The organism is Pseudomonas tremae, assembly GCF_023278125.1.
GTDB classification, from domain to species: domain Bacteria; phylum Pseudomonadota; class Gammaproteobacteria; order Pseudomonadales; family Pseudomonadaceae; genus Aquipseudomonas; species Aquipseudomonas tremae.
On record NZ_CP066270.1, the window covers coordinates 4,057,506 to 4,288,191 of the forward strand.

Consider the following 230,686-nt stretch of genomic DNA (forward strand, 5'->3'; position numbering starts at 1 on the left):
CACGGCCACGCTTGCCGGCCTCGCCTACGGCCAGACCGTATTGGCCAAAGCCTGCCAGGCCGCCGGAATCGACTTCGACGGCCGTGAAGCTCACTCGGCACGCTACGACACCGAAAAGACCGCTGAGCTGTTCTGCGGCATCGTCAACCGCTGGAAAGAAATGGGCGGCTGGCAAGACTTCGACGACTGAGGTCGACAGCTCAGTGAACAGACCGGCCTTGCGCCGGTTTTTTCATGTCTGCCAAAAAGTGGCGGGCATTCTTCGCGCTACGCAATCAACCCGCCGACCACTCATCGCCCTACCTGAATCGAACCCAAAACAGTTTTGACAAGCATTCTCATTAGCATTAGTCTCCTTCACATCAAGCAATAAACCAGCGACGGTCCATAGCTTATGTATGTTTGCCTCTGCCAAGGTGTCACAGACGGTCAAATCCGGGATGCAATTCTGGAAGGCTGCTGCAGTTATCGTGAAGTCCGCGAAACGCTGGGCGTCGCGAGTAAATGTGGAAAATGCGCCTGCCTGGCGAAAGAAGTGGTGCGTGACACCCTGACCGAACTGCAAAGCAGTCATGCGGCGCTGGCATATCCCGCAAAATTTTCAGCTGCCTGAATACCCCGTTTTCAAGAACCGGACGTCATGTCCGGTTTTTTTATGCCTGTAATTCAAGCGCTTAGCGTCAAGATGCGGAACTCAAACATTCTTATTCCTATTTAAATTCACTTATTATTCAAACACTTAGGTTTGACAGACGATGGAGCGCAGCTCACACTCGCAGCTTATCGACACCATCCATCGGCAGGACCTCGAACATGAAAGGCGACATTACAGTCATCCAGCATCTCAACAAGATCCTCGGAAACGAGCTGGTCGCTATCAATCAGTACTTTTTGCATGCACGTATGTACGAAGACTGGGGCCTGAAAAAGCTCGGCGGGCATGAGTACCACGAGTCCATCCATGCGATGAAGTACGCAGACAAGCTGATCAAGCGCACACTGTTTCTTGAAGGGCTGCCAAATCTGCAGGACCTCGGCAAGATCCTGATCGGCGAGCACACCAAGGAAATGCTGGAGTGCGACCTGAAGATCGAGCAGAAAGGTCTGGCTGATCTGAAAGCGGCCATTGCTCATTTCGAGACAGTCGGCGACTTTGGCAGCCGTGAGTTGCTCGAAGACATCCTTGAGCCTAAGGAAGAGCAAATCGACTGGCTGGAGACTCAGCTTGGTCTGATCGTCAAAGTCGGCATAGAGAACTACCTGCAGTCGCAAATGGGTGACTGATTCACCCGACGCGCTGCAATGAAAAAGCCCGCCTCTGTCGAGAGCGGGCTTTTTCTTGTCTGTAAAACCACACTGCTACAAACGCTTGCGACGCAGAGCGTCGTGAAAGGCATTCCCACGCGAAGCGCAGGGAACGATAACCTCGACTATCGTGCGACGCTCTGCGTCCTCCAGGTGACATACACGCCACGCTGGAGCGTAAGGTTTTACTCGGCTTTGGCAGGTGCTGCCTTGGCAGATGCATCCTTGACCAGGGTCTGCAGCGAACCGTCAGCCATCATTTCGCTGATGATGTCGCTACCGCCAACCAGCTCACCGGCAACCCACAGCTGCGGGAAAGTCGGCCAGTTGGCGTACTTTGGCAGGTTGGTGCGGATTTCAGGGTTTTGCAGGATGTCGACGTAGGCAAACTTTTCGCCACACGCCATCAACGCCTGGGAGGCCTTGGCCGAAAAGCCGCATTGTGGAGCGTTTGGAGCGCCTTTCATGTAAAGCAGAATGGTGTTGTTGGCAATCTGCTCTTTGATCGTTTCGATGATATCCATGATGCACCTCGGCTGAAATATCCGACTCAGTTGTCGGCACGGTGGCGCATTGTAACGAAAACCCGAGCATGACGCTCTGTCTTGCGCCTTAACAAGACACCACCTGCACCGGAACGCCGTTCAGCACAGCGTTGCCGGACAGAACATCGAGTTGCCGTTCATCCGTCAGGTCGTTGGCACTCACGCCGGGCTGACTCCGGGCGATCTCCATTTTCACGCCAGCCCGCGAATGTCCCCAGCCATGCGGCAGGCTGACGACACCCGGCATCATGTCCAGACTGCTCAATACCTGGACTTCTATCACACCTACCCGCGAGCTGACCCTGACTTGCTGCCCGTCACTCAAGCCACGCCGCTGCAGGTCCTCAGGGTGCATCAACAGCTGATGCCGAGGCTTGCCTTTCACCAGCCGGTGGTAGTTATGCATCCACGAATTGTTGCTGCGTACATGCCTGCGGCCAATCAGCAGCAACTCACCCGCCTGCTGACCAGGATCGGCAGCAAAGCGTGCGAGATCAGCCATGATCACCTCTGGCGCAGCCTGGATGCTGCCATTGGCGGTTTTCAGGCGGCTTGCCAGGTTTGACTTCAGTGCGCCCAGATCCAGGCCGTGGGGGTGGCCTGCCAGTGTCTGAAGAGACAGATTGTGGGCCGATGCCTCGCCATAGCGCCCCGCACGCAAACCGCGATCAATCATCTGCGCCGGTGGCAGGGTTAGCTTCAGCTCACGCGCAGCCTTGGCTGCAAACGCCTTGGCCAGGCCGACAAATATCTCCCAATCGTGCAATGCGCCCTCGGGCCTTTCGAAGATCGCGCGATTGAAGCGCGTGACGTTACGGATCGCCAGGGTGTTGAACGTGGTGTCGTAATGATCGTTCTCCAGCGCCGACGTGGACGGTAGGATCAGGTCGGCATGGCGAGTGGTCTCGTTGATGTACAGATCGATGCTGACCATGAATTCCAGACCCTTCAGCGCCTGATCCAGCTGGCGTCCGTTGGGCGTCGACAACACCGGGTTGCCCGCGACCGTCACGAGCGCGCGAACCTGCCCCTCCCCTTCCACGAGCATTTCTTCGGCAAGCGCCGAGACCGGCAACTCGCCACCGTACTCCGGTAGCCCTGACACGCGGCTTTGCCACAGATTGAAATGCCCGCCCGATGTCGAGCTGACAAGGTCGATGGCGGGCTCAGTGCACAGCGCGCCGCCGACACGGTCGAGATTGCCTGTCACCAGATTGATCAACTGTGTCAGCCAATGGCACAGCGTGCCGAACGCCTGAGTGGAAACGCCCATGCGTCCGTAACACACCGCCTGGTCGGCGGCTGCAAAATCGCGGGCCAATTGCCGAATCTGCCCTGCAGCGATGCCGCAGCGCGGGCTCATCGCTTCGGCATTGAAGTCGCCAATCGCTTTTCGCACCTCTTCCAGCCCGTCGACCGGCAGATGGCTCTGGCGAGTCAGCCCCTCTTCGAACAACGTATTGAGCAACCCGAACAGCAGCGCCGCATCGCCGCCAGGACGAACGAACAGGTGCTGATCGGCAATGGCAGCGGTTTCGCTGCGGCGCGGATCAATGACCACTAGCTTGCCGCCGCGTTGCTGAATGGCCTTCAGGCGTTTCTCGACATCCGGAACGGTCATGATGCTGCCATTGGAAGCCAACGGATTGCCTCCTAGAATCAGCATGAAGTCGGTGTGATCAATGTCCGGAATCGGCAGCAACATGCCGTGGCCGTACATCAGAAAGCTGGTCAGATGATGCGGCAACTGATCGACCGACGTCGCTGAAAAACGGTTACGGGTCTTGAGCAGGCCAAGAAAATAATTGCTGTGGGTCATCAGCCCGTAGTTGTGGACGCTGGGGTTGCCCTGATAGATCGCCACCGCATTCTGCCCGTGACGTTGCTGAATGGCATGAAGCCGCTCGGCAACCCGATCGAACGCGTCTTGCCAGGTGATCGGCTGCCACTGCTCCCCGTTGCGCAACATCGGTTGGCGCAAGCGGTCGGGGTCGTTCTGAATGTCCTGCAGCGCAACGGCCTTGGGGCAGATGTGACCACGACTGAAGGTGTCCAGTGGGTCGCCTTTGATCGAGGTGATTCGAGGGGCAGAGTCCGGCCCGGCCTCGGTCTCGATGGCAAGGCCGCAGATAGCCTCGCACAAATGGCAGGCGCGGTAATGTTCGGTCCGGGTCATCGCAGCCTCGGTTCTTGTCATGGCAATCAGACTGATTGCTTAACAGTCACTATGGTGCGTGCCGATGAGCTGCGCCACTGACGTCAGCATTGTGAATCGGAAAGCATCAGGCGCGCCGATGAGCAGACCGGGTCAGCCGCCCAGAGGTGTGACGACCTTGTGCTGAAGCTGGATTTCGGTGACGGTTTCGATCTGCTCCTGGGCCAGGTGAACACCGGTCAGATCGCCGATCAGACGCCAGTGTTCGTCGAGCCCCGAACTGATGGTCGCCATTCGGTCGATCATGCGACGTCCCGCATTGCGCGTCACCTCGTCCTCGCTGCGCAACAACTCAAAGGACATCGAGGTCATTGAAGCAGTCAGATGGGTGAGCGTACGGGCGGTCAGCCCCAGTAACTCCGTTAATTGACGCTCTTTTGAGTCCATTCCCCACCCCTCGATCAGTAAATGTTTCGGCAACGCTTTATAACCTGTGACCGGCATTAAAGAAACGGTCCCTGATTCAAGTCCGTGAAGCGCGTCGCATAAGCACGGCTGCGGAAAAGTGGACTGTTGCAGGATTGGTACTAATTGCCAAGCGCTATTTGAGCAGTGTACAAATGCTGCCTTCGGAAAAAGCAGAGAACGCCATTCGCCTTCTCAGCGTAGCCAGTTTTTAGCCTGTCAATGAAGTATTACAGCGCGCCTTTAATGGGCAGCGTCGAGGCTTCGGCTTTTCTGAAACACGCTTGCTATTGGTAAGACGCGACATTTTTTTATACTATCGCGCCTTCCTTATTCGTCGCTCCGCGCGGCCTCCGCCGCAGGTCTGCCCGTTTTCCCGATAAAAACCGGCTTTGATAACCTGCGGTCTGTTGCAAAAAAGGTAGTTAATCATGAATGCCAGGCACTTTCTCTCGATGATGGATTACACCCCGGACGAACTTCTGGGCATGATCCGTCGTGGCGTAGAGCTCAAAGACCTGCGAAATCGCGGCGTATTTTTCGAGCCGCTGAAGAACCGGGTACTCGGGATGATTTTCGAAAAATCCTCGACACGTACCCGTCTTTCTTTTGAAGCAGGGATGATTCAACTGGGTGGCCAGGCCATCTTTTTGTCGCATCGAGATACCCAGTTGGGCCGTGGCGAGCCAATTGCCGACAGCGCAAAGGTCATGTCACGGATGCTGGATGCGGTCATGATCCGCACTTATGCGCACAGCAACCTGACCGAGTTCGCTGCCAATTCCCGCGTGCCGGTGATCAACGGTCTGTCAGACGACCTGCATCCCTGCCAGTTGCTGGCCGACATGCAGACCTTCCTGGAGCATCGCGGCTCGATCAAAGGCAAGACGGTTGCCTGGATTGGCGACGGCAACAACATGTGCAACAGCTATATAGAAGCGGCAATTCAGTTCGACTTCCAGCTACGCGTTGCCTGCCCTGCCGGTTACGAGCCCAGCCCGCAATTTCTGGCCTTGGCCGGAGACCGCGTCACCGTGGTTCGTGATCCGAAAGCCGCCGTGACCGGCGCTCACCTGGTCAGCACCGACGTCTGGACCTCTATGGGTCAGGAAGAAGAAACCGCACGCCGCAAGGCGCTGTTTGCCCCGTTTCAGGTCACCCGCGCCCTGCTCGATCTGGCCGCCAGCGACGTCTTGTTCATGCATTGCCTGCCGGCTCACCGCGGCGAAGAAATCAGTGTCGATTTGCTGGACGACTCGCGCTCGGTCGCTTGGGATCAGGCCGAAAATCGCCTGCACGCACAGAAGGCGCTGCTGGAATTTCTCGTCGCGCCGTCCTGCAAGCCCGCATGAGCGAGTTGCTGCTGAACCTGCGTGACCTGGCCTGCGGCTACCAAAACCAGCGCGTGGTGCAGGACCTCAACCTGCACCTTAATGCGGGTGATATTGGCTGCCTGCTGGGTTCGTCGGGCTGCGGCAAAACCACTACATTGCGCGCCATTGCCGGCTTCGAACCGATCCATTCGGGAGAAATCACGTTGGCTGGCGAGGTCATATCCCGTCCCGGATGGACGCTTGCGCCGGAAAAACGCCGAATCGGCATGGTGTTTCAGGACTACGCGCTGTTCCCGCACCTGAGCGTCGCCGAAAACATTGCCTTCGGCATTCGCAACCACCCGCGCCTCGATCAGGTAATCGCTGAATTGCTGGAGCTGGTCAACCTCGGCGAATTGGGTAAGCGCTACCCACACGAATTGTCCGGCGGCCAGCAGCAACGCGTCGCGCTGGCCAGGGCGCTCGCGCCTGAGCCACAGTTATTGCTGCTCGACGAGCCGTTCTCCAATCTGGATGGCGAGTTGCGTCGGCGGCTGAGCCATGAGGTGCGCGACATTCTCAAGGCACGGGGCACCAGTGCCATTCTGGTGACTCATGATCAGGAAGAGGCCTTTGCCGTCAGCGACCATGTCGGCGTGTTCAAGGAAGGACGTCTGGAACAGTGGGACACGCCTTACAACCTGTATCACGAGCCGCTGACGCCTTTTGTTGCAAGCTTCATCGGGCAGGGCTACTTCATTCGCGGTCAGATGCTTGACCCGAAATCGGTGAACACCGAACTCGGCGTGCTGCGTGGCAATCGGGCTTACCCCGGCATCAGCGGCAGTGCCGTGGATGTCCTGCTGCGGCCGGACGACATCGTCTATGCACCGGACAGCCGTTTGCAGGCGCGGGTCATCGGTCGGACATTCCAGGGCGCCTCGACCCTGTATCGCCTGCAACTGCCCGCAGGCAGCCAGCTGGACGCGATTTTCCCCAGCCATGCCGATCACCGGCAGGGTGACAATGTGGGCATTCGTGTAGCAGCCGATCATCTGGTGTTATTCGCAGCATCTGGCAACGTTGCGACGCGAACGCTGAACATCTGAGCACCAGGTTTATTCCCGACCGTCCCGACCGATAGGCGCGAACCTGGCCTGGGTATGCTCCGCGAGCATGTCCGCCGACAGCTCGACCTCAAGCCCCCGCCTTCCTGCGCTGACATATATGCTTTCAAAAAGCTGCGCAGTTTCATCGATGAACGTGCGCAAACGTCTCTTCTGCCCCAGCGGACTGATCCCTCCCAGCAAGTAACCAGTAGAACGCTGAGCCGCCGCCGGGTCGGCCATTTCGGTTTTCTTGGCCCCGCACGCGTGCGCCAGAGCCTTCAGATCAAGCGTTCCGACGACCGGCACCACAGCGACCAGCAATTCTCCTTTTTCAGTACTTGCCAACAGCGTCTTGAAAACCCGGGCAGGCTCCAGCCCCAGTTTTTCTGCTGCCTCCAGACCATACGACGCGGCTTTGGGATCGTGTTCGTAGCTGTGAATACGATGCTCGACGCGGTTTTTCTTCAGCAAATCCAATGCGGGTGTCATGCAGCGCTCCAAAGGGGTCGAGACGACGATCACTTTAAGCGAAGTAAAGTGAACATGCCTTGATTCACGCGACCTGTAACAATGATGGCCTTTTGAAAACTGCTCGAATGCCCCGGTGTACAGCCTGCTGAAACGCCTGTGCGGTGTGTCGCAGATTTGCTGACCGTTCGGTTCCGACCTTTGACAGGGGGGATTCTTGCCTATATTTTTTCGTTTACGAATATTATCGAAAGCGCTTTTTCGGTATAACTCGCACCAGCGATCAGAAATGGGGTTTTTCTGATACGCATGAATAACGAGCACCCATGCCTGTCTCAGGGTGCCGAGACAAAAACAAAAAATGAGGTATCCATGACCATCGCACTAAAACAACCAACGCTCTCCGGGCAATGTGTAGCTGAATTTCTGGGCACAGCGCTGATGATTTTTTTCGGCACTGGGTGCGTTGCAGCGCTCAAGGTCGGGGGGGCCACTTTCGGCCTGTGGGAAATCTGCATCATCTGGGGCATGGCCGTCAGCATGGGCATCTACCTCAGCGCAGGTATTTCAGGTGCTCACCTCAACCCTGCAGTCAGCATCGCGCTGAGTCTGTTTGCAGGTTTCGAAAAACGTAAATTGCCGTTTTACATCTGCGCACAGATCGCAGGTGCATTTTGCGGTGCAGGTCTTGTGTACCTGTTGTACGTCAGCCTCTTTTTCGATTTCGAACATACCCACAACATCATCCGCGGCAGCCAGCAGAGTCTCGAGCTTGCGTCGGTGTTCTCGACCTACCCTAACCCTGCCATTTCCGTGGGTCAGGCATTTCTGGTCGAAGTGGTCATCACCACTATTCTCATGGGTGTCATCATGGCCTTGGGCGATGACAACAACGGCCTGCCCCGCGGCGCGCTGGCCCCTTTGCTGATCGGTCTGCTGGTAGCCGTGATCGGCAGCGCAATGGGCCCTCTGACCGGCTTCGCCATGAACCCGGCACGCGACTTCGGTCCGAAACTGATGACGTTTTTCGCTGGCTGGGGTGAAATAGCCTTTACCGGTGGTCGCGACATTCCTTATTTCCTGGTCCCGATTTTTGCGCCCATTCTGGGTGCCTGTCTGGGTGCTGCAGGCTATCGCACGCTGATTGCGCGTCATCTGCCGAGCGCCGTTTCTGCCGAACACGAAAAAGAAACACCCGTGGTTCGCGGCAAAGTTCAGGCTTCCTCCTGAACCCCATACAACGTTGAATCCCACCCAACAATGCAAGGCAATCGACATGACTGACAAACAGAACAAGAATTACATCATTGCTCTTGACCAGGGCACCACCAGCTCGCGAGCCATCATTTTCGACCGCGACGCCAACGTGGTGAGCACTGCCCAAAGCGAATTCGTGCAGCACTATCCGCAGGCAGGCTGGGTCGAGCATGACCCGATGGAAATCTTTGCTACCCAGACTGCATGCATGACCAAGGCGCTGGCGCAGGCAGACCTGCACCACGACCAGATCGCCGCCATCGGTATCACCAACCAGCGTGAAACCACCGTTATCTGGGAACGTGAAACCGGCCGCCCGATCTACAACGCGATCGTCTGGCAGTGCCGCCGCAGCACCGAAATCTGCCAGCAGCTCAAGCGCGACGGCATGGAGGAGTACATCAAGGACACCACCGGGCTGGTGATCGACCCGTACTTCTCAGGCTCCAAGGTCAAGTGGATTCTCGACAACGTCGAAGGCAGTCGCGAGCGCGCCCGAAAAGGCGAGTTGATGTTCGGCACCATCGACACCTGGCTGATCTGGAAATTCACTGGCGGCAAGGTTCACGTGACGGACTACACCAACGCCTCGCGGACCATGCTGTTCAACATCCATACGCTGGAATGGGATCAGCGCATGCTTGATGTACTGGATATCCCGCGCGAGATCCTGCCCGAGGTCAAAAGCTCCTCCGAGGTCTATGGCCACAGCAAGAGCGGCATTCCTATTGCCGGTATTGCAGGCGACCAGCAAGCGGCGCTGTTCGGCCAGATGTGCGTAGAACCGGGTCAGGCGAAAAACACCTATGGCACCGGTTGCTTCCTGCTGATGAACACAGGCAAGAAAGCCGTGAAGTCTGCCCATGGCATGCTAACCACCATCGGTTGCGGCCCGCGTGGCGAAGTGGCCTATGCGCTGGAAGGCGCGGTGTTCAACGGCGGCTCTACCGTACAGTGGCTGCGCGATGAACTGAAACTCATCAACGACGCGCTGGACACCGAATACTTCGCCGGCAAAGTGAAGGACAGCAACGGTGTTTATCTGGTGCCTGCGTTCACCGGCCTGGGCGCGCCCTACTGGGACCCGTATGCCCGTGGCGCGCTGTTCGGCCTGACACGTGGCGTGAAGGTCGACCACATCATCCGGGCGGCGCTGGAATCCATCGCCTACCAGACCCGCGACGTGCTCGACGCCATGCAGCAGGACTCTGGCGAACGCCTCAAGTCACTACGCGTAGACGGCGGCGCGGTGGCCAACAACTTCCTGATGCAGTTCCAGGCGGACATTCTCGGCACTCACGTCGAACGCCCGCAAATGCGTGAAACCACGGCGCTGGGCGCAGCCTTCCTGGCGGGTCTGGCAATCGGTTTCTGGAGCAGCCTGGACGAGTTGCGCAACAAGGCAGTCATCGAACGCGTCTTCGAACCTACCTGCGAAGAGGCGCATCGCGAGAAGCTGTACGCTGGCTGGCAGAAAGCAGTAGCGCGCACCCGTGACTGGGAACCGCACGAAAACCAAGAGTGATAAACGCTGTTGTGTAAGGGGGAGCAGGATTCCGGCTGACAGGTCACACGTGCCTGCGGCATGATGGGCGCCATTTGTAGAGGGCGCTCAAGGAAAAACAATGAACCTGCCTCCCCGCCAACAACAGATACTCGAACTGGTCCGCGACCGCGGTTACGTCAGCATCGAGGAAATGGCGACGCTGTTCGTCGTTACCCCACAAACCATCCGCCGCGATATCAATCAACTGGCGGAAATGAATCTGCTGCGTCGCTACCACGGCGGCGCGGCTTATGACTCAAGCATCGAAAACACCGCCTACGCCATGCGTGCGGATCAGATGCGCGATGAAAAACAGCGGATCGCCGAGGCCATTGCTGCGCAGATCCCGGACAACGCTTCGTTGTTCATCAATATCGGTACCACCACCGAATCCATTGCCCGCGCCCTGCTCAACCACAACAACCTGAAGATCATTACCAACAACCTGCATGTGGCGTCCATTCTCAGCACCAAGGATGATTTCGAGGTCTTGATCGCAGGCGGCAATGTCCGTCGTGACGGCGGTGTGGTCGGCCAGGGCAGTATCGATTTCATCAGCCAGTTCAAGGTCGACTTCGCGCTGGTCGGTATCAGCGGTATAGATGAAGACGGCAGCCTGCTGGACTTCGATTATCAGGAAGTGCGGGTTTCCCAGGCGATCATCGCCAACGCGCGCAAAGTGCTGCTGGCGGCTGACTCCAGCAAGTTCGGACGCAACGCAATGGTACGACTTGGGCCGATCACCCTGATCGACTGCCTGGTTACCGACCAGCCTCCGGTGCCTGCGCTTCAACAACTGCTGACACAGCACAAGATTCGTCTGGAAGTGGTTTGATTGTGAACACCGGTTTCCGACCAGCACGCGAGTAACGAGAGGCGTCCGGAACAACGTCACCACTGTCGTGCGATATTCCGCGCCGGCATGCTGTTCCGAACTGCATGCCGGCCCAGGGCGTGTGCACGGAGAAGTGCGGAAGTACGATCTTCCCTGCTTCACATCTAGCCCTACAATGTTCATTTTTGTTCTTTTTGACTTCCATCATCAGTATTTTCAATCGATACCGACTGGCAAGGGTCATTTTATTGAGCTATGATTTTCGAAAGTGAACATTAATGTTCAGATTCGCCTTTCGAGCTGCGCTCAAGAATTGTCCAGGAGGCCACCAATGCCCCACACCAACGTGCCAACCCCGCCCCTCTCAGAGGTTTACGACATTGCCGTTATTGGCGGTGGCATCAACGGTGTCGGGATCGCAGCGGATGCTTCGGGTCGCGGCCTTTCGGTTTTTCTCTGCGAGAAAGATGACTTGGCCAGCCACACATCGTCGGCCAGCAGCAAGCTGATCCACGGCGGCCTGCGCTATCTGGAACACTACGAATTTCGCCTGGTGCGTGAAGCGCTCGCCGAACGTGAAGTGCTGCTCGACAAGGCACCGCACATCGTCAAACCGATGCGCTTTGTCTTGCCTCACCGTCCGCATCTGCGCCCGGCCTGGATGATTCGTGCAGGGATGTTCCTTTATGACAACCTTGGCAAGCGCGAAAAACTGCCAGCCTCGCGAACCATCAAGTTCGGTGCGGACAGCCCGCTCAACCCAAGCATCACTCGCGGCTTCGAATACTCGGATTGCTGGGTGGACGATGCTCGTCTGGTGGTGCTCAATGCGATGGCTGCCCGTGAAAACGGTGCGCACATCCACACTCAGACCCGTTGTGTCAGCGCGCGCCGTATCAAAGGTATGTGGCATCTGCATCTGGAGCGCAGCGACGGCAGCCTGTTTTCGATCCACGCCAAGGCGCTGGTCAACGCTGCCGGCCCTTGGGTCGCCAAATTCATTCGCGAAGACCTCAAGCTCGACTCGGCGTATGGCATTCGCCTGATTCAAGGCAGCCACTTGATCGTGCCCAAGCTGTACGAAGGCGAGCATGCGTTTATTCTGCAGAACGAAGACAAACGCATCGTGTTCACGATTCCGTACATGGAGCATTTCACCATCGTCGGCACCACTGACCGTGAATACCAGGGTGATCCGAACAAGGTGGATATCACTGAAGGCGAGATGGACTACGTGCTCAAAGTGGCCAACGACCACTTCAAGAAGCAATTGAGTCGTACCGATGTGCTGCACACCTTTTCCGGTGTACGCCCGCTGTGCAACGACGAGTCCGACAATCCGTCAGCCATCACCCGCGATTACACGCTGTCGCTGTCGGGCGGAGCTGAAGAAGCGCCGATTTTGTCGGTATTTGGTGGCAAGCTGACCACTTATCGCAAGCTCGCCGAATCAGCGATGACCCAGCTGGCGCCGTTTTTCAAACACATGAAACCAAGCTGGACAGCCAAGTCTGCCCTGCCCGGCGGTGAAGACATGACCACCCCGGAAGCGTTGACGGCAGAAATGACCCGACGCTTCAGCTGGTTGCCTGAGCCTATCGCCAAACGCTGGTCGATCACTTACGGCAGCCGCAGCTGGCGCCTGCTGGAAGGTGCGCAGAGCCTGGACGATCTGGGCCAGCATCTGGGCGCAGGGCTGTACACGCGTGAGGTCGATTACCTGTGCGATCAGGAATGGGCTACCAGTATCGAGGACATCCTGTGGCGTCGCACCAAGCTGGGTCTGTTTACCACTCCTGAAGAGCAGGCCGGAGTACGCAGCTATCTGGAAACCGTAGTGCGCAACAAGGCTGACATCGAAGCCGCCTGATCCACCATGCGCTCACCTGTTCATCCTTCCCAGGATGAACAGGCTCCCCCGCTCGACACCTTTCTCATTCGACACCCTCCTCGCATCGAATCCCTGCTTCACTGCCAACTTCCTGCAATATTCGGTTTTCCGAACATCCTGACTCGTCATGTTCGGACTTCCGTACATAGCGACTTGCGCGCCTCCACGATCATCATAAAAAGTCCTTTACTATCATGGGCCTAGGATAATTGCCAAGTTTGGCACGAGTCCTGCTCTCTCTATCGACAGCTTCGACACATGCGTGTGTCTCAAAGGACGCAGTTGAAGCATTCGTCAATAAGTGGGCCGCCTTCCCAGCGTCCCTATCAATAAGAAATGAAATAGAGGATTCAACCGATGCGTATCGCTCCCCATGTTCTGGGCGCCGCAATCTCCGCCGCACTGGCCGCCGCCCTGATCAGCACTCCGGTTCTGGCAGAAGAGCTCACCGGTACCCTGAAGAAGATCAAGGAATCCGGCACCATCACACTTGGTCACCGTGACGCCTCTATCCCCTTCTCCTACATCGCTGACGCATCAGGTGTGCCGATGGGCTACTCCCATGACATACAGCTGAAAATCGTCGAAGCCATCAAGAAAGACCTCGACATGCCTGCACTCAAGGTCAAGTACAATCTGGTGACGTCCCAGACACGTATCCCGCTGGTTCAGAACGGCACTGTCGATGTGGAGTGCGGTTCGACCACCAACAACGTTGAACGCCAGAAACAGGTTGACTTCTCCACGGGTATCTTCGAAGTAGGCACCCGCCTTCTGTCCAAAAAAGACTCAAGCTACAAGGACTTCGATGACCTGAAAGGCAAGAACGTCGTTACCACCGCGGGCACCACCTCCGAGCGCATTATCAAGGCGATGAACGCCGACAAGCAGATGGGCATGAACGTGATCTCCGCCAAGGACCACGGCGAATCCTTCCAGATGCTCGAGTCGGGCCGTGCAGTCGCTTTCATGATGGACGACGCGCTGCTGGCAGGTGAAATGGCCAAAGCCAAGAAGCCTGACGATTGGGCAGTGACCGGTACTGCGCAATCCTACGAGATTTACGGCTGCATGGTTCGCAAGGGCGACGCCCCGTTCAAGAAAGCGGTGGATGACGCCATTGTCGCGACGTTCAAATCCGGCGACATCAATGCCATCTACAGCAAGTGGTTCATGTCCCCGGTCCCTCCTAAAGGTCTGAATCTGAATTTCCCGATGAGCGAAAAACTCAAGGAACTGATTCAGAACCCGACCGATAAAGCTGCAGACGACAAGAAAGCCTGAGCAGCCGGTTCAGCAAGCCTGAACTGACCGGGTCCCGAGCGGGCAAGACCTTTCGGGACCGGTACAGCGCGCTCGACTTCCGCCAGCACGTGCATCTCGATAGCCATATAAAAAAGAGGGGTAGACCCTGATGAATTACAACTGGGACTGGGGAGTGTTCTTCAATTCCACCGGCGTCGGCAGCGAGACTTATCTGGACTGGTTCATCTCCGGTCTGGGCTGGACTGTCGCCATTGCTGTCGTTGCCTGGATCATCGCCCTGATACTCGGCTCGGTACTGGGTGTCATGCGCACTGTACCAAGCCGTCTGGTGTCGGGGATCGCCACGGTATACGTGGAAATCTTCCGTAATGTGCCCCTGCTGGTGCAGCTGTTCATCTGGTACTTCCTGGTGCCCGACCTGCTGCCTGAAAACCTGCAGGAGTGGTACAAGCAGGACCTCAACCCGACCACTTCGGCGTTCCTGAGCGTCGTGGTTTGCCTGGGTCTGTTCACCGCTGCGCGGGTCTGCGAACAGGTACGTACCGGCATCGAAGCGCTGCCGAAGGGCCAGGAATCGGCCGCTCGCGCAATGGGCTTCAAGCTGCCGCAGATTTACTGGAACGTGCTGTTGCCGCAAGCCTATCGCATCATCATTCCACCGCTCACCTCCGAATTCCTGAACGTGTTCAAGAACTCCTCGGTTGCGTCGCTGATCGGCCTGATGGAGTTGCTCGCACAGACCAAACAGACCGCCGAGTTTTCCGCGAACCTGTTCGAAGCCTTCACCCTCGCAACGCTCATCTACTTCACGCTGAACATGGGCCTGATGCTGCTGATGCGCGTGATCGAGAAGAAAGTCGCGGTGCCCGGCCTGATCTCCCTGGGGGGTAAATAATGGACTTTACTGGAATCGTTCCGGCCATTCCCGGCCTTTGGAACGGCATGGTCATGACCCTCAAGCTGATGGCGATGGGGGTTGTCGGCGGCCTGGTGCTGGGTACTGCTCTGGCCCTGATGCGTCTGTCGTCGAACAAACTGCTGGCCAATGTGGCTGGCGCCTACGTTAACTACTTTCGCTCGATCCCGCTGCTGCTGGTAATCACCTGGTTCTACCTGGCGGTGCCATTCGTGCTGCGCTGGATCACTGGTGAAGACACCCCGATCGGTGCATTCGCCTCATGCGTCGTGGCGTTCATGATGTTCGAAGCCGCCTACTTCTGCGAAATCGTCCGGGCCGGTGTGCAGTCCATCTCCAAGGGCCAGATGGGCGCGGCGCAGGCACTGGGCATGAACTACTCGCAGATGATGCGACTGATCATCCTGCCCCAGGCATTTCGCAAGATGACCCCGTTGTTGCTGCAGCAGAGCATCATTCTGTTTCAAGACACCTCTCTGGTGTACACCGTAGGCCTCGTGGACTTTCTCAACGCATCGCGCTCCAGCGGCGACATCATCGGTCGCGCAAACGAGTTCCTGATCATTGCCGGTCTGGTGTACTTCACGATCAGCTTTGCCGCCTCCGTGCTGGTAAAGCGTCTGCAAAAAAGGTTTGCCGTATGATTTCCATCAAGAACGTCAACAAGTGGTACGGAGACTTCCAGGTGCTGACCGATTGCAGCACCGAGGTCAGCAAGGGCGAAGTGGTCGTGGTGTGCGGGCCATCCGGCTCGGGCAAATCGACCCTGATCAAGTGCGTCAATGCACTGGAACCGTTTCAGAAAGGCGAAATCGTGGTTGATGGCACGTCGATCTCCGATGCCAAGACCAACCTGCCGAAGCTGCGCTCGCGAGTCGGCATGGTGTTTCAGCACTTCGAACTGTTTCCGCACCTGAGCATTGTTGAAAACCTGACCATCGCGCAGATCAAGGTACTGGGCCGCAGTAAGGCCGAGGCCACGGAAAAAGGCTTGAAACTGCTGGAACGAGTCGGTCTGTCGGAACATGCGCACAAGCATCCAGGCCAACTTTCCGGCGGACAGCAACAGCGTGTTGCCATTGCCCGCGCTTTGGCGATGGACCCGGTGGTCATGCTGTTTGACGAACCCACTTCGGCACTGGACCCGGAAATGGTCAACGAGGTGCTCGACGTAATGGTGCAACTGGCCCACGAAGGCATGACCATGATGTGCGTGACCCACGAAATGGGTTTCGCTCGCAAAGTCGCCGACCGGGTGATTTTCATGGACAAGGGCCAGATCGTCGAGGACTGCGCGAAGGAAGAATTCTTCGGCGATGTCAACGCACGCTCCGAGCGCGCCCAACAGTTCCTCGCCAAGATTCTCCAGCACTAGGCAGTGCATCTCGCGGCTGTCCGCACTTTCGCGGACAGCTGTTCGGTTCAGGACGACTGTGATGAAATGCGACCCCACTCTTTATCGCGCAGCGCCGCCATCACTCGCCGTGAAACCTCGCCTGATCCGCCAACTGTTTCTGCCACCGCTGATCCTCTTGTTGATGATCGGTCTGGGTTACGTTGCCTACCTGGTCAGCGAACACAATGGCATCAAGAGCCTGCGCGAAAGCGGCGAACGCCAGCTGGAGCTGCATGCACGCACGGTTGAAAGCGAAATCAGCAAATACACCTACCTGCCCAGCGTTCTGGAGCTAGAGTCCAGCGTGTCGCAATTGCTGAACAAACCGGGGCCGGAGCTTCAGCAGCAGGTCAATCGCTACCTCGAAGGTTTGAACCGACGCAGCCGCAGCCGTGCCATTTATGTGATGGACACGACTGGCCGGGTACTCGCCACCAGCAACTGGCGCGACTCCGACAGCTTTCAAGGCGAAGACCTCTCCTTTCGTGCCTATTTTCAGGACGCCGTGCGCGGCTTGCCAGGGCGCTTTTATGGGATCGGCACCACCAACGGTGAATCCGGTTACTACCTGGCTCATGACCTGGAAGACAAAGGCCGGATTATCGGCGTGGCAGTCATCAAGGTCAGCCTCGAAGCACTCGAAGAGCGCTGGCAGCGGGCGCGCCTGGAGGCCTTCGTCAGCGACGAGAACGGCATCATCATTCTGTCCAGCGACCCGGCCAGACGTCTGAAGTCAGTGCGCCCGCTCACGCCGGAACTCAAGGAGCGCCTGGCCCGCAGCCTGCAATACTATTGGTGGCCGCTCGACGAGCTGGTGCCGCTTGAACGCGAGAACCTGTCTGACAGTGTCGAGAAACTTGTTTTCCCGGCCAACGTCAGTGTCGACCGGGAGCATAATCAGGTCAGCTATCTGGCCCAGACCCGGCCGCTGAACGACACCGCCTGGCACCTGACGCTGCTGACGCCGCTCGAAGACCTGCGCAGTGAAGCGGCAAGTCGCGGCATGCTGGTCGCAGTGGCCTGCGCGCTGGTGACGTTCCTGCTGATTGCCTGGAACGAGCGCCGCAAGGTGATTTCGACCCGGCTGGCTGCCAGAGAGGCGCTGCAGGCAGCAAACAATGAGCTGGAACGCAAGATCGCCGAGCGGACCGAACACCTGCGGGCCAGCAATGAACGCCTCAAGGCGCAGATTCGTGAACCAAGGCAGGCCGAAGACACATTGCGCAAGGCGCAGGATGAACTGGTACAGGCTGGCAAGCTGGCAGCTATCGGTCAGATGTCAACCAGCATCGCGCATGAGCTGAACCAGCCTCTGGCTGCCCTGCGCACCTTGTCCGGCAACACGGTGCGTTTTCTGGAACGTGGCGCACTGGACACCGCCAGCACCAACCTGCGAACCATCAACGATCTGGTCGACCGCATGGGCCGCATCACCGCCAGCCTGCGAGCCTTCGCCCGACGCGGCGATGATCAGGGTCAGGCGCAGTTGAGCAAGGCGGTCGATGCAGCTTTACAGTTGCTGGGCGTACGTCTGGAGCACTCCGGCCTGGTTCTGCACCGCGAATTCAGCGACGCCACCCTGACCATCGACCAGACCCGGCTCGAGCAGATTCTGGTCAACCTGATCGGCAACGCACTGGATGCCATGTTCGCCCAGCCACAGCCAGAGCTGTGGCTTGAAGGCTCGATCATCGACGGCCGTTACCGTTTGCAGGTGCGTGATAATGGCCACGGCATCGACGATGAAACACGCAAGCACCTGTTCGAACCGTTTTTCACCACCAAGCCTGGCGAGCAAGGACTGGGGCTTGGACTAACGCTGTCGGCAAGCCTTGCCGCTGCCGCAGGAGGCAGCCTTGGCGCAGAACCGGTGGGCGAAGCCGGCACGACCTTTGTTCTGTGCCTGCCGTTCATTTCGAACACCCCGACCGATTCTCGCCGGGGCGAGCCTGTATGAGGGAACATCCATGAGCATCAACAGCGACCTGACCGTCCTGATCGTCGAAGACGACCCGCACGTATTGCTGGGCTGCCAGCAGGCGCTGGCGCTGGAAGATATCAGCAGCGAAGGCGTGTCGAGCGCCGAGGAGGCGCTAACGCGTATCGGCGATAATTTCGCCGGCATCGTCATCAGCGACATTCGCTTGCCGGGCATGGACGGTCTGGAGCTGTTGAGCCGTCTGAAGACCCGTGACAATAGTCTGCCGGTGGTACTGATTACCGGCCACGGCGATATCACCATGGCCGTCAATGCGATGCGTGACGGCGCATATGACTTCATGGAGAAGCCCTTCTCGCCCGAGCGTCTGGTCGACGTCACGCGCCGTGCCCTGGAACAACGCGGGCTGGCCCGGGAAGTCTGGGCATTGCGCAAGCGACTGGCCGAACGCGACTCGCTGGAAGGCAGGATCATCGGACGCTCTGCGGCGATGCAGAACCTGCGTGCATTGATTGCCAACGTTGCCGATACCTCGGCCAACATCCTGATCGAAGGCGAGACCGGGACAGGCAAGGAACTGGTCGCCCGCTGTCTGCATGATTTCAGTCGACGCAAGGATCACCCGTTTGTCGCCCTCAATTGCGGAGGGCTGGCGGAGAGCCTGTTCGAATCCGAGATTTTCGGTCACGAAGCCAATGCCTTTACCGGCGCAGGCAAACGGCGCATCGGCAAGATCGAGCACGCACACAACGGCACGTTGTTTCTCGATGAAGTCGAGAGCATGCCGATCAACCTGCAGATCAAGCTGTTGCGTGTCCTTCAGGAGCGAACTCTGGAGCGTCTGGGTTCAAACCAGAGCGTTGCAGTAGATTGCAGGGTGATTTCAGCAACCAAGTCCGACCTGAACGCACTGGGCAAGACCAATCAGTTTCGCAGCGACCTGTATTACCGCCTCAACGTCGTTACCCTTGAATTACCGCCTTTGCGCGAGCGCCGCGAAGACATTCTGCAACTGTTCGAACACTTCCTGCAGCTGTCATCATTGCGTTTCGACCGCGAGCCGCCGACGCTGGATCGTCAGACCAGCTCAAGCCTGATGAGTCACGACTGGCCAGGTAACGTGCGGGAGTTGCGCAACGTCGCAGAACGTTTCGCACTCGGTCTGCCTGCGTTCAAACAGACCGGCACGGTAAGCGAAAATCAAAGCCTGGGGTTCGCCGAAGCGGTGGAAGCTTTTGAAAGATCGCTGCTCGGCGAAGCACTGCAACGCAGCGGGGGCAACCTCAGCCAGGCCAGTCAGGAACTGGGCATGGCCAAGACCACTTTGTTTGACAAGGTCAAGAAGTACGGGCTTTGAAATGCACATGGCCCTGGCCCTGGCCTTGTGTGAGCTTGCCCACCAAAGCGGTGGTCCGAACGCCCGGCTTTGGGGCTCATACCAGAGCGTGAGGAACGATGATCTCGACTATTGTGCGACGCTCTGCCGGGTAGCGCCGCTCTGCGTCCAAGCCGGCGTCGAGTTATTTCGAATCGCTGACAATCTGCCGGATCGCGCTCACAAACACGTCGACCGGCTGCCCACCCGAAACTGCGTACTGGTCATTGAAGACCATGGTTGGCACCGACGTGATGCCACGTGACGTCCAGAGCTGTTCGGCCTCACGGACTTGCGCAGCATATTCATCACTGTCCAGAATGGCCTGTGCCCGCAAACGGTCCAGACCAACCTTCTGCGCAGTGTCTGCCAGGGCCTGATGATTGGAGGGGTCTTTCAGGTCACTGAAATAGGCTTCGAACAGCGCCTCTTTCAAGGCGTGTTGCTTGCCTTCCTGTTCCGCCCAGTGCAGCAGACGATGCGCATCGAACGTGTTGTAGATGCGCCGCTCCCCCTTGGCAAATTCAAAACCCAGTTCGGCACCGCGCTCACGGATCGTCTCGTGAATACCTTCGATCTGCTCAGGCGTAGAGCCATACTTCTCGGCAATGTGCTCTTTGATGTCTTGCCCTTCGGCAGGCATGTTCGGGTTCAGCTCGAATGGCTGAAAATGGATCTGCGCCTGCACTTCATCACCTAGCGCGTCCAGCGCCTGATCAAGTGCGCGCAGGCCGATGACGCACCAGGGGCAGGAAACATCGGAAATGAAATCGATCTTCAGTGCAGTTGTCATGATGGCCCCTTTTCAATAAGCAAAGGCCACACGATACACCTCTGTCTGTGCCTGACAACCGGGCAGGCTTCACAACTGGGCCAGGCTGCGGCCATCTTCATGCTGCGCTTTCAGGTACGGCAGCACTGCGCCCAGCAACGGCGCCTTGAAGGCTTCCTGAAAACGATGCGCCAACCCTGGAATCAGGCGTAGCTCACTGCCCTGGATGTGCGCAGCAACATGAATACCGTGCATGGCTGGCAGCAACGGATCGGCCGTGCCATGCACCACCAGTACCGGCAAACGCAGGCGGTTGAGCAACTCGACCCGGCTGGGTTCGGCAAGAATCGCCATGATCTGACGCTTGACGCCTTCGGGATTGAACGCCCGGTCATAAGAAACCGCAGCCTGATGCAGCAACTGCTCACGATCATCCTTGACCTGCGGGCTGCCCAGGGCAGCCAGCAGGTCAGCCTGCTGCTCGATGGCCACTTCCCGGTTCGGTGCGCCGCGACGTGCCAACAGTTGCATCAATGCCGCACTGGGCATCGGCAAGCCCTGGGCACCGGAACTGGTCATGATCAGCGTTATGCTCTCGACCCGCGATGGCGCCAGATCGGCCAGGTGCTGGGCAATCATGCCGCCCATGCTCGCACCCAGTACGTGAAACTGGCGTATCTGCATCGCGTCCATAAGGCCCAACGCATCGTCGGCCATGTCGGTGAGTGAGTAAGGTGCCGAAACGGGCAAGCCGAGCTTGTAGCGCAACACTTCGAAGGTCAGATTCGCATCGGCCGGCTGCTGCACCCAAGTCGACAGACCGACATCGCGGTTGTCATAGCGAATCACCCGATACCCCTGCTGGCAGAGCGCAACGACGACTTCGTCCGGCCAATGGATCAGTTGCCCACCCAGCCCCATGACCAGCAGCAAGGCAGGGTCGGACTCGCTGCCAATACTTTGGTAGGCGATTCGTACTTCCTTGAGGTCAGCAAACTGTACAGGAGCATTGACATCACAACGATCGGCCGCAAAAGACGGCAAGCCGCACAGAAGCGCGGCCAGAAAAATTAAAACCCGCATGAAAAACACCAAAAAACAGATCCCCAGTAGGCCGCGAGTCTGATGATGTTTTTCCAGGCGCGCTGCCACAGTTGCGTGACAGTTTGATGAATGGCGCCGAGCGGTCGTTAAACCGTTTTGCTCTAGGCAGCTGCCTGATCGGCCACAATCAGGTTTTCGCCGAAACGGGCACGTGCTTCCAGCAGCGATTCGTGACGCCAGCCTTCATGCTGATCGCACTCGCCCAAGGACAACACTTTGTAAGTAGGCAGGCGGTCGAACACCGAAGCCAGCTGCTCCGGCACACTGACGCTGTCCAGATGCAGGCCGGCAACCGGCAACAATGCCGCAACGCCGAGGTTGCAGCGCAGGTCGCCGTGATACGTGGCAACCAGCTTCTTGAGCGGCGAATATTGAAGAATGTGGTAGGCGCGCTCGAAGGCGTTGGTCCATGCCAGCGGTAGGTCGAGGGTGAGGATCGGTTCGTCGATCTGCACCCACTCGACGCCGCGTGCCGCCAGACGCCCGAAGATCTCGCCATAAACAGGCAGAAGCTGCTCCAGCCATTCAAGGCGATCAACGTCATTGCCCTGATGCTCGCGGTTCTGAATATCGCTCAACCAGAGCAGTGTCAGCGGACCTATCAACGCAGGTTTGCGACCGTGCTCACAAGCGTCGCTGGCGTCTGCCAGCAGTGGCTGCCAGTCTGGCTGGAAGCGCAGGTCATGCTTGAGTTGCGGCACCAGCTCCGGATGATGCGTGCGCAACCAGGTGCGCAATGCGCAACCTGAGGCTTCACCAATGGCCGCCCCACCCTGATCGTCTTTCCAGAAAGCCTGAAGGGCCTGCTGCAGTTCACGATCTGCGCCGATGCGCAGGCATTCAGGGTGTGGGGTCTGGGCCATGGTGCGTCCTCCATAAAAGATGGCGCTATTGTCGACAGCCGACGCAACATGAGACAAACTCATTTTTTTCGCGTTGATCACAAATACTTTTCATGGAGCCGTGACGGTGCTTGAAATACGCCACCTCAAAACCCTGCACGCCTTGCGTGAGGCCGACAGCCTTGTAGAAGCCGCCGAACGCCTGCACCTGACGCAATCAGCCTTGTCCCATCAGTTCAAGGAACTGGAAGAGCGCATGGGCATGCCGCTGTTCGTGCGCAAGACCAAGCCGGTGCGCTTCACCAGTGCAGGTCTGCGCCTGCTGCAACTGGCCGACGCGCTGCTACCGCAACTGCGCAGTGCCGAGCGCGACATTGCTCGTCTGGCTGGCGGTACGGCGGGACGCCTGCACATGGCAATCGAGTGTCACAGCTGTTTTCAGTGGCTGATGCCGACCATCGACCAGTTCCGTGACGCTTGGCCGGAAGTCGAGCTGGACCTGTCTTCCGGCTTCTCGTTCGCGCCATTGCCTGCGCTGGCGAGAGGCGATCTGGACCTTGTAGTGACGTCCGATCCGTTGGAATTGCCCGGCATCACCTACGTGCCGCTGTTCACGTATGAAGCAATGCTCGCGGTGGCCAATCAGCACGCACTGGCCAGCAAGGCGTATATCGTTCCCGAGGATTTGCTCACTGAAACGCTCATCACCTACCCGGTGGAGCGCGATCGACTGGACATCTTCACGCGCTTTCTGGAGCCCGCCGACATCGAGCCCGCCCAAGTGCGGACCTCGGAACTGACAGTGATGATGATGCAACTGGTCGCCAGCGGACGCGGGGTCTGCGGCATGCCCCATTGGGCGCTGCATGAATACAGCTCACGGGGCTATGTGAAGGCCAAGCGACTGGGAGACAAAGGGCTGTTCGCGACGCTGTACGCGGCTATTCGCACCGACATGCTCGACGCCCCGTACATGCGCGATTTTCTGCTGACCGCCAAAGACACCTCGTTCTCGACCCTGGACGGCGTGAGCGCGGTTCGCTGACAGCGCCGTCCTGCGCGAGGCCCAGGACGGCGAATTTTCAGATGTTGTCTGCCTGCCGCTGGCGATACAACGGCAGTATGAAATCGCGGGTCAACGGTGCCAGATGCAGATCCGGAAGGCGGTCTGCGCCGACCCAGATCGCTTCTTCGATCTCGGCGGCGGGCTTTACTTCGGCATCCGTCCTGACCTCGTAAAGCTGACAACGAACCTCAAACCCCGGCTCGTTGGCAGCAGGTGCCGCAAACTCCCCCAGAAACGCGGCCTGTCGTGGATCAATGACCAGCCCGAGTTCTTCTTCAAGCTCTCTGGCCAGTGCCAACGGTGCCGGTTCGTCAGGCTCTATCTTGCCGCCCGGCTGCATGAACGCCTGAGTACCGCGCTTGCGTACCAGTAAGGTCCGGCCATCCGCGCCGATCAACAGCGCTGCCGCAATGCTGATGACCTTCATGCGAATATCTCGGTCTTGAGCAGCCGCGCCTGCTCTGCCCTCTCGAGAGCCAGCACGATCAGCCGATGGATCAGCTCGGCGTAAGTAAGGCCGCTGGCCTGCCAGAGCTTGGGGTACATGCTGATCGACGTGAAACCGGGCAGCGTGTTGACCTCATTGATGATGATCTGACGCGCCTCGGTGACGAAGAAATCGACCCTTGAAAGCCCGGCGCAACCCAGCACCTTATAAGCCTGAAGTGCGACGTCACGTACCTGGTCGCTCAGATCGACAGGCATGTCGGCAGGGATGGCAATGCGCGCCTGGTCACCGTTCAGGTATTTCGTGTCGTAGGCGTAGAACTCGTCGTTGGCGATGACTTCGCCGCAGACGCTGACCTGTGGTTCAAAATTGCCCAGCACTGCGCATTCCACTTCCCGGCCAACGATGCCCTGCTCGATCAACAACTTGTGATCGAACTCGAACCCCAGCGCCAGTGCAGCGGCAAAACCCGCCTCGTCAGACACTTTGCTGACACCTACCGAAGAGCCCTGATTGGCGGGTTTGACAAACATCGGCAAGCCCAGTTGTGCGGCCGCATCGGCGAAGTCGATCGTCTGACCACGGGTCAGCACCAAAAACGGTGCAACGTCGATGCCTGCGTCGCGCAGCAGGCGCTTGGTCACGTCTTTGTCCATGCACGCTGCCGATGAGAGAACATCTGCGCCCACGAACGGAATGGCCAGCATCCGCAGTAACCCCTGCAATGCACCGTCTTCACCGAACGCGCCGTGGATCAGCGGGAACACTACGTCGATCGCTGGCAGCGGCTGGCCCGTCTCGACCTCGACAAACTGCCCGCCGGTGCGGCCTGGCAGCAAAGAAAGTTGCTTGCCCGATGCGCTCAGCCTGATTCGCGCGGGATCATCGGCGTTGACCAGGTAATCGGCTTCCTCGAAGCGCAACCAACGGCCCAGCTTGTCGACGCCGATCAGGGTCAGCGCATAGCGCTCACGATCAATCGCATTGATCACGTTGCGTGCCGATTGCAACGAAACCTCATGCTCGCTGGATTGCCCACCGAAAACGATGGCGACTGACTTTTTCAAAGCGGCTACTCCTGTTTTTCAGGCCGCGAAGATAAAAGCAATGTCGGCCGTTAGTCCAGTAGATGATGAGCCATCCACCTGAAATTCAGACAAAAAAATCCCGGTCATGGGTAATTCACTCGAAATGCCCATGACCGGGAGGTCAGACGACTCATTGAGCCTCTGCAGCTTCTTTCTTGCTACCAGAGCCGAAAGCGGCGAAACGCTTGTTGAAACCTGCGATACGGCCTTCGGTGGTGGTCTTGCGCTGCTGCCCGGTGTACATCGGGTGTGAGGCGCTGGAGACGTCGAGCGCGACATAAGGGTAAGTCGTGCCGTCGGTGTGCTTCTGCGTCCGGTCGGTGTCCACGGTAGAGCCGATCAGGAAGTAAGCGTCGGCAGCGGTATCGTGGAACAGCACGGTACGGTATGCGGGATGGATATCGGGTTTCATGGCTGTTTCTCCAGTGAGTTGACTGCAACCGTTATACAGTAACATATCACCAGATGAGAATGATTGCTGTTGATTGCTGACATTATCGAGTGTGATCGAACATCCGGGCGGGCCGGATGTCGCCCGGAACCATTGAGACACAAGCGCTGGAGACATTCTGTAATAGCCCGCTTTTGCAATTTTCGGCGTATGGCGGCACCCTGCCGCGCCGCCGAACGTCACTGGTCGCTGGCCCGGAACCTGAGCCCGTGTGGCCGATCTCTACTCATTAGCACTTTCAAGAGCCCACCGTTATGACTAACGGACGCGATCATCGAATCGACTTCTTTCGCGGCCTGGCGCTGATCTTCATCTTTTGGGATCACGTGCCGGACAACCCCTTGGCGCAACTGACCTTGCGCAACTTCGGCTTCAGCGACGCTGCGGAAGTCTTCGTGTTCCTCGCCGGCTACGCAGCGGTCATGGCCTATGGGCGCGTTGCCCGGCGCGATGGCATGCTGGTGGCCGGGGTGCGCATATTGCGTCGCACCTGGGTGCTGTACGTGGTGCATATCTTTCTGCTGACCTTGCTGATGGGCATCGTCTTTGTTGCCAATAATCATGTCGAGACCCGAGACATGGTCCAGCAAATGGGCCTCGAGTACTTCGTCGGTAACCCGCAACAGGCGCTGGCCGATGAACTGCTGTTGCGCTTCAAACCCAACCTGACCGACCCCTTGCCGCTGTACATCGTCCTGCTGCTGACCTTGCCCCTGACCTTGCCGTTGATGCTGCGCAATCTCGAAGTCGCGGTCGGCCTGTCGATTGCCCTGTACCTGATGGTGCCGTTGTTTGGCTGGAACCTGCGCGCCTATGAAGGCGGTGGTGTGTGGTACTTCAACCCGGTGGCCTGGCAGCTGCTGTTCATTCTCGGCGGGGCCTGCGCATTGCGCAGCGAAACATCGACAACAGTCATACGCCCTCCTTTGCGCCGACAGCCTCTTTTCCTGATGGCTGCCGTCTATGTACTGATCGCCGGAGTCCTCACCTTCAGCGAAAAATGGCCAGATCTGCACGCCGCCCTGGTAACGACCCTGCGCCTCGACGCCCTGTACCCGATCAGCAAGACCGACCTGGCACCTGCGCGCCTGCTGCACTTCCTTGCTTTGGTCTACGTAGTCGCCCGGCTGTTGCCAACTTCAAACACCTGGCTGGAAAACTGGCCGGCCCGCCAGACCTGTCGCATGGGTCGTTACTCGCTGGAAGTCTTCTGCCTGGGCGTCCTGCTCGCACCACTGGCAGATATGGCGAACGCGCTGGGCGGAGATACCCGGCCAATTCAAGTCACCACTGCGATTGTGGGGCTGGCCTTGATGATGCTGATGGCCAATGGGCTGGAATTGAATAAACACTTGGGAAAATCACCCCGCCTGTTGATTACTTGAGAACAGCATCACGTTTGTACGCCCTCTCGGAAATATCCTACTGGTTTATCAGGCCAAGTTTTTCAGGAATGGGCCGCTATCCGTCTAGAGACTAAACGGAGGGCAACGTCTTGAACATCAATGGAATCCCGAACCAGGCAAGTACCCTGCAACTGATGACGCAGCCATACGGCGCCAGTAAGGCAGAACCGACAGAAGAGGTCAGCACGAAGGACATCCTTGCATCCGAAGCAAAACTGACGAAAGAAAAAAAGTTTTACGAACAGCAGAAGGAGCCGTGGTTGTTGGAGCCCGTCAGCGAGCATATAAAAAACCGGCTTGACTACGTAGCCGAAAAGAAACTAATAGAGATCCTGGACCTCGCTTTGATGGAGATCACTTACAGCAGCCTTCAAGAGTAACTGAAGGAACTCTATCCTGAAATTGCAAGTAAAAATTTAGCTTCACTCTGGATGCAAGTGCGTCAATAAAGATAATTGATTACGACAATAGCCTGACTGAAAATGATAAATCGGTCCTCACACGCTCTATTAATGAGTTCAGAGAATTCAAAGAGCAGGTCAAGTATCACGCAAAAACCATAATGACCTTGGTGGACCATGATCACGAGACCTTCGGCGGCCGGTACAATCTGGACATCAGTAATTTCCAGGACGTTATCGACTATGGAAAGATCATGAACACCAGCGAAAAAAACAGACACAACGAATGGGTACAACAAGTTCAAAGCAACGCTGAAAAACGAGATTCCCTTATATTTCTTTGGCTGTCTGATGAAGCAGTCTGGCGAGACAAAAGCCTCGCCACACCATAAATTGACCTGATAGAGCGCCGGACGTCTAGTCAACCGCTGCATAAAACCCAAGGAATCTTCCTACAAAAAAACACCCCCTGCTAACTAAGGAAAAGTCCTACAAGCTTATCAGGCAAAGTTTTCCGGCGTAATGCCGTTAGAGAGTTATCACTAACAGCGAAGGGCGTTTCAAAATGAATATTAGCTCCCCCACCAGCAGTACTCATAAGCAGCCACTTTTACGACAAACCACCGCACCAGACAAGAACCCCGAAAAAGCAGCTAAACCGGTTGAGAAACAACGCAACCCCAATGAAGAGTTCTACCGATATGAGGACGCTCCCTGGCTCACAAAAAACTCAAAAGGTGAAATCGCTTCATTCTACAAAATGCTCTCCGAAGAAAATCTTGCTGACCTAAAAGACAAATACCTAAGGGAGCTCATCAAAACAACGAACGCTGAAATGTGCAGCATGTATGATGACTACCACGAATTCAAACAGCAGCTTCCTTACCTGAATCTTGAACTGTCAAATAAGCAGTTTGGCTTCACACTGAATTTCAACGAGAGCATCCAGGTCACCGACCCTGGTAACGTACTTACCCCTGCAGAATTCAGCTACCTGACCGAGAAATTGAACGAGCGTCAGTCGTTGAAAGACAGCTTGAGCAAGAACGCCAAAAGCATTATGGAGTTCGTCGACCACCACACGGAAAAACCAGACAAGCAGCACACGCTCAATCTAGAGAATTACAGCAAAATAATTGACTACGGACAGGTATTCGGCCGCAACCACATCGGGAATTTCATCAACACAATTCTTTACCAAGTGGAGCGCAATGCGCCGACACGTGAGGATGAGCGCACGCCTGTCATTGACACTCATGCTTGATCTATCAAAGCCAGGGTTTTTACGACCCCTGATCTATCAGCACTAGAAAAAGGATTTTTTTGACACACCGGCCTTGCTTACAAAAATAGAAAACGCCCTGCCTGGGTCCTCCAAGGCAGAGCGTTTAAATCTGAATCAGTTCCTGGACCAATTAGTCAACCAGCGCTTGCAAACATGGCCAAAATTATACGTGTGCGGCTTATCTGCCAACTGCTCCGGCAGTACATTATTCGCCCTATAACTTTTTACCTGATAGCGCGTACTCCAGGTCTCTCTACCGTTCTCGCTATAATACGTGAAGTTGTCAGCGAGTTTTCCACCTTCACATCGGCCAAACTTTATCAGTTGCATGATCTTCCCCGAGCTGTCCGATGTGTACGTCATGTCGCCATCATTTTCGACTTCAAGGAAAAACCCCATCACCCCACCTTCCAATGGAAAAGCTTTGCTGTCTGTAAAGGTCGCTTCCAGCATCGCCTCCGTAAGCGCCTGAGTCGCTAGAAAAGGAGGATCGGTAAAACCATACGGAATCAACCTGAAACCCGCCTCATGATGCAAATCATAGTTCAAATGAGGAAAAGAACCGAACACCACTCTATAGCCGGTGCTATCAAACACGGCACCGTCTGTAGCAAGAATACGCACACTGACCTGGGTCCCGGCATTCAACCCAGTGACTTTCTCCGCACCATTATGTCGCTTGGGCTGCCACTCCCCACCCTCCACCTGATACTCCAACTTCCATTTCTGGTTATAGTCGCTGTCCGGGGTAGTGATCAGTACATTCTGTCCACGCACAGCAGTAAAATCATACTGATGAACCGCGGTAGTACTTTCCAGAGAGTTGTTGATCTGATGAAGCTTATCCGACAGCATGACAGGAGTAGAACCATTTGCATCAGGAACTGCCTGATGCAGTTGTGGAGGCTGCTCGATGCTGGCAGAGGTTTCATCTACTTCCGCTATCGCATGCCAGGAAATTGCCAATAGCAGTCCGGACAAAAGCACACGCCGCGCTTTGTCTTTCTTATTCTTCATCTTATTAATCTCGATAGTATTGATTGATTACGCAGGGCATCATTGCCACTAACAAACCCGGACGTAATCAGCTGTTTTAATCGAGATCAAGCGACAGAAACACTTATCAGAAACCTTCTACAAAATAACTAATTGAGCGTTTGACTACTATCATTGATTGAGGGACAAGCTGTTACACAAACGGCTGTCAACGAACAAATGCGTTGCAGCAGGCGCTTGACTTAGACAAAAAAAGCACCCGAATCACGTCCCTCTGCGTAGCCCCACAATCAAGCGCGAAAACCACCAGACAATTTTCCCCATAACCTCAACCAGCGTCTAAGCTGAGATCAGGTGCGTTTACAGGATGACCGGACGATCGACTATGGGCGTATTTCGGCATTCCGATAGCAAGCAAGACATGATGTCCGCCGACCGTGAGGACGATCCGCGAACGCCGAAGCGGCCGCGTCGCAGGCGATACGGCTGGTGGGTGTTCTGGGGGATTTTAGTGTTGGCCGGGCTGGCGCTGAGCGTCGCTGTGGCAATGGAGAGCCGCAGCTCCAGATTACAGGCGCGGGAGTTCAGCCGATTTGCGGCGAGCCTGAGCTATTCGATGCAAACGGGGCCAGGCAACGAGGTGATCTACCCCGGTGACGGGCCGTTCGACAAGCGTCTCGGCTACTCATCGCTGGATGAGTTTCTGCCGCGCCTGCTCAAGCGTGACTACGTGATTACGCGCCAGACGCGCTTTTCCCCCGAACTGCGTCGCTATGTGCAGCGCGGTTTCTTTGTTCCCTATGAGGAAAAAATTCAGGCCGGGCTGTCGATCACCGATTGCCGCGGTGCACCACTGTATGAATACAGGTATCCGCAACAGCTTTACCCGACTTTCGCCGACATTCCACCGCTGGTGGTTCACAGCCTGCTGTTTATCGAGAACCGCGATCTGCTCGACCCGCAGCAGCCCTTGGCCAACCCGGCGGTGGACTGGCCGCGTTTTGCCAAGGCCGCATGGTCGCAAGTGGCGAAGATATTCGCCCTGCCCGGCCAATCTGCCGGCGGCAGCACGCTCGCGACCCAGCTGGAGAAATACCGTCACTCACCCGACGGGCTGACACAGTCTGGCTCGGAGAAACTGCGCCAGATGATTTCCGCCAGCGTGCGCGCCTATCAACCCGGCGAGCAGACCCTTGCAGTGCGCCAGCGGGTAGTACGTGATTACCTGAACAGCGTGCCGCTTTCTGCGGTGCCGGGCCACGGTGAAGTGCATGGTCTGGCCGAGGGGTTGCGGGTCTGGTTCGGCGTGGACTTCGCCAGAACCAATGAAGTGCTGGCGTCCAGCCCCACTGATCAAAAGGGCTTGGCTGAAAAAGCGCTGGCGTTGCGTGAGGTGCTATCACTGGTGATTGCCCAGCGCCGTCCGTCACACTATCTGGCCAAGGGTCGTGCGGAGCTGGCAGAGCTGACCGACAGCCACATTCGCTTGCTGGCTCAGGCCAATGTCATTGATAAACCTCTGGCCGATGCCGCGTTGACAGCAACGGTGACCTACCGCGACTGGGCACAGCAGCCGACCATTCAACCGATTGAAACCAACAAGGGCATCAGTGTCGCCCGCACCCGGTTGTCGAACCTGCTCAACCGTCCGCTTTACGACCTGGACCGTCTGGACCTGTCTGCCACCAGCACCTTGCACGGCGAGTTGCAGCGCAGCGTCAGCCAGTACCTGCGTGATCTGGCCAACCCTGAGTTTGCCGCCAGGGTCGGTTTGATGGGCGAGCGTCTGCTGACCCCGGCCAGCACGACGCAGGTGCGCTACAGCTTTACCTTGTTCGAGCGCGGCGTAGACGGTTCGCGGGTCAGGGTGCAGACCGACAGCACCGATCAGCCTTTCGACATCAACGAAGGCAGCAAGCTGGAACTGGGCTCCACTGCCAAGATGCGCGTGCTGACGACCTACCTGGAAATCATCGCCGAATTACACGGGCGCTATGCAGGCATGAGCACGGCGCAGTTGAGAAAGGTCCCCGTCGAGGAGCCTGACCGGTTGACTCGCTGGGCTTTGGATTACCTGATGCAAAACACGGATCGCAACCTGGCGAAGATGCTTTCCTCGGCCTTGGACCGAACCTACTCGGCGAGCCCTGCCGAGGCCTTCTTTACCGGCGGCGGCATGCACCGTTTCAACAATTTTCGCCGTGAAGACAACGAGCGAATCCCAACCCTGCGCGAGTCGCTGCGTGAATCGATCAACCTGCCGTTCATTCGCCTGATGCGCGACGTCGTGCGCTACAGCACTTATCAGGCGCCCAATAACAGCGCTTCGCTGCTCAAGGATGATGACGACCCGCGCCGCCAGGAATACCTGAGCCAGTTTGCCGATCGGGAGGGCACGGTGTTCCTGCTGCGCTTCTGGAAACGCTACAAGAACAAGACCACGCAGGAGCGGCTCGACACTTTTCTGGACGGTATCCATCCGACTGCAATTCGCCTCGCCGCCGTGCATCGCTACCTGCTGCCGAGCGCCGATCAGGCCGCGTTCAATGCGTTTGTTCGCGCTCACCTGGAAGAAACCAGAGCGAGCTCGAAGCTGACCGACAAGCGCCTGGCGGATCTGTACACAAGCTACGGTCCGGGCACTTACAACCTGCCGGATCAAGGCTATATCGCAAGGGTTCACCCGCTGGATCTGTGGCTGGTGGGCTACCTGCTCAAGCATCCGGACGCGCAATTCAAGGATGCAGCGGCGGCCAGTCGCTTCGAGCGTCAGGAAGTCTATGGCTGGCTGTTCAAAAGTCGCCACAAAGGCGCTCGCGACAGTCGTGTGCGGACCATGATGGAGGTCGAGGCGTTTCTGGATATCGAGCAGCGCTGGCAGCGCGTGGGGTATCCGTTTGATCACCTGGTGCCTTCGCTGGCAACGGCAATCGGCAGCTCGGGCGATCGTCCGGCGGCGCTGGCCGAGCTGATCGGCATCATTCAGAACGACGGCATTCGCCTGCCGCCGGTGCGCATCGACTCATTGCGTTTCGCCGCCGACACGCCATACGAAACGAACCTGACCATCAATCCGGAACTGGGTCAGCGTGTCTTGCCTTCCGAAGTGGCGGCGGCAATGCGCGAAGCGTTGTCGAAGGTGGTCGACGGCGGTACCGCCAAACGCGTGCAAGGCACCTTCAAGATGCAGGACGGCAGTGTGTTGGCGATGGGAGGCAAGACCGGCACGGGGGACAATCGGATCGAAAGCATTGGTGCGGGTGGACGCATTCTCAGCTCCAGGGCGATCAACCGCACCGCGACCTTCGTGTTTTACATCGGCGACAACCACTTTGGCGCACTGACTGCCTTCGTGCCGGGGCGCGCTGCAGAGGGTTTTCGCTTCACCTCAGCCTTGCCAGTGCAGGTACTCAAAGGCATGGCGCCGATCCTGACGCCTTATCTGGAAAACCACGGACAGGCCATGTGCAATAACCGACTACCTGATCCGCCCAAGGGTGCTTGACCCGGAAAACCGTTCGTCCCTGTCTCTTGCCAACACAATTAGATATATCTTAAGGTATATCTAACGTGTAACCAGAGATGAAAAAAATGCGTGAAGACAAACCCCCTCCCCATCATCGTCCGCCCCACCTTCGTGAAGCAGGCGAGGACCGCGACGGTTTCGAAAAGCGCCCTGGCCGCGAACGCGGTGGACGCGGCCCGCGGGTCTTTGCCCCAGGGGACCTGAAATTATTGTTGCTGGCGCTGATCGCCGAGCAACCTGCTCACGGCTACGACCTGATCCGCAAGATCGAGGGTCTGTTCGACGGCGCCTATTGCCCGAGCCCTGGCGTCATCTACCCGACCCTGACCTTTCTTGAAGAAAGCGAAATGATTCTTGGCGACGCCCAGGCCGGCAAGAAGCTTTACACCGTCACTGAAGCTGGGCGCAGCTCGCTGCAGGACCAGGCCGTTGCCCTTGAGGGCGTGCGGACACGTATCGATGTCAGCAAGCGTTCGTTGCGCGGCCATGACCGTCCGCCCGAGATTCACGAAGCGGTACACAATTTGCGGCATGCCTTGCAAATGCACCACGGTCGCTGGAGCCCGGAAGAAATCCTCAGGGTCAGCGATTTGCTCAATACCACCGCCAAGGCCATTGTCGATGGGCCTCAGTCTGCCTCGGAGACAACCGAATGAATTCGCCACAATCGATCCATCGCGTCATGCATGAAATCAAGCGTCGCAAGCTGGAAGTGCTGCGGGTCACCGACCTGACCCCGCTGATGCGCCGCGTTACGCTGCACGGCCCTGATCTGGCGGGTTTTATCAGCTTGGGGACTGATGACCATGTGAAGCTGTTCTTCCCTCAAACCCCGGAACAACAGGCAGCGCTGGAAGACCTGACCCCTGCCGATGACAAGGACACGCCACGCCCGCCCATGCGTGATTACACGCCGCGACGCTACGACGAAACCAGCGGCGAGCTGGACATCGACTTCGTTCTGCATGGCGAAGGTCCGGCGGCGACCTGGGCCGCACAGGCAAAGCCGGGGCAATTCCTGCACATCGCCGGGCCAAAGGGTTCGATGGTAGTGCCGGACATGTTCGACAGCTATCTGTTGATCGGCGATGAAACGGCCATTCCAGCCATTGCCCGGCGTCTGGAGTCGCTGCCCGCCAGTCGTGCTGCACTGGTGGTGGTCGAGGTGGCCAATCAACAGGAACAACAGACTTTCCAGAGTGCGGCGCAGGTCGATGTGATCTGGATTGTGCGCGGCGAGCAAAGCCTGACAGACGTCGTTCGCCGCCTGGAGATGCCCGAGGGCAAGCTGTATGCATGGGTTGCCACGGAATCCGGCCTGTCGCGCAAGTTGCGTCGGGTGCTGCTGGACGAATTCGGGCTGGAAGAAGATTTCGTCAAAGCCGCCGGCTACTGGAAGCTGAGCGACGGCGACGCGTAAAAACGACGCCGGGCGACTCACCCCTTGCGACGAGCCGCCCATGTGTCGACCGCCAGCAACAGCAGCGCAATCAACACGAACCCCAGCAGCACGCCCAATGCATTAACGAACGCTTTCAGAAAGCCGAGAGTGCCGACGTCAATGAACGGGTACATGTAGTCGCCAATCATGTTGCCGCGCAGCAGCACGTAGGCGAAATACACCACCGGGTAAATCGCCCACAGCGCAACATGGCCCGGACGTACATACCCCTTGGGCACATACATCCACCAGTACACTACAAATGCCAGCGGCATGACGTCGTGCAGCAACTCGTCGGTGACCCACTGCCAGCCCTGCGGGTGCCACAAGTGGCGCAACAGGATGTTGTAGGCGATGCCGACCAGCGCAATGCTCACTGCGATACCTGCACACACGACCGGATGGCGAAAAAACCGATGCCCCGCCGATTGCCGCCCGGTCAGTGCGCAACTGAGTGCGACCGCTACAAGGGTGTTGGTGAGCACTGTGAAAAAACTGAAAAACCTTACCAGCCCGCCCAACAGACTGGCATGGTCGGCATAGCGCCCCATGAAGATCAGATAAAGCTGGATGACCAGCCCCGACCATCCCAGACAGGCCGCAACCAGAGCGTAATAGCGCTGTCCCTGCGCGGTGTGCGGGTGTTCGCTGTGCATCGATCTGTTTCCTTGAGTGCCAGCTTCCCTGCCGAACGTGTAGGGCTGAAGCGCTTTACCAGCCTTTGCCGCGATGCAGCTTCACATAAAGCGCCTCGACCTTTTCTCGCGCCCAGGGAGTCTTGCGCAGGAACGTGAGGCTGGACTTGATGCTCGGGTCGCTCTTGAAGCAGCGAATGTCGATTCGCTCGGCAAGGCCGGACCACTCGTAGTGCTCGACCAGAGCCCTGAGAATCTGCTCCAGCGTGACGCCGTGGAGCGGATCGGAATTGGGTGTCGTCATGATGAACCTTGCAACGGATGAGTAGAGAACCGACGCCGAATAGATCGCTGGCAGGCGCCGGGGTTCAGCAAAGTCGGCCATTGTAAGCGCCGCGCTTTGATAAAACACATCCGCCTTAGGGCACTATTGCGAGGCCCGCAATGATCCATGTCATGTTTAAAGCTTTTCGAGAAATCGTTAGGGCCCTATCATTGCCGGTTTAGGGATTGAAGATCCTTTCTTTCAGAGACTTCTTCCAGAGATTGCTGCGGATAAACGCAGATGCACGAACTCGGACAGCGGTGGTCTACGACTCAATGACCATCGCAGGCTGAGCGCACAAGCGCATTCTGCTCGACGGTTGAATTCAACTGTCAGTGATTCGTCTCATTAAGCAGCTTCAAGGAATGGCGCCAGGGTAGGCGATGCACACGAAAACAAGACACCAATCACTTACTTCTCGCGGAGATTCGCATTATGAGCACTGACGGTGCTTCAAACAGAAATCGCCTGTTACCGACCCTGCTCGGGCTGGTGATCCTGCTGATGGGGCTGGCGTTGCTGGTCGGCGGCGTCCGCCTGCTGCAACTGGACGGCTCTCTTTACTACCTGCTGGCGGGCGTCGGTTTTGCCGTCACCGGCGTGTTGTTGCTCACCGGACGCGCGGCCGCGCTCGGGCTCTACGCGCTGCTGTTATTCGCAAGCACCGTATGGTCGCTGTGGGAAGTCGGTCTGGACTGGTGGCAACTGGTGCCGCGTCTGGCGTTGTGGTTCGCACTCGGTATTGTCTTGCTGCTGCCCTGGTTCCGCCGTCCGCTGCTGCTCAACGGCCCGGCGCGCATGGGCACGGGTGCATTGAGTATCGCTGTGGTGCTGGCCGGTCTGACCGCGCTAGCCAGCCAGTTTACCAATCCTGGACGTATCGAAGGCCAACTGGACCGCGAAACTGCTGGCACCACCAATACCGCTCCGGCTATGCCCGACGGCGATTGGCAGTCGTATGGCCGTACGGCTTTCGGCGATCGCTATTCGCCACTGACGCAGATTACCCCGGAAAACGTGAACAAGCTGGAGCCGGCCTGGACTTATCGCACAGGCGATATTCCTGGCCCGAATGACCCAGGTGAAACCACAGCCGAGAACACCCCGCTGAAAGTCAACGGCATGCTCTACGTGTGTACGCCGCACAGCCAGGTGATCGCCCTTGATCCGGATTCAGGCAAGGAAATCTGGCGCTTCGATCCGAAGCTCAGCACTCAGAACGCAGCCAACTTCAAAGGCTGGGCACACATGACCTGCCGTGGCGTTTCCTACCACGACGATGCAGCGTATGCCGCCAGCGCTCCGGCACAAAGCCCGGCAGCCGATAGCACGGCCACGGCAAGCGCTTGCCCACGCAAAATCTTTCTGCCGACGGCCGACACCCGTCTGATCGCCCTGAACGCCGACACCGGCAAGATGTGCGAAGACTTCGGCAACAAAGGCTCGGTTGATCTGACAGCCAACATGGGCACGTTCGCACCGGGCGGTTACTACTCCACATCGCCACCGGCAGTAACCAAAGACCTGGTGATCATCGGTGGTCACGTCACTGACAACGTGTCGATCGACGAGCCGTCCGGCGTGATCCGTGCCTACGACGTCCACACCGGTCGTCTGGTCTGGAACTGGGACAGTGGCAACCCGGAAGAAACCGCTCCGATTGCCGAAGGCAAGATCTACACCCGCAACTCGCCGAACATGTGGTCCATGTTCAGCGTCGATGAAAAACTCGGCCTGATCTACCTGCCGATGGGCAACCAGACGCCAGACCAGTGGGGCGGTGATCGTACGCCGGAGTCCGAGAAGTACAGCGCTGGTCTGGTTGCACTGGACATCGCTACCGGTCGCGTTCGTTGGGACTTCCAGTTCACCCACCATGACCTGTGGGACATGGACGTGGGCGGTCACCCGCCCCTGCTGGACATGAAAACCGCCGATGGCGTGAAGCCAGCGGTATTGGCATCGACCAAGCAGGGCAGCATTTACGTTCTGGACCGCAGCACCGGCAAGCCAATCGTGCCGATCAACGAAGTGCCGGTCCCGCAAGGCGCTGTTGCAGGCGACCACACCTCGCCGACCCAACCGAAGTCCGACCTCAACTTCATGCCGCCGCCGCTCAAAGAGCGCGACATGTGGGGCGTGACGCCGTTTGACCAGATGATGTGCCGGATCGACTTCAAGTCGCTGCGCTACGACGGCCCGTTCACGCCGCCATCGTTGCAGGGCTCGATCGTTTATCCGGGTAACTTCGGTGTGTTCGACTGGGGCGGCATTGCAGTCGATCCGGTTCGCCAGATCGCCTTCGTCAACCCGAACTACATGGCGTTCCGATCCAAACTTGTACCTTCCGCAGAAGTTGAAGGCGGCCCGGGTCGCAAGAGCGAAACCGAAGGCGTGCAACCGAACAAAGGCGCGCCATACGGCGTGATCCTCGAAGCGCTGCTGTCGCCTATGGGCCTGCCCTGCCAGGCACCGGCGTGGGGTTATCTCGCGGCAGTCGACCTGACCACCCATAAAACCATCTGGAAGCACAAAAACGGCACTGTACGCGACAGCTCGCCGATTCCGCTTCCGCTGACCATGGGTGTTCCAAGCCTGGGTGGCCCGTTCATGACCGCCAGCGGCCTGGCATTCATGAGCGCTACGCTTGACCAGTATCTGCGCGCCTACGACGTACGCAATGGCAAGCAGCTGTGGGAAGCCCGTCTGCCAGCAGGCGCGCAAACCACCCCGATGACCTACACCGGCAAGGACGGCGAGCAGTACGTACTGGTCGTGGCTGGCGGTCACGGTTCGCTGGGCACCAAGCAAGGTGACTACGTGATGGCGTTCAAACTGCCGAAGTAAAGTGGTGTTGAAGTAAATGAAAGGCGGCTACCGAGAGGTAGCCGCCTTTTTTGTCGCCATTGAAACCTGGACATCAGTTGCGTCTGCTATCGGACAAGACGTGGGAGCATTCGCACGATAGTGTTTTGCAGATCATCTATCGGCCCAACGCACCATTGCAGCAACGCTGTTCCGGACGCTCTGCGTGCGCTCTTGAGGGGTCTCGATCAGTACCTACCGCGCTTTCGCGCTGCTCTTGCCGCCTGCACGCAGGATGTCGCCCCAGCGGCGCACCAGGTAGTTGTGCTCGTTCATGACCGAGTTCCACACGGCGATGTGGCCCATGCGTTCTTCGTACGAGCCGCCGTCGCGAATTTCTCCCGCGTCGATCAGGGGCAGACCGTCGCTGCCAAGCAGTTGTTCGCGGGCAGGCAGGCCGGCGTACCAGTAATCCCATTCTGCCGCGCTTAGGTGGTCGCGACTGCGCGCCGGGTTGCCGATGTAGTAGCCCTGTCGCGCCATCACCGCTCCCGGCCAGCCGGACAGCCACCAGTTGAGGTAGGCGTAGGCCGCATCCAGCACCGGGCCCTTGGCGTGACGTGACAGCGACAAACCGCCAAACCAGCCCCGATAGCCTTCTTTGGGCACCGCTACACGGTACTTCACACCCGCACGGTGGAGCCTGACGAGTGTCGGCGACCATAAGCTCTGAATGTCTATGGTCGGGCTGAGCATAAGTTCGGCGGCTTCTTCGTCGTCCGACCAGAACGCGCCGAAATGCCCTTGCTGCTGTTTGCGCACCAGTACGTCGGCCAGCAGATCGATCTCTTCGATACTCATGTTGCCGATGTCGTTGAATGTCGCCAGTCCTGCGCCCTGCACCGCCAGCGCGGCATCCAGCGCGCCGATGGCCGCATCGCTCTGCAATGCAATCCGGCCACCCCACGCAGGGTCCAGCAACCAGCCCCAGCTTTCGTCCGCAGAACTCAGACCGTCCGGCAATCGCTCGGGGCGGTAGGCAAAACTGTCCGCGTTGTGGGTCAACGGCAACATGCTGATGCGCTCGGTCACGGCGCTGCCCAAGCTGCCATCGTGCTGCACGAACAAACGCTCGCTGGGCACGCTGCCACTGCCCGGCTGATCGGTCGGCCGCAAGCGACCACGCTTGGGCAAATCGTTGATTTCATGCCACAGCGCAATACGCCGCGTATCAATGGGCTGGATGGCCCGCGCCGGCCAGACGAAGTCGACGTTATGAAACCACTGATCGTAAAGGTCGTAGCTGTCCGGCTGCATGACCGCAATACGTTGCGCAGTCTGCACATCATGAATCTGGTAAGTCAGCCTGATGCCGAGATCCTGCTCGGCACGCTCGCGCAGGGACTCGAGCAAGGTCACTGACGTGCCAAGCACACGCAGGGTAATGGTCATGCAACTGACTCGCTTGGCAGTGGCGCGAAGCTATGGGAGAAGACGTCAAACGAGCGACGCAGCAAGTCCGGGTCCAGCCCGCGCAGGATAAAAACCAGCCGCGACGTACAATCGTCACCGGGCCACGCGGCAAGATGCACCGGCGCATGCAAGCAATGCTGCACACCATGAATCACGATGGGACCCTGGTTATCATTCACGTTCAGCAGCCCTTTGACACGCAGGATTCGCTCGCCGTGGCATCTTAACAGCATCGACAACCACACCCCGAAACCGACCCAGTCCAGCGGGCGATCGAAGGTCAGGCAACACACCTGCGCGTCCCCGTGCCGCGCTGACGTCGACTCGACACGGTGCAATTGCCAGCGCGTCACCTCGATGGCAGGTTCGGCGCTGCGAACGCCTTCGCCGAGCAATAGCTGATCACCACTGTGGATCTGCGCGGTATCCAGCAACGGTGCAGAAAAATTGAGCGCCTGCAGACGGCCGCGCAACGCGTCGAGTGCGGGCTTGTCTACCAGATCGGTCTTGCTCAGCAACAGCCGGTCCGCCGCCGCTACCTGGGCCAGCCACTCCGGGTGCAGACGCTCTTGCAACTCGGCGTGGCAGGCATCCACCAGCGTAACGATCAAGCCGATGTGAAAGCGCCCGCGCAACTGCGGATCGTTGCTCAGGGTTGTGAGAATGGGGGCCGGGTCGGCGAGGCCCGTGGTCTCCAGAATTACCCGCCGGAATGCCGGAATGTCTCCGCGATTGCGGCGATCCAGCAAGCTCAGCAATGCGTCTTTCAGCTCACCCCGAACGGTGCAGCAGACACAACCGCTGGGCAGCAGCACGGTATCCGGCGCGACCTCTTCGACCAGCAGGTGATCAATGCCGACATCACCGAACTCGTTGATCAGCAGCGCGGTGTCGCCCATGTTCTCATCGGCCAGCAGACGCTTGAGCAAGGTGGTCTTGCCGCTGCCGAGAAAACCGGTAATCACATTCAGCGCAATGCTCATGATGACCTCTGCAAATGCTCGAGCAGGCTGGGGTCCAGCGGATCCAGTGGCCGACCGATCAACAATTCGGCCTTCTGCCACAGCTGCTCCAGACCGGTCGCCAGCTCCTGCTTGCCGGTGGCCCCCAGCAACAGATAGGAAACGCCCTGAAAGTCTTCGACCTTCAAACGAAACGGCGCAACCACTTTGTTGATCGCGGCAATACGCCGAAAGCGTTCACGGCGCCGAGGCAGCTCGGTCGCCAGCGGATCGCTCCAGTGCACATCTTCGCCCAGCAGGCCGCACAGTCCACACATCAGTTGCTCTCCAGCAGTTTGCTCATGGCATGACGTCGCCGGAATTGGGCCCAAGCGTCTGGCCGACGAAAAGATTACCGCCTGGCTCGCTAGCCAGCAGCACAGCGACCGGCGCGACCTCTTCGGACAGACCGAAACGGCCCAGCGGCAGTTCGGCGGCCTTGGCGGTTTTCCAGGCACTGCTGATACCCGCGACCAGGGGCGTTTCGATAGGACCGGGCGCGATGGCGTTGACCAGCACGTTATCTTTGGCGACTTCCAGCGCCAGCGATTTGCTGAAACCGATCACCCCGGCCTTGGCAGCGGCGTAGTGGGTCAGTTCGGCCCCGCCCTTGATACCCAGTTGCGAGGCTACGTTGATGATGCGTCCCCAGCGCTGCGCGATCATGTGTGGCAAAGCACGCTGGCTGGCCACGAATACGCTGGTCAGGTCAATACGCAGCATGTCGTTCCACATGTCTATGCTCAGGTCGACGCAGCGTGCCTGGGTGAGCATGCCGGCGTTATTGACCAGAATATCGATGCCGCCAAAATGCTTGACGCAGGCATCGACGCTGGCCTGCGCGCCCTCGACGCTGCCCACGTCGGCGACGCATTCATGCACCTGCGCGCCAAGCTCGCGGCACTGCGCGGCGACCTTTTCCAGGCTATCGGCGTCTCTATCGCCCAGCACCAGCCGCGCACCTTCCGTCGCATATGCACGGGCTATGGCTGCACCTATGCCACTGCCTGCACCCGTGATCACTGCGCGTTTTTGTTTGAGTTGTTGCATGGGTCGGGTTCCTCGGTTGAGTTTGCGCGATCTACTCCGGCCAGCGCACGGTCAGGCCGCCGTCGATCACGATGCTTTGCCCGGTCAGGTAACTGGCTTCGTCACTGCACAGAAAACGCACCAGCGAAGCCACCTCGTCAGCACGGCCAACACGGCCCAGCGGGATGGCCTTGGCCGCCTTCGCCAGCCCTTCAGGGCCTAGCGAGTTCTGGCTGTCCAGCGACTGTGGCGTCTCGATCAGGCCTGGAATTACGGCATTGCAGCGAATGCCTTTGGGTGCCAGTTCCACCGCCAGCGACCGGCATAGCCCTGGCACGCCAGCTTTGGCGGCGGCGTAATGGGAATGGTCCTGCCAGCCGTAGACGCCCCCGGCAATCGAAGAAATCGCCACCAGCGCCCCGCCCTCGCCCATATGCCGGACAGCAGCGCGAAAGGTGCGCATTACGCCGGTCAGGTCTACGTCGAGCATCGCGTTCCAGCGCTCGTCAGTCATTTCCAGTAACGGCGCGCGACGTAGCAACCCGGCATTGGCCACCGCGTAGTCGAGCCGACCAAACGCCTTGACTGCCTGCGCGGCCAGATCGTCGACGGACTCGGTGAAGGTTACATCCAGCGGCAGCATCAGGCATTCGCCGCCCGCCGCCTCCACCAACTGACGCGTGTGCTCCGGGTCGTGCGGGTCAGCCGGGTAGTACCCGCCTGCCACCGCAACACCCTGCCTGGCAAAGGCCACTGCCAGTGCCTGGCCGATGCCGCTGGCGGCACCGGTTATCACTGCAACTTTACGAACCATGTGCTTGCTCCTTATTTCACTGTTTCAGGCCGCACATGTTTGGCGGCAAACATCAACGCACCCGACAGAAAGCATGGCACTGCGCCGAAGTACAAGGCCGAGGTCTGCCAGTCACCGCCTGCGCTCAGTACCGATGTGGCACCGAAACCCGCAACCACAGCGCCGAGCGGGCCCATGGCATGGATGATTGCGCCGCCGGTAGCCCGAATGCTGGTTGGAAAACTTTCACTGATGAAAAACAGCGCTGCCGAGTAAGGGCCGATCAGAAAGAACAGGCCGAGGCTGTACAGACCGACGACCGTTACCATGTTGCTAGGCCCATACAGCATGCCGGCGAACGCCAGACCACCGAGCATCCAGCCAAGGCCGATGACGTTACGACGGCCGATTCGGTCGCCCATCCAGCCGTGGCACAGGTAACCGCAGTAGCCCACCAGGTTGGACAGCACCAGAATGATCAGCGAGTTTTCGAACGAGATGTGGTGAACGCTGACGATTACCGTCGTGCCCAGCACGCTGAACACCTGAATCGCCCCCCAGTTGAGCAGGATCGCCGCCCCGATCACCAGGGTCGCACGACGCGAAGAACCCCGGAAAGCGGCACCAATACCCGCCTTGCTGTGTTCGTCGTAGTCTACGCCGTAGGTTTGTGCAACGGCCTGCGCCTGGCTCACATCACCCTTCTTGCGCAGTTGAGTGATGCGTTGGTGGATCTGGAATTGCGGGCTTTCCTTGAGCTTGCGCGCCAGGATCGCAATGATGATGGCCGGAATAGCGGCGAATACGAAGCAGCCCTGCCAGCCGATGATCGGCAGCAAAACGGCTGTCAGCCCCGCCGCGATCAACGCACCGACCGGCCAGCCACCCTGCACCAGGCTGTAGATGAAGCCGCGACGTTTGGCCAGACGCGGATCATCGGAGGCCGCATAGATTTCGCTGAGGTAGGTCGCGTTGACTGTTTCTTCCGCATACCCCAGACCGCCCAGCGAGCGGATCAGGATCAGCGGCGATTTGCCCCACGCCCCACCGATAGCCGTGAGCGCCGAGCAGATTGCCGAACCGCTCACGGTGAAAATGATACCCACGCGCCGTCCCAGGCGATCTACCAGCGGACCGATGGCAAGCGCCACTACCGCCGTGCCGACCGCGACCAGCGTCGCGATTTCGGCCTGCTCCACTTCACTCCAGCCGAAATGCCGACCGATTTCCGGCAACAGCGTGCCAAACAGAATGAAGTCGTATACCGCAAACACCCACGCGAAAAACGCAATCCATGTGGCGAACCGTACTTGGTCAGGAGTCAGTTGCTCAGGCTTCCAGCCGTTCAGGTCAAGCTTATTGTATATGGACATGAGTGACGCCTCGGACAGGGCAATGAATCAGCGGGTACGGGGATTGCGACGCACGAAGTCGTCGGCAATCTCGTCGAACGTTACGAACTTGACGCCAGCATGGCTTTGAATGTGCTCGATCAAGCGCTCCAGCATCAGCAGCACTTGCGGGCGACCAGACACGTCCGGGTGAATGGTCATGGTGAAAACGGCGTGTTCGTGCTCGCGATAGACCCAGTCGAACTGGTCGCGCCACATTTCTTCCAGGTGCCGCGGGTTGACGAAGCCGTGGCTGTTGGGTGCTTTCTTGATGAACATCATTGGCGGCAGGTCATCCAGATACCAGTTGGCCGGGATCTCTACCAGATCGGTTTCTTCGCCACGCACCAGCGGTTTCATCCAGGTATCCGGGTGCTGGCTGTAGTCGATCTTGGTCCACTTGTCGCCGACGCGAACGTAGTAAGGATGAAAGTCGTTGTGCATCAGACTGTGGTCGTACTTGATGCCTTTCTTGAGCAACAGCTCGTTGGTCACGTTGCTGAATTCCCACCACGGCGCGACATAGCCAGTGGGACGCTTGCCGGTCATCTGCGTGATCAGATCGATGGATTTGTCGAGAACGATCTCTTCCTGTTCCGGGGTCATGGCGATCGGGTTTTCATGGCTGTAACCATGCACGCCGATTTCATGCCCGGCGTCGGCCACGGCTTTCATCTGCTCGGGGAAAGTCTCCATCGAGTGCCCGGGAATGAACCAGGTAGTGCGCAGGCCATACCGTTCGAACAGTTTGAGCAGGCGTGGCGCGCCCACTTCGCCAGCGAACAGCCCGCGCGAGATATCGTCAGGTGAATCCTCACCGCCATACGAGCCGAGCCAGCCTGCGACTGCATCGACATCCACACCAAACGCACACAGAATTTCTTTGGCCATCTTGGTTCTCCCGCTGGTTTATCAGAGCGGCATCACGGCAGTTCGCGCGCGTGCCGGTTTGCAAGGGTTCAACGACATCAGTTCACACGGAGTTGAGCAACGCCTCGACCGCCAGTGCGGCGCGCAGCAGACGCGCGTCCTCCCCGGCCGGGGCACTGAGCAAGAGACCGGTGGGCAAGCCCGCCGCATCGACGCCGCTGGGCAGCGATACGCCTGGCATGTTCAGCAGGCTGCCGGACATGGTCAGGCGCAGCGTGGCCAGGTTGGTTTGCACGAACAACTCGTCGTCGGCCAACAAGGGCGCCAGCGGCGGAGCAACATGGGCGACGCTTGGGGTAAGCAACAGCGCACCATCGAGTTCGGCGGCCAGTTGCTCCTGCAATTGCTCACGCGCGTTATACAAATTGACCAGCAGACTGGCCGGCATATGCCGCGCAGCTTCCAGGCGCTTGCGGACCCTTGGGTCAAGCTGGTCTGCGGCGTCGCTGTCCAGCAACGGCTGATGCAGCGCAAAAGCCTCTGCAGCGCCCAGCCAGCCGTGCTGCCGGATCAACAGCAAGGTAGCCTGAAACGCCTGGCATGGGCGCACTTCAATCAACGCCCCGCCGTCATGCAGGATGCCGATGGCACGCAGCAGATTGTCACGCACCGCGGGCTCGACCCGTTCGTCATCCAGCACGGCCTTGTCGACCAGAAATCGCTGGCTGGCAAGGCTGCGCGGTATCAGCGAAGAAGGTTTGCTGCGCGCACAAAGCAGGTCATCGATGACCAGTGCATCGCGCACACTGCGGGTCAACGGGCCGATGCTGTCCAGCGTCAGAGCAAGCGGAAACACGCCGTCGCGACTGTAACGGCGGCTGGTACTGCGAAACCCCACCACGCCATTGAACGCAGCAGGAACACGAATCGAACCTGCGGTGTCGGTGCCCATCGCAATCGGCACGATCCCGGCAGCCACCGCGACCGCTGAACCCGAGGAAGACCCGCCCGGGATGCGCGGCGTGCTGTCGCTCAGCGGGTTGATCGGTGTGCCGAAATGGGGATTCAAGCCCAAACCGGAATAGGCGAACTCGCTCAGGTTGGTCTTGCCCAGGCTGACCATCCCCGATCGTGACAGCAGGCCGACACTCGGGGCGTCCAGCAACGCCGGTGACAGGTTATTGCGTACGGCTGCACCAGCAGTGGTCACGCTGCCGGCCACATCGAAGAGGTCTTTCCAGGCGATCGGCACACCGTCAAACGGGCTCAATGGCTGCCCCTGCTTCCAGCGGGCGGCAGAAGCCTCGGCTTCGCGGCGCGCGCGGTCGACACTCATGGAAATGAACACGTTATCGACCTGCGTTGCCTGCTGCAGCGCCATGTCCAGAACCCGCAGGGGATCACTGCGACCCTTGGCGAAATCCTCTGCCATTGCACAGGCATCCTGGCGAATCGTGTCACTCCCGGTATCGATCATAAAGCCGCACCTTAAAAATGTACTTATTCATAAAATGTACATTTATTAGAGGCAGGTTTCGTGCCAATCTGTGCGGTAACAGGCCTTCACGGCGGGACTTCAGCCCTCCATCGAGCTGGAACGCGCGTGCTAGAACCTCTCCTTGCTGGAAGCTGTGCTGTTTGGAACCGGACTTGCAGGCGGATCAAACGGTCATAAAGAAATAATGTATCTTTTACAAAAGGTACATTTCAGTGCAAAAAAGTAACGGTGGCCCCATGAGCGAGCATCAGGACGTAGCCCAAGGTGACAACGATGCATCTGTGCGAGAATCGTCCGTCAGCCGCCAGAAGTGTAAGAAAGCAATGTCAGAAGAGGACCCGCGCACCGCATCGCGCTACGCCATGATCCGTGAAGTACTGCGTAACGCCATTGTTTCGGGAGCGGCCGCCAAGGGACTGGTATTGCTTGAAGCACCGCTGGCAGAGCTGTTCGGCACCAGCCGGGTGCCGGTGCGCAAGGCGCTCAACCTGCTGCATGAAGAAGAGCTAATCAGCCGTTTCGATGGCCGAGGCTATCTGGTCAATCCGCAAAGCGAGCACGTCGAGCCGTTGCGGCTGAGCCTGAGCCACAAGCAGTTCGGTCTGGACAGCACTGAAGAGCTGGTCGATACCCGCCCGCTTGGCGAGCGCATTCATGATGAGATTGGCGCGGCGCTGTCAGCCTGTATTGCGTTTGGTCATTACCGTCTGGATGAACAGAGTGCCGCGCAGCATTACGGCGTCAGCCGCGCCGTGGTGCGTGAGGCTCTGATGCGTTTGCGTGATCGTGGTCTGGTGGAAAAGGAGCCCTACTCGCAATGGCTGGCAGGACCGCTGACTGCACGGGAAATCACCGAAGACTACGAGCTGCGCGCGTGTCTTGAGCCCGAGGCCTTGCGCCAGACTGCGCCGCAGCTGAGTCGCGAAACCCTGGAAGCGATGCTGGCCAGAGTCATACGGGCTCAGAACACAGAGCTCTGCAGCCTCGAAGAGATCGAGCGCCTCGAGGATGATTTGCATCAGCAATGCCTGGCGGGCCTGCAAAACCGCAAGATCGCAACCCTGATCAGTCAGGCGCAGAGCCCGATGATCGTCAACCGGATTTTTTACCGCTTGCTGGACATCGGCGCAGACGAAGCGATGCTGGCCGAACACAGACTGATCATCGAGCTATTGCTGCACGGCGCTTTCGACGCAGCGGCGTTGAACCTCAGGGAACACCTGCAACGCGCCCGGCAACGTATGCTCCAGCGCTTGAAAGTGCTCTCGGTGTTACCGGAACAGGAAGTGCCGGAGTATTTGACGCGGCTGAGTTGAGGCGAGGCTGGAGACTATCGTCCCGGCGCTCCAGCGTGGTGATGCCGTTCTGGACGCTCTGCGTCCGATCCTGAATGTGCGGCGTGCCGTCGAATTGTGACGCAGAGCTTCACTGACTGCGTACCAACGAACTGATTCGAGAGGCATGCCACTGAGCCACGTTACTTATCGAGGACCTCGCCGCGCATAGGTGCCAGCCGGGCGATCAGGCGGTTCTGGGCGGGGACCGGGACGTTTTCGGTGTCCATCGCCGCGATCAGGTTCTCGACCAGCGCGTTGAAGTCGCTGGGGGTGAGGCTCTGCCCCTTGTGCGCCTCGGCCATGCTGTCACCCGTGTAATGGCACGGACCGCCCGCCTCGACACAGAGTTGTTCGACCAGCTTGTCGCGCAAGCGCACAATGTTGACCTTCTTGAAGTGCCCGACAATACGCTCATCCTTGGCAATGTTAAGCAGCATACCTTCAACAATGCGCTGGATGCCGGCACGCTGACCCAGATCCTGATAGAGGCTGTCATCCTTGGGCGGCTGCTGGGCGCACCCTGCCAGTACCGTCAACATCAGGCAAATCAGCAGGCGCTTCATCAGAAACTCCCCTGCACGGACAAATACGTGCCGTTCTGGTTTTCCAGCGTGGCGATTTCGCCCAGGTGGGCGTAGGCCAGCACAACCGATAGATGCTTGTTGGGGAAATACCCGACAAACAAATCGGCCCAATCGGTTTCACCTGCAATTGACAGGTTATCCGGCTTCTCACGGTACTCGACGCCCATCGCCCAACGAGGGTTGAACAAGACGGCGACGGAGCCCTCCTTAAGTACGCTGCGGCTGTCACGCCGATCACCGCCGAAGCCCAGCAGACCCATTTCATTGGCGCGGCTGTAACGCAGACCACCGTTGACCACCACGTTGTAGCCAAATGCGGCACCCATGAACAACCGACTGGCCGTCAGGTAACCGTCGACATCAGAATCGCGCTGAGCGCCCGCCAGTCCTGGGATCAGAAAATTAGTCTGATGCTTGTACTGCAACCCCAAAGACACCTGCGGCAGGCTGTCGTAGATCAAGTCACCAAACAGCCGCAGCTTGACCCCGAACACGTCCTGGCTGAGGTTATCGTCAGGCAGGCGCAGTGAGCGCTGCAGGGTGCTGATGTCGAAGCGCTGATGCGCGTAGGAAAACTCGACCCTGTTGCCGTAGCCGACAGCCAGGCCCGCCACATCCAAGTGGTAGTCGGGCAGATCGACATGCGTGGCAAAGGCCGTTGCGCCCCACTCGCCTTGCTCACTGTAGCCAGCGATAACCGCCCAGGGCGTGATACCACCGCCCGCGCTGCCTTCGATGCTGGATGCACCGCCCGTTGCGATCAGGCGCCCGTTGTCAGCCAGCGCAAACGGCGCAACAGCTCCCAGAACACAGCCCAGCACTAACGGAATTCTATAGGACATAATTCAGTTCACCTTGAAGCCAGGTGCTCCCTCGGACTGGGTCATCCACGCCTCAAAGGCGACAGCCGTCAACGGACGGCTGATCAAATACCCCTGCGCCGTGTCACAGTGCCAGCGCCGGAGCAGGTCCAGGCTGTGCTGATATTCAACGCCTTCGGCCACGACCTTGAGCCCCAGGTTGTGGCTCATTTCAATGGTCGCTCGCACGATAACTGCATCTTCACTGGTTTCATCCAGGTCGCGAACGAAGGATTGGTCGATTTTCAATTCCTGCACCGGCAGCCGTTTCAAATGCGCCAGCGATGAATAGCCGGTGCCGAAGTCATCGATTGACAGACTGATGCCACAGTCACGCAGGCGGTGCAGAACGATCAGCGCTTTTTCCGGCTCGCTCATGACGGCGCTTTCGGTGATCTCGAATACCAGCTGCTCTGCAGGTACACCATATTGCTTGATCAAGCGCACGACATAGCCAGCCAGATCGCCGCTTAACAAGTCATCTGCGGAAATATTGACCGAGACCTGCAATATCAGCCCACGCTGGCGCCAGTCGGCCAGCTGCCGAAATGCTTCTTCGATGACCCAGTCGGTCAGCAGATGAATACTGCCGGTACGCTCGGCCAGCACAATGAATTCAGCAGGCGAGACATTGCCGAAGCGCGGGTGCATCCATCGCAGCAAGGCTTCGGCCTGACGTACATAGCCCTGACGGATGTCCAGCTTGGGCTGATAGTGCAGCGTCAGTTCGCCGCGCTGAGGGGCTTTGCGCAAGTCACGGATAAGGCAGATCTGGCGCTGGTGAGCAAGGTCGCGACCGTCCTCATAGATTTGCAGACGACCTGGCAGCAAGGCTGCGTCCTTGCGTGCAATCGCCGCACGATTCAACAGCTCCTGGGCTGAACCGCCATGCTCGGGATAAACCGTGATGCCGATGCAGCATTCAAGGGTGAGCTCTTGATTATCGATGCGCAGCGGTTTGTTGATCAGGCGTTGTGCGGCGTCGGCCATACCCACGGCGCCATCACTGGCAGTGTTGTCCAGCAGCAAGAGAAATTCATTAGCGCTCAACCGGGCAAGCGTATCACCGGACCGCACAATGCCTTGCAGGCGCAAGGCAACCTGACGCAACAATTGCTCGACGCCCTCTGCATCAGCGCTTTCGTTGATCGTCGTCAGGTTCTCGATACTGAGATACAACAAGGCAAACTGACGCTGGACTGCAATCAGACTACCTACTCGCTCGATGACCAGTGCGCGGTTGGGCAGCCCGGTCAGGTTGTCGTGCAACGCGTTGTGCGCCAACTGTCCCTCACGCATGGCAATGCCGTGCTGCATGGTGTTGATCGCGTCGGCAAGCATGCCCAGTTCGTCGCTACGGGCCATGTTAACCGGCGTCTCGTAGTCACCGTCACCAATGCGCTTGGCAGCAATGGCCAGCGCACGCACTGGCAACGAGACGCTTCGGGCCAGCGCCAGCGTACCGATCAACGACGCCAGTACAGCGGCCATGGATATCCAGAAAATCTTTTCATCCAGCGGTGCAAAGGCCTGAAAGGCCTTGTCCAGAGGGCTTTGCAACAGTGCGATAACTTGTCCGTCGCCAGCATTTCCGGTGTTGGCAAGCATCAGGGTCTGACTAAGGAAGTTCAGATTCGCCTGTTCGGTGATACGCATCTGTCCGCCAGAGGAGCTTCTCATCAACTCGACCAACCCCTCATGCAGTGCGGGTGGCTGAGTACTGATCAAGTTGCCCGATTTACCGTTCTCTACAGCAAGAAAAGAGACTTCCAGACCGCTGAGCGAGCGCAGCTCTTCGGCAATGTTGCTGTCGATGGCAAAACCCATGACCACCCGACCGATCGGCAGGGGGGCCAGCACGGTACTTTCAACCAGCAGATGAGGTATACCGCCACCGGGAATAATAAGTACTGACTGACCAGCGCGCTTGGCGTTGCGTAGCGCCTGGTCGTAAATGAATATGGAGCCTTCAGGCACTTCAGCCACGGTGCTCGCACGGACGATACCGTCCATGCTCAGCAAAAACATCTCACTGGCATTGATCCGCTTGCCGTGGTTCATCAATACCGATCGAATGGTCGATGCATCAGAGCTGGCCACCGCATCGCGAAAACCGAAATCGGTCGCCAGCAACTGCACGCCGTCACGTAACCGCTTGCCGCGCAGGTCCATCAAGCGTTCAAACACACGACTACCAACTTCCAACTGCGCCTGGGCCTGAGTGCGCACAGCATCCCCGGTGGCCAACTTGACCGCGAGAAAGACGGCGCACACGACGATCATCAACAGGGCAATCAGAACCCCGGCGATACGCGCCTGAAAGCTGATTTTAAGCTTCATTCATGGGCGGCCTTGTGAAAGGCTTCGCCGAACCCACCGGGCGCGGGTTTGGCGGGTTTGTCATCGGGACTCACCTCGACATTCAGCTTGAAGTGCTGAACCAGGCCCGTCGCGGGCACGTCGAACTCGTCGCCTGACACCGGCTGCATGTCTTCGATCTTCGGGTGCCAGAGCGTGGCGGCATAATGCCCGGCGGGCAGTTGGTCCAGCTTCAACAGGCCATTGCTGTCAGTAACGCCGAACCATGGCTCGTCGGTCACGTAGATATAGCCAACCATCCAATCATGAATGTTGCAGCCGAGCACTACTACGCCAGGCTTGTCGAACAACAGCGGAGCTGAAGGGGTGCCTTCATAAAGACGCAATTCAAAGCGCTTGGCCGGAGAAAACGAATAAACCTGATGGCGAATGTTATCGCTATTGGGAAATTTGACTTGAGTACCCGAGTGAACGGCCAGTACGTGAGGTGCAAACTCCTGCTCACGCTGATCCATCGCGGCCTGAAGCGCTACCGGTGCAGTGCCGGCTGGCCCCTGCAGAGTCACCACCGCATCCGCGAGAGGTTTGCCCTGACTGTCGATTACTTGCGCCGTAAAGGTAGCGGCCGATGCCGTCACAGCTGATGCCATCCATAATCCGGCCAGCAGCGCTGAAAAAAATCCGTTGGTCATACCTGATTCAACCCAAAGCGGCAGTGCCGCGACTAAATAAGCCAGCGCCGTACAGAGCTGACTGCCTCCATGCCACGAGATGTCGGTTTTAATTGCCCCTTTACAGACTATCGACCGAAACTATTGAAACCTGAGGATCGCTGCCCCATCTAAGAGCCATGTTCAACTTCTCAGGTGCCCCATGAGCGACCAGCAGACAGACTCGCCAGATTTGCCCAACGACGAAGACGAGCACGACGTGTCTCTGAGTTCCGACAGCACCTCGCTTGCCTTGCCCGGCCAGAACCTGCCCGACAAGGTTTACATCATTCCTATCCACAATCGCCCGTTCTTCCCGGCGCAGGTTCTGCCGGTCATCGTCAACGAAGAGCCCTGGGCCGAGACCCTCGAGCTGGTCAGCAAGTCCGAACATCACTCGCTGGCGCTGTTTTTCATGGACACCCCTCAGGAAGATCCGCGCCACTTCGACACGGCTGCGCTTCCCGAGTATGGCACTTTGGTGAAAGTTCACCACGCCAGTCGTGAAAACGGTCGTCTGCAGTTCGTGGCGCAAGGGCTGAGCCGGGTGCGTATTCGCACATGGCTGAAGCATCATCGTCCGCCGTATCTAGTGGAAGTCGAGTACCCGCAACAGCCCAACGAGCCCACTGACGAGGTGAAAGCGTATGGCATGGCCCTGATCAATGCGATCAAGGAACTGCTGCCGCTGAACCCGCTGTACAGCGAAGAGCTGAAGAACTACCTCAATCGCTTCAGCCCCAACGATCCTTCGCCGCTCACGGATTTTGCCGCTGCGCTGACTTCTGCAACCGGTGTCGAGCTGCAGCAGGTGCTTGACTGCGTGCCGATGCTCAAGCGCATGGAGAAAGTCCTGCCAATGCTGCGCAAGGAGGTCGAGGTTGCGCGGCTGCAGAAAGAAATCTCTGCCGAGGTGAACCGCAAGATCGGCGAGCACCAGCGTCAGTTCTTCCTCAAGGAGCAGCTCAAGGTCATCCAGCAGGAGCTCGGGCTTAGCAAAGACGACCGCAGCGCCGACATTGAGCAGTTCGAACAACGTCTGGAAGGCAAGACCTTGCCCCCGCAGGCGCGCAAGAAATTCGACGAGGAAATCGGCAAGCTCAAGGTGCTGGAGACCGGCTCGCCGGAATACGCTGTGACGCGCAATTATCTGGACTGGACCAGCTCGTTGCCGTGGGGTGTCTACGGCGCTGACAAGCTGGACCTCAAGCACGCGCGCAAGGTGCTCGATCAGCACCACGCCGGACTGGATGACATCAAGGCGCGGATTCTCGAATTCCTCGCCGTCGGCGCCTATAAGGGCGAGATCAGCGGTTCGATCGTATTGCTGGTCGGCCCGCCGGGTGTGGGCAAGACCAGCGTCGGCCGCTCTATCGCCGAATCACTGGGTCGCCCGTTTTATCGGCTGAGTGTGGGCGGCATGCGTGACGAGGCCGAAATCAAGGGCCACCGCCGCACCTACATCGGTGCCCAGCCGGGCAAGCTGGTGCAGGCGCTGAAAGATGTCGAAGTCATGAACCCGGTCATCATGCTCGATGAAATCGACAAAATGGGCCAGAGCTATCAGGGCGATCCTGCCTCTGCGCTGCTGGAAACCCTGGACCCGGAACAGAACGTCGAATTCCTCGACCATTATCTGGACCTGCGCCTGGACCTGTCCAAAGTGCTGTTCGTGTGTACCGCCAATACCCTGGACTCGATCCCCGGTCCGCTGCTCGACCGTATGGAAGTGATTCGCCTGTCCGGCTATATCACTGAAGAAAAACTGGCGATTGCCAAACGTCACCTGTGGCCCAAGCAACTGGCGAAAGCAGGCGTCGCCAAGAACAAGCTGACCATCAGTGACACTGCCCTGCGTGCCGTCATTGAAGGCTACGCGCGGGAAGCCGGTGTGCGGCATCTGGAAAAGCAGCTCGGCAAACTGGTGCGCAAGGCTGTCGTCAAATTGCTCGATGCGCCCGACTCGGTGATCAAGATCGGTCCGAAAGACCTTGAAGCCTCACTGGGCATGCCCGTGTTCCGTAGCGAGCAAGTGCTATCGGGTGTCGGCGTGATCACCGGCCTGGCCTGGACCAGCATGGGTGGCGCAACCCTGCCGATCGAAGCGACCCGCATTCACACCTTGAACCGCGGCTTCAAGCTGACCGGGCAATTGGGTGATGTCATGAAGGAGTCGGCAGAAATCGCCTACAGCTACGTCAGCGCCAACCTGTCGAAATTCGGTGGCGACGCGAAGTTCTTTGATGAGGCGTTCGTGCATGTACACGTTCCCGAGGGCGCAACCCCGAAGGACGGCCCCAGCGCGGGCGTGACCATGGCCAGTGCCCTGCTGTCACTGGCGCGTAATCAGGCGCCGAAGAAAGGTGTCGCCATGACCGGCGAACTGACACTGACCGGGCACGTGCTACCCATCGGTGGTGTGCGTGAAAAGGTCATTGCATCCCGTCGCCAGAAAATCCACGAACTGATCCTGCCGGAGCCCAATCGTGGCAACTTCGAGGAACTGCCGGATTACCTCAAGGAGGGCATTACCGTGCACTTCGCCAAGCGCTTTGCGGATGTAGTGAAAGTGCTTTTCTAGAGGTTGATGCAGCGCGGCCACCCGCGCTGCTTCTCGTTCCTGCGCCCCAGCGTGGGAACGTAGCTCTGGACGCGCTGCGTCATATCCCGAGCAGGACACCTGCCGTACTCCCCCATAAAACCCTGATCGGTTATCCTTGCGCATCGTTTCGCAATACCGGAACTTGCCATGACTCCTGCCCGTTTTATTGCACCGTTAAGCCTCGCGCTGCTGACGGCCTGTGCTCAGACGCCGAAAAGCATCGTTTCCATCGACTCGCAAAGCGACTGCCCTCTGGCACTCAAGACCGGCCAGACGCTAATCCTGACACTGCCCAGCAATCCAACCACCGGCTTTCGCTGGCTGACCCAGAACCCCGCGCAGAATATCCTGCGAAGCCTGGGCCCTGAGGTGTACGCCAATGCCGAAACCAAGGAAATGGTCGGCAGCGGCGGGCAATCCGTGTGGCGCTACAAGGCAACCGACGCCGGGACCGGAAGGCTGATGATGACCTACCAGCAGCCTTGGGCGCCGGAAGTCCCACCGGAGCAGACATTCGAGTGCGCAATCACGGTGGACTGACGCATTGTCCACCGCAGGTTAGACAACACGCACTGCACCATGCATCCCGACGACAACTTGGCTAGAATGCCCGCCTTTCAAAGCCTTCGCCGGAACTGCCGTGAGCAAAGAACCCGACCGTATTTTCGCCCAGCCTCTGGCCCAGGTGCCTGATTTCGTTTTCAACGAAGACGTCGTGCGGGTATTCCCGGACATGATCAAGCGCTCGGTGCCCGGTTACCCGACGATTGTCGAGAACCTCGGCGTGCTGGCCGCGCAGTTCGCCCAGCCGCGCACCGTTCTGTATGACCTGGGGAGTTCTTTGGGCGCGGTCACTCAAGCTTTGCGTCGGCATGTGCGCGGTGAAGGCTGCGAGGTCATCGCGATCGACAACTCCAGCGCGATGGTCGAACGCTGCCATGAATACCTCAACGCGCAGAACTCTATGTTTCAGGAGTTGCTGCCAGTACAGGTCGTCGAAGGCGATATCCTGGCACTGGAGTTCAAGCCCGCCTCGGTGGTGGCGCTGAACTTTACCCTGCAATTCATCGCCCCCGAACAGCGTCTGGCCCTGCTTGGCCGTATTCGTGACGCGCTGGTGCCAGGCGGTGCGCTGATCCTCTCGGAGAAACTGCGTTTCAACGATGAGCAGGAACACGCGCTGCTGACTGACCTGCACGTTGCCTTCAAGCGCGCCAACGGCTACAGCGACCTGGAGATTTCCCAGAAACGCAGCGCCATCGAAAACGTCATGAAACCCGACAGCCTTGAAGAACACCGCCAACGCCTGCTCGCCGCTGGTTTCTCCAAGGTGGTGCCGTGGTTTCAGTGCCTTAACTTTGCCTCGTTGATTGCCCTGCCATGATTGATCTCGCCCCCCTTGTCCGTCGTCTGGCGGGCACCCCTCTGGCTGAATGGGCCAATGGCCTGCAAGCACAACTCGACACCAAAATGAGCAAAGGCCACGGCGACCTGCAGCGCTGGCAGAGCGCGCTCGACGCCCTGCCGGACCTGCAGGCCGACAAGGTAGACCTGACCGACAGTTTCACCCTGCAAGCCGATTGCGACGGTGAAACCCGCACCGTGCTGCGTAAGGCGTTGCTGGGCTTGTCGCCGTGGCGCAAGGGACCGTTCAACGTGTTCGGCGTGCATATCGATACTGAATGGCGCTCGGACTGGAAGTGGTCACGGGTATCTCCGCACCTCGACCTGAAGGGCAAGCGTGTTCTGGACGTCGGTTGCGGCAACGGTTACTACCAATGGCGCATGCTCGGCGCGGGCGCCGACTGTGTGATCGGTGTGGACCCTAACTGGCTGTTCTTCTGTCAGTTCCAGGCCATGCAGCGCTACCTGCCCGACCTTCCCGCCTGGCACCTGCCCTTCGCACTTGAAGATTTGCCGGCCAGTCTGGAAGGCTTCGACACAGTGTTTTCTATGGGCGTGCTGTATCACCGCAAATCGCCGATCGACCATTTGCTGGCACTGAAAGACTGCCTGGTCAAAGGTGGCGAACTGGTGATGGAGACCTTGGTGATACCGGGCGACGTGCATCAGGTACTGGTGCCTGAAGACCGTTACGCGCAAATGCGCAACGTATGGTTTCTGCCATCAGTACCTGCGCTGGAGCTGTGGATGCGTCGCGCAGGGTTCACCGACGTGCGTTGCGTCGACGTCAGCCATACAACGGTGGAAGAACAGCGCAGCACCGAGTGGATGCGCTTTCAGTCACTGGGCGACTACCTTGACCCCGCTGACCACAGCAAAACCGTCGAAGGCCTGCCCGCGCCGATGCGTGCCGTGATCGTGGGGCGCAAGCCCTGATGAATCGCTTATCTGGCAGCCGCGACAATCAGCGCTTTCATCTCTGACACCGCTGCCTTGAAGCCAACGAACAGTGCATGGGCCACCAGTGCGTGACCGATGTTCAGTTCGTTGATGCCCTTGATCGCAGCCACTGCCTCGACGTTGTGATAGTGCAGGCCGTGACCGGCGTTGACTATAAGCCCCTGAGCGAGGCCAAACGCCACACCATCGGCAACCCGTTGCAGTTCTTCGGCCACTTCGGTGGGGGTCTGCGCATCGGCATAACGGCCGGTGTGCAGTTCGATGGCTGGCGCGCCGACACGTTTTGACGCGGCGATCTGGCGTTCGTCAGCATCGATAAACAGCGAGACCTCACAGCCGATCCTTGCCAGCCGCTCGACCGCCGCCTTGATCCGCGCCTCCTGCCCGGCAACATCCAGCCCGCCTTCGGTGGTCAGTTCCTGGCGTGTTTCCGGCACCAGGCAGATATGCGCAGGACGAATGCGCTCGGCAAACGCGAGCATTTCTTCTGTCACGCCCATTTCGAAGTTCATGCGGGTCTGCAGCACGTCCTTGAGCAGCAGCACGTCGCGCTCCTGAATATGCCGGCGGTCTTCACGCAGGTGAACGGTAATCCCGTCTGCGCCCGCTTCTTCGGCGTCCAGCGCCGCTTTCACAGGGTCCGGGTAACGTGTGCCGCGGACCTGACGCAGAGTGGCCACGTGATCAATGTTCACGCCAAGAAGGATGCGGGTGCTTTGGGTCACGGTTGTCTCCAGAAAATGTGCGAGCTGATTGCTTGAAACTCGGGGCTATTTGAAACCGACAGATAAAACAGAGCATAAAGCCTGATCAAGGCTTGCGAAACAGTTCACGACTAACCAGCGGCCGCCCGCCGAGATGCACGGCCAGCGCCTGACGCATCAGACGTTTGGCCGCCGACAAGGCACCCGGAACACTCCAGTCTGCCTCGGACATCGCCAACAGTTCGGCGCCTTGAAACAGACCGGGCTGGAGCAGGTAAACGCGCTCGAGGCCGGCATCCACTTGCAGGCGGTACATGCCATCGACCGCCAGCGGATCACCATTGATATCGGCGTCCATGGCAAAGCCGTAGCCGAGGTCATCCAGCAACCGCCATTCAAACGAACGCAGCAACGGCTCCAGCGGACGGCCAAGCGCAAGCGCAATCAGCGTAGCGGCATAGTGATCGAATACAGCAGGGTGCGGGTCTTCGGCGGGTAGCAGGCGAATCAGCAATTCGTTGAGGTACATGCCACTGAACAGGGCTTCGCCGGTCATCCAGGTCGCAACGCCCGCACTTTCCATGCGACCGACATTTTTCAGTTCGCCGCGACCACGAAACTCGACTTCAAGCGGCACAAACGGACGTGCCAGCGAGCCAGCCTTGCCTTTGGCACTGCGCAACACGGCACGCAGGCGGCCCTGCGGGGTCAGGAAATCGACCAGTGCGCTGTTTTCACGGTACGCACGGCTATGGAGCACATAAGCAGGTTGGCCGTTGGGCGTGCTCATCAGGCGGGCTCGGAAGAGAAAGGTTCGCCCGACCGCAGAAGGTTCGGGCGAAGGACAGCTTAAAGGTCGGCGTAGCCCAGAGAGCGCAGTGCGCGCTCGTCATCGGACCAGCCACCCTTGACCTTGACCCACAGGTTGAGCATGACCTTGGAGTCGAACAGCAGCTCCATGTCGCGACGGGCATCACTGCCGATACGCTTGATGCGGTCGCCCTTGTCGCCAATGATGATCTTCTTCTGCCCGTCACGCTCGACGAGAATCAGAGCGTGAATGTGCAGCGTACGACCCTGCTGCTTGAACTCTTCGATTTCGACGGTGATCTGGTAAGGAAGCTCGGCACCCAGTTGGCGCATGATCTTCTCGCGAACCAGCTCGGCAGCCAGAAAACGGCTGCTGCGGTCGGTAATCTGATCTTCAGGGAAAAAGTGATCGTTCTCTGGCAGATGGGTAGCGATCAGGCTTTCCAGCGCTTCCAGGTTATGCCCGTGCTGTGCCGAGATCGGCATGATGGAAGCATTCGGGAGTTGGCCTTGCAGCCACTCCAGATGCGGCATCAGATCACTTTTGTCTTCGATGCGATCAGTCTTGTTGATCGCCAGAATGACCGGGCCTTCCACGTACTGAACTCGCTCCAGGACCATTTGGTCCTCGTCGGTCCAGCGAGTGCGGTCGACCACGAAGATCACCACATCGACGTCTTTCAACGCCGCCGAAGCGGTCTTGTTCATGTAGCGGTTAAGCGCTTTTTCGCCATTCTTGTGCATGCCGGGGGTGTCGACATAGATCGCCTGCACGGCGCCCTCTGTCTTGATGCCCAGCATGTTGTGGCGGGTGGTCTGCGGCTTGCGCGAGGTGATCGCCAGCTTCTGACCCAGAATATGGTTGAGCAGCGTGGACTTGCCTACGTTAGGACGGCCGACGATGGCAACATAGCCACAGCGTGTTGCGGTTGTATCATTCATGACCGTTCTCCACGCCCAGGGCGATAAGTGCTGCTGCGGCGGCTACCTGTTCGGCAATCCGGCGGCTGACACCCTGTCCTCGGCTTTTTTCATTCAATAGGTTGATCTCGCATTCGACGAAAAACGTCCGGCAATGCGGCTCGCCCTGGATATCCACCACCTCGTAACGCGGCAAATCACAGGCCCGCGACTGAAGAAACTCCTGCAGTCGGGTCTTGGGGTCCTTGTTGGTGTCCACCAGCGTAAGGCTGTCGAACTCGGTCGTCAGCCAGGCCAGCACGCGTTCGCGCGCCGCTTCCATGCCTGCGTCGAGATAGATCGCCCCGATCAGCGCCTCGAGGGCGTCGGCCAGGATGGATTCACGACGGAAGCCACCGCTTTTCAGCTCGCCAGAGCCAAGACGCAGGTACTCGCCCAGATCGAAGCCACGCGCCAGCAATGCCAGGGTTTCGCCCTTGACCAGACGCGCCCGCAAACGTGACAGCTGCCCTTCGCGCGCCTGAGGAAAACGCTCGAACAACGCCTCGCCCGCTACAAAGTTGAGAATCGCATCGCCGAGAAATTCCAGCCGCTCATTGTTGCGACCGGCAAAACTGCGATGGGTCAGGGCCAGGATCATCAGCTCCTGATCCTTGAAGGTATAGCCGAGCTGACGCTCAAGGCGGCTCAAGGATACGCTCACGGTTTACCCACACTGAATTGCTTGTCGAACTTCAACACCAGATCGATGTTCTGGAACCAGGGTTCACGCTGCTCATAATTCAAATGAGCCTTGAACGCATTGTTCTCCACCGTCACTTTCAACGCCTTGTTCAAATCTATATCCCGAATACTGTTGACCTGCATGTTCTTACCGACATAACCGTAAAATTCGTCGACCGTGGTGATGTCCAGGGTCTGATTGGTGTCGACCGCTTCGATGATTTTTTTCATCGTCATATAGTCGAGGTAGTGCGGAACCAGCTTGAAGGCCGTGGTGGTTGCAAACGCGACCAGCGCCAGAACCAAAAGCCATCCCACGAACGAAAAACCTTTTTGAGAACCAGAGAACTTCATGTTCGACCTCAAAGGTGGACAGCCTGCCCGAGCGGGCCGGCGAATCGTTCAGCGGTTTCCCGTCAGCCCGAAATGACAAACGGCGCTGCTTATGGCAGCGCCGCATCGATTACTTGATCAACCCTACGCGTGCAAAATTAGGGAAGTGGCTCAACTTGGGTTCCGGCCAGCTCATCCAGACAGCGAAGGCCTTGCCCACGATGTTCTTGTCCGGAACCATGCCCAGCTCGTCCTTGGGAATATTGGGATCATCCCAGTAACGACTGTCATTGGAGTTGTCGCGATTGTCGCCCATCATGAAGTAGTGCGCGGCCGGCACTGTCCACTCGCTGTCAGGCGGCGCACGGTAACGGCTCATTTCCTGGCGGATCTGGTGTTCTACAGCGCCCAGTTGCTCGTCGTAGAGTTCAGCGCTGCCCAGTGTACCGGGCTCGGTGCCGATCAGCTTCTTGGCCACCAGCTCACCATTGATGAATAGGCGCTTGTCGCTGGTGTAGCGGATGCGATCACCTGGCAGACCGACCACGCGCTTGATGTAATTGACGCTCGGGTCGCTCGGGTAGCGAAAGACCATCACGTCGCCACGCTGCGGATCACCGATCTCGATCACTTTCTGGTCCAGAACCGGCAGGCGAATACCATACGCGAACTTGTTGACCAGAATGAAATCACCCACATCCAGCGTCGGCTTCATGGAACCCGAAGGGATCTGGAACGGCTCGACCAGAAACGAACGAAGCACCAGCACGATGAACAGCACCGGAAAGAACGACTTGCCATATTCAACCAGCAACGGCTCCTTGTTCAAGCGCTCGACGACAGCAATGTCAGGTTCTCCGACGCTTCCCTGATAGTTGGAAATGGCGACCCGGCGACGAGGCGCGAGGATGACCAGATCAATCAGTGCAAGCACGCCACAGACGAAGACAGCGATGACCAACAACAGCGGGAAATTTAGTGACATAGGACCTGACTATTCCAACCTCAGCACGGCAAGGAAGGCTTCCTGTGGAATTTCCACGTTGCCGACCTGCTTCATGCGTTTCTTACCGGCCTTTTGCTTTTCCAGCAATTTACGCTTGCGGCTGACGTCACCGCCGTAGCATTTGGCCAATACGTTCTTTCTAAGCGCCTTGACGGTAGTCCGGGCCACGATCTGACCGCCAATGGCGGCCTGAATTGCCACGTCGAACATCTGTCGAGGGATCAGCTCTTTCATCTTCTCGGTCAACGCACGTCCTTTGTAGTGCGCGTTGTCACGGTGAACGATCAGCGCCAGTGCATCGACCTTCTCGGCGTTGATCAGCACATCGAGCTTGACCAGGTTAGCCGACTGGTAACGATCAAAATGATAATCCAGGGAAGCATAACCGCGGCTGACAGACTTGAGACGATCGAAGAAGTCGAGAACGACTTCGTTCATTGGCAAATCGTAGCTCACCTGAACCTGAGTGCCGAGGAACAGCATGTCATGCTGAACGCCGCGCTTTTCGATGCACAACGTAATGACGTTGCCCAGGTGCTCCTGCGGCACAAGAATATTTGCCCGAACGATGGGTTCGCGCATGTCTTCGATGGCCGACAGGTCCGGCAGCTTCGACGGGTTGTCGACGTAGACTGTCTCGCCGGTCTTCAGCAGCAACTCGAAGATAACGGTGGGTGCGGTGGTGATCAGGTCGAGGTTGTACTCGCGCTCCAGACGCTCCTGGATGATCTCCATATGGAGCATGCCCAGGAAGCCGCAACGGAAGCCGAAGCCCAGTGCGTCCGAGCTTTCAGGCAGATACTGCAGCGAAGAATCGTTCAGCGTAAGCTTTTGCAGCGCCTCGCGGAAGTCTTCGAAATCGTCCGAACTGACCGGAAACAGGCCCGCGTAGACTTGCGGCTGAATACGTTTGAAGCCGGGCAGCATGTCCACATCAGGCGTGGTGCTGAGGGTCAGGGTATCGCCGACAGGCGCGCCGTGAATGTCCTTGATGCCTGCAATGATGAAGCCTACTTCACCGGCTTTCAGATCAACGGTTGCCGTGTGCTTGGGGTTGAACACCCCGACGCTGTCGACCAGATGCATCTTGCCGGTGGATTTGACGAGGATCTTGTCACCCTTGCGTACGCGGCCATGACGCACACGCACCAGCGACACAACGCCCAGGTAGTTGTCGAACCACGAGTCGATGATCAACGCCTGCAGCGGATCTTCGATGTTGCCGGTCGGTGGCGGAATGGTCGCTACCAGACGCTCGAGCACCTCATCCACGCCCATGCCGCTCTTGGCGCTGCACGCCACGGCATCGGTGGCATCAATGCCGATGATCTTTTCGATTTCTTCCTTGACGCGGTCCGGGTCAGCCTGGGGCAAATCCATCTTGTTCAGCACCGGCATGACCTCAAGGCCCTGCTCGATGGCGGTGTAGCAGTTGGCGACCGATTGGGCTTCAACGCCCTGACCGGCATCGACCACCAGCAATGCACCTTCGCACGCGGCGAGAGAACGGCTGACTTCATAGGTGAAGTCCACGTGCCCCGGGGTGTCGATGAAGTTCAGCTGGTAGGTGATTCCGTCTTTGGCCTTGTAGTACAACGTAACGCTATGGGCCTTGATGGTGATCCCGCGCTCACGCTCGAGATCCATGGAGTCGAGCACCTGGGCTTCCATTTCGCGCTCGGACAAGCCGCCGCACATTTGAATGAAGCGGTCGGCCAGCGTCGACTTGCCATGGTCAATGTGGGCGATGATGGAGAAATTGCGGATATGACTCAAATCACTCACGGATCAACACTCAAAAAGGTTGCAGGCAGATTGCCCGCCGAAAAATAGCCGGGAATTGTACCTGAACTAAGCAAGAGGCGTCACGCTCGCAGGCACCCGGATCGGGGCAGTGCAAACAATCAGCCACAAAAAAGGGTGGCCGCAGCCACCCTTCCCGGTCACATCAGCCCGTTACTCGGACAGTTTGAAGGTGATGAAGGTCGCACGACCCTGACGCAGGACGCGCATCGACACCGAGCGATCCTTGGGCAGGCTTTTCGCCACATCGGTAAATTGCTTGCTGGACATGATCGCCTGATTGTTCAGGTGAGTGATCACGTCACCCGGCTGCAAGCCGATCAGGGACGCCGGACCGCCAGTGACTTCCTTGATTGCCACGCCACCTTTGATGTCCAGGTTTTTTTTCTGCTCGGCGGTCAGTTCGATCACCGAAACACCCAGACGATTGCTGCTGCGCTCGGCACCGGAGCCCGGGATGTCACCCATCTCCTGACCCTCATCAGGCAGCGCGCCCACGGTCACCGTCAGCTTTTGACGCTTGCCGTCGCGAATCACTTCAAGCTCGGCCTTGCTGCCGTCCTTGAGATTGCCGATCAAGTGCGGCAGGTCAGCCGACATGATGACTGGCTGGCCGTTGGCGCTGAGAATAACGTCGCCTACCTGCAAGCCACCCTTGGCAGCCGGGCCATCTTCAAGCACCTGTGCAACCAGTGCGCCGGCAGGCTTGTCCAGACCGAACGATTCAGCGAGGTCCTTGTTCACTTCCTGAATGACTACGCCCAGCCAGCCACGGCTGACTTTGCCACTGGCCTTGAGCTGGTTGGCCACATCCATCGCGACATCGATCGGAATGGCGAAAGACAGCCCCATGAAGCCGCCGGAGCGAGTGAATATCTGCGAGTTGATCCCGACCACTTCGCCAGCCATGTTGAACAGCGGACCACCCGAGTTACCCGGATTGATCGCCACGTCGGTCTGAATGAAAGGCACATAAGTATCGTTTGGCAGACTGCGACCCTTGGCGCTGACGATACCTTTGGTCACCGAATGGTCGAAACCGAACGGCGAACCTATCGCGAGCACCCACTCGCCCACTTTGAGCGTGTTCGAGTTGCCCAGCTTGGCAGTCGGCAGGTCTTTGCCCTCGATTTTCAGGACCGCAACGTCGGTACGCGGATCGGTGCCCACCAGCTTGGCTTTCAGCTCGCTGCGATCGGACAGGCGCACCAGAATCTCATCGGCGCCATCGATCACGTGGTTGTTGGTCAGAACATAGCCATCAGGGGAGATGATGAACCCCGAACCCAGCGATTGAGCCTCACGCTGGCGATCCCCCTTCCCCACTCCCGGCGGGCGGGAACCCGGCGGCATGCTGCGTTCGAGAAACTCGCGCAGCACTGGCGGCAAGCCTTCCAGATCAGGCATCTGCTGATTGGCAACGGCGCGGTCCGGCAATTTCTGACGAGTACTGATATTCACCACTGCAGGCGATGCCTGTTCGACCAGACCGGTAAAGTCCGGCAGGTTCTCGGCCTGAGCCGTGGCGACCTGACCGAGCATCAGCACGGCGGCAATCAATGAGAAATAAGACTTCATGCGTGGTATCGACATACGGCTCCCGTTGGTAACGAGCAAATTAAGCAGTACAGAGCAACTGACTCAGCAACCTTGAGCAGTAACGCTCATTCCAGAGTCAGATATAGGGCCCACGAACGACAAAGGCCAGAGCTGCGAGGCTGTGACCTATAGAAAAAAATCGGATTTTTTGCAACTCGCAAACCTCACCAAACATTTCAGTATCTCGCGCAAGGCCAGTTTGACTGCGGTCTGGCGGCTCATTGAACCGAAGATGAAAACTTTTACATCCCGCGACCGGGCTGCTTCAAGTCTATTTCTTTGCTGACTCTTCATCACCGCGCATCGACAGCGCAATACGCTCGGCGGTACCCATCGGCACTTCTCCGACGACCGTCATCATCATGTCGCCCTGAGGCGTAGTGAGACGACGTGAGACTGCCACGGTAGGGCCTAGCTGAGTGCGAATATCCGACGAAGAACTGCCTTTCACCGCTTCAATGAACACCGAGAAGCTCGCCAGGCCATCGCCATACGTCAGACGAGTCACTGGTGACTGGCTTGCGCCGTCCTTGCGGACACCGCTACTGCTTAACTCAAAACCTGGCGGCAGCCAGTCAGAATGCCAGGCCACAGGGCTGGTAGTAGGCTCAGGCTTGGCTTTCGGAGCAGATACGGCTTTGCAATCGGCGCTGGCATTGAGCGCCTGCTCGGTCAAAACACTGGCTGTATCGAGGTCGGTGAACTGGAAACGCTCAAGCAGTTGCCCTCGTTCGCTCAATAAGAGTGATTTGAGCAAGAGCCCGGTTTCGTTATCCAGATGCAGCTCGAGGCCGTATCGGTGCTGATCTTTGGGCGTTACTGCAACGATTGTCGTCTGGCGACCCGCCACTCTGGATTTGCCGACTATTTTCATGTCGTACCAGGCAGAAAGTCTTTTGACATCAAACGCGCGTGAGGTAGAAACTGGCGGGTTGACCACACCCGCTTCAAGCGTACCGCTGACGCACTGAGTAAGCCCGCCAACACGTACCACTTCTTGAGCAGAGCCATCGAGTTGCAGCAAACGCTCCTGAACCTTGCCATCCGCTATGCGGTGCCAGATCCGGTGCGTAGAAAAACTACCGTTACGTTCGTAGACGAACGTGCCCTGATAGCTTTGTTGCTGGTCAACCCTGGCAAGACGATTGATTGCGTCTTGCGCATCATCAGCGTGTACCGGAAGGGCAAGCCATCCACCAAATAGTAGCGGCAGCAGAGGGACGGCTCGCATGATCCTCCTTAACGGTTTTCCAGGCTCGCAGCGCGGGCATATGGCAGCGCGCTTTCAGTGCCTTTCAGCGCAGCTTCCTGTGCATGCTGACGCAGGTAACCCGGCAAACGCTGATCGGCTTCGCCAGCGCCCTGCAGTACACCATTGGCCATCGGACCAGGTGCTTGCTCGGCACTTTCAGTGTAACCGGCCAGAACTGCAGGACCCTTGACTTGCGGGACCGACAGGTTGGCAGGCTGCTGAGTCTGCTGAGCAAGTTGCGCCCCTGCAATGTCGTCCTGGTTGTACAGGCGGACACCAGCCAGAACGGCAACGGTAACCGATGCTGCTACAGCCAGGCGACCCAGCGTACGCCAAGGACCACGTGCAACCTTCAGCGGGCTGACTTCATCGGCGATAGCGGCAGACACAGCAGCCGAAATATCCAGATGAGGGAGCAACAGCTCTTTGTGCATGGCTGCGCGGGCAACCTGATAACGCGACCAGGTGGCGCGAATGTCGGCATCGTCAATGGCATTTAATACCCGACGTAATTCCAGTTCGTCCGCTTCGTTATCCAATACCGCGGACAGCGATTCCTGCAGGGCTTCACGACTCATGGCGGGTTCCTCTCTTGGGCTATCGCCGCTGTCTCAGGATTCCTGCAACAACGGCTGCAGGGCTTTATCGATGGCTTCCCGAGCGCGAAAGATCCGAGAGCGCACGGTACCAACTGGACACTGCATGACGCTCGCAATGTCTTCATAACTCAGACCATCGAATTCACGTAAAGTTAGTGCGGTACGTAAATCTTCCGGGAGAAGCTGGATGGTCCGATGGACGGTGCCCTCGATCTCATCCCTTAGCAATGCGCGCTCCGGCGACTCGATGTCCTTGAGGCCATGATCGCCATCGTAGAACTCCGCGTCTTCAGACCTGACATCGCTATCCGGTGGACGACGACCTCTCGACACCAGATAGTTTTTCGCCGTATTAATGGCAATGCGATACAGCCATGTGTAAAAAGCACTGTCACCGCGAAAGTTTCCGAGCGCCCGATAAGCCTTTATAAAAGCCTCTTGCGCAACATCCTGAGCCTCATGGGTGTCGTGCACAAACCGCACGATCAACCCTAGAATTTTGTGCTGATATTTCAACACCAACAGATCAAATGCTCGCGTGTCGCCGGCTTGTACCCGCTCGACAAGCTGCTGATCCTCTTCCTGGGTTAGCATGAACACTCCTCGTTAAGCTTGAAGGAGCGTTGCAACTGATATTTCTCAGGCTCGCAAACATAGACTCGGGCTTTTCGCAAAAGTTCTCCCCCTTCCAGCAAGTTTCCTGCAGACCATCATAAACGCCTGCACGAAAAACGCAGCGCGACAAAGTCGGCTGCGCGAATAATCTTGTCGTCGGCTCGCAGTTGATGATCACTTATCTAACCCTGCAAAACGACGCTGTTCCTTTATAGGCAACCTGCTATTGAGTCTGGTTCTCATGAGAAAGTTCCATATACACAATTGCAGGGGTGAGCAGCACATTGTACGAAACGCCCTGAAATCAATGCACTGGCGCATGTCCAGTGACGAATCAAAGGGAAAACAATATGCAGGACGCTCAGGACTGGAGCACAATCCGGACCCGCCGTGGTCTCACATTGCCATGTAGGCGCGGCTATTGTGCCGTTACACCCATACTTATACTAGTAGCCGCCAAGGGCAGAATTCATAGATGAGTCGATATTTTCAGCACGACGTACTGGTAATTGGCAGTGGCGCTGCCGGATTGAGCCTGGCGCTGAACCTCCCCGACCACCTGCGGATTGCAGTTCTGAGCAAAGGAGATCTGTCCAATGGCTCGACCTTCTGGGCGCAGGGTGGAGTGGCGGCGGTGCTGGATGACACAGATACAGTGCAGTCCCACGTTGAAGACACGCTGAATGCCGGCGGCGGCCTGTGCGACGAGGACGCTGTTCGTTTTACGGTCGAGCACAGCCGCGAAGCGATTCAATGGCTGATCGATCAGGGCGTCCCGTTCACCCGCGGCGACAAAGCAAAGGCCGATGAAAGCAGCTTTGAGTTTCACCTGACGCGTGAAGGCGGCCATAGCCACCGCCGAATCATCCACGCTGCAGACGCTACAGGAGCGGCGATTTTCCGGACGCTGCTCAAACAGGCACGCAAGCGACCCAATATCGAGCTGCTGGAGCAACGCGCCGCGATTGATCTGATCACCGAACGCCGCCTTGGGCTCGAAGGCCAGCGTTGCCTGGGGGCCTATGTTCTGGATCGCAACAGCGGCGAAGTGGATACTTATGGTGCGCGCTTTACCATTCTGGCTTCGGGAGGCGCCGCCAAGGTCTACCTGTACACCAGCAACCCGGACTGCGCGTGCGGCGACGGCATTGCGATGGCCTGGCGCTCCGGTTGCAGGGTGGCAAACCTTGAGTTCAATCAGTTCCACCCGACCTGCCTGTATCACCCGCAGGCCAAGAGCTTTTTGATCACCGAAGCGCTGCGCGGTGAAGGCGCGTACCTCAAGCTGCCCAACGGCGAGCGTTTCATGCCGCAATTCGACGAGCGCGCAGAACTCGCCCCTCGCGACATCGTTGCCCGGGCAATCGATCACGAAATGAAGCGGCTGGGCATCGATTGCGTCTATCTGGACATCAGTCACAAGCCGGAAGCATTCATCAAATCGCACTTCCCGACCGTCTACGAGCGCTGCCTGGAGTTTTCCATCGACATCACTCGCCAGCCGATCCCAGTCGTCCCGGCAGCGCATTACACCTGTGGCGGCGTGATGGTCGACAGCAACGGGCACACCGATGTGCCAGGCCTGTACGCTATCGGCGAGACCAGTTTCACCGGCCTGCACGGTGCCAACCGCATGGCCAGCAACTCACTGCTGGAATGCTTCGTCTATGCCAGATCGGCGGCGACGGACATCGAGAAGCAACTGGCTGATGTGCGCATGCCAACCGACCTGCCAGCCTGGGACGCAAGCCAGGTCACCGACTCGGACGAAGACGTGATCATTGCCCACAACTGGGATGAATTGCGGCGCTTCATGTGGGATTACGTCGGTATCGTGCGCACCAACAAACGTCTGCAACGCGCTCAGCACCGCGTGCGATTGCTGCTGGACGAGATTGACGAGTTCTATAGCAACTACAAAGTCAGCCGCGACCTGATTGAACTGAGGAACCTTGCTCAGGTAGCGGAACTGATGATCAGGTCTGCCATGGAACGCAAGGAATCTCGGGGTCTGCACTACACGCTGGACTATCCAGAGATGCTGCCAGAGGCGAAGGATACGATCCTTACACCCGACAAATGAGGCACGTTAGGAGCCCCAAGAGTAGCACCTAAGGCCCCGTTTGTAACAGCTTTGGGCCATATTTGTCCCAGCCCTGGGGTCCTTACCGCACCGTGCGGCTATGAGCTGGCGAGCAGCTAACGACCTGCGCGAGGGCCTACGGGGGTAACCGCTGGGATGCATGTGAAAGGTGGTCATTCAGATTTTTCTATCAGATTTTCATTGAGGGACCTTGAGTTTCCCATACAGCCAGAAGGCCACATGAACAGCTACGCAGACCCAGTAGGCAGCCTGTAGCGTGTCCATGAGGTTCTCCTTGAGGTATCGGTTAACGGATTGGGTTTGCCTTCTCGTGGGCCTTAGCTTGGCGTAGGTACTTCTGTTGCTCTCTCTGGGCGGGACTCAGAGGTCGCTTAGGAGCCTTTTTGAATCCCTTGAGGGCGTTCCAGTCACAGCGGTCATTGAAGACATGACGCTCAAGGATGGCGGCACTATGGTCATTACCCATACTGCGCATCTTGTCGGCCACCAGTAAGGCAACCTCTGGCATCTCAAGGATGGCCTCGAAGGCGTCATAGACAACGTCCTTGAATTCGGGGGAGACCCAGCCAGCGTACTCAAGGGTTGCTCGTTTGGTCGCATGAAGCCGGTTCTCTTTGGCTGCCCTTTCAGAATGCAAATTCTGCATTGTCAAAAGGCGTTCAGCTTCTCGGGTTCGCCATTGGCCCGGTGCTTTTCCCTTGGGGAGCTTAAGGGTCTGCCAGATGTCAGTGAGGTCCCACATACCGGAGTCGTTTGCCTTGAAGGCTTGGCCTTCGATGATGATGACGTGGGAAGCGTGCTTGTGTTTGATGTTGATTGTCATGGTCGTGTGATCCTTTTGGTTTGAACCCTATGGCCGACCTCCCTGAAGACCCACAGACGCCCCACCGGGCAATCGTCAAGGTTCCATAAGGTTCAAGCCAAAAGAGTCTGTGATTGAATGACCAGCACCCCAGGCGGTCGGGCCTTGAAGTTGGTCGGGTTGATAATCTGCAAATTCAATGGCCCCAGATTTGAGGGCATTAAACCAGTTACTGACGTTAGCTCACCTTTGAGCTGACCCTGCCGGTCCCTCTCGGGCCGGTCTTACGGGTCATCTTTCAAACGTTGTTAAGCAGCGGCAGTTACATTCACTGTGTAGGAGGCCGAGAAACCACCCTCAGCAGTCGTTACCTTGATTGTCGCCTTGCCCACTTTGAGACCCTTTACAGAACCCGTTGGGGATACCGTTGCGACTGAGGCATCGGATGTGGCCCATGTGATGCTCTGATTGGTGGCATTTGCAGGGGACACAGTGGCAGCGTTTGAGTATGAAGCACCCACGGCGAGGTCCTTAGAGGAGACCTTAAGGGATACGCCCGACACCGGAGTGAACAGCTTCACGTTGGTGATCATCGGGAACGCTACAGTTTCAGTTTGAAGACCATCTTCGGTCAGCTTCACCTTGACCTTGCCGTTCGCCACGATGTCCACGACAGTCATAATCTCGATGTCCCAGGCTTGGGCATTGCCGTTGCGGGTCGCAAGGATTTTCCAGATGTCGCCCTCACGGTTCTCACGGTAGCTCAGAGAGGTGAACATCTTGGGCAGCAAGAACAAACCGTAGTCAGTACCGCTGTAAGGCTGCACAGACGCGCCAATAAGGTTCTCGATTTCACCCACACCAGCACGCTGGGCAGCACGCTCAAGTACAGCCACCATCGACACAGGCAGCAACACCACGAAGTCAGACAAAGAGGTGCCCACGGTCTGATTGATGTGCATCGTCAGGAGGTCAATAAGATCTTCAGCAATTTCTACAGGCTTGCCCGTTGGCTTAACTTCAGAGAAAACCTCGGTACTTGCAGCGGTCGAAAGAATGCCAGCGATTTTACCCGCTGCACTTAACTCAATGTCACGCAAGATCTTGTCAGCAGTTTGAGCCATTGATGCTTCGGTAAAACCAGCAATCAAGTTGTGGTCGAGGATCGTCACGCGATGACTAATAACCAGAGCTGAATCGGTAGGTTCCGTAAAGATGATCGACCCGGCCGATACTTCGCCCTTGCTAATGGTTTGGTTATCCCAGTTCTTGCGAGGATCGAACTTAACGGAGCGATCAGCCATAGTGATAACTTGTTGACCGGTAGCCTCAGAGCCCGCAGGACGGAACTCGCAGGGCGTTCTTTCCATAGCAGCCTCGCGCCACTCATCGCCATTCAATAAGTCCTCAGCGGCTTCCACAAGGGCTTGTACATAGACCGATGGATCAGTGCTTGTAAGTGTCTCTGCTCGTACATCGGAAGTGCTGAAGTGGATTGATGCATTGTTATCGTCAATGGCGTTGATATTCCATTTAACGGTGTCTACATGCGGTGCTACGTACTGATTAGGTTTCATAGAATTTTCTCCTGAATTAGATGATTGAAGTTCGGTCTTGGTTTACCAGCCGGAGTTACCACGGGATGCCGCACGGACACGGGCACCTTGCTCACGAATGGCAGCGGCACGGGCTTCCTTGTCAGCTTTGGCCTGAGCCAGTTCACGGGGCGTCCACTCACGGCAGCGCTCGGCATGGGCATCGGCTTCACGTTGTTGACGCGCTCGCTCAGATGCCTTTGCGGCTTTGTCTCCGTGGTACTCGCGGGCAACATCAGGAATCGCTTTGAGCGAAAGACCGGCCTCATCAAACACTTGGACGATCTCGAATTGGCGACTCTTAACGGTGCCGCATTGAGCGACCAACATAGGCAGCATGATGTTTTCTACGTACTCACGGTTCAGGACTTGCCCTGACACAGTTACTTCATTCTTCAAGACTTCTGTGATTGTGATTTTCATTTGTTTGGATCTCCTATGAGTTGATCCATTAGTCAGCCTTAGCGCCATTGAGGCACACGACCAGACGGCCAAGGAGAGAAGACCACGAGGCCTCAACTAAAGCTGACTAATAGATTCTGGGGTTTGGGTTATTGCAGATGATCTAACAGGAAATGGCGAAACCTGAGAGGGCATCTTTATGGACAACCGTGGCGACGGTCACTGTAGCCGGGATAGAGAATATTTTTATTGGATTCGGTGTCTGTCCCAATAGTGAGGGGTTTTAAACGACACCTTGACTGATACTTCAAAGCCTGATCGAAATTGGCTCTTTACCGACCATTGGGATTCTCAAAGGCGTCTTTGCGAGCGCCTGTAGATTGAGTCCAGCCGAGACCAGCTCAATGATCCTTTCGCCAGTCTTGTAAGAGCCCTTTAAGGATGCTTCACGAACCAGAGCGTCGATATCAAAGGAGACCATTCCGTTTTCATAGCTTCTGAAGTTTGCTCTATAATCGGTGAGTAGATTCTTTACAATGATCAATTGACCCCTTGAGGCTGGTGGGAAGACCCGAGACAAAGCAATCAGGTCATGTTCTTTAAGCAATTCGTTTGCTGGATAGGTGTTCATGTGAGTCCTCCTTAAAGATTTCTTAGAGATAAATGAAAAGAAGGGGTTGTAATTATTAATTACCCCTCCTCCTCAGAACTGGTCGATTAACTGGTCGATGCCGTTGGCCCTTGTGGCCTCGTTGAGTTCTTTTTAAGTATGCGGCGTTTAATCAGCCCCAAGATCTCGGATGTCGTAGTGCAGCTTCGCGAGCGTCTCGGAGTCTGGCGCGGTGAGCGTGTCAGTCCAGTCGTTGCGCCGCATTGGTAGGATCTCCCCGTTGTCCATCTCGAAGGCGAGGCACTTGGGCCTTGACTTCATCAGATATGGCATTGCCAGTTCAACGGCTTTCACATACCGCTGGGCTTGCCGAATACCGATGCTCAAGAAGTCGCCAACGGATGTCGCGGTTATCTCTGGAAGCTGCGCGAGGATTCCGAAAAGATGCTTCACGGATAACGGCTTTGATGAACCGCCCACGCTAATTGCTCGATCATGCCAGTCCAACCTTGCGATGCCCTCAATGATGTCCGATGCGAAATACGGGTACTGACCGTAGTTAGTGGTCGGCCCAATGAAGCCCTCGAAGGGATTGGCGATAACTTTGGTGGGGCGGCCTCGGCCACGCTTGGCGGTTGCGGTGATCGCTTCTGATTGCGCTGGGTTGAAACTTGTCATGAGTAGTCCTCCTGTTGTTGGTTGCAACAGTGAGGGTTTTTACGACAGCGAACTTTCAGCGTTACTAAGTGAGGGTTTTTGCAAGCTCGCCAGATGCGTCAACTCGGACGACAGCGCAGGCCATATCAACGCATGGACAGGTGCCGAACGCATCACCACGGCGATTTTAGGAGGTCGATTTTCGTGACCAAAACGAAAGACCATCTTTTTTGCATGGAAATAAAAGGCTCCTACGCTCATTCTGCAAGACTACATCCCTGCGAGCGAAGTAGAATCCACGTAGGAACGCCCGGTTGAGTCCTTATAGCTGGACTCAAAACTGAGTTCAGTGACCTCACGTACAACACCAGGGCCCGCGATGATGGACCGGATCATTTCCTTCAGAATCTTAACCTCTGTTTGGAGACCTGAGAGGGACTCAATGATGGCCCCGTGAGATTGAACGTTTGATAATGCAGAATTTGCATTGTGAACACCCCCCTCCAGTTCGTGCCACCGCTTGATCACGGCCATACGCATCTTGGCGCTGTAGCCAGTGAGGAGACATTCGGTGTGGTGTCGATCCAGTAGATACTCAGTCTGTGACCTATTCATGCTGTCCAAATAGATACATCCAGTTTTGGATACATCTTCCTGTAGCTCACTGAACATCCTCTCAATGTCTCGCTTCACATGGTGCGGCTGCTTGCCGGTCAACTCAGCAATCTCCCTGCTGCTCATAGTCATCGTCTGGTTAGGACTACTCAGATTTGAGCGGTCGTCCAATGGCTTATAGCAGGGCTGTCTTCAACGCCTCAGCCATCCTTGCGACCTGTACCCCATTACCGGCCCCGTACAGGTCGTAGCTAATCGAACCTGAGGCGTGCCCCAAGATCGACTCAGCGGTCCCCACAGGCACCTCAGCGGCTTTCAAAGCGCCCGCCAACGAGTGACGCAATGAATGGAAGGTCTGGGTCCTATCAGCCTCCAGGTCCAAGACGCCCCTGAGCATGCCATTGAGAACCCCAGAGAACTGACCAGTGCCCAGCGTAAACAACCGAGAGTCAGCCTTATCGACAAACTCAAGGAACGCCTGAAGATCAAACCCATAGGCTCCATCGGTCAACGGGATGACCCTTAAAGCATTCTTGGTCTTGGCTGTCTTGCCATCGTCCCTATTGATGTCGATCACCCAGACACCAGCAACCTGTTTAATGTCAGCCTTGGTCAACTGCCTGAGTTCTTCAATGCGGGCCCCCGTGATGACTCCAAGAGACAACGCCCAGCGTTGCCATGCGTCTACTGGAAGGGCCTTAGCGTGCGCCATTAGGGCCTTTACTTGGTCCTGAGAGAAAGCCTCACGGGAGCTTTCAGCGCCTTTAGTTGGCTTGAGACCATCTGTAAGAGCCTTGGCGAGGTAGTCGTTATTTACGCCCCAATCCATGACCGTGGATAGCCGGGTCAGGATCTTCCTAACGGTGGACGGCTTGCGATTCTCAAGGAGCTTTGCCCTGAGATTCTTCATGTCATCCCGTGTGTGGGTTTTGAGGTCCAACTCCCCAAGGATGGCCCCAATGGCCTCACAGGTAGACTTCACGTCCCTCATGGTGCTGGCTTGAACATTGTCCTTGAGTTCGTCCATGTAGAGCCCTGAGAGCCCCTTGAAGGTCAATGGCTTGGATGCTTCAGAAGGTAATACAGATAGGGACGGAGACAGGGCCACAGACGTGCCACAAGCCTCAGCCTTCAGGTCCCTAACGATCCCTACCAGCTTTCCTGGCCTCCCCTTCAAGCGCTCTTGAGCGGCCTCGACGATATCCAGTGCCTTACCAACTGCGCGTTGCTGGTTGACGCTCAAAGGCATCTTGGCGCTCGCCTCACGGAGAGCCTCATGGTGCTCATCGTTTATCATCTCGTAGGCGACCAGCGAGCTATCGCCATGGGCCATTGTCAGGCAGGACTCAGCGATGTCTATGAGGCGCTCACGGAGTTCGGGCCAAGTGGCCTCAGAGTTATCGAAGTGGTACGCCTTGAGGGTCGTGAGGATGTCCTTGGAGATGGTCATAGCGGTGGCCTTATCGGTGGTCCTAAGCGATAGCGTGAAGAAGCCCTTAGCGGTGCCTTGAGGGCGAAGGCGAAGGTAATAGCGACCAGACCGGCGATAGTGGTAAGGCTTGGCGAGGGCAGTTTGTAACAGGTTTGTCCCAGTTTGGGAGTGCTGGTTGATGGTCACCGGCTGAAACCCCTATATCCATTGGGTTTAGCCTCATACGGTCGAGTTCTATAGCAACTACAAAGTCAGCCGCGACCTGATCGAGCTGCGCAACCTGGCTCAGGTCGCCGAACTGATGATCCGCTCGGCCATGCAGCGCAAAGAGAGCCGCGGCCTGCATTACACGCTGGACTACCCTGACCTGCTGCCCGAAGCGCTGGACACTATTCTGGTGCCGCCCACTTACGCCGGCTGAATTTCAGGCGTATGCGCAGGCGTCGATGAATGTCGGAGCTCAGCGCGTCACCCGGTATGCAACAGCTTTTTATCGATCGGGATGGCCTGCCGTTGACGATCAAGCGAAAGCGCAATACCACCACCGGCGGCAGCGCCAGGCTGTCTGGGCATAACTGCACTGGCTGCCAGCCGCTACGCTCGCTCCACAAATGCCAGCCCTGTTGATCACGCCTCAGCGCACGGAACGCTGTAGGGTGGCTGAACAGAACTGACCTGGGCAGCGACCATGCTGCATGCGCCATACACATCAGCACCCCTGCCATGACAAGCCACCAGTCGATGTCCAGCCACAACAGGGCGCTCAGCGCCAACACCTGAACAGCAAGATAAGCGGTCAGCAGCAGGCGCGACGCCTGCCAGTGACACTCGAAGTAATCATTCAGGCTGAACACGGTCCAGAATCATGCGAACCATACGCTGCAATTCAGCGTCCTCGGACTCGGCGCGCTGCATGAACCAGCCGAACATGTCCTGATCCTCACAGGTCAGCAGACGACGATAAAGATCGCGATCCACGTCGTTCAGATGCGGGTAGACCTCGCGGACAAATGGCACCAGCAGCACATCCAGTTCAAGCATGCCACGGCGGCTGTGCCAGTAAAGGCGGTTGAGTTCAACGTCTTCGACCATGGAGCGCTCCTCAAAGTAGGCCGCAAGTATACAGCCGCAAGACAGTCACGCGAATATCGCAATGGTCGCAGCAGTTTTCATGTACCCGTATGCATAACCTCGACTCGGCACTATGATGTGTCCCCGGACTTTTTTCCCAATCTGCGATGACCATGGCCCACACAGCTTTTTTCTGCACGCTATCCCATGAGGGCGTTCTCGCCGTTCGCGGCGTGGATGCCGGCAAGTTTCTTCAGGGGCAGTTGACGTGCAACCTCAATTACCTGAATGAAGACAGGTCCAGCCTCGGTGCGCGCTGCACGCAAAAAGGCCGGATGCAGTCGAGTTTTCGCATCGTCTTCGACGGCGACGGTTGCCTGCTGGCAATGGCCAGCGAACTGATCGAGGCGCAATTGCTGGACCTGCGCAAATACGCAGTGTTCTCCAAATCGAAACTGACGGATGAAAGCTCAGCCTGGGTGCGCTTTGGTCTGCAGGACGGGGATGGCGCACTGGTCAGCCTTGGCCTGGATCTGCCTCAGGAGACCGATGCGGTCTTACGAAGCCAGGACATGCTCGCGATTCGCGTCTCCCCTGCCCGCGCAGAACTCTGGGTGCGTGCCGAACAGGCCGACGACATCAGATCGCGACTGGCTTCACAGCTGGCAGAGGGCCCGCTGAACGACTGGCTGCTGGGTCAGGTACGCGCCGGCATCGGTCAGGTGTTCGGCAGCACCCGCGAAGAGTTCATCCCGCAGATGATCAACCTGCAGGCGGTCGGCGGTGTCAGCTTCAAGAAAGGCTGCTATACCGGTCAGGAAATCGTGGCGCGCATGCAATACCTCGGCAAACTCAAGCGCAGGCTTTACCGACTGACCCTGCAGGGCGATCAGGTCCCGGAGCCCGGTACAGCAGTGTTTTCCCCTGTGCATGCCAGCGCCGTGGGCAATGTCGTCATTGCTGCGCAGGCTGGTCAGGCAGTAGAACTGCTCGCTGTGTTGCAGGGCGACGCTGCCGAAAACGGTCGCATACACCTCGGCTCGCCCGAGGGTGCAGCATTGCAAATGAGCGACCTGCCCTACCAGCTGGACAGCAGACTCGAAACTCTGCGCTGAGCCCGACGAACACATTCAGGTTCCTACTGTCTTTAGAGCGATCCAGCGTGCACGCCGGCGCCCTCCGGGGCGCGTGAACAACGCTGGACACCCCCAACGGCTGCGAGAAGCAACATGAGCAAGATGGCTGACGAGGTGCAGAGGAACTTGATCAAGGCCATCGACAGAGATGCCTTGTTTCTGCCTACCCTGCCGGAAGTAGCACTGAAGATTCGCCTCGCCGCCGAAGACACTGAAATCAGTATTTCGGCCCTGAGCAAAGTCATCGGCAGCGACACAGCACTTTCTGCGCGCCTGATAAAGGTCGCGAACAGCCCCCTGCTGCGCCCGAATTTCGAAGTCAGCGACGTCAACACGGCGATACGGCGTCTTGGCGTCAACTACACCTGTAACCTGGCCATCGGCCTGGTCGTCGAGCAGATGTTCCACGCCAAATCACCTGTGATCGAGCAGAAGATGCGTGACATCTGGAAGCAAAGCCTGCAGGTCGCCGGCATCAGTTACACCCTGTGCCAGCGCTATACCCAGCTCAAACCCGATCAGGCGACGCTCGCCGGGCTGATTCACCTGATCGGCATTCTGCCGATCCTGACTTACGCTGAAGACCATTACGAGCTGCTGTCTGATCCGATCAGCCTCAACCACGTAATCGACAGCATTCATCCGGTCATTGGCGAGCGCCTGTTGCGCTCATGGGACTTTCCCGAGCCACTGTCATGCGTGCCGGGCCAATTCCAGAATTTCTCACGCATCTCCAGAACACCGGACTACACAGACCTGGTCCAGGTCGCGACAGTACACATCCACAAGAACACCGAGCACCCCTTCAGCCTAATCGAAATGACCGATCTGCCGGCCTTCAGCCAGCTAGGGCTTGCCAGGGCCGGTGATTTGCTGGATGCGCAGATGGACGAAGCCAAGAGCATGCTTTACTGACCTTGTCCGCCTCAGGACAGGGCAAAACTGACGCGTACCTTGAGCCCCCGCTCGGCACCGTCATGCAATGTGATTCTGGCCAGATGCGCGCGGCAGATCTCTCCCACGATGGCAAGACCAAGCCCCGCGCCGCTGCCCTGCTGGCCGCGACGGTAAAAACGTTCGAACACCCGCTCACGTTCATCAGCCGGGATGCCGGCCCCGTCATCTTCGACCTCAAGCACACCGGGCGCATAAACCCTCAGCACCACATTGCCGCCATGTGGCGTATGGGCCAGGGCGTTGTCTATCAGGTTGCTCAGCAACTCGTTCAACAAGGTCGGCTCGCCCCGCAGCCAGACCGGCTCGTCCGCCTCCAGCGCCAGTGCGACACCGCGCGAGTGAGCCAGCGGCGCCATCGCCATGCCCAGCTCCCGGGCCAACTGGCTGAGGTCCAACTGCTGTGCCCCGCCTTCGGCAATTGCTCTGGCACCGTTTTCAATGCGTGCCAACGACAACAGTTGATTAGCCAGGTGCGTGAGTCGATCTGTGCCGAGTGCAGCCGACTCCAATGTGTTACGCCATTGTTGCGGGTCACGCTCGCGCAGGCCAAGCTCGACCCGCGCTTTCAGGGCCGCCAGAGGTGTGCGCAACTCATGCGCGGCGTCGGCAATGAACTGCGCCTGCCGCTCGAATTGCACGCGTAATCGTTCGGTAAAGTGATTGAGCGCGCCCACCAGCGGGCGCAGTTCGTGCTGCACTTCAACCATGGGCAGCGAGCGCAGATCGTCCGGCTGGCGCTCTTCGACCGCAGTGCGCAATCGCTCCAGAGGACGCAATGCCGCGCTGACCGTAAACCAGACCAGCAACAGCGCACCGCCACCCAGCATGCCCAGACGCAACAAAGTGTCGGCCATCAGACTGCGCGCCATGTTCTTGCGCGCTTCCTGGGTTTCTGCGACGCGGATTTCGGCAGTGCCGTTCATGCCCGGGTCGGTCACTGGCTTGAGAAGGCTGACCACCCGCACGTCCTGGCCCTGATAGATGCCGTTATAAAACTTGGCCAGGGCCGGATAATCATCGGTGCGCAGGGTGCCGGGGGGCGGCGACGGCAGGTTTTCGTAACCCGAAATCAGCTTCTGGTGAATGTCGTTTACCTGATAGTAGATGCGCCCTTCGCTGTCGTAGGCAAAGGTGTCCAGCGCCACATACGGGATGTCGGCGCTCAGGGTTCCGTCACGCTGGGTCAACCCCGCCGCGATGGTACGGGCCGAGGCCAGCAGCGTACGATCATAGGCGGTATCGGCCACTTCGCGACCGTTCCAGTAAGCGCTCATGCCGCTGGCCAGCATCAGCACCACCAGCAGCAACGCCAGATTCCACAGCAGCCGCCAACGCAGGCTGTCGTTAATCATCGCGGCTTTCAAGCAAATACCCCAAGCCGCGGAAAGTCACGATGGCCACAGAGTGCCCATCGAGCTTCTTGCGCAGCCGATGAATATAAATTTCGATTGCGTCAGGGCTGGCTTCTTCATCCAGGCCGAACACCTGCGCCGCCACTTGCTCTTTACTCATTACCCTGCCAGGTCGTGCGATCAGCGCTTCCAGCACTGCCTGCTCGCGAGAGGTCAGAGTCAGTAGTTCGTCGCTCAGCGTGAAACGCCGCGTGTCCAGATCGTAGACCAACACTCCGCAACGCTGCTGTCGTTCGCCGCCCAGCACGCTGCGACGCAGCAAGGCCTTGACCCTGGCCTCGAGTTCGGAGAGTTCGAACGGTTTGGCCAGATAGTCGTCGGCGCCCAGATTCAGGCCATGAACCCGATCCTTGACGTCGCTGCGAGCTGTCAGCATCAGCACCGGGAGGTTTTTACTGCGTGCCCGCAAGCGGGCAAGAACTTCAAAACCGTCCATGCGCGGCAGCCCGACATCGAGAATGGCAACGGCATACTCCTCGCTGCTCAGCGCCAGATCGGCGGCTACGCCATCGTGCAGCACATCAACGGTCAAACCCGCTGCCTTGAGCGCCTGCGCGACACTTTCAGCCAATTGCAGATGATCTTCCACGAGAAGAACACGCATCGCCGTCTCCCGATAGTCACGGTTATTGTCAGTGTGTGTGGCAGCGGAGTTTACAGACAGACCGCCAGCTGTGAAGCACAGAAACGACTCATATCCCTGGAATGGCGAATCGAAAGCCAGCTGAAAGGTTTGTGAAAGGTTGGTCGTTTAGCATCGCGATACGGCCCGACCAAAGGGTACGTATAAAGCAGGCGCCCGGATGCGTCTGAAAAATAAAAACAATAAATTAGTAAACGGAGTCACACATGTCCAAGCCAGCCCAGGCTCGACCGTTCGTTGATCGCCTTTCATCCGCGAATGGCTCACTGCGAACACTCTCCCGATTGCCCCCTTCTCGAATCGCCAGCACCACCTTCCGTAACCGCGATACTTTTCTGTCAGCGAACGGTGTCCCGTCGTACCCCTGACGAAAACGATTGTTGCCAGCTTCTTCTCTGATCAAAACACCCAAAAACAAAAAAATGGAGACTGAACATGAGATTTTCCCTGCGCCACATAGCGGCCACCGCCGGATGCATGCTGATTGCCAGCCAGTTGCTCGCTGAGCCAAGGCGCCCGGAGTGCATCGCTCCCGCGTCACCAGGCGGAGGCTTCGACCTGACCTGCAAGCTGATACAAAGCGCGCTGATCAACGAGAAGATTCTGACAACCCCCATGCGCGTGACCTACATGCCCGGCGGCGTCGGTGCAGTGGCCTACAACGCCGTGGTAGCTCAGCGCCCGGCAGATGCAGGCACGCTGGTCGCCTGGTCCAGCGGCTCATTGCTGAACCTGGCGCAAGGCAAATTCGGCCGTTTCGATGAAAACGCCGTGCGCTGGCTCGCCGCCGTAGGCACCAGTTATGGCGCTATCGCAGTCAAAAGCGACTCGCCCTATAAAAACCTCGACGACCTGGTCAAGGCGCTTAAAGCCGACCCGAGCAAAGTCGTGATCGGCTCCGGCGGTACGGTAGGCAGTCAGGACTGGATGCAGACTGCCCTGATCGCCAAAGCCGCTGGTATCAACCCGCGTGCGTTGCGCTACGTTGCACTGGAAGGTGGCGGCGAAATCGCCACCGCGCTGCTCGGCGGTCATATTCAGGTAGGCAGCACCGACATCTCCGACTCCATGCCTCACATTCTGAGCGGTGACATGCGCCTGCTTGCCGTGTTTGCCGACAAGCGCCTCGACGAGCCGGAAATGAAAGACATCCCCACCGCCAAGGAACAGGGCTACGACATCGTCTGGCCGGTGGTGCGGGGTTTCTACCTCGGGCCAAAGGTCAGCGACGAAGACTACAACTGGTGGAAAGCCTCGTTCGACAAGATTCTGGCCTCGGAAGACTTCGCCAAGCTGCGTGACCAGCGCGAGCTGTTCCCGTTCGCCATGACCGGCGCGGAGCTGGACACCTACGTCAAGAAGCAGGTAGCCGATTACAAATTGATGGCCAAGGAATTCGGCCTGATTCAGTAATCGAACACACTTGACTGACTATCGGTGGCGCCTGCACAGCGGGCGCGACTCAGGAGCGTCTCATGGTCATACAACGTATTTTCGCTGCCGTGCTGTTGTTGGCATGCGCAGGCCTGGCCCTCATGGCCTGGCCTTATCAGGCGCCATTTTCCTACGAACCGGTCGGCCCTCGCGCCTTTCCCTTGTTGATGCTGGGGCTGATGGGCATCGCCCTGCTGTATCTGTTGATTCGCCCTACAGCCATTGTCCACACCGAAGAGGAACCGGCGCTGGATCGCGAAACGCTGGTCAAGATCGGCCTGTGCATTGTGTTGCTGCTGATCTTCGCCGGGTTGTTCGAACCGCTGGGCTTCATTCTCAGCAGCATTCTGATCGGCATTCCCATGGCGCGCCTGTACGGCGGACGCTGGCTGCCCAGCGTCGTGGTGGTGATTCTGATGAGCGTCGGCCTTTACCTGCTGTTCGACAAGGCCATGGATGTCCCCTTGCCTTTGGGCCTGCTTCGCGTTCTGGAGAACTGACATGGATACTTTCAGCTACCTGGGCCAGGGCTTCGGCGTCGCGCTCACCCCGTACAACCTGATCACTGCGCTTTCCGGCACGCTGATCGGCACCGTCGTCGGCCTGCTGCCGGGGCTGGGACCGATCAACGGCGTGGCGTTGTTGATCCCTATAGCCTTTGCCTTGGGTCTGCCGCCCGAGTCGGCGCTGATTCTGCTTGCGGCTGTGTATCTGGGTTGTGAATACGGCGGACGGATCAGTTCTATCCTGCTGAACATTCCGGGCGAGGCGTCAACGGTCATGACCACCCTGGACGGTTACCCGATGGCCCGCCAAGGGCTGGCCGGGGTGGCCTTGTCGCTGTCGGCGTGGAGCTCGTTCATCGGCGCGTTCATCGCTACCTGCGGCATGGTGCTGTTCGCGCCGCTGCTCGCCAAATGGGCGATTGCTTTCGGCCCGGCGGAGTATTTCGTGCTGATGGTGTTTGCGATTGTCTGTCTGGGCGGCATGGCCGGTGACAGGCCACTCAAGACGTTCATCGCTGCACTGATAGGCTTGTTTCTCTCCGCAGTAGGCATAGACGCCAATAGCGGGGTGTACCGTTTCACAGGCGATAACATTCACCTGACGGATGGCATCCAGTTCGTGGTGCTGGTCTTGGGGTTGTTTTCGATCAGCGAAATTCTGCTGCTGCTGGAAAAAACCCATCGAGGTCAGGAGGCGGTCAAAGCCACCGGCCGCATGATGTTCAACTTCAAGGAAGCAGCCTCGGTTTTTGCAGTCAACATTCGTTGCGGGCTGCTGGGGTTTATCCTCGGCGTACTGCCGGGCGCCGGTGCAACGCTGGCCAGTGCGGTCGCCTACATGACCGAAAAACGCATCGCCGGTGCCAGCGGCAAGTTTGGCCAGGGTGACATGCGCGGTCTGGCCGCCCCGGAAACCGCCATCGGCGCCACGGCCTGCGGTGCGCTGGTGCCCATGCTGACGCTGGGCGTTCCTGGCTCCGGGACCACGGCAGTGATGATCGGCGCGTTGTCGCTTTACAACATCACGCCCGGCCCGATGCTGTTTCAGCAGCAACCGGATATCGTCTGGGGCCTGATCGCTTCGTTGTTCGTCGCCAACATCATGCTGGTGATTCTCAACATCCCGATGATCCGCATCTTCACCCGTATCCTCGCCGTGCCGAACTGGGCGCTGGTGCCGGTGATCGCGATCATTACCGGCATCGGTGTGTATGCGGTGCACGCCACTACGTTTGACCTGTTCCTGATGGTCGGCATCGGCATCTTCGGTTACATCCTGCGCAAGCTGGACTTTCCACTGTCGCCGATCCTGCTCGGCTTCATCCTTGGCGGCCTGATGGAACAGAACCTGCGCCGCGCCCTGTCGATCTCCAACGGCGAGCTGGGGATTCTCTGGGCCAGCCCGATCACCCTCGGCGTCTGGGTGGTGACCGTGTTCATGCTGCTGTTCCCGCTGATCCGTATATGGCGCAAGCGCGCCAAACAGCAGGCTGCTGCGACGCATGGCTGATTCGTCCTTGCGTCAATGGTGGGCAACGCCACTGGTCGGCCTGCTGGGCGGTTACCTCGCCAGTCAGGTCGGCTGGCCGCTGCCGTGGATGGTTGGCTCGTTACTGGCAATCATCCTGGTACGTTGCCTGACGCCTTGGCAGCTCGGGCAAGTTCCAGGCGGCCGAAAATGCGGTCAGCTGATCGTGGGAATCGGCATCGGCCTGCATTTCACCCCGGTGGTCATCGAACAGGTACTGGAGCATTTCGGCCTGATTTTCATTGGTGCACTGGTCACCAGCCTGTCGTGCCTGGGGGGCGTCTGGTTGATGCTGCGCACCGGAGAAGACCGCCCGACTGCGTTTTTCTCAAGCATGCCGGGCGGTTCCGGAGAGATGGTCAACCTTGGCGCACGCAACGGCGCCAGGCTAAGCAGTGTCGCCGCTGCGCAAAGCCTGCGGGTGCTGGCGGTGGTGTTGTGTGTGCCGGCGATTTTCAAGTACTTGCTAGGTGATGGCGCGCCCGCATTGCACAGCACTGTTGTCGATTGGCGCTGGCTGGCATTTCTACTGCCAGTCGGGGCGGCGCTGGCCTGGCTGTGGCAGCGTCTCAAACAGCCCAACCCGTGGCTGTTCGGCCCATTGCTGCTCAGCGCGGTGGTGAGCGTGGTCTGGGATCTGAAAATCGGCTTGCCCAATGGTGCCAGCCAGCTCGGCCAGTTGCTGATCGGCAGCGGGCTGGGTTGTCACTTCAATCGGGAGTTCTTCAGGCGTGCGCCGTCGTTTCTGGCCCGTACGCTACTCGGCACTGCGCTGACCATGTTGATCGCAGCGCTGGCCGCATTGGGCCTCAGCGCCCTCACAAATCTGGATTTACGCTCGCTGACGCTGGGCATGATGCCCGGCGGCATCGCCGAGATGAGCCTGACCGCCGAGGTGCTGCAGTTGTCAGTGCCGCTGGTAACGGCCATGCAGGTCATGCGCTTGCTGTTCGTGCTGTTTCTGGCCGAGCCGCTGTACCGACGCTGGAACAAACGGCTGGCCGACTGAGCGAGTCAGTCAGTTCGCAAGCCCCCCACTCAAAGCGCAGGCAGTCGCCAGTCGATCGGCGTCAGGCCGTTTTGCTCAAGGTATTTGTTGGCCCGTCCAAAGTGTCCGTTGCCCAGAAAGCCTTTATAGGCCGAGAGCGGTGAGGGATGGACGGACGTCAGCACCAGATGCTTGGTCGCATCGACCAGCTTCTGCTTGCTTTGCGCATGAGCGCCCCACAATAGAAAGACCAGATGCGGTTGATGCTCACTGACCACCTGAATAATCCGGTCGGTAAAATGCTGCCAGCCTTTCCCCGCATGAGAAGCAGCGTTTGCGCGTTCGACCGTCAGGGTAGTGTTGAGCAACAACACCCCCTGATCAGCCCACGATTGCAGGCAGCCATGATTCGGAATATCGATATTCAGGTCGCGCTTGAGCTCTTTATAGATGTTGACCAGCGATGGCGGCGTCGGCACGCCCGGTTGAACCGAGAAGCACAGACCGTGTGCCTGATTGGGACCGTGATACGGGTCCTGGCCGAGGATCACCACTTTTACGTTATCCAGCGGCGTCGAGTTCAGCGCATTGAAAATCAGCGGTCCGGGCGGATAGATTTCCTTGCCGGCCGCATGCTCCTGACGCAGAAACTCGCGCAGCTGCGCCATGTAAGGCTGCTCGAATTCGTCACGCAGGGCTTCTTTCCAGCTTGGCTCAAGCTTGATGCGGTCGTCGCTAGTCATGGTTACATCCGCTAAAAACAATGCGCGGACACTAGGAAAGCCCGGCAGCAAAGTCAATGCCGATGACGATGTAATGAAAAGCGCGGGGGCTCATCACTCGTGAATCCAACTGCGTATCGTGCCTTTGCTCTGCGCTGGCATGCAGTTCGTGACGCTCTGCGTCAAAGGTCTACCCCCGGCACAACACTTCCAGAATCGAGCACAGGTCATCGAGAACGGCATTCCTTTGCAGAGCACTCATAGCCACAACAGGATCTTGGGTCTTCTGATTGACTGCACGCTTCAGCCGATGCTGCCGAAGAGTGGCATACTCCAACACCAGACATCGAGAGACGGCAGAAGTGGAAGAAATTGACGATCTGACCCGGAAAAAGATACGAGAGTGGCAGGGCCGTCGCTCGGAGATCAAGAGCCTGATGCAATCGAATCCAGATAGGACAATGGAGCTATCGCACATATTGGATCTCATGGACGAAGAGCATGCAGCAATCCTTAGCGGATCCACAGAGAGACGAGCTGAAGACAATGATCAGCAAAGCGCAATTCTTCATGCATTAAACATTAAGCATTCGTTACGTATAATCCCTGCAAAGTGCGACCTGCAGCTTTATATAGCTGCGTCTAGTCCTGAAGACTTGCGAAAGCTGCTCGAAATAGCAGTCTATGAACTGCAAGGTCGTATCGACGCGGAAGGAGCCGTGGCGGGAGAGCATAGAAATTACCCAGGCAGCATGTCGGGCACTTTGGGCAATTACCACTTCGAGCTAGACATTGAAGGCGAGTCCGGCGATGAATGAATCAAAAAAGGTTGAGGTTGAGTCATGGATGATGCTCGAAACGCTGGCTGAGCATCTTGCACCATTGCTTAAACATTACGATGTCAAAGATCGGGGGCATGGCGCAATCTATGTTGACCATCAGTACTACAACATCGAAACCTCACAGCGGATTCTAATAAGTTTGAGCGCCAGCCTCGGTGTACCTGTCCAACTCATACGCTCAAGGCTTATTCATGTGGGCTGGCTTAAAGATATCCGAAGTACTCGTTCTACTCGCAAAGATGTTACGCTTATAGCTGAGCAGATGGCGAGTTGGGATACAGCCCGAAAAGAAGATAACGCTGAAGAATGAATAGTATAGCCAGAGCTGACACCACGTCTGTCCTCGGCTGAGAGGCTTTATGCACCCGGAACATTTCGATTTATCCAGCCCTGTATATTTACCCATCACATTTGAATCCTGCTCAGGATTATTAGATGCTGAGGGCGCGTCAACGCTTAGTGGCCTTACAGCCCCAGAGCTAGCGGCAGTTTTAGTCATTCAAAACTTGGCACAAGCCGCACCAAAAGATCTTACATCTGATGCGACAGAACGCGTTCTCGCCAAGCTAATTGCATGGACTGTTGATACGCCAAGTTCAGCCACTGCAAGGTTATTATCAGAGGCTCAACGACTATTTGATTCACGAAAGTTATATTTTGGCCTCAACATAATAAAAAAAATGAACTTACGCTTTCTTTTGGCAGATGAAGTCTCCGCTCGGAAATATCTGTTACCTGATGGCAAATGGGATTTCGAATACAAAGTCCGCCATCATAGAGACAATAACCCGTTCAGTGAACAGTTGGTGACACCTGCCCACCGCGAACATTGGTTAAGCACTGAACAAGACAAGCTAGTAAGGACCTTTCGTGCTAATTTAAATGAAGATCTGCATGTTCAAGGCTACGCCGGAATAGGCAAGAGCCACCTGCTGGGGGCCCTGATCGAGTGCTTGCAACCTGAAAAGACCTTGTTGATTGCACAGACGCCTGCGAAGCTACAAACACTTCGTAGTCGAATGGGTGGAGCGCTCTACGGCAAAACGGGCTGTACTTTCAAAGACTTTGCGCTGCTTCTGCTGCATGGCCCAAAATTTGGGGCTGCCGGTAAATCCCCTACAATGCTAAGTAAGCAAGCGCTTTCAACCGAGTTGAATATTATCGGCTTCCGTGCTCACGACGGACGAGCAACTTTAAATATTTGCATAAAAACACTTGAGCAGTATTGCAAATCCAGAGACTACAGCTTATCAGCTCAGCATATACCTGTGTTCAAGCTACCTTTATCTTCTCTGGAGTCGAAAGTACTCCTAGAGTATTCCAGTCGGCTCTGGACCCATATTGAAAAGCATCCCGAGCTTACAAGACCAATAGGGGTCGAGACATTATTTTTGATAAAAAAGGCAAGTTTGGCAGGCTGCGTAGTGCCGCCCCGATTCACACACATTCTTATTGACGAAAGTCAAGACGCCCCTTCATCTCTACTTCGGATAATTGAACGGGGCAGACAAGCACTGATTACTCTAGGTGATGAGTATCAACAAGTAAAAGGCGCAATGGTCAAAAGAAAAAGCGATGTCCGCCAAACAGACATTACTTACTCCATTCGCTTAGGCCGAAATATAGAACGTTTGGTAAATCCTTTGATAGCCCAGCACTCGAGGAAAATAAAGATACCTTTCGAAGGTGCTCGTAACGCTGATGTTGATATCGAGTTCTACCCAGAAAACTTTTTCCCACCTGAAGACTGCGTTGTGATGACGGCATCAAATTGGGACATAATGAAGTGGGCCATCCTGATCCACGACGCCAACGGCGCATTTAGTTTTCCCGTAGGAGAGGAGCAGGAGTTTAAAAAATTCATGAGCACTGCTATCGCGCTCTTCAAGCCCGACTTTTATAGTGCCGAGCATAATTCAGACGGGCTACACCCGTTTTTCACAGACATGCCAGACTGGCAACATGTGCGTGACGCCAACCAGTACGATGACTCGTTTCTCTGGTTCGAAGCAGAACTGGACAAAGGCTTCAAAATCTCGGACATGAATCGACTCTACAGAAAGATCGGCCCGACGGGTAAAAGTTGCATGTTAATGATAGCCGAAGCCGCGGGGGGGATGGAGTTTGACCGCGTTCTACTAACACCAGAACTAATGACAAATGTGAAGTTTCGAACTCCATATGAGTTAGATGAGCGAATCTGCGCCGTGTACATTGCAATCTCTCGAGCCAAGCAGCAACTTTATATACCTTACGATGTAGAGGAATGGATCAAATACCAAAAGCAGCAGGGGTATCGAGAGTCTCCCGGTTACTGATGATTTCGCTCACAACGCACAAGGCGGCACAATCAGTAGCTCCTACAGACATAGGCGTTGGACTCTAGCGATAAACCAATAGGGCGAGTTTGCTTGTGAGGTTTCTGTACAACCGACAGAAATAAGTCGCTTGAAGCACTGCTTTCGTGAGCAAGCTCACTCCCACAGAGATTCACATCCTTTCAGCCTCTAAGTTTCGGTCCTACTTTCCGCGCCCACAAAGGCTTGCTGATAATGATGAGCGCGGGGTGAGAAGATATTTACTTACCGATGACCACCACGACCATCACCGCGTCCGCCTCGTCCATGATCGCGGCCATCTCGCCCGCCACGACCGCCGTGGTCATCCCAGCCGCGATTGCCACGGTCCCCGCGAAAGCCGTCATTACGTCCGAAACCGCCATTACCACCAAACCCGTCATTGCGGCGGAACCCGTCATGTCTCCAGCCATAGCCCGGTGGACGCCCCGGCTGGTAATAGCGCGGCACAGGGGGTGGCGCGTAATAGCGCGGTGCCGGAGCGTAGTAACGCGGTTGTTCGTAATAGCGTGGTTGCGGTGCTACGTAGATACGCCGTTCCTGGTAATAAGTTGTGTTATAGCCGTTGTCATACGCGTAAGCGCTGCCGCGAACAACGGTAGTCGGTTGTGTGTACACGTCGGATTCATAGTAACCAGGGCCTGCGTAGCAACCGGCAAGGAAAAGGGTCAGCAACGTGATAAGCAAGGGTCTTCGATACATGGCGGCCTCCTGGACCGCGATTGGCACAAACCAGCGACGCTGGTCGGCGTCCACCAAACAGGCTGGCGGACAGAAAATCAGACAGCGAAAAGCCTTTCTAGTGCCCTTTACGCGCTTTTTATAAAGCCGCGTGAAGCGTGTAGATCCGGGCTGGAATGGCCGTGAAACAAAGACTTACGGAGCGGTTTGAGCGTTCCGCAAAGATGCTACAAAACATTTCACTCCATCAAACGTGCTCGCGCTTCATCCCGGTGCATCCCGCACCAGCACAAGGCAGCCTCATTCCTGCAGGCCAGTAACGATTTGCCATGCAGCCTTCAAAATCAAGGCGTGCAAAGAGTTGGCACAACTCTCGCTTGATAACTCACGTGCAGGAGTCAACACAGGTTCGCGGCACCACAATTTGCAATAGCCGACTAGGGTTCCGGCTTGCCGACAGGCAAGTGGCTGGTCCGAGAGTTGGCGACCTCCAGTAGAGGTTACACGGCGGGACAAAAGCCCGGGAGACAGGGACACCAGTGGTGTCACGTTGCTCCTGGCCGCCTTTTTTCACTACTGGAGATTTCTCGACATGCAAAAGCCTCGTCTTTTCGGTCTGCTCACTGCAGGCCTGCTTGCTGCGTTGAGCCTCTCGGCGAATGCCGCCCAGAAAGATCATTTCAACGTTTGCTGGACCATCTACGCAGGCTGGATGCCGTGGGAATACGCAGGTAGCCAGGGCATCGTCGACAAGTGGGCGAAAAAGTACGGCATCAAGATCGATGTCACCCAGCTCAATGACTACGTCGAATCCATCAACCAATACACCGCCGGCCAGTTCGATGGCTGCACCATGACCAACATGGACGCCCTGACCATCCCGGCTGCGGGCGGCGTGGAAAGCACTGCACTGGTCGTCAGCGACTTTTCCAATGGCAACGACGGCGTGGTGATCAAGGGCGAAGGCAAGAAAGTGGCCGACCTCAAAGGCATGGACGTCAATCTGGTTGAGCTGTCGGTTTCCCATTACCTGCTGGCCCGCGCGCTGGACAGCGTCAAGCTCAGCGAAAAGGACCTCAAGGTCGTCAACACCTCGGATGCCGATATCTCGGCAGCCTTCAACACCGATGACGTGCAGGCGGTTACCACCTGGAACCCGATGCTGTCGGACATCAAGGCCAAGCCTGGCGTGACTGAAGTGTTCAACTCCAGCCAGATCCCTGGCGAGATCATGGACATGATGGTCGTCAACACCCAAACCCTGAAAGACAACCCGGCACTGGGCAAAGCCCTGACCGGCGCATGGTTTGAAGTAGTCGGCCTGATGAACGCCAAAAACGCCCAGGCCAAGGCCGCTCTGGAACACATGGCCAAGGCGTCAGGCACTGACCTGGCCGGTTTCCAGGCGCAGCTGGACACTACCAAGCTGTTTGCCACGCCCAAGGAAGCGCTTGAGTTCGCCACCAGCAGCCAGTTACCTGAAACCCAGCGCAAAGTCGCCGACTTCTCATTCGTTCACGGCCTGCTCGGCGAAGGCGCGCGCGACGCGAACGCGGTCGGCATGTCGTTCGCAAACGGTGTGATCGTCGGCGACAAGGCCAACCTCAAGCTGCACTTTGACCCCAGCTACGTGCAGATGGCCGCCGACGGCAAGTTGTAAACCACGCTCAGTAGAAAGGTCATTGCCATGCGTTTGATAAACCGCCATCCGGATCGCGCCGGTCGCCTGATTCTGGTGATCCTGCCGTTTGCCCTGCTGCTGTTCGCCTACTTCATGGGCTCGGCCACAAGGCTTGCGGAGAACCCTACCGACAAGCTGCTGCCCAGCGCAGTGCAGATGGCCGATTCGGTCAAACGCGTAGCGTTCACCGCCGACGCTCGTACTGGCGACTACCTGCTGTGGCAAGACTCTGCGTCGAGCCTCAAGCGACTGGCTATCGGCTTGGGCATCAGTGCGCTGCTGGGGCTTTGCCTGGGTATCGCGGCGGGCATCCTGCCGCTGTTCAGCGCGCCATTGTCGCCCTTGCTGACAGTGCTTTCGATGGTTCCGCCGCTGGCGATTCTGCCGATCCTGTTCATCGTTTTCGGTCTGGGCGAGCTGTCGAAAGTGACGCTGATCGTGATCGGCATCACGCCGATTCTGGCCCGCGACCTGGAACAACGCGCCCGGGAAATCCCGGTCGAGCTGCTGATCAAGGCGCAAACCCTGGGTGCCACGACCTGGACACTGATCCTGCGGGTGGTTCTGCCGCAATTGCTGCCGCGCCTGTTGATCGCCCTGCGCCTGGTGCTCGGCTCGGCGTGGCTGTTCCTGATCGCCGCAGAGGCCATCGCGTCGACTGACGGCCTGGGCTACCGAATCTTTCTGGTTCGGCGCTACCTGGCGATGGATGTGATTCTGCCCTATGTGGTGTGGATCACCCTGCTCGCCTGGCTGATGGACTGGGGCCTGAAAGCTCTGACCCGACGCGCCTTTCCCTGGTACGAAGGAGCCCGCGCATGAGTTTTATCAGTGTGCGTAATGTCTGGCAGCAATACGACGATCAGGTGGTGCTTGAAGGCCTGAATCTGGACGTCGCCGAGGGCGAGTTCTGCACCCTGGTGGGCGCATCGGGTTGTGGCAAATCGACCTTCCTGCGCTTGCTGTTGGGCCAGGAAACCCCGAGCCGCGGCCTGATCACGCTGGACGGCCAGGCGCTGCTCAATGAACCGGACGCCAGCCGGGGCGTGGTCTTCCAGCGCTACTCGGTGTTCCCGCACCTGTCGGTGCTCGACAACGTGGCGCTGGGCCTTGAGCTGCCACGCGCAGCTTGGCTCGGCCGGCTGTTCGGTCAGGCCAAACGCGAGGCGCGAGAGCAGGCCGCGCAGCTGTTGAGCAAGGTCGGCTTGGGCCACGCGCTGGAAAAGTACCCGACGCAGCTGTCCGGCGGCATGCAACAACGGCTGGCGATTGCCCAGGCACTGATCATGAAACCTCGCGTTTTGCTGCTGGATGAGCCGTTCGGCGCGCTCGACCCTGGCATTCGCAAGGACATGCACCATTTGCTGCTGGAGCTGTGGCGCGAGACAAAACTGACCGTATTCATGGTCACCCACGACCTGTCCGAAGGCTTCAACCTCGGCACCCGCCTGCTGGTGTTCGACAAGGTGCGCCACGACCCGCATGAACAGGGGGCATATGGCGCGCGCATCACCTATGACATCCCCCTCAACAGCGAACGCCGCGCCGAACGCGCTGCCATCGATTCGCTGATCAACGTTTCAGAGGAGCACGTTCAATGACTGACTCGACCACGCTGTACCCGGTTTTTGCCGAAGAACTGCTGCCCGGTGGCGGCCATCGCTCGTTTGTCCTCAAGCGTGGCGAGTTGTTGCGCCTGACCGATTTGCGCGGCAACGCCAACGTCAGCCTCACCCTGCTCAACGCTCACGAAAAGAGCGAGCGTCTGAACCTGCCGGACAGCCTCAAATGCCAGCACACCGCCAAGTTGAGCAACGGCCACTGCCTGTATTCAGACATGGGTCGCGTACTGGCCGCGATCGTCACCGACACCTGCGGCTGGAGCGACAGCATCGGTGGCGTGCTCAACGCCCGGGAAGTCGCTGAAAAATACGGCCAAGGGCGTTATCAGGAACTGCGTAACGGTTTCTTTCGCAATGGCGTCGATAACCTGCTCGTCGAGCTGGGCAAATGGGGTCTGGGGCTATCCGACCTGCTGATGACCCTCAACCTGTTCAGCCGCGTCGATGTGGACGAAGCAGGAAAGCTGCATTTCGCCCCGAACAATTCGAAAGCCGGTGATTACATCGAGCTGTATGCGCCGATGGACACGCTGGTGGTACTCACCGCGCTGCAACACCCGATGGACCCCAACCCAGAATACGCTCCACAACCGCTCAAACTCGGCTGGATGAAAGCCGACGCCAGCATTGCCGAGCACTGCCGCACATCGCGCCCGGAAAACGAGCGCGGCTTTATCAACACTGACCGCCTGTTCGCCTGAGGAGCCTCGTCATGAACTCACATAATCATCACTCCTGCGACGCGACCATTGCGGCTGGCGAACCGTTTCTGGCCGAAGTAAAGGCCGGACAGACCATGCGCATTCTCGACCTGGAGGGTAATCAGGCGGTCGACACACTGTTTTTCAGCCTCGCCAACCCGCGCGAACGCTACGACGTGCAGCGCACCCTGCGCCGGCAAAACAGCGTTTACCTGACCAAAGGCAGCGTGCTGTTTTCCAACCTCGGCCAGCCGATGCTGACCATTGTCGATGACACCTGCGGTCGTCATGACACGTTGGGTGGCGCGTGTGCCCAAGAGAGCAACACCGTGCGTTACGATCTGGAAAAACGCCACATGCACAGCTGCCGCGACAACTACTTGCGCGCCTGCCTGCATGAGGGTCGCCTGACCAAGGCCGACATCGGCCCGAACATCAACTTCTTCATGAACGTGCCTGTGACAGCCGAAGGCGGCCTGACCTTTGAGGACGGCATATCCGCGCCCGGCAAGTACGTCGAGCTGCGCGCCGAAATGGACGTGATCGTGCTGATTTCCAACTGCCCGCAGCTGAACAATCCATGCAACGGCTATAACCCGACGCCTGCGCACCTGCTGATCCGCGACTGACCCGGCACCCGCCGCCAGCAACGGACGACCGTTGCGTAGATTGATCAATAGCGGGACGGCCCGCTTCCCATCACGAAACCGAGTGCGACTGGGTTTCCGGGGTTATGCCATGTTCGACAAACTGCTGATCGCCAACCGTGGCGCCATTGCCTGCCGCATCCTGCGAACCCTGCGCACCTTGCAGGTGAAAGGCGTGGCGGTGTATTCCGAAGCCGACGCAGCCAGCCTGCACCTGATGCAGGCCGACGAAGCCCACAGCCTGGGCGAAGGCGGCGCGGCCAGTACGTACCTGGCGGTGGACAAGGTCCTCGCCATTGCCAAAGCCTCTGGCGCCAGAGCCATTCATCCCGGCTACGGCTTTCTCTCTGAAAACGCTGCGTTTGCCCAGGCCTGCGAAGACGCCGGTATCGCCTTCGTCGGCCCGACGCCAGAACAACTGCGTGTATTCGGTCTCAAACACACCGCCCGTGCGCTGGCCAGGCAACACGGCGTGCCCCTGCTGGAAGGCACCGAACTGCTCGACAGCCTGGAGTCAGCCCTTTCTGCGGCTCGTGCCATCGGCTACCCGGTTATGCTCAAAAGCACCGCTGGCGGTGGCGGCATCGGCATGCGCGTGTGTCGCAGTGCAGAGGAACTGACCGATTCATTCGAGGCAGTCAAACGTCTTGGGCAGAACAATTTCAGCGACGCGGGTGTGTTCATCGAGAAATACATCCAGCGCGCCCGTCATCTGGAAGTGCAGGTGTTTGGTGACGGCCAGGGCGAAGTGCTGGCCCTCGGCGTGCGCGACTGCTCGGTGCAGCGCCGCAATCAGAAAGTACTGGAAGAAACCCCGGCCCCCAACCTGCCAGAGGGCATGGCCGATGAGCTGTGCGCGGCGGCGATCAAGCTGGCCAGAGCGATCAGTTACCGCAGCGCCGGGACTGTTGAATTCGTCTTCGACAGCGAAGACCAGCGCTTCTATTTTCTGGAAGTGAACACGCGCCTACAGGTCGAACACGGCGTCACCGAGCAAGTGTGGGGCGTCGATCTGGTCAGCTGGATGGTGCAACTCGCGGCGGGTGATCTGCCGCCGCTCAGCCAGTTGCAGGCAAGCCTCAAACCCGTCGGTCATGCCATTCAGGCGCGACTGTATGCCGAAGATCCGGGCCGCGATTTCCAGCCTTGCCCCGGCTTGCTGACAGCGGTGAATTTCCCCCCTGCCGATGGCTATGCGTTGCGCATTGACACCTGGGTGGAAGCCGGTTGCGAAATACCACCGTATTTCGACCCGATGATTGCCAAGCTGATCAGTTGGGCACCAAACCGCGATCAGGCCAGTGCCGGCTTGTTCGCAGCCCTTCATGAGACCCGCCTGTACGGCGTCGAGACCAACCGCGATTACTTGCGCCAGATCATCGCCGACACGCCCTTCGCCAGCGGTCAGCCGTGGACGCGCTGCCTGGAAGACCTCCTGTATCAAGCCGATACGTTCGAGGTGCTGAGCGGCGGTACGCAGACCACTGTTCAGGATTACCCCGGCCGCCAGGGTTATTGGGCAGTCGGTGTGCCGCCGTCAGGACCGATGGACAGCCGCGCCTTGCGTCAGGGGAATCTGTTGCTGGGCAATGCCGAAGGATGCGCCGCGCTGGAAATCACCATGAGCGGGCCGTTACTGCGCTTCAATACCGACGCGGTACTAGCCGTAACCGGCGCGCATATTCCGATCACGCTGGATGGCGAGCCCTGCGCCATGAACACCGCACTGCTGGTGCGCGCCGGTTCGACCCTTGCGTTGGGGACCATAGCCGGTGCTGGCGTACGCAGTTACCTGTGCGTGCGTGGCGGGCTGGACGTGCCGGATTATCTGGGCAGCAAAAGCACCTTTACCCTAGGCCAGTTTGGCGGCCATGGCGGCCGAGCTTTGCGGGCGGGTGATGTGCTGCATATCGCGCCATTGGTCGATCGCAGCTCAGGCCAGCAGATTGCCGACGAACACCTCGACGAGCTGAAAAAAGTCCGCCAGATAAGAGTGATCTACGGCCCTCATGCAGCCCCGGAATACTTTACTGAAACCTACATCGAAACGTTCTTTGCGACCGACTGGGAGGTGCATTTCAACTCCAGCCGTACCGGTGTGCGCCTGATCGGCCCCAAACCTGAATGGGTGCGGGCGGACGGTGGCGAGGCAGGTCTGCACCCCTCCAACATCCACGACAACCCATACGCGATAGGCGCGGTGGATTTCACCGGCGACATGCCGGTCATCCTCGGCCCTGACGGCCCTAGCCTGGGTGGTTTCGTGTGCCCGGTGACCATCATCGAAGCGGATTTGTGGCAGTTGGGGCAATTGAAGGCCGGAGACAAGGTCCGGTTTTTTCCGGTGAGTGTCGAGGCGTGTCATGCGGCAGTGAACTCAACCCTCCCCCAAGGTCCCGTAAACATCTGTGGGAGCGAGCTTGCTCGCGAAGGCGAACTGCCCAGCCCGATCATTCTCGACATCGGTCACGACGACAAACGCCTTGTAGCGCGGCTGTCCGGCGACACTCACCTGCTGCTGGAAATCGGCGCGCCGGAGCTGGATCTGGTGCTGCGCCTGCGCGGCCACGCCTTGATGCTCGCACTGGAAGCCAAGGCCCTGGCAGGCGTGATCGACCTGACGCCGGGCATTCGCTCGCTGCAGGTCCACTACTGCCCCGAACAACTGCCGCTTCGGCAACTGCTCGACATTGTTGCCGGAGAGTGGGACGCCGTGTGTGCAGCGAAAGACCTGCAAGTGGCGTCGCGCATCGTCCACCTGCCCCTGTCGTGGGATGACCCGGCCTGCCAGTTGGCCATCGAGAAATACATGACCACCGTGCGCAAGGACGCGCCCTGGTGCCCGAGCAATCTGGAGTTCATCCGCCGCATCAACGACCTGCCCAATCTGGATGAAGTACAGCGCACAGTATTCGATGCCAGCTACCTGGTCATGGGGCTGGGCGATGTGTACCTGGGCGCACCGGTCGCCACGCCTCTGGACCCTCGGCATCGGCTGGTGACCACCAAGTACAACCCGGCACGCACCTGGACTGCTGAAAACTCTGTCGGTATTGGCGGCGCCTACATGTGCGTATATGGGATGGAAGGCCCCGGCGGCTATCAATTCGTAGGCCGCACGTTGCAGATGTGGAACCGCTACCGCGATGTCGCCGCCTTCGAAGGCAAACCGTGGTTGCTGCGCTTCTTCGATCAGATCCGTTTCTACCCGGTCAGCGCCGATGAACTGTTACGCATCCGCCGCGACTTTCCACTTGGGCGCTTTGCCCTGCACATCGAACACAGCACCCTGAACCTGGCCGATTACCAGTCCTTCCTGGCACGTGAAGCAGACGACATTGCGGCATTCCGTGCGCAGCAGCAATCGGCGTTCAACGCCGAACGCGAACGCTGGATCGCCAACGGTCAGGCGGATTTTCAAAGCGATGAAGGCGTTGCACCTGATATCGAAGAACTTCCCCTGCAAGCAGGCCACCAAGGCATCGACAGCCATATTGCCGGCAATCTATGGCAAGTCCAGGTGCAGCCTGGCGAACGGGTCGAAGCAGGCGATGTGCTGGTGATTCTGGAGTCGATGAAGATGGAAATCCCCCTGCTAGCGCCTGTCGCAGGCGTGGTCAGGGAAGTCCGGGTGCAGCCCGGTTCAGCAATCCGCGCGGGACAGCGTGTCGTGGTACTGGCAGCAGACTGAACCGATCAACTTTTCAACTTCATTGGAATTTCGTCATGAACGACACAACATTGCCGAACGACCTTCGCCTGGACACTGTGCGTGGCGCCTATCAGGCCGGTGATCTGACGCCCCGCCAATTGATTCTGGCACTGCGCGAGAAAGCCGAAGCGCTCAATCCCGTCTTTCACCTGTTCATTCACTTGCTCAGCGTGGATGAACTGGAACCCTACCTTGCGGAGCTGGAAAGTCGTGACCTAAAGGACCTGCCCCTGTACGGCGTGCCCTTCGCGATCAAGGACAACATCGATCTGGCCGGCATTCCCACCACCGCCGCCTGTCCGGATTACGCCTACACACCCAAGCGCTCGGCGACCGTCGTCGAGCAGCTGATCGCACTGGGCGCGGTGCCGATGGGCAAGACCAATCTCGACCAGTTCGCGACTGGCCTGAATGGCAGCCGCTCGCCCTATGGCGCTTGCCCCAATAGCGTTCTCCCGGACTATCCATCCGGCGGTTCAAGCTCTGGTTCTTCTCTGGCGGTTGCGCTGGGTGTCAGCAGTTTTGCTCTGGGCACCGACACCGCAGGTTCGGGACGAGTGCCTGCAGCGCTGAACAATCTAGTGGGCATGAAAGCCAGCAAGGGCTTGATCTCCACAGCCGGAGTAGTGCCCGCCTGCCGCACACAGGACTGTGTTTCCACCTTCACTGCCACGGCCAGAGAAGCCAGTCAGTTGCTGGGGCTGGTCGCAAGGTTTGACCCACGCGATGAGTACAGCCGTCGCAACCCGCAGTGGAACGACGCCTCGGCGTTCGGTGCACCTCGCCCGTTCCGTTTCGGAGTTCCCCGAGCCGAAGACCTGGAGTTCTTTGGTTGTGCTGAAGGCCCGTTGCTGTTCGGCGATGCCGTCAACCGCCTCACTGCGCTGGGCGGCGAAGCAGTCACCGTGAACCTGTCGCCCTTTCTGGAAGCTGCACGGTTGTTGTACGAAGGCCCGTGGGTGGCCGAACGCTACAGCGTCGCCGGGCCGCTGATGGAAGAGCGCCCCGAGGCTGTGCTGCCGGTCATTCGTGCGGTGCTGGCCAAAGCAACCGCAGTCAGCGGAGTCGATACCTTTCGCGCGCAATACCGCCTGCAAGCGCTGAAAATGATCTGTGACCAAGCGCTGGAAGGGCTGGACTGCGTGCTGACGCCAAGCATTGGTCGTCCGGTAACCTCGGCAGAACTGAGCGCCGAGCCCGTGCTGCGAAATTCGGAACTGGGTTATTACACCAACTTCGTCAACCTGCTCGACTACGCCGCTATCGCCGTACCCGGCGCCTTCATGAGCAATGGTCTGCCGTGGGGCGTGACGCTGTTCGGGCGAGCGTTCACTGATCAATATCTGCTTAGCCTGGCCGATGCCTTGCAGCGACAAAGCGCCCTGCCGCTGATCGGGGGCGACGTCCCGTCGCTACCGCCCCCGACCAATGCCGCTCGCAATGACATGGCCAGGCTGGTGGTATGCGGCGCGCATCTGGACGGTCTGACCTTGAACTGGCAGCTCCGGCAGCGTGGCGGCCATCTGTTGGAGGCCACACAAAGCTCAGCCGATTATCGCTTGTATGCATTGGCTGGCGGCCCGCCGTTCCGGCCCGGCATGATGCGCGTGGCCGGGGGTGGCGTGGCGATCGCCGTTGAAGTCTGGGAGCTGCCAAGCGCCGAGCTGGGCTCGTTTCTGAGCGGTATCCCGGCACCGCTCGGGTTAGGCAAGGTGCAGTTGACCGACGGGCGCTGGGAGACCGGTTTCATCTGCGAGGCCTATGGCCTGGAAGGCTCGCGCGACATCAGCCATCTCGGTGGCTGGCGCGCATACCTGCAGCAACTTTAAGCAGACAAGGCGGCGTGCCACGGCGCGCCGCCTTGCTTCTTTTGGCGTGATCGCAAGCTGCGGTACATAGCTATGACCTCCCACGCTGCAACTCCCGGAATAATGGCCACTCATTTATTTTGACCGCACGTCATGAACCCTATCTGGAGTCCGCTTCGCCAGGACACACTGTTCCATCCGTCTGCTTTCCTGCTTGAGCAGCCCAGCGTTCTGCGGCCCGAGCACAGTAGCGACAGGCACGACACACTGAACGCATCGCCAACATTCACCCTGCCGACGGCCTATTCACCGCTCGCTCAAACCCCATTGCCGCCGGTATCGGAAGAGCGCGGGCCGGAAGACATCGCTTCGCACATCGAACGTCAACTTAAAGCCATGCGCGACAGCCCTGGCTTCCGGTTGATTGCCGACTCGGCATTGCTTCTGAAAGCCTGCCAGCTGGACATGGACTTTCCACCGCCCCGCCAACACTACGTACGTGAGCAACTGATCACGTTGCTCATGCACAAGAGTGGCAACGTGCTCGATCCGGACACCTTACAGATCACGTTCAGCAGCGATGACCTGCCCGCTGTGGACGATCAGGGCCAAGAGCATTACAGCGTCAGTCTGTCGTTGACTGAAGTGGCATTGACCAGCTTCGAACCGGAACATTTTCTGGCCCTGTATCGCAGCGTCATTACCGACACACCCATATCCGAAGACACGCCCTTGCTGATGACCAGGCAGGTTTTCAAATGGATAGGCGATATGCCTCTGGATCATGATTACAGCGCCATCCTGGAAGCTTTCCGGGTAAGGCACGAAGCAACCTGGCGCACACTGGCGCGGCTGGCTTTTCTCGACAACCTGGCCCGACAGCACACCCACCGACATATCAGTCGGGACGGCTATCGGCTTGCACTGGACGCCTTGGGCATGAGCCGGTTTCCCCTCGACGGGGACGTGCTGGACGATAGCGGACGAGGCGAACTGACCGAGGTCCGATTACTCTCGTTGAACGGCGAGCAGGTGCCCGGGATATTTCAGGTCAGGTCGAAAACCACCTCACACTGTTTCATTCACATACTGGGCGCCAAGGGCAAGATCGCCGAGTACATCAGCGATGATCCGGCACACATGCCCCTGCGGTTACTGGCAGCCATGAACGCGTCCGGGCTGTACGGCCACGCGCTGCTTGCACTGCAACAACCTGCAGCGGTGGTAGCCGATGCTCCGCTGATCGAAGGCGATCTGTTCACTGCTCTCACGCAGGCTTCCTTCACGGCGATTCTGAACGGCAGAAACACCTGCGCCACCATCGATCTGCTCAGACCTGTGGCGCGCAGCCTTGCGCTGGCAGGCGCTGCAGACCTCTGGCAGACACAATCGGACATTCTCGAGCAAATACCGGTCGCCTCGAAAATGGCTGCACACATCATGGCGAACTATTTAAAGGACCACCACGGGCTTACCCTCAACCCTGAGCATGTATTCATCGCCTATAAGCCCGGCCATTCGAACCGGCCACTGGGCGTACCCCGCGTGGCGCCCATCCATGTTCACACCCCCGACGAAAAACCGGTCAGCCTGACCGAAGCGCTGACGGATCATTACCGGGTCGATCATCCGGCTGGCTATGTCGATCACGGCGGCGGCACCGAAGTCTTCTTCGACCCCTCCGGGCTGGGTAACCGTGAGCAGGGCCATATCCTGAAAATCAGTCCACAGGCGCTCGAGAACTACATAAGCGGCTTCGGTTTTCTGAACTGGATGACTCAGCGCATCCACGACTTCTGGGACCAGCAGCACAGCACTGTCGAACGAGCATTCAGATCATCGTTCATCGCGCAGTTACTGATCAGCCTGAAACGCGGCAAACTCAGGCGCAGCAGCTTCGATCTTGTCGTGGAAACACTTGCGCCCGCTGCGCAACATCAATGGCGGGCCCTCGGTTTTTTCGTTCAGGGCTCATTGATCGACGGGCTGGCGCATCAGTACACCGGTCTGCTGGTGCTCGAACTACCGGACGCACGGAAGGTGCTCTATCAGGCAGGCCACGCCGAGGGGTTTCTGGAGTTTGTCGACGACACGGCACTGGCATTGCACCTGACCCGTAAAACGGCTGATCCGGAGTGGCGTGAAACGGTCATGCGTTACGTTCCTCTCAGCCATCAGCAGCGCCTGAATTACCTGTTCAAACTGTGGGGCGGTGCCCAGGCTCCCAACCCGCCTGCGTCGATACTGCGTCCCTGGACCGACGCGCTCTACAACCCTGACACGCGCCAGGCCATGCGCCACTCGCTGTGTGAAAAAAGACTGTCAAACACGCCATTCGCTTTTTTGCACCAGCGCCTCAGGCAAAACGCACTGGATGACGCAGAAGAACAGATCACTACCTCGGCGCAGGTTTCACTGGCTGACTGGACAGAACGGCTGCTGCATTTACAACGCTTGCTGGTGCCCATGTCCTTGTTACTGACACCCGCCTTTATTGCCTCGCTGGCGACCGAGGTCGGCCTTGCCTCACTCGCTATCGCCGCAACGCAGTTACCGGGCAGGCGCCACGCAGAGAAAAATCACGCTTTACTGGCTACGCTGTCGCTGGGGCTGTTGCAGCGGGCTCCGCAAACGCCACGCATGCTGCGCTCATTAAGCAGGATCGCCAAACCAGCCGCGAGCAAAAGCCAGGCCGCCTTAACTGCTATAGACAGAGCGCTGCGCAGGCACGTGGTGAACCCGCGCCAGACCCGACTGGAGAAATTCTTCCACACCGACGCGCTTCTGCGACGCTGGACGGTCACCACCTCCCTATCGCCAACCCTCTTGCCGATACATGCCTGGAAGCTAGGCAGAAGGTTTCTGTTGTGGACGTCCGACAGAGGCCAGGCGCGGACTCTGGTGGTCAGCACCCACGGGTATTACACACCGTGGTCGCGTACAGTGGGAATCCCCAACGGCACCGAAATTCGCACCTATGCGCCGCATGGCTACGAACTGGTAGACCCGCAACTGCATCGCGTCGTCAACAAGAATGCCAGGCCATTCTCCCACTCGAACACGGCGGTGCATTCAGTGATGCCGCACACGTCGCTCGAGCCCCTGTTCATTACCGACAAACTCATTGCCGGGACGTCGCTACCCGGCAGGCTTAAAAATTACAGTCTGTCCAAGTTCCAGAGTGCAACCGACGAGACTTATGACGAGATCGCACGCGTGGTAGGCAACTCTCGGGCATCGCCCTTGCAGGGCTGGTTGCCGCCGACGCCGATGGACGTGCTGACGGTGCGCAACCGTTTCGGCATGACGCCGCCATCGCTGGCCGATCTGTTCAACAGCCTGTCGGCTCAAGGCATTCATTACGACCGAATATTACTGGTGCACTGCCGATGTGCCGCGTTCTCGGCCTTGCTGAGTCGCGCACCCGTCTATCATGCCCCGACAGCGGGTTCGGTGATTGCTAATATGGCCTGAACCCAGCGACCCCATCATCAAGCACGGCGCCTTCCTAAAAAATGACAACCGCCCTAACCGACACAGCGCTGTGCCCTGCGTGTGGCTTCAGCAACCGATGCAGCCTGGCCGACCCGCGCACTGCAGATCAGCCATGCTGGTGCTTTTCCGAGAGCATTGACCCGGCGCGCCTTGCTGCATTGCCAGAAGAAGCTCGCAACAAGGCCTGTCTTTGCCCACGTTGCGCCGGAGTCGAGGGAGCAGCGCTCGGGCAACCCATTGGTCAGGGCACGTAGTAAGATGCGCAACCGCTCTCACTTGCATCATTCCTGCCATGCGTCTTGATCGTTTCCTCAGCAACTTGCCGCGCTTCAATCGCAAGAGCGTACGCCTGGCCCTTGCCAGCGGTCGCGTTCAGGTAGACGGACTGACGACGAGTGACCCGCATCACGAAGTACGCGAATTCAGCTGTGTGATATTCGACACAGAAATTCTTCAGCCAGGCAAAGCCGCGCGTTACTTCATGTTGCACAAACCGCCAGGCTGCGTCAGTGCAACTACCGATGCGCAGCACCCGACAGTGCTTGATCTGCTGGACGAGCCTGACAAACACGAGCTGCACATCGCAGGACGCCTGGACTTCAACACCACCGGGCTGATGCTGATCACCAACGACGGGCAATGGTCACGACGACTGACTCAGCCGCAGACCAAAATGCCCAAGGTGTATTACGTCGAGACCGAGCAACTCATTGACGACCGTTATGTGCTGAAATTCGCCGAAGGCCTGTATTTCTCATTCGAAAACATCACCACACAACCGGCGCAATTGAACGTGCTGGGACCCCGCAGCGCACACCTGAGCATTGTCGAAGGCCGCTACCATCAAGTGAAACGGATGTTCGGCCACTTCGACAACAAAGTGCTGCGGCTGCACCGGGAAAGCATCGGTGCACTGACCCTGGACCCAACCCTCGCAGCCGGCAGCTACCGTGCGCTGCACGCGGCAGAAATCGACCTGTTCTAAACATCGTCACCGTCTGGTGGATTGAACACACGACGCCGAGCATGTGCCCACCCAGAAAACAACTGCCGAGGCCTGTCTGACAGAGCATGTCGGTGTGCTTTTTGTTAAGGCAATCGAGGGGAAAAGCATTGCGCAGAGAAATTAGCGCTTCAAATCGAGGCAGGGTTCTGGTACAAAGTCAGCCGCTCAGCATTGAGCTCAGAGCGGGTATAGTTTAGTGGTAAAACGAAAGCTTCCCAAGCTTTAGTTGAGGGTTCGATTCCCTCTACCCGCTCCATATTTTTTGCCCCCCCTATCCCATCTGCAATCTCGTGACATCAGTCAGCATCCAGTTGCTCTCAGTCTTACGCTGCGGCGATGAGCAGTCTTGAAGGTATGCCTCTGTTTGCTCATGCGCTCAACAGAGCTCACATTCTGCCTCGAAAAGGCTTTTCACCCATTTCAATCTCAACGAAATTTGAAATGTCGGTCAAGTCGCCGCCCGAACTTATACACAATCCACTTACCCGGATTATCAAAGACCATGCCGCCCAGGCAGACGTCTACCTTTAGCTTGCGCAGCCCTTTGATGCACAGAGACGCTACCTGCATTTCGACAAGTTACGTTTCAGATTTCCGAAATCGCTGGAGGCAGCTCTGGCCTGGTCGGTCGTCAGGCAAGCCAGAAATCGCCAGCTTGTAACGGCTGTTTCTTTGGGAGAACCGCCAAGGCCCTGCGGTTTTCTTCATACGTGACCGATATAAAGGACAGCCTGGGATGTGCTTACAACACGGCGGCAACCGTTCTGAATGGCTTGTTGGACCTCAAACTGTTCAGCAAGCAAAAAACCGGTAACGAATGGATTTACTCGATAGCAGATTTGAAATCATGGCAGTAGGTCAGCACTTACCTTACCCACACCAGCCTCTTTCGGGACTTCTTCCCTGGCCTCATCTGCCGAAACCGGCGTTATCAGGTACTGCCGGTAGTCGCTGAAAGCCTTCAGCGCAGAAACATCCTGAGGGCGATAGTCCTCGCCGCTTACCCGCTGCTGGTTGGCAACGCACGCTCTGCCGATCACGCGTGTGCAAGCGTCAGGTACAGCAAGAGAAGCCGGATCAAACAAGGCAAATGCGGTGCCTGGCTGATCCACGTCGTTGAACAGTGGATGGGCGACGTTTTCGAAGTCGTTCCCTTCTACCAGCAAGTGCGAAGACTCGGTTCGCGACATGATCGCCCCTTGATAGGTCATGCGCTGAAAGACGTTGTTGACCAGTTGGGCACGAACTTCTGCATTGTGCATACCGCCGGCATGTGGCGCCCTGCCGGACGTATCGTGCACGTAGTTTCTTGATATCGTCAGCGTGTCCTGGCTGCCAAGGAACAGCCAGACCCAGTAATGATGACCGTCGCAGGTCGATGAATAAGGGGTGCGCCCGTCGAACTCATTGCTGGAGACGGTGACATGCGAAGCAGCGCCCCAACCGGTCACGATCATCTGTCGACCGATACGTGTAAAGGTGTTGTGATCAATCCAGACACCGTCGGCCCTGTCGAGCGTGAGTGCGTCTCCGCCCCACACGACACTTGGGTTGATATCGGAAAGCGTCAGGTTGCGGACAATCACGTTATGCGCGCCGTCACCGATGAACAGCCCTGTGCCCAGAATGCCTGCGTTGCCGCCCTTCCCGATCAGCGTCTTGTTCGAGCCGATTTTCAGTGGTTTCAGGCCCGCATTGTCGTAAGTGACCATGACAGACGGCCTCGACTGGCAGAAGCCATTGGCACCGTTGAGTGCCAGTTGTTCTCCGCCATGCGGGCACACTTTCACCCTGCAGCCAGGCTCAGTGGTTTCGGCGCTGCCGTTGGTGACCACACTTCCACGAAAGTCGAAAAGGTGGTCCAGCACTACCACTCGCGGGGTGTCATCGGTGCAGGCGCCTCGTGAGTCATGAGACGCACAGAGTGCTGATCGAAGGTCATCCGGGGTGGCAGGATGCACAGCCGTTGCGGCCCCACCACCGGTGACACCTCTGGCGAAACCCTCGGGCCTGTCTGACGCCTGCAGGCACTGCGACCCGGAAAGCATCAGCAGCAAGGCCAGTGTGCAGCGCGAAAGGCCGACCTTCGGGAAACCACCTGTCAACAAAGGCCAAGGCTTCATGGATCGACCTACCAGGCATATTCGCGGGAATCGCGAAGACAGCCTGCATGCTAAACGGGCGTCGGCCTGCCTGACTCACGTTCCTAGGCTTTCGTCAGCCTCTGTTCAGGCATAGGCAATCACGAGATCGCCAGTTCCATCTTGACGCTGTCGATTCCGCGTCCATGTCCATCGGCTTCAATGCCGGTCACGGCGAACCCCAGCGTCGAGTAGAACCCCTGAACGTGCTGGCTGCTATTGATAAAGGCACGCGTGACACCCGGCACTAGCCTCATGGCCTGCAGACGAGCCTGGGTCAGAAACCTGCCCAGTCCACTGCCGTGGCATTCTCTGTGAACCATGCCCCAGGTGAGTTCGGCAACGGAGGGGTCAGACAACACCAGGTAGCCCCCGCACGCCACAACCTCGGCATCACGTTCGACAACAAAGTAGTGCCCCAGCGGAGCCATCAGGAAACTGGAAAATTGCTCGCGCTCTACGGGATCAAAAAAGCGCGGGACGTTGCTGTCAAAAATAGCCAGACAGAGGTCCCGATGAGCGAGGGTGTATGGCCGAAGCATGTCCATGTGCAAGCCTGTTTTTTGGCGATTTATCAAAGTGCCTGACGGAATATATCCTGAATCTGCTCAATATCTGCAGGGCGCGGGTTGGTCAGGCCACAAGCATCTTTCAGGGCGTTGGCGGCGAGCATCGGGAAATCTTCTTCTTTGACCCCCAGCGCGGTCAGGCCCGCAGGAATATCGACAGCGGCGGACAAAGTGCGAATGGCATCGATTGCCGCCTGGGCGCCTTCCTCAGGGGAAAGGCCGCGAATATTATTGCCCATCGCATGCGCGATATCGGTCAGGCGTGCTGCGCTGACGCTCGCATTGAAGCGCTGCACATGAGGCAGCAAAACAGCGTTGCACACGCCATGTGGCAAATCATAAAAGCCGCCCAGTTGATGAGCCATCGCGTGCACATAGCCCAACGACGCATTGTTGAATGCCATGCCGGCGAGGAACTGCGCATAGGCCATGTTTTCCCGTGCTGTGATGTTCTTGCCGTTGGAAACGGCGTCGCGCAGGTTGTTGGCAATCAACGCCACGGCCTGCAATGCGCAGGCGTCGGTGATCGGGTTGGCAGCCGTCGAAACATAGGCTTCGATGGCATGAGTCAGCGCGTCCATGCCGGTGGCTGCCGTCAGCGATTGAGGCATCGCGACCATCATGTTCGGGTCGTTGACCGACAGAAGCGGTGTCACGTTGCGGTCGATAATAGCCATTTTTACGTGACGTACTTCGTCGGTAATGATGCAGAAGCGGGTCATCTCGCTCGCCGTCCCGGCGGTGGTGTTGATGGCAATCAGCGGCAACTGCGGTTTTGCCGAACGGTCGACGCCTTCATAATCGCTGATATGCCCGCCGTTGCTGGCGCACAAGGCGATGCCCTTCGCGCAATCATGGGGCGAGCCGCCGCCCAGAGAAATCACGAAGTCACACTGTTGCTCCTGCAGCATGACCAGGCCGTTTTCCACGTTGGCGATGGTCGGGTTGGGCCTGGCGCCGTCATACACCACCGAGTCGATGCCCTGTTCGACCAGCAAACCGGCGATCTGGCTCGCCACCCCGGCCTTGGCAAGCCCGGCGTCAGTGACGATAAATGCCTTGCGAAAGCCATAGTTGCGTATGGCTAGCATCGCTTCATCGATGCAGCCGGCGCCGATGATATTCACGGAAGGAATGAAAAAGGTGCTGATCATGATGGAAACCTCGAGGGCGACCGGGATGCAGGGGAGTAGCTCAAGCATCCGCCGAACGCGAGGCGCAACCATTGACCCAGAGCAATGAAACGATGATGCACAAGACCGCTGGTCGCTCAGGTTCGAATTTTTCAGCCTAGATAACCATCGGCCTGAAGCAGCGATTCCAGGCACTGCTCGGTGACGCCATAAAACGTTTTGAGTTCCTGAATCCGCGCGAGCAACAGGGCTTGGTTGACTGGCTCGGCACGTTTTACGGCGAGGATCATTTTGTTCTTGTTGGTGTGTTCCAACGAGATGAACTCGAAGACCTTGGTTTCATAACCACAGGCCTCCAGCAACAAGGCCCGCAGGCTGTCAGTGACCATTTCGGCCTGTTGCCCCATGTGCAGACCGTATTGCAGCATGGGTTTCAACAGCGTCGGGCTCTGAATCTGCAAGCGGATCTGTTTGTGACAGCATGGCGAGCACATGATGATGGACGCGCCGGAACGGATGCCCATGTGAATGGCATAGTCTGTTGCGATATCACAGGCGTGCAGCGCGATCATCACATCCAGCGCGCTGGGCGCAACGGTACGCACGTCGCCATGCTGAAACGTCAGGCCAGGGTGTTCAAGACTCGCTGCGGCCTTGTTGCACAATGTGACCATGTCCTCACGCAACTCGACCCCGGTCACTTGCCCATCAGCCTGCAACGTGTTGCACAGGTAGTCGTGGATGGCAAACGTCAGATAGCCCTTGCCTGAGCCGAAGTCGGCGACCTTGATCGGCTGATCCAGCTTGAGCGGCGAGGAGTTCAATGCATGGGAAAACACCTCGATGAACTTGTTGATCTGTTTCCACTTGCGCGACATCGCCGGGATCAGTTCATGCTGGCGGTTGGTCACGCCAAGGTCGGTCAGAAACGGCCGGCTCAATTCCAGATAACGCTTCTTCTCTCGGTCGTGCCCGGCCGAAGGCGCAACGCGCTCCTGCTGAGCCTTGCTCTTGAACAGTGTGGTCTTGCCTTTCTTGCTGTATTCCAGCTGCACTTCGTCGGTAAGCGACAGCAGGTGCGCGTTCTTGAACGACTCGGGTAGCAGACTGGCGATGACGCCCACCGCCTCATCCAGCGGAAAATTTCTGGTGATATCGCGGGTCTTGTAGCGATAGACAAATGACAGGCAAGGCTGCTCCTTGATCGTCAGCGGCTTGACGATGACCCGCTGCAGCTCGGCTTCGCTGCCCACATACTTGGCCAGGACCAGCTTGATGAGCGAGCTCTGCGAGAGGCTGGTGTCCAGCAGGTCGAGGAACTGCGTCCTGTGATCGGCAGCAGCCGTAAGTGTTGCAGGAGTAATGACTGACATTTTAAATGTGCCTCAAGCGTCCCGGCCGGGACTCGAAAAATCAGGAACGTATTTTAGGCGTGTCAGCGGTTGATGGGCACCCTTATTTTTGAAGGACTACACCCCCTGCTCGCCATTACCTACACAACAATGCGAACTGTACATAAACAGTAAAATATTCCCCGACAAACCAACAATATACTGATTGAACAAAACACAAACAGCCTTATAGTCTCCCTGACTGATTGAACACAGTCAGAACATACCTGTGGAGCTTCCTGCTCTACCAGAACAACCCGCACAAGGAACGTGCATTATGTTGAGCCACGCAGAACTACTGGAAAACGAGGACATTGCCAGGGTCACACTAAAACCCCGGGAATACCTGCAGGCCTTACTGAATGATGAAAAAAGCAGCGGTCGCGGTGCCGGGCTTATTCTAACCAAGGAAGATATCCTTAGTATAAAACGCTACGAACGGCACAGCCTTGATCTGCCCACGTCAATGACGCGAGTCGAACAGCAACTGGGTTTTACAAAAAGCGGGATACCTGGCCTGGAGCCCGAAGACCTGCTGATGACGTACCTCGCAACCAACGAGCATGGCCGAAGCTGGAAAGATATCGAGGACAGCATCAAGCTCAGCGGAACCACTATTGATCTATTTGCTGCCACGTTCTCGAATCAGGGTCGACAGATCATCGACGTCATCGACAGCATGAGTATTTCCAAGCGAATAGACCAGAAAGTTGCCAACGTGACCCTCGAGGAAATCCACAACACACCGCTGTTATCATTAAGTAAGGTCGACCAGGACGGCTGTATTGAACTGGCAGAATTTCTGAAAGATCTGGCGTCGAACATAGCGACCCATCAACAGTCTTCAGAACTACTGACTCAGAAAATCGACACCTTCAGCACCCGATTGAGCGTTGACCTCATTCCTGACATCAACGACAAAGTGAACCTGGCAAGCCGCTCTGACGTGGATCAGCAGGTCAAGAATCTGGAAGCAGATCTTGAGCAATTGACTGTCGAGATAGAGCAAAAGAACAAAGAGTACAAAACCGCCGTCAACAATATTGCCTGGGGTATTTTCGGGGGCCCCATCGGGGTCGCGATAACGGGAGGTATCTTCGGCAGTCAGGCGGAAAAAATCCGCAAAGAAAAAAACCGGATGATCAACTTAAAGAACCAGAAAATTCTACTGCTCAAGGAAAAACGTCCACTGGCATCAGCGGTATTCGACTTGCAAAGGCTCTTCCAGGATATGAATTTCCGTATGCTGGATGCGCATAAGGGCGCCACCAACCTTAAAGACCTGTGGACCATGCTGACGGCTTATATAAGCAGCTCCGCCAATGAACTGGCCGAGATCAAGGACAATCATTCACTGCTGAGATTCGCCATAAAATTCAATGCCGTGGTCACACCGTGGGAAGAAATAAACGGCATGACAACCAAGCTGCTGGCCATTTTTGATAGCGCGCTAAATCAATTTCAACGCGAACAGCAATCTACGATTAAAGGGAAATGATCATGAGCACTGAAACCTTGCATGACGCGTTGGTCCTCACCCCACCGGACACTAAAATCATGGCGGCAGCCCATCAGAGTATCAATGTGCAAGTTACCGCTTTGAAGCTGGAATTCCTGCCGGTCATCAAAGAAAAAATGAGGCCTCTACAAACAGCACTTACTAACGCAGACAAGACCTATCGCGAAAAACTGGCCACTGTCACCGTGCAGTTGAACAGCATCAATTTGCACCCGATTGATCTGACACAGCAACAGATCGAGGCAGACAACACACTGAGCGATGAGCAGAAACAGCAAGCATTCAGCGAGCTGAATGAAGAGCGTGCTCATAAGATTTCGAACCTGATAACGGCCGTGCGCAACAGCGCTAAAGCCATCGCCGAGCGCAGTGACGATGTGCTGCAAATCAACCTGACGCTGGACGGCAATCGCCTGCCGCAAATACTGCAGCAACAGATCGACACCTTGACTCAACGTGCAGCCGGGAGGAATGAACGGATGAGTGAAATCGCCGAAGACCGACGCCTGCTCAATGAGACGATTAAAACATTCGAGGCGTATAACCTGGTCGATCGGTTCAAGGAAATACTGCCGACGCCGGAGGAGCTGGAATTAGCCAACCTGCCATCGCCGCACATTGCAGCAGTCTCTGTCGGCATCGCCAGGCTCGGCAAGTTGCTCGACAAGCTCAGCACCGCGCTGACCTATAAAGACCTGACCGAAGAGCGCGACAGATTGAGACTGCGTTATAACGCCCTGCTCGACGAATCGCGCCTTGCGACACAGGAAACCAAAGCGACGCAACTAAAGCTTGATGAGCTGGCCGCGCTGGCGAGCGTAGATCAAAGCAAGATGCTTTGGGTTCAAGAAGTGAAAAAGGTTTATCAATCGCTGTACAGTTTTCTGGACCAAGTCACGCCGAAGGAGTTGCCTTCAGCGTCAATCAGCCAGAATGTCGAACAGTTGAAGGTCTATATAAAATCGTTCTACAGCGTTAGCCGTATTATCTGACACTGGTGGGCACACAGGGTGTCAGGGCTGTATTGATCAGTTCCTGACATCCACTCTCAGCGCAGCACCACCAGCCTGTTGGGCAACTCGTTTTTGCCATGCGTCACCGGAACATGATCGGCGAGCAATTCGCCACAGGCATGGATGCAACCCAAAAACCCCTGCAGAATCTGACCGTCCCTGACCTGTTGAGTAAACACGTCAACCATCGCCTTCCAGGTATCGTCGTGCAAGCGACTGGCAATGCCATGATCAACCAGAATCTCGACATAACGCTCGGCCTCGCTGACAAACACCAGAATGCCGGTCCCGTCGTGGGTCTTGTGCAGGTTTTGCTCAAGAAACTGCCGACGTGCAAGGTTTCCCGCCCTCCAGCGCCGGACCGAGACTGGCACCAGACAAGCAGTCACCTTCGGAATACGGCACACCAGCGCCACAATAATGAATGTACTCATCTGCGCGAGCATCAGTTCGTCCGCGCTCAGCCACTGCAAGCAGTAATTGATTGTCCCCGGCAGCAGCAGGCCAATAAGCCCGGCCCAGATCAGCGGCATGTACGCGTAATCGTCGGCACGAGCAGCCAGCACTGTGACCAGTTCGGCGTCAGTACGCTGTTCAACACGATCAATCGCCTCAGCGACCTGCTTCTGTTCGTCTCTGTTCAACAACGCCATGGTTCCCTCATTCCTGAATCAATCCGATTACCAGTTGCCTGAAGCACCGCCGCCACCGAAGCGCCCGCCGCTGCGCTCGGTAGCTCTGTCACGCGCCGGCCGGGCAGCGGCACCACGCCTGATACTGATGACCACAATCCCCAGTACGATGAGCGTCAGCACGATAGCGATCAGCCAGACCTGATCGCTGTCGACCTGTTCGTCACGACCGGCCACCTGTCCGGCAGGCTCAGGATAGTCAGGTATCTGACCGCCCAGTGCAGCGATCACCGCCTGAGCACCTCGTTCTACCCCGGCAGCCAAATGGCTATCGTCAAATTCGGGCGTCATCAACATGTCGATGATCAGCGAGGTCTGAGCGTCATTGAGGCGGGCCTTCAGTGCGGCGCCGACCTCAATGAACACCTTGCGTTTGTCACGATCGATCAGCAGCAGGACACTGTCATCCTTGCCGTGCAGCCCCATACCCCACGCATCGCCCAGTTGGGCACCAAACTCTTCGATCGTCGCGCCCTGCAGGTCAGCAAGGGTCACCACCACCACGCGCTCTCCCGTCGCCTGTTCATGGGCGCGCAGCAGCCTGGCCAGACGAACCGTCGTCCGGCTGTCGAGCATTTGCGCCGCATCGACCACACTGCCAGTCATCGGCGGAAAAACCAGCGCGGGCTCGTCCGCTCCGGCAATGCCTGCACCACCCACCAGCATCACCACGTACAACATCCATCGTGAAACAGACTTCAAAATCAGACCTCCGGTACTTTTTGAATCCATTGAAACGACACGCCTTAGCCAAAACTCACGTTCCCCGGCATAATCCCTCACTGACTCCGGCTGCCGGTCGATAATCAATCGAACAGGGCGTGTACAAAAATCAAACAATCCGGCATTTTCGTACATACCTTGGGGAGACTTCGGACAGTGAAGCGGATAGAAACTATCCCTGCGCCCAGTCCGAACCATAACGCCAAAGGTCCATAACCCAAAAACTGGCTGTCGGCATTTAACGCGAGTTGCCGACAAAGGCCTTGAGAAAACATTCATGAATAAGCTGTGTTTATTAGGTTTGCTGGTCGGTTTGGCCAGCCAGCCGGTGATGGCCCAGAGTGCTGCCCCTGCTGACAATACAACGCTTCAAGCCAAAAATGCCTTCATCGGCAAACTGATGAAACAAATGACTCTGGACGAAAAGATCGGCCAGTTGCGACTGATCAGTATCAGTTCGGAAATGCCACAGCCGCAAATTCTCAAGGAAATTGCTGCCGGAAGAATCGGTGGCACGTTCAACTCCATTACACGCTCAGAGAACCGTCCGTTGCAGGAAGCTGCCGTCGCCAAGAGCCGGCTGAAAATTCCGATGTTCTTCGCTTACGACGTGATTCACGGGCACCGCACTATTTTTCCGATCAGCCTGGGCATGGCCGCCAGCTGGGACATGGACGCCATAGCGACGATGGGCCGTGTTTCTGCTGTTGAAGCCAGTGCAGACAGTATCGACATGACGTTCGCACCGATGGTCGACATTTCCCGCGATCCACGCTGGGGCCGCAGTTCCGAAGGGTTCGGTGAAGACACCTACCTGGTGTCGCGGATTTCCGACGTAATGGTCAGGTCCTTTCAAGGCAAGAACGTTGCCGCCAATGACAGCATCATGGCCGCAGTCAAGCACTTCGCCCTGTATGGCGCGGTCGAAGGCGGACGTGATTACAACACCGTGGACATGAGCAAGACGCGCATGTACCAGGACTATCTGCCGCCCTACAAAGCCGGTATCAACGCTGGCGCAGGCGGCATAATGGTCTCGCTCAACTCCATCAACGGCATACCCGCAACGGCCAACAAGTGGTTGATGCAGGATCTGCTGCGCAAGGACTGGGGCTTCAAGGGTGTGACCATCAGCGACCACGGCGCGATCAAGGAATTGATCGAACACGGCGTGGCCAAGGATTATCGCGAAGCCGCCAAGCTCGCGATCAAAGCGGGCGTCGATCTGAGCATGAACGACGTTGCCTATGGCGAGCAGTTGCCTGGGCTGGTGAAGGACGGCGAGGTTTCCATGAAGGAAATCGACAGCGCCGTGCGTGAAGTGCTGGGCGCCAAGTACGACATGGGCCTGTTCGCATCGCCCTACGGACGTATCGGCGTTGCTGCCGATGATCCGGCCGACACCTACTCCGATGACCGCCTGCACCGGGCCGAAGCGCGCGATGTTGCACGCAAGACGCTGGTGTTGCTGAAAAACCAGAACGACACGCTGCCACTGAAGAAACAAGGCACCATCGCAGTCATCGGCGGGCTGGCACAGAGTCATCTGGATACGCTGGGCAGCTGGTCGGCAGCGGGCCGGCCCAACCAGTCGGTCACTGTGTACGAGGGGCTGGCCAACGCCGTCGGCGACAAGGCAAAGCTGCTTTATGCACGCGGCGCCAACGTCAGTGACAACGAACACGTCCTCACCTACCTGAACTTCATCGAGAAGGAAGTGGAGATCGATCCGCGTCCGGCTCAGGAAATGATCGACGAAGCCGTCAAGGTTGCCGAACAGGCAGACGTAGTGGTTGCCGTGGTCGGCGAGTCGCGTGGCATGTCCCACGAATCGGCCAGCCGCAGCAGCCTGAACATTCCGGGCAAACAGCGCGATCTGATCAAGGCGCTGAAGGCCACTGGCAAACCGCTCGTGCTGGTGCTGATGAATGGTCGTCCGCTGGTTCTGGTCGACGAGCAGGAACAGGCTGATGCCATGCTGGAAACCTGGTTCCCGGGCACTGAAGGCGGCAACGCAGTAGCTGACGTGCTGTTCGGCGACTACAACCCGTCGGGCAAGCTGGCCATGTCGTTCCCGCGCTCGATCGGCCAATTGCCGATCTATTACGCACACCTGAACACTGGCCGTCCGTATCACGAAGGCAGCCCGGGCAACTACACCTCGCATTACTTCGAGGAGCCTAATGGCCCGCTCTTCCCGTTCGGCTATGGCTTGAGCTACACGCAGTTCGACGTCTCGGACATCAAGCTGTCGGCTGACAGCCTGCCGCGCAAGGGCAAGATCACCGCCAGCGTGACAGTGAAAAACACCGGTAAGGTAGCGGGCGCGACCGTTGTGCAGTTGTACCTGCGTGATGTCGCGGCGTCGATCAGCCGCCCGGTCAAGGAATTGAAGAACTTCGAAAAAGTGATGATCGAGCCGGGGCAGGAAAAAGTCGTTACCTTCACGCTCAGTGAGGACGATTTGAAGTTCTATAACACCGAGCTCAAGTACGCCGCGGAACCCGGCGAATTCAAGGTCATGATCGGCCTGGATTCGCAGACTGTGAAAGAAGCCACCTTCAACCTGTTGTAATGCCAGTCCATGGCGCGTTTGCGAGTGCCCGTTCGCAAACGCGCCAGTGGAGTCCGATCAGGCCACAACAATGACGCTCAAGCCTCGCTTCTGGCGGCTTTCCCTTTACGTAATGCTGATTCTGGCCTGCGCCGCGCTGTCGGCGGGGCTGGCAATGCGTCAGGCTCAGCGTCATGCCTTGTCGGAAGATGCCGTTCGTGCCGGTGGGCAACTGGCACTTTACGCCAACACCCTGCATACCCTTATAGAGCGCTATCGCGCCCTGCCCTCGGTTCTGGCACTGGACCCCGAGATTCGTGCGGCGTTGAGCGACCCAGTGACCGATGAAGTACAGCACGCGCTCAATCTCAAACTGGAAAAAATCAACGCTGCTGCTCATTCATCAACCCTTGAACTGCTCGACAGGCAAGGGCTGGCAATCGGCGCGAGCAATTGGCGGACACCCAGTAGCTACGTCGGCCACAACTAAGGCTTTCGCCCTTACTTCCTGCAGACCCGCGCCAAAGGCACCGGGCGCTTTTACGCGGTCGGCGTGACCACGGGTATTCCGGGTTACTTCCTGTCCAGTGCAGTCACCAACGAAACGGGCGCCTTCCTCGGCGCGATGGTGGTAAAGCTGGAGTTTCCGAACCTTGAGCAGGAGTGGGGTCAAGGCGATGACTTGCTGCTGGTCAGCGACGACAAAGGCATTGTGTTCATCGCCAACAAGCCTGGCTGGCGCTATCGCGAACTGCTGCCCATATCCGTTGAAGACCGCGCAGACCTGCAGCGCACCCGCCAATACGACAAAAACCCGCTATTGCCTTTGCGCAGTCGGGTCATTGACCGGTTTGCCGAAAACAGTCACCTGAGCCGGGTCGAAGGACCGGACGGCACAGCGGATTACCTCTGGCAGTCGCTGCCGCTGCACGACGAAAACTGGACCTTGCACCTGCTGCGCAAGCCTCCGGCATCCAGCGAGGACATCCGCAATGCCGGACTAGCTGCCGCGGGTATCTGGCTGGCATTGGTGTTTCTGAGCCTGTTTCTCTATCAACGCTGGCGACTTGCCCGACTGCGGGAACGCAGCCGCGACGAACTGGAGCGTCAGGTGCAGGAACGCACCCGTGACCTGCAAACGGCACAGGACGGCCTGGTGCAATCGGCCAAGCTCGCCGCACTGGGGCAGATGTCGGCAGCGCTGGCTCACGAAATCAACCAGCCATTGACCGCCCAACGCATGCAGCTGGCGACCCTGCGGCTGCTTCTGGATCAGGGACGGATTGATGAAGCCTGCAAGGCGCTGGTGCCGGTGGACCAGCAGCTGACGCGTATGGCCGCGCTGACCGGTCATTTGAAAACCTTTGCGCGCAAAAGCCCCAGCGGCTTGCGCGAGCGGCTGGATCTGGCCACAGTTGTCGATCAGGCTTTGCTGTTGCTAGACCCGCGCCTGCGTGAGGAGCACATTGACTGCGTGCTGCACCCGACTCGCCCGGCCTGGGTTCGGGGCGATGCAATCCGCCTTGAGCAGGTCTTGATCAATCTGCTGCGCAACGAGCTGGATGCCATGCGCAACAGCCCGTCCAGGCGTCTTGAGGTGCGCATCGACGCCACCGACCACAACCAGTGGCGGCTGAGCGTGAGCGACAGCGGCAGTGGTATCGCGCCTGAAAACCTCGCCAATATCTTCGATCCGTTTTTCACCACCAAACCCGTCGGCGACGGTCTGGGCCTTGGCCTGGCGGTGTCATACGCGATCATTAACGAACTGGGCGGAAAGCTGACCGCGGAAAACCATGCCAATGGTGCGGTGTTCTGGTTCAGCCTACCCAATGACTTCCTGGAGACCTGACCCTGCATGTTGAATTCGGTCATCGTGGTAGACGACGAAGCGCCCATTCGGCAGGCCGTTGAGCAATGGCTGACGCTGTCGGGCTTCGAGGTTCAAGTCTTCGCGCGCGCCGAGGATTGCCTGGCACAGATACCCGAGCACTTTCCCGGCGTGGTGCTGACTGACGTCCGGATGCCCGGCATGGGCGGTCTGGAACTGCTGAATCGGCTGCAAAGCCTGGATCGAGGCCTGCCCGTCGTCCTCCTGACCGGCCATGGCGATGTGCCAATGGCTGTCGAGGCGATGCGTGATGGCGCCTACGATTTTCTGGAAAAACCTTTCAGCCCGGAAACCCTGATCAGCAACCTGCGTCGCGCGCTGGAGAAACGCCAGCTGGTTCTGGAAAACCGTCGCCTGCATGAACAAAGCGACACCCGGACCCGGCTGGACGCCACCCTGCTCGGCGTATCGCCAAGCCTGCAGACGTTGCGCCGTCAGGTGCTGGAGCTGTCGCAACTGCCGGTCAACGTGATCATTCGTGGCGAAACCGGCAGCAGCAAAGAACTGGTTGCCCGTTGTCTGCACGATTTCGGGCCGCGTGCCGACAAACCGTTCGTTGCCCTCAACTGCGCGGCCATCCCCGAACACTTGTTCGAAGCCGAGCTGTTCGGGCACGAAAGCGGCGCATTCACTGGCGCACAGGGCAAGCGCATCGGCCGTCTGGAGTATGCCGACGGTGGCACTGTTTTTCTTGACGAGATAGAAAGCATGCCGATGGCCCAACAGGTCAAACTGCTGCGCGTTCTTCAGGACAAACGCCTTGAGCGGCTGGGTTCGAACCAGAGTATCCAGGTCGATCTGCGGATCATCGCGGCAACCAAACCGGACCTGCTCGAGGAGGCGCGTGCCGGACGGTTCAGGGAAGATCTGGCCTATCGCCTGAACGTCGCCGAGCTGCACCTGCCGCCGCTGCGCGATCGCCGTGAAGATATCCCGCAGCTGTTCATTCATTTCACCAGAACCGCCGCCGAGCGCCTCGGACGGCAAGCGCCAGTCCTGGATGCCGAGCGCCTGAGCCAGTTGCTCAGCCACGACTGGCCCGGCAATGTACGTGAGCTGGCCAACGCCGCAGAGCGCCAGGCACTGGGCCTGGAGTTGAGCCCGCCGGAGTCTGCCACTCAGTCGCCGGGGCAATCTCTGGCTGCGCGCCAGGAAGCCTTCGAAGCGCAATGCCTGCGCGCGTCGCTGACCCGTCACAAAGGTGATATCAAGGCGGTGCTCAATGAGTTGCAACTGCCGCGTCGCACGCTCAACGAGAAGATGCAACGGCATGCGTTGGTGCGGGAAATGTTTCTGGGTTGAAAGCGTTGAACATTCCGCCTGGCATCTTCAGGCGGTAACCGAACATTTCACGCGGCACCATGTCTGCATACTGTCGCGACCAAATGAGGGCGTGATGGCTGGATACATGAATGGCATAATGACATTATGCCAGCATTGGCTATTCAGCTCACTTGGGCAGTACGAAAGATGGGGCATTTTCTACCGTGAGCATACCCCTCGACCTCCCACTGGGGGGCGGCGAAATGGGCCGGCTTATCCGAGACACAGACTGGTCGACGTCTGCGCTGGGACCGAAGCAAGCGTGGCCTGCGGCACTGCTGTCCGCAATGAACCTGATGCTCAGTTGCCCGGACAGCATGTACCTGCTCTGGGGGCCGGATTTTACCCTGTTCTTCAATGACGCTTATTGCCAGGTCTTGCCCGTCACTGCGCAAGCAGCGCAAGGCCGTCCCATCGCTGCGATCTGGGGCGATGCCTGGGAAGCCGTGCGCCCGCTGGCCGAGCAGGCGCTTGCCGGAAACAGTTGTCGGTCGGACAATATCCGCCGCGCCATTGTTCGAAACGGAAGGACTGAACAGACATGGTGGTCGCTGTCATACTCGCCCCTTTACGGTGATACCGGCCAGATAGAGGGCATCTTCTGTCGTGTCAACGAAACCACCTCGCAGGTGCTTGCCGAAGTCAGACAGTCCGAGAGCGAAGCGTTCACCAATCGGGTGCTGTCGAGCATCAATGACTGCATCAAGGTGCTTGATCTCGACGCGCGTCTGACCTTCATGAGTGAAGGCGGACAACGGGTGATGGAGGTCAGTGATTTCAACGCGATTGTCGGCTGTCCATGGCCTGATTTCTGGCAGGACCAGGGCAATCTGGACGCCATTGCTGCAGTGGAAGCAGCGCGAGCGGGTCAGAACGCCAGCTTCACGGGCTCGGCGCAGACCATAAAGGGCACCACCAAATGGTGGCATGTGCAGGTCAGCCCTATTTTCGGCAAGGATGGCAAACCAGAGAAAATCCTCTGCGTATCCCGTGACATGACGCAGCTCAGAGACGCTGAAGAAGCTCTGCTATCGCTCAACGAAACGCTTGAACAGCGAGTGGTTGAGCGCACCCAGGATCGTGACCGTATCTGGCGCCTGTCCACCGACCTGATGCTAGTGGCGCAATTCGACGGCATTATCTCGGCAGTCAATCCGGCCTGGACTCAGGCACTGGGCTGGTCGGAAGAACAATTGCTCGACAGTCAGTTTCTGGCACTGGTGCATCCCGATGATGTGCAAAGCACCCTGGCGGCCATGAGCGGGCTGGAAAGCGGCCAGACCATCCCGCACTTCAAGAATCGCTACCGCCATATGGACGGTTCATACCGGACCATTTCCTGGACCGCAGTGCCGGACAAGCAATTCATCCATGCCGTCGGCCGCGACATTCAGGCCGAAGAAGAAGCCAACCGGGCGTTGCAGCTTTCTCAGGAAGCGCTGCATCAAGCGCAGAAACTCGAAGCCATCGGGCAACTGACCGGTGGTGTCGCGCATGACTTCAACAACCTGCTGACGGTTATTCGCTCTTGCAGCGACTTGCTGAAATCCCAGAACCTTGAAGAAGCCCGACGCACGAAATACGTCGAAGCCATCTCCAGCACAGTGGATCGCGCCGCGCGTCTGACCGGCCAGTTGCTGGCGTTTGCGCGCCGTCAGGCATTGCAACCGGAAGTGTTCGATGTCTGCAAAAGCGTGGAGCGCATTGGCGAGATGATGGACACACTCACCGGCGCGCGCATTCAGGTAGACATCGACCTGCCCGCCGGACCGTGCTTTATCTTCGCCGACGGCAGCCAGTTCGACACCGCGCTGGTCAATATGGTGGTCAACGCCAGGGACGCTATGTCAGGTTCGGGCCGGCTCACGATCAAGGTCGAATGCGCCGCCTGCGATTCTGCCGACCTGGCCCCGTCGCTCAGCGATGGCAATTATGTAACCGTGTCGCTGACAGACACCGGCGCCGGTATCGCCAAGGATAAACTCGGCCTGATTTTCGAGCCCTTCTACACCACCAAGAGCGTTGGCCAGGGCACAGGCCTGGGCCTGTCGCAGGTTTTCGGTTTCGCCAAACAGTCGGGCGGCGAAGTATTGGTCGAGAGCGAACTGGGCAGCGGAAGCCGTTTTACATTGTGTCTGCCCAGCGCCCGGAATCATGAAGTCATTGCCGAGGACAAAAACTGTGCCCTCGCGGCGTTGCCCGGTTTGTGCGTGCTGATGGTCGAAGACAATCAGGACATCGGCACTTACACCCGCCCGATGCTGGAGCAACTGGGCTTTCAGGTACTTTGGGTGACGAGTGCCCGTGAGGCATTGCATGAACTTTCCGGCAACCCCGAAAACTTTCACGTGGTGTTCTCGGATATCGCCATGCCAGGCATGAGCGGCCTGGAGCTTTACGCCGAAATCGAAGCACGCTATCCGTGGATGCCGGTTGTCCTGACAACAGGCTACAGCACTGAATTTGCGACCATCGCCCAAGACGAGACACAGCGTTTCGACCTGCTGCAGAAGCCCTACTCCAGGGAAGACCTGGCCGCGCTGCTGCACAAGGCAGTGAGTCGCAGCGGGGAATACTGAGGGTGTGTATTCGTATGAATCCAGGCACTCACGGCGCATAAAACCAAGACAACATCGGCTGCCTTGATTCAGAATCACGCAAAACAGCGCAATACTCTTAGAGCAGGGAGCATTTTCGAGATGATCGTCGGTATTGATCTGGGCACCACCAACAGTCTGGTTGCGGTCTGGCGCGATGGCAGCAGCCAACTGGTGACCAACGCACTGGGAGAAACACTCACCCCCAGCGTCGTCGGCCTGGACGACGACGGCCATATTCTGGTCGGCAAAGCCGCCCGCGAGCGGTTGCAGACCCACCCGGACAAAACCACCGCTCTGTTCAAACGCTACATGGGCAGCGCTCAGGAAATTCGCCTGGGATCTGCTACCTACCGCCCGGAAGAGCTGTCCTCGCTGGTCCTCAAAAGCCTTAAAGCCGATGTAGAGCGTGCGTTCGGCGAGCCTGTTACCGAAGCCGTCATCAGCGTTCCAGCGTATTTCAGCGATGCACAGCGCAAAGCCACACGTATCGCCGGTGAACTGGCGGGCCTGAAAGTCGAAAAACTCGTCAATGAACCCACGGCCGCAGCGCTGGCGTACGGGTTACACCAAAAAGAAGGCGAAACCTCGTTTCTGGTCTTCGATCTGGGTGGCGGCACGTTCGATATTTCGATTCTGGAACTCTTCGACGGCGTGATGGAAGTGCGGGCCAGTGCAGGCGACAACTTTCTCGGCGGTGAGGATTTCGATCAGCTGATGGTCGAGCACTTTCAGACCCTGCACCGGGACGAAGCAGACTTCCCTGCTACATCGCTGATAGCCCCAGCCCTGAAACGCGAAGCCGAACGGGTGCGCAAGGCACTGGGCCAGGAAAGCAGTACCGACTTCGTGTTGCGCCACGCAGACAGGGAGTGGCGCAAGACCATTACCCAGGAGCAGATGGGCGAACTGTATGCGCCGCTGCTCAACCGCCTTCGCGCGCCTGCCGAACGCGCACTTCGAGATGCCAGGATACGCGTGGCCGATCTTGACGAGATCCTGCTGGTAGGCGGCACGACGCGCATGCCGCTGATCCGCAAGCTTGCAGCCAGCCTGTTCGGACGCTTTCCGTCCATTGCACTCAACCCCGATGAAATCGTTGCTCAAGGGGCTGCAGTGCAGGCCGCGCTCAAGCAGCGTGATGCAGCACTCGAAGAAATCGTGCTTACCGATGTGTGCCCCTACACGCTGGGTATCGCGACCACCTCGCAGATTGGCAATCGTTACGAGAGCGGTCATTACCTGCCAATCATCGAGCGCAATAGCGTCGTGCCTGTCAGCCGGGTGAAAACGGTCTGTACCGTTCTGGATGATCAGGAACAGGTACTGGTGCGGATATTTCAGGGCGAAAGCCGCTTGGTAAAAGACAACATCGCACTGGGCGAACTGAACATTCAGATACCCAAGGCCAAGGCTGGCGAGGTGTCGCTGGATGTGCGATTCACCTACGACAACAACGGCTTGCTGGAGGCCGATGTGGTGACACAGCTGACCGGAGAACGTCACAAGCTGGTCATCGAAAACAACCCGGGCGTGATGACGCCGGAAGAAATACAGGAGCGTCTTCTGGTTCTGGAAGCGCTCAAGGTTCATCCGCGCGAACAGCAGGCCAATACTCATCTGATTGCCCGACTCGAACGGCTCTATCAGGAGTGCCTGGGCAGTGATCGAGACCTTATCGACCACTGGACCACTCAGTTCCAACACGTTCTGGAGAGTCAGGACGAGCGGCAGATCAACGAAATCCGCAAGCAACTCAAGCAGGAAGTCGACAAGTTCGAGCAGGGCACACGATGAAGGACTGCTGGGCCGTACTCGAACTTGAGCAGGATGCTGACGAGCGCAGTGTCAAACGACAATATGCGCGACTGTTGAAGGTCAACCGTCCTGACGAAGATCCGGTCGCCTTCCAGACCCTGCGTGACGCATACGAACAGGCGCTCGAACGTGCACGGGCGCGCGCATTTGAACAGGACGAGCCGGCAGCATTGCGTGAACCGCCGATAGCGCCCTTGCCTGCCCTGCGTCAGACAGAGAGCGTGGTCGAGCAGTAATCATTCGACTTGCAGGCCCACGTCAGGCAGACCACGGCGCAGAACCTGCCCGAACAACATCAGATCGCAATGGAGCATGGCCACGGTGAACGCTTTCAGCAAATGTTGCTGCTGGAGTGCCTGAACGATTCTGCGCACCATGTAGAGCGGATCAACGCCGCCTTCGAACACCTGCGCTGGCTGACCGTATGGCAAGCCATCCACATCAGCAGCCATCAACAATATGCGCTGGCCGACGCGATACTGCGTGAAGCATTCGATCGGTTCAGCGCACTGATCGAAAGCGGCCAGCACGCAAGCTTTCTAGACGAGCTCCGGGCGCTCGAACAGCAGCCCTGGCTGAGTGAACTGGAGCGCCGAGAGCATTTGCAATGCCGGTGCATGGTGCTGCTGATTGCCAGTAAAAACCTCACCGTCGACCTGTTTGAACAGACCAGTGCAGTGTTTGGCTGGAGCATGGGGCATAACGTCCATCCCGGCCCTGAAGACCTGTGGCAGACCTTGCGGGACCGCTGGGAAGAAGTCGAATATGACGAGTACCTGCGCCGCATCCTTGAATCGAAACCACAAACGGCCGAAGCGAAGGCTGCGCACTTGTTGTTCAAGCCACCCCGCCTTGCTGCACGCCTGCGCATGGCAAGGAATTACGATGAGTCGGTGTGGAATGCCTGTGAGCACATCTGCGAACAACTGACCGTCCGCTTCCCGGACATTTTGCAGCGTTACCCCGAGGCAGACCTGAACGCCTGGAAGCTGATGCGTATGCAGAGCGATTTCAGGCCGCTGATCTGGGTATATATCGGAGCGTTCCTGCTGGAGTTGCTCGCCCCTAAGGCACCACCTGCCGGCATGGAGTACAACGCAGGAACAAGGGTGATAGAGCTGTTCCTGTCGCCATTCTGGACCTTGGTCGGCTTCTTCATCTTTATCTGCATCTGGCGTCCGCTGATGGTTCTGGCAGAGCCTGCCGACGCCTGGCTGAGCACAAAATTACTGCCCAAGGCCGTGAGCTGGCCCGGCACTCAAGTGCTGATTTTGCGCCACGGTATTCCGTTTCTGTTCCTCGGGCTGTTTTATGCCCTCAGTGGCCCAAGGACGCTTCTGGTCTACCTGCTGCTTGCCGTGCTGTGGATCGTCTTGTCTCCCTATCGCTACCTTTATCAAACCGCGCCTGCCCGACAGAAAATTCGCCAGTTTTACCTGAGACATACCGTGCTGGTGATTATCGTCACATTGAGCATAGTCATGGGCACGATGCTGTTCGCATCCAGGCTGAGCAGCTGATTAATCTTCAGCCGGCCATCGACTGACAGCTAACGAAACAGATCTTCGGCAACTTTCCGCCTACTCGCTACCGGTGGGTAGGCGGATTCTTGCTCATCCGCTCGACAAAACCGCTCTGGAACAAGCCCTCATGGTGTGGCACAGGTCCTGCTATGGAACTGGTCAGGGCAGCGCATGCCTCTTCTAAAAATAATGAAAGACAAGGAACATCATGGAAACCTCCACACCCGCCTCCAACGGACCGGCTGCCAGCATTGCCGGTCAAAAAACCACCTCCAGCCGCCTCAAATCCATTTTCAGTGGCTCGGTCGGCAACATGGTCGAGTGGTACGACTGGTACGTATACGCCGCCTTTTCGCTGTACTTCGCCAAAGCCTTCTTTCCCAAAGGAGACACCACCGCCCAGTTGCTCAACACCGCTGCGATCTTCGCCGTTGGCTTTCTGATGCGCCCCATCGGGGGCTGGCTGATGGGCCTTTACGCCGACTACAAAGGCCGCAAGGCCGCGCTGATGGCCTCGGTACTGCTGATGTGCTTTGGCTCACTGATCATCGCCCTGACCCCGGGCCATGAAAGCATCGGCGTCGGCGCGCCGATCATGCTGGTGTTTGCCAGACTGCTTCAAGGCCTGTCGGTCGGCGGCGAATACGGCACATCGGCGACTTATCTCAGCGAGATGGCTACCAAGGAACGTCGCGGCTTCTTCTCCAGCTTTCAGTACGTCACGCTGATTTCCGGTCAGCTTATCGCTCTGGGTGTGTTGATCGTGCTGCAGCAGACACTCACTACTGAACAGCTGTACGCCTGGGGCTGGCGCATTCCGTTCGTCATCGGTGCCTTGTGCGCAATTGTCGCGCTGTTCCTGCGTCGCGGCATGGAAGAGACTGAGTCATTCACCCGCAAGAAAAAGGAAAAGCCCAAGGAAAGCCTGATGCGCACATTGATGCGCCATCCCAAGGAGCTGATGACGGTAGTCGGCCTGACCATGGGCGGTACGCTGGCTTTCTATACCTACACCACCTACATGCAGAAGTACCTGGTCAACACTGTCGGCATGAGTATCACTGATTCGACCTCGATATCGGCAGCGACGCTGTTCCTGTTCATGCTGCTGCAACCCGTCATCGGTGCGCTGTCCGACAAAGTAGGGCGACGTCCGATTTTGATCGCTTTTGGCGTATTGGGCACGCTGTGCACAGTGCCGATTCTGACCACGTTGCACACCATTCAGACATGGTGGGGCGCATTCTTCCTGATCATGGCGGCGCTGATCATCGTCAGTGGCTATACGTCGATAAACGCCGTGGTCAAAGCAGAGCTCTTCCCGACCGAGATCCGCGCACTGGGTGTAGGCCTGCCTTATGCCCTGACAGTGTCGATATTCGGTGGCACTGCGGAATACATCGCACTGTGGTTCAAGAGCATCGGCATGGAAACCGGCTACTACTGGTACGTGACAGCCTGCATTGCCTGCTCGCTACTGGTATATGTGTTCATGAAAGATACCCGCAAACACTCACGGATCGAGACAGACTGATCGAGCACAACGCGCGCCACACGTAAAAGCCTGTCGGCCAAAGGTGTGAGGAACGAGAGCTGTCTGGTACAGCTCTCGTTCCAGCGCTTCGCGCCGCATATCTACCGGCTTTATCATTTACACCATCGATACAACACGCGCGAAATAGCGTCGAGGCTACACTGGCAGTTGCAACCAAGTGTTTCAATACAGTGCACTTATTCCGTGATATCTGGCGATAACTCGTTGAATAAATGATACTTCCAGTTTGTCAAGAGCCTTTATTACAAGGTTTTTCAGAATATGCATCAGCCGAGTGCATTTTTGCTCGCGAGGCCCGAAAAAGGAGCGTTACAGCCCACTATCATTTTCAGCGATGATCGCTAGCATTCCTATTAACTTCTTAATAATCCGCTGACGCGTAGCATTGCCTCCATACCGGGATGACAACTCACCCGACACTTATTGGAGACATCATCATGAAAACGACTAAATTGATCTTCGGCCTGGCTTTCTCTGTTCTCGCTTCCAGTGCATTTGCACTTCCAGTCACCACGGTGAGCAATGATCTGTCGACTTCAACCATTGTTGCTGAAGGCGGCACCAAGCACACCAACGTCGGCTCGATCCGAGTATCGGCTGACGGCGCCGACCACGTTGGTGCAAATCGTCTGGCTGCTGATGGCGCAGATCGCGTAGGTGCAAACCGCCAGGCCGCCGACGGCGCTGACCATGTAGGTGCCAACCGCCTGGCAGCTGACGGTGCAGACCGCGTAGGTGCAAACCGTCTGGGTTGATCCAGCAAGTTACACTTCAGGCCCGGTTCATGCCGGGCTTCTTCATGTCTGGCCCAAGCTGAAACAAACGCTGCTCTGGCATCCTTCGCCAATGCGCAGCACTATGTTCGCACCCCATCTCGAGCTATCAGGAATAAAGCATGTCAGACGCCATTCACTCCTACGAGCCATCCAAAGGTCACGGCCTGCCTCATGACCCGTTCAATGCGATTGTAGGTCCACGCCCGATTGGCTGGATTTCATCTCAGGATGCCAACGGCAAGCTGAATCTGGCGCCCTACAGCTTTTTCAACGCATTCAATTACGTGCCACCGATCATTGGCTTTTGCAGCGTAGGGCGCAAGGACAGTCTCAACAACATCGAGCAGACCGGCGAATTTGTCTGGAACCTGGCGACCCGCTCCCTGGCCGAGGCCATGAATCAGAGCTGCGCGCCAGTGGCGCCCGATGTCAGCGAGTTCGAGCTGGCTAACCTGACGCCGCTGGCGTCGCATATCGTGGCAGTACCTCGCGTAATGGAAACGCCGGTGTCGTTCGAGTGCAAAGTCACGCAGATCATTCAATTGCAACGCGCAGACAAGGAACTGGTGCCCAGTTGGTTGATTCTGGGCGAAGTGGTGGCGATACACATCGACAAATCCCTGTTGAAGGATGGCGTCTACGACACCGCCGCCGCAGAGCCGATACTGCGCGGCGGCGGTCCTGCAGACTACTTCCAGCTTGGGCCGGAAGCGCTGTTCAAAATGTTCCGCCCGGGCGCCTGAATCAGGCATCCGCCCACAGCGGTTCCCCCTCGGCATCAATGCCGGTCAGACGCTGCAGTTCCTGAGCAGCGGCCAGGTCGGCATCGTCTGCGGTCTTGAACGTCTGCTCGGGTAACAGGGCCTGGAAACGCGGCGCACCGCCAGCGCCCAGACCCTTTATGGCAATCGCCGCCCGATAACCCTGCTCGGAAGGCATTACTGCCGAAACCACTTCAAACCCGTTGTATTCCTTGCGCGCCATGTGCCTGCCCCCTGCGTGTTCATCAAAAATGTGAATTCTAGCGCGTCCATCATGCCGCTGGCTTTGATGATGACAACCGACGCAATACTCAACCTTGTCCTACACTCTAATCAGTCATTTCGAACTGCTCTGTAGCCGAGACAAGGAATGCGTCATGAAAGTAAAAACAAGAAAATGCATGGCTGTAATGGGTGCTCTCGCGGTGCTGGCTGTTTACGCAGCAGGTGCCTATCGCAACGAACTGGCGCGCCAGGCGCCTCAGGTCGCCAGCTGCACGTTTGGTCATTGCGTGCCGACCGACGCAACCTTCAGCGTCTTGCGATGACGTTCATCCTGCGCAACGGCGTTGCCATTCAGCAAAGGTAGCTATCGATTAGCAAGCTATCGGATTAGACTGGTCAGACTCTCCCGCCGCCATTGAGGCGGGTCAACACTGCCATCGGGTTTTGCATTGACCAGTCTTACTCAAACGCCTCCGGCCATTCGCAGCATTTTGTTCGCGTTGATGATGGCAGTGCTACTTAGCGCGCTCGATCAGACCATTGTTGCTGTCTCGATGCCGGCCATTTCCGCCCAGTTCCGGGACATCGACCTACTGGCGTGGGTCATATCCGCCTACATGGTTTCGTTGACCGTGGCCGTCCCAATATATGGCAAGCTGGGCGACCTTTACGGCCGACGCAAATTGATGCTGTTCGGGCTGGGCATGTTTACCCTCGCATCGTTGTTCTGCGGCCTGGCGCAAAGCATGGAACAGCTGGTGCTGGCGCGCGTCCTTCAAGGCATAGGCGCGGGAGGCATGGTCTCGGTAAGCCAGGCAATCATTGCCGACATCGTTCCACCCCGTGAGCGGGGTCGTTATCAGGGTTATTTCAGCAGCATGTATGCCGTCGCCAGCGTCGCGGGGCCGGTATTGGGTGGCCTGATGACCGAGTACCTGTCCTGGCGTTGGGTTTTCCTGATCAATCTTCCGCTCGGCGCTGCCGCCCTGATAGTCGCCTACCGCACCCTCATCGGCCTGCCGGTTCCGCAACGCAAGCCGATAATCGATTATCTGGGCACAGTGTTCATGATCATCGGGCTAACCGCACTGCTGCTGGGCATAACCGAGATCGGTCAAGGGCATGGTCTGGGTGACAGCCAGGTTCAACTGCTGTTAGGCACAGCCCTGTTGACCCTCGCGATTTTTGTCTGGTACGAACGCCGCGCTGCAGAACCTTTGCTGCCCATGCATCTGTTTGCCAATAAAAGCGCAGTGCTGTGCTGGTGTACTGTCTTTTTTACCAGCTTCCAGGCCATTTCCCTGATTGTTCTGATGCCCCTGCGTTATCAGACAGTCACTGGCGGCGGTGCCGACAGCGCTGCCCTGCACTTGCTTCCGCTGGCCATAGGCATGCCGATGGGGGCATATTTTGCCGGACGCCGTACCGCGCACACCGGACGCTACAAACCTCTGATCCTTACCGGGGCGCTGCTGATGCCGGTCGCCATTCTGGGCATGGCGTTCATGCCACCCCAATCGCTGGTGATGACAAGCGTGTTCATGGTCCTGACCGGTATCGCGACCGGCATGCAGTTCCCGACTTCGCTGGTCGGCACCCAGAATGCGGTCCAGCCTCGGGACATGGGGGTCGCCACCAGCACTACCAATCTGTTCCGTTCGCTGGGGGGCGCGGTGGGCGTGGCGCTGATGTCGGCATTGTTGCTGGCCATGTTGCAGCACACCGGGGTCGGTCAGCTCGGCGCAGGCGCGCTGGGTGGCGAAGGCGGCTCTGGCAATATTCTGCTCGACAGTTTGAATGCTGCTACCGGGCCAGCACTTGAGAGCCTGCGCGCCGAGCTGTCATTGACGTTCAGAAATCTGCTGATCACCAGTGCGGCTATTTCGCTACTCGGCCTGGCCGCAGCCGCTGCCATGCCAAATACCTTGTTGCGGGGCCGGGATTGAATCGTCCCTGTGCGTCAGGACGACATGCCGGCCCAAAACCACTGGGTCTTCTTGCTTTTTACATGGGCAAAGGCAGGCATCAGTTCGCCTTCGGTGAAATGTCGCCGTGAGCCGAACTGCGCGCTACTGAACCAGCAGCCCGACCGCGGACATGCCTGCCCGGCATCAACTGGCGGCAAGGGTTTTTCATCGAACCGGGCATACCATTGCGCAGTGGTTTCTTCGGTAAAGCCGATACCGGGTGCCAGGTAGGGATGAAGATTGCCGGTGTCCTGCAGGCGAATCGGTTTGATGACTCGATTGACCGTGACATAAGGCTGCGGTGGCGGCAAACCTCTACCGCCCAATTCGGGCACAGCACCTGCGCGAATAATCAGACCATTGCGATAGCTGTGAAACACGATGTCGCTGTGCGCGCTCATCTCTCCACGCAATCGGTCGCTACCCCCCAACTGCCTGACGAACCCATCACCCAGCACCGTGTACCAACTGACCCCCTTGATCCGGTCGAGCAAACGCAGGCTTTCTATGTGCGGACCGGGGTCGACCATCAGCCCCGGGTAATCCTGGGCGAGCCGATATTCCCACGGCAGATATTGATGGCCATCGCAAGGCAGCACACAGGCCAGCCCGCCAAAACCGTGTTCGGCCTGCACTTCGCTGCTCAGGTACCTGATCCAGGCTTCGTAGTGTTTCAACCCGTCAGGCTCGCTCAGGTACGACACTGGCAGCACCATCTTCAGGCATGAGCGGTCGTTTTCCGCCTGCCCTTGCGACGTGTTCATCACAAACAGGCTGTACATCGCGACCTCAGCCTGGGTAGCACTGGCAATTGACCAGGTGAACTGCTCATGCGCAAGGCTCTCTACAACCTGACGGCGGGTTGAAGCAAAGCCGGACCCGCTCAAACGACGCATGCGCTTGAACAATTGCCATTTGAGCCTGGTCTTGAATGTGTCGTAAAAGCGCGAAAAGCAGGCATCGACCCGACGCTTCATCTCTGCAGTATGGCCATTGCGAAAATACAGCGTGGTGATCAGCCCCAGGCGGATCACCGGCATTCCCAGCGGGGAATCCACCCCCATACGTTCGGACTGCGGCGCGAGCCTGGCCAGCGACCTCACGACGTCAGCTCCGACGCCTGACATCAGCGGCCCTCCCTGCAACGGCAGTATCCAGGCGTGCACCACTGCGCTGCTTTGCTTCACAGCTCTGGATGACGCCCCGTTGATAGCCGACAGCACGCTGGCCATAGCCATGATCATCTGTATGGGCATCAATGAGGCTGACACTGGTTGTCGGGCAAGCAGGCGCAAGATTCGGCAAAAACATGCAACCGTCCTCTCTTCTGGGCTTTCAGGACGCGCAGAGTGAAGGGAGTTTTCCCACGGAGCAATACTCGAAAATTACTTTGGGAAATCAGCTACATGTATCAGGAAATGTCCTACCTGCTTCCTACAAATTTTTGTAAGTTCGCAGGACAATGGATCGTCATCGGCGGGCACCGTCAGGACAAACGGTTAACATCGTCGGTGAAAGCCGATTTCTATAGAGCATTGACAGAGTCAGGCCCTGTGCGAAAGCTCGGCTCGTCACGAGCGCATATCTTTCAGACCGCCACCGCCTGGCGGCGCAAGGTCGGGCTGTAGCGAAGCATGTCCAGACACACATCCACCAGTTGCTCGGCTTCTGCAGGCAGCGAAAAACTGTCTGGCACCAATAGCCACTGATAAATTATCCCGTTGACGTAGGAAAACAGAGCAACCGCTGCCCGGCCGGTGTCCAGGCCTTGGGGAAGTTGCCCTTGGCGAACGGCATTGTTCAGCCCCAGGGTGATACGGTCATGACACTGGATGGCGTTGTCCTGGCGTTGACGACGAAAATCACACATCTCATCCGTAAACTCGCACTTGTGAAAAAGGATTTCATTGATGCGACGGGTTTTCGGGTCCAGCGCGAGCTCATGAAACAGATGAATCAGCAGGTCTCTCATGCAACCCAGCGGGTCTTCCTCTTCCTCGCTCTGGCTGGCTTGCGACATTTCGTCGAGCGGTTCCTGGAGGCTGTCGAGCATTGCCTGAACCAGATCGGCCTTGTTGTTGAAGTGCCAATAGATAGCCCCACGCGTCACACCGGCAAGCGTCGCAATATCAGCAAGCGTGGTGCGAGCAACGCCTCGCTCATAAAAAGCCTGCTCGGCCGCCTCCAGAATCTGGCTGCGGGTTATCTGAGCTTCTTCTTTGGTGCGACGAACCATGGCAATAAAACCTCAAGAAATTCACCTCAGGCACCTGTCTGGACGAGCACCTGGATACATAACCGGGCGGCATTTGTCTCGCCTTGTCCCGAATCGGCTATCGGCACACTGGAGAGTGGCCAAATGCGCATCGCGGGTGTTTACAAACAACCGCGAATGTAAGTATATTCCTTAGCATGCTACTTATCTAGCCGAAATATTTTTTTACACTTCAACGTACTGTTGAGATAACAGGCTCCTGCCCCGAGGATCTTCATGCAATTCAAGCCAGCTGTTACCGTTCTGGTCACTGCCGTCGCCCTGGCAACACTGCTCAGTGGCTGTAGCAAGAAGGAACAGGCCGCCCCGCCTGCGCAAACCCCTCAGGTCGGCGTCGTTACCATCAAAGCTCAGCCTTACACCCTGACCACCGAACTTCCGGGCAGGACCACTGCATTCCGTGTAGCCGAGGTTCGTCCTCAGGTGAATGGCATCATTCTGAAGCGCCTGTTCACCGAGGGCGGCGACGTCAAGGCCGGTCAGCAGCTGTATCAGATCGATCCGGCGGTCTATGAGGCCAATGCCAACAGTGCCAAGGCCACCTTGCAGTCCGCCAAGTCGATGTCTGATCGCTACAAGCAACTGGTCAGCGAGCAAGCGGTCAGTCGTCAGGAGTACGACACCGCTCTGGCCTCGACCCAGGAAGCTCAGGCCGCCCTGCAGACCGCTCAGATCAACCTGCGCTACACCAAGGTACTCGCGCCGATTTCCGGCCGGATTGGCCGCTCTGCCGTCACCGAAGGTGCTCTGGTGAGCAGCGCCCAGACTGACGCAATGGCGACCATTCAGCAGCTCGATCCCATCTACGTGGACGTGGTGCAGTCATCTTCCGACATGCTCAAGCTGCGCAACGACCTGGACAGCGGCAAATTGCAGAAGTCAGGCGACAACGCCGCCAAGGTCAAGTTGACCCTGGAAGACAACAGCGCCTACGCCCAGGAAGGCAAGCTGGAGTTCTCCGAAGTGTCGGTAGACCAGACCACCGGCTCCGTCACCTTGCGTGCCGTATTCCCGAACCCGGAACACCGCCTGCTGCCAGGCATGTTCGTTCACGCGCAACTGCAGGCCGGCGTCAATTCGAAAGCCATCCTGGCCCCTCAACAAGGTGTCACACGCGACCTCAAAGGCACGCCGACCGCGATGGTGGTCAACCAGGACAACAAGGTTGAATTGCGCACGCTAGTAGCCAACCGCACGGTGGGCAGCGACTGGCTGATCGAAGACGGTCTGAAAGAAGGTGATCGTGTCATCACCGAAGGCCTGCAATACGTCAAACCAGGTGCAGAAGTGAAAGTCGCCGAAGCGACCAACGTTAAAGGAGCAAACCCGGCGCCTGCCCCGGCCACTGATAAAGCCGCAGGCAGCAAAGGGGAGTAACCCATGTCGAAATTTTTTATTGATCGACCCATTTTTGCCTGGGTTATTGCCCTCGTGATCATGCTGGTCGGCGCGCTGTCGATTTCCAGCCTGCCGATCAACCAGTACCCGAGCATTGCACCGCCGGCCATCGGCATTCAGGTGACCTACCCAGGTGCTTCTGCACAGACCGTGCAGGACACCGTGGTGCAGGTCATCGAGCAGCAGCTCAACGGTATAGACAACCTGCGTTATGTGAGTTCGGAGAGTAACTCCGACGGCAGCATGACCATCACCGCGACCTTCAATCAGGGTACCAACCCTGATACGGCGCAGGTGCAGGTGCAGAACAAGCTCAACCTGGCCACCCCGCTGCTGCCACAAGAAGTGCAGCAACAGGGCATCCGCGTCACCAAGGCGGTCAAGAACTTCCTGATGGTGATCGGTCTGGTGTCGGAAGACGGCAGCATGGGCAAGGAAGACCTGGCCAACTACATCGTGTCGAACATGCAGGACCCGATCTCCCGGACCTCCGGTGTGGGCGACTTCCAGGTGTTCGGTTCGCAGTACGCCATGCGTATCTGGCTGGACCCGGCCAAGCTGAACAACTTTCAGTTGACCCCGGTGGACGTGAAAAACGCGATTACCGCGCAGAACGTCCAGGTGTCCTCCGGTCAGTTGGGCGGCCTGCCAGCGATCAGCGGTCAGCAACTGAACGCCACGATCATCGGCAAGACCCGTCTGCAGACAGCCGAACAGTTCGGCAACATCTTCCTCAAGGTCAATACCGACGGCTCGCAGGTTCGCCTGAAAGACGTCGCCACGGTCGGCCTGGGTGCAGAGAACTACAGCACAGACTCACAGTTCGACGGCAAACCGGCTTCCGGTCTGGCGATCAAACTGGCCACTGGCGCCAACGCGCTGGACACTGCCAAGGCCATCCGCGCGACCGTTTCATCGCTGGAGCCGTTTTTCCCGCCGGGCATGAAAGTCGTCTACCCGTATGACACCACGCCAGTGGTGAGCGAATCGATCAACGGTGTGGTTCACACCCTGATCGAAGCGATCGTGCTGGTGTTCCTGGTGATGTACCTGTTCCTGCAGAACTTCCGCGCCACGATCATCACGACCATGACAGTGCCGGTGGTGTTGCTGGGTACGTTCGGCATCCTTGCGGCCTTCGGCTTCACCATCAACACCCTGACCATGTTCGGTATGGTGCTGGCCATCGGCTTGCTGGTGGACGATGCGATTGTGGTGGTAGAAAACGTCGAGCGGGTCATGGAGGAGGAAAAGCTCTCCCCGCGCGACGCCACGATCAAATCCATGACGCAGATCCAGGGTGCATTGGTAGGTATTGCGCTGGTGCTTTCGGCGGTTCTGCTGCCCATGGCATTCTTCGGCGGCTCTACTGGCGTGATCTACAAACAGTTCTCGATCACCATCGTCTCGGCCATGGCCCTGTCGGTCGTCGTGGCGCTGATTTTCACCCCGGCGCTGTGCGCCACGATGCTCAAACCCATCGACGAGAAGACGCATGGCCAGCCCAAGCGCGGCTTCTTCGGCTGGTTCAACCGCACCTTCGACCGCAGCGTTCTCAGTTACGAGCGCGGCGTCGGCAACATGCTCAAGTACAAGTGGCCAGCCTACCTGGGCTACGTCCTGATCTGCGCCGGCATGGTCTTCATGTTCATGCGCATTCCCGCGGCATTCCTTCCGGAAGAAGACCAGGGCGTTATTTTCGCCCAGATCCAGACCCCGGCAGGCTCCTCGACCGAGCGTACGCAGGAAGTCATCGACAACATGCGTGAGTACCTGTTGACCAAGGAGAGTGGTGCAGTCAAGTCGGTGTTCTCGGTAAACGGCTTCAACTTCGCGGGTCGCGGTCAAAGCTCGGCGATTGCATTCGTGATGCTCAAGCCGTGGGAAGAACGCACTTCGGAAAACAGCGTATTCGAACTGGCCAAACGTGCTCAGGGCTACTTCTTCAGCCTGCGCGATGCGATGGTGTTCGCCATCGTGCCGCCTTCTGTTTTGGAACTGGGTAACGCAACTGGCTTCGACGTTTACCTGCAAGACCAGGGCGGCGTTGGTCACGAGAAACTGATGCAGGCACGTAACCAGTTCCTCGGCATGGCCGCACAGAGCAAGATCCTGGCAGGCGTGCGTCCGAACGGGCTGAATGACGAGCCGCAGTATCAGTTGATCATTGACGACGAACGCGCCAGCGCTCAGGGCATCACGCTGTCGGACATCAACAACACGTTGTCCATCGCCTTGGGCGGCAGCTACGTCAACGACTTCATCGACCGTGGCCGCGTCAAGAAGGTGTACATCCAGGGCGACGCAGGTGCCCGCATGAAGCCTGAAGACCTGAAAAAATGGTACGTGCGCAACAGCTCGGGTGAAATGGTGCCGTTCTCGGCCTTTGCCAGCGGCAAATGGTCCTACGGCTCGCCAAAACTGTCGCGCTACAACGGCGTGGCGGCAGAGGAAATCCTGGGCACACCGGCACCGGGCTACAGCAGCGGCGATGCAATGGCCGAAGTCGAGGCCCTGGCCAAGAAACTGCCGCAAGGTATCGGCATCTCCTGGACCGGTCTGTCCTACGAGGAGCGCTTGTCCGGTTCCCAGGCCCCTGCCCTTTATGCGCTGTCGTTGCTGGTCGTGTTCCTGTGTCTGGCGGCGCTGTATGAAAGCTGGTCGATTCCGATCGCGGTCATCCTCGTGGTGCCGCTGGGTGTCATCGGTGCGCTGATGGCAACCAGCCTGCGTGGGCTGTCCAATGACGTGTTCTTCCAGGTCGGGCTGCTGGTAACGGTAGGTCTGGCCGCGAAGAACGCCATTCTGATCGTCGAGTTCGCCAAAGAGCTGCATGAACAGGGCAAGAGCCTTACCGATTCAGCGATCGAAGCGTGCCGCATGCGCTTGCGTCCGATCATCATGACGTCGATGGCGTTCATCCTCGGCGTTGTACCGCTGGCGATTTCCTCGGGCGCAGGTTCGGGCAGTCAGCATTCGATCGGTACAGGCGTAATTGGCGGTATGATCACGGCAGTTATTCTGGCGATCTTCTGGGTGCCCCTGTTCTTCGTATCGATTTCAGGGCTGTTCAAGAGCAAGCAGAAACATACTTCACACGACGAGGCTGGCCAATGAGCAAGTCATTGATCTCTCTTGCAGTTACCGCGTTCATTCTCGGCGGCTGCTCTTTGATCCCCGATTACAAGCAGCCGGAAGCCCCGGTCGCCGCACAGTATCCACAAGGCCCGGCGTACTCGCCGGCCGAGGGGGCCAAGATGGCCGCCGCGGAGCAAGGCTGGCGCCACTTCTTCAATGATCCGGCCCTGCAACAGCTGATCCAGACCGCGTTGCTCAACAACCGTGACCTTCGGGTTGCGGCGCTGAACATCGACGCCTACCGCGCCCAGTACCGCATCCAGCGTTCGGACTTGTTCCCGGCTGTATCGGCCACCGGCAGCGGCAGCCGTCAGCGCGTGCCTGCGGACCAGTCGCAGACCGGCCAGGCCGGCATCAACAGCAGCTATTCGGCAACGCTGGGCGTCAGTGCCTACGAGCTGGACCTGTTCGGCCGGGTGCGCAGCCTCAGCGAACAAGCACTGGAAACCTACTTTTCCAGTGAAGAAGCGCGTCGCAGCACCCAGATCAGCCTGGTGGCCAACGTGGCCAATGCCTACATGACCTGGCAGGCCGACAAGGAACTGCTCAAGCTGACGCAAGACACCCTCAAGACCTACGAAGAAAGCTTCCGCCTGACTTCGCGCAGCAATGAAGTCGGTGTTTCTTCGGCGCTGGACCTGAGCCAGTCGCGTACCGCTGTCGAAAGTGCGCGCGCCAAACTGGCTCAGTACCAGCGTCTGGTCGCTCAGGATCAGAACAGTCTGGTGATGCTGCTTGGCACCAACCTGCCCGAAAACCTGCCAGCCAGCCATCTGCTTGACTCCGACATGCTGACCGAAATGCCGGCAGGCCTGCCGTCAGATTTGTTGCAGCGCCGTCCAGACATTCTGCAAGCCGAGCACACGCTCAAGGCCGCCAACGCCAACATCGGCGCGGCACGTGCAGCGTTCTTCCCGAGCATCAGCCTGACGGCCAGTGCCGGCACCAGCAGCTCGGAACTGTCCGGTCTGTTCAAAGGGGGCTCCGGGGCCTGGCTGTTCCAGCCGAGCATCAACATCCCGATCTTCAACGCCGGCAACCTGCGCGCCAGTCTGGACTACTCGAAAATCCAGAAGGAAATAAGTGTCGCCAACTACGAGAAGGCGATTCAGACCGCCTTCCAGGAAGTCTCCGACGGCCTGGCTTCGCGCAAGACCTACGACGAACAGCTCCAGGCGCAGCGTGACTATGTCGCGGCCAACCAGGACTACTACCGTCTGGCCGAACGCCGCTACCGCATTGGCATCGACAGCAACCTGACTTTCCTCGACGCCCAGCGCTCGTTGTTCAGCGCGCAACAAACGCTGATCACCGATCGTCTGTCGCAGCTGACCAGCGAGGTCAACCTGTACAAGGCCCTCGGCGGCGGTTGGTACGAGAGGACCGGTCAGACCGAAACCATCTCCAAAGAGAAACCTTCGGTGCAGCTGTTCTAATGGCAGTGTTCTGATTGCAGCGCATAAAAAACCCACCTGATCAGGTGGGTTTTTTTATGCCGGTAGAACTGTGCGATCAATGATCCTGGTGCAGGTACTTCGGCTCTTTCGGCAGCCGCAGGCTGAACAGAAACGCTATCGCCATCATCGCCGTCACATACCAGTAGAAGCTGTTTTCCATCCCGGCGCTCTTGAGCTTCAATGCCACCCACTCCGCCGAGCCGCCGAACATGGCGTTGGCCACTGCGTACGCCAGGCCCACACCCAACGCACGCACCTGCGGTGGAAACATCTCCGCTTTAACCAGGCCACTGATAGAGGTGTAAAAGCTGACAATTGCCAACGCCAGGGTAATCAGCATGAAGGCAATGAACGGGTTGGTGGTGGTTTTCAGGGTCATCAGGATCGGCACCGTACACAGCGTACCCAACGCACCAAACAGCAACATCGAATTGCGACGACCGATACGGTCCGCGAGCATGCCGAAGAAGGGCTGCATGCACATGTAAAGAAACAGTGCTCCGGTCATGATGTAGCTGGCAGTCTTGGCTTCCATACCGCCGGTGTTCACCAGATATTTCTGCATGTACGTGGTGAACGTGTAGAAAATCAGCGAGCCACCGGCGGTGTAGCCCAGCACCGTGATAAAAGCAGCAGCGTGGTTCTTGAAGAGCGCGACGATACTGCCCGCCTCCTTGTCCTGGCGGCTTTCGGCGGTAGTGGTCTCATTGAGCGTGCGACGCAGCAGCAAGGCGATCACTGCGGCCGCCGCGCCGATCACGAACGGGATGCGCCAGCCATAGGCCCGCAATTCTTCAGTACTGAGAAACTGCTGCAGAATCACCACCGTCAGCACCGCCAGCAACTGGCCGCCGATCAGCGTCACGTACTGAAACGACGCATAGAAGCCGCGCTGGCCACGCAGCGCCACTTCACTCATGTAGGTTGCGGTAGTGCCATATTCGCCGCCCACCGACAAACCTTGAAGCAGGCGCGCCATCAGCAATAGTGCCGGCGCCCAGGCACCAATCGAGGCGTAAGTCGGCAGACACGCGATGATCAAGGAGCCTGCGCACATCATGGTGACCGAAATCAGCATCGAGTTCTTGCGGCCATGTTTGTCAGCCACACGGCCAAACAGCCAGCCACCAATCGGCCGCATCAGAAAGCCCGCTGCAAACACACCTGCGGTGTTGAGCAACTGAACGGTCGGATCATCGGATGGAAAGAAAGCAGGTGCAAAGTAGATGGCGCAGAAGGCATAGATATAAAAGTCGAACCACTCGACAAGATTCCCCGAAGACGCCCCGACAATCGCGAATATTCTTTTGCTTCGCTCCTCGCCTGTGTAATGCGGTGTTTTTGATGTTGTCGTCATTATTTCCCCCTCAGCAAGACTGTCCGTAAGAAACAACCTGTAACACCGTCTATGACCAAGCACAATCACTCAGGCTGCTTCGGCCGTCAACGGACACGTAAACGCGCAACAACCCGGATTATCTACCTGTCTTTTCGTGGAGACAGAAAGATGAACCGGGTTGCTGCACAAAGAGTTTGAGGTGGAAGAGTTTAACGTTCTATAGCCAGCGCCAAGCCCTGCCCTACCCCGACGCACATGGTTGCCAGCCCTCTGCGCCCGCCGGTTTTCTCCAGGTGGTGCAATGCAGTCAGCACCAGTCGGGCGCCACTCATGCCCAACGGATGCCCGAGCGCAATGGCGCCACCATTGGGATTGACCTGTGCCGCATCGTCCGCCAGACCCAGCTCGCGCAACACGGCAAGGCCTTGGCTGGCAAAGGCTTCATTAAGTTCGATGACATCGAAATCAGTGACCGCCAGCCCCAACCGCTCGACCAGCTTACGCACTGCAGGCACCGGGCCAATGCCCATCACCCGGGGCTCGACGGCGGCGCTGGCCATGCCAAGTACGCGGGCCCGAGGGGTGAGGCCATGCTTCTTGACCGCATCGGCAGACGCCAGAATCAGCGCCGCAGCTCCGTCGTTGACGCCAGAAGCATTACCAGCGGTGACGGTCTGCTCAGGGCCGTTGACCGGTTTGAGCCTGCTCAGGGTTTCCAGGCTGGTATCGCCACGCGGGTGCTCGTCCTTGTCGACTGTGGTCTCGCCCTTTTTGTGCGCGACCCTTACCGGAACGATCTCTTCCTCGAAAAAGCCCGCAGCCTGGGCAACGGCAGTGCGTTGCTGGCTGCGCAGGGCGAAAGCGTCCTGATCGGCTCGAGAAATCTTGAAGTCGGCTGCGACGTTGTCGCCGGTCTCCGGCATGGAATCCACACCGTACAGTGCCTTCATGGCCGGGTTGATGAAACGCCAGCCGATGGTGGTGTCTTCCAGCTTCATGTTGCGCGAAAACGCAGCATCGGCCTTGCCCATCACGAACGGCGCGCGGGACATGGACTCCACACCACCTGCTATAGCCAGCTCTATCTCGCCCGAAGCGATGGCCCGGAAAGCAGTACCGATGGCGTCCATTCCGGAAGCGCACAGGCGATTGAGAGTAACACCGGGAACGCTTTTCGGCAGGCCGGCAAGCAACGCCGCCATGCGCGCCACGTTGCGGTTGTCCTCACCGGCCTGATTGGCGCAGCCGAGGAACACTTCATCGACCTCCTCCCAGTTAACTGTGGGGTTGCGTTCCATCAATGCCTTGATCGGTATGGCGGCCAGATCGTCAGCCCGCACCGTGGACAGACCGCCACCGAAGCGACCGATCGGTGTACGAATCGCATCACAGATAAACACGTCGCGCATCACGCTTCTCCTGCAACCTGGCCATGGGCTGCGGCGGTACGGGCCTCAAGATCACGCAACGCCGTCAGCTCGACATCAGTAGGCTCTTCGGACACAACCACGTTCTCCGCAAAGCGGATTTCCCAGCCCGTAGCCGCAACGACCTGCTCGCGGCTCACGCCAGGGTGCAGCGTTGTCACGATGAACTCGTTGCTGCCGGCCTCCGGCTCCATGATGCACAGGTCGGTGATAATGCCCACTGGACCTGCACCCGGCAGGCCGAGACGCTTGCGTGAGTCGCCGCCTTCGCCGTGGCCGACCGATGTAATGAAGTCCAGCTTGTCGACGAACGAGCGTGCCGACTGTTTCAGAATGATCAGCACCGACTTTGCAGACCCCGCAATTTCGGGCGCGCCACCAGCGCCCGGCAGGCGCACCTTAGGATGGTGGTAGTCGCCAACCACGGTGGTGTTGATGTTACCAAAACGGTCAACCTGCGCGGCGCCCAGAAAACCCACATCAACCCGGCCGCCCTGCAGCCAATAGCGGAAAATTTCACTGGTGGAAACAACTGTATCGGCGGTTTCCGCCAGTTCGCCGTCACCGATAGACAGGGGCAATACCGTGGGTTTGGCACCAATCGGGCCTGACTCGTAAATCAGCACCACATCGGGCGAAGACGTAAGCCGTGCCAGGTTCGCAGCCTTGGAGGGCAATCCGATGCCGACAAAGCATACCGAGCCGTTGCGCAAACGCCGCGCGGCAGCGACGGTCATCATTTCACTGGTGGAATACGTCATTATTTGGCCTCCGAAGCGCGAGCCAGCTTGCTCTGGAATTCGCTGAAATCTGCTGTGCCATGGATGTATTCGTCGATCCACGCCGTAAAGCTTTCCCGATCGCGGGCAATCGGGTCCCAGGCTTGATAGAACGGGTTATCACGCTCGTAGTAGCCATGTGCATATGACGGATGAGCACCGCCAGGCACCAGACAGACCGCACTCAGTGCCCAGGTCGGAAGCACGCAGGAATTCATCGGCGCCTTGAGGTCATCGACGATCTCCTCCACCGTCACGATGCAGCGCTTGGCTGCCAGGGCGGCTTCTTTCTGCGCGCCCAGAATGCCCCACAGCAGAACGTTGCCCTTGCGGTCGGCCTTCTGCGCGTGAATCACTGTCACGTCGGGGCGCACAGAAGGCACTGCGGCCAGCACTTCTCCGGTGAACGGGCAGGTAACGGTCTTGATCAGCGGGTTGACCTTGGGCAGATCGGAACCCGCGTAGGCGCGCAGTACGGCAAACGGCAGGCCCGAGGCTCCGGCGACATAAGCATTGGCGAGGTCGGCATGGCTGTGCTCTTCGATTTCCATCGCTCGTGGCCACTGTTTTTCGACTGCGTCGCGCAGGCGATGCAGAGAACCGACGCCAGGGTTGCCACCCCACGAGAAAATCAGTCGTTTCGCACACCCTGCGCCGATCAACTGGTCGTAGATGAGGTCAGGCGTCATGCGGACCAGCGTCAGGTCTTTTTTACCCTGACGAATGATTTCATGACCAGCGGCTGTAGGGATCAAATGGGTGAAGCCTTCAAGCGCAACGGTGTCGCCATCGTTGACCAGTTGCTTCACCGCATCGCGTAGAGAAAGAATATCTGCCATGAGGTGCTCCGAACCCAACATCACGTTCAATGATCAGCGCGAAAACCTGCGCCGGAATGAAAATGAGGTTATGCCTGAGCAACGGGGCAAACAATCCGATAATCGACTAACCGTTCGGTAACCGAACAAATTCACTTGTGACGGCCCCGACTTGCTCAATCAGGTAAACAGCTGGGTGCTCAGGTCGCGGCTGGCGTCGAGCATGATCGGCAAAAAGCGCTGCTCCAGCTCACTTCGCGCCACGCGCCCTGCGCTGGTGCTGACATTCAGGGCCGCCAGCACCTGGCCCGATGCATCATAGACCGGGACGGCAATAGAGCGCAGCCCTTGCTCAAGTTCCTGATCGACAATACACCAGCCTTGCTGACGAACCAATTGCAAGCATTCGAGCAACGCTTCCGGCGTGCGAATGGTGCGGCTGGTCTTGGGCTGTAGATCGACGTGGTCCAGGTACTCGTGCAATGACACATCGTCCAGCGCGGCCAAAAGTATCCGCCCCATTGACGTGCAATAGGCAGGAAGACGACCGCCGACGGAAAGGTCGACCGAAATCAGACGCTGAGTGGTCGCGGATCGGGCTATATAAAGGATGTCGTCGCCTTCCAGCGTGGCCATGTTGCAGGCCTCGTGCAGTTGATCGCTCATGCGGTCCAGATAAGGCTGCGAAGAAGTCGCCAGCGGTGTCGATGACAGATAAGCGTGACCGAGGGTCAGGACCTTGGGCAACAGCGAATACGTGCGCCCGTCGGTGGTCGCGTACCCCAGCTTGATCAACGTATGCAGACAGCGCCGCACTGCCGCACGGGGGATCTCTGTGCGGTGGCTGATCTGTGCGATGGTCAGGTGTCGCTTGCGCTCCTGAAAGGCATGGATGACGGCAAGGCCGCGCGCCAGTGAGGTCATGAAGTCCGGATCACCGGTCAGGGCCTGAATACGCTTGGCAGGCGACGCCACGATGGGTGGCGCCAATGAGGCAAAAGAATTACGCAGTTCGTCGTTCATTGTCGCACCCTCTTTAACGCGTGTTCAGGCCTTGTAAAACAAAGGATTCAGATCGTTTTGCGCCGTTAAGCACCTATCAGCTTGTGCGATTATCGAACAGGTGGCCGATAATCGCAATTGACCCCACGCAAATATGCTTATACCTTTACCTCTGCCATGAAGTGACTTCTTGGAAATTACTGGTCAGGTACCCACTGAGAAGTCATAGGCAGCGGCCTTGCTCAACCAGCAAGGCCGTTTTCATTACAGACCGTGTCATCGTCCCCCGCCGTTACCCCCTGCCTTTACAAAAGACCCAATTCACCCCCTTGTTCTCTACAGAGCGAGACTTGTGAATCTCATGTACGCGTCCTGTCACAAACCATTGATGAATGCTTTATAAAAGTTATTTCATATAAAGGCCCCACTAAAACTTAGGAACAGTCTTACAAAAAAATAATCATGCGAACTTATTCAAGCTCTGATGTTGACGTCACCGGACTTCTTGGAGATAGTGTTCATCTGTGGGACGGCATTACCTTAATCACCTTCGTGCCCACGCGTCAGTGCATGCATTTTCGGCCTCGACTATCCTGTTGAAGTGTTGTCAGCCTTTGCACCCGCAGCGATCACCGGGATGCCAGTCAACTGCGGCACCGGCGCTTTGAATCAAAACGTATGTCGCTACGACAACTGCTTTTCTGGTGCGCGTAGCCGCAGGCAATAGCAGGATGTCAGCCCCTCCCGGTTCTACGCCTTTGCAGGCCGCTGCCTGTATCAAGGCTGGCGATCGGACGAGAGCTGACAGACTTGCGATGTTTTGCGTGAACACCAGACCCATTTCGACTTGAACAGGTAATACAGTGACTAAAGATGAACTGCGCGCGGAACTTGAGCGCCAGGAGCAACGTTACAAGGATGTCTACGGCGGCGAAATCACCACCTACGCTGCGCAACCGGAACCGGAACGCAAGCCATGGCGCAAACGAGCCAGCCTGCTGGATCAAGCGTTCAAGCAAGAACTGCAAAAAATGGAAGAAGGCCTGAAAGAAGAGCCGTGACACAGCGGGTCTCATGATCCCTGAACGCTCACCTCTGCTTTTCAGCATCTGCAAACACACGCCCGACTGCCTCATTGAACATTCAACGAGGCGGCGCTCATGCGTCTTTTTTTTGGTTTGAAGCGACACTGCGCAGCGATGACAAGTCGTGCTGTATTTTTTCTGTCATAATCTCGCCCCCTTCAGACCCGGTCAGAAAACCTACATGATCGATTTATTCAGCGGGCTTGATGCCTGGGTGCTTGTGAGCCTTTTGCTCGCCCTGGCTTTCGTCCTCACCTTCGAGTTCATCAACGGCTTTCATGACACCGCCAATGCGGTGGCGACAGTCATTTACACCAAAGCCATGCCGCCTCATCTGGCGGTGTTCTTCTCTGGTGTATTCAACTTCCTCGGCGTGTTGCTGGGCGGTGTCGGCGTTGCCTATGCCATTGTCCACCTGCTGCCTGTCGAACTGCTGATCAACGTCAACACCGGACATGGCCTGGCCATGGTGTTCTCGCTGTTGGCAGCGGCCATCACCTGGAACCTCGGTACCTGGTATTTCGGCATTCCGGCCTCCAGCTCGCACACGCTGATCGGTTCGATACTCGGCGTGGGTCTGGCCAATGCCCTGATCAATGACATCCCGCTGGCTGATGGCGTCAACTGGCAGAAAGCGATCGATATCGGCGCTTCGCTGGTGTTCTCGCCGCTGGCTGGCTTCATTGTCGCCGGCCTGGTGTTGCTCGGGCTGAAATGGTGGCGCCCACTGTCAAAAATGCACAAGACGCCTGATCAGCGCCGCAAGCTCGATGACAAGAAACACCCGCCCTTCTGGAATCGTCTGGTGCTGGTGATATCTGCCATGGCGGTCAGCTTTGTTCACGGTTCAAACGACGGCCAGAAAGGCATCGGCCTGATCATGCTGGTGCTCATCGGCATTGTGCCAAGCCAGTTTGTTCTGGACCTCACCAGCACGACCTACCAGATCGAACGTACCCGCGATGCCACACAGCATCTGAGCCAGTTCTATCAACGCAACAGCAGCACCCTGGGCGAATACCTGGCGATGGGCAAGGCTGAAAAAGGCGACCTGCCATCCAGCTCGGCCTGCAACCCGAAACAGACCGAACCGACTATCGACGCGCTGCTCGACCGCCTCAGGGGTGTGTCGGACTACCACGCGCTGGCGCCTGAAAGCCGCATTGAAGTGCGTCGTTATCTGTTGTGCCTGGACGACACCGCGCGCAAGGTCGGCAAGCTTCCTGACCTGGCTGCACGCGAAAAATCCGATCTGGAAAAACTGCGCAAGGACCTGACTGCAACCACTGAATACGCGCCGTTCTGGGTGATCCTGGCGGTCGCACTGGCGCTGGGCATCGGCACCATGGTCGGCTGGAAGCGCGTGGTCCTGACCATCGGCGAGAAGATCGGCAAGCAAGGCATGACTTACGCACAAGGCATGTCTGCCCAGATCACCACTGCCTGCGCAATTGGCCTGGCCAACGTGTTCAGCCTGCCAGTCTCCACTACCCACATTCTCTCGTCGGGCGTGGCTGGCACCATGGTTGCCAACAAGAGCGGCCTGCAAGGCGGAACTGTTCGCACCATCCTGCTAGCCTGGGTACTGACCCTGCCAGCCACAGTCGCCTTGTCTGCGGCGTTGTTCTGGCTGGCTTCCAAAGGCCCTGTCCTGATCTCAAAGCCCTTCTGACGGTGCCTGTCTGGCGCCGCCCGGAGGGGCTTGATCACTTGCCCTCTCCCTCTCCACTTCCTTCAGCCACTTCGCCAGCCTCCTCGCTTCCTGCCGCCTCTTCTGATTGCTGCAACTCACGCCATAGCGCCGCCGCACCGTCAAAATTGGCACCGTTTTCGGGAGTCAGGGCAGCGGGGTCATAGCGACTGAGACAGCCCTCACCCAGCGTGGCGGGTGCAGTGGAAGTGGCTTTATCGAAAGGTTCTTTCATCGGCTGTCACTCTGAGCGTTGCACTCCTGCCGATGCATTGCACCGGAAGCGCGACAGGCGCGCTCCCGAAACAATAGATCAGCCGAAGACGACTGTCTTGTTGTCGTGTACCAGAACGCGGTCTTCGAGATGGGCGCGCAGACCACGGGCCAGTACCATTTTTTCCACATCACGACCGAAACGCACCATGTTTTCGATGCTGTCACGATGGCTGACACGTACCACATCCTGTTCGATGATCGGCCCGGCATCGAGCTCTTCGGTGACGTAGTGACAGGTTGCACCGATCAGTTTGACGCCGCGCAAAGATGCCTGGTGGTACGGCTTGGCACCAACGAACGAAGGCAGGAAGCTGTGGTGGATATTGATCACCTGATGAGCATATTCACGGCACAACTGCGGCGGAAGGATCTGCATGTAACGCGCCAGCACGACAACATCGGCCTGGTGATGCCCGACCAGACGCGACACTTCGGCAAACGCCGGTTCCTTGTCTTTGGGGTCTACCGGAACATGGTAGTAAGGAATGTCATGCCACTCGACCATGCTGCGCAGGTCCTGGTGATTTGAAATGACACAGGCGATGTCGCAGTCCAGCTCATCACTGTGCCAGCGGTGCAGCAGGTCTGCCAGACAGTGGGACTCGCGACTGGCCATGAGCACAACGCGCTTCTTCTGCGCCGAGTCGGTGATGCGCCAGTCCATGGCGAACTCTTCGGCGATTGGCTTAAACGCCTCGCGGAACCCGTCCAGATCAAATGGCAGGGTATCGGCACGTATTTCGTGGCGCATGAAAAACCAGCCGCTGAGACTGTCCGAGTGATGACTCGCTTCAGTGATCCAGCCGTTATGGGACGCCAGAAAGTTACTGACTTTGGCAACGATGCCTACACGGTCCGGGCAAGCAATCACCAGACGAAAAGTGCGCATTAGGGGAAACTCCAGAACTTCGCAAAGCCGCTATTCTAGCGGCTGCGCAGCAAAACTGCAGTATCTCTGTTGTCCCGATTCGTCTGCCGGAAATGACGCCTTTCGGGCAGAAGATTGCACCTTGCCAGTATCGGCTTTCTGGAGGACCACTGCTAAACAAGACCTGTATTAAGCAGGGCTTTATAGCCGGGTTATTTTGAGGGACGCCCGGCGCGCTCCTAGTTCAGACGTCTGTAGGACGCGTGTATATTGCTAAATAATTCAAATAAAACTTTTATTTAATGTTTACTTGCTCATTTACAGTGACTATTATTGTCGCACTGTCTCCCTGCAACCCTTCACAACATAAGGTCTCCTCATGTCCCTGATCAACGAGTACCGCGCCACAGAAGAAGCCATCAAAGAACTGCAAGCCCGTTTGAAGAACCTGTCGCAAGACGACAAACTGCAAACCGAGCTGGAATTCGAAGGCAAACTGCGCACGCTGATGGGCGAATATCAAAAATCGCTGCGCGACATCATTGCTCTGCTGGATCCGGACGCCAAGGTAAGCAAAGCGCCACGTGGCGGTGCTGTTAAACCGGCTGGCACCAAACGCGCTCGCAAGGTCAAGCAATACAAGAACCCGCACAATGGCGAAGTCATCGAAACCAAAGGTGGCAACCACAAAACGCTGAAAGAGTGGAAAGCCAAGTGGGGCAGTGACGACGTTGAAAGCTGGGCCACTCTGTTGGGCTAAGCTTCATAAGGTCATGATTGACTGCGATTGAAAAAACGCCAGCTTGCTGGCGTTTTTTATTGCGCGCTATTTATACACCCAGACGTTTACTCAGCTGCTGGGCGTAGTCTTGCCATTGCCGTAATACCTCAAGCTGCGCAGGCGTGGCATTAAGCGACACGTCAATCAGCGCTTTCGTAAAATCCTGTAGGGTATTAGGCGCGCCCGACTCCGGACTGCGCAGCCGCTGCTGACAGAACGCCACCCAGCGCTGCTGCTCTTCAGTGCTCAAGGTGTCAGGAAAGTTACGGGCGCGGTACCTGAATAACAACTCAGGCAGACGAGCATCGTCGAAGGGCCATCCGTCCCGGGCCAGTTGTTCAGGCTCGGCCTGTCGAACTTGCTCGCACAATCGCCGGTCACGATCACCGATAAAACCGTCATATAACTGTTGTTCGGGATCTTCACTTGCGACAAAGTCGTCCTTGCCGTAAAGGACCTGCAATTTGTCCTGCCAAACTTCTCGACTGTCATTCAACTGCGCCGCACGTGCCTGATAAGCCGTCAGATCCAGTTGCAGGCGTTGCTGATCTTCGCTGCGCAACACACCCAATGGCGCAACCACCGGACAACGATTTATATGCAACAACTTAAGCGGCACTGGCAATTGGCCTTCCTCCAACGCGTCATGCCGGGTATATAAGTGCTGCTTTAGCGTTTCAGCGTCGTATTGCAACAACGGCGAATGATCCAGGTGAAGGTCACAGACAATCAGCGCATTACGATTATGGGGATGCCACGCCAGCGGAAGCACCACGCCAAGATAATTGCGCGCGGCAGAAAAGCGCCCCGAAATATGCACCAGTGGTTGCAGGAGCCGGACCTGATCCTGAACCTTCTGTTTAGTGCGCAGTGCAAACAGATAATCATAAAGCTTCGGCTGCTTTTCCCGAATCAGACGCGCAAGTGCAATAGTTGCTCGAACGTCGGATAACGCATCATGCGCCTGCCCATGATCAATACCGTTGGCAGCCGTCAGCCGTTCCAGCTTAAGCGTGACCCGCCCGTCCTGTTCAGGCCAGACGATGCCATCGGGGCGCAATGCATACGCTGCGCGTACCACATCGATCAAGTCCCAACGGCTATTACCGCCTTGCCATTCGCGTGCGTAGGGGTCGAAGAAGTTGCGATAGAAACTGTACCGTGTGACCTCGTCGTCGAAACGCAGCGTGTTGTAGCCAGCACCACAAGTGCCCGGCGCGGACAGTTCGGCATGCACTCGGGTCATGAAGTCTGCTTCGCACAAACCTTTTTCGGCCAGTGTGGCAGGCGTGATGCCGGTAATCACACAGGCCGCCGGATGGGGCAGAATGTCATCACTGGGCTGGCAGTACAGATTGACCGGAGGCGCGATCTCATTGAGCTCGGCATCGGTTCGGATGCCAGCCATCTGCAACGCGCGATCATTGCGCGGGTTGATGCCGGTGGTTTCGTAGTCGTACCAGAAAATGCTGGAAGTCACGGGCTGATCCTGAGCAAAAGACCGGCGAAGTGTAGGGCGTCAAGGGCGCCGTTGGCTAATAGCGCGGTTTCCGGCGCATCGGGAAATGTTTTCTTACAGCCCGCGTATTGAATGGTCGGTTGCTTAGCTTGGCTGCGATAGCTAGCATCAGTTCTGGTTTTCAGGGGCAACCTCCCGACAATGTCATCCCTTCCCGTTTTGCCAAGGAATGCAAAGCTGCCCATGCCGCTGGATACCCGTATCGACATCGAGACTCCGGAAGGCATAGACATGATTCTCCGCCCTGCCGGCCTTGTTATCCGCGCACTGGCGTTTGGCATCGACCTTTGTGTTCGCGCAGCCATCATTGCCGTCTTCTATATGCTCCTGCAACTGTTCGACAAGCTCGGCATCGGCTTGGGCGCCATCGTGTTTTTTCTGGTGAATTGGTGGTACATGGTGCTGTTTGAAGTGCTTGGCCAGGGCCGCACACCGGGCAAGCGCTTACTGGGGCTGCGAGTGGTTCACGACGACGGCACCCCGATAGACTGGTCTTCCTCCCTGATACGCAATCTGCTGCGCTTCGTCGACATGCTCCCCATCGGCTACGGGTTTGGCGCGATCGCTTGCCTGAACCATCCGCTGTTCAAACGTCTGGGCGATCTGGCCGCCGGCAGCCTGGTCATCTACAGCGACCGTCCTGTGATCCGCCCGACTCTACCGGACGCAGAGCCCGTTATCGTGCCGTTCTCGCTGCACCTGGATGAACAGCGTGCGGTCATGAGCCTGGCAGAGCGGCAAGGCGAACTGTCCAGCGCGCGCACCCAGGAGCTCGCGTCGATCCTGGCCGAGCCACTGCGCATTCCCGCTCACAAGGCCGTCGTCCATGTAAACGGCATCGCCCGCAGCCTGCTGGGGTCGAAATGAAACAGAGCCTGTTTGAAACACGTCATGAAGAAGAGTGGCAACGCTTTGCACAGCACCTTGATGCGCTGGAACATGGCAAAGCCAATGCCAACGCAACATTCCCTGGCGATTATCGGCGCATCTGCCACCAACTGGCGCTGGCACAGGAACGCGGCTACAGCAGCCATCTGATCGACCCCCTGCATCAGTTGGCCATGCGTGGACACCAGCAACTCTACCGTCACCGCAGCGCTGCGGGTGCCCGTTTGTTGGGTTTCATCGTGGGAGGCTTTCCGCGTCTGGTACGCGCCGAATGGCGTTTCGTGCTGGTTGCCAGCCTGTTGTTCTTCGGCAGCCAGATCGTCATGGGGCTGCTGGTGTATGGTTTCCCGCAACTGGTCTACAGCGTGGTCAGCCCGGAACAGCTCCTTGAAATGCAAAGCATGTACGACCCGTCAGCCAGCCGGATCGGGCAGTCCATCGAGCGAGAATCCGACGCTGACTGGATGATGTTCGGCTACTACATCATGAATAACATCGGAATCGCCTTCCAGACCTACGCCAGCGGTCTGCTGTTCGGCTTGGGCAGCCTGTTTTTCCTGCTTTTCAACGGTGTGATGATCGGCGCCGTGGCGGGCCATCTGACTGATATTGGTTACGGCCAGACCTTCTGGTCGTTCGTCGTGGGTCATAGTGCCTTCGAACTGACCGCCATTGCGCTGTCCGGCGCCGCCGGTCTCAAACTGGGATGGGCCCTGCTGGCCCCAGGGAATGTCACACGCGGTACGGCACTGCGCGCAGCAGCAAGCAGCAGCGTGCAACTGACAGGCGGGGTGGTACTGTTTCTGCTGATAGCGGCATTCGTAGAGGCCTACTGGTCATCAATGACATGGCCCGCCCCCCTCGTCAAATACCTGGCAGGTGCCGCGCTGTGGCTACTGGTCATTGCATACCTGACCTTGGCCGGACGTACCCCTCATGCGCCTGACTGAATCTACCGTCGCCATACGTCCGCGCTCCCCTTGGGAAGCCATCGATCTGGGCGTCCTGCTCGCGGGTCGGCATCGCGGCCTGCTGATGGGCAGTTGGGCAATCATTACATTGCCTTTTTTCTGCCTGCTCAGCGTGCTGCTCTGGGATTACCCTTCAGCAGTCATTTTTATTTTCTGGTGGCTCAAGCCTGCGTTCGAACGTTTGCCGCTGCTCATTTTGTCGCAGTCGCTGTTCGGTACGACGCCAACTTTGAGACAAGCCCTCAAGGCCTGGCCAGCCACACTGAAAGACCAGCTTTTGCCCAGCCTGCTTTGGCGCCGACTCAGCCTGAGCCGCAGCTTTCAACTGCCGGTCCAGCAACTGGAACACTTGGCAGGCACGGAGCGCGCCATGCGAGTTAGCCTGCTCAGCCAGAAAGACCTTCGCGCTGCGCGGTTACTCACCATCGTCGGCGCGCATCTTGAATACGCACTGTGGATAAGCTTGCTGATCCTGCTTTATGCCTTCATTCCACAAAGAGTCGAGATAGACTGGAACTGGGAAAACCTGATCGACGCAGGAAACCAGTGGATATGGATCGACCACCTGACCAATCTTTTCTATGCCTTAGCGCTGGTGATCTGGGAGCCAGTCTATGTTGCATGCGGCTTCACCCTGTACCTCAATCGCCGAACCGTCCTTGAGGCCTGGGATATCGAACTGGTTTTCAGGCGCCTGCGCCAGCGCCTGATCGGCAGCGCCTATGCACTTTTGTTCGGTGTCGGGCTGGTCCTTTCGACAGCACCCGCCCCGGCGTTGGCCGACCCACAAAACTACAGCTGCCCGCTGCCTGACACCGCTGTGGCAGAGCCCGCCCAAAATGAAGCGGGCCCCGACACGCCGCGCCTTTTACACCAGCCACTGAACAGCGAAACCGCCAAGAGCGAGATACACGGCATTCTGGATCGGCCTCCGTTCAAGAACATCCGCACCGAGAGCGGCTGGCGCTTTCCAGAAAAGGAAAAAAAGCAGGCAGGGGTCAAGGACAGACATGGTGACGGCTGGTTGCTCGACTGGCTCAATCGGCTTGTGCAGGCTGCCAGCGAATTGGCCCGTCTGGCCGAGATACTACTCTGGGGCATTGTCATCGGCCTGGCAGGCCTGCTGATCTGGCGCTACCGGGACTGGCTCAAAACCTTTGCAAGGCTGGAAACCACCCGGACTAAAACCACCCGCCCCGCCCCCGAACAGCTGTTCGGGCTGCAAGTGAGTGCCGAAAGTCTTCCTGAGGATGTCGCCGGTCAGGTCGAGCAACTCTGGAGCAACCAGCCCCGCGAAGCACTGGGTTTGTTATACCGCGCATTGCTCAGTCGTTTGTTGAGCGACTACCGATTGCCGCTGAAGAACGCCGACACCGAAGGTCAGATATTGCAACATATCGCCTTGCTGAACCAGCCGCTGCTGAGTGACTTCAGCCGAGAACTGACAGCGCATTGGCAAAACCTTGCCTATGGTCATCGCCTTCCACCTGCTAACGCCAGGCAGGAACTCTGCGATGGCTGGCGTCGTCTGTTCAATCCAGCGGTTAAAACATGAGCCGCCGTTACGCAATACTCAGCTGGCTGATGACCCTGTTGCTGCTGACAGGCGCGGGCCTTTACCTGCTCGGCAGTCATTTGGAGCGCTATGAGGAAACCGTTGATAAAGGGCCCTCCCCGCAAGCGATAGCCAACCCTTGGCTCGCGGCCGAACATTTCCTGCGCGAGCGCTCCGTCACGGTGAACACCGCTGACACCCTGGACCAGCTTCCGGACCCGACTCAGGGCACCCAAACCCTGCTTTTGCTCAATGACCGTGCAGGCATGACGCCCGTGCAAACCGAGCGTCTGCTGAACTGGGCCGAAGCAGGCGGACACCTGCTGTTCGTGGCCGAACGGCTCTGGGACGAACAGAAAGGTCGCAGTGGCGACCTGCTGCTCGACAGACTGAAGGTCCATCAGTATCTGACCCGAGACATCAATGAGCAGGAGCGACAGTTGAATGACCCGCAGCCCATGCTGCCCATTCCTCTGATCAGGCCTGCCCCCAGCCGTAAAAAAATGCCTTGGCCCGAGTTGACTCGTCTTTATCTGGAAAATGAAAACGAACCGGCCTATATGAGCTTCGAGCCTGCGTTTCATCTCGAAGACCCGGAAGACCAGGCGCAGGCGTGGGCCAACAGCGCCGAGGCCACCCATATGCTGCAGATACAACGTGGAAAAGGGCTGATCACCATTGTCACCGATTCAGGCCTTTGGGAAACCCACTCGATCGGCAGCTACGACAATGCATGGCTGCTCTGGTATCTGACCCAGAACAGCGACGTGACCATGATACTGAAGACTCGACACGACAATTTGCCAGCCCTGTTGCTGCGCAACTTTCCCGAGGCACTGCTGGCCTTCGCGTTGCTGATCGGCCTGGGGCTCTGGCATGTCGGCCTGCGCGAGGGTCCGCTGCGCCGCCCCGTGGCCTTGGCGCGCCGCCAATTGACCGAGCACTTGCGCGCCAGCGCCGGCTTCCTGCTCAGACACACGGGCCAGCAACCCCTTATAAAGGGGCTGCAACAGGACATTCTGCGCCGCGCACGTCGACTGCATCCAGGCTTCGAGCGGCTGGTCGTCGCCGAACAATGGCAGGTGCTGTCGCGCCTCACCCGACAGCCCACCAGCGCCATCAGCGATGCCCTGCGCCCGCGCCCGGCGCAGCGCCTCTCACATAGCGAATTCACCCGTCAGGTGGCCCACCTGCAAACTCTCAGGAACACATGAGCGATCCAACACCCGAACTGTCCGGCAGCGCCCAGCCCTTGATCGACCCGGCCAGCGAGCCTGGCAGCCCGGCAAGCACTCAACTGCAGCAGCGCCAGCGCGCCAGTCAGCTCGCCCAGGCACTGCGCGCCGAACTGCAAAAGGCCGTGTTCGGCCAGACTGCAGTTGTCGAAGACGTCCTGACCGCGCTGATCGGCGGCGGGCATGTGCTGCTTGAAGGCGTACCGGGGCTGGGCAAGACATTGCTGGTTCGGGCGCTTGCCAGTTGTATCGGCTGCGAGTTTGCCCGCATCCAGTTCACGCCGGACCTGATGCCCAGCGATGTCACCGGTCACGCCGTGTATGACATGCAGACCGAGCAGTTCAAACTGCGCAAGGGGCCGTTGTTCACCAACCTGTTGCTGGCCGACGAAATCAACCGGGCGCCGGCCAAGACTCAGGCGGCGCTGCTTGAAGCCATGCAGGAGCGGCAAGTCACCCTCGAAGGTCGAGCCCTGCCCATTGCGCAACCGTTCATGGTGCTGGCAACCCAGAACCCCATCGAACAGGAAGGCACTTACCCATTGCCGGAAGCCGAACTGGACCGCTTCATGCTGAAACTGCGCATGGACTATCCCGAAGCGCAGGAAGAGCTGGAGATGGTGCGTCAGGTCACCCGCTCCACCCGTGCCGACATGCTGGATGTGCGACCACTCAGGGTCATCATGCAGGCGCGTGAGGTTCAGGTACTTCAACGCATTGCCAGCGAGTTGCCCCTGGATGAGCAAGTGCTGGACTATGCCGTGCGCCTGGGCCGCAGCACACGCACCTGGCCGGGTCTGAGTCAGGGTGCCGGGCCACGCGCCTCAATTGCGCTGGTGCGTGGCGGGCGCGCCAGAGCGCTGTTGCGGGGTGGCGAATTTGTCACTCCGGACGACATAAAAGGCTGCGCACTTGCGGTACTCCGGCACAGGGTCAGGCTGTCCCCTGAACTGGACATCGAAGGGCTGTCGGTGGATCAGGTGCTCAGGCAGATCCTCGAGCAGGTACCGGCACCGCGCCTGTGAAACAGTTATTGAAGCCTTCTGTTCCGATGCTTTGCTGGCTCGGCGGGCTGGCGTGCGTTGCTTTGCTGTTGGGCACCCTTCATGCGCTCGGCATCGACTATCCGCAGCAGATCGACAGCCTTTACCGGGGCGCAATGCTGGCACTGGCGGGTCTGGCCTTGCTGGATGCAGTCTTGCTGCTGCGTCATCCGTCGCCCCGCGTGCAGCGCGAACTACCGGGCAGCCTGGCACTGGATCGCTGGAACGAAGCCACGCTCGACGTGAGCCACGACGGCAGCAAGGCGCTCACACTGAAGATATTCGACCACGTGCCACCAGGCCTGGAGCATGAAAACCTGCCGCAATCCATCACCCTGCCTGCTGATAGCAAAGGCAGGGTCGGCTACCGTCTGCGCCCTTCAAGCCGGGGCCATTTCACGTTCGAGCAATGCGAGATAAGCCTGCCCGGCCCTTTGCGACTGTGGACGACACGGCGCTATTTGGTTGTACATAGCACGACGCGTGTCTATCCGGACTTTGCTCGTCTGTACGGCGGGCAGTTGCTTGCTGTAGACAGCTGGCTGAGTCAGTTGGGCGTGCGTCAATTGCAACGTCGCGGGCCTGGTATGGAATTCAACCAGTTGCGTGAGTTTCGCGAGGGCGACAGCTTGCGCCAGATCGACTGGAAAGCCACTGCACGTCAGCGAACGCCGATTGCCAGGGAGTACCAGGACGAGCGAGACCAGCAAATAGTATTCATGCTCGATTGCGGGCGCCGGATGCGCAGTCAAGATGGCGAGCTGTCGCATTTCGATCATGCGCTCAATGCCTGCCTGCTGCTGAGCTATGTCGCGTTGCGTCAGGGCGACTCCGTAGGTATCTCGACATTTGCCAGCGAGCAGGACCGCTACCTGTCGCCCGTCAAGGGGCCAAGCCAGCTCAACCTGTTGCTCAACACTGTCTATGACCTGCAGACCACTCGCCGCCCGGCTGATTACAGCGCCGCCGTGCGCCATGTAATGATTCGCCAGAAAAGACGATCGCTGGTGGTGTTGGTGACCAATCTTCGCGATGAAGACGACGAGGAGCTGCTGGTGGCGGTCAGGCAGCTAAGCGGACAACATCGGGTACTGATTGCCAGTCTGAGAGAAGAAGTGCTCGACAGCCTGCGTCAGTCACCGGTACAGACCTATGAACAGGCGCTGGACTACTGCGGGACAATGAATTTCCTCAATGCCCGAGCGTCCCTGCACGACCGCCTGAGCGCGCAGGGCATAGCAATCATGGATGCGCGACCAAAAGAACTTGGCCCACAGCTGGTCAGCCGCTATCTGGGCTGGAAAAAAGCAGGAACGCTGTAAAAGACAGAAATACCGCAGTACGACCTGCTCTGTAGCGGAATCAGGCTGACGCTTCGTAAGAAGGATAAAAGCAGAAATAACGCTGCAGAAGCTCGATGAACTCCAGATACTCTGTCGAAACCTCAGGCAGTTCAAAACCGGAATCGAAGCTGCCCGGGGTTTCGTCTTCGCGACACCACAGGCAGGTAGCACTCACTTCAAGCGGCTGCCCGGTATCACTGCCTGGCCGCTTCAGGCACAGATCGAACCTGGCACCTACCAGCAAAGGCAGCTCGCTGATAAGCATCAACCCTTCTTCTGACACATTTCCCAGGCACCCTAGAGGTCTGCCGGTGTGGCGGTTGAACACCTGAAGATAATCCTGCAGCTGGTGTCTTTCGATTTTTCGTTCTTTATGCATGGCAGGCTGCCTTGTGAGGCCATTGTTACAGTCGTGTACAAATACGTGTCGACTGTGGGCTTCATCTGCACAACCCCTACAGGACCTCTCGAGGTAGGTCCCTGCAGCTCATCCGCTCCGTTAGATCAGACTAGCTCAGAAATTTTCAAAATCCACCCGGCAGCGGCCTCTCCCATCCAAATGAATGTAACTACTTTGATACTGAGACGTTTCGCGCAGGTGCGGGCACGGGTACAGGTCTGGCGGGTTGGGCCTTGGGGTAAAGGCCTACCTGCGCCAACGTGTCGAGTCTGGCTCGCGCACGATACGCATACTCACTCCCAGGGTATTGGGTCATCAGAAACTGGTAAGTCTGTGCTGCGTCGACATACAATTTTTGCCGCTCCAGGCACTGGCCACGCAGCATCGACACTTCTGGCTGCACATAGCGGCGCGAACGGCTCTGCCGCTCCACTTTGGAGAGGTCGAGCATCACCCGGTCACAATCGCCCTCCTGATAGGCACGGTAGGCGTGGTCCAGGTTGGAGTTCATTGCCCAGCGAGTGCAACCGCCAAGCGCAACCAGTAATACAACAATCGTTACAATACGCATGGGAGTCTCCTGTTATCTGCCCTGTATCGGCCTGACAGCCTGTTTCTTCAACTGAATCGAGCGCCAGTCGTCCGCCGATTGCCCTCCTCGACTGCAATATCTCAGTGCAAAGGAACAATGACTAAAGACCCAGACAGGAGTAGCCTCTCGCTGCGCTTCAATTAAGGAGTTTGTGCATGACCGTTCGCCGCACCAAAATCGTCGCCACACTTGGCCCTGCCAGCAACTCGCCGGAAGTCATCGAACAACTGATCCTCGCGGGTCTGGACGTTGCTCGCCTGAACTTCTCTCACGGCACTCCCGATGAGCACAAGGCACGCGCCAGGCTCATCCGCGAAATCGCCACGAAGCACGGGCGCTTCGTCGCTCTGCTGGGCGACCTGCAGGGTCCCAAAATCCGTATCGCGAAGTTCACCGACAAGCGAATCGAGCTGAAGGTGGGTGACAAGTTCACCTTCTCCACAGCTCATCCGCTGACCAGTGGCAACCAGCAAATCGTGGGTATCGACTACCCGGATCTGGTCAAGGATTGCGGCGTAGGCGACGAGCTGTTGCTCGACGACGGTCGCGTGGTCATGCGCGTCGACACCCAGACCGCAAACGAGCTGCACTGTACGGTGCTGATCGGCGGTCCGCTGTCCGACCATAAAGGTATCAACCGTCGCGGCGGTGGCCTGACGGCTCCGGCACTTACCGAAAAAGACAAGCAGGACATCAAGCTCGCTGCCGAAATGGACCTGGACTACCTGGCCGTTTCGTTCCCGCGCGATGCTGCCGACATGGAATACGCTCGCCAGTTGCGTGACGAATCCGGTGGCACAGCCTGGCTGGTCGCCAAGATCGAACGCGCTGAAGCCGTCGCCAATGATGAAGTGCTTGATGCTCTCATCCGCGCCAGCGACGCCGTCATGGTTGCCCGTGGCGACCTGGGCGTTGAAATCGGCGATGCCGAGCTGGTGGGCGTACAGAAGCGCATCATTCTGCACGCTCGTCGCCATAACAAGGCAGTGATCGTTGCGACGCAGATGATGGAGTCGATGATCTCCAGCCCCATGCCGACCCGCGCCGAAGTGTCCGACGTGGCCAACGCTGTGCTCGACTACACCGACGCCGTCATGCTCTCGGCCGAAAGTGCTGCAGGTTCCTACCCGATCGAAGCGGTGCAAGCCATGGCGCGCATCTGCGTCGGCGCTGAAAAGCACCCGACCGGCAAGACCTCCAGCCACCGCATCGGTCACTCGTTCACACGTTGTGACGAAAGCATTGCGCTGGCCGCCATGTACACCGCCAACCACTTCCCTGGCGTGAAGGCGATCATCGCACTGACCGAAAGCGGCTACACCCCGCTTATCATGTCGCGCATCCGCTCCTCGGTGCCGATCTACGCGTTCTCTCCGCACCGTGGCACTCAGGCACGCGCGGCGATGTTCCGTGGTGTCTACACCGTGCCATTCGACCCGGCAGCCCTGCCGCCAGGTCAGGTCAGCCAGGCCGCAGTCGATGAGCTGCTCAAGCGTGGTCTGGTCGAGCAAGGTGACTGGGTCATCCTGACCAAGGGCGACAGCTACCACACCATCGGTGGCACCAACGGCATGAAGATCCTGCACGTTGGCGACCCGTTGGTCTGACGGTATAACGCCGTAAGCCAAGGCCCCGTCTCGCAAGAGTCGGGGCCTTTTGCTTTGAGTCAGCCGCGTGAGTTTTCATGATTATCATGCGGACGCTCTTTCAGTCCCGCGCTAAAAACACATCCGCCAATAATTGATTACGCGGCAGTCCCGCCAGATAAAGACGTTTGGCGAACATCTCCACGTTCTCAGCACTGCCACACACCAACGCCATTGCATGCCGCGATAACAGTCGCAACTCGGCCAGAGTTGCCTGGAGCGTCTGCGCGGTAATCAGTTGCACAAGCAACTGTGGATAACGCTCAGCCAGGGCCTGCAGTTCACTTGCCAGATAATGTTCCTGACTGTCGCGAGCCAGGTGTATCAGGCGGATGCTGCCTTGATGCTCCTGACGCAGGGCCTCGCGCAGCACCCCCCACAACGGTCCGAGGCCTGTGCCGGCGGCCAGCAGCAGCAAGGGCTGGTCCTGCCAGTCAGGGTCATAGCGCAGTGCCCCGCCGCGTAGCTCACCCAGCCTCAGCTCATCACCTGCCTGCAACTGCCGGGCGGCATCGCGGAATGCGCCAGGCTGACTGCAGTCGATGTGAAACTCCAGAAACGGATCTTCACCCGGAATACTGGCCAGCGAATAAGGTCGCGCCACACCGCTTTCAGTCCACAGCACCTGATGTTGCCCGGCGCTGTAACGCAATGGGCGCAAGGGTTCGAGACGCAAACGCAGCACAGCCGGACAAAGCCAGTCGCAGCCTGAGACTCTGGCAGGCAAACCGTCCCTTTGCGGGTCGAACACTTCGACTGACAGGTCCTCGACCACGCGGCACTGGCAAGCAAGACGCCAGCCCTGTTGACGTTTTTCAGCAGGCAAGGCATCGGGAAGCGCGTCCTCAGGCTCGCCTTTGACACAACGCACCAGACACGCATGGCAACTGCCGGCACGGCAACTGTAAGGCACCGAGACACCGGCATGGTTGAGGTCATCAAGCAGATTGCTGGCCGACGCGACCGACCAGCTACGCTCTCCAACATGCAATTGAGGCATTCAGGCGACCCGTGCAGAAAATAACAGCGATTGTACAGCCTGCTCTTCAGGGCGGGTTATACTGCCGCGCCTTTTTGCGCCCGCTACGGCCAACCCTGCAGCTCTGGTTCAAGCCGCAGTTCCAGACTGCTGCCGATAGCGTAATTGAATGTTCCCGTCATAACAGAGGAGCGCGCCGCATGACCGTGATCAAGCAAGACGACCTGATTCAGAGCGTTGCAGACGCACTGCAGTTCATTTCCTATTACCACCCCGTGGACTTCATTCAGGCCATGCACGAGGCGTATCTGCGCGAAGAGTCGCCTGCCGCTCGCGACTCCATCGCCCAGATCCTGATCAACTCGCGCATGTGCGCGACCGGTCATCGCCCGATCTGCCAGGACACCGGCATCGTCACTGTTTTCGTGCGCGTCGGCATGGACGTACGCTGGGACGGCGCCACCATGGGCCTGGACGACATGATCAACGAAGGTGTGCGTCGCGCCTACAACCTGCCTGAAAACGTGCTGCGCGCTTCGATCCTCGCCGACCCGGCAGGCGCTCGCAAGAACACCAAGGACAACACCCCCGCCGTCATTCACTACTCCATCGTTCCGGGTAATACCGTCGAAGTGGACGTAGCGGCAAAAGGCGGCGGCTCGGAAAACAAATCGAAGATGGCGATGCTCAACCCATCCGACTCAATCGTCGACTGGGTACTGAAGACCGTACCGACCATGGGTGCGGGCTGGTGCCCACCCGGCATGCTCGGCATCGGCATCGGCGGCACTGCTGAAAAAGCGGCGGTCATGGCCAAGGAAGTGTTGATGGAGTCCATCGACATTCATGAACTGAAGGCACGCGGCCCGCAAAGCCGTATCGAAGAGATGCGCCTGGAGCTGTTCGAGAAGGTCAACCAGTTGGGCATCGGTGCTCAGGGCCTTGGCGGTCTGACCACCGTGCTCGACGTCAAGATCATGGATTACCCGACCCACGCCGCTTCACTGCCGGTGTGCATGATCCCCAACTGCGCCGCCACCCGTCATGCTCACTTCGTGCTCGACGGCACCGGCCCTGCCTCGCTGGAAGCGCCATCGCTGGACGCCTACCCGGAAATCGTTTGGGAAGCCGGCCCTTCGGCCCGTCGCGTCAACCTCGACACACTGACCCCGGAAGACGTGCAAAGCTGGAAACCGGGCGAAACCGTGCTGCTCAACGGCAAGATGCTGACTGGCCGCGACGCTGCGCACAAGCGCATGGTCGAAATGCTCAACAGGGACGAAACCCTGCCGGTTGACCTGAAGGGTCGCTTTATCTACTACGTCGGCCCGGTTGATCCGGTGCGCGAAGAAGTGGTCGGCCCCGCCGGCCCGACCACAGCCACGCGGATGGACAAGTTCACCCGTCAGATCCTCGACCAGACCGGCCTGCTGGGCATGATCGGCAAATCCGAACGCGGCCCTACCGCTATCGAAGCGATCCGTGACCACAAGGCCGTTTACCTGATGGCTGTCGGCGGCGCTGCGTATCTGGTCGCCCAGGCGATCAAGAAATCCCGAGTCGTGGCCTTTGCCGAACTGGGCATGGAAGCGATCTACGAGTTCGAGGTCAAAGACATGCCGGTCACCGTGGCGGTCGACAGTACCGGTGAATCCGTACACATCACCGGCCCACAGATCTGGCAGAAGAAGATCAGCGACAGTCTGGCGGTGGAAGTGCAGTAAGGCTTCGCATTACAAGGAAGGAAAACTGGCAATGCCGCCAGTTTTCCTTCCTTGCTGCCAACGATTACCGGGCTATCAATAACTCGCACTCCCCCGCCCCCAGCTCGGCCTACTTGACCCTATTTTATGACACGTTCTCACAGTTGCCGTTACTTACCGCCAAGCACCAGCCTGCAATACATACCCTACACTAACCAGAGACCTTTCAACCCCGATTAACAGGCGGGAGCTGCTGCGCAAACCTGAAATACAAATGATGATAAGCGCAAGCATCCTGCTATATCTTGTTCTGAGCACTACCTAAAAAGGCTGAGAAACATCATGCTGAGTCAATGTGATCCGGTAGCTTCGTAACGTCTCGCCTTCGGTAATGTATTGCTTACTGAAATAATCATAGACAGCGCCCGTTACCTCTACGCCCACACCGTTGGGTGTGTCGGAAATCTTTACGTCACCAGGGTCGCTGTCCGTCAGCAGGAAAAGACGAGTTTCATTCAACTGCTTCAACACGTCCGAGTCGTTGCCTTCCAGACGTTTGCTTATGTAAAAACGCAAGGTGTTCAGATCTGTCGCGGGTGCCAGGTAGCGGCTGATGTAAAGCCAGTCGCCCTGCGGCAGCTCGCGTTTCATCAGCAGTTCGTCTGCCCCGGAAGGGCTATCCAGATAATCGAACAACGTGAACTTCAAAACCACAACCGAGAACAGCAACCAGAAGAAAAACTTATAGTTGAATTTAAGATTGAGACTTTCCTGCTTTGAAGCATTTTTCCTTTCGCTATCCACCTTCAGTCCTTTTTACCGCAAGATTTATAATCGGGGCGCTATATTCTGGGGGCTGCCTTGATAAAAATAATGTACCCACGCTGATAGAAAGGCAACGAAAACATACTAAAAAACCTTAAGGCAATGCATTTTAGGAAACAGTAGAAGGATGCATCTATTTCAACTGAAGAAAACTTCAGTCAATGTTCCGACCTCTTGTATTCGGCTATACAGCCCCCAAACTCCATCGATGGTCACCCAGTTATCGATCAGGTTTGGCAGGTCTGCTTTTGGTATACCGCTCGCTGGGCCGCTTCGCATAACCACCATGCCAACGCAGGGCCATCGTCAGCCCCGCGTACACTTCAATTTCGCTGGTCCAGCAAGTTCACCACCAGCCGGTCAATCCAGCCCCACAAACGCTGTTTGACGCGCCGCCACAGTGGCCTGGCTTTCCAGTCTTCCAGCGTGATTTCAGTGCTCAGGGCGAAGTCTTTTTCGAAGCTGGCGACTACGTCTCGGGTCAATCCCGGGTCCAGGGCTTCGAGGTTGGCCTCCAGGTTGAAGTGCAGGTTCCAGTGATCGAAGTTGCATGAACCGAGGCTTACCCAGTCATCGATCAGCACCATTTTCAGGTGCAGGAAGCACGGCTGGTATTCGAAGACCTTCACACCGGCACGCAGCAAGCGCGGGTAATAGCGGTGACCGGCGTAGCGCACGGACGGGTGATCGGTGCGCGGCCCGGTCAGCAACAGACGTACATCGATGCCACGCGCGGCTGCGCTGCGCAACGCACGACGGACTTTCCAGGAGGGCAAGAAATACGGCGTAGCCAGCCAGATACGCTTCTGCCCGCTGTGCAGGCTGCGGACCAGCGATTGCACAATGTCGCGGTGTTGACGGGAATCGGCATACGCGACGCGGCCCAACCCTGTGCCGGACGTCGGGACTTTCGGCAAGTGCGTCAGACCAAAATTCTGCTTCGGGCGCCAGGCAAAGCGTCGTGCATTGGCGTGGAACTGCCGGTCGAACAGCGCCTGCCAGTCGAGCACCAGCGGTCCGGTGATCTCCACCATGACCTCGTGCCACTGGCTGACGTCTTTGTCCGGCTCCCAGAATTCGTCGGTCACACCAGTACCGCCGACTACCGCCAGGGTTTTATCCACCACCAGTATCTTGCGATGGTCGCGGTAGAAGTTACGCACACCACGCCGCCAGTGAATCGGGTTGTAGAAGCGCAGGATGACACCGGCATTGATCAGTTGCTGACGCAGGCCCGCATCGAAAGCTTTTGAGCCGAAATCATCGAACAGGCAGCGCACGATGACTCCGCGTCTGCCCGCATCTACCAGTGCCCGCACAATGGCATCGGCGCAGGCACCGGCTTCGACCAGGTACAACTCCAGGTCAACCTGCTGCTCGGCGCGGTCGATGGCCGCAATCATGCGCGGAAAGAACGCAGGGCCGTCGATCAGCAATTGAAACTGGTTGTCTTCACGCCACGGAAATATCGTGCTGGCCATATCAGCGCGCCGTGAAGATCAGTACAGCGCCTACAGGTACTGACAGGCTGATCGCAGACAATCCCGCAGCGTCACGCAAAGCAGTGAAGTCCGGCACCAGATCGAAGTCCTGAGCATGAACCACCAGTGGTTCCAGCGTCACCACCTGAAAACGGCGCTCATCAAGCCGTGTCGCCAGCAACTCGGCGTTGTAAGTGTGGGTTTTGCCCCGCAGGCTGACAGACAGCGGCAAGCGCAGTTCGAGTTGCGCGCCAGGCGCCAGGTCATTGATGGGCCGCATGTCGAGCTGAGCGGTGATTTGCGCAGCAGGAAACTTGCGCACCTGAAACACTTGTTCGCGAAGGCGCTCGTCCCGCAACGGAATGCCGGTGCTGACTGAATCCGTCTCGATCCCTACTTCGGCTAGCCCGTTGTTGTCGACCTTGCCATGCAGCACCAGAAAGCGATGCACTTCGGCAATGTCAGCATTTTTGGTCGAGGTGAAAGACAGTCGCGATGACTCGTTATCCAGATACCAGTTCGCCTGGGCAGGTAACGCCACTGCGGCCAGCGTGACCAGCAGCAGGCGATTTATGTTGAACATGCAGACTCCGGAGGTGCATTTGAGGGCTACCTTACCGCCTGTCAGACCTCCGGCAAACTGCTATGTTCGCCGGAATCTCTACAGCACGGGCGGTTGCAGACGACAGCCCTGTCGTTCACCCTGCCAGGCTGCACTGCTGGTGCGTCCGAGACCACTGGCCACCACCCGCTTTGGGCCGGCGTCGTCAGTCAGGGTGCTGGGCACGTACTGTTTGACGTACGCCCGGCAGTAGGCTTCCGGGTTGTTCATCACGTACCGGCACGAGCAATATTCCTTGGCAGTGTAGGCACTGATGATGGTCGGAAAGGCTTGCAGGTTCACGCGGTACTGCCAGGCAAGTACTGCGAGCGTGGCAATGATCAGAATCAGCAGGCTGCTGAACGGGCGACGCAGAATGAAGAGTCGACGGCTGCTCATTGGCCAGTCTCCTTGCCGAATGCCGCAAGCAGAAGCTTGAGCATTTGATCGTGGTTGTAAGTGCCGTCGCGGTCATCGGCATAGCGCACGATCACCAGCTTCTGGCTGGGGATTACATACAACGCCTGCCCCCAATGTCCAAGGGCCGCGAACGTATCAGGCGGCGCGTCCGGCCACGGGCCTTTGCCTCCATCCAGGGTGCGGTTGAGCCACCACTGACCGCCCGGGACTTCAACGCTGGCGTCCACTTGCTCGCCCGCAAACGGCGTCAGGACAAAACCGAGCCATTCCTTATTGAGTAACTGCCGACCCTGCCATTCGCCGCCGCGCTGCATCAGCAGACCGATACGCGCCAGATCGCGAGCAGTCATGTAGGCATAGGACGACCCTACAAATGTCCCGCTGCCATCGGTTTCCCAAACGGCGCTGTGGATACCGAGCGGGTCGAAAAGCGCTGTCCACGGATAGTCCGCGTACGCGGGTTGCCCGACCATGGTTTTCAATGCAGCAGCCAGAACGTTGCTGTCGCCGCTGGAATAAAGGTACGCCTTGCCCGGTGGCCTGGCTGCCGGGTGATCGGCTGTGAAGTGCGCCATATCGTCACGCCCTCGGGTATAGAGCATGGCGACTACAGAAGAGTTGAGCGGAGCGTATTCGTAGTCCTCCTGCCAATCCAGACCAGAGGCCCAATTCATCATGTTCTTGATGGTGATGTCGGGATGTTTCTCGAACGGTGCGTAGAACTTCGCGACCGGATCATTCAACTGAAAGCGCCCGTCTGTAAACGCCACGCCCAATACGGTAGCCATGATGCTTTTGCTGATCGACCAGGTCAGGTGCGGGGTCTGTTCAGTGGTGACACCAGCATAGTGTTCGTACACCACTTCCCCGTCGCGGATAACCAGGAGCGCATCGGTGCGGATGCCCTTGCGGGCCTCGTCGTCACGGGGCGGGAACGCGTAGGTGTCGAGCGCTTCGATTGCCGGGGCCGGGGATACGGCTCGGGAAGACCACTGCTCTGCAGGCCATGTTTCAGCAATGACGCTCTGGGTGCCGAGGCACAGGAGAAGAAACAGACTCAGGCGGACAGTTCCAAGAGGCATGGCAGGTTCCCAAAATGGTTATCCGCGAACTGTATCAGGGCTTCATGACAGTCATCTGATGCTGATGGATCGTTCTTCACCTTCAAGAGCGTCCAGAAATGCATGCCCTCGCTGGAGCATGGACACGATGGGCGTGCCTTCGGAGACCTATCGTTCTGCGGCGTTTGCACGCGCGTATTGCTCCTCTCAAATGCTCATGAAAAGGCTTCACGATCTCCGTCACACAACCATCACCAAAGCGTCACAGGCATGACACGCCATCTCCCTAGCCTGCAGTTACGGCAAAGCGCCTGGACAAATCAGTCAACCAGCCAACTCTGCAAGGCTGGCTCATGGAGATTCGTATGACCCAGATCGCCCGCATTCGTGACAACACTTCTGAACGTCGTCTTCAGGCCGAGCGCCTGATTGGAACGCGCGCCTTGCAGGAAGCACAGGCGTTGCGTTTCAGTGTGTTCAGCGAAGAGTTCAACGCCCGCCTCAATGGCGCTGAACAAGGGCTGGATATCGATGATTACGATATTCACTGCTCACACATCGGGGTTCGCGACTTGAACTCCGGGCGTCTTGTAGCCACAACGCGGCTGCTTGACCACAAAGCCGCCAGTACCTTGGGCAGCTTTTACAGTGAAGAAGAATTCAGCCTGCACGGCCTGGCTCATCTGCAGGGTCCGATTCTGGAACTGGGCCGCACCTGTGTCGACCCGGCGTACCGCAACGGTGGCACCATTGCCGTGCTGTGGAGTGAACTGGCCGAAGTACTCAATGAGGGCGGCTACAGCTACCTGATGGGTTGCGCGAGTATCCCGATGCAGGACGGCGGGATTCAGGCCCACGCGATCATGCAGCGCCTGCGCGAACGCTATCTGTGCAACGAACATCTGCGCGCCGAGCCTAAGAACCCGCTGCCGACTCTCGACATCCCCAACAACGTCATCTGCGAAATGCCGCCGCTGCTCAAGGCCTACATGCGCCTCGGTGCCAAGATCTGTGGCGAGCCTTGCTGGGACGAGGATTTCCAGGTAGCAGACGTGTTCATCCTGCTCAAGCGCGATGACCTGTGCCCTCGCTACGCGCGCCATTTCAAGGCGGCCGTGTAATGAGCAGGGTGCGCGGCTATGCCCGCGTAGCCAGAGTGCTGATGGTAGTGGCGCTCGGCCTGACGATTGCCGGAGCATTCGCGATTCTGGAACGCATTAAATTCGGCAGTACGATGGAGCGCAGGCAGCGCTGGAGCCGCTGGTTCATGGCCCGCCTGAGTAACGCGCTGCCGTTTCGGGTGACCGTCACCGGCGAGCTGCCAAAGCAGCCGATGCTGTGGGTGAGCAACCATGTGTCATGGACCGACATTGCACTGCTGGGGATGCTCGCGCCACTGTCGTTCCTGTCCAAGGCCGAAGTGCGGACCTGGCCAGTGGCCGGCTGGCTGGCCTTGAAGGCCGGTACGCTGTTCATCCGTCGTGGCTCGGGCGACAGCCGTCTGATCCAGAAGCAAATGTGCAGTCATCTGCAACAAGGCAACGCGCTGCTGATCTTCCCGGAAGGCACCACCACTGACGGCAAGGGCTTGCGTACCTTCCATGGTCGTCTGCTGTCCAGCGCCATCGACGCGGGCGTGCCGATTCAGCCGGTAGCCATTGGTTATTCGCGCGACGGCAAGCCTGACCCGATTGCTCCGTTCATTGGCGATGATGACTTGCTGTCACATTTGCGCCGACTGTTCGCCAACGAGCAAAGCGACGTGCACATACATTTGCTGACGCCGATCCAGACTGCGGATCAGGAGCGTGCGGCCTTGGCCTTCAAGGCTCAGCAGGCTGTGCAAGTGGCATTGTTTGGTGAACCCGAGATCGGCGAGCCTGCTCAGTCGGGTGAGGCGGTCTCTCGCCCAGCCAGAGCGGCCTGAGCGAAATCCTGCAACTGCGGGTAAAACTCGGCGAAGTCATCACTCAAGGGCTGGTAGAGCGCCTGCAGTTCGTGCATGCCGCCTGCCAGCCCTTCTGGTCGTGACAAACGGCTGGATATGCCCCGCAGCACCTGCTCCAGCACCTCGAACTGTCGATAAGAACCCAACCAGTCCTGCGCTGCCATGCGCGGTGCAATCAGCGCCAGGCGTTCGGGCAGTTGCGACTCGGCAGCCAAAGTGCCGTAGACCTTTCGGGTGAACACATCCAGCGGTAGATCGGCATACAGATGCCAGTCGCGCGCCAGACAGTGATCAAAAAAAACATCGAGCATGATGCCCGCGTAGCGCCGTCGCTGTGACGGAAACCGGGCAATGGAGGCCTTGATCAGCGGGTGGCTGTCGGTGAAGACATCGATACTCCGGTGCAGACGGATGGCGGCTTCAAGCTCCGCCGGAAAGCGCCCCGGCAGTGGACCTTTGACGAAATCGCCATACAGGCTGCCAAGCAATTGGGCGGGACGATGCCCGCCGAGATGAAGATGTGCCAGATAGTTCATGACAGCAAGCGTACGCCGCTTGCAGGCATGCAGTCCATATATCGATATAACCCGATATGCCGATTTATCCACTTCTAAGCACAAAATCATATTTGTATATCGCGAAATACAGATATAAGGTTCGCCCTATCGCGATATATCGCTACACGCCTGTGAGAACGACATGCAGATCGACCTCGACGACATAATAAAAGCCCTGGCCCACCCGGTCCGCCGAGAAATCCTGACCTGGCTGAAGGACCCGCGCGCGAGTTTTCCTGCGCAGGAATATTCGATCGAACACGGCGTCTGCGCCGGGCAGATCGATCAACGTGCAGGTTTGTCCCAGTCAACGGTGTCGGCCCACCTTGCAACGCTGCAACGCGCCGGGCTGATCAGCAGCAAAAAGGTCGGCCAGTGGCACTTCTTCCGTCGTAACGAAGAGGTGATCCAGGCCTTCGTTGAGGCGCTGGTTCACGAGCTGAACAACCCGACCTGATTTTTTCCACCTTTTTCCAGGAGATGCCTTGTGCCCCTTTCGCTACTCATTCTGGCCCTGAGCGCCTTCGCCATCGGCACCACTGAATTCGTCATCATGGGCCTTTTGCCCGACGTTGCCGCCGACCTGGGTGTGTCCATTCCCGGAGCAGGCTGGCTGGTGACCGGCTATGCGCTGGGCGTGGCAGTCGGCGCGCCGTTCATGGCAATGGCCACAGCAAAACTGCCGCGCAAGGCAGCGCTGGTTACGCTGATGGGGATTTTCATCATCGGCAACCTGCTCTGTGCGCTGGCCAGTGATTACAACGTGCTGATGTTTGCCCGCGTGGTCACGGCGCTTTGCCACGGCGCATTCTTCGGTATCGGCTCGGTGGTCGCCGCAGGACTGGTGCCCGCCAATCGGCGTGCCTCGGCGGTAGCCTTGATGTTCACCGGCCTTACCCTCGCCAACGTGCTGGGTGTCCCACTGGGCACCGCGCTGGGTCAATACGCAGGCTGGCGCTCGACCTTCTGGGCCGTGACTGTCATCGGGATCATTGCACTGATTGGCCTGATCCGCTTTCTGCCGACCAATCGCAACGAAGAAAAACTCGACATGCGTGCCGAACTGGGCGCCTTGCGAGGTGCCGGCATCTGGCTGTCGCTGACCATGACCGCGTTGTTTTCAGCCTCCATGTTCACGCTGTTCACTTACATCGCACCGCTGCTCGGCGAAGTGACCGGCGTGTCACCCAATGGCGTGACCTGGACCTTGCTGTTGATCGGTCTTGGCCTGACGGCAGGCAATGTGATCGGCGGCAAAATGGCTGATCGTCGTCTTTCGTCGACGCTGATCGGGGTGTTCGCTTCGATGGCCGTGATTTCCACCGCCCTGAGCTGGACCAGCATCGCGCTGATACCGACTGAAATCACCCTGTTCCTCTGGGCGGTTGCGGCCTTTGCCGCCGTACCGGCCCTGCAGATCAACGTGGTGACCTTCGGCAAGGCCGCGCCCAATCTGGTTTCCACCCTGAACATCGGCGCCTTCAACGTCGGCAACGCGCTCGGCGCCTGGGTCGGCGGCAGTGTTATCGCCCACGGCCTGGGCCTGACCAGCGTGCCTCTGGCGGCAGCCGTCCTGGCGGTGCTCGCGCTGCTTATAACCCTGATTACATTTCGTCAGACCGGCAATCCGGATCTGGCCCACGCTACCCACTGATCAATCCCGAGGACTCGATACATGACGACTATCTTTGACCCGATCACCATTGGCGATCTGCAACTGCCCAACCGCATCATCATGGCGCCCCTGACACGCTGCCGCGCCGACGAAGGCCGCGTGCCCAATGCAATGATGTCCGAGTATTACGTGCAGCGCGCTTCGGCAGGCCTGATCCTGACTGAAGCCACCTCGGTAACGCCGATGGGCGTGGGTTACCCGGACACCCCCGGCATCTGGTCCAGCGATCAGGTTCGCGGCTGGAGCAACATCACCAAAGCCGTACACAACGCTGGCGGCCGCATCGTCTTGCAGCTGTGGCACGTAGGCCGCATTTCCCACCCTTCGTACCTGAATGGCGAAACTCCGGTTGCGCCAAGTGCCATTGCTGCCGAAGGCCATGTAAGCCTGATGCGCCCTATCACTCCGCTGCCGGTACCGCGCGCACTGGAGCTGGCGGAAATCGGCGACATCGTCGAGGCCTATCGCATCGGTGCGGAAAACGCCAAAGCGGCGGGTTTCGATGGTGTCGAGGTCCACGGTGCCAACGGCTACCTGCTTGAGCAGTTCCTGCTGACGGGGTCCAATCAGCGCACAGATCAGTACGGCGGCTCGGTGGAGAATCGCGCTCGTCTGCTGCTGGAAGTGACTGATGCAGTCATTGAAGTCTGGGGCGCAGGTCGCGTCGGCGTGCATCTCTCGCCTCGCGCCGACATGCATGACATGAGCGATGAAAGCCGTGCCGAAACTTTTGGCTACGTGGCCAAAGAGCTCGGCAAGCGCGGTATCGCGTTCATCTGCGCCCGTGAGCATGATGCTGAAGACAGCCTTGGCCCGCAGTTGAAAGAAGCCTTTGGCGGTGTGTATATCGCCAACGAGAAATTCACCAAGAACACTGCCAATGCGTGGCTGGCAGAAGGCAAGGCCGATGCCATAGCGTTCGGCGTGCCTTACATTGCCAACCCGGACCTGCCAGAGCGTCTGGCCAGCGATGCGCCGCTGAACGAACCGCACCCTGACACCTTCTACGCCAAGGGGCCGGTCGGCTACATCGACTACCCGCGCCTGTAACCCGACGCTGCAACAGCAAAAACCCTGACTCGCAAGAGCCAGGGTTTTTTCGTCTGAATTTATTGCGCTTCAAACGCAATCTAGGTCGCGACTATTCCTAACACATTGCCTTCGGCATCAGTGATGGTGCCATCCGGCAACTTCCAGCGCCCGTCCGGGTAGTTGACCGAGCCATCAGCCATGACCCAAGTGCCGTCCTTGTGCAGAACCGCACCATCGGGGTGCTCGATCGAACCATCTGCATGGACGGTGGTGCCATCCAGATGCTGCGTGGTGCCGTCGGGACGAGTCACGGACTCGCCATCTGCAGCGGCAACACTTCCGTCAGGGTGACTGACCGTACCATCAGGGTTGAAAACGCTATTGAGCGGGTGGACCAGTTGTAAAACACCAGTGACGGTATTGACGACTGCCAGTAGCTTGTCCAGACGCGAAGGCGCTTCAGGGACCGGCGGCGTTGTCTGCACAACCTTTGGGTTGGTAGAGGGTTTTACGCTTGGTGTTACCGGTGGTTTCACATGTGGCTTCTGCGGATCCACTACCTTGACCCGAGGTTTCACAGGCGGCTTCACGGGTGGCTTCAGCGGCTCAACCACCTTGGCCGGTGGCTTCACAGGCGGTGTCACGGGTGGCTTCAGCGGGCTAACCACCTTGACCTGAGGTTTCACAGGTGGCTTGACCCTTACCTGAGGTGCGTGCTGGATAGGCGTGAAGTCCGGGCTGGCAGGCGCATCCCCCTCGGGAGGTGAGCTCATCATGGCAGGTTCGTCTGCCCACTTGCCCATGTCTTCAGCAGGACTGTGTACCTGTTCGGTCGTTTGTTGTGCGGTATCGGTATCCATATCAATGATTCCATTCATTCCTGAGTATCCATTTAGTTAACAGCCAGGCAAGCGTAAGCCCTCCTCTAACCGGCAAGCACATAACTATTTAACGAGGAGAAAAATCGCGGCGGTTGCACTTGCCTGCCGCGACAAATCGCGACAGGCAATGCACGGCATCAACGGCGTGAGTTGAGCTGCTGAGACAGGTTCTGAATCTGGCTGGTAAGGGTATTTATGTTGCGGGTTACCTGAGCACGAAACGCATCGAACTCAGCGGTGTTGGTTCCTGCTGACGGTGCCGGACGATTCTCCTGCTCGCTTTTGAGCACCATCAGGTCCTGCTCGACCCGCGCAATGGCGGCCGACGGATCGCCCTGTTTCTTCAGTGTCGCCACATCAGCCGCCAGGCTTTTGATTTGCGTGTCCAGCTTGCCCTGCTCGGACTGTGCCGTTTTCAGGTCAGGCAAAGACGACTTCAGGGTTGCCAGTTCAGCCACGACGGCTTTCAGTTGCTCTTGCAGCTGTGCGCTTTCGGTCTGCTGCTGAGCGGTTTGCGCAGCCATCTGTTCCAGACGCTTGTCGAGACTGCCCTGCTGGCCCTCGACGCCCTCACGCTGCTTGTCCTGATCTTCCAGCTGCGCTTCCAACAGCTTGATACGCTGTTTGAGCGCTTCTCCGTCACTGGACAGCGCTTCGTTCGCGACCACCTTGCCGGAAATATCCTGCAAGCGTCCGGCAGCTTCTTCGCTGATGCGTGCAAAGCTCTCCTGGGTGGCGACCAGTTGCTGCTCCATCAGGGAAACCTGCTGAAAACTCCACCAGCCCAGACCGCAAAAAGCAATGAACAGCGCGCCGACCAATGCCCACAACGGGCCGGTACTCGGCCCCTTTACCTTGACCACAGGCGTGGTGCGCGAATAGACCGTGGTGCGCGCGCGCGCGCCATTGCCAGGCTCGAAGTCATCATCGTCGTCCTTGGCGCTAAGGCTGGGAACGTCATCGACGTCATCGTATGGATCGTTGCGCATGAATAACCCTTCAGGAAGCTGTTAAACCAAAGTCGGGCAGTATAACAACAGCGCCTGTTCAATCTCACTGTGCCACTACCGCATTCAGATTGCGTGCTGTGCCTGCCACCAGCCACAGAACTCATCCAGCGCCGTCCATAGACTGACCTGAGGCTGATAGTCCAGATAATGCCTGGCGCGGCTGATATCAAGCGTAAAATCCTTGTTCATGACCTGCATCCCCAGCCTCGACAGGGTAGGTTCAGGTCTGCCCGGCCAGAGCATACAGGCACCTTCGTTAATCGCCGCCGCGCTGTAGGCCAGGCCGTATGAACGATAACGGGTAACCTGAGGCAAGTGCATTTGCCGCATCACGTAGTTGATCGCGTCCCACAGCGGTACCGGCGTGCCATTGCTGATGTTGTAGGCCTTGCCCAATGCCGCTCCGGTCGCCAGCAAGCTGCTCAACAGGGCTTCGTTGAGGTTTTGCATGCTGGTGAAATCCACTACGTTCAGGCCGTTGCCGACAATCGACAATCGTTTCTTGCGCTGCATGTGCAGCAGGCGCGGGAAAATGCTGTTGTCGCCTGCACCGGTGACAAAGCGCGGCCGCAAGGCAATAACTTCCAGCCCGAACTCCTCGGCGCCGAACACCTTCTGTTCCGCTAGGTATTTGGTCGCCGCGTAATGGTTGTGAAAACGCTTGGGGACCTGTTCTTCCTTGATGTCACGCCGGGAGCGCCCATCAAAATAGATTGATGGCGATGACAGATGGACCAGCCTTCTTACTCTTTGTTTCAGGCAGGCTTCGACGATGTTCTCGGTCAGTTGCACGTTACCCTGCAAGAAATCCTGACGACGCCCCCATACACCGACGGCACCTGCGCAATGCACCACTGCCTCAACGTCGTCGCACAATGCACGGACAAGATAAGGATCGGCGAGGTCGCCCTGAACGAATTCGGCGCCACGCCTGACCAGATGCTCGACACCTTCGGCACGACGGCCATTGATCCGCACGCTCATGCCCTGCTCCAGAGCGAAACGCGCGAAGCGTCCCCCGATGAAGCCGCTTGCGCCGGTGACCAGAATCTTCATTTACCGCTCCATTAAGGGGTCTGCAGAAAGGCAACAGCCTGTCTGCATGAATTACACATGATCGTACTGACGATCATTCTTCGCCAAGCGGCACCAGCCAGCGCGCCGAGTGTTGCGCAAGGTGTTCGGTGAGACGCGTGAGCAACTGACCGCCGTTGCGCCAATGATGCCAGTACAACGGCACATCGATGTAGCGCTCGGGAAGCAGCTCACGCAACGTGCCGTTACGCAATTGCTCGCGCACCTGCAGCTCGGGCGCCAGCCCCCACCCCATACCGGCCTCGATCATACGGATGAAACCTTCGGATGACGGGCACAGGTGGTGTTCGAAACCGTCCTGCACCCCCAGCAGTGCCAGGTAGCGATGCTGCAGCAAATCGTCCGGTCCGTACACCAGCGCTGCCGATCTGGACAGTTTTTCAGCGCTGACACCGTCCGGGAAATGCCGCTCGATAAATGCCGGGCTGGCCAGCGCGCGATAACGCATTGCACCCAGCAACAGGCTGCGCGCTCCGGCCACAGGGCGTTCGCTGCCACACAGGCAGGCCGCAACGTCGCCAGCCCGCATACGTTTGAGCCCGACGTCCTGATCTTCGACGACCAGATCGAGCAACAGCCGATGTTGCGCGCAGAACGCGCCCACTGCCGATGCCCACCAAGTCGCGAGACTGTCTGCATTCAAGGCGATTCGCAAGCGCTCGGGCATGCCCTCCTCATCCAGCGACGGCACCTGGCTGAGCAAGTCACGCTCCAGCAGACGTACCTGTTGCACATGATTGAGCAGACGTCGTCCGATGTCGGTCGGGGCGGGAGGCGTCGCGCGCACCAGCACCGGCTGACCAACGCGCGCTTCGAGCAGTTTGATGCGCTGTGAAACCGCCGACTGGGACAGGCCAAGCACCTGAGCAGCACGCTCGAAGCCAGCCTGTTCGATAACCGCCGCAAGCGCTGCCAACAACTTGTAATCGAACATCACTTTTCCTAATGGGCGATCAGTATTATTGGTTTTCCTTATACCGCTCAACACAACAGAATCGCCACCTTAATCAGCTCGACGGGACATTTTCCATGTGGCAAAGCTACCTCAACGGCCTGCTGATAGCGGCAGGGCTGATCATGGCCATCGGTTCGCAAAACGCATTCGTCCTGGCTCAAGGCTTGCGTCGTGAACACGCCGCTCCCGTTGCCCTGCTGTGCATTGTCTGCGACGTGATACTGGTCGCTGCCGGGGTATTCGGCCTGGCCAGTGTGCTGGCAGCTAACCCGACCTTGCTGGGCGTGGCGCGCTGGGGCGGTGTGATTTTCCTCAGTTGGTATGGCGCGCTGGCGCTGCGTCGAGCCTGCTCTCGACAGAGCCTTGAACAGGGCGCCGCGGTGGGCGTCAGATCGCTGCGCACGGTGCTGTTGAGCGCTCTGGCCGTCACACTCCTGAACCCGCATGTTTATCTGGACACCGTGTTGCTGATTGGCTCGCTCGGAGCGCAACAAAGTGTGCCCGGCGCCTACGTGGCCGGTGCCGCCAGCGCCTCGCTGCTATGGTTTTCAGCCCTTGCCGCAGGCGCGGCGTGGCTCGCGCCCTGGCTGGCACGCCCCGCTACATGGCGCCTGCTGGACGCAATGATTGCAGTGATGATGTTCAGCGTGGCGTGGCAGTTGATCGGTTCGGCCTGAAGCTTTCATGTCCATTAAGGCAAAAGCTGGAACCTCTATCCCACACAGTTGTTGCGTGGTTAAGCCGCAGACCCGGTGCTATGATCCGGGGTCTGCGCCGCAAAAGAGTAAAACTCCCGGTGCACGCTGTAACTGGCCGCCCGTGATCGGCCGTGCGATTACCGCAATTGACCTGTAAAGGAGATAAACCATGGCTTTTGAATTGCCACCACTGCCCTACGCCAAAGACGCTCTGGTGCCGCACATTTCTGCGGAGACTCTGGAATATCACCACGACAAGCACCACAACACCTACGTCGTGAACCTGAACAACCTGGTGCCAGGCACCGAGTTCGAAGGCAAGACCCTGGAAGAGATCATCAAGACTTCTTCGGGCGGTATCTTCAACAACGCCGCTCAGGTCTGGAACCACACGTTCTACTGGAACTGCCTGGCGCCAAACGCCGGCGGCGAGCCTACCGGCGCGCTGGCTGATGCAATCAACACTGCATTCGGCTCGTTCGAGAAGTTCAAGGAAGAGTTCAGCAAGACCTCCATCGGCACCTTCGGCTCCGGCTGGGGCTGGCTGGTGAAGAAAGCTGACGGCAGCCTGGCACTGGCCAGCACTATCGGTGCAGGCAACCCGATCACCAGCGGCGACAAGCCGTTGCTGACCTGCGATGTCTGGGAACACGCTTACTACATCGACTACCGCAACCTGCGTCCAAAGTATGTAGAAGCGTTCTGGAACCTCGTAAACTGGGACTTCGTGGCCCAGCAATACGCCGCCTGATTCCAGCGTCACAAAAAACCCGGCCCGGTGCCGGGTTTTTTTATGTTCCGCATTCGGAGATTAATACCGCCGGAACGATGAACTTGCATTGAGCGTCAGAGATAGACTTGTCGGTCACACAAATGACGAATGTTTTTTTCGCCTGCCGCACGGACTTTGTGTATTGTCGGAAAAATCCGGACTGATTTGTACCACGATGTAATTCTTTACAGTGTTCTGCTCAAGTTACGCTTACTGCCTCCCGATACGCTGGGTTGGCTTTGGCCGGTGGGTGCAGGGAACGCGAAGATCGACCAGATGCACCTTTAAGTTGTCATTGCGGGTGCACCTGGTTTTTCGAGGGCCGTGAAGTTATTCGCCCTCCGACACGAACTAAGGAACGGCCATTGAAGCTGGAACTCAAGAACAGCCTGTCGGTGAAGCTGCTGCGCGTCGTGCTGCTTTCAGCACTTCTGGTGGGCGTCGTGTTGAGCTGTGCGCAAATCGTTTTCGATGCGTACAAGACTCGACAGACTGTCGCCAACGATGCCGAACGCATTCTCGGCATGTTCCGCGATCCTTCGACTCAGGCCGTCTACAGCCTCGATCGCGAGATGGGCATGCAGGTCATAGAGGGCCTGTTTCAGGATGACTCGGTGCGCATGGCGTCTATCGGCCATCCCAACGAAACCCTTCTCGCAGAAAAAGACCGTCCCCTGAAAGCCTCTTCAACCCGCTGGCTGACCGACCTGATCCTCGGTCAGGAACGCAGCTTCACCACACAACTGGTGGGCCGCAGCCCTTACAGCGAGTATTACGGCGACCTGCGTATCACCCTGGACACCGCCAACTATGGCGAAGGTTTTCTGTTCAATGCCGGGGTTATCTTCATCGCTGGCGTGCTGCGCGCCCTGGCGATGGGCTTGGTTCTGTACTTGGTCTATCACTGGTTGCTGACCAAGCCGCTGTCGAAAATCATCGAGCACCTGATCGCCATCAATCCGGACCGGCCCAGCGAGCATCAATTGCCGCCGCTCAAGGGCCACGAAAAAAACGAATTGGGGATATGGGTCAACACCGCCAATCAGTTGCTGGCCTCCATCGAGCGCCATACCTACCTGCGTCACGAGGCGGAGAACAACCTGCAGCGCATGGCGCAATACGACTTCCTGACCGGCCTGCCCAATCGGCTTCAGTTGCAGACCGGGCTGGACAGGATTCTGGAGGACGCCGGGCGTCAGCAACATCGGGTCGCGATTCTCTGCGTGGGCCTGGACGACTTCAAAGGCATCAACGAACAGTTCAGCTATCAGTCGGGTGACCAGTTATTGCTGGCCCTGGCAGACCGGCTGCGCGCTCACAGCGGACGCCTCGGCGCACTGGCGCGACTGGGGGGCGATCAGTTTGCGCTGGTTCAGGCCAACATCGAGCAACCCTATGAAGCGGCAGAGCTGGCGCAGAACATTCTGGACGAGCTGGAAGCACCTTTTGTGGTGGGTGATCAGCAGATCCAGCTTCGAGCGACCATCGGCATTACCCTCTTCCCCGAAGACGGCGACAGCACCGAGAAGTTGCTGCAGAAAGCCGAACAGACCATGACCCTGGCCAAGGCCCGTTCGCGCAATCGGTATCAGTTCTACATTGCCAGCGTGGACAGTGAAATGCGCCGTCGACGTGAACTCGAAAAAGACCTGCGCGAAGCCCTGCCACGCAATCAGCTTTATCTGGTCTATCAGCCGCAGATCAGCTATGTCGATCACCGCGTGGTCGGCGTGGAGGCGCTGATCCGCTGGCAACATCCCGAGCACGGTCTGGTGCCGCCAGACGTATTCATTCCTCTGGCCGAACAGAACGGCACCATCATCGTTCTTGGTGAATGGGTGCTCGATCAAGCGTGTCGCCAGTTGCGCGAGTGGCTCGATCAAGGCTTTACCGATCTGCGCATGGCGGTCAACCTGTCGACTGTGCAACTGCACCATGCCGAGCTGCCACGCGTGGTCAACAACCTCTTGCAGATCTATCGTCTGCCGCCTCGCAGCCTGGAACTGGAAGTCACAGAAACCGGCCTGATGGAAGACATCACCACGGCCGCCCAGCACCTCCTCAGCCTGCGGCGCTCTGGCGCGCTGATTGCCATCGATGATTTCGGCACCGGTTACTCATCACTGAGTTACCTGAAAAGCCTGCCACTGGACAAGATCAAGATCGACAAGAGCTTCGTTCAGGACCTCATTGACGACGACGATGACGCGACCATTGTGCGTGCAATCATCCAGTTGGGTAAAAGCCTGGGCATGCAAGTCATTGCCGAAGGCGTGGAGACTGTCGAGCAGGAGGCCTACGTGGTGACCGAAGGCTGCCATGAAGGCCAAGGCTACCTGTACAGCAAGCCGCTGCCCGCTCGGGAATTGCTGGCCTACCTGAAGCAGGGTCGACAGGGCAGCGCTGCGTTGCACTGAGTGAACGTGACTTGGCTTCAAGCAGACTGCCGCCGCTTCTGACACTGGCTGTTACAACCGTTTGATGGCCTGAACACGGCCACAAAGGCGTTTTGCCTTTACATCGAATGCAAATCCTTCGCATTATGTCGCAGATTTTATGGGCGTACCCCGCCATCACCTTTTTCGACTCAGGATTCCGTCATGATTCGTATGCCTCTGGCAACCGCTAGTCTGTTGGCCATCGCTATCTCTCTCGCCGGTTGTGGCGAAGGCAAGGACAAGGCTGCCGCTCCGGCTCCGGCAGCACCCGCTGCTCCAGCTGCCGCTCCTGCCGCTCCTGCTGCACCCGTTGCCGCGCCCGCGCCTGCCGCCCAGACCGACGACGCGGCAGCCAAAGCCGTGGTCGCGAATTATGCCAACATGGTGTCTGCGGTATTCGACGACGCCGAGGCCGGTGCCAAAAAACTGAGCACGGCTGTCGACGCGTTTCTGGCCAAGCCCAACAACGAAACCCTGAAAGCTGCCCGGGATGCGTGGGTCGCAGCACGCGTGCCGTACATGCAGAGTGAAGTCTTCCGCTTCGGCAACACCATCATCGACGACTGGGAAGGACAGGTTAACGCCTGGCCCCTCGACGAAGGCCTGATCGACTACGTAGCCAAGGATTACCAGCACGCGCTGGGCAACCCGGGCGCTACTGCCAACATCATCGCCAATACCGAAATTCAGGTGGGCGAAGACAAGGTCGACGTGAAGGAAATCACGCCCGAGAAACTGGCCAGCCTGAACGAGCTGGGCGGTTCCGAAGCCAACGTTGCAACGGGCTACCACGCCATCGAATTCCTGCTCTGGGGCCAGGACCTGAATGGCACCGGCCCGGGTGCAGGCAACCGTCCAGCCAGCGATTACATTGAAGGGGCAGGCGCAACCGGCGGTCACAACGAGCGTCGTCGTGCCTACCTCAAAGCGGTCACCGACCTGCTGGTCAGCGACCTCGAAGAGATGTCGGGCAACTGGCGAGCGGGCGTCGCCGACAACTACCGCGCGTCACTGGAAGCCGAGCCAGGCGAAAGCGGCTTGCGCAAAATGCTCTTCGGCATGGGCAGCCTTTCGCTGGGAGAACTGGCTGGCGAGCGCATGAAAGTCGCACTGGAAGCCAACTCCAGTGAAGACGAACACGACTGCTTCAGCGACAACACGCACAACTCGCACTTCTACAACGGCAAGGGTATTCGCAACGTTTATCTGGGCGAATACACCCGTACCGATGGCAGCAAGGTCAGCGGCCCAAGCCTTTCGTCGCTGGTCGCCAAGGTAGACCCGGCCACCGACGCAACGCTGCGCGCCGATCTGGACGACACACAGGCCAAGCTGCAGGCTATCGTCGACCACGCCAACAAGGGCGAACACTTCGACCAGTTGATCGCCGCAGGCAATACCGCTGGCAATCAGGTCGTTCGTGACGCCATCGCTGCGTTGGTCAAACAGACCGGCGCCATCGAGCAAGCGGCTGGCAAACTGGGCATCACCGACCTGAGCCCGGACAACGCTGACCACGAGTTCTGACAGAACCCGCTTGCTGTAAAAAAATGCCGGGCAGTTCGCTGACCGGCATTCTTTTTGGGTACAGGAACCGCACCGTTCTACGTCAATACAGGGTATCGGCGATGCGGCCCGGCAAGGCTTTGTCATAGGCTTCGCCATCGATTTGCGACGCCGATACCTCTTTCAGTATCTGCCCTGCGGTGGGCAACGAACTGCGCTCCACCTGCCGGGCGACGTCCCACAAGCCAGCCCTGATAACTGCCCGGCTGCACTGGAAATACACGCTGGTTACGGTGATACGCAAAACTGATCTGGGCAACTGGCCTTTCATCTCAAAACGCGCCAGCAAATCGGGCTGTATCGATATCTGCGCCGTGCCATTAATGCGCAAGGTTTCACCCACGCCCGGGATGAGAAACAAGAGGGCTACGCGGGGGTTGTCAACGATGTTGCGAAGCGTGTCGATGCGGTTATTGCCGCGCCGGTCAGGCAGGTAAAGCGTCTTGCTGTCCTCGATATGGATGAAGCCGGCCTGATCGCCGCGCGGTGAAGCATCAAGCCCGCCAGGGCCGGAGGACGCAAGCACAACGAAGGGGGCAGACTCGATGAAGGGCCTGTAGACCAGATGAATATGATCGACCTCCTTGACCAGCGACGGCGCTGCGATTGGGCCGTACAACGCTTCCAGCGCCTCGGTGGTTGTCACGTAATCAGAGCTGTGCGTGTTTTTCATCTGTCTGGGTTCTCTGCGGGCATTTGTCGGTCAGGGGCTGTCGGCGTGATGCGTGATGCGTGATGCGTCTAAGCCTCTCATACGTAGCAAACGATAATCCCTCTTATTCAAACCGCACCAGACTGATAAGCTTGCACGCCCCGATTGGCACCTCGTTGCAGGATGAGTATGAGTACGCGGTTTCGTCTTTCCCTTGCTTTGCTCACGGCCTTGGCCCTGAGCGCGTGCGATGACGCCCCGCGCTTTACTCACGCCGAGCCGGGCGAAGCGTTGTCCGGTGGCAGCGCAACGGTCGGGAAGCGCGATCAAAACGCTTTCTCCATGCCCTCAGCCAACCTGTCCCCCGTGCGACGGCTGGATTTCAGCGTCGGTAACAGCTTTTTCCGCAGCCCGTGGGTCATCGCCCCGTCCACAACGACGGCGCGCGACGGCCTGGGTCCGCTGTTCAACACCAACGCCTGTCAGAACTGCCATATCAAGGACGGTCGCGGGCACCCGCCGGAAGATGGCGACAGCAACGCGGTGTCGATGCTGGTCAGATTATCGATTCCGGACGACCCGGCTTACGCCGACCTGATCCGGCGCAACGGTGTATTGCCCGAGCCGACCTACGGCGGACAGCTCCAGGACATGTCCAACCCCGGCGTGGCGCCAGAAGGCAAGGTACGTGTCGAATACGACGCGCTCACGGTCATGTTTCGCGACGGCACCTCGGTCGAGCTGCGCCAGCCGACCCTGCAAATCACGCAATTGGGCTATGGCCCGATGCACCCAGACACACACATCTCTGCGCGTATTGCACCGCCCATGATCGGTCTGGGACTGCTTGAGGCGATTGCCGATGACGCACTGCTCGCCAACGCCGACCCCGATGATAAAAATGCCGACGGGATTTCCGGACGCCCCAACTGGGTCTGGGATGATGTCCAGCAGAAAGTCGTCATGGGGAAGTTTGGCTGGAAAGCGGGACAGCCCACTCTGAACCAGCAGAACGCGCATGCCTTTTCCGGCGACATGGGTCTTACCACTCGTCTGCGCCCGTTCGACGATTGCACGCCGAAGCAGACCGATTGCCTGGCAGCGCCCAGCGGCAAGGGCCCCGAGGGCGAGCCGGAAGTCAGCGACAACATTCTGCGACTGGTGGAGTTCTATACCCGAAACCTCGGCGTTCCGGCACGCCGCAAAGTGGATGACCCTCAGGTGCTGGCCGGCAAGAACCTGTTTTACGAGGCCGGCTGCCAGCAGTGCCATACAACGTCATTCAAGACCCGAAGCGACGCAGCCGAGCCGGAACTGGCCAATCAGGTGATTCATCCGTACAGCGATCTGCTGCTGCATGATATGGGCGAAGGGCTGGCGGACAACCGCACCGAGTTCCAGGCCACCGGAAGCGAATGGCGGACGCCACCGCTCTGGGGCCTGGGTCTGACCGCAACAGTGAGCGGGCACACACAGTTGCTGCATGATGGTCGCGCGCGCAATGCACTTGAGGCGATACTGTGGCATGGCGGCGAAGCCCAGGCGTCACAACGGAAGGTGCTGGCGTATGACGCCGAACAGCGTACAGCGCTGTTGGCGTTTCTGAATTCGTTATGATTGCTCCCATTGCAGAACCTTCTCGTTCAACATCTTCTTTTCGAAAATAAGGAGCCGGACAATGTTCCGACCCAAGTTGTTGCTGACCAGCCTCGCGGCGCTTGCGTTGGGCGCCTGCTCGCCTTCCGACCCTCAGGCCGTCACGTCTGCGGCTATCGCCAAGCAAGTGATCCTGCCGACTTACAGTCGCTGGGTCGAGGCTGACCGACAGCTGGCCGCCAGCGCACTGGCGTTCTGTCAGGGCAAGACCGATCTGGCCACTGCGCGCGCCGACTTCCTCAAGGCGCAAAAGACCTGGGCCGAGCTGCAACCGCTGTTGATCGGCCCGTTGGCCGAAGGCAATCGCGCCTGGCAAGTGCAGTTCTGGCCGGATAAAAAGAACCTGGTCGGCCGTCAGGTCGAACAACTGGTGAGCGCACAACAACAGGTCACCGTCGAAGAGCTGTCCAAAGCCAGCGTTGTGGTTCAAGGGCTCTCCGCTTACGAATACATTCTGTTCGATGCTGAAATCGACATGGCCAATGCCGAACAGAAAGCTCGCTATTGCCCGCTGCTGATGGCCATCGGTGAGCGTCAGAAGCAACTTGCCGAACAAATCCTCAACAGCTGGAACAGCACCGACGGCATGCTCGCGCAGCTGAGCAAATTCCCCAACCAGCGCTACGCCGACTCTCACGAGGCCATTGCCGAGTTGTTACGGGTGCAGGTCACGGCGCTGGACAGCCTGAAGAAAAAACTGGGCACGCCGCTCGGCCGCCAGAGCAAAGGTCAGCCGCAGCCCTTCCAGGCTGACTCATGGCGCAGCAAATCGTCACTCGGCAGCCTCGAGGCCAGCCTGATCAGCGCCGAAACAGTCTGGACCGGCGTCGACAATAAAGGGCTGCGCGGTTTGCTGCCTGCCGAACAGAAACCGCTGGCAGACAAAATCGACGCGGCCTACGCCAATAGCCGCAAACTGCTCTCGGAACTCAAGCCGCCGCTGGCGGATCTGCTGGCCACCGACGCCGGACGCCAGCAACTCAATGCCTTCTATGACAGCCTGAATGCAGTGCATCGCCTGCATGAAGGTGAACTGGCCAAGGCGTTGGGCATCCAGTTGGGCTTCAACGCCAACGATGGCGATTGATCATGATCAAGAGGTGCGAATGATGCTGCGACGTCAGGCCAAGGCCCTCGGCAGCCTGCTGCTCAGCGCCTGCACCCTGGGTGGCTGGACGCTGTCCGGGGAGAAAACCACAGGCCCGCTGCTGCTTTCCGCACGCGACGACGACGAAGGCCGGCACTACGCAGTCGGTTTCCGGCTTGACGGGACCCAGGTGTTTGCCACTGAAGTGGGCCAACGCTGTCACGACATCATTGACCATCCAAGCCTGCCGTTCGCTGTTTTCATTGCGCGCAGGCCGGGCACCGAAAGCTACCTGATCGACGTGCGCGACGGCAGCCTGCTGCAAACCATCGTCTCCCGGCCGGACCGGCATTTTTATGGTCACGCGGTGATACATCGAGACGGCGAATGGTTGTATGCAACTGAAAACGACACCCGTGACCCCGGTCGCGGGTTGCTGGGCGTGTATCGATTCGTCAATGACCGGCTGGTGCATTCAGCTGAAATATCCACCCACGGCATCGGACCTCATCAGGTTTCCTGGATGCCCGACGGCGAAACACTGGTCGTCGCCAATGGCGGGATTCGTACCGAGGCAGAAAGCCGGGTCGAGATGAATCTGAACGCCATGCAGCCCAGCCTGGTGCTCATGCAGCGCGACGGCACTCTATTGAGCAAGGAAACGCTTTCTCAGCAAATGAACAGCGTGCGCCACATGAGCATTGCCGACGATGGCACCATCCTGGCGAGCCAACAGTTCATGGGCGAAAGTCACGAATTGGCAGAGCTGTTGGCGATCAAGCGTCCGGGCCAGCCGTTTCAGGCGTTTCCGGTGGCAGAAGAGCAATTGCGCGCTATGGCTCATTACACCGCCAGCGTTGCCGTGCACAGCGAACTGCGGCTGGTCGCCCTTACGGCACCACGAGGCAACCGGTTCTTCATCTGGGATATGGACAGTGGCGCACTGAAGCTGGACGCGCCGCTACCGGACTGCGCAGGCGTGGGAGCGGTAAAGGATGGTTTCGTCGTGACCTCTGGTCAGGGGCGTTGCCGCTTCTACGATTGCCGTAAACAGCAACTGCTGGCCACGCCGCTGGACCTGCCAGCGGGGCTGTGGGACAACCATCTTCATTTGGCCTGAGGCTCTAACTGGCTGCAGCTCTAACGGCCTGCGAGCCCGTCTGCACCGCTCAGTTTCTGCTGACCGAACCCTGCGCCAGACTGTACATGAACAGCAGCAGGTCCTTGTCGGGCTGTACGTTCGCCAGATTCCTCGCCACACGCGGCAGAGGGCAAAAACCCTCGCCATGCTGTGCGCTTAGAATGCGGGTAGACGGTTGCTCGAGCGCCGCTACCGCGACAGTCGCTACCGCCAACGCACCAAACAGAAACAAACCTCGTGCCATTTCTAGTTTCATGACTCTAAACCTTTGATGGAGCTGCCAAATGCTGACTGGTAAAAATAGACCAACTTTTGCCAGTCTGCAGTGCTGAATGACGAATGGCGTCTCAGCTGCTTCATGTCGTGCTGGGCAGCGCCATGAGCCGTCAGACGGCGACGTCCTTTTTCCAGATCAAGCAAGGCCACTTCCACCTCCGCGTCAGGGCCATCCCCTGTGACACGTACAAAGATGTGCTTGATGTACAGGCAGCTGTGTTGCCAACGGCCCAGGTGCATGCGCGCCAGGGTATTGGCCACTTCCTTGAGCATACGCTCATAAAACAGCTCACCATGCCGCTCGCGGCCTCCAGCAGCGAGCCACTTCTCAATCTCGCCAAAACCCTCTAGCGCAACGGTCACCAGCAATGCCCGCCAGGCGTTGTCTGCGTCGCGCGTTGCACCGCAAAACACCACTTCCGGTACGACTACACCCAGCTTGCGCAGACCTTCGAGGGCTTCACGCTCACGCAGAACCGTCGGACGGCCGAGCGGGTGCAGCAGGCTGCGATAGATATGCCCTGTCTGACGTTTGGCATAAAGGGTCTGCCCGTCGTCCGTGAGAAGCCGTTGTACACCACTCTCTCCGCCCCTGCGCACGTTAGGCTCTTCAACCCATTCGCCACGCTGACTCCAGAAATGACTGAACTCATCCTGCATCGAGTTCACAACTGGCTTTTTCAAGGACTGCAAACCCATCTTTTTACCTTTTACGTAAGACATAGACACGCCACATGGCGTACATCGGCAGGAAGTCCATTCTCTTCTGAATGCGAAACCCTGCCTGTTCAAATTCGGTTTCTGCGGTATCTACCGGTAACACGAAACGATTCTGGTAACTTTCCTGCCCATTTTTCTGCCGACGCTGTTTCTCCAGTCGCTCGCGTTTCCAGGCTTTGAAGTTGCCATCCACCCACAGTGAAATAATCACACTGTCACGGGTAACACGTTGAAACTCCCGCAATAAGGCCATGCGGTCGCTTGACTGCCCGACATGGTGCAACAGACGCATACAGAAGATGCTGTCTACTGCGTTATCAGGCAACTTGATATCAAACGCAGATGTCTGCAAGGGTTGTACCCTTTTTACAACATCGGCCGGTTGAGAAGCACAGGCGACGCCCAGCATGTCCGCCGAGTTATCGGCACCGATGATCGAACGATTGGGTTTCTCCGCCAGCAGCGGCCAGAAGCGCCCTGCACCACACGGCAGGTCCAGCACCAGGCCCGGATCACCGGCCAGACGCAAAGCCTTTCTGGCCAACTGTTCGTCACGGTGATGTGACAGCTTGCGCCATAGCCCGTCCTGATGTTTTTCAAGGTACTGACGGGCATGCGATTTGTCGTACTTGCGGGAAAACTCGAGTTCTATGCGTTCGCTCACGTTGAGCATCTCCTGACAGGTGTGTCGGCAAAACTAAAGAACCAGCCGTCACTGTCAGGTCATCTCAATGTGAAAAAAATGTTACCTGGGGAAGTCAGTTGTTGCGAGATTTTACAGAGAGTTAGGCATGCTGTGTGACCAATCGACGAAACGCAGTCGATTTACGGTCACACGCAGCCACTTTCTATTTAAAGTGTCAGTCAGACATTGATCACGTTCAGCGTTACCTTGAAACGGCAACCGTGTGGCTCCATCGGCGTAAGATCGACGCTCCAGCCCTGATTGGTACATATACGCTGGACCAGCGACAGCCCCAGGCCCAGACCTTCGCCGCGCTGCTCATTGCCCCGAACAAAAGGCTCGAACATGGCCTCGCGCTTTTCTTCGGGAATGCCGACGCCGCTGTCCTCGACGGTGAAGCTCTCGGCCTGCAGGGTCAGTGCGATGAAACCATGATCGGTGTAGTGCAACGCGTTGCGCAGCAAATTGCCCATCACCGCATGCAAAAATGTGGCGTTGTAACGGATATCGGACAGTTGGTCGTCCGACGGCGGCGTGTAGGTCAGCTGCAGGCCTTTGCTTTCTATCGGCTCACGCCATTGCGAAATCAACTGCTCGGCCACACCCACCAGCGTGGCCTTGGGCGTCATGGCCGGATCTTCACGCTGGGTGCGCGCAAGCATGAGGAACGTCTGCACCAGATCGCGCATTTCTTCACAGGCGCGACCGATTCGCTCTACCTGGCGACGTCCACGCAGATCAAGCGCCGGGTTTTCCAGCAACAACTCGCAGGAGCTGGCCAACACCATCAACGGGGTGCGCAGCTCATGACTCACGTCGCTGGTGAACATACGCTCACGGATCAGCGCCTGCCTCAGACGCCCCAACGTCGCATCGAACGCGACGGCCAGCTCGCCCACTTCATCAGCGGCATAATCAGGCGCCAGCGGCGGCGCAAGGCCCAACAACTGGTCACGGTGGCGAACCTGCCTGGCCAGACGCACTACTGGCGCCATTACGCGACGGGCCAGCACCCAGCCGAGAAACACTGCCAGCGCCAGCGCCAGCACAAAACCGACGAGCACCACAGCAAACAGCACTCGTTCACGCTCCTCGAAATCGCTCTGATCCTGAAGCAAGGCGTAATGCCGGCCATCCACAACCTCGATCATCGCGTGGTAGGACAGCGGGCCGCGAAACACCTCATGAAAGCCCGGCTCCAGGTGCCGCAGATCCTTGGGCAGATCAAAATCGCCCGGGCCATTGCTGAAGTAGAACAACTGGTCGGGCTTGGGCCGGTGACTCCAGTCACTGACGCTGTCCATCAGCATCAGACGATTGAGATCGCCACCCAGGCCGGCGGAGATGAGCTTCTCTTCAACCAGATGGACGGTGGAAATGATACCGATGGCAAACGACCCGGCGACCAGTGCGCTCATCAGCGCAAAGGCAATGATGATTCGTTGGGCAAGACTCTGCTTAAACTCCATCCCGGCCCTCGGCCAACCGATATCCCACACCATGCACCGTTTGCAGCAGCGGTTTGGCGAACGGTTTGTCGATCACCTGACGCAACTGATGCACATGGCTGCGCAGACTGTCGCTGTCCGGACAGTCATCGCCCCACAGCGCTTCTTCGAGTATTTCCCGGCGCAGTACGTGCGGGCTCTTCTGCATCAGCACGGCAAGCAGCTTGAGCCCGACCGGGTTGAGCTTGAGCATTCGGCCTTCGCGCGTTACCTCAAGGGTGTCGAGGTCGTACACCAGATCCGCCACCTGCAATGTACGTCGACCGCCGCCCTGTGCGCGGCGCAGTACGGCTTCGATCCGCGCAGCCAGTTCGGACAAGGCGAAAGGCTTGAGCAGATAGTCGTCGGCGCCTGAGCGGAAGCCCTGCAGCCTGTCATCCAGCTGATCTCGCGCAGTCAGCATGATGACCGGCGTATCACGGCGGGCATCTTCACGCAGGCGCTTGCACAGCGTGTAGCCATCAATGCCCGGCAGCATGATGTCGAGAACAATAAGGTCGTAATGCTCGGTGGCTGCCAGATGCAGTCCTGAGAGGCCATCCTGGGCGCAATCGACGGTGTAGCCTTTCATGCCCAGGTAATCGGCCATGTTCGCCAGGATATCGCGGTTGTCTTCAACCAGAAGAATTCGCATAAAGCACTCTCATATGCAGTTTGGGCTGGCGCAGCTTAAGACGAAGTGGGCGTCAGGGCCAGCGCCGAAATGGCATGACGATTTTTTCACCCGAAATCAACAACGCTCATGACACACTTTCAGACAAACCGTCGCCCATACTGATAGCGGCATTTGCCCTCATGATCTGGATTCGATATGTCGAAAACCGTCGCCCCACCCTACTCCCGCTCAATCAATAAATGGATCTACCTCGGCATACCTGCCGCTGTTGCCTTGATACTCGTGCTGCTTGAACTGACCTCACTGGATATGGATATCGCCAAGATGGCCTTCGATCCGGTCAGTGGCGAGTTCATCGGCAGGCACAGCTACTTTCTGGAAGACGTGCTCCACGACCGCGCCAAACAGATGGTCATGGTATTCGGGGTGCTGGCCATGATCGGCTTTGCCGCATCCTTCAAGGTCGAGCGTTTGATACCGTGGCGCAGAGAGCTGGGTTGTCTGGTGCTGTCGATGGCCTTGTCGACTGCCTTTGTGACGCCGGTAAAAGTAGTGACTTCGGTGCAATGCCCTTGGAGCCTCAAAGAATTCGGCGGCCAGGAAACCTACAGCGAACTGCTGAGCCCGCGCCCAGCCACTGACAAGCCAGGGCGCTGCTGGCCCGGCGGACATGCCGCTACCGGTTTCACACTGTTTGCGTTGTTCTTCATGCTGCGTGATCGTCGCCCGAAGCTGGCAAAAGTGGGGCTGGCGCTGGCATTCGGCCTGGGAACGATCTTCTCCATCGGTCGCATGCTGCAAGGGGCACACTTCTTCTCTCATAACATCTGGACTGCAGTGTTTTGCTGGCTGATCTGTCTCGGGGTTTATTACTGCGTGTTGTATCGACCTGCGCCGAAGCACGCTGCCAGCGATGCCCAGCCGACACGCTAGCCCATTCTTCCCCTAACGCCGGCCATAAAAAAACCCCGCACCAGGCGGGGTTTTTTATGGGTGTAGCTTAAGGGGTAAAGCTGGCTTACATCATGCCGCCCATACCACCCATGCCGCCCATGTCCGGCATGCCGCCGCCTGCTGGCTTGTCTTCAGGCACGTCAGCGATCATCGCTTCGGTGGTGATCATCAAGCTGGCGATGGAGGACGCCGCCTGCAGAGCAGAGCGAGTCACTTTGGCCGGGTCCAGGATACCCATTTCGATCATGTCGCCGTATTCGCCGGAAGCAGCGTTGTAACCGAAGTTACCCGAACCCTGCTTGACCTTGTCGACAACAACGCTTGGCTCGTCACCGGAGTTGGCAACGATCTGGCGCAGAGGAGCTTCGACTGCACGACGCAGCAGAGCGATACCGACGTCCTGATCGGCGTTGTCGCCTTTCAGACCTTCGATAGCCTGCAGGGAGCGAACCAGTGCCACGCCACCGCCAGGTACCACGCCTTCTTCAACGGCTGCACGGGTAGCATGCAGGGCGTCTTCAACGCGGGCTTTCTTCTCTTTCATTTCAACTTCGGAACCGGCACCGACCTTGATCACTGCAACGCCGCCAGACAGCTTGGCCAGACGCTCTTGCAGTTTCTCTTTGTCGTAGTCCGAGCTGGTGTCGCCGATTTGCTGGCGGATCTGGGAGATGCGCGAGTCGATGTCGGTCTTGACGCCAGCACCATCGATGATGGTGGTGTTTTCTTTGTTCAGAATGACGCGCTTGGCATTACCCAGGTGTTCCAGGGTAGTGGTTTCCAGGCTCAGACCGATCTCTTCGGAGATAACGGTACCGCCAGTCAGAACAGCGATGTCCTGCAGCATTGCCTTGCGACGATCGCCGAAACCTGGAGCCTTGACGGCTGCAACTTTCACGATACCGCGCATGTTGTTGACAACCAGAGTTGCCAGCGCTTCGCCTTCAACGTCTTCGGCAACGATCAGCAGAGGACGACCTGCCTTGGCGACTGCTTCCAGAACCGGCAGCATTTCGCGAATGTTGGAGATCTTCTTGTCGACCAGCAGCAGCAGCGGGCTGTCGAGCTCGGCCACCATGGTGTCCGGCTTGTTGATGAAGTACGGAGACAGGTAGCCACGGTCAAACTGCATGCCTTCTACAACAGACAGCTCGTTGTCCAGACCCGAACCTTCTTCAACGGTGATAACACCGTCTTTGGTCACTTTTTCCATGGCTTCGGCAATGATGTCGCCGATGGAGTGATCGGAGTTGGCCGAGATGGTGCCGACCTGGGCAATTGCCTTGGTGTCGGTGCAAGGCTTGGACAGCAGCTTCAGCTGAGCAACGATGGCGATGGTCGCCTTGTCGATGCCGCGCTTGAGGTCCATCGGGTTCATGCCGGCAGCGACGGCCTTCAGGCCCTCGTTGACGATAGCCTGAGCCAGCACGGTAGCGGTGGTAGTGCCGTCACCTGCGTCATCGTTGGCACGGGAGGCAACGTCTTTGACCAGCTGCGCGCCCATGTTTTCAAAACGGTCTTTCAGCTCGATTTCCTTGGCAACCGATACACCGTCTTTGGTGATCAGCGGAGCGCCAAAGCTTTTTTCGATGATAACGTTGCGGCCTTTTGGGCCTAGGGTCGCTTTTACTGCGTCAGCCAGGACGTTTACACCGGCGAGCATTTTTTTACGGCCAGCATCGCCGAACTTAACTTCTTTAGCAGCCATGATCATTATTCCTTGAATACTTGGTATTAACGGAAATCAGCGGAAGCACTCAGCCTTCGACAACAGCAAGAATCTCGTTCTCGCTCATCACCAGCAGGTCTTCGCCGTCGACTTTCACTGTGTTGCTGCCGGAATAAGGGCCGAACACAACCTTGTCACCCACTTTTACAGCTAGAGCACGCACGTCACCGTTGTCCAGCACGCGGCCGGTACCTACAGCAACGATCTCGCCACGGTTAGGCTTTTCAGCAGCCGAACCTGGCAGAACGATACCGCCGGCAGTTTTCGTTTCTTCTTCACTGCGACGGATTACGACGCGGTCATGCAGAGGACGAAGCTTCATTGTCGATCTCCTGATTATGTTTTTTTGAGCGTCCGGCAAATGCACCAGCCGCTACGGATCCGGACTTGCCGGTTACGGTTCGACGCGCGAACCGCAGAATACGGTCTGGCGTTTTGGCCAGAAACCTTGCGGTGACCCATACATAAGGGCGGGCAAGGTGATTACAAGTCTTGGGCAAGAATTTTTTTACGAAACAAGCGCAACCTGAAAACGAGTGCGGCACCCGAAGGTGCCGCGCTGCGGGGCCGTAGCGTTTATTTGTCGCGATGCTCGAACTCGCCCTCGATCACATCAGGATCGCGAGTCGACTGGTGAATAGCACCGGGACGATGATTGGCAGGCCCGTGATTGGCAGGCGTCTGCAAGTCGTCGGCAAAGGCCCGCTGACGCATGGCCTGATCCTCGGCACGCCGGCGAACCTTGTTGATCAGCAGACGGCGAGTGATCGGCAGCAGACAGATCACACCCAGAATGTCGCTGATGAAACCGGGCAACAGCAACAGACCGCCGCCCACGGCAACCATCAGGCCTTCGAGCATTTCCTGAGCGGGCAACTCACCGCGCGCCAGGCTTTCGCGTGCCCGCAACGCCGTCGCGAACCCGGCCACGCGCATCACGAACAACCCCAGCATTGAGGTCGCGACGACCAGCAGGAAGGTCCAGAGAAAGCCGATGGACATCCCGACACGAACCAGCAGAAACAGCTCAAGTACCGGGAACAATAAAAACAGCAGCAAAAAAACACGCATCAAATGAGTTCCTCAAGGGAAGAATGCCTTCCGAGTAGACCGTATGTGATGTCAGAAGATCGTTAATTCAAGCACCGGATGTGTCAGCGAACGCACAATTATGCACACACGCCAGCTGAACCTGGGCTTCACGAACGTGTATCGGTGTGTTTCAAAATCGGGCCGACGCCTTGATAGCGACTGTCGATGCAGCATCAAAAAGGTGTTTGATGTCGAGCCTGAACGGGAAGACGAGCGAGCGAAAACAGCCTATAAAGTCGGTTGGCTATGGCATGAACACCCGCTTACAGCCGGTGACGCCATGGAAATGATCAACTGATTTGGGCACACACATGGAATTGAAAGACAAGCTGATAGTTATCACCGGCGGCGGCCAGGGACTGGGCAGAGCGATGGCCGAATACCTCGCTGGCAAAGGCGCGAATCTGGCTCTGCTGGATTTGAATCAGGAAAAGCTGGACCAGACCGTCGCAGCCTGCGAGACGCTTGGCGTCAAGGCGCGGGCCTACCTGTGCAACGTCGCCGACGAACAACAAGTCGTCGACACGATCAACAAGGTTGCCGACGACCTGGGAACCCTTCATGGCCTGATCAACAACGCGGGCATCCTGCGTGACGGCCTGCTGATCAAAGTCAAGGATGGCGAGATGACCAAACTGAGCCTCGCGCAGTGGCAAGCAGTCATCGACGTCAATCTGACCGGTGTGTTTCTTTGCACGCGCGAAGTGGCGGCCAAGATGATCGAGCAGAAGAGCCAGGGCGCGATCATCAATATTTCGTCGATTTCCCGTGCCGGGAATATCGGACAGACCAACTACTCAGCCGCCAAGGCCGGGGTCGCAGCAGCAACCGTGACATGGGCGCGGGAGCTGTCGCGCTATGGGATTCGAGTGGCAGGCGTGGCACCGGGGTTCATCGAAACCGAGATGACCGGCAGCATGAAGCCGGAAGCCCTGGAAAAAATGACGTCGGCCATCCCGCTGAAACGCATGGGCAAGCCGGACGAGATTGCGCACTCGGTGGCTTACATCCTGGAGAACGATTACTTCAGCGGGCGCATTCTTGAACTGGATGGAGCGATGCGAATCTAGTCGTTACAGACTGGCGTGCGACGCACAGAACGCGCGTCGCATGCCAACCACTTACCAGCTCACGCCGAAGCCGGCGGTGTAACGCGTCTTGTCGACATCGCCATTATCCGAGCCGCTGATGACGTTTTTCTCGGCCTTCACGTTGAGCGAAGCCCAGTCGGTAACCTTGTAGCGCAGGCCTGCTTCGAAATCCAGGGAGTAATCGGCCACCGCGCTCAACGGCTTGCCCAATTCCCCGTTGGAGAAGAATTCGACCTTCTTGCCGATCAGGTAGCGGTTGTAATCCCAAGTGCCTGCAACGGAGTAGAAGTTTTCCTTCTGGCCATTGGAGAATTCGAAGTCGGTACGGTTGAGCAATGCCCCGACCTTGAACGCGCCCAGCTCGTCATCCCACAGCTGATAGCCGGGACCTGTACCCACGACGCGCTGACGAGACAAGTCTTCGACCTTGTCGCGCTTGTAGCTGATGCGGCCATCCCAGAAAAATTTCTCGGTCAGGAAGCGGTCCAGCGAGTATTCGGCGCTCCAGTTGTCAGTGCCGACAACCTCGTCGGTGGTCTCACGGTTGTAATCGCCCTTGGCGTTGTGGCGCCAGTCGCCGTGACGAGCCGAGGTCTTGAAGGCAACGTTGTAATCATCGGTATCGTTTTCGGCCTGCTGGAAGTCCAGTGCGGCGTCGATATTGCCTTTCCAGACCAGATCGGTAATGACCGGCTTGGGCTTGATAATCTGATGAATGCTTGCCAGATCGACGGTCTTGGGCGCATCGCCATTGGCCAGCACGACCTTGCCGTCATCGGCAGCCTGCAGCGAGTTGGAAACTTCGCCGGTGTGTTCATCCTGCTTGACCAGCAACGGCTGATCGCTCTTCAGGGTTTTGACCTGCTTCCAGTCCAGCGCAATGGCGCCGCCGTATTCAGTCTGCAGCAGCAACTTGCCGCCATCGAACACTTTGATTGTGCCGGTCAGCCGGTCGCCGTTCTTCAACCAGACGGTGTCAGCAAGCAATGGGGCGGAAGCAGTAGTAATTGCGAGGCACAGCAGGGTTCTGGACAACATAAGCGGTAACTAGGCTCTGTTTGGCGGGAATCGGGCATTATCCTGCAGGACAACGACAAGGCGGTCATGGAGGACCAAGGCACAGGTTTCACAGACAGCTCAGGTTCATCAAAGTTCCAGAGAATGACTATCAGTACCGTAATGTTTTATACAGGAAAACCAAGTGACAGACCCGGATTTGACGCTTTCTTACCCCGACGAACAGTCGCCTGCCGAGGCACGACGCGTGGCGCTTTACATGACCCTGGCTCAAGTGCCGGAGGGCAAAGTCGTCGCCTACGGTCAACTGGCCGAAATGGCCGGGCTGGGCAGAGCTGCGCGCTGGGTGGGACGTACATTGAGTCAACTGCCGCCGGATTCTTCGCTGCCTTGGCACAGGGTATTGGGCGCTGGCGGCCGGCTCAGCCTCCCGGAGGGCAGCGCTTCGGGCGACGAACAACGGGCGCGTTTGCGCGCCGAGGGCGTCAGCATTCTAAACAATCGGATTGATATGCAGCGCCATGGCTGGCGTCCCCTATAGCACAGCGGTTAGAGTGCGCCCTTTGTTTTCGTAACCTGAGGCAGATTCCAGCCCATGCCCCGTAAAACCTGGCGCGCCGCGCTCGCCGCATATGCCAGCCCGTCGACATTAGTACTGCTGCTGCTCGGATTCGCTGCGGGCATGCCTTACATGCTGGTCTTTTCGACCTTATCCGTGTGGTTGCGCGAAGCCGGTGTCGCGCGCGAGACCATCGGCTACGCGAGCCTGATCGGTCTTGCCTACGCATTCAAATGGGTATGGTCGCCGCTGCTCGACCAATGGCGACTGCCTTTGCTCGGCAAGCTGGGGCGTCGCCGCTCCTGGCTGGTGCTTTCACAAAGCCTGGTAATTCTCGGCCTGATCGGCATGGGTTTCTGCGATCCGCAGAAACACCTGTCATGGCTGATCGCAATTGCCGTGGTGGTGGCCTTTGCGTCCGCGACGCAGGATATCGCCATCGACGCCTATCGCCTCGAAATCGCCCATGACACCCAGCAGGCTGCCCTCGCCGCCAGCTATATGTCCGGCTACCGGGTTGCGGCGCTACTGGCGACCGCTGGCGCATTGTTATTTGCGGAGGGCTTCGGCTCGACCGGTTTTGCCTACAAGCATTCGGCATGGACCGGCACGTATGTGTTGTTTGGCCTGCTGATGCTGCCAGCGCTGATTACCACACTGATCATGCGCGAGCCGCCGGTGCCGTTGCGCACGCAACTGTCGGCGGCACGCTATGGCTTCACCCACCAGCTGGCTTCGGTGTTCGTGCTGATCGTGCTGCTGGTTTCAGTGCCGGCCATGTTCACCCAGCTTTACAACACAGACTTCGCCAGCGTGCTGTTCGACGGCACCAGCTGGATGGACTTGCTGCTGGAGGACCGGGCATTCCTGCGCGCCATTCTCTACACGCTTCTGACGTTCGCCTGCCTGTCCTCGATGGGCCGTCGCGGGTTGGCACCGGTCCTTACGCCCATCAACGATTTCATCATGCGCTACCGCTGGCAGGCACTGCTGTTGCTGGGGCTGATCGCGACCTATCGGATGTCCGACACCGTGATGGGTGTGATGGCCAACGTGTTCTATATCGATCAGGGCTTCACCAAGGACCAGATCGCCAGCGTCAGCAAGGTATTCGGCCTGATCATGACCCTGCTGGGCGCTGGCGCTGGCGGTCTGTTGATCGTAAGGTTCGGCATCATGCCGATTCTGTTCATCGGTGGGTTCGCGTCGGCGTCGACCAACATCCTGTTTCTGCTGCTGGCGGACATGGGGCCCAACGTGAAAATGCTCATTCTGACCATCTCACTGGATAACCTGAGCTCCGGGCTCGCGACCTCTGCCTTCGTCGCGTACCTGTCGAGCCTCACCAACCTGAAATTCTCCGCCACCCAGTACGCATTGCTCAGCTCCATCATGCTGCTGTTGCCGCGACTACTGGGTGGCTATTCGGGCGTGGTGGTGGAGAAATTCGGCTACCACAACTTCTTCCTGATCACTGCCCTGCTGGGTATTCCGACGCTGGTGATGATTATCCTGCAGTGGAACCGAGAGATACGCACGGCGAAAACCGAGGCGCCGAACGAGGCTACGGGTATCGAAAAGCCCTGATTGCTGGCTAGGCTCTGTACGAAAGTGGCTGCGCTTGATGCTGCTGCGTTAAAACAGGCTCGGATGCGAGTCCAATCGGAATGCTCATTACAAGGAACCAACGTGAACACCGAAAACAAACGAAGCCCCGTTCCACTGATCCTTATAAGCCTGGGTATCTGGTTACCGATTATTTACGCGGCGCTGACGTTCTATGTATCGCAAGGTGCCTCGGACCAGACCGGAGCCGCATTTGGCGGCATGACCGTCATCCTGGCTCAGGTGGAAATCTTCGCCGTCATCTTCCTGCTGGTTTATGCGTTCGCCATCAAACCGTGGAGGCTGTCGAAAAAAGTACGTACTGCATTCTTCATCAACGTACTGGGCGCCGCCTTCGCGGCGATCACTATTATTATTACGCTGGCGAGAATGCACTGAGAAAACAAACCGCCCCGACTCGCACGAGTCGGGGCTTTTTTACGCCACTCAGCCAGCCTTCTGATAAACATTCGACTGCTTTTGCCTGAGGCCTTATAACGCTGCTGTTTATTTGTAAGAAAGAAACTACAGGTCCCTGTGAAACAGCCGACAACCTTGTTCGGCACCCTGCACTACTTTTTGTTTCTCGCTACCCGTACCTTGTTTCGGCAATGCACCTGTGTGATTTGAAGGTGTGAGCACAGACAGAAGCGTATAGACTGCTGCCCCTCTTTGTATCAGCGCTCTTAATAGAAAAAGACGCCAGCTTTAATACCGGAGCGACAATGTTAAAGGACCTAACAGCGCTATTTGCGCCACAGAACCGTCGCCTGATCAAATTGACAACCGTCGCCCGTAACGAACAGGAACTCCTGCTCGAAAAGTTTACCGGCACCGAAGGCCTTTCCGAACTGTTCAGCTTTGAGTTGTCGATGATCAGCCGCGATGCAGGCCTGCAGCTCAAGTCGCAGATCGGCCAGCCGGCTCAACTGGCGATAGAGCTGGCAACGGGCGAGGCGCGCTACATCAACGGCTATATCAGCACGTTCAGCCTGCAGGGCAGCGACGGCGGTCTGGCACGCTACAGCGCCACACTGAGCCCCTGGCTGTGGATGCTCTCCCGGCGCATAGACTCACGGATCTTCCAGGAACAAACCATCGAAGAAGTCATCCGCACGGTATTTGCTGCCTACGGCGCCTTGCCCGACTTCGAGTTCCAGCTCAGCCAGCCACTCAAACCGCACAGTTACATCACGCAGTACCGCGAAAGCGATCTGACCTTTGTCTTGAGGCTGCTGGAACATGAAGGATTATTTTTCTATTTCGAGCACAGCGAAGAAAAGCACACCCTGATCATTCTTGATCACTCGCGGGACCTTTCACCACTGGCCCAACAGCCACGCATCCGTTACCACAGCGCATCCATTACCGAGACAGCGGACTCGATTACAGAATGGCGTAGCCATCGCAGCCTGCAACCCGGGCGCCTGTCCATCCAGACATTCGATTACAAGCAACCGCGCAACCAGTTGCCGGTGAGCATGCCGAGCCTTAATGAACAGGGCAATGTCGACTCATACGAAGTCTATGACTTCCTCGATCATTACAGTCACGGCACGTTCGACGATGGTGAACGTCTGGTACGTCAGCGTCTCGAAGCCATCGAAGTACAGGGCAAGACCTTCACCGGCATCAGCAACTGCCGCGCCATGTATCCCGGGCATACGTTTGAACTGACCCAGCATTTCGATCACGACCAGGGCTCTGCGGAAGATCGCAGTTTTCTGCTGTTATCAGTCACACACAACGGGCGTAATAATTACCTGTCCGATGAAAAGGCGGGTTACGCAAACGAGTTCGTGTGCATTCGCCAGAAGATTCCTTATCGTCATCCAATCACCATCCCCCGTCCAACCGTTCCCGGCCCGCTCAGCGCCATCGTGGTCGGGCCGCAAGGCGAAGAAGTGTTCACCGATGAACTGGCACGCATTCAGGTCAGGTTCCACTGGCAGCGCGGCGACAGCCTCCCTCAGGGCACCACGTGGCTGCGGGTCGCCATGCCCAGCGCGGGCAGCGGCTTTGGTCATCAGTTCATGCCGCGTATCGGTCAGGAAGTGTTGGTGACCTTTCTGGCAGGCGACATAGACCGGCCTCTGGTCACCTCGGTGCTGTACAACAACAATAACCTGCCGCCGCGCTTCAGCAAGGCATCGGGTTTGCCAGGCAATCGCACGCTGTCGGGGATCCGCACTCAGGAACACAAGGGCAGCGGTTTCAACGAATTGCTCTTCGATGACACACCCGGTTCGCTGCGCGCACGCATGGGCACCACCCATCAGGCCACGGCGCTCAACCTGGGTAAGCTGACCGAGCCACGCACCGACGGCACCGCTCAGCCACGTGGCAACGGTGCAGAGCTGCGTACCGATGCAGCCATTGCGCTACGTGCTGCGCAAGGCATGTTGCTGACCACCTATGCACGCACCGACGCAAAAGGCTCGCAACTGGATCGCGAGGAACTGCTCAAACTGCTGGCCGAATGCGGAGAGCTGTTCAAATCCCTCGGCGAAACCGCTGCTGCTCGCGGTGGGCAGGCGGTAGATGTAAAAGGCATCGAAGCCTTGCGTCAATCGCTGGATCAATGGCCCGCGCCAGACAACAGCGGCTTGGGCGACCCGGTTCTGGCCATGACCGCAGCAGCCGGCATCGCCAGCGCCACACCGCGCTCGCAGGTTCACTACGCCGGTCAAAACCACGACACCACCGCGCAGGACAACCTGCAATTGACCAGCGGCGCAGCCATGCACCTGCAAGCGGGCAAAGGGCTGTCGGCCTTCGCCCAGGACGCAGGCATCAGCGCCATCGCCAACCGCGGCAAGGTGCTGGTGCAGGCCCAGGAAGACGACATCGCGCTCAACGCCCAGAAAAACCTGCACGTCTCGGCCGTCGAGGGCGAAGTGGTTATCACCGCTCCGACCATTCGCCTGGTCGCCGATGATGGCAGTTACATCAAGATAGGCGGCGGCGTCGAGATCGGCTCGCAAGGCAAAGTCACCGTGCACGCCAGCGAACACAACTGGATCGGCCCAAAAACCGATAGCGCGTCGATCCCCTCGTTCGGCCGCGACCCCGCCGCCCAGCAGGTCACCTTCCACTACCCTGGCCACAGCGAAGCAAGCCCGCGGGCAGCGGCGGACCATTCTTATGAAATCAAACTGGAAGATGGCAGCCTGGTGAAAGGAATGACGAACGCAGACGGACTGACCGAGCGCGTGGAGCGCGAAATGATGCATCAGGCGCAAGTATCGGCATTACGCAGCGGCGCACCCAAAGGAGGTGCGCAATGAACGGCGCCGATGAATACGCCGTTGCCCAAGGCAACACCCGGCTGATCCCCAACCTCAACACCACCTGCAAAATGGAAGTACCCGCCGACCTGCCCGGCGTGGTGATCTTTCTGCATGGTGTGAATGATCCGGGGGCTTCTTATGAGTCGGTGGAGAAGGGGTTGTGTCAGGGGGTTAATGAGCGGCTTGATCGGCCGGATTTGGTGGCGGGGCGGTATGGGGCTGAGTACGCAAAGGTAAAGAAGCTTCCGGCAGAAGATGTGCAAGACGATCAGATGGATATCCTGGACGACCCCGACACCTATCTTTATCAACGCGACACCAAGGATCCCAAAACCCGTAGCCTGATGATTCCCTTCTACTGGGGCTATCGTGCCGAGCCTGGAGAGGTGAAACGGGATAAAAACGACGACCCCACCAAGCTACGCGACCAGTATCAGGACGTGCGCGGCAATCGTCTGGACAGGCACTTTGGCAAAGGTGGTGGTTTTTTTGCCAACGCCACCAACAACCTGTTGCAGATGTACGATAAGGGTTTGGATAAAAACCTGATTCACAAGGCGGTGCAGGCAAGGCTACCCAATACGCTGTACATGGGCGAAGGCCCGCATCGCCGCTATTTCGTTCTGGCGGCTACCCGGCTGGCTATGCTGGTACGCGAGATACGCCGTGTATCCCCGGACGAAACCATCACCATCATGGGCCACAGCCAAGGCACCTTGATCACGTTGCTGGCGCAAGCCTTGCTGGTGGATGAAGGGCAGCGATGCGCGGACACGCTGATCATGGTGGACTCGCCTTACAGCCTGTTTCCCAATGTCACGCCCAAAGGCCACGACACGCTGTCCACGCTGACGCGGATTGTCACTGAAGTCACTCAGGCCCCTCACACCCAGCCGCCGCTGTCGGACCTGCGTAACCCTGCAACCTATTGTGGACGAAGCGGCCCGCAATGGAGCCCGGCGCAGGGTATCCGCAAGGACAAGATCGGGAATCTGGCGATCTTTCCGGAGCGCGATAATCGCGGCAAGGTGTACTTGTATTTCTGCCCAGACGACACCACCGTTGCTTTGGATGACGTCAAGGGCATCGGCACGTATGGCGTTTGGGATACGCTGGGCAAGAAGAGCGGCCGGCAACCCATGAATGAATTGCAGCCATTGCGCTTCTACCAGCGCATGTGGACCAAACGCCATCGCGATGGTGCGCCAGTACTCGTCGGAAAGCCGGCAGGTCATGAGCTGCTGCGTGCGGACAATGAGCCACGCTACCCTGGAGGCTGGACAGTGGCAGGTGTCATCTCGCAAGCCCCGGTAGAGATGGGCCAGTTGTGCCTGATAAATGCCGAACCCTTGAGCCCTCCACATGAGCCACAGATGTTTGGTGGTGAGTTTGAATCAGGCACTGCCACAAAGGCAGGCTTAGACAAGCCCGATGATGTGAGCATCAACGCCGCACTGGGCAACCCTAGCGCCAAGTTCAACTGGATTAGTATCAGGACCTATTCAGGCCGGATAAATCTGGAGCAAGAGCGTGACCGCTGGAATAAAGGCAAAGCGTCCGGTGATCAAACCAGCGCCATGCAAAGTCGGCGACTGACCGGAGAAGGCGCCCCCAAACCCTCGGACAGGTACGCTCTGGAGCGAGAGGAGACCCCCAGTGAAATTCGTGCAAGGCTGGCCGAGACTCCAGAGTTGGACCCGAACAGCTATCACTCGGCGGTGTTGCGCAGCCCGGAAAATCAGCGCTGGGTCACGGCAATGGATATTGCGATTGGGCAGGCAAAATGCCTGGACGATCCGGTTATGCGTGATGTGCTGGTGGCGATTGCGGATTGGAGGATGGATAAAAAGATTTTTGGAGACGTCCAGAAGCTGCTTGGCTGGACACAACTTAGCTCTGAAGCGCAGGCGTTGGTAAGAGCTACTTATCTTTACTATCAAGAAGGCGAGTTTCCCTCTAGAGAATTAGTACCGCTTACACCTCCAGTTTTGATTACGGATCCCTTGAAAAAAGGAGGTTCACGGTGAAGCGTCTTAAGCCAAAGACTTTGCTTCGACCAGCACTGAAGCCTTATATCTGGATAACTTTGATATCTCTGATTCTCTGGCTCGGATTCGTTTTTCTTATATATTTAAAAGCACAGGAAAACAATATGGAACTTCGAGACATAAATCCGGTGACCCGTTGGGGAATCGCAATTATTGTAGGAACCGTCTTCCTAACCTACAGCGGTCACTGGTGGGGTAAAGCTGTTGCTCATGAGAAGGCCGAACTGAAGGCATATAAATCAAACGTAGCAGAACAGATCTCAACTCAGCAGTCCACCCTAAAACGGACATACGCCTTGGAAATGCGCGGAATCGGACTGGCAGTGGGGGGCTGGCATCAATCATCTGTGTGGCGAAAAATAAAAGAGAAGAAAAACAATTTCTCTTCGATCTACTCGCAGAATCCGAGAGACTACACAGACTCCCTGCTTTCCAGAGAGAATACTCAGAGAGCCAATATACGCGCTGCCTTTAAGCATTCAGCCGGAGAATCGGTCGCATACTGGCCCATCCCGACGTTCGCAATTGCTCCCCCAAAGCAACCCTCAGACACGGGTGCATCTGACAGCATACTGAGCGGTCGCAATGCAGCAACTTTAGGGGTCACTCTCTTCTTATGGCAGGACGCCGATAACACCACTCATCTCCAAAGTATGATTGAACGTCTTTTTCTTTTCTTTGACGAAAATCAGAAGGTGCCTCAGGCATTGATCGTTAGTGAAGATGGCGACATAACCCGTAACGGGTTACGCGTTGCGGGTACTCCAGGACTGCAAAATGCTCAGGTTGTACCCACGGTGTTCGAAAGTATGACCGGATTGTTGGTCACTCGGTCGGATAGAGTGGATAGGTATGTTCGTCCTTATGCGATCCAAGAATCGGAAGACAACCAAAACAAGAGCACTGACCTAGGCAAACTTTGGGCTTTCTACTGGGAGCATTCACGCAAATTCAGAAAAGTCTATGAGGACTCCGAGAAAGCCAAAGGCATTGAGGATTCCCTTTCACCCGGCACCATGTCCTCCGCCTACTGGCAATCCCAGCTCCCCACGCTCTGGAAAACCATCAGCAACCGTGGCCCCGGCAACTTCGAGCCCTCCCCTTGGCTACCCATCCGCTGGGGTCAGCATCAGGTCAAGGAGTTCGACGCTGCGCCGGTGCTTGGCTATCTGCATCGTCCGATCAAGGCCTCCATGCAGGATGAAAACAGCAAGCGTCTGAAGCCGGCCTTGCAAGCCAAAGCGCTGCAAGCCGCCTGGACACAGGCGCTGGACACTCTGCCAGAAGGGCAAAAACCTGTGCGGGTGTTCTACGACAGCACCAACAACCCGGAAGCCGAAATCGCCCTGAACAACGCACTGCACGACCTGAACAAAGACGGCCACGGTCTTGAACTGGGCAATGTCGAAGAGGGTTACGACATTGGTCGCCGTCTGGGTAATACCGGGGTCAGCGGTGCGCTGGTCGAGATCAATCTGGCGACCATCGCCAGCTACAAGGAAGGCGGCGTCAGTGCTGTGGTCTACGCAGGCACCGACGGCAGCCTGACCGTACAAATGGTCCGCCCGCCCGATGAAGCACGCAAGGCAAAGAACAGCCAGAACCGTGGCGCAGACCCATTCACCTTCGGCTCGCCAACCGGCGGGGCACCTGCAGAGTGAGTTATCCGGTCTGCCTGGGCGACTCCACCAGCAGCGGTGGCTAGGTGGTGTCCTGCCAATTGACGGGCACTCACACCCTCAATGGCAAGCCACCGGCAGTGCTGGGCGACAAGGCCACCTGCCCGCTTCATTCCGGTGAGTTCGCTTTTATCGAAGGCCACCCCACCCGAAAGCTCAACGGCATCCCGGTGGTGCTGCACAGCCATCGACTGGCGTGCGGCTGTCAGGGTGTCGTCAGCCATGCCATGAATGTGCGAGTGGTCTAGGAATTTGGTGATCAGGTCTTGCAGCGGAAGCACAGGAAAACGATATGGAATTTCGTGAGATACATTCGGTAGCACGCTGGGGCATTGCAGGGATTTTAGGTGCGGTTCTGCTGAGTTACAGCGGACACTGGTGGGGCAAGGCCGTTGCTGATGAAAAACACGAACTGGTAGCCTACAAGTCCAAAGTGGAAGAACAAGTATCAGAACAGCAGGCAACTCAAAAGCGAAACTATTCTCTGGAAATTAGGGGAGTAGGCATAGCTGTCAATGACTGGCATCAATCGTCTGTCTGGCGAGAAATTGTAAAGAAAAACAACAATCTCTCATCGATATTTCCGTCGGACTCTAAAGCCTACAACCCATCCTTGAGCTCGCGAGAAACTACAGCGGATATTAATACTCGGGTGGCCTTTCAGCATGCAGCAAGCCCATCAGTAGCTTACTGGCCAATTCCCGTCTTTGCGCTCGGGCCTCCAAACCCTTACAACAAGCCCTACCGCGCTGCAAGTATTATCAACTCAGGCCGCAATGCAGCGACGCTAGGCGTGACACAGTTCCTCTGGCAAGAAGACGAAAATACCAACTACGCACAAGGTATGATTGAGCGGCTGTTTGGTTTTTTTGAAGATAATCCGGAAGTCCCCGAGGCACTTATCGCAAGCGAAGACGGGGACGTAACGCGGAACCTATATCGCGAACATGGCACTCCAGGCTTGCAAAAAAATACTCAAGTAGTACCAACAGTATTTGAAAGCATGACAGGCCTGCTGATTACTCGCTCGGACCGGGTGGAACGCTACATTCGTCCTTATGCGAATAACGACGCAGAAGACAACCAGAACAAAGATACCGATCTAGGCAAGCTTTGGGCTTTCTACTGGGAGCAACCGCGTAAATTCAGAAAAGTCTATCAGGACGCGCAGAAGACCAAAGGGATTAAAGATCCATTAGGCCCAGGCACCATGTCCACCGCCTACTGGCAATCCCAACTTCCCACGCTCTGGAAAACCATCAGGAACCGTGGCCCTGGCAACTTCGAGCCCTCCCCTTGGCTGCCGATCCGCTGGAATCAGCATCAGGTCAAGGAGTTCGATGCTGCGCCGGTGCTTGGCTATCTGCATCGTCCGATCAAGGCCTCCATGCAGGATGAAAACGGCAAGCGTCTGAAGCCAGCCCTGCAAGCCAAAGCCTTGCAAGCGGCTTGGGTTCAGGCGCTGGAAACTCTGCCCGACGGTCAGAAACCTGTGCGGGTGTTCTACGACAGCACCAACAACCCTGAAGCCGAAATCGCCCTGAACAACGCCCTGCACGACCTGAACAAGGACGGCCACGGTCTCGAACTGGGCAATGTCGAAGAGGGTTACGACATCGGTCGTCGTCTGGGGAATACCGGGGTCAGCGGTGCGCTGGTCGAGATCAATCTGGCGACCATCGCCAGCTACAAGGACGGCGGCGTCAGTGCTGTGGTCTACGCAGGCACCGACGGCAGCCTGACCGTACAAATGGTCCGCCCGCCCGATGAAGCACGCAAGGCGAAAAACAGCCAGAACCGTGGGGCAGACCCGTTCACCTTCGGCTCGCCAACCGGCGGGGCACCTGCAGAGTGAGCTATCCCGTCTGTCTGGGCGACACCACCCCACCCGAAAGCTGAACGGCATCCTGGTGGTGCTGCACAGCCATCGACTGGCGTGCGGCTGTCAGGGTGTGGCCAGCCATGCCATGAATGTGCGAGTGGTCTAGGAATTTTGTGATCAGGTCATGCAACGGAAGCACAGGAAAACGATATGGAATTTCGTGAGATACATTCGGTAGCACGCTGGGGCATTGCAGGGATTTTAGGTGCGGTTCTGCTGAGTTACAGCGGACACTGGTGGGGCAAGGCCGTTGCTGATGAAAAACACGAACTGGTAGCCTACAAGTCCAAAGTGGAAGAACAAGTATCAGAACAGCAGGCAACTCAAAAGCGAAACTATTCTCTGGAAATTAGGGGAGTAGGCATAGCTGTCAATGACTGGCATCAATCGTCTGTCTGGCGAGAAGTAGTCGCTAAGAATAACAACCTTGTATCCATATACCCATCATCCCCCAAGGAATACGATTCAGGCCTGAGTTCGCGTGAGCTCACTAGAGGCATAAACACACGCGTGGCGTTCCAGCACTCAGCTGGAGAATCTGTCGCGTATTGGCCTATCCCAACATTTGCTATTGCGCCTCCCAAACAGCCTTCAGACACTGGGGCTGCAGAGAACATAATGAGTGGTCGAAATGCTGCGACTTTGGGTGTCACGCTCGTTTTGTGGCAAGAAGCTGAAAACACCACACATGCTCAAAAAATGCTTGAACGTTTATTCCTTTTTTTTGACGACAACCCTCAAGTGCCTGAAGCGCTAATCGTAAGTGAAGATGGCGATGTCACGCGAAACAGTTTGCGCGTTGCCGGCACTCCAGGTCTGCAAAAAAATGCTCAGGTAGTACCCACTATATTCGAGAGCATGACAGGACTCTTGGTCACCCGTTCCGACAGGGTAGACCGTTATATTCGCCCTTATGCAACCAGCGAAACAGAAAGCAATCAGAACAAAAATACAGATATGGGCAAGCTTTGGGCTTTTTACTGGAATCGTGACGACGCATTCACGGAACAGTATGAAAACGAACAAAGCGCCAAAGGCGTTGTAATTCCCAAATCCCCCGGCACCATGTCCACCGCCTACTGGCAATCCCAACTTCCCACGCTGTGGAAAACCATCAGCAACCGTGGCCCTGGCAACTTCGAGCCTTCCCCTTGGCTACCCATCCGCTGGGGTCAGCATCAGGTCAAGGAGTTCGACGCTGCGCCGGTGCTTGGCTATCTGCATCGTCCGATCAAGGCCTCCATGCAGGATGAAAACGGCAAACGCCTGAAGCCTGCCTTGCAAACCAAAGCGCTGCAAGCCGCCTGGACACAGGCGCTGGACACTCTGCCAGAAGGGCAAAAACCTGTGCGGGTGTTCTACGACAGCACCAACAACCCGGAAGCCGAAATTGCCCTCAATAATGCCCTGCACGACCTGAACAAGGACGGCCACGGTCTTGAGCTCGGCAATGTCGAAGAAGGTTACGACATTGGTCGCCGTCTGGGTAATACCGGGGTCAGCGGTGCGCTGGTAGAGATCAACCTGGCAACCATCGCCAGCTACAAGGAAGGCGGCGTCAGTGCGGTGGTCTACGCAGGCACCGATGGCAGCCTGACCGTACAAATGGTCCGCCCGCCCGATGAAGCACGCAAGGCCAAGAACAGCCAGAACCGTGGTGCCGACCCGTTCACCTTCGGCTCGCCAACCGGCGGGGCACCTGCAGAGTGAGTTATCCGGTCTGCCTGGGCGACGCCACCAGCAGCGGTGGCCAGGTGGTGTCCTGCCAATTGGCAGGCACCCACGCTATCAACGGCAAGCCACCGGCAGTGCTGGGCGACAAAGCCACCTGCCCGCTTCACTCCGGTGAATTTGCCTTTATCGAAGGCCATCCCACACGAAAGCTGAACGGCATACCGGTGGTGCTGCACGGCCATCGGCTGGCGTGCGGCTGTCAGGGTGTGGCAAGCCATGCCATGAATGTGCGAGTGGTTTAGGAATTTTGTGATCAGGTCATGCAACGGAAGCACAGGAAAATCATATGGAATTTCGTGAGATGAACTTGATGACGCGCTGGGGTATTGCAGCAATTTGGGGTATCACACTTTTGGCCTACAGCGGTCATTGGTGGGGCAAGGCTGTTGCTAATGAAAAAGCTGAACTGGTCGCTTATAAATCTAAAGTGACAGCCCAAGCCTCCGAACAGCAGGCTTCGCAAAAGCGGACCTATGCATTGGAAATGCGGGGAGTCGGACTGGCAGTGGGGGGCTGGCATCAATCATCTGTATGGCGAAAAATCAAAGAAAAGAAAAATAATTTCATCTCAATATATTCACAAAATCCTGAAGATTATACAGATTCATTGCTATCTCGAGAAAATACTCGAAGCGTTAATACCCGTGCTGCCTTCCAGCACTCAGCTGGAGAATCTGTCGCGTATTGGCCTGTCCCAACATTTGCGATTGCGCCTCCTAAACAACCCACAGACACGGGGGCAGCAGACAATATAGTCAGTGGCCGAAATGCTGCGACTTTAGGTGTCTCGCTTTTTTTGTGGCAAGACTCCGAGAATACACTCCACGCTCAAAGCATGATTGAACGTTTTTTTCAGTTTTTTGATAAAAATCCGCAGGTGCCTCAAGCCTTGATAATAAGCAGAGACGGTGATGTGACGCGTAACGGCTTGCGTGTTGCTGGTACTCCCGGACTGCAAAATGCTCAGGTCGTACCTACAGTGCTTGAGAGCATGACCGGGCTACTGGTCAGTCGCTCGGACCGGGTGGATCGCTATATACGCCCTTATGCCCTTAATGAAACTGAGGATAATCAGAACAAGAATACCGATCTACGCAAGCTTTGGGCTTTTTATTGGAATCATGACGACGCATTCATGGAGCAATATAAAAGTGAACAAAGAGCTAAGGGGATTTTAATTCCCAAATCCCCAGGCACCATGTCCACCGCCTACTGGCAATCCCAACTCCCCACGCTCTGGAAAACCATCAGCAACCGTGGCCCTGGCAACTTCGAGCCCTCCCCTTGGCTGCCGATCCGCTGGAATCAGCATCAGGTCAAGGAGTTCGATGCTGCGCCGGTGCTTGGCTATCTGCATCGCCCGATCAAGGCCTCCATGCAGGATGAGAACGGCAAACGTCTGAAGCCAGCCCTGCAAGCCAAAGCACTGCAAGCCGCTTGGGTGCAGGCGCTGGACACTCTGCCAGAAGGGCAGAAACCTGTGCGGGTGTTCTACGACAGTACCAGCAACCCGGAAGCCGAAATTGCCCTCAATAATGCCCTGCACGACCTGAACAAGGACGGCCACGGTCTTGAACTGGGCAATGTCGAAGAGGGTTACGACATTGGTCGCCATCTGGGTAATACCGGGGTCAGCGGTGCGCTGGTAGAGATCAACCTGGCAACCATCGCCAGCTACAAGGACGGCGGCGTCAGTGCTGTGGTCTACGCAGGCACCGATGGCAGCCTGACCGTACAAATGGTCCGCCCGCCCGATGAAGCACGCAAGGCCAAGAACAGCCAGAACCGTGGCGCAGACCCGTTCACCTTCGGCTCACCTTAGATATCACCGCACTCTCAATCGGAACAAGGAAGAAATATGTACACGCGCTTTTGTAAGGCCGTTGTAGGTATGCATTTAGTCGCAGGGATTGTTCTGTTAGCGGGCTGTACGCAAGAGTCAGTATCCCCGTGTGACGAGCTGATTGGTGACTACGCTACAAAGCCTAAGAGTCAGCCGAAGATCCGTATCGAGAAAAGCGACGAGAAATTCTTGCTCACGAATAGCGAATCCGGCGCACAGGTCAGCGAAGCACTCACGCCGTTACCCACTGCCGAAATAGTGGAAATATTTGAAGGCAGGATAGTCCCGCCTCGCTGTATTCTCACCGCTGATGGCATCAAGATAATGAAGCTCCCCGCAGGCAGCGGCATTAATCCCACAGAGGACCCCGATCGGAAACTTTCGCATTATCCAGAGCCTACTCCCTTCCTAATGGGCATATCTGCGGGAGTCGCGGCTGTATTGGGTCTTTACCCTGTACCTCATCAAGAAAAACTCAAGGATATCGACGAGGACGATGAGGAAGACGACGGTTACATTTACAGTAAATAGCGCACAGCTCGTGCCGGTATGCCGAAAGGTATGTTCGTAACCAACAGCTGACGAAACACCCGAGCGTCGATGTCGGAAATAATCATGGAGCAAAAATGAATACAGTCTGTAAAGGAAGCGCTGGGCGTCACGCTCTGCTTAGCATTATGGGTTTAGTTGTATGGCTGCCTATTATTTCTATCGCATTGCTATTCGGTGCGGTGCGCCTGGCCACAGGGTTGGGTGAAGGGATACTGGTAGTTGCCGCTACACTCGGTTTACTAATGAATGCAGAGGTCGTCGCGACCCTTATTTTCTTCATCTACGCATGCTGTGCAAAACCATGGCGATTTTCAAAAAAATGGCGACTCAGCTTTCATATCCATGCGCTAGCCGGAGGTATGACGACACTTTTAATTGTCGCCTTGGAAATAGCGTTTTCCTGACCCGGCCACTTAAAGAAAAGCCCCGACTCTCACGAGCCAGGGCTTTGGATTTGCCAGAAAAGCTGTCGACAGTTACTCCTGAACCACCCGCACAATCCGCTGCGGCAGCGGGATTTCGATGCCCGCGTCCTTCAAACGGTCGCGTGCTTCGATGTTGAACATCGACGTCACGTCGCCCATGTCGCCCGTGGTGGTCCATACGCGCAGCGATAGCGTGATCGCGTTCTCGCCCAGTGCAGCGACCACAGCCTGCGGGGCCGGATCCTTGAGTACGCGGGGGTCGTCGGCCATGTCCAGCAGGACCTGCAGTGCTTTCCTCAAATCCGCATCGTGGCTGACGCCGATATCGAAGGTGATCTTGCGGGTCGGCTGACGATTGGTGTTGGTGATGATGCCGTTCGACAGGTTGCCGTTGGGAATGATCACGGTACGGTTGTCGCCGGTACGCAGGACGGTGTGGAAGATCTGGATGTTGTCGACGGTTCCCGATACGCCCTGAGCTTCGATCCAGTCGCCGATGCGAAATGGACGGAACAGTAGAATCAGCACGCCGCCTGCAAAGTTCGCCAGGCTGCCCTGCAACGCCAGACCGATGGCCAGGCCAGCGGCACCGATAGCGGCCACGAACGAGGTGGTTTCGACGCCGATCATTGACGCGACACTGACCACCAGCAAAATTTTCAGGATAATGTTCGCCAGGTTGCTGACGAAGCCCTGCAGGGCCAGATCAGCGTGGCGCAATGCCAACAAGGCACCAAGCTTGCCGGTCAACCGGTTGATCAGCCACCAGCCCAGACACAGTGTTACCAGAGCCAGCAGCAAACGGCTGCCGTATTCCATGATCATCGGAATCCACGCCTGCGACGCTTGCCACAGATGACCGACTTCAGCATTCAAATCCATCGTTACCCCCATTATCCGTTACGAACCAACATCAAATCGCGCCCACGGCGATTCGGACCGACCGGGAAACGCAAGGGTTCCCCGCAGCCCATTACTTATGTTCAGTCACGGAAGTTGTTGAATTGCAAAGGCATGCCCGAATCGTAGGCACGCAAGACGGCAATGGCTTCTTGCAGGTCGTCGCGTTTTTTGCCGGTCACACGGACTTGTTCGCCTTGAATGGCAGCCTGCACCTTGAGCTTGGCTTCCTTGATGTGGGCGACGATTTTTTTCGCCAGTTCTTTGTCGATGCCTTCGCGCAACGTGGCTTCCTGTTTCATCAGTTTGCCGGACGCATAGGCGTCTTTGACTTCAAGGCACTTCGCGTCGACCTTGCGCTTGACCAGCGCCAGCTTGAGGATTTCGATCATCGCTTCCAGCTGGAAATCGGCTTCGGCGGTCAGCGTGACGGTCAGTTCCTTGAACTCGAACGTGCCTTTGCCTTTAAGGTCATAGCGACGGTCCAGCTCTTTGATGGCGTTGTCGACGGCATTCGTGACTTCGTGTTTATCCAGTTCGGACACTACGTCGAACGAGGGCATGTATGTTCTCCAGGTAAACGGCGTGCGCACAACAATCACGCACGCATGACTTGACGGTATGAAAGAACGCTCATTATAACGAGACTTTCCCTGCGTTCACTGTGAGCCTTGCATGCACATCCCTGTTTTCATGTTCAGCAGACCGTCTCAGCCCCTGATCGTGCCGTCCTGATGGCCGTGACCTGGCATATCCTTGGCGCAGGCAGTCTGGGCAGCCTGTGGGCAGCGCGACTGACGCGGGCAGGCCTGTCGGTGCGCCTGATACTGCGTGATGAGGCGAGACTGGACGTCTATCAGGCTGCTGGCAGCTGCGTGACGCTGATCGAAGGCGACGTGGCCCAGGCTTACCCGGCCGAGGCGCAGACTGCCACGCACCGCGAGCCTGTCGAGCGTCTGCTGGTCGCCTGCAAGGCCTATGACGCTGAACAAGCCGTCGCACAGCTGGCTTCACGCCTGACGCCTGGTGCCGAAGTGATCCTGCTGCAAAACGGGCTGGGCAGTCAGGACGCGGTTGCTGCGCGGGTTCCCCATGCGCGCTGCATTTTTGCCTCGAGCACCGAAGGCGCATTTATGGAATCGGACTGGCGCGTCAGGTTCGCCGGGCACGGTTTCACCTGGCTGGGCGATGTGTCGAACCCGGCTGCGCCGGCACTTCTCCAAGACATACGCGCCAGCGGCATTGCTCACGAATGGACGCCAGACATTCTCACCCGCCTGTGGCGCAAGCTGGCGCTCAATTGCGCCATCAACCCGCTGACAGTTTTGCACGCATGCCGTAATGGCGGCCTGCTGGAGCACGGTTGCGAGGTCATGACACTCTGTGCCGAGCTGGCCAAACTGCTGGAATGCTGCGGCCAGCCAGCCGCGGCGCAAGGGCTGCACGATGAGGTGCTACGCGTCATCCACGCGACAGCCGCCAACTACTCGTCCATGTATCAGGATGTCGCTCATGGGCGACGAACCGAAATCAGCTATCTGTCGGGATACGCCTGTGCGGCGGCCGCTCGCCATCACTGCCCGGCACCTCACCTGCAGCAATTGCAGACGCGTCTGACAACCCATCTGGCAAGCAAGGGTTTGCGTACCGACTAGCCCGCGCTACCCTGCTCGCACCACCCGTCAATGCGACCTGCCCCATGCCTTTGCGCCAACGCCTGGAAAACCTGCCAGTAGGTCAGAAACTGCTGGCAGCTCTGCTGATCCTGATGACCACTGTGCTGCTGGTTGCCAACCTGACCTTCATCAGCGCCGCCTATTACATCTCTCAGGAAGCGATGGCTCCGCAGGCCTTGCAGACCATTGGCCGGCTGATCAGCAGCGCCAACCTCAACGAGCGGGCCCTGTACTCGCCCAACGAGGCGCGCGCGCTGCTCAAGGAGCTGAGAAGCTACGGCCCTTTACGTGCTGCAGCGCTGTACGACAATGACGGCGAGCGGCTCGAACAGATGCATCAGGGTGAAAGCCTTGAGCTGCCTAAGCACTTCAACGACCTGGAAAGCTGGCGCCTGACCGAGTTTCGTAGCACGCAGGTCATCACTGTGCCCAAGGGCTACGAGCCGCCGGGGCATCTGTTGCTGGTCGCCAGCAGCGAGCTGCCACCTGCGTTCTACACCGGTACGCTGACTGCCAGCCTGGCCATTCTGGTGTTCAGCGTGTTGCTCTGGCTGGTGGTGGCACGGCAGATACGGCGCCTGATCACCGAGCCTATCGACCAACTGGAAGAGCTGTCGCGGCGCGTCACCCGTGAAGAAAACTACGCTTTGCGAGCAGCGCCCGGCAACGAGGATGAAATCGGCAGTCTGGCTGAAGCGTTCAATACCATGTTGTCGCGTATTGAGGCGCGTGAGCAGCAACTCAAGCGCGCCCGTGACGACTCTCAGGAAGCCTACGATCAGGCCCAGGGGCTGGCCGAGGAAACCCGTCATACAAATCGCAAGCTGGAGCTGGAAGTTCAGGTGCGCAGCAAGATCGAGAAAAAGCTCACCGGCTTCCAGAACTACCTCAACAGCATCATCGACTCGATGCCCTCGGCCATGATCGCGCTGGATGAGCAGCTTTACGTGACCCAATGGAATCAGGAGGCCACGGCCCTGTCCGGCACCACGCTGGACGAGGCGCTAAACCAGCCGATCTTCTTGGCCTTCGAGCCGATGCGCGCTTTTCTGCCGCAGATCAAGCACACCGTCGAGCGGCACAGCGTGACCAAGATCGAGCGGGTCACCTGGATCAAGAATGAAGAGGCGCGCCACTACGCGTTGACGTTCTACCCGCTGACCGGTGATGCCGGGCGTGGGGTGGTGATCCGCATCGATGACATCACCCAGCGTATTTCGCTGGAAGAAATGATGGTGCAGTCGGAAAAGATGCTGTCCGTCGGCGGTCTGGCGGCGGGAATGGCACATGAGATCAACAACCCGCTGGGCGCCATCCTGCATAACGTACAGAACATCCGCCGGCGCCTGTCCCCGGAATTGCCGAAGAACATCGAGCAGGCCGAAGCGGACGGCATTGACCTGACAGTAGTCAATCATTATCTCGAAAGCCGTGAAGTGCCGAAGCTGCTCGATGGTATCCAGCAAGCCGGTGCCAGGGCGGCGAAGATCGTCAGTCACATGCTCAATTTCAGTCGTCTGAGCAGCCGTCAGCTGTCGCCCTGCGACCTGCCGGGGCTGATCGACCAGGCGGTGGAAATTGCCAGCAACGACTTCGACCTGACCATCGGTTTCGACTTCAAGGGCCAGCACATCATACGCCAGTTCGACAAGAACCTGGGGCCGGTGCCGTGTATCGCCAACGAGCTGGAACAGGTACTGCTGAACCTGCTGAAAAACGCTGCCCAGGCCATTCACCAGCGACCGGAAAGCGAAGAGCCGGGGCGCATTATCCTGCGCACCCGCCTCAACCCGCCCTGGGCCGAAATTCAGGTTGAAGACAACGGCATCGGCATGTCGGAAAACGTTCGCAAACGCACATTCGAGCCGTTTTTCACCACCAAGGAAATTGGCCAGGGCACCGGACTGGGTCTGTCGGTGTCGTACTTCATCATCACCAACAATCACAAGGGTCAGATGGAGGTGCAGTCCTCCCTCGGCATGGGCACCTGCTTTACGCTGCGTTTGCCGCTGATAGCCAATCAGACAAACGTTCAGCAGCAGGTTATTTCGAAGTCTTGATCAGGAGCCACATCAATGGGCTTTCGTTTGTCGAAAATCTACACACGTACCGGCGACACAGGTGAAACCGGGCTTGGCGACGGTCGCCGGGTGTCCAAGGACCACCCGCGCGTCGAGGCCATCGGTGAAGTCGATACGCTCAACAGTCAGCTCGGCCTGTTGCTGGCGGGGCTGATCGATGAAGCTCAGCGTGTTCCGGCGCTCAATGAAGTGATTGAAGTGCTTGCGCCCTGCCAGCACCGCCTGTTCGATCTGGGCGGCGAGTTGGCGATGCCGACTTACAAGGCCCTGAACAGCGCAGAAGTTGACCGGCTGGAAGCGGCGATTGATGTGTGGAATGAAGAATTGGGCCCGCTGGAAAACTTTATTCTGCCCGGTGGCTCAACGCTGATCGCCCAGGCGCACATCTGCCGCAGCCTGGCGCGCAGTGCCGAGCGCCGTTGCCAGCATCTGAATGCGGTAGAACCACTTGAGGGCGCCGGGCTGGCGTACATCAACAGGCTGTCGGACCTGCTGTTCGTGGCAGCGCGCCTGATCGCCAGAAGACAAGGTATCGCAGAGATACTGTGGCAGCCTGCACCCAAGCCGGTCTGAGTGGCGCCACGAGGCTTATCGTTCGATGCTCCGCGTGACAAGGCCTTTCATGATGCTCTGCGTCTGCTGTTGGGTGTGCGTTGCGGCGCGGAGCGTCACCCACGGCACTCCCACGCTGGAGCGTGAGGAACGATAGGTGTCTGGACCGGAACACCTATCGTGCCCACGCTCCGCGTGGGCACGCCGTTCTGGGCGCTCTGCGTCCTCTTCTGAGAGTCAGAGGATCTCGTCAGGCCAGAACGCGCGGATTCCTGCCACGCCCTGTGCGCCGCTTTCCCAAGCCTGCTTCAGCTCCGCAGGGCCTACACCGCCCAGCAGAAAGACCGGCTTGTTGAAGCCTGCGATCAAGCGGGTCGCCTGATCCCAGCCCAGTGGCTGTGCATCTGGATGGGTCAGGGTTGGCTGAACCGGTGACAAGGTGACGAAGTCCACGCCCATCTGTTCGGCCAAGGCCAACTCTTCGGCGTCATGACAGGACGCCGCCAGCCAGCGGTTCTCGGGGAACGGACGGCCACGGCTGGCATATTTACGCAGCTGCTCCGACGTGAGGTGCCAGCCAGCGGAAGGAAAGTCGCCCAGCCACTCCAGTGGGCCTTTGAGCATAAGTTGCGCCTTGCCCGCACATAAGCCTGCCGCATCAACCGCCAGATCGCGATATTTCGGGTCATAACCACCCGGCGCTCGCAACTGGACCAGCTTGATACCGCCCGCTACAGCCTTTTGCATGCCGCGCAGCAGTTCGATGTTGTCCAGACCTTCAGGTGTGATCAGATACTCGCCGGGCAAACAGGCTGCCGCCACGATGGGCTGGTTGGCTGCCGGAAACTCGTAGTCCGGCAGCTCACGCGAGGTCGCCCAGACCAGCGGCTGCCCTTCGACACCCTGCGGCTCGCCAGTGAATGCCGACACTTCCCAGACATCCAGCAACACCTGCTTGTCAGGGTAATCGTGGCTGACCTTGATCAGCGGACGCGCTGACGTCACGGCAATGCCCAGCTCTTCCTGCAGTTCACGTGCAAGCGCCGCCTCGACGGTCTCGCCCGCCTCGACCTTGCCGCCTGGGAACTCCCAGAGGCCGCCTTGATGCTGACTGTCGGCGCGTCGGGCGATCAATACTTTGCCGTCAGCGCCACGAATGACGGCGGCGGCCACATGAACTCGTTTCACGATCAGGACTCCTCCAGACCGGCCTGCTGCCAGCGTTTGAAGGCAGGCCATTGGTAGATGGTTTCGATATAGGCCAGCGCATCAGCCGGCAACTCGACGTGATAGCTGCGCAAGCGAATCGCCGCGGGCGCAAAGAACGCGTCGGCGATGCTCGGTTTACCGAACAGAAACGGTCCGCTTTCAACTGAAGCGGCCCGGCACTCGGCCCACAGCCCGATCATGCGATCAATGTCGTGCTGAGTGTCGACCGGAATCACCTCTAGCGCCTGGTCCTGACGCAGGTCCATAGGCATATTCGAGCGCAGGCTGGCAAAACCGCTGTGCATCTGCGCACAGGCCGAGCGAGCCTGGGCGCGAGCGGCGATGTCGCGTGGCCACAGGTCGGCGTCGGGGAAGCGCTCCACCAGGTATTCACAGATGGCCAGCGAATCAATGATGGTGCCGTGCTCGCACTGCAACGCGGGCACTTTGCCGGTTGGCGAATACTTGAGAATGTTGTCACGGGTGTCAGGCTGGTTCAGGCGAATGACCTGATCGGTGAACGGCACACCGGTCATCTCCAGCACAAGCCAAGGGCGCAGCGACCAGGAAGAATAGCGTTTGTCGCCAATAATCAGATGCAGGCTAATGGTCAAGCTCCTTTGAGTTCAGCGAAGGAAGCCCGGCGCAACGGCAAGATGACTGCGCGCCGGACAGTGGATCAGGTGCGATATTCAGCGTTGATCTTCACATATTCGTGTGAAAGGTCAGTGGTCCAGATGGTTTCGCTGCAATCGCCACGGCCCAGCTCGATACGGATAGTAATCTCCTCTTCGGCCATGACCGCAGAGCCCTGTTCTTCAGTGTAGGTGGTGGCGCGACAGCCCTGGCTGGCGATGCATACGCCACTTAGGAACACGTCGATCTTGCTCACGTCGAGGTCAGGCACACCTGCACGACCGACCGCCGCCAGGATACGACCCCAGTTAGGGTCCGATGCGAACAGCGCAGTCTTGATCAGTGGCGAATGAGCGACCGCGTAACCGACGTCCAGGCATTCCTGATGATTGCCACCGCCATTGACTTCGACAGTGACGAATTTGGTCGCGCCTTCGCCGTCGCGCACGATGGCCTGAGCCACGTCCATGCACACATCGAACACGGCTTTTTTCAACGCTTCGAACAACGGCCCCTTGGTTTCAGTGATCTCGGGCAGGTCGGCCTGACCGGTAGCGATCAGCATGCAGCAGTCATTGGTCGACGTATCACCGTCGATGGTGATGCGGTTAAACGACTTGTTGGCGCCGTCACGAATCAGGTCCTGCAACACGCTTTGCGACACTTTGGCATCGGTGGCAATGTAGCCGAGCATGGTTGCCATGTTCGGACGAATCATGCCTGCGCCCTTGCTGATGCCGGTCACGGTGATGGTCACGCCATCATGAGTGAACTGACGGCTTGCACCCTTGGGCAGCGTGTCGGTGGTCATAATGCCTGTGGCGGCGGCGGCCCAGTTATCCACCGACAGATCATCGAGAGCGGCTTGCAGCGCGCCTTCGATCTTTTCCACAGGCAGAGGCTCGCCGATCACACCCGTCGAGTATGGCAGCACCGCCGACGCATCAACGCCGGTCAGCTGCGCCAGCGCCTCACAGGTACGGCGTGCGGCCACCAGGCCAGGCTCACCGGTGCCAGCGTTGGCGTTGCCGGTGTTGGTCAACAGGTAGCGCACGCTGCCCTGCACGCGCTGTCTGGCCAGAATGACCGGCGCGGCGCAGAACGCATTCAAGGTGAAGACACCGGCAACGCTGGAGCCTTCGGCACAGCGCATGACCACGACGTCCTTGCGCCCCGGACGCTTGATGCCAGCAGAAGAAATGCCGAGCTCAAAACCGGGAACCGGGTGCAACGCAGGCAAAGGACCAAGACCAACAGCCATCGGGGTGCTCCTCATGGAGTGTGGCGCCGTCCACAGTGGTACGGCTATCAATGAAAAAACGCCGCGACGGGCAAGCCGGTCGCGGCGCAGGTATTACACAGTCAAAGGCTTAGTTGATCTGGCCGTGACAGTGCTTGAATTTCTTGCCAGAGCCACACCAGCACAGCTCGTTACGACCCAGTTTCTGATCGTTGCGCACAGGCTCGGAAACAACAGCTACTGGCGCTTCGCCGCCTTCTTCGTCCAGGAGCGGCTGATCGATACCCGGCGCAGGCGCGTGTTCGAACTGCATGCGACTGGCCAGCTCTTCGGCTTCGCGACGCTGGCGTGCCTCTTCTTCCTCTGGATCTTCGCGACGGACCTGAACGTGCGAAAGCACACGGATAGTGTCGCGCTTGATCGAGTCCAGCAATTCCTGGAACAGGGTGAAGGACTCGCGCTTGTATTCCTGCTTGGGATTCTTCTGAGCGTAGCCACGCAGGTGAATACCGTGACGCAAGTGGTCCATGGTCGACAGGTGATCTTTCCACAGGTCGTCCAGCACACGCAGGAGGATCTGCTTCTCGAAAGAGCGCAGGGCTTCGGCGCTGGCCTGATCTTCCTTCTCGTTATAAGCCACCAGCAACTGCGCCATGATCTTCTCGCGCAGGCTGTCTTCGTGCAGGTTGTCGTCTTCGTCCAGCCACTGCTGAATCGGCAGTTGCACGGCGAAGTCGGTGTTCAGGGAAGCTTCCAGGCCAGCGACGTTCCACTGCTCTGGCAGGGACTGTGGCGGAATGTGCTGACTGATGAGGTTGTTGAGGACTTCCTCGCGGAAGTCGGCAATGGTCTCACCGATGTTTTCAGCGGCCAGCAACGTGTTGCGCATGTGATAGATCACTTTGCGCTGCTCGTTGGCCACGTCATCGAATTCGAGCAGTTGCTTGCGGATGTCGAAGTTGCGACCTTCCACCTTGCGCTGCGCTTTTTCGATGGCGTTGGTCACCATGCGATGTTCGATGGCCTCACCGGACTGCATGCCCAGCGCCTTCATGAAGTTCTTCACCCGGTCAGACGCAAAGATGCGCATCAGGCTGTCTTCAAGCGACAGGTAGAAACGGCTGGAACCGGTGTCACCCTGACGACCGGCGCGACCGCGCAGCTGGTTGTCGATACGGCGCGATTCGTGACGCTCGGAAGCGATAACGTGCAGGCCGCCAGCTTCGATGACCTGCTGGTGGCGCTTCTGCCAGTCAGCTTTGATCTGCGCGATCTGCTCAGGGGTCGGGTCTTCCAGGTTGGCAACTTCAACTTCCCAGTTGCCGCCCAACAGGATGTCAGTACCACGACCAGCCATGTTGGTGGCGATGGTCAGCGCACCCGGACGACCGGCCTGGGCAATGATCTCAGCTTCTTTTTCGTGGAACTTGGCGTTCAGAACCTTGTGTTCGATACCTTCCTGGTTGAGCAGACTGGACATGTGCTCGGAAGTTTCGATGGTCGCTGTACCCACCAGCACTGGACGGTTTTCCGCCAGGCAAGCCTTGATGTCGGTCACGATGGCGGCGTACTTCTCTTCCGCAGTCAGGTAAACGAGGTCGTTGAAGTCCTTGCGCGCCAAAGGCTTGTTCGGCGGAATGACCATCACAGCCAGGTTGTAGATCTGGTGGAATTCGAACGCTTCGGTGTCGGCTGTACCGGTCATGCCGGACAGCTTGTTGTACAGACGGAAGTAGTTCTGGAAAGTAGTCGACGCCAAGGTCTGGCTCTCGGCCTGAATATTCAGGCCTTCCTTGGCTTCGATGGCCTGGTGCAGGCCTTCGGACAAACGACGGCCCGGCATGGTGCGACCAGTGTGTTCGTCAACCAGCAGAACCTGACCGTCCGAGACGATGTACTCGACGTTGCGGTTGAACAGCTTGTGCGCACGCAGGCCGGCATAGACGTGAGTCAGCAGGCCAAGGTTATGCGCCGAATAGAGGCTCTCGCCTTCAGCCAGCAGGCCGACTTCGGTGAGCATCTCTTCGATGAACTGGTGACCGGCTTCGTTCAGTTCGACCTGACGGGTCTTCTCGTCAACGGTGAAGTGGCCCGGTTTGGTGACCTCGCCTTCCACTTCCTCGATGTGCTGCTCGAGCTTGGGGATCAGGCGGTTGATTTCGGTGTACAGCTTGGAGCTGTCTTCGGCCTGACCGGAAATGATCAGCGGCGTACGCGCTTCGTCGATCAGAATCGAGTCGACTTCGTCGATTACGGCAAAGTTGAGTTCGCGCTGGAACTTGTCGTCCATGCTGAACGCCATGTTGTCACGCAGGTAATCGAAGCCGTATTCGTTGTTGGTGCCGTAGGTGATGTCGGCAGCGTAGGCGGCGCGCTTCTCTTCCGGTGGCTGGAATGGCGTGACGATGCCTACGGTCAGACCGAGGAATTCGTACAGCGGACGCATCCAGTTGGCATCGCGACGAGCCAGATAGTCGTTCACGGTTACCACGTGGACGCCCTTGCCGGACAAGGCGTTGAGGTACACGGCCAGGGTGCCGACGAGGGTTTTACCTTCACCGGTACGCATTTCCGCGATCTGGCCTTCGTGCAAGGTCATGCCGCCGATCAACTGAACGTCGAAGTGGCGCATGCCCATCACACGCTTGCCCGCTTCACGAGCAACGGCGAACGCTTCCGGCAGCAATTGATCGAGGGTCTCGCCTTTGGCTATGCGGGCCTTGAACTCTTCGGTCTTGGCGCGCAGTTGCTCGTCCGAAAGGGCCACCATTTGCTCTTCGAAGGCATTGACGATCTGTACCGTCTTGAGCATGCGTTTGACTTCACGCTCGTTCTTGCTTCCAAAAAGTTTTTTCAACAAAGGCGCAAACATATCGACAGGATCTTCCACACATAGGAATGGAGGGCGGCCCCGTGAGTCGCCCGTGCAGCCCAGATGGCCGCATGCGAACGAGCATTCTACCCGGAAACGATGGTGAGGAAAGTGGCGTTATTCCACGATGCTGGCACAGCGCTGTGACGGGGCAGTTTTACAATGGGGCCATTTTCAAGCACTTCAACCCGCAATTCGGGGAAGTTACTCATTGATTTGCATATGAAAGCACGGAAATGCCTTCAAAAGCAGCCGCCAGAATGCTTTCTGTTAACATGTTCATCTTGTTACTCAGGCAATCCCTCATGGCCTTTCGTCCTCTGAATGCCCGCCCACCTGCCGTTTTGCTGCGTGAAGCCAAGCCGCTCAAGGCCATCTTTCGTCACGCAGAACGCCTCAGCCATCTGCAGCGCCTGCTCGAAAGTCAGCTTCAGCCTGCGGCGCGGGAGCATTGTCACGTGGCCTCATGGCGGGAAGGTTCCTTGTTGCTGATCGTGACGGACGGTCATTGGGCGACGCGCTTGCGCTATCAGCAGAAACGCCTGCATCGGCAACTGATTGCCTTTGACGAGTTCATCAACCTGACTCGCATTGTCTTCAAGGTTCAACCGCCAGAAGCGCCACGCGGCGCTGCCACGCATACCATCGACCTGTCGATGGTCGCGGCTGAAAACATTCAGGCCACTGCCGACAACATCACTGACCCCAAGCTGCGGGCCGCACTCGAGCGGCTGGCCAGCCACGCCCGAGACAAGAAAAAGCCCTGAGCGCACTGAAAGAACCGGTTGTCGGCCTGACGTTTTCGGAAAAAAACCATAAAAAAAGGCCACCCGAAGGCAGCCTTTAAAATACAAAAGGAAAGAGAGTAAAGCTTCCTTACACGGCCGCTACAGGGCGCATGTAAGAAATAGGTGCAGTACTGGCATCCTCGAAGGTCACCACTTCCCAGGCGTCTTTCTGCTCGATCAACGTGCGCAAAAGACGATTGTTCAGTGCATGCCCCGACTTGAAGCCCCGGAACTCCCCGATCAGGCTATTGCCGAGCAGGTAGAGGTCACCGATGGCGTCCAGGATTTTGTGTTTGACGAATTCGTCCTCGTACCGCAGGCCGTCTTCGTTCAATACGCCGTCCTTGTCGACCACAATGGCGTTCTCCACGCTGCCGCCGAGTGCGAGATTGTGCTTGCGCAGGTACTCGATATCACTCATGAACCCGAAGGTCCTGGCACGGCTGACTTCCTTCACGAAGGAAGTGCTGGAAAAGTCCACGCTTGCACTTTGAGTGCGGTCGCGGAAGACGGGGTGATCGAAATCGATCTCGAAACTGACCTTGAACCCTTCGAAAGGCACGAAAGTAGCGCGTTTACCGCCCTCTTCCACTGAGACTTCACGCAGGATCCGGATGAATTTCTTCGGCGCGTCCTGTTCTTCCAGGCCTGCCGATTGAATCAGGAATACGAAAGGGCCTGCGCTGCCGTCCATGATCGGGACTTCGGAGGCAGAGAGCTCGACGTAGGCGTTATCGATGCCAAGGCCAGCCATGGCCGAGAGCAAGTGTTCCACCGTGTCAACTTTGACATCACCATTGACCAGTGTGGTCGACAACGTGGTGTCACCGACATTTTCCGCACGTGCAGGTATCTGCACGACCGGATCAAGGTCAGCTCGGCAAAACACAATGCCGGTATTCACAGGTGCGGGCTTGAGGGTCAGGTAAACCTTCTCCCCGGAGTGCAGGCCTACACCTGTGGCACGGATAATATTTTTCAGGGTGCGTTGTTTAATCATGGCATGGGCCGCTTCAGCGCAAGTTGCGAACTGGTATCAACAAAGGCTGGCGATGATAGCAGACCATGCCTTTGCTGAACACCAATCACCCTAATACCCCTGATACATTTCATCAATCGGCCTGACGACGCAGGAAAGCCGGGATGTCCAGGTAATCGAGATCGTCGTTAGGATTCATCTTCGCGGCTGCGGTTGCGCCTGCGTGTGCCTGATTGCGCATCACGGTAGGACGGTCCAGATCACGATAATTGACCGATGGAGCTTCCTGACGGGCAGCTTGCTGGGCAGGCGCCTGCTGGGTGGTCTGCATCGTGTTGTCGATCACCTTGACTGGCTTCTCGATTTTCGCGCCCAGGCCGGTAGCAACCACAGTCACGTGCAACTCGTCACGCATGTCCGGATCGATAACGGTACCGACCTTGACCATCGCGTGCTCGGAAGCGAACGCTTCGATGATGCTGCCCACGTCCGAGTACTCACCCAGAGACAGGTCAGGACCGGCAGTGATGTTGACCAGGATGCCGCGAGCGCCTTGCAGGTTGACGTCTTCGAGCAGCGGGTTGCGGATGGCTGCCTCAGTCGCTTCACGTGCACGGTTAGGACCGCTGGCGCAGCCAGTGCCCATCATCGCCATACCCATTTCGCTCATCACGGTGCGAACGTCGGCGAAGTCGACGTTGATCATGCCCGGACGCTTGATGATGTCGGAGATACCGCGAACGGCACCGGCCAGTACATCGTCAGCCTTGGCGAAAGCCGACAGCAGGCTGGCGTCCTTACCGAGGATGGTCAGCAGCTTCTCGTTGGGAATGGTGATCAACGAGTCGACGCTTTCGGACAGCATGCGGATGCCTTCATCGGCGATCTGCATACGCTTGCGACCTTCGAACGGGAACGGACGGGTCACGACTGCGACCGTCAGAATGCCCATTTCCTTGGCCACTTCGGCAATGATCGGTGCTGCACCGGTACCGGTACCGCCGCCCATGCCAGTGGTGATGAAAACCATGTTGGTGCCCTGCAGGACTTCTGCAATGCGCTCACGGTCTTCCATGGCGGCCTGACGACCGACTTCAGGGTTGGCGCCAGCGCCAAGACCTTTGGTCACGCCTGTACCGAGTTGCAGGATGGTCCGTGCGCCAATGTTTTTCAGCGCCTGAGCATCAGTGTTGGCGCAGATGAATTCCACGCCTTCGATGTTGCTCTTGACCATGTGATTGACAGCGTTTCCGCCACCACCGCCTACACCGATTACTTTAATGACCGGGCTTTGCGGGACGTTGTCTACGAGTTCGAACATTTTCTCTCTCCTTCCGCTTTCTAGTTAGTTTTGCCTACTGCCTGCCGATGTTGCTTTTGTCGCCCTGAATCTTTGAAAACCTTGAAACTCAGAAATTTCCCTGCACCCAACGCTTGATCCGCTCAAGCACCGGAGCCTTGGTCTCGTCGCTGTAACTGCTGTTGCCGACAATCCCGGACAGCGAAATGCCATCCGATTGCTTTTGCAGCCCGTACATCAACAGGCCTACGCCAGTCGAGTAGATCGGGTTGCGCACGACATCCGCGAGCCCTTTGACGCTGTGCGGTACGCCGAGGCGCACCGGCATGTGGAAGATCTCCTCAGCCAGCTCTACCGCACCTTCCATTTTTGCCGTACCACCGGTCAGCACGATGCCGGCCGGGATCAGGTCTTCGTAGCCGCTGCGACGCAACTCGGCCTGGATCAGGGTGAACAACTCGTCGTAACGAGGTTCGACCACTTCGGCCAAGGCCTGGCGCGACAGCTCGCGAGGTGGACGGTCGCCCACGCTCGGTACCTTGATGGTTTCCCCTGCACCGGCCAGTTTGGCCAGGGCGCAGGCATAACGAATCTTGATTTCTTCGGCGTACTGGGTCGGGGTACGCAGCGCCATGGCGATGTCGTTGGTGACCTGATCGCCGGCAATCGGGATGACCGCGGTGTGACGAATGGCGCCTTCGGTGAAAATCGCGATGTCGGTGGTACCGCCACCGATGTCCACCAGGCAGACGCCCAGCTCTTTCTCGTCATCGGTCAGCACCGAATAGGCCGATGCCAGTTGCTCGAGAATGATGTCGTCGACTTCCAGGCCACAACGGCGCACGCACTTCTCGATGTTCTGCGCGGCATTCACGGCGCAGGTCACTACGTGTACCTTGGCTTCCAGTCGCACGCCGGACATGCCCAGAGGCTCGCGCACGCCTTCCTGGTTATCGATCACGTAGTCCTGAGGCAAGGTGTGCAGCACGCGCTGGTCGGCAGGAATGGCCACTGCCTGGGCGGCATCGAGCACACGCTCAAGGTCGGCGGAGCTGACTTCACGGTCACGAATCGCCACGATACCGTGGGAGTTCAGGCTGCGAATGTGGCTGCCCGCAACACCGACGAACGCCGAGTGAATACGGCAGCCGGCCATCAATTGCGCCTCTTCGATTGCGCGCTGGATCGACTGCACAGTCGACTCGATATTCACCACCACGCCCTTCTTCAGGCCGCGTGAAGGATGGGTACCGATACCCACGATTTCCAGCGAACCATCGGCCGCGACTTCGCCTACCAGCGCCACCACCTTGGAGGTACCGATATCCAGCCCGACGATCATTTTGCCGCTTTGCACGTTTGCCATGGTCTTGCCTCTTATCAATTCTTCGCGACGGCGGGTTTTTCCGTCGTTGCCGCTGCCGGGTCACGCCAGCCGACCGCCAGGCCGTTGGAGTAGCGCAAGTCGACACGCGCGATATTCGTGATTTGTTCTTTCAGCGTTTTGTCGTAAATCGCGATGAAACGGCGCATTTTTTCGACGAGGCGGTCGCGTCCAAGCAACAATTCGATACCCGGGCCAGCACTACCGGCGCCTGTTGTCAGGAACCAGCTGCCGCGCTCGCGCAGTTCAAGGCGCACGATGGAGAAGCCCAGAGGGCGCAACATCTGACTCAACACCTGATACTGCTGCATCACCTGCTGTTGGGCCCGCTGCGGACCGAACAACTGGGGAAGATGTTCATAGTTGGACAGTTCACGCGGCGTGAAAGCCTGCCCCTGGTTGTTCAACAACGACTCGTCGCCCCAACGGGCAACCGGCAGTTGCTCTTCAAGACGAATCACTACCTGATCCGGCCAGACACGACGCACCTCGGCGTGCGCAATCCACGGCATCTGCTCCAGCTCGGTGCGCATGGCCGTCAGGTCGATCTTGAAAAAGCTCGACGCCACGTACGGCGCAATCCGCTGCTGCACGGCCTGCTGGCTGATGTAACTCAAATCGCCCTGCACATTGATGCGGGTGATCGGCCGATCGGCATACGGCAACAGGCGCTGTGCTGCCTCATAAGTGCCGAAGCCCAGAACCACCAGCAGCACCGGCCACATCAGACGCTTCAGGAAACTGAAGTTGGCCTTGGGCAGACGCGCCGACAGAGGCTCCTTTGCCACCATCCGGCTGGCGCCACGCGGCACCGGCTTGTTGCGGCCGGGAGCGGGTGACTGAGGACGTGCCGACGGGCCGTACATGCCTTACCCTCTCGCCTGAACGCTGTCGGCCAGAATCGCCAACACCAGTTGTTGAAAATCCAGACCGGCAGCACGCGCCGCCATCGGGACCAGGCTGTGATCGGTCATGCCGGGCACGGTATTAACTTCCAGCAACCAGAACTTGCCCTGCGCGTCCTGCATGACGTCCGTGCGCGCCCATCCGGCAATGCCAATGGCATCGCAGGCGCGTGCAGCAAGTTCTTTGAGTGCCTGTTCCTGAACATCGCCAAGCCCGCACGGGATACGGTATTGCGTATCCGAAGCCAGATACTTGGCGTCGTAATCGTAAAAAGTGTGAGGAGTACCAAGGCCGATGGGAGGCAGCACCTGCCCACGCAGAGAGGCCACAGTGAACTCAGGGCCCTGAATGCACTGCTCGACTAACACTTGCGAATCGTAGGTACTGGCGGCTTTCCAGGCGGCGATCAATTCATGGACGCTGTTCACCTTCGCCATACCGATACTTGAACCTTCATGGGCCGGTTTGACGATCAAAGGGAAGCCCAGTTCCGTCGCGGCGCAAATACAATCGTTCTCGTTTTCCAGCACCGCATGCAGTGGCGTCGGGAGGCCCAGACTCTGCCAGACCTGCTTGGTCCGCAGCTTGTCCATCGCCAGCGCAGAAGCCAGTACGCCACTGCCTGTGTAAGGGATTTCAAGACACTCGAGCAGCCCTTGCATGGTGCCGTCTTCGCCACCGCGTCCGTGCAGAACGATGAAGGCACGGTCGATCTTTTCACTGACCAGACGGTGCAGGAAATCATCCCCCACATCGATACCGAACGCATCGACGCCCGCATCGAGCAGCGCCTTAAGCACTGCATTGCCCGAATTCAGAGAGACTTCCCGTTCGGCACTCTTGCCACCGAAGAGCACGGCGACACGGCCGAAGCTTTTCGGCTCCAGTGTCGAGCGCAGGGAAGACAGGGCGGCGGCTGTCATTTCAGCTTACCTTCGGTTGAAGCCACTTTGGCGCCGACGAACAGCGGGCTTTTGAGCAGCTGTGGCGCAAGGCCACCGATGTCCCCGGCGCCCTGGCACAGCAGAATGTCGCCAGCGCGCAGCAATGGCTTGACCAGTGGTGCCAGCTCGACGCCACGCTCGATGTAGATCGGGTCCAGCTGGCCGCGCTGACGAATGCTGTGGCACAGGTTGCGGCTGTCCGCACCCGGAATCGGTTCTTCGCCGGCCGGGTAGACTTCCATCAGCAACAGTACGTTGGCATCGGCCAGCACCTGCACGAAGTCGTCGTACAGATCGCGTGTGCGACTGAAACGGTGTGGCTGGTAGACCATCACCAGGCGACGATCCGGCCAGCCGCCGCGTACTGCATTGATCACGGCAGCCACTTCCCGCGGGTGGTGACCATAGTCGTCGACCAGCATCACGTTGCCACCGTCGACAGGCAGTTCGCCATATACCTGAAAGCGCCGACCGACGCCCTGAAAGCCCGACAGACCTTGAACGATGGCCTCGTCACTGACGCCTTCGTCGGTCGCAATGGCGATCGTCGCCAGCGAGTTGAGCACGTTATGGTTGCCGGGCATGTTCACCGACACGTCAAGTGGCTCGCGGTCGCGGCGCAACACTGTAAAGAAAGTCAGCATGCCGTCCTGACGCACGTTGATCGCACGTATGTCGGCAGACTCGCTGAAGCCATAGGTCAGCGTCGGGCGCTTGACCATCGGCAGGATTTCACGCACCACAGGATCGTCGATGCACATCACTGCCAGACCGTAGAACGGCAGGTTGTGCAGGAACTCGACAAAGGTCTTCTTAAGCTTGTTGAAGTCGCCTTCATAGGTCGCCATGTGATCGGCGTCGATGTTGGTGACCACTGCAACCAGTGGCTGCAGGTGCAGGAAGCTTGCATCGCTTTCATCGGCTTCGGCGATCAGATAACGGCTGGTGCCCAATTGCGCGTTGGTGCCGGCAGCATTCAGCCGGCCGCCAATCACGAACGTCGGGTCCAGGCCACCGGCAGCGAACACAGAAGCGATCAGGCTGGTGGTGGTGGTTTTACCATGTGTGCCGGCAACCGCGATGCCGTGGCGATAGCGCATCAGCTCGGCGAGCATCTCGGCGCGTGGCACGACGGGAATACGGCGTTCCAGAGCCGTAGCCACTTCCGGGTTGGAGGTGTTCACGGCGCTGGACACCACGAGTACGTCTGCACCCACGGTGTTTTCGGCACGGTGACCGACAAAAATCTGC

204 protein-coding genes, 1 tRNA gene, 5 pseudogenes and 1 riboswitch (2 of these 211 only partly in view) are annotated in these 230,686 nt (G+C 58.0%); of the genes and pseudogenes, 109 read left to right on the forward strand and 101 right to left on the reverse strand.

Annotation, left to right across the window (positions count from 1 at the left end):
• From rnt to bfr, 3 genes are all read left to right on the forward strand, one after another.
• On the forward strand, positions 1 to 190 hold the 3' end of the coding sequence (gene rnt, locus I9H09_RS18320) for a ribonuclease T (protein ID WP_055003530.1). 488 nt of this gene lie to the left of the window's left edge; 190 of the gene's 678 nt are visible here — the last part of the coding sequence; its start codon lies off the left edge, out of view; its stop codon occupies positions 188 to 190.
• A 204-nt stretch (positions 191 to 394) separates the two neighbouring features.
• Positions 395 to 613 (forward strand): bacterioferritin-associated ferredoxin, encoded by a 219-nt coding sequence (locus I9H09_RS18325; protein ID WP_005889343.1) that lies wholly within the window; start codon positions 395 to 397, stop codon positions 611 to 613.
• Positions 614 to 813: 200 nt separating this feature from the next.
• Positions 814 to 1,284 (forward strand): bacterioferritin, encoded by a 471-nt coding sequence (gene bfr / locus I9H09_RS18330; protein WP_005889341.1) that lies wholly within the window; start codon positions 814 to 816, stop codon positions 1,282 to 1,284.
• Positions 1,285 to 1,490: 206 nt separating this feature from the next.
• On the opposite strand, the gene grxD is transcribed toward bfr, so the two are convergent.
• From grxD to I9H09_RS18345, 3 genes are all read right to left on the reverse strand, one after another.
• The gene (gene grxD / locus I9H09_RS18335; protein WP_005889339.1) at positions 1,491 to 1,829 is read right to left on the reverse strand and encodes a Grx4 family monothiol glutaredoxin; all 339 of its coding nucleotides are present in this window, start codon (positions 1,827 to 1,829) and stop codon (positions 1,491 to 1,493) included.
• Positions 1,830 to 1,917: 88 nt separating this feature from the next.
• Complete coding sequence (locus tag I9H09_RS18340; RefSeq protein ID WP_122347583.1) at positions 1,918 to 4,026, reverse strand: molybdopterin oxidoreductase family protein; 2,109 nt, start codon at positions 4,024 to 4,026, stop codon at positions 1,918 to 1,920.
• A gap of 132 nt (positions 4,027 to 4,158) precedes the next feature.
• On the reverse strand, positions 4,159 to 4,452 hold the full coding sequence (locus I9H09_RS18345; RefSeq protein WP_005889335.1) for a hypothetical protein: 294 nt from the start codon (positions 4,450 to 4,452) through the stop codon (positions 4,159 to 4,161).
• Between the two features lie 449 nt (positions 4,453 to 4,901).
• Between I9H09_RS18345 and argF the strand changes: the two genes are divergently transcribed.
• Together argF and I9H09_RS18355 are read left to right on the forward strand one after the other, a co-directional pair.
• Positions 4,902 to 5,822, forward strand: coding sequence for an ornithine carbamoyltransferase (gene argF, locus I9H09_RS18350; protein WP_122347584.1), 921 nt, complete (start codon positions 4,902 to 4,904; stop codon positions 5,820 to 5,822).
• Positions 5,819 to 6,892, forward strand: a complete 1,074-nt coding sequence (locus tag I9H09_RS18355; protein WP_122347585.1) for an ABC transporter ATP-binding protein — start codon at positions 5,819 to 5,821, stop codon at positions 6,890 to 6,892. Before argF ends, I9H09_RS18355 begins: the two co-directional genes overlap by 4 nt.
• A 9-nt stretch (positions 6,893 to 6,901) precedes the next feature.
• Here the strand turns inward: I9H09_RS18355 and ybaK are convergent, their stop codons facing one another.
• The gene (gene ybaK, locus I9H09_RS18360) at positions 6,902 to 7,381 is read right to left on the reverse strand and encodes a Cys-tRNA(Pro) deacylase (RefSeq protein WP_024671655.1); all 480 of its coding nucleotides are present in this window, start codon (positions 7,379 to 7,381) and stop codon (positions 6,902 to 6,904) included.
• A 351-nt stretch (positions 7,382 to 7,732) separates the two neighbouring features.
• Here ybaK and I9H09_RS18365 point away from each other — a divergent pair, with 351 nt between their 5' ends.
• From I9H09_RS18365 to aauR, 10 genes are all read left to right on the forward strand, one after another.
• Entirely contained in the window at positions 7,733 to 8,590 is an 858-nt protein-coding gene (locus I9H09_RS18365) for an MIP/aquaporin family protein (RefSeq protein ID WP_024671656.1), read from the forward strand.
• Positions 8,591 to 8,636: 46 nt separating this feature from the next.
• On the forward strand, positions 8,637 to 10,142 hold the full coding sequence (glpK, locus tag I9H09_RS18370; protein WP_005889324.1) for a glycerol kinase GlpK: 1,506 nt from the start codon (positions 8,637 to 8,639) through the stop codon (positions 10,140 to 10,142).
• A gap of 100 nt (positions 10,143 to 10,242) precedes the next feature.
• Complete coding sequence (locus I9H09_RS18375; RefSeq protein WP_005889322.1) at positions 10,243 to 10,998, forward strand: DeoR/GlpR family transcriptional regulator; 756 nt, start codon at positions 10,243 to 10,245, stop codon at positions 10,996 to 10,998.
• Between the two features lie 331 nt (positions 10,999 to 11,329).
• Positions 11,330 to 12,868 carry a glycerol-3-phosphate dehydrogenase gene (gene glpD / locus I9H09_RS18380; RefSeq protein ID WP_054996992.1) on the forward strand — a complete coding sequence of 513 codons (1,539 nt, stop codon included), beginning with the start codon at positions 11,330 to 11,332 and terminating at the stop codon, positions 12,866 to 12,868.
• Positions 12,869 to 13,246: 378 nt separating this feature from the next.
• The gene (locus tag I9H09_RS18385; RefSeq protein WP_005889318.1) at positions 13,247 to 14,173 is read left to right on the forward strand and encodes a glutamate/aspartate ABC transporter substrate-binding protein; all 927 of its coding nucleotides are present in this window, start codon (positions 13,247 to 13,249) and stop codon (positions 14,171 to 14,173) included.
• Positions 14,174 to 14,303: 130 nt separating this feature from the next.
• A complete protein-coding gene (locus tag I9H09_RS18390) occupies positions 14,304 to 15,050 on the forward strand; it encodes an amino acid ABC transporter permease (protein ID WP_005889317.1) in 747 nt (248 codons plus the stop codon).
• Entirely contained in the window at positions 15,047 to 15,715 is a 669-nt protein-coding gene (locus tag I9H09_RS18395) for an amino acid ABC transporter permease (RefSeq protein WP_172678951.1), read from the forward strand. The genes I9H09_RS18390 and I9H09_RS18395 overlap by 4 nt, the downstream gene beginning before the upstream one ends.
• On the forward strand, positions 15,712 to 16,446 hold the full coding sequence (locus tag I9H09_RS18400) for an amino acid ABC transporter ATP-binding protein (protein ID WP_024671658.1): 735 nt from the start codon (positions 15,712 to 15,714) through the stop codon (positions 16,444 to 16,446). Before I9H09_RS18395 ends, I9H09_RS18400 begins: the two co-directional genes overlap by 4 nt.
• 61 nt (positions 16,447 to 16,507) lie before the next feature.
• Positions 16,508 to 18,424, forward strand: a complete 1,917-nt coding sequence (gene aauS / locus I9H09_RS18405; RefSeq protein ID WP_236502215.1) for a two-component sensor histidine kinase AauS — start codon at positions 16,508 to 16,510, stop codon at positions 18,422 to 18,424.
• 10 nt (positions 18,425 to 18,434) lie between these two features.
• Positions 18,435 to 19,763, forward strand: a complete 1,329-nt coding sequence (gene aauR, locus I9H09_RS18410) for a two-component response regulator AauR (RefSeq protein WP_005889313.1) — start codon at positions 18,435 to 18,437, stop codon at positions 19,761 to 19,763.
• Between the two features lie 163 nt (positions 19,764 to 19,926).
• Here the strand turns inward: aauR and I9H09_RS18415 are convergent, their stop codons facing one another.
• The 3 genes from I9H09_RS18415 to I9H09_RS18425 form a co-directional block, all read right to left on the reverse strand.
• Positions 19,927 to 20,574 (reverse strand): DsbA family oxidoreductase, encoded by a 648-nt coding sequence (locus I9H09_RS18415; protein WP_053479393.1) that lies wholly within the window; start codon positions 20,572 to 20,574, stop codon positions 19,927 to 19,929.
• Positions 20,575 to 20,643: 69 nt separating this feature from the next.
• Positions 20,644 to 21,636 (reverse strand): alpha/beta fold hydrolase, encoded by a 993-nt coding sequence (locus tag I9H09_RS18420; RefSeq protein ID WP_122347593.1) that lies wholly within the window; start codon positions 21,634 to 21,636, stop codon positions 20,644 to 20,646.
• Between the two features lie 122 nt (positions 21,637 to 21,758).
• On the reverse strand, positions 21,759 to 22,520 hold the full coding sequence (locus I9H09_RS18425; RefSeq protein ID WP_183130701.1) for a uroporphyrinogen decarboxylase/cobalamine-independent methonine synthase family protein: 762 nt from the start codon (positions 22,518 to 22,520) through the stop codon (positions 21,759 to 21,761).
• Between the two features lie 106 nt (positions 22,521 to 22,626).
• Here I9H09_RS18425 and metR point away from each other — a divergent pair, with 106 nt between their 5' ends.
• Entirely contained in the window at positions 22,627 to 23,544 is a 918-nt protein-coding gene (metR, locus tag I9H09_RS18430; protein ID WP_005889306.1) for a transcriptional regulator MetR, read from the forward strand.
• Between the two features lie 37 nt (positions 23,545 to 23,581).
• Here the strand turns inward: metR and I9H09_RS18435 are convergent, their stop codons facing one another.
• The 3 genes from I9H09_RS18435 to I9H09_RS18445 all read right to left on the reverse strand — a co-directional run bounded on the left by I9H09_RS18435 (position 23,582) and on the right by I9H09_RS18445 (position 25,513).
• Positions 23,582 to 23,992 (reverse strand): NUDIX hydrolase, encoded by a 411-nt coding sequence (locus I9H09_RS18435; RefSeq protein ID WP_024690248.1) that lies wholly within the window; start codon positions 23,990 to 23,992, stop codon positions 23,582 to 23,584.
• Entirely contained in the window at positions 23,989 to 25,080 is a 1,092-nt protein-coding gene (gene ddlA / locus I9H09_RS18440; protein ID WP_024671663.1) for a D-alanine--D-alanine ligase, read from the reverse strand. Before ddlA ends, I9H09_RS18435 begins: the two co-directional genes overlap by 4 nt.
• Positions 25,081 to 25,231: 151 nt before the next feature.
• The gene (locus I9H09_RS18445; RefSeq protein WP_005889299.1) at positions 25,232 to 25,513 is read right to left on the reverse strand and encodes a type B 50S ribosomal protein L31; all 282 of its coding nucleotides are present in this window, start codon (positions 25,511 to 25,513) and stop codon (positions 25,232 to 25,234) included.
• Between the two features lie 293 nt (positions 25,514 to 25,806).
• Here I9H09_RS18445 and I9H09_RS18450 point away from each other — a divergent pair, with 293 nt between their 5' ends.
• From I9H09_RS18450 to I9H09_RS18460, 3 genes and pseudogenes are all read left to right on the forward strand, one after another.
• Positions 25,807 to 26,937: an OpgC domain-containing protein gene (locus I9H09_RS18450; RefSeq protein WP_122323871.1), complete on the forward strand. Its 1,131-nt coding sequence runs from the start codon at positions 25,807 to 25,809 to the stop codon at positions 26,935 to 26,937.
• 155 nt (positions 26,938 to 27,092) lie between these two features.
• Positions 27,093 to 27,711: pseudogene (locus I9H09_RS18455) on the forward strand (hypothetical protein).
• Between the two features lie 213 nt (positions 27,712 to 27,924).
• Entirely contained in the window at positions 27,925 to 28,623 is a 699-nt protein-coding gene (locus I9H09_RS18460; protein WP_183130700.1) for a hypothetical protein, read from the forward strand.
• A gap of 135 nt (positions 28,624 to 28,758) precedes the next feature.
• Here the strand turns inward: I9H09_RS18460 and I9H09_RS18465 are convergent, their stop codons facing one another.
• Positions 28,759 to 29,661 (reverse strand): hypothetical protein, encoded by a 903-nt coding sequence (locus I9H09_RS18465; RefSeq protein WP_122347588.1) that lies wholly within the window; start codon positions 29,659 to 29,661, stop codon positions 28,759 to 28,761.
• 364 nt (positions 29,662 to 30,025) lie between these two features.
• Between I9H09_RS18465 and I9H09_RS18470 the strand changes: the two genes are divergently transcribed.
• The 3 genes from I9H09_RS18470 to I9H09_RS18480 all read left to right on the forward strand — a co-directional run bounded on the left by I9H09_RS18470 (position 30,026) and on the right by I9H09_RS18480 (position 34,586).
• A complete protein-coding gene (locus I9H09_RS18470) occupies positions 30,026 to 33,145 on the forward strand; it encodes a transglycosylase domain-containing protein (protein WP_183142493.1) in 3,120 nt (1,039 codons plus the stop codon).
• Positions 33,146 to 33,222: 77 nt separating this feature from the next.
• Positions 33,223 to 33,822, forward strand: coding sequence for a PadR family transcriptional regulator (locus I9H09_RS18475; RefSeq protein ID WP_024671667.1), 600 nt, complete (start codon positions 33,223 to 33,225; stop codon positions 33,820 to 33,822).
• Positions 33,819 to 34,586 (forward strand): siderophore-interacting protein, encoded by a 768-nt coding sequence (locus I9H09_RS18480; RefSeq protein ID WP_122323868.1) that lies wholly within the window; start codon positions 33,819 to 33,821, stop codon positions 34,584 to 34,586. Before I9H09_RS18475 ends, I9H09_RS18480 begins: the two co-directional genes overlap by 4 nt.
• 17 nt (positions 34,587 to 34,603) lie before the next feature.
• On the opposite strand, the gene I9H09_RS18485 is transcribed toward I9H09_RS18480, so the two are convergent.
• Positions 34,604 to 35,263, reverse strand: a complete 660-nt coding sequence (locus tag I9H09_RS18485) for a Pr6Pr family membrane protein (protein ID WP_122311498.1) — start codon at positions 35,261 to 35,263, stop codon at positions 34,604 to 34,606.
• Positions 35,264 to 35,318: 55 nt separating this feature from the next.
• A complete protein-coding gene (locus tag I9H09_RS18490) occupies positions 35,319 to 35,546 on the reverse strand; it encodes a VF530 family protein (protein ID WP_004658220.1) in 228 nt (75 codons plus the stop codon).
• Positions 35,547 to 36,002: 456 nt separating this feature from the next.
• Here I9H09_RS18490 and I9H09_RS18495 point away from each other — a divergent pair, with 456 nt between their 5' ends.
• Positions 36,003 to 38,414, forward strand: coding sequence for a glucose/quinate/shikimate family membrane-bound PQQ-dependent dehydrogenase (locus tag I9H09_RS18495; RefSeq protein WP_236502216.1), 2,412 nt, complete (start codon positions 36,003 to 36,005; stop codon positions 38,412 to 38,414).
• 213 nt (positions 38,415 to 38,627) lie between these two features.
• Here I9H09_RS18495 and I9H09_RS18500 read toward each other — a convergent pair whose 3' ends face one another.
• The 8 genes from I9H09_RS18500 to I9H09_RS18535 form a co-directional block, all read right to left on the reverse strand.
• Positions 38,628 to 39,824, reverse strand: coding sequence for an ABC transporter substrate-binding protein (locus tag I9H09_RS18500; protein WP_024671670.1), 1,197 nt, complete (start codon positions 39,822 to 39,824; stop codon positions 38,628 to 38,630).
• Positions 39,821 to 40,828 (reverse strand): CobW family GTP-binding protein, encoded by a 1,008-nt coding sequence (locus tag I9H09_RS18505; protein WP_005889281.1) that lies wholly within the window; start codon positions 40,826 to 40,828, stop codon positions 39,821 to 39,823. Before I9H09_RS18505 ends, I9H09_RS18500 begins: the two co-directional genes overlap by 4 nt.
• Positions 40,825 to 41,124, reverse strand: coding sequence for a hypothetical protein (locus I9H09_RS18510; RefSeq protein ID WP_005889279.1), 300 nt, complete (start codon positions 41,122 to 41,124; stop codon positions 40,825 to 40,827). The genes I9H09_RS18505 and I9H09_RS18510 overlap by 4 nt, the downstream gene beginning before the upstream one ends.
• A 22-nt stretch (positions 41,125 to 41,146) precedes the next feature.
• Entirely contained in the window at positions 41,147 to 41,896 is a 750-nt protein-coding gene (locus tag I9H09_RS18515) for an SDR family NAD(P)-dependent oxidoreductase (protein WP_122347592.1), read from the reverse strand.
• A gap of 31 nt (positions 41,897 to 41,927) precedes the next feature.
• Positions 41,928 to 42,689: an SDR family NAD(P)-dependent oxidoreductase gene (locus I9H09_RS18520; RefSeq protein ID WP_024671672.1), complete on the reverse strand. Its 762-nt coding sequence runs from the start codon at positions 42,687 to 42,689 to the stop codon at positions 41,928 to 41,930.
• 11 nt (positions 42,690 to 42,700) lie between these two features.
• Positions 42,701 to 44,041, reverse strand: a complete 1,341-nt coding sequence (locus tag I9H09_RS18525; protein WP_122323866.1) for an MFS transporter — start codon at positions 44,039 to 44,041, stop codon at positions 42,701 to 42,703.
• Between the two features lie 27 nt (positions 44,042 to 44,068).
• Positions 44,069 to 44,950 (reverse strand): polysaccharide deacetylase family protein, encoded by an 882-nt coding sequence (locus I9H09_RS18530; protein ID WP_002554892.1) that lies wholly within the window; start codon positions 44,948 to 44,950, stop codon positions 44,069 to 44,071.
• Positions 44,951 to 45,032: 82 nt separating this feature from the next.
• Positions 45,033 to 46,406, reverse strand: a complete 1,374-nt coding sequence (locus tag I9H09_RS18535) for an amidase (protein ID WP_236502217.1) — start codon at positions 46,404 to 46,406, stop codon at positions 45,033 to 45,035.
• Between the two features lie 344 nt (positions 46,407 to 46,750).
• On the opposite strand from I9H09_RS18535, the gene I9H09_RS18540 reads away from it, so the two are divergent.
• Positions 46,751 to 47,743, forward strand: a complete 993-nt coding sequence (locus I9H09_RS18540) for a GntR family transcriptional regulator (protein WP_032618786.1) — start codon at positions 46,751 to 46,753, stop codon at positions 47,741 to 47,743.
• Between the two features lie 161 nt (positions 47,744 to 47,904).
• On the opposite strand, the gene I9H09_RS18545 is transcribed toward I9H09_RS18540, so the two are convergent.
• The 4 genes from I9H09_RS18545 to I9H09_RS18560 are packed head-to-tail and all read right to left on the reverse strand — an operon-like array spanning position 47,905 to position 52,219.
• Positions 47,905 to 48,327: a group I truncated hemoglobin gene (locus I9H09_RS18545; RefSeq protein ID WP_122311494.1), complete on the reverse strand. Its 423-nt coding sequence runs from the start codon at positions 48,325 to 48,327 to the stop codon at positions 47,905 to 47,907.
• Positions 48,327 to 49,190: a DUF3034 family protein gene (locus tag I9H09_RS18550; protein ID WP_122311493.1), complete on the reverse strand. Its 864-nt coding sequence runs from the start codon at positions 49,188 to 49,190 to the stop codon at positions 48,327 to 48,329. Before I9H09_RS18550 ends, I9H09_RS18545 begins: the two co-directional genes overlap by 1 nt.
• 3 nt (positions 49,191 to 49,193) lie before the next feature.
• Positions 49,194 to 51,548, reverse strand: a complete 2,355-nt coding sequence (locus tag I9H09_RS18555) for a bifunctional diguanylate cyclase/phosphodiesterase (protein ID WP_005889269.1) — start codon at positions 51,546 to 51,548, stop codon at positions 49,194 to 49,196.
• Positions 51,545 to 52,219, reverse strand: coding sequence for a methylamine utilization protein (locus I9H09_RS18560; protein WP_005889267.1), 675 nt, complete (start codon positions 52,217 to 52,219; stop codon positions 51,545 to 51,547). Before I9H09_RS18560 ends, I9H09_RS18555 begins: the two co-directional genes overlap by 4 nt.
• Before the next feature lie 181 nt (positions 52,220 to 52,400).
• Here I9H09_RS18560 and lon point away from each other — a divergent pair, with 181 nt between their 5' ends.
• From lon to cmoB, 4 genes are all read left to right on the forward strand, one after another.
• The gene (gene lon, locus I9H09_RS18565) at positions 52,401 to 54,818 is read left to right on the forward strand and encodes an endopeptidase La (RefSeq protein ID WP_024691476.1); all 2,418 of its coding nucleotides are present in this window, start codon (positions 52,401 to 52,403) and stop codon (positions 54,816 to 54,818) included.
• 168 nt (positions 54,819 to 54,986) lie between these two features.
• Positions 54,987 to 55,379: a protease inhibitor I42 family protein gene (locus tag I9H09_RS18570; protein WP_005889261.1), complete on the forward strand. Its 393-nt coding sequence runs from the start codon at positions 54,987 to 54,989 to the stop codon at positions 55,377 to 55,379.
• 100 nt (positions 55,380 to 55,479) lie between these two features.
• Positions 55,480 to 56,223 (forward strand): carboxy-S-adenosyl-L-methionine synthase CmoA, encoded by a 744-nt coding sequence (cmoA, locus tag I9H09_RS18575; protein ID WP_122346497.1) that lies wholly within the window; start codon positions 55,480 to 55,482, stop codon positions 56,221 to 56,223.
• Positions 56,220 to 57,179 (forward strand): tRNA 5-methoxyuridine(34)/uridine 5-oxyacetic acid(34) synthase CmoB, encoded by a 960-nt coding sequence (gene cmoB / locus I9H09_RS18580; RefSeq protein WP_005889257.1) that lies wholly within the window; start codon positions 56,220 to 56,222, stop codon positions 57,177 to 57,179. Before cmoA ends, cmoB begins: the two co-directional genes overlap by 4 nt.
• Before the next feature lie 8 nt (positions 57,180 to 57,187).
• Here cmoB and pdxJ read toward each other — a convergent pair whose 3' ends face one another.
• The 11 genes from pdxJ to rpoE all read right to left on the reverse strand — a co-directional run bounded on the left by pdxJ (position 57,188) and on the right by rpoE (position 67,547).
• The gene (gene pdxJ / locus I9H09_RS18585) at positions 57,188 to 57,928 is read right to left on the reverse strand and encodes a pyridoxine 5'-phosphate synthase (protein WP_005889255.1); all 741 of its coding nucleotides are present in this window, start codon (positions 57,926 to 57,928) and stop codon (positions 57,188 to 57,190) included.
• An 85-nt stretch (positions 57,929 to 58,013) separates the two neighbouring features.
• Positions 58,014 to 58,697: a DNA repair protein RecO gene (gene recO, locus I9H09_RS18590; protein ID WP_122323864.1), complete on the reverse strand. Its 684-nt coding sequence runs from the start codon at positions 58,695 to 58,697 to the stop codon at positions 58,014 to 58,016.
• A 59-nt stretch (positions 58,698 to 58,756) separates the two neighbouring features.
• A complete protein-coding gene (era, locus tag I9H09_RS18595) occupies positions 58,757 to 59,659 on the reverse strand; it encodes a GTPase Era (RefSeq protein ID WP_005889251.1) in 903 nt (300 codons plus the stop codon).
• Positions 59,652 to 60,341, reverse strand: a complete 690-nt coding sequence (rnc, locus tag I9H09_RS18600) for a ribonuclease III (RefSeq protein ID WP_005620106.1) — start codon at positions 60,339 to 60,341, stop codon at positions 59,652 to 59,654. The genes era and rnc overlap by 8 nt, the downstream gene beginning before the upstream one ends.
• Complete coding sequence (locus tag I9H09_RS18605) at positions 60,338 to 60,715, reverse strand: DUF4845 domain-containing protein (protein WP_005889246.1); 378 nt, start codon at positions 60,713 to 60,715, stop codon at positions 60,338 to 60,340. Before I9H09_RS18605 ends, rnc begins: the two co-directional genes overlap by 4 nt.
• A 109-nt stretch (positions 60,716 to 60,824) precedes the next feature.
• Positions 60,825 to 61,679, reverse strand: a complete 855-nt coding sequence (lepB, locus tag I9H09_RS18610) for a signal peptidase I (protein WP_005889244.1) — start codon at positions 61,677 to 61,679, stop codon at positions 60,825 to 60,827.
• A gap of 9 nt (positions 61,680 to 61,688) precedes the next feature.
• Positions 61,689 to 63,485 carry a translation elongation factor 4 gene (lepA, locus tag I9H09_RS18615; RefSeq protein ID WP_024671681.1) on the reverse strand — a complete coding sequence of 599 codons (1,797 nt, stop codon included), beginning with the start codon at positions 63,483 to 63,485 and terminating at the stop codon, positions 61,689 to 61,691.
• A gap of 171 nt (positions 63,486 to 63,656) precedes the next feature.
• Positions 63,657 to 65,081: a DegQ family serine endoprotease gene (locus I9H09_RS18620; protein ID WP_235661329.1), complete on the reverse strand. Its 1,425-nt coding sequence runs from the start codon at positions 65,079 to 65,081 to the stop codon at positions 63,657 to 63,659.
• 292 nt (positions 65,082 to 65,373) lie between these two features.
• Entirely contained in the window at positions 65,374 to 66,333 is a 960-nt protein-coding gene (locus I9H09_RS18625) for a MucB/RseB C-terminal domain-containing protein (protein ID WP_024671683.1), read from the reverse strand.
• Between the two features lie 8 nt (positions 66,334 to 66,341).
• A complete protein-coding gene (locus tag I9H09_RS18630) occupies positions 66,342 to 66,932 on the reverse strand; it encodes an anti sigma-E factor RseA C-terminal domain-containing protein (protein ID WP_236502218.1) in 591 nt (196 codons plus the stop codon).
• 33 nt (positions 66,933 to 66,965) lie between these two features.
• Complete coding sequence (gene rpoE, locus I9H09_RS18635) at positions 66,966 to 67,547, reverse strand: RNA polymerase sigma factor RpoE/AlgU (protein ID WP_005889236.1); 582 nt, start codon at positions 67,545 to 67,547, stop codon at positions 66,966 to 66,968.
• A 496-nt stretch (positions 67,548 to 68,043) separates the two neighbouring features.
• Here rpoE and nadB point away from each other — a divergent pair, with 496 nt between their 5' ends.
• Positions 68,044 to 69,651 (forward strand): L-aspartate oxidase, encoded by a 1,608-nt coding sequence (nadB, locus tag I9H09_RS18640; RefSeq protein WP_236502219.1) that lies wholly within the window; start codon positions 68,044 to 68,046, stop codon positions 69,649 to 69,651.
• A gap of 307 nt (positions 69,652 to 69,958) precedes the next feature.
• Here the strand turns inward: nadB and I9H09_RS18645 are convergent, their stop codons facing one another.
• The 7 genes from I9H09_RS18645 to I9H09_RS18675 form a co-directional block, all read right to left on the reverse strand.
• Positions 69,959 to 70,495, reverse strand: coding sequence for a hypothetical protein (locus tag I9H09_RS18645; protein ID WP_050587164.1), 537 nt, complete (start codon positions 70,493 to 70,495; stop codon positions 69,959 to 69,961).
• 287 nt (positions 70,496 to 70,782) lie between these two features.
• Positions 70,783 to 72,051 (reverse strand): Ig-like domain-containing protein, encoded by a 1,269-nt coding sequence (locus tag I9H09_RS18650; RefSeq protein WP_236502220.1) that lies wholly within the window; start codon positions 72,049 to 72,051, stop codon positions 70,783 to 70,785.
• Positions 72,052 to 72,093: 42 nt separating this feature from the next.
• Positions 72,094 to 72,492, reverse strand: coding sequence for a hypothetical protein (locus I9H09_RS18655; protein ID WP_122357917.1), 399 nt, complete (start codon positions 72,490 to 72,492; stop codon positions 72,094 to 72,096).
• A gap of 286 nt (positions 72,493 to 72,778) precedes the next feature.
• Complete coding sequence (locus tag I9H09_RS18660) at positions 72,779 to 73,102, reverse strand: hypothetical protein (RefSeq protein WP_122357918.1); 324 nt, start codon at positions 73,100 to 73,102, stop codon at positions 72,779 to 72,781.
• A gap of 147 nt (positions 73,103 to 73,249) precedes the next feature.
• On the reverse strand, positions 73,250 to 73,759 hold the full coding sequence (locus I9H09_RS18665; RefSeq protein ID WP_236502221.1) for a hypothetical protein: 510 nt from the start codon (positions 73,757 to 73,759) through the stop codon (positions 73,250 to 73,252).
• A 249-nt stretch (positions 73,760 to 74,008) separates the two neighbouring features.
• The gene (locus I9H09_RS18670; RefSeq protein ID WP_329610865.1) at positions 74,009 to 74,485 is read right to left on the reverse strand and encodes a Rha family transcriptional regulator; all 477 of its coding nucleotides are present in this window, start codon (positions 74,483 to 74,485) and stop codon (positions 74,009 to 74,011) included.
• A 43-nt stretch (positions 74,486 to 74,528) separates the two neighbouring features.
• Complete coding sequence (locus I9H09_RS18675; protein ID WP_329610866.1) at positions 74,529 to 75,971, reverse strand: site-specific integrase; 1,443 nt, start codon at positions 75,969 to 75,971, stop codon at positions 74,529 to 74,531.
• A gap of 43 nt (positions 75,972 to 76,014) precedes the next feature.
• Here I9H09_RS18675 and I9H09_RS18680 point away from each other — a divergent pair.
• Positions 76,015 to 76,206 (forward strand): annotated as a pseudogene (locus tag I9H09_RS18680) (L-aspartate oxidase); the annotation flags it as partial.
• On the opposite strand, the gene I9H09_RS18685 reads toward I9H09_RS18680, so the two are convergent.
• Both I9H09_RS18685 and I9H09_RS18690 read right to left on the reverse strand, forming a co-directional pair.
• The gene (locus tag I9H09_RS18685) at positions 76,175 to 76,639 is read right to left on the reverse strand and encodes a protein YgfX (protein WP_122323861.1); all 465 of its coding nucleotides are present in this window, start codon (positions 76,637 to 76,639) and stop codon (positions 76,175 to 76,177) included. The pseudogene I9H09_RS18680 and the gene I9H09_RS18685 overlap by 32 nt on opposite strands.
• Positions 76,623 to 76,877, reverse strand: coding sequence for an FAD assembly factor SdhE (locus tag I9H09_RS18690; protein WP_005889231.1), 255 nt, complete (start codon positions 76,875 to 76,877; stop codon positions 76,623 to 76,625). The genes I9H09_RS18685 and I9H09_RS18690 overlap by 17 nt, the downstream gene beginning before the upstream one ends.
• A gap of 152 nt (positions 76,878 to 77,029) precedes the next feature.
• Between I9H09_RS18690 and ygfZ the strand changes: the two genes are divergently transcribed.
• Together ygfZ and I9H09_RS18700 are read left to right on the forward strand one after the other, a co-directional pair.
• The gene (gene ygfZ, locus I9H09_RS18695) at positions 77,030 to 77,971 is read left to right on the forward strand and encodes a CAF17-like 4Fe-4S cluster assembly/insertion protein YgfZ (RefSeq protein ID WP_183130699.1); all 942 of its coding nucleotides are present in this window, start codon (positions 77,030 to 77,032) and stop codon (positions 77,969 to 77,971) included.
• 114 nt (positions 77,972 to 78,085) lie between these two features.
• On the forward strand, positions 78,086 to 78,907 hold the full coding sequence (locus I9H09_RS18700; RefSeq protein ID WP_005889227.1) for an HDOD domain-containing protein: 822 nt from the start codon (positions 78,086 to 78,088) through the stop codon (positions 78,905 to 78,907).
• Positions 78,908 to 78,918: 11 nt separating this feature from the next.
• Here I9H09_RS18700 and I9H09_RS18705 read toward each other — a convergent pair whose 3' ends face one another.
• Both I9H09_RS18705 and I9H09_RS18710 read right to left on the reverse strand, forming a co-directional pair.
• Positions 78,919 to 80,301, reverse strand: coding sequence for a sensor histidine kinase (locus tag I9H09_RS18705; protein WP_005889224.1), 1,383 nt, complete (start codon positions 80,299 to 80,301; stop codon positions 78,919 to 78,921).
• A complete protein-coding gene (locus I9H09_RS18710; protein WP_005889222.1) occupies positions 80,294 to 80,965 on the reverse strand; it encodes a response regulator in 672 nt (223 codons plus the stop codon). Before I9H09_RS18710 ends, I9H09_RS18705 begins: the two co-directional genes overlap by 8 nt.
• Before the next feature lie 468 nt (positions 80,966 to 81,433).
• Here I9H09_RS18710 and I9H09_RS18715 point away from each other — a divergent pair, with 468 nt between their 5' ends.
• The 4 genes from I9H09_RS18715 to I9H09_RS18730 all read left to right on the forward strand — a co-directional run bounded on the left by I9H09_RS18715 (position 81,434) and on the right by I9H09_RS18730 (position 85,481).
• Positions 81,434 to 82,417, forward strand: a complete 984-nt coding sequence (locus I9H09_RS18715) for a Bug family tripartite tricarboxylate transporter substrate binding protein (RefSeq protein WP_172678978.1) — start codon at positions 81,434 to 81,436, stop codon at positions 82,415 to 82,417.
• A 62-nt stretch (positions 82,418 to 82,479) separates the two neighbouring features.
• Entirely contained in the window at positions 82,480 to 82,938 is a 459-nt protein-coding gene (locus I9H09_RS18720) for a tripartite tricarboxylate transporter TctB family protein (protein WP_005889220.1), read from the forward strand.
• Between the two features lies 1 nt (position 82,939).
• Positions 82,940 to 84,454: a tripartite tricarboxylate transporter permease gene (locus tag I9H09_RS18725; protein WP_024691487.1), complete on the forward strand. Its 1,515-nt coding sequence runs from the start codon at positions 82,940 to 82,942 to the stop codon at positions 84,452 to 84,454.
• The gene (locus I9H09_RS18730; RefSeq protein WP_122311483.1) at positions 84,447 to 85,481 is read left to right on the forward strand and encodes an AbrB family transcriptional regulator; all 1,035 of its coding nucleotides are present in this window, start codon (positions 84,447 to 84,449) and stop codon (positions 85,479 to 85,481) included. Before I9H09_RS18725 ends, I9H09_RS18730 begins: the two co-directional genes overlap by 8 nt.
• Before the next feature lie 29 nt (positions 85,482 to 85,510).
• On the opposite strand, the gene ung is transcribed toward I9H09_RS18730, so the two are convergent.
• A complete protein-coding gene (ung, locus tag I9H09_RS18735; RefSeq protein ID WP_122346492.1) occupies positions 85,511 to 86,203 on the reverse strand; it encodes a uracil-DNA glycosylase in 693 nt (230 codons plus the stop codon).
• A 341-nt stretch (positions 86,204 to 86,544) separates the two neighbouring features.
• Between ung and I9H09_RS18740 the strand changes: the two genes are divergently transcribed.
• From I9H09_RS18740 to I9H09_RS18750, 3 genes are read left to right on the forward strand one after another with little or no spacing between them, the layout of a single operon-like run.
• Positions 86,545 to 87,000, forward strand: a complete 456-nt coding sequence (locus tag I9H09_RS18740; RefSeq protein WP_122323860.1) for a hypothetical protein — start codon at positions 86,545 to 86,547, stop codon at positions 86,998 to 87,000.
• On the forward strand, positions 86,993 to 87,334 hold the full coding sequence (locus tag I9H09_RS18745) for a hypothetical protein (protein ID WP_236502224.1): 342 nt from the start codon (positions 86,993 to 86,995) through the stop codon (positions 87,332 to 87,334). The genes I9H09_RS18740 and I9H09_RS18745 overlap by 8 nt, the downstream gene beginning before the upstream one ends.
• 49 nt (positions 87,335 to 87,383) lie before the next feature.
• Positions 87,384 to 89,342 carry a hypothetical protein gene (locus I9H09_RS18750; RefSeq protein WP_122323858.1) on the forward strand — a complete coding sequence of 653 codons (1,959 nt, stop codon included), beginning with the start codon at positions 87,384 to 87,386 and terminating at the stop codon, positions 89,340 to 89,342.
• 264 nt (positions 89,343 to 89,606) lie between these two features.
• Here I9H09_RS18750 and I9H09_RS18755 read toward each other — a convergent pair whose 3' ends face one another.
• Complete coding sequence (locus I9H09_RS18755; RefSeq protein ID WP_183136693.1) at positions 89,607 to 89,999, reverse strand: hypothetical protein; 393 nt, start codon at positions 89,997 to 89,999, stop codon at positions 89,607 to 89,609.
• Between the two features lie 489 nt (positions 90,000 to 90,488).
• Positions 90,489 to 90,591: riboswitch (guanidine-I (ykkC/yxkD leader) on the forward strand.
• Positions 90,592 to 90,654: 63 nt separating this feature from the next.
• Between I9H09_RS18755 and I9H09_RS18760 the strand changes: the two genes are divergently transcribed.
• From I9H09_RS18760 to I9H09_RS18810, 11 genes are all read left to right on the forward strand, one after another.
• On the forward strand, positions 90,655 to 91,722 hold the full coding sequence (locus tag I9H09_RS18760; protein WP_122311480.1) for a putative urea ABC transporter substrate-binding protein: 1,068 nt from the start codon (positions 90,655 to 90,657) through the stop codon (positions 91,720 to 91,722).
• A 27-nt stretch (positions 91,723 to 91,749) separates the two neighbouring features.
• Complete coding sequence (locus I9H09_RS18765) at positions 91,750 to 92,565, forward strand: ABC transporter permease (protein ID WP_122346490.1); 816 nt, start codon at positions 91,750 to 91,752, stop codon at positions 92,563 to 92,565.
• Complete coding sequence (locus I9H09_RS18770; protein WP_122346489.1) at positions 92,562 to 93,344, forward strand: ABC transporter ATP-binding protein; 783 nt, start codon at positions 92,562 to 92,564, stop codon at positions 93,342 to 93,344. The genes I9H09_RS18765 and I9H09_RS18770 overlap by 4 nt, the downstream gene beginning before the upstream one ends.
• Positions 93,341 to 94,066, forward strand: a complete 726-nt coding sequence (locus tag I9H09_RS18775) for an urea amidolyase associated protein UAAP1 (RefSeq protein ID WP_122346488.1) — start codon at positions 93,341 to 93,343, stop codon at positions 94,064 to 94,066. Before I9H09_RS18770 ends, I9H09_RS18775 begins: the two co-directional genes overlap by 4 nt.
• An 11-nt stretch (positions 94,067 to 94,077) precedes the next feature.
• Positions 94,078 to 94,695: an urea amidolyase associated protein UAAP2 gene (locus I9H09_RS18780; protein ID WP_236502225.1), complete on the forward strand. Its 618-nt coding sequence runs from the start codon at positions 94,078 to 94,080 to the stop codon at positions 94,693 to 94,695.
• Positions 94,696 to 94,804: 109 nt separating this feature from the next.
• Positions 94,805 to 98,404 carry an urea carboxylase gene (uca, locus tag I9H09_RS18785; RefSeq protein WP_236502226.1) on the forward strand — a complete coding sequence of 1,200 codons (3,600 nt, stop codon included), beginning with the start codon at positions 94,805 to 94,807 and terminating at the stop codon, positions 98,402 to 98,404.
• Positions 98,405 to 98,439: 35 nt separating this feature from the next.
• The gene (gene atzF / locus I9H09_RS18790) at positions 98,440 to 100,254 is read left to right on the forward strand and encodes an allophanate hydrolase (protein WP_122323933.1); all 1,815 of its coding nucleotides are present in this window, start codon (positions 98,440 to 98,442) and stop codon (positions 100,252 to 100,254) included.
• 132 nt (positions 100,255 to 100,386) lie between these two features.
• Complete coding sequence (locus I9H09_RS18795; protein WP_236502227.1) at positions 100,387 to 103,707, forward strand: dermonecrotic toxin domain-containing protein; 3,321 nt, start codon at positions 100,387 to 100,389, stop codon at positions 103,705 to 103,707.
• A 41-nt stretch (positions 103,708 to 103,748) separates the two neighbouring features.
• The gene (locus I9H09_RS18800) at positions 103,749 to 103,982 is read left to right on the forward strand and encodes a cysteine-rich CWC family protein (RefSeq protein WP_080268047.1); all 234 of its coding nucleotides are present in this window, start codon (positions 103,749 to 103,751) and stop codon (positions 103,980 to 103,982) included.
• Between the two features lie 38 nt (positions 103,983 to 104,020).
• Positions 104,021 to 104,713 carry a 16S rRNA pseudouridine(516) synthase gene (locus tag I9H09_RS18805; protein WP_122347132.1) on the forward strand — a complete coding sequence of 231 codons (693 nt, stop codon included), beginning with the start codon at positions 104,021 to 104,023 and terminating at the stop codon, positions 104,711 to 104,713.
• A gap of 203 nt (positions 104,714 to 104,916) precedes the next feature.
• A tRNA-Gly gene (locus I9H09_RS18810) sits at positions 104,917 to 104,990 on the forward strand.
• A 589-nt stretch (positions 104,991 to 105,579) separates the two neighbouring features.
• Here I9H09_RS18810 and I9H09_RS18815 read toward each other — a convergent pair.
• The 4 genes from I9H09_RS18815 to I9H09_RS18830 form a co-directional block, all read right to left on the reverse strand.
• Positions 105,580 to 106,782, reverse strand: a complete 1,203-nt coding sequence (locus I9H09_RS18815) for a pectate lyase family protein (protein ID WP_235662950.1) — start codon at positions 106,780 to 106,782, stop codon at positions 105,580 to 105,582.
• A gap of 194 nt (positions 106,783 to 106,976) precedes the next feature.
• Positions 106,977 to 107,423, reverse strand: coding sequence for a GNAT family N-acetyltransferase (locus I9H09_RS18820; protein ID WP_122347134.1), 447 nt, complete (start codon positions 107,421 to 107,423; stop codon positions 106,977 to 106,979).
• A 26-nt stretch (positions 107,424 to 107,449) separates the two neighbouring features.
• On the reverse strand, positions 107,450 to 108,598 hold the full coding sequence (yiaY, locus tag I9H09_RS18825; protein WP_024691496.1) for an L-threonine dehydrogenase: 1,149 nt from the start codon (positions 108,596 to 108,598) through the stop codon (positions 107,450 to 107,452).
• 131 nt (positions 108,599 to 108,729) lie between these two features.
• Positions 108,730 to 109,950: a class I SAM-dependent methyltransferase gene (locus I9H09_RS18830; protein WP_122347135.1), complete on the reverse strand. Its 1,221-nt coding sequence runs from the start codon at positions 109,948 to 109,950 to the stop codon at positions 108,730 to 108,732.
• A 295-nt stretch (positions 109,951 to 110,245) separates the two neighbouring features.
• Here I9H09_RS18830 and I9H09_RS18835 point away from each other — a divergent pair, with 295 nt between their 5' ends.
• Together I9H09_RS18835 and I9H09_RS18840 are read left to right on the forward strand one after the other, a co-directional pair.
• A complete protein-coding gene (locus I9H09_RS18835) occupies positions 110,246 to 111,466 on the forward strand; it encodes an alpha-xenorhabdolysin family binary toxin subunit A (protein ID WP_024671703.1) in 1,221 nt (406 codons plus the stop codon).
• Positions 111,463 to 112,479, forward strand: coding sequence for an alpha-xenorhabdolysin family binary toxin subunit B (locus tag I9H09_RS18840; protein WP_122347136.1), 1,017 nt, complete (start codon positions 111,463 to 111,465; stop codon positions 112,477 to 112,479). The genes I9H09_RS18835 and I9H09_RS18840 overlap by 4 nt, the downstream gene beginning before the upstream one ends.
• A gap of 56 nt (positions 112,480 to 112,535) precedes the next feature.
• On the opposite strand, the gene I9H09_RS18845 is transcribed toward I9H09_RS18840, so the two are convergent.
• Together I9H09_RS18845 and I9H09_RS18850 are read right to left on the reverse strand one after the other, a co-directional pair.
• Positions 112,536 to 113,153 carry a TPM domain-containing protein gene (locus tag I9H09_RS18845; protein ID WP_122311469.1) on the reverse strand — a complete coding sequence of 206 codons (618 nt, stop codon included), beginning with the start codon at positions 113,151 to 113,153 and terminating at the stop codon, positions 112,536 to 112,538.
• Positions 113,154 to 113,180: 27 nt separating this feature from the next.
• On the reverse strand, positions 113,181 to 113,873 hold the full coding sequence (locus tag I9H09_RS18850; protein WP_183130708.1) for a TPM domain-containing protein: 693 nt from the start codon (positions 113,871 to 113,873) through the stop codon (positions 113,181 to 113,183).
• Positions 113,874 to 114,192: 319 nt separating this feature from the next.
• Between I9H09_RS18850 and bglX the strand changes: the two genes are divergently transcribed.
• From bglX to I9H09_RS18895, 9 genes and pseudogenes are all read left to right on the forward strand, one after another.
• Complete coding sequence (gene bglX, locus I9H09_RS18855; RefSeq protein WP_122347137.1) at positions 114,193 to 116,490, forward strand: beta-glucosidase BglX; 2,298 nt, start codon at positions 114,193 to 114,195, stop codon at positions 116,488 to 116,490.
• 70 nt (positions 116,491 to 116,560) lie between these two features.
• A pseudogene (locus I9H09_RS18860) lies at positions 116,561 to 118,321 on the forward strand (ATP-binding protein).
• Positions 118,322 to 118,327: 6 nt separating this feature from the next.
• On the forward strand, positions 118,328 to 119,662 hold the full coding sequence (locus I9H09_RS18865; protein WP_236502228.1) for a sigma-54-dependent transcriptional regulator: 1,335 nt from the start codon (positions 118,328 to 118,330) through the stop codon (positions 119,660 to 119,662).
• Positions 119,663 to 119,886: 224 nt separating this feature from the next.
• Positions 119,887 to 122,262, forward strand: a complete 2,376-nt coding sequence (locus tag I9H09_RS18870; protein ID WP_122323304.1) for a PAS domain-containing protein — start codon at positions 119,887 to 119,889, stop codon at positions 122,260 to 122,262.
• A 120-nt stretch (positions 122,263 to 122,382) separates the two neighbouring features.
• Positions 122,383 to 124,077, forward strand: a complete 1,695-nt coding sequence (locus tag I9H09_RS18875) for a molecular chaperone HscC (RefSeq protein ID WP_122323305.1) — start codon at positions 122,383 to 122,385, stop codon at positions 124,075 to 124,077.
• Positions 124,074 to 125,618 (forward strand): annotated as a pseudogene (locus tag I9H09_RS18880) (J domain-containing protein). The gene I9H09_RS18875 and the pseudogene I9H09_RS18880 overlap by 4 nt, the downstream one beginning before the upstream one ends.
• A gap of 211 nt (positions 125,619 to 125,829) precedes the next feature.
• On the forward strand, positions 125,830 to 127,155 hold the full coding sequence (locus I9H09_RS18885) for an MFS transporter (RefSeq protein ID WP_236502229.1): 1,326 nt from the start codon (positions 125,830 to 125,832) through the stop codon (positions 127,153 to 127,155).
• 458 nt (positions 127,156 to 127,613) lie between these two features.
• Positions 127,614 to 127,931: a hypothetical protein gene (locus tag I9H09_RS18890; protein ID WP_005889165.1), complete on the forward strand. Its 318-nt coding sequence runs from the start codon at positions 127,614 to 127,616 to the stop codon at positions 127,929 to 127,931.
• Positions 127,932 to 128,071: 140 nt separating this feature from the next.
• Positions 128,072 to 128,695: a flavin reductase family protein gene (locus I9H09_RS18895; RefSeq protein WP_122311462.1), complete on the forward strand. Its 624-nt coding sequence runs from the start codon at positions 128,072 to 128,074 to the stop codon at positions 128,693 to 128,695.
• Between the two features lies 1 nt (position 128,696).
• Here I9H09_RS18895 and I9H09_RS18900 read toward each other — a convergent pair whose 3' ends face one another.
• On the reverse strand, positions 128,697 to 128,936 hold the full coding sequence (locus I9H09_RS18900; protein ID WP_005889163.1) for a hypothetical protein: 240 nt from the start codon (positions 128,934 to 128,936) through the stop codon (positions 128,697 to 128,699).
• Between the two features lie 154 nt (positions 128,937 to 129,090).
• Between I9H09_RS18900 and I9H09_RS18905 the strand changes: the two genes are divergently transcribed.
• Entirely contained in the window at positions 129,091 to 129,261 is a 171-nt protein-coding gene (locus tag I9H09_RS18905; RefSeq protein WP_005889161.1) for a hypothetical protein, read from the forward strand.
• A 126-nt stretch (positions 129,262 to 129,387) separates the two neighbouring features.
• Positions 129,388 to 130,884, forward strand: a complete 1,497-nt coding sequence (locus I9H09_RS18910) for an MDR family MFS transporter (protein WP_122311461.1) — start codon at positions 129,388 to 129,390, stop codon at positions 130,882 to 130,884.
• A 14-nt stretch (positions 130,885 to 130,898) separates the two neighbouring features.
• Here the strand turns inward: I9H09_RS18910 and I9H09_RS18915 are convergent, their stop codons facing one another.
• Positions 130,899 to 131,969, reverse strand: coding sequence for a DUF3396 domain-containing protein (locus tag I9H09_RS18915; protein WP_223810483.1), 1,071 nt, complete (start codon positions 131,967 to 131,969; stop codon positions 130,899 to 130,901).
• Between the two features lie 524 nt (positions 131,970 to 132,493).
• Positions 132,494 to 133,141, reverse strand: a complete 648-nt coding sequence (gene pmeR, locus I9H09_RS18920) for an auxin-lysine conjugate-binding transcriptional regulator PmeR (RefSeq protein ID WP_005889157.1) — start codon at positions 133,139 to 133,141, stop codon at positions 132,494 to 132,496.
• A 255-nt stretch (positions 133,142 to 133,396) separates the two neighbouring features.
• Between pmeR and I9H09_RS18925 the strand changes: the two genes are divergently transcribed.
• The 3 genes from I9H09_RS18925 to I9H09_RS18935 are packed head-to-tail and all read left to right on the forward strand — an operon-like array spanning position 133,397 to position 139,152.
• Positions 133,397 to 134,557 (forward strand): efflux RND transporter periplasmic adaptor subunit, encoded by a 1,161-nt coding sequence (locus tag I9H09_RS18925; protein WP_005889155.1) that lies wholly within the window; start codon positions 133,397 to 133,399, stop codon positions 134,555 to 134,557.
• Between the two features lie 3 nt (positions 134,558 to 134,560).
• Complete coding sequence (locus tag I9H09_RS18930) at positions 134,561 to 137,695, forward strand: efflux RND transporter permease subunit (protein ID WP_122347199.1); 3,135 nt, start codon at positions 134,561 to 134,563, stop codon at positions 137,693 to 137,695.
• The gene (locus I9H09_RS18935; protein ID WP_122323308.1) at positions 137,692 to 139,152 is read left to right on the forward strand and encodes an AdeC/AdeK/OprM family multidrug efflux complex outer membrane factor; all 1,461 of its coding nucleotides are present in this window, start codon (positions 137,692 to 137,694) and stop codon (positions 139,150 to 139,152) included. Before I9H09_RS18930 ends, I9H09_RS18935 begins: the two co-directional genes overlap by 4 nt.
• A gap of 76 nt (positions 139,153 to 139,228) precedes the next feature.
• On the opposite strand, the gene I9H09_RS18940 is transcribed toward I9H09_RS18935, so the two are convergent.
• The 5 genes from I9H09_RS18940 to pcaR form a co-directional block, all read right to left on the reverse strand.
• A complete protein-coding gene (locus I9H09_RS18940) occupies positions 139,229 to 140,530 on the reverse strand; it encodes an MFS family transporter (RefSeq protein WP_005889148.1) in 1,302 nt (433 codons plus the stop codon).
• A gap of 191 nt (positions 140,531 to 140,721) precedes the next feature.
• A complete protein-coding gene (gene pcaF, locus I9H09_RS18945) occupies positions 140,722 to 141,924 on the reverse strand; it encodes a 3-oxoadipyl-CoA thiolase (RefSeq protein ID WP_183136701.1) in 1,203 nt (400 codons plus the stop codon).
• Positions 141,921 to 142,703 (reverse strand): CoA-transferase subunit beta, encoded by a 783-nt coding sequence (locus I9H09_RS18950; RefSeq protein WP_172678979.1) that lies wholly within the window; start codon positions 142,701 to 142,703, stop codon positions 141,921 to 141,923. Before I9H09_RS18950 ends, pcaF begins: the two co-directional genes overlap by 4 nt.
• A complete protein-coding gene (locus I9H09_RS18955; RefSeq protein WP_024671716.1) occupies positions 142,700 to 143,557 on the reverse strand; it encodes a CoA transferase subunit A in 858 nt (285 codons plus the stop codon). The genes I9H09_RS18950 and I9H09_RS18955 overlap by 4 nt, the downstream gene beginning before the upstream one ends.
• 159 nt (positions 143,558 to 143,716) lie before the next feature.
• The gene (gene pcaR / locus I9H09_RS18960) at positions 143,717 to 144,559 is read right to left on the reverse strand and encodes a pca regulon transcriptional regulator PcaR (RefSeq protein ID WP_005889139.1); all 843 of its coding nucleotides are present in this window, start codon (positions 144,557 to 144,559) and stop codon (positions 143,717 to 143,719) included.
• A gap of 842 nt (positions 144,560 to 145,401) precedes the next feature.
• On the opposite strand from pcaR, the gene I9H09_RS18965 reads away from it, so the two are divergent.
• Together I9H09_RS18965 and I9H09_RS18970 are read left to right on the forward strand one after the other, a co-directional pair.
• Entirely contained in the window at positions 145,402 to 145,599 is a 198-nt protein-coding gene (locus I9H09_RS18965) for a hypothetical protein (RefSeq protein WP_002554967.1), read from the forward strand.
• A gap of 205 nt (positions 145,600 to 145,804) precedes the next feature.
• Entirely contained in the window at positions 145,805 to 147,295 is a 1,491-nt protein-coding gene (locus I9H09_RS18970; RefSeq protein WP_236502230.1) for an inorganic phosphate transporter, read from the forward strand.
• Between the two features lie 34 nt (positions 147,296 to 147,329).
• On the opposite strand, the gene I9H09_RS18975 is transcribed toward I9H09_RS18970, so the two are convergent.
• Together I9H09_RS18975 and purU are read right to left on the reverse strand one after the other, a co-directional pair.
• Positions 147,330 to 147,548: a hypothetical protein gene (locus tag I9H09_RS18975; RefSeq protein WP_024691509.1), complete on the reverse strand. Its 219-nt coding sequence runs from the start codon at positions 147,546 to 147,548 to the stop codon at positions 147,330 to 147,332.
• A 78-nt stretch (positions 147,549 to 147,626) separates the two neighbouring features.
• On the reverse strand, positions 147,627 to 148,478 hold the full coding sequence (gene purU, locus I9H09_RS18980) for a formyltetrahydrofolate deformylase (RefSeq protein WP_024671719.1): 852 nt from the start codon (positions 148,476 to 148,478) through the stop codon (positions 147,627 to 147,629).
• A gap of 358 nt (positions 148,479 to 148,836) precedes the next feature.
• Here purU and mvaT point away from each other — a divergent pair, with 358 nt between their 5' ends.
• Positions 148,837 to 149,217, forward strand: a complete 381-nt coding sequence (mvaT, locus tag I9H09_RS18985) for a histone-like nucleoid-structuring protein MvaT (RefSeq protein ID WP_122347900.1) — start codon at positions 148,837 to 148,839, stop codon at positions 149,215 to 149,217.
• Positions 149,218 to 149,287: 70 nt separating this feature from the next.
• Here the strand turns inward: mvaT and sbcB are convergent, their stop codons facing one another.
• Positions 149,288 to 150,718, reverse strand: coding sequence for an exodeoxyribonuclease I (gene sbcB, locus I9H09_RS18990; RefSeq protein ID WP_122347901.1), 1,431 nt, complete (start codon positions 150,716 to 150,718; stop codon positions 149,288 to 149,290).
• A 222-nt stretch (positions 150,719 to 150,940) separates the two neighbouring features.
• On the opposite strand from sbcB, the gene I9H09_RS18995 reads away from it, so the two are divergent.
• Genes I9H09_RS18995 through I9H09_RS19020 form a run of 6 tightly spaced genes read left to right on the forward strand, consistent with a single transcriptional unit; the run spans position 150,941 to position 157,771 of the window.
• Positions 150,941 to 151,624: an RDD family protein gene (locus I9H09_RS18995; RefSeq protein WP_053480775.1), complete on the forward strand. Its 684-nt coding sequence runs from the start codon at positions 150,941 to 150,943 to the stop codon at positions 151,622 to 151,624.
• Positions 151,621 to 152,595, forward strand: coding sequence for a stage II sporulation protein M (locus tag I9H09_RS19000; RefSeq protein ID WP_122323356.1), 975 nt, complete (start codon positions 151,621 to 151,623; stop codon positions 152,593 to 152,595). The genes I9H09_RS18995 and I9H09_RS19000 overlap by 4 nt, the downstream gene beginning before the upstream one ends.
• Positions 152,582 to 154,171, forward strand: coding sequence for a DUF4129 domain-containing protein (locus I9H09_RS19005; protein ID WP_122347902.1), 1,590 nt, complete (start codon positions 152,582 to 152,584; stop codon positions 154,169 to 154,171). Before I9H09_RS19000 ends, I9H09_RS19005 begins: the two co-directional genes overlap by 14 nt.
• The gene (locus I9H09_RS19010) at positions 154,168 to 155,385 is read left to right on the forward strand and encodes a DUF4350 domain-containing protein (RefSeq protein ID WP_122347903.1); all 1,218 of its coding nucleotides are present in this window, start codon (positions 154,168 to 154,170) and stop codon (positions 155,383 to 155,385) included. Before I9H09_RS19005 ends, I9H09_RS19010 begins: the two co-directional genes overlap by 4 nt.
• A complete protein-coding gene (locus tag I9H09_RS19015) occupies positions 155,382 to 156,431 on the forward strand; it encodes an AAA family ATPase (protein ID WP_122347904.1) in 1,050 nt (349 codons plus the stop codon). Before I9H09_RS19010 ends, I9H09_RS19015 begins: the two co-directional genes overlap by 4 nt.
• On the forward strand, positions 156,428 to 157,771 hold the full coding sequence (locus I9H09_RS19020; protein ID WP_122347905.1) for a DUF58 domain-containing protein: 1,344 nt from the start codon (positions 156,428 to 156,430) through the stop codon (positions 157,769 to 157,771). The genes I9H09_RS19015 and I9H09_RS19020 overlap by 4 nt, the downstream gene beginning before the upstream one ends.
• A gap of 40 nt (positions 157,772 to 157,811) precedes the next feature.
• On the opposite strand, the gene I9H09_RS19025 is transcribed toward I9H09_RS19020, so the two are convergent.
• Complete coding sequence (locus I9H09_RS19025; protein WP_005889114.1) at positions 157,812 to 158,171, reverse strand: PilZ domain-containing protein; 360 nt, start codon at positions 158,169 to 158,171, stop codon at positions 157,812 to 157,814.
• A gap of 190 nt (positions 158,172 to 158,361) precedes the next feature.
• Positions 158,362 to 158,763, reverse strand: coding sequence for a tetratricopeptide repeat protein (locus tag I9H09_RS19030; protein WP_005889112.1), 402 nt, complete (start codon positions 158,761 to 158,763; stop codon positions 158,362 to 158,364).
• A 176-nt stretch (positions 158,764 to 158,939) separates the two neighbouring features.
• Here I9H09_RS19030 and pyk point away from each other — a divergent pair, with 176 nt between their 5' ends.
• Positions 158,940 to 160,391 (forward strand): pyruvate kinase, encoded by a 1,452-nt coding sequence (pyk, locus tag I9H09_RS19035; RefSeq protein WP_005889111.1) that lies wholly within the window; start codon positions 158,940 to 158,942, stop codon positions 160,389 to 160,391.
• A gap of 100 nt (positions 160,392 to 160,491) precedes the next feature.
• Here pyk and I9H09_RS19040 read toward each other — a convergent pair whose 3' ends face one another.
• A complete protein-coding gene (locus I9H09_RS19040; protein WP_005889110.1) occupies positions 160,492 to 161,430 on the reverse strand; it encodes an iron-sulfur-binding ferredoxin reductase in 939 nt (312 codons plus the stop codon).
• 179 nt (positions 161,431 to 161,609) lie between these two features.
• On the opposite strand from I9H09_RS19040, the gene I9H09_RS19045 reads away from it, so the two are divergent.
• On the forward strand, positions 161,610 to 163,133 hold the full coding sequence (locus tag I9H09_RS19045) for a fumarate hydratase (protein WP_122347906.1): 1,524 nt from the start codon (positions 161,610 to 161,612) through the stop codon (positions 163,131 to 163,133).
• A gap of 300 nt (positions 163,134 to 163,433) precedes the next feature.
• Here I9H09_RS19045 and I9H09_RS19050 read toward each other — a convergent pair whose 3' ends face one another.
• The 5 genes from I9H09_RS19050 to I9H09_RS19070 all read right to left on the reverse strand — a co-directional run bounded on the left by I9H09_RS19050 (position 163,434) and on the right by I9H09_RS19070 (position 167,521).
• Positions 163,434 to 163,916 carry a hypothetical protein gene (locus tag I9H09_RS19050; RefSeq protein ID WP_122311451.1) on the reverse strand — a complete coding sequence of 161 codons (483 nt, stop codon included), beginning with the start codon at positions 163,914 to 163,916 and terminating at the stop codon, positions 163,434 to 163,436.
• Between the two features lie 344 nt (positions 163,917 to 164,260).
• On the reverse strand, positions 164,261 to 165,418 hold the full coding sequence (locus I9H09_RS19055; protein ID WP_024671727.1) for a phospholipase D-like domain-containing protein: 1,158 nt from the start codon (positions 165,416 to 165,418) through the stop codon (positions 164,261 to 164,263).
• A gap of 1 nt (position 165,419) precedes the next feature.
• The gene (locus I9H09_RS19060; RefSeq protein WP_005889104.1) at positions 165,420 to 166,001 is read right to left on the reverse strand and encodes a YceI family protein; all 582 of its coding nucleotides are present in this window, start codon (positions 165,999 to 166,001) and stop codon (positions 165,420 to 165,422) included.
• A 78-nt stretch (positions 166,002 to 166,079) separates the two neighbouring features.
• Entirely contained in the window at positions 166,080 to 166,418 is a 339-nt protein-coding gene (locus I9H09_RS19065) for a hypothetical protein (RefSeq protein WP_024691518.1), read from the reverse strand.
• A complete protein-coding gene (locus I9H09_RS19070; protein WP_122311449.1) occupies positions 166,415 to 167,521 on the reverse strand; it encodes a serine hydrolase domain-containing protein in 1,107 nt (368 codons plus the stop codon). Before I9H09_RS19070 ends, I9H09_RS19065 begins: the two co-directional genes overlap by 4 nt.
• Before the next feature lie 344 nt (positions 167,522 to 167,865).
• On the opposite strand from I9H09_RS19070, the gene olsB reads away from it, so the two are divergent.
• Together olsB and I9H09_RS19080 are read left to right on the forward strand one after the other, a co-directional pair.
• Positions 167,866 to 168,621 (forward strand): L-ornithine N(alpha)-acyltransferase, encoded by a 756-nt coding sequence (gene olsB, locus I9H09_RS19075; protein ID WP_005889100.1) that lies wholly within the window; start codon positions 167,866 to 167,868, stop codon positions 168,619 to 168,621.
• The gene (locus I9H09_RS19080; RefSeq protein ID WP_024691520.1) at positions 168,621 to 169,427 is read left to right on the forward strand and encodes a lysophospholipid acyltransferase family protein; all 807 of its coding nucleotides are present in this window, start codon (positions 168,621 to 168,623) and stop codon (positions 169,425 to 169,427) included. Before olsB ends, I9H09_RS19080 begins: the two co-directional genes overlap by 1 nt.
• Here I9H09_RS19080 and I9H09_RS19085 read toward each other — a convergent pair.
• Positions 169,385 to 169,984 (reverse strand): acyl carrier protein phosphodiesterase, encoded by a 600-nt coding sequence (locus I9H09_RS19085; protein ID WP_122347907.1) that lies wholly within the window; start codon positions 169,982 to 169,984, stop codon positions 169,385 to 169,387. The genes I9H09_RS19080 and I9H09_RS19085 overlap by 43 nt on opposite strands.
• Positions 169,985 to 170,147: 163 nt before the next feature.
• Here I9H09_RS19085 and I9H09_RS19090 point away from each other — a divergent pair, with 163 nt between their 5' ends.
• Genes I9H09_RS19090 through I9H09_RS19100 form a run of 3 tightly spaced genes read left to right on the forward strand, consistent with a single transcriptional unit; the run spans position 170,148 to position 172,730 of the window.
• Positions 170,148 to 170,462, forward strand: coding sequence for an ArsR/SmtB family transcription factor (locus I9H09_RS19090; protein WP_005889094.1), 315 nt, complete (start codon positions 170,148 to 170,150; stop codon positions 170,460 to 170,462).
• 30 nt (positions 170,463 to 170,492) lie between these two features.
• A complete protein-coding gene (locus tag I9H09_RS19095) occupies positions 170,493 to 171,659 on the forward strand; it encodes an MFS transporter (protein ID WP_024691522.1) in 1,167 nt (388 codons plus the stop codon).
• 21 nt (positions 171,660 to 171,680) lie between these two features.
• Entirely contained in the window at positions 171,681 to 172,730 is a 1,050-nt protein-coding gene (locus I9H09_RS19100; RefSeq protein ID WP_122347908.1) for an alkene reductase, read from the forward strand.
• 80 nt (positions 172,731 to 172,810) lie between these two features.
• On the opposite strand, the gene I9H09_RS19105 is transcribed toward I9H09_RS19100, so the two are convergent.
• The 4 genes from I9H09_RS19105 to I9H09_RS19120 form a co-directional block, all read right to left on the reverse strand.
• Positions 172,811 to 173,590 carry a hypothetical protein gene (locus tag I9H09_RS19105; RefSeq protein WP_080268226.1) on the reverse strand — a complete coding sequence of 260 codons (780 nt, stop codon included), beginning with the start codon at positions 173,588 to 173,590 and terminating at the stop codon, positions 172,811 to 172,813.
• 140 nt (positions 173,591 to 173,730) lie between these two features.
• Positions 173,731 to 174,582: an ATPase gene (locus I9H09_RS19110; RefSeq protein WP_122347909.1), complete on the reverse strand. Its 852-nt coding sequence runs from the start codon at positions 174,580 to 174,582 to the stop codon at positions 173,731 to 173,733.
• A gap of 84 nt (positions 174,583 to 174,666) precedes the next feature.
• Positions 174,667 to 175,659, reverse strand: a complete 993-nt coding sequence (locus I9H09_RS19115; protein WP_005890766.1) for an NAD-dependent epimerase/dehydratase family protein — start codon at positions 175,657 to 175,659, stop codon at positions 174,667 to 174,669.
• Positions 175,660 to 175,732: 73 nt separating this feature from the next.
• A complete protein-coding gene (locus I9H09_RS19120; protein ID WP_122323328.1) occupies positions 175,733 to 176,632 on the reverse strand; it encodes a LysR family transcriptional regulator ArgP in 900 nt (299 codons plus the stop codon).
• A 95-nt stretch (positions 176,633 to 176,727) separates the two neighbouring features.
• Here I9H09_RS19120 and I9H09_RS19125 point away from each other — a divergent pair, with 95 nt between their 5' ends.
• The 4 genes from I9H09_RS19125 to I9H09_RS19140 all read left to right on the forward strand — a co-directional run bounded on the left by I9H09_RS19125 (position 176,728) and on the right by I9H09_RS19140 (position 182,088).
• Positions 176,728 to 177,330, forward strand: a complete 603-nt coding sequence (locus tag I9H09_RS19125; RefSeq protein WP_122323329.1) for a LysE/ArgO family amino acid transporter — start codon at positions 176,728 to 176,730, stop codon at positions 177,328 to 177,330.
• Between the two features lie 190 nt (positions 177,331 to 177,520).
• Positions 177,521 to 178,102 carry a superoxide dismutase gene (locus tag I9H09_RS19130; RefSeq protein ID WP_005890774.1) on the forward strand — a complete coding sequence of 194 codons (582 nt, stop codon included), beginning with the start codon at positions 177,521 to 177,523 and terminating at the stop codon, positions 178,100 to 178,102.
• A gap of 386 nt (positions 178,103 to 178,488) precedes the next feature.
• Complete coding sequence (locus I9H09_RS19135; protein WP_122347910.1) at positions 178,489 to 180,540, forward strand: putative bifunctional diguanylate cyclase/phosphodiesterase; 2,052 nt, start codon at positions 178,489 to 178,491, stop codon at positions 180,538 to 180,540.
• Positions 180,541 to 180,723: 183 nt separating this feature from the next.
• The gene (locus tag I9H09_RS19140) at positions 180,724 to 182,088 is read left to right on the forward strand and encodes an imelysin family protein (RefSeq protein WP_122323330.1); all 1,365 of its coding nucleotides are present in this window, start codon (positions 180,724 to 180,726) and stop codon (positions 182,086 to 182,088) included.
• Positions 182,089 to 182,170: 82 nt separating this feature from the next.
• On the opposite strand, the gene I9H09_RS19145 is transcribed toward I9H09_RS19140, so the two are convergent.
• Positions 182,171 to 182,800, reverse strand: a complete 630-nt coding sequence (locus I9H09_RS19145) for a pyridoxamine 5'-phosphate oxidase family protein (protein ID WP_122311446.1) — start codon at positions 182,798 to 182,800, stop codon at positions 182,171 to 182,173.
• Between the two features lie 168 nt (positions 182,801 to 182,968).
• Between I9H09_RS19145 and I9H09_RS19150 the strand changes: the two genes are divergently transcribed.
• The 3 genes from I9H09_RS19150 (at position 182,969) to I9H09_RS19160 (ending at position 186,642) form a co-directional block, all read left to right on the forward strand.
• Complete coding sequence (locus tag I9H09_RS19150; protein WP_122311445.1) at positions 182,969 to 184,396, forward strand: di-heme oxidoreductase family protein; 1,428 nt, start codon at positions 182,969 to 182,971, stop codon at positions 184,394 to 184,396.
• Between the two features lie 61 nt (positions 184,397 to 184,457).
• On the forward strand, positions 184,458 to 185,522 hold the full coding sequence (locus I9H09_RS19155) for an imelysin family protein (RefSeq protein WP_055003498.1): 1,065 nt from the start codon (positions 184,458 to 184,460) through the stop codon (positions 185,520 to 185,522).
• 22 nt (positions 185,523 to 185,544) lie between these two features.
• Positions 185,545 to 186,642, forward strand: a complete 1,098-nt coding sequence (locus I9H09_RS19160) for a DUF1513 domain-containing protein (RefSeq protein WP_122323358.1) — start codon at positions 185,545 to 185,547, stop codon at positions 186,640 to 186,642.
• A gap of 49 nt (positions 186,643 to 186,691) precedes the next feature.
• On the opposite strand, the gene I9H09_RS19165 is transcribed toward I9H09_RS19160, so the two are convergent.
• The 5 genes from I9H09_RS19165 to colR form a co-directional block, all read right to left on the reverse strand.
• Complete coding sequence (locus I9H09_RS19165) at positions 186,692 to 186,919, reverse strand: hypothetical protein (RefSeq protein ID WP_005890795.1); 228 nt, start codon at positions 186,917 to 186,919, stop codon at positions 186,692 to 186,694.
• Positions 186,916 to 187,638 (reverse strand): lipopolysaccharide kinase InaA family protein, encoded by a 723-nt coding sequence (locus tag I9H09_RS19170; RefSeq protein WP_024670862.1) that lies wholly within the window; start codon positions 187,636 to 187,638, stop codon positions 186,916 to 186,918. The genes I9H09_RS19165 and I9H09_RS19170 overlap by 4 nt, the downstream gene beginning before the upstream one ends.
• Positions 187,639 to 187,642: 4 nt before the next feature.
• A complete protein-coding gene (locus tag I9H09_RS19175; RefSeq protein ID WP_005890800.1) occupies positions 187,643 to 188,323 on the reverse strand; it encodes a class I SAM-dependent methyltransferase in 681 nt (226 codons plus the stop codon).
• Between the two features lie 200 nt (positions 188,324 to 188,523).
• Positions 188,524 to 189,813, reverse strand: coding sequence for a sensor histidine kinase (locus I9H09_RS19180; protein WP_055003849.1), 1,290 nt, complete (start codon positions 189,811 to 189,813; stop codon positions 188,524 to 188,526).
• Complete coding sequence (colR, locus tag I9H09_RS19185; protein ID WP_005890808.1) at positions 189,803 to 190,486, reverse strand: two-component system response regulator ColR; 684 nt, start codon at positions 190,484 to 190,486, stop codon at positions 189,803 to 189,805. The genes I9H09_RS19180 and colR overlap by 11 nt, the downstream gene beginning before the upstream one ends.
• A 177-nt stretch (positions 190,487 to 190,663) precedes the next feature.
• Between colR and I9H09_RS19190 the strand changes: the two genes are divergently transcribed.
• A complete protein-coding gene (locus tag I9H09_RS19190) occupies positions 190,664 to 191,401 on the forward strand; it encodes a phosphatase PAP2 family protein (RefSeq protein WP_024691529.1) in 738 nt (245 codons plus the stop codon).
• A gap of 85 nt (positions 191,402 to 191,486) precedes the next feature.
• Here the strand turns inward: I9H09_RS19190 and groL are convergent, their stop codons facing one another.
• The 3 genes from groL to I9H09_RS19205 all read right to left on the reverse strand — a co-directional run bounded on the left by groL (position 191,487) and on the right by I9H09_RS19205 (position 194,222).
• A complete protein-coding gene (gene groL, locus I9H09_RS19195; RefSeq protein ID WP_007248922.1) occupies positions 191,487 to 193,130 on the reverse strand; it encodes a chaperonin GroEL in 1,644 nt (547 codons plus the stop codon).
• 49 nt (positions 193,131 to 193,179) lie between these two features.
• On the reverse strand, positions 193,180 to 193,473 hold the full coding sequence (locus I9H09_RS19200) for a co-chaperone GroES (protein WP_024670865.1): 294 nt from the start codon (positions 193,471 to 193,473) through the stop codon (positions 193,180 to 193,182).
• Between the two features lie 254 nt (positions 193,474 to 193,727).
• Positions 193,728 to 194,222, reverse strand: coding sequence for an FxsA family protein (locus I9H09_RS19205; RefSeq protein WP_024670866.1), 495 nt, complete (start codon positions 194,220 to 194,222; stop codon positions 193,728 to 193,730).
• A gap of 332 nt (positions 194,223 to 194,554) precedes the next feature.
• Here I9H09_RS19205 and I9H09_RS19210 point away from each other — a divergent pair, with 332 nt between their 5' ends.
• A complete protein-coding gene (locus I9H09_RS19210) occupies positions 194,555 to 195,313 on the forward strand; it encodes an SDR family oxidoreductase (RefSeq protein ID WP_024670867.1) in 759 nt (252 codons plus the stop codon).
• A 51-nt stretch (positions 195,314 to 195,364) separates the two neighbouring features.
• Here the strand turns inward: I9H09_RS19210 and I9H09_RS19215 are convergent, their stop codons facing one another.
• Positions 195,365 to 196,372, reverse strand: a complete 1,008-nt coding sequence (locus tag I9H09_RS19215; RefSeq protein ID WP_005890820.1) for a DUF481 domain-containing protein — start codon at positions 196,370 to 196,372, stop codon at positions 195,365 to 195,367.
• A gap of 163 nt (positions 196,373 to 196,535) precedes the next feature.
• Between I9H09_RS19215 and I9H09_RS19220 the strand changes: the two genes are divergently transcribed.
• From I9H09_RS19220 to I9H09_RS19285, 14 genes and pseudogenes are all read left to right on the forward strand, one after another.
• Complete coding sequence (locus I9H09_RS19220; protein WP_024691530.1) at positions 196,536 to 196,892, forward strand: MGMT family protein; 357 nt, start codon at positions 196,536 to 196,538, stop codon at positions 196,890 to 196,892.
• A gap of 54 nt (positions 196,893 to 196,946) precedes the next feature.
• Positions 196,947 to 198,497 carry an AmpG family muropeptide MFS transporter gene (locus tag I9H09_RS19225; RefSeq protein WP_005890826.1) on the forward strand — a complete coding sequence of 517 codons (1,551 nt, stop codon included), beginning with the start codon at positions 196,947 to 196,949 and terminating at the stop codon, positions 198,495 to 198,497.
• A gap of 102 nt (positions 198,498 to 198,599) precedes the next feature.
• Entirely contained in the window at positions 198,600 to 198,914 is a 315-nt protein-coding gene (locus I9H09_RS19230) for a hypothetical protein (protein ID WP_024670868.1), read from the forward strand.
• A 326-nt stretch (positions 198,915 to 199,240) separates the two neighbouring features.
• Positions 199,241 to 201,802, forward strand: a complete 2,562-nt coding sequence (locus tag I9H09_RS19235) for a type VI secretion system Vgr family protein (protein WP_122347786.1) — start codon at positions 199,241 to 199,243, stop codon at positions 201,800 to 201,802.
• Positions 201,799 to 203,832: a T6SS effector phospholipase Tle3 domain-containing protein gene (locus tag I9H09_RS19240; RefSeq protein WP_122347787.1), complete on the forward strand. Its 2,034-nt coding sequence runs from the start codon at positions 201,799 to 201,801 to the stop codon at positions 203,830 to 203,832. Before I9H09_RS19235 ends, I9H09_RS19240 begins: the two co-directional genes overlap by 4 nt.
• Positions 203,829 to 205,514 (forward strand): type VI lipase adapter Tla3 domain-containing protein, encoded by a 1,686-nt coding sequence (locus I9H09_RS19245; protein WP_283106594.1) that lies wholly within the window; start codon positions 203,829 to 203,831, stop codon positions 205,512 to 205,514. Before I9H09_RS19240 ends, I9H09_RS19245 begins: the two co-directional genes overlap by 4 nt.
• A 44-nt stretch (positions 205,515 to 205,558) precedes the next feature.
• Entirely contained in the window at positions 205,559 to 205,780 is a 222-nt protein-coding gene (locus tag I9H09_RS19250; protein ID WP_236502231.1) for a PAAR domain-containing protein, read from the forward strand.
• Positions 205,781 to 205,824: 44 nt separating this feature from the next.
• On the forward strand, positions 205,825 to 207,387 hold the full coding sequence (locus tag I9H09_RS19255) for a type VI lipase adapter Tla3 domain-containing protein (RefSeq protein WP_236502232.1): 1,563 nt from the start codon (positions 205,825 to 205,827) through the stop codon (positions 207,385 to 207,387).
• Between the two features lie 25 nt (positions 207,388 to 207,412).
• Positions 207,413 to 207,520 (forward strand): annotated as a pseudogene (locus I9H09_RS19260) (PAAR domain-containing protein); the annotation flags it as partial.
• A 44-nt stretch (positions 207,521 to 207,564) separates the two neighbouring features.
• Positions 207,565 to 209,124, forward strand: coding sequence for a type VI lipase adapter Tla3 domain-containing protein (locus I9H09_RS19265; RefSeq protein WP_236502233.1), 1,560 nt, complete (start codon positions 207,565 to 207,567; stop codon positions 209,122 to 209,124).
• Positions 209,121 to 209,390 carry a PAAR domain-containing protein gene (locus I9H09_RS19270; protein ID WP_024689623.1) on the forward strand — a complete coding sequence of 90 codons (270 nt, stop codon included), beginning with the start codon at positions 209,121 to 209,123 and terminating at the stop codon, positions 209,388 to 209,390. Before I9H09_RS19265 ends, I9H09_RS19270 begins: the two co-directional genes overlap by 4 nt.
• A 44-nt stretch (positions 209,391 to 209,434) precedes the next feature.
• On the forward strand, positions 209,435 to 210,970 hold the full coding sequence (locus tag I9H09_RS19275; RefSeq protein WP_122347642.1) for a type VI lipase adapter Tla3 domain-containing protein: 1,536 nt from the start codon (positions 209,435 to 209,437) through the stop codon (positions 210,968 to 210,970).
• Positions 210,971 to 211,006: 36 nt separating this feature from the next.
• On the forward strand, positions 211,007 to 211,522 hold the full coding sequence (locus I9H09_RS19280) for a hypothetical protein (protein WP_024671753.1): 516 nt from the start codon (positions 211,007 to 211,009) through the stop codon (positions 211,520 to 211,522).
• Positions 211,523 to 211,617: 95 nt separating this feature from the next.
• On the forward strand, positions 211,618 to 211,947 hold the full coding sequence (locus tag I9H09_RS19285; protein WP_053931493.1) for a hypothetical protein: 330 nt from the start codon (positions 211,618 to 211,620) through the stop codon (positions 211,945 to 211,947).
• A 72-nt stretch (positions 211,948 to 212,019) separates the two neighbouring features.
• On the opposite strand, the gene I9H09_RS19290 is transcribed toward I9H09_RS19285, so the two are convergent.
• Entirely contained in the window at positions 212,020 to 212,850 is an 831-nt protein-coding gene (locus tag I9H09_RS19290; protein ID WP_005890204.1) for a mechanosensitive ion channel family protein, read from the reverse strand.
• A 101-nt stretch (positions 212,851 to 212,951) separates the two neighbouring features.
• A complete protein-coding gene (locus I9H09_RS19295) occupies positions 212,952 to 213,431 on the reverse strand; it encodes a YajQ family cyclic di-GMP-binding protein (RefSeq protein ID WP_005890203.1) in 480 nt (159 codons plus the stop codon).
• Positions 213,432 to 213,602: 171 nt separating this feature from the next.
• Between I9H09_RS19295 and I9H09_RS19300 the strand changes: the two genes are divergently transcribed.
• The 3 genes from I9H09_RS19300 to I9H09_RS19310 are packed head-to-tail and all read left to right on the forward strand — an operon-like array spanning position 213,603 to position 217,198.
• Positions 213,603 to 214,523: a putative 2-dehydropantoate 2-reductase gene (locus tag I9H09_RS19300; RefSeq protein WP_122347641.1), complete on the forward strand. Its 921-nt coding sequence runs from the start codon at positions 213,603 to 213,605 to the stop codon at positions 214,521 to 214,523.
• A gap of 44 nt (positions 214,524 to 214,567) precedes the next feature.
• Positions 214,568 to 216,604, forward strand: coding sequence for a sensor histidine kinase (locus I9H09_RS19305; protein ID WP_122347640.1), 2,037 nt, complete (start codon positions 214,568 to 214,570; stop codon positions 216,602 to 216,604).
• A 15-nt stretch (positions 216,605 to 216,619) separates the two neighbouring features.
• Entirely contained in the window at positions 216,620 to 217,198 is a 579-nt protein-coding gene (locus tag I9H09_RS19310) for a cob(I)yrinic acid a,c-diamide adenosyltransferase (protein ID WP_005890198.1), read from the forward strand.
• Between the two features lie 216 nt (positions 217,199 to 217,414).
• Here the strand turns inward: I9H09_RS19310 and I9H09_RS19315 are convergent, their stop codons facing one another.
• The 4 genes from I9H09_RS19315 to secA all read right to left on the reverse strand — a co-directional run bounded on the left by I9H09_RS19315 (position 217,415) and on the right by secA (position 223,134).
• A complete protein-coding gene (locus I9H09_RS19315; RefSeq protein ID WP_122347639.1) occupies positions 217,415 to 218,365 on the reverse strand; it encodes a Nudix family hydrolase in 951 nt (316 codons plus the stop codon).
• A gap of 2 nt (positions 218,366 to 218,367) precedes the next feature.
• Positions 218,368 to 218,994 (reverse strand): glutathione S-transferase family protein, encoded by a 627-nt coding sequence (locus I9H09_RS19320; RefSeq protein WP_122347645.1) that lies wholly within the window; start codon positions 218,992 to 218,994, stop codon positions 218,368 to 218,370.
• Positions 218,995 to 219,065: 71 nt separating this feature from the next.
• The gene (gene argJ, locus I9H09_RS19325; RefSeq protein ID WP_024691035.1) at positions 219,066 to 220,283 is read right to left on the reverse strand and encodes a bifunctional glutamate N-acetyltransferase/amino-acid acetyltransferase ArgJ; all 1,218 of its coding nucleotides are present in this window, start codon (positions 220,281 to 220,283) and stop codon (positions 219,066 to 219,068) included.
• A 109-nt stretch (positions 220,284 to 220,392) separates the two neighbouring features.
• On the reverse strand, positions 220,393 to 223,134 hold the full coding sequence (secA, locus tag I9H09_RS19330) for a preprotein translocase subunit SecA (protein ID WP_005890186.1): 2,742 nt from the start codon (positions 223,132 to 223,134) through the stop codon (positions 220,393 to 220,395).
• 305 nt (positions 223,135 to 223,439) lie between these two features.
• On the opposite strand from secA, the gene I9H09_RS19335 reads away from it, so the two are divergent.
• Positions 223,440 to 223,901, forward strand: coding sequence for a DUF721 domain-containing protein (locus tag I9H09_RS19335; RefSeq protein WP_024668819.1), 462 nt, complete (start codon positions 223,440 to 223,442; stop codon positions 223,899 to 223,901).
• Between the two features lie 109 nt (positions 223,902 to 224,010).
• Here the strand turns inward: I9H09_RS19335 and lpxC are convergent, their stop codons facing one another.
• The 6 genes from lpxC to murC form a co-directional block, all read right to left on the reverse strand.
• On the reverse strand, positions 224,011 to 224,922 hold the full coding sequence (gene lpxC, locus I9H09_RS19340) for a UDP-3-O-acyl-N-acetylglucosamine deacetylase (protein WP_005890181.1): 912 nt from the start codon (positions 224,920 to 224,922) through the stop codon (positions 224,011 to 224,013).
• 112 nt (positions 224,923 to 225,034) lie between these two features.
• Positions 225,035 to 226,222, reverse strand: a complete 1,188-nt coding sequence (ftsZ, locus tag I9H09_RS19345; RefSeq protein WP_005890179.1) for a cell division protein FtsZ — start codon at positions 226,220 to 226,222, stop codon at positions 225,035 to 225,037.
• Positions 226,223 to 226,310: 88 nt separating this feature from the next.
• Positions 226,311 to 227,567, reverse strand: a complete 1,257-nt coding sequence (ftsA, locus tag I9H09_RS19350) for a cell division protein FtsA (protein ID WP_003364017.1) — start codon at positions 227,565 to 227,567, stop codon at positions 226,311 to 226,313.
• Between the two features lie 14 nt (positions 227,568 to 227,581).
• Positions 227,582 to 228,451 (reverse strand): cell division protein FtsQ/DivIB, encoded by an 870-nt coding sequence (locus tag I9H09_RS19355; RefSeq protein WP_122347636.1) that lies wholly within the window; start codon positions 228,449 to 228,451, stop codon positions 227,582 to 227,584.
• 3 nt (positions 228,452 to 228,454) lie between these two features.
• Complete coding sequence (locus I9H09_RS19360; protein WP_122347635.1) at positions 228,455 to 229,414, reverse strand: D-alanine--D-alanine ligase; 960 nt, start codon at positions 229,412 to 229,414, stop codon at positions 228,455 to 228,457.
• Positions 229,411 to 230,686: the 3' portion of a UDP-N-acetylmuramate--L-alanine ligase gene (gene murC / locus I9H09_RS19365; protein ID WP_005890176.1), read on the reverse strand. 185 nt of this gene lie beyond the right edge of the window; the window shows 1,276 of its 1,461 coding nt (coding positions 186-1,461); its start codon lies beyond the right edge, outside the window — the gene reads right to left on this strand; its stop codon occupies positions 229,411 to 229,413. The genes I9H09_RS19360 and murC overlap by 4 nt, the downstream gene beginning before the upstream one ends.

What these genes read in the sequence shown, in the direction of transcription:
- I9H09_RS19085 (WP_122347907.1), bottom strand. Translation starts at nt 169,984, where the DNA reads ATGAACTATCTGGCACATCTTCATCTCGGCGGGCATCGTCCCGCCCAA.
- I9H09_RS18505 (WP_005889281.1), bottom strand. Translation starts at nt 40,828, where the DNA reads ATGAGCATTGCGCTGAATGTGATTACCGGTTTTCTCGGCAGCGGCAAG.
- I9H09_RS18835 (WP_024671703.1), top strand. Translation starts at nt 110,246, where the DNA reads ATGTTGAGCCACGCAGAACTACTGGAAAACGAGGACATTGCCAGGGTC.
- I9H09_RS18655 (WP_122357917.1), bottom strand. Translation starts at nt 72,492, where the DNA reads ATGAAAATCACAATCACAGAAGTCTTGAAGAATGAAGTAACTGTGTCA.
- bglX (WP_122347137.1), top strand. Translation starts at nt 114,193, where the DNA reads ATGAATAAGCTGTGTTTATTAGGTTTGCTGGTCGGTTTGGCCAGCCAG.
- I9H09_RS19045 (WP_122347906.1), top strand. Translation starts at nt 161,610, where the DNA reads ATGACCGTGATCAAGCAAGACGACCTGATTCAGAGCGTTGCAGACGCA.
- I9H09_RS19140 (WP_122323330.1), top strand. Translation starts at nt 180,724, where the DNA reads ATGATTCGTATGCCTCTGGCAACCGCTAGTCTGTTGGCCATCGCTATC.
- I9H09_RS18850 (WP_183130708.1), bottom strand. Translation starts at nt 113,873, where the DNA reads ATGTTGTACGTGGTGATGCTGGTGGGTGGTGCAGGCATTGCCGGAGCG.
- ftsA (WP_003364017.1), bottom strand. Translation starts at nt 227,567, where the DNA reads ATGGCAAACGTGCAAAGCGGCAAAATGATCGTCGGGCTGGATATCGGT.
- I9H09_RS19060 (WP_005889104.1), bottom strand. Translation starts at nt 166,001, where the DNA reads ATGTTCAACATAAATCGCCTGCTGCTGGTCACGCTGGCCGCAGTGGCG.
- I9H09_RS18665 (WP_236502221.1), bottom strand. Translation starts at nt 73,759, where the DNA reads ATGACAAGTTTCAACCCAGCGCAATCAGAAGCGATCACCGCAACCGCC.
- uca (WP_236502226.1), top strand. Translation starts at nt 94,805, where the DNA reads ATGTTCGACAAACTGCTGATCGCCAACCGTGGCGCCATTGCCTGCCGC.
- I9H09_RS19040 (WP_005889110.1), bottom strand. Translation starts at nt 161,430, where the DNA reads ATGCCTCAATTGCATGTTGGAGAGCGTAGCTGGTCGGTCGCGTCGGCC.
- I9H09_RS19155 (WP_055003498.1), top strand. Translation starts at nt 184,458, where the DNA reads ATGTTCCGACCCAAGTTGTTGCTGACCAGCCTCGCGGCGCTTGCGTTG.
- I9H09_RS19235 (WP_122347786.1), top strand. Translation starts at nt 199,241, where the DNA reads ATGTTAAAGGACCTAACAGCGCTATTTGCGCCACAGAACCGTCGCCTG.
- I9H09_RS19120 (WP_122323328.1), bottom strand. Translation starts at nt 176,632, where the DNA reads ATGTTCGATTACAAGTTGTTGGCAGCGCTTGCGGCGGTTATCGAACAG.
- I9H09_RS19010 (WP_122347903.1), top strand. Translation starts at nt 154,168, where the DNA reads ATGAGCCGCCGTTACGCAATACTCAGCTGGCTGATGACCCTGTTGCTG.
- I9H09_RS18450 (WP_122323871.1), top strand. Translation starts at nt 25,807, where the DNA reads ATGACTAACGGACGCGATCATCGAATCGACTTCTTTCGCGGCCTGGCG.
- olsB (WP_005889100.1), top strand. Translation starts at nt 167,866, where the DNA reads ATGACCCAGATCGCCCGCATTCGTGACAACACTTCTGAACGTCGTCTT.
- I9H09_RS18495 (WP_236502216.1), top strand. Translation starts at nt 36,003, where the DNA reads ATGAGCACTGACGGTGCTTCAAACAGAAATCGCCTGTTACCGACCCTG.
- bfr (WP_005889341.1), top strand. Translation starts at nt 814, where the DNA reads ATGAAAGGCGACATTACAGTCATCCAGCATCTCAACAAGATCCTCGGA.
- I9H09_RS18660 (WP_122357918.1), bottom strand. Translation starts at nt 73,102, where the DNA reads ATGAACACCTATCCAGCAAACGAATTGCTTAAAGAACATGACCTGATT.
- I9H09_RS19295 (WP_005890203.1), bottom strand. Translation starts at nt 213,431, where the DNA reads ATGCCCTCGTTCGACGTAGTGTCCGAACTGGATAAACACGAAGTCACG.
- I9H09_RS19070 (WP_122311449.1), bottom strand. Translation starts at nt 167,521, where the DNA reads ATGCCTCTTGGAACTGTCCGCCTGAGTCTGTTTCTTCTCCTGTGCCTC.
- I9H09_RS18415 (WP_053479393.1), bottom strand. Translation starts at nt 20,574, where the DNA reads ATGACAACTGCACTGAAGATCGATTTCATTTCCGATGTTTCCTGCCCC.
- I9H09_RS18925 (WP_005889155.1), top strand. Translation starts at nt 133,397, where the DNA reads ATGCAATTCAAGCCAGCTGTTACCGTTCTGGTCACTGCCGTCGCCCTG.
- I9H09_RS18445 (WP_005889299.1), bottom strand. Translation starts at nt 25,513, where the DNA reads ATGAAACCCGATATCCATCCCGCATACCGTACCGTGCTGTTCCACGAT.
- I9H09_RS18930 (WP_122347199.1), top strand. Translation starts at nt 134,561, where the DNA reads ATGTCGAAATTTTTTATTGATCGACCCATTTTTGCCTGGGTTATTGCC.
- I9H09_RS18975 (WP_024691509.1), bottom strand. Translation starts at nt 147,548, where the DNA reads ATGAAAGAACCTTTCGATAAAGCCACTTCCACTGCACCCGCCACGCTG.
- I9H09_RS18690 (WP_005889231.1), bottom strand. Translation starts at nt 76,877, where the DNA reads ATGGTCGAAGACGTTGAACTCAACCGCCTTTACTGGCACAGCCGCCGT.
- pyk (WP_005889111.1), top strand. Translation starts at nt 158,940, where the DNA reads ATGACCGTTCGCCGCACCAAAATCGTCGCCACACTTGGCCCTGCCAGC.
- glpK (WP_005889324.1), top strand. Translation starts at nt 8,637, where the DNA reads ATGACTGACAAACAGAACAAGAATTACATCATTGCTCTTGACCAGGGC.
- I9H09_RS18750 (WP_122323858.1), top strand. Translation starts at nt 87,384, where the DNA reads ATGCACCCGGAACATTTCGATTTATCCAGCCCTGTATATTTACCCATC.
- I9H09_RS19145 (WP_122311446.1), bottom strand. Translation starts at nt 182,800, where the DNA reads ATGAAAAACACGCACAGCTCTGATTACGTGACAACCACCGAGGCGCTG.
- I9H09_RS18555 (WP_005889269.1), bottom strand. Translation starts at nt 51,548, where the DNA reads ATGAAGCTTAAAATCAGCTTTCAGGCGCGTATCGCCGGGGTTCTGATT.
- pmeR (WP_005889157.1), bottom strand. Translation starts at nt 133,141, where the DNA reads ATGGTTCGTCGCACCAAAGAAGAAGCTCAGATAACCCGCAGCCAGATT.
- ung (WP_122346492.1), bottom strand. Translation starts at nt 86,203, where the DNA reads ATGACTAGCGACGACCGCATCAAGCTTGAGCCAAGCTGGAAAGAAGCC.
- ygfZ (WP_183130699.1), top strand. Translation starts at nt 77,030, where the DNA reads ATGGCCCACACAGCTTTTTTCTGCACGCTATCCCATGAGGGCGTTCTC.
- I9H09_RS18885 (WP_236502229.1), top strand. Translation starts at nt 125,830, where the DNA reads ATGGAAACCTCCACACCCGCCTCCAACGGACCGGCTGCCAGCATTGCC.
- I9H09_RS19150 (WP_122311445.1), top strand. Translation starts at nt 182,969, where the DNA reads ATGAGTACGCGGTTTCGTCTTTCCCTTGCTTTGCTCACGGCCTTGGCC.
- cmoB (WP_005889257.1), top strand. Translation starts at nt 56,220, where the DNA reads ATGATTGATCTCGCCCCCCTTGTCCGTCGTCTGGCGGGCACCCCTCTG.
- I9H09_RS19055 (WP_024671727.1), bottom strand. Translation starts at nt 165,418, where the DNA reads ATGGCCAGCACGATATTTCCGTGGCGTGAAGACAACCAGTTTCAATTG.
- argJ (WP_024691035.1), bottom strand. Translation starts at nt 220,283, where the DNA reads ATGGCTGTTGGTCTTGGTCCTTTGCCTGCGTTGCACCCGGTTCCCGGT.
- I9H09_RS18710 (WP_005889222.1), bottom strand. Translation starts at nt 80,965, where the DNA reads ATGCGTGTTCTTCTCGTGGAAGATCATCTGCAATTGGCTGAAAGTGTC.
- I9H09_RS18645 (WP_050587164.1), bottom strand. Translation starts at nt 70,495, where the DNA reads ATGACAATCAACATCAAACACAAGCACGCTTCCCACGTCATCATCATC.
- I9H09_RS18915 (WP_223810483.1), bottom strand. Translation starts at nt 131,969, where the DNA reads ATGGGGGTGGATTCCCCGCTGGGAATGCCGGTGATCCGCCTGGGGCTG.
- I9H09_RS18970 (WP_236502230.1), top strand. Translation starts at nt 145,805, where the DNA reads ATGATCGATTTATTCAGCGGGCTTGATGCCTGGGTGCTTGTGAGCCTT.
- I9H09_RS18545 (WP_122311494.1), bottom strand. Translation starts at nt 48,327, where the DNA reads ATGAAGCGCCTGCTGATTTGCCTGATGTTGACGGTACTGGCAGGGTGC.
- aauS (WP_236502215.1), top strand. Translation starts at nt 16,508, where the DNA reads ATGAAATGCGACCCCACTCTTTATCGCGCAGCGCCGCCATCACTCGCC.
- I9H09_RS18485 (WP_122311498.1), bottom strand. Translation starts at nt 35,263, where the DNA reads ATGCACAGCGAACACCCGCACACCGCGCAGGGACAGCGCTATTACGCT.
- lon (WP_024691476.1), top strand. Translation starts at nt 52,401, where the DNA reads ATGAGCGACCAGCAGACAGACTCGCCAGATTTGCCCAACGACGAAGAC.
- I9H09_RS18705 (WP_005889224.1), bottom strand. Translation starts at nt 80,301, where the DNA reads ATGATTAACGACAGCCTGCGTTGGCGGCTGCTGTGGAATCTGGCGTTG.
- groL (WP_007248922.1), bottom strand. Translation starts at nt 193,130, where the DNA reads ATGGCTGCTAAAGAAGTTAAGTTCGGCGATGCTGGCCGTAAAAAAATG.
- I9H09_RS18805 (WP_122347132.1), top strand. Translation starts at nt 104,021, where the DNA reads ATGCGTCTTGATCGTTTCCTCAGCAACTTGCCGCGCTTCAATCGCAAG.
- yiaY (WP_024691496.1), bottom strand. Translation starts at nt 108,598, where the DNA reads ATGATCAGCACCTTTTTCATTCCTTCCGTGAATATCATCGGCGCCGGC.
- I9H09_RS18770 (WP_122346489.1), top strand. Translation starts at nt 92,562, where the DNA reads ATGAGTTTTATCAGTGTGCGTAATGTCTGGCAGCAATACGACGATCAG.
- I9H09_RS18475 (WP_024671667.1), top strand. Translation starts at nt 33,223, where the DNA reads ATGAAAAAAATGCGTGAAGACAAACCCCCTCCCCATCATCGTCCGCCC.
- I9H09_RS19090 (WP_005889094.1), top strand. Translation starts at nt 170,148, where the DNA reads ATGCAGATCGACCTCGACGACATAATAAAAGCCCTGGCCCACCCGGTC.
- I9H09_RS19190 (WP_024691529.1), top strand. Translation starts at nt 190,664, where the DNA reads ATGTCGAAAACCGTCGCCCCACCCTACTCCCGCTCAATCAATAAATGG.
- I9H09_RS18550 (WP_122311493.1), bottom strand. Translation starts at nt 49,190, where the DNA reads ATGTCCTATAGAATTCCGTTAGTGCTGGGCTGTGTTCTGGGAGCTGTT.
- I9H09_RS18940 (WP_005889148.1), bottom strand. Translation starts at nt 140,530, where the DNA reads ATGACGACAACATCAAAAACACCGCATTACACAGGCGAGGAGCGAAGC.
- I9H09_RS18895 (WP_122311462.1), top strand. Translation starts at nt 128,072, where the DNA reads ATGTCAGACGCCATTCACTCCTACGAGCCATCCAAAGGTCACGGCCTG.
- I9H09_RS19210 (WP_024670867.1), top strand. Translation starts at nt 194,555, where the DNA reads ATGGAATTGAAAGACAAGCTGATAGTTATCACCGGCGGCGGCCAGGGA.
- grxD (WP_005889339.1), bottom strand. Translation starts at nt 1,829, where the DNA reads ATGGATATCATCGAAACGATCAAAGAGCAGATTGCCAACAACACCATT.
- I9H09_RS18400 (WP_024671658.1), top strand. Translation starts at nt 15,712, where the DNA reads ATGATTTCCATCAAGAACGTCAACAAGTGGTACGGAGACTTCCAGGTG.
- I9H09_RS18385 (WP_005889318.1), top strand. Translation starts at nt 13,247, where the DNA reads ATGCGTATCGCTCCCCATGTTCTGGGCGCCGCAATCTCCGCCGCACTG.
- I9H09_RS18510 (WP_005889279.1), bottom strand. Translation starts at nt 41,124, where the DNA reads ATGTGTGGACTGTGCGGCCTGCTGGGCGAAGATGTGCACTGGAGCGAT.
- lpxC (WP_005890181.1), bottom strand. Translation starts at nt 224,922, where the DNA reads ATGATTAAACAACGCACCCTGAAAAATATTATCCGTGCCACAGGTGTA.
- I9H09_RS18355 (WP_122347585.1), top strand. Translation starts at nt 5,819, where the DNA reads ATGAGCGAGTTGCTGCTGAACCTGCGTGACCTGGCCTGCGGCTACCAA.
- I9H09_RS19160 (WP_122323358.1), top strand. Translation starts at nt 185,545, where the DNA reads ATGCTGCGACGTCAGGCCAAGGCCCTCGGCAGCCTGCTGCTCAGCGCC.
- I9H09_RS18470 (WP_183142493.1), top strand. Translation starts at nt 30,026, where the DNA reads ATGGGCGTATTTCGGCATTCCGATAGCAAGCAAGACATGATGTCCGCC.
- I9H09_RS19205 (WP_024670866.1), bottom strand. Translation starts at nt 194,222, where the DNA reads ATGCGTGTTTTTTTGCTGCTGTTTTTATTGTTCCCGGTACTTGAGCTG.
- I9H09_RS19360 (WP_122347635.1), bottom strand. Translation starts at nt 229,414, where the DNA reads ATGACAGCCGCCGCCCTGTCTTCCCTGCGCTCGACACTGGAGCCGAAA.
- lepB (WP_005889244.1), bottom strand. Translation starts at nt 61,679, where the DNA reads ATGTCACTAAATTTCCCGCTGTTGTTGGTCATCGCTGTCTTCGTCTGT.
- I9H09_RS18570 (WP_005889261.1), top strand. Translation starts at nt 54,987, where the DNA reads ATGACTCCTGCCCGTTTTATTGCACCGTTAAGCCTCGCGCTGCTGACG.
- I9H09_RS19030 (WP_005889112.1), bottom strand. Translation starts at nt 158,763, where the DNA reads ATGCGTATTGTAACGATTGTTGTATTACTGGTTGCGCTTGGCGGTTGC.
- I9H09_RS18830 (WP_122347135.1), bottom strand. Translation starts at nt 109,950, where the DNA reads ATGTCAGTCATTACTCCTGCAACACTTACGGCTGCTGCCGATCACAGG.
- ybaK (WP_024671655.1), bottom strand. Translation starts at nt 7,381, where the DNA reads ATGACACCCGCATTGGATTTGCTGAAGAAAAACCGCGTCGAGCATCGT.
- I9H09_RS19275 (WP_122347642.1), top strand. Translation starts at nt 209,435, where the DNA reads ATGGAATTTCGTGAGATGAACTTGATGACGCGCTGGGGTATTGCAGCA.
- I9H09_RS18480 (WP_122323868.1), top strand. Translation starts at nt 33,819, where the DNA reads ATGAATTCGCCACAATCGATCCATCGCGTCATGCATGAAATCAAGCGT.
- I9H09_RS19215 (WP_005890820.1), bottom strand. Translation starts at nt 196,372, where the DNA reads ATGTTGTCCAGAACCCTGCTGTGCCTCGCAATTACTACTGCTTCCGCC.
- colR (WP_005890808.1), bottom strand. Translation starts at nt 190,486, where the DNA reads ATGCGAATTCTTCTGGTTGAAGACAACCGCGATATCCTGGCGAACATG.
- I9H09_RS18530 (WP_002554892.1), bottom strand. Translation starts at nt 44,950, where the DNA reads ATGGCCAAAGAAATTCTGTGTGCGTTTGGTGTGGATGTCGATGCAGTC.
- I9H09_RS19165 (WP_005890795.1), bottom strand. Translation starts at nt 186,919, where the DNA reads ATGAAACTAGAAATGGCACGAGGTTTGTTTCTGTTTGGTGCGTTGGCG.
- I9H09_RS19015 (WP_122347904.1), top strand. Translation starts at nt 155,382, where the DNA reads ATGAGCGATCCAACACCCGAACTGTCCGGCAGCGCCCAGCCCTTGATC.
- I9H09_RS18535 (WP_236502217.1), bottom strand. Translation starts at nt 46,406, where the DNA reads ATGATCGATACCGGGAGTGACACGATTCGCCAGGATGCCTGTGCAATG.
- I9H09_RS18875 (WP_122323305.1), top strand. Translation starts at nt 122,383, where the DNA reads ATGATCGTCGGTATTGATCTGGGCACCACCAACAGTCTGGTTGCGGTC.
- I9H09_RS18500 (WP_024671670.1), bottom strand. Translation starts at nt 39,824, where the DNA reads ATGACCATTACCCTGCGTGTGCTTGGCACGTCAGTGACCTTGCTCGAG.
- purU (WP_024671719.1), bottom strand. Translation starts at nt 148,478, where the DNA reads ATGCGCACTTTTCGTCTGGTGATTGCTTGCCCGGACCGTGTAGGCATC.
- I9H09_RS18515 (WP_122347592.1), bottom strand. Translation starts at nt 41,896, where the DNA reads ATGCAACAACTCAAACAAAAACGCGCAGTGATCACGGGTGCAGGCAGT.
- I9H09_RS19130 (WP_005890774.1), top strand. Translation starts at nt 177,521, where the DNA reads ATGGCTTTTGAATTGCCACCACTGCCCTACGCCAAAGACGCTCTGGTG.
- I9H09_RS18720 (WP_005889220.1), top strand. Translation starts at nt 82,480, where the DNA reads ATGGTCATACAACGTATTTTCGCTGCCGTGCTGTTGTTGGCATGCGCA.
- rpoE (WP_005889236.1), bottom strand. Translation starts at nt 67,547, where the DNA reads ATGCTAACCCAGGAAGAGGATCAGCAGCTTGTCGAGCGGGTACAAGCC.
- I9H09_RS18765 (WP_122346490.1), top strand. Translation starts at nt 91,750, where the DNA reads ATGCGTTTGATAAACCGCCATCCGGATCGCGCCGGTCGCCTGATTCTG.
- I9H09_RS18890 (WP_005889165.1), top strand. Translation starts at nt 127,614, where the DNA reads ATGAAAACGACTAAATTGATCTTCGGCCTGGCTTTCTCTGTTCTCGCT.
- I9H09_RS18900 (WP_005889163.1), bottom strand. Translation starts at nt 128,936, where the DNA reads ATGGCGCGCAAGGAATACAACGGGTTTGAAGTGGTTTCGGCAGTAATG.
- I9H09_RS19125 (WP_122323329.1), top strand. Translation starts at nt 176,728, where the DNA reads ATGTGGCAAAGCTACCTCAACGGCCTGCTGATAGCGGCAGGGCTGATC.
- pcaR (WP_005889139.1), bottom strand. Translation starts at nt 144,559, where the DNA reads ATGAACGACGAACTGCGTAATTCTTTTGCCTCATTGGCGCCACCCATC.
- I9H09_RS19065 (WP_024691518.1), bottom strand. Translation starts at nt 166,418, where the DNA reads ATGAGCAGCCGTCGACTCTTCATTCTGCGTCGCCCGTTCAGCAGCCTG.
- I9H09_RS18325 (WP_005889343.1), top strand. Translation starts at nt 395, where the DNA reads ATGTATGTTTGCCTCTGCCAAGGTGTCACAGACGGTCAAATCCGGGAT.
- I9H09_RS18815 (WP_235662950.1), bottom strand. Translation starts at nt 106,782, where the DNA reads ATGCTTTCCGGGTCGCAGTGCCTGCAGGCGTCAGACAGGCCCGAGGGT.
- I9H09_RS18840 (WP_122347136.1), top strand. Translation starts at nt 111,463, where the DNA reads ATGATCATGAGCACTGAAACCTTGCATGACGCGTTGGTCCTCACCCCA.
- I9H09_RS19080 (WP_024691520.1), top strand. Translation starts at nt 168,621, where the DNA reads ATGAGCAGGGTGCGCGGCTATGCCCGCGTAGCCAGAGTGCTGATGGTA.
- I9H09_RS18420 (WP_122347593.1), bottom strand. Translation starts at nt 21,636, where the DNA reads ATGCGGGTTTTAATTTTTCTGGCCGCGCTTCTGTGCGGCTTGCCGTCT.
- I9H09_RS18490 (WP_004658220.1), bottom strand. Translation starts at nt 35,546, where the DNA reads ATGACGACACCCAATTCCGATCCGCTCCACGGCGTCACGCTGGAGCAG.
- I9H09_RS18435 (WP_024690248.1), bottom strand. Translation starts at nt 23,992, where the DNA reads ATGAAGGTCATCAGCATTGCGGCAGCGCTGTTGATCGGCGCGGATGGC.
- I9H09_RS19285 (WP_053931493.1), top strand. Translation starts at nt 211,618, where the DNA reads ATGAATACAGTCTGTAAAGGAAGCGCTGGGCGTCACGCTCTGCTTAGC.
- I9H09_RS18845 (WP_122311469.1), bottom strand. Translation starts at nt 113,153, where the DNA reads ATGGCGTTGTTGAACAGAGACGAACAGAAGCAGGTCGCTGAGGCGATT.
- I9H09_RS19200 (WP_024670865.1), bottom strand. Translation starts at nt 193,473, where the DNA reads ATGAAGCTTCGTCCTCTGCATGACCGCGTCGTAATCCGTCGCAGTGAA.
- I9H09_RS19310 (WP_005890198.1), top strand. Translation starts at nt 216,620, where the DNA reads ATGGGCTTTCGTTTGTCGAAAATCTACACACGTACCGGCGACACAGGT.
- I9H09_RS19000 (WP_122323356.1), top strand. Translation starts at nt 151,621, where the DNA reads ATGAAACAGAGCCTGTTTGAAACACGTCATGAAGAAGAGTGGCAACGC.
- I9H09_RS18520 (WP_024671672.1), bottom strand. Translation starts at nt 42,689, where the DNA reads ATGGTTCGTAAAGTTGCAGTGATAACCGGTGCCGCCAGCGGCATCGGC.
- I9H09_RS18390 (WP_005889317.1), top strand. Translation starts at nt 14,304, where the DNA reads ATGAATTACAACTGGGACTGGGGAGTGTTCTTCAATTCCACCGGCGTC.
- I9H09_RS18560 (WP_005889267.1), bottom strand. Translation starts at nt 52,219, where the DNA reads ATGACCAACGGATTTTTTTCAGCGCTGCTGGCCGGATTATGGATGGCA.
- I9H09_RS18955 (WP_024671716.1), bottom strand. Translation starts at nt 143,557, where the DNA reads ATGGCAGATATTCTTTCTCTACGCGATGCGGTGAAGCAACTGGTCAAC.
- mvaT (WP_122347900.1), top strand. Translation starts at nt 148,837, where the DNA reads ATGTCCCTGATCAACGAGTACCGCGCCACAGAAGAAGCCATCAAAGAA.
- I9H09_RS19180 (WP_055003849.1), bottom strand. Translation starts at nt 189,813, where the DNA reads ATGGAGTTTAAGCAGAGTCTTGCCCAACGAATCATCATTGCCTTTGCG.
- I9H09_RS18365 (WP_024671656.1), top strand. Translation starts at nt 7,733, where the DNA reads ATGACCATCGCACTAAAACAACCAACGCTCTCCGGGCAATGTGTAGCT.
- recO (WP_122323864.1), bottom strand. Translation starts at nt 58,697, where the DNA reads ATGAGCACGCCCAACGGCCAACCTGCTTATGTGCTCCATAGCCGTGCG.
- I9H09_RS19305 (WP_122347640.1), top strand. Translation starts at nt 214,568, where the DNA reads ATGCCTTTGCGCCAACGCCTGGAAAACCTGCCAGTAGGTCAGAAACTG.
- I9H09_RS19225 (WP_005890826.1), top strand. Translation starts at nt 196,947, where the DNA reads ATGCCCCGTAAAACCTGGCGCGCCGCGCTCGCCGCATATGCCAGCCCG.
- atzF (WP_122323933.1), top strand. Translation starts at nt 98,440, where the DNA reads ATGAACGACACAACATTGCCGAACGACCTTCGCCTGGACACTGTGCGT.
- I9H09_RS18525 (WP_122323866.1), bottom strand. Translation starts at nt 44,041, where the DNA reads ATGTCCATATACAATAAGCTTGACCTGAACGGCTGGAAGCCTGAGCAA.
- era (WP_005889251.1), bottom strand. Translation starts at nt 59,659, where the DNA reads ATGAATGATACAACCGCAACACGCTGTGGCTATGTTGCCATCGTCGGC.
- I9H09_RS18725 (WP_024691487.1), top strand. Translation starts at nt 82,940, where the DNA reads ATGGATACTTTCAGCTACCTGGGCCAGGGCTTCGGCGTCGCGCTCACC.
- I9H09_RS18760 (WP_122311480.1), top strand. Translation starts at nt 90,655, where the DNA reads ATGCAAAAGCCTCGTCTTTTCGGTCTGCTCACTGCAGGCCTGCTTGCT.
- I9H09_RS19290 (WP_005890204.1), bottom strand. Translation starts at nt 212,850, where the DNA reads ATGGATTTGAATGCTGAAGTCGGTCATCTGTGGCAAGCGTCGCAGGCG.
- I9H09_RS18340 (WP_122347583.1), bottom strand. Translation starts at nt 4,026, where the DNA reads ATGACCCGGACCGAACATTACCGCGCCTGCCATTTGTGCGAGGCTATC.
- I9H09_RS18730 (WP_122311483.1), top strand. Translation starts at nt 84,447, where the DNA reads ATGGCTGATTCGTCCTTGCGTCAATGGTGGGCAACGCCACTGGTCGGC.
- I9H09_RS19105 (WP_080268226.1), bottom strand. Translation starts at nt 173,590, where the DNA reads ATGAATGGAATCATTGATATGGATACCGATACCGCACAACAAACGACC.
- I9H09_RS18465 (WP_122347588.1), bottom strand. Translation starts at nt 29,661, where the DNA reads ATGAAGAATAAGAAAGACAAAGCGCGGCGTGTGCTTTTGTCCGGACTG.
- secA (WP_005890186.1), bottom strand. Translation starts at nt 223,134, where the DNA reads ATGTTTGCGCCTTTGTTGAAAAAACTTTTTGGAAGCAAGAACGAGCGT.
- I9H09_RS18795 (WP_236502227.1), top strand. Translation starts at nt 100,387, where the DNA reads ATGAACCCTATCTGGAGTCCGCTTCGCCAGGACACACTGTTCCATCCG.
- I9H09_RS18540 (WP_032618786.1), top strand. Translation starts at nt 46,751, where the DNA reads ATGTCAGAAGAGGACCCGCGCACCGCATCGCGCTACGCCATGATCCGT.
- aauR (WP_005889313.1), top strand. Translation starts at nt 18,435, where the DNA reads ATGAGCATCAACAGCGACCTGACCGTCCTGATCGTCGAAGACGACCCG.
- I9H09_RS18375 (WP_005889322.1), top strand. Translation starts at nt 10,243, where the DNA reads ATGAACCTGCCTCCCCGCCAACAACAGATACTCGAACTGGTCCGCGAC.
- I9H09_RS18775 (WP_122346488.1), top strand. Translation starts at nt 93,341, where the DNA reads ATGACTGACTCGACCACGCTGTACCCGGTTTTTGCCGAAGAACTGCTG.
- I9H09_RS19300 (WP_122347641.1), top strand. Translation starts at nt 213,603, where the DNA reads ATGGCCGTGACCTGGCATATCCTTGGCGCAGGCAGTCTGGGCAGCCTG.
- argF (WP_122347584.1), top strand. Translation starts at nt 4,902, where the DNA reads ATGAATGCCAGGCACTTTCTCTCGATGATGGATTACACCCCGGACGAA.
- I9H09_RS18605 (WP_005889246.1), bottom strand. Translation starts at nt 60,715, where the DNA reads ATGAAGTTCTCTGGTTCTCAAAAAGGTTTTTCGTTCGTGGGATGGCTT.
- nadB (WP_236502219.1), top strand. Translation starts at nt 68,044, where the DNA reads ATGAGTCGATATTTTCAGCACGACGTACTGGTAATTGGCAGTGGCGCT.
- I9H09_RS18650 (WP_236502220.1), bottom strand. Translation starts at nt 72,051, where the DNA reads ATGAAACCTAATCAGTACGTAGCACCGCATGTAGACACCGTTAAATGG.
- ftsZ (WP_005890179.1), bottom strand. Translation starts at nt 226,222, where the DNA reads ATGTTCGAACTCGTAGACAACGTCCCGCAAAGCCCGGTCATTAAAGTA.
- I9H09_RS19265 (WP_236502233.1), top strand. Translation starts at nt 207,565, where the DNA reads ATGGAATTTCGTGAGATACATTCGGTAGCACGCTGGGGCATTGCAGGG.
- I9H09_RS19115 (WP_005890766.1), bottom strand. Translation starts at nt 175,659, where the DNA reads ATGAAGATTCTGGTCACCGGCGCAAGCGGCTTCATCGGGGGACGCTTC.
- I9H09_RS18820 (WP_122347134.1), bottom strand. Translation starts at nt 107,423, where the DNA reads ATGGACATGCTTCGGCCATACACCCTCGCTCATCGGGACCTCTGTCTG.
- I9H09_RS19170 (WP_024670862.1), bottom strand. Translation starts at nt 187,638, where the DNA reads ATGGGTTTGCAGTCCTTGAAAAAGCCAGTTGTGAACTCGATGCAGGAT.
- I9H09_RS18905 (WP_005889161.1), top strand. Translation starts at nt 129,091, where the DNA reads ATGAAAGTAAAAACAAGAAAATGCATGGCTGTAATGGGTGCTCTCGCG.
- I9H09_RS19280 (WP_024671753.1), top strand. Translation starts at nt 211,007, where the DNA reads ATGTACACGCGCTTTTGTAAGGCCGTTGTAGGTATGCATTTAGTCGCA.
- I9H09_RS19240 (WP_122347787.1), top strand. Translation starts at nt 201,799, where the DNA reads ATGAACGGCGCCGATGAATACGCCGTTGCCCAAGGCAACACCCGGCTG.
- I9H09_RS18670 (WP_329610865.1), bottom strand. Translation starts at nt 74,485, where the DNA reads ATGACTATGAGCAGCAGGGAGATTGCTGAGTTGACCGGCAAGCAGCCG.
- I9H09_RS19005 (WP_122347902.1), top strand. Translation starts at nt 152,582, where the DNA reads ATGCGCCTGACTGAATCTACCGTCGCCATACGTCCGCGCTCCCCTTGG.
- I9H09_RS18460 (WP_183130700.1), top strand. Translation starts at nt 27,925, where the DNA reads ATGAATATTAGCTCCCCCACCAGCAGTACTCATAAGCAGCCACTTTTA.
- I9H09_RS19355 (WP_122347636.1), bottom strand. Translation starts at nt 228,451, where the DNA reads ATGTACGGCCCGTCGGCACGTCCTCAGTCACCCGCTCCCGGCCGCAAC.
- I9H09_RS18800 (WP_080268047.1), top strand. Translation starts at nt 103,749, where the DNA reads ATGACAACCGCCCTAACCGACACAGCGCTGTGCCCTGCGTGTGGCTTC.
- I9H09_RS18345 (WP_005889335.1), bottom strand. Translation starts at nt 4,452, where the DNA reads ATGGACTCAAAAGAGCGTCAATTAACGGAGTTACTGGGGCTGACCGCC.
- I9H09_RS19255 (WP_236502232.1), top strand. Translation starts at nt 205,825, where the DNA reads ATGGAATTTCGTGAGATACATTCGGTAGCACGCTGGGGCATTGCAGGG.
- I9H09_RS19025 (WP_005889114.1), bottom strand. Translation starts at nt 158,171, where the DNA reads ATGCATAAAGAACGAAAAATCGAAAGACACCAGCTGCAGGATTATCTT.
- I9H09_RS18780 (WP_236502225.1), top strand. Translation starts at nt 94,078, where the DNA reads ATGAACTCACATAATCATCACTCCTGCGACGCGACCATTGCGGCTGGC.
- I9H09_RS18870 (WP_122323304.1), top strand. Translation starts at nt 119,887, where the DNA reads ATGGGCCGGCTTATCCGAGACACAGACTGGTCGACGTCTGCGCTGGGA.
- I9H09_RS18745 (WP_236502224.1), top strand. Translation starts at nt 86,993, where the DNA reads ATGAATGAATCAAAAAAGGTTGAGGTTGAGTCATGGATGATGCTCGAA.
- I9H09_RS19100 (WP_122347908.1), top strand. Translation starts at nt 171,681, where the DNA reads ATGACGACTATCTTTGACCCGATCACCATTGGCGATCTGCAACTGCCC.
- I9H09_RS18995 (WP_053480775.1), top strand. Translation starts at nt 150,941, where the DNA reads ATGCCGCTGGATACCCGTATCGACATCGAGACTCCGGAAGGCATAGAC.
- I9H09_RS19110 (WP_122347909.1), bottom strand. Translation starts at nt 174,582, where the DNA reads ATGCGCAACGATCCATACGATGACGTCGATGACGTTCCCAGCCTTAGC.
- I9H09_RS18625 (WP_024671683.1), bottom strand. Translation starts at nt 66,333, where the DNA reads ATGCGAGCCGTCCCTCTGCTGCCGCTACTATTTGGTGGATGGCTTGCC.
- I9H09_RS18425 (WP_183130701.1), bottom strand. Translation starts at nt 22,520, where the DNA reads ATGGCCCAGACCCCACACCCTGAATGCCTGCGCATCGGCGCAGATCGT.
- I9H09_RS18630 (WP_236502218.1), bottom strand. Translation starts at nt 66,932, where the DNA reads ATGAGTCGTGAAGCCCTGCAGGAATCGCTGTCCGCGGTATTGGATAAC.
- I9H09_RS18865 (WP_236502228.1), top strand. Translation starts at nt 118,328, where the DNA reads ATGTTGAATTCGGTCATCGTGGTAGACGACGAAGCGCCCATTCGGCAG.
- I9H09_RS18620 (WP_235661329.1), bottom strand. Translation starts at nt 65,081, where the DNA reads ATGAAGTCTTATTTCTCATTGATTGCCGCCGTGCTGATGCTCGGTCAG.
- I9H09_RS19335 (WP_024668819.1), top strand. Translation starts at nt 223,440, where the DNA reads ATGGCCTTTCGTCCTCTGAATGCCCGCCCACCTGCCGTTTTGCTGCGT.
- glpD (WP_054996992.1), top strand. Translation starts at nt 11,330, where the DNA reads ATGCCCCACACCAACGTGCCAACCCCGCCCCTCTCAGAGGTTTACGAC.
- I9H09_RS18935 (WP_122323308.1), top strand. Translation starts at nt 137,692, where the DNA reads ATGAGCAAGTCATTGATCTCTCTTGCAGTTACCGCGTTCATTCTCGGC.
- I9H09_RS18700 (WP_005889227.1), top strand. Translation starts at nt 78,086, where the DNA reads ATGAGCAAGATGGCTGACGAGGTGCAGAGGAACTTGATCAAGGCCATC.